This window comes from Mesorhizobium erdmanii USDA 3471 (assembly GCF_000472705.1).
Lineage (GTDB): Bacteria > Pseudomonadota > Alphaproteobacteria > Rhizobiales > Rhizobiaceae > Mesorhizobium > Mesorhizobium erdmanii.
Genome location: NZ_AXAE01000019.1, coordinates 1 through 170,422, shown reverse-complemented (window position 1 = coordinate 170,422; position 170,422 = coordinate 1). Strand labels below are relative to the sequence as shown.

The following is a 170,422-nucleotide window of genomic DNA, read 5'->3' as shown; positions in this document are numbered from 1 at the left end:
TCGAGGACGCCGGGAGCGCTCCACAAGCCCGGCTTCGCCTTCCGAAAGATAGCGGGCGATCAGCTTATGGCCGCACGTCCGCCCGATCCCGAACTGTCGGCAAAGCGCGCTTACATTCGCGCCCTCCATCGACGCCAATCGGACAAATTCCAGTCTCTGGCTCACCACGCTTCTGTCCCCGAACGGCATCCCGAATCTCCTGCGCCAAACGCAAGAAACTGTTCGCGATGTCTCCGAACACCTGTTCGCGATGTCTCCGGTCCAAACAACAGTGACGGGAGAAGGGAGACTCTGGCAACCTCCCCTTTCTTCAGTTAGCCTCCCAAAATTCCTTGGCGGAGGATGAACCTTTTTGGACCGATCAGCGACAGAGCAGACAGGAGCCAGGCGGCTCGACCGGCCATGACGGCAGCGACGGAGACCGATCGCGCGCTTGTCGACCGGGTCGCGAAGGGCGACCGTGCCGCCGTGCGGCTCCTGTTCATGCGTCACCACGCGCGGGTCTACCGCTTCGTGGCGCGCCAGACGGGGTCGGAAATGATGGCTGACGATATCGCGAACGAGGTGTTCCTCGAGCTGTGGCGCCAGGCGCCGGGCTTCGAAGGGCGCTCCGAAGTCTCGACTTGGCTGCTCGGCATCGCCCGGTTCAAGGCGCTGTCGCTGCTGCGCAAGAAGAAGGAAGACTGGATCGACGACGAGGCCGCCGCCGCGGTGCCCGACAGCGCCGACACGCCGGAAGTCGTCACCATGAAAGAGGACAAGGCCGCTGCCTTGCGCCGCTTCATCGACGCCTTGCCCGAAGAGCACCGCGCGGTGATCGATCTTGCCTATTATCACGGACAGTCGGTGACCGAGATCGGCGAGGTGCTCAACATCCCGGTCGCCACGGTCAAGACCCGGATGTTCTACTCCCGCAAGAAACTCGGCGAGGCCCTCAAGGCCGCCGGTTACGACAGGGGGTGGCCATGAGCGCCGCTGAAAAAATGTCGCGCCGCGACGAAATGGAAACGCTGCTGCCGTTCTACCTGAACGGTTCGCTGGAAGGTTCGGAGCTGGAAGCCGTCGAGGAATGGCTGGCAACCGATCCGGCCGCCCTTGCCGCGCTTGGCGAGGCCGAGGCCGAATTCTCCGGCGCATCCGCCGCCAATGAAGCGATCCGGCCGCCCGCCGACGCGCTCAGCCGCTTCGCCAGGGCGCTCGACGCCGAGGCCGGGCCAGCGCGGGCTCAGGCCGGCTCGTCCTGGCTGGCGCAGGCCTGGAGCCGGTTCATGGCGGTCCCTGTCGGTGTCGCCTGGGCGGCGGCCGCGGTCCTGCTGGCGCTGATCGCGGTGCAGTCGCTGGTGCAACCCGGTGGCAAAGGCAAGGATTTCGAGATTGCCGGTGCCGAAGACGACCTGACGAAGATGCCGTTCGCGCTGGTCAGGTTCAAGCCGGACGCGAAGATGTCCGACATCGCCGTTTTCCTCGACGCCAACAAGCTCAAGATCATCGGTGGACCGACCGCCGACGGCATCTTCCGGCTTGGCATCCCAGCCGCCAACGCCGCCGACTACACCAAGCAGCTCGGCCTTATTGCCGCCCAGCCTTTCGCGGACACTGTGATCGAGGGAAGGAAACCGGCTGATGGCGGCTGAGGCGGCCCTTCGATTTGCGGCAATCCTGGCGGCGGCGATGACAATCGCCGCCTTGCCTGCGTCGGCACAGAGCAATACCGCCGCCACCGACCAGACCAGAATCGATTGCCGCAATGGGGCCAATGCGACAGCCGCCGCATGCGCCAAGGAAGGCGGCGACATCAAGGGCGGCTCGGGCGCCGCGGAGGCCGGTGCCGTCTTCCTGCCTGCCCTGATCGTCGACCTGTTTCCCAATCCGGTCGCGCCTCCGGCGCCGGTGCCGACGCCGCGACCAGAGCCGTCGACACCGCCCGGCAACAATCAGGCCGGCCCGCCGGCAGGCGGCGCGATCATCTCGCCGACCGATCTCATCGCCGTTCAACCGCCGCGCGCCGTGACCGGCGAATTCGTGCCGGACGAAGTGCTGGTGACGATCGATGGCGATGCCGGCGCCGTGCAGCAGATCGCCGCCTCCTTCGGCCTCGAAGTGCGCTCGCAGCGCCAGTCCCGGCTGCTCGGCACCACATTGGTGCGCTTTGGCATTCCCGACGGCCGTCCTGTCGGCGTCGTGCTGGCGCAGCTTGCCGCCGATGGCCGCACGCAGCGGCGCGAGCCGAACCACATCTACTCGCTGCAGCAGGCCGCCGGCATCATCAACTATGCCTTCGACCGCATCGCGCTCGACGCCAAACAGGCAAGCGGCGAAAACGTTAGGGTAGCCGTCATCGATACCGGCATCGACGACACCAATCCGGCGCTCACCGGCGTCATCGCCGCGCAGTTCGATGCCATGCCCGACGTGCCGGTCGAAAAGCGCGACCATGGCACCTCGGTCGACGGGCTGATCGCCGGCGTCGGCGCGCTGGAAGGCATGGCGCCTGGCGCCAGGATCTATCACGCCCGCGCCTTCGAAGGCGGCAAGTCGACCATGGACGTCATCCTGTCGGCGCTCGACTGGGCGGCGGAGCAGAATGTCAGCATCATCAATATGAGCTTTGTCGGGCCGAAGAACGACCTGCTCGGCACCGCCTGCCGCAATGCCCGCGCCCTTGGCATGGTGCTGGTCGCCGCCGCCGGCAATAACGGGCCGAAGGCGCCCTATGGCTACCCGGCCGCCTTCGACGGCGTCATCGCGGTGACCGCGACCGACGCCAAGGATGGGCTGATGCCGCAAGCCAACCGTGGCGCCTATGTCTTCATCTCGGCGCCCGGCGTCGAGATGGTGGCGCCGAGCGGCGCCGGCTCCGATGTCGTCACCGGCACATCGTTTGCCGCCGCGATCGTCAGCGGCGCCATAGCCAATCTCCTCCATGCAGCGCCCGACCGCTCGGCCGACGACATCGAGAAAGCACTGGCGGCAACAGCGAAAGACCTCGGCCCCAAAGGGCGCGACAATGACTTCGGCTATGGGTTGCTGGACATCAAGGCGGCGGAAGCGGCCAAGGAATAGGCCTCGCGCCCGGATCAACCCGCCTCAGGTTGGTGGGGGCCGGCGGATTTGCAGAAGCAACGTGGATGCGAGACAGAGCCCAGCCACCACCAACCCGATTATCACAAGCCATCGCATCAGTACCGCCTGCCCGTCGCGGCCGATGACCCGATAGAGGCCATTGATCTCGGCCATTTCCGTCGCGGACAACCGCCTTTTGGGCAAGGTTCGGTCGGTATAGAAATATTTGGTCATCGCGTTGAATTCGAGTTCGCGTCCGATGAACATTTCGGTGGGGTTCAAGTCTGAAGTGACGTACCCCTCATAGGTGAGTTCCTGTGTGTCGCGGATGTCGACATTGTTGAAGTCCGGTTTTGTGGCGCCTGGATGAAACCAGCCGGGAGAAAACACCGAGAATGATCCAGAGCGGGGCAGATGGGTAACCGGCTGGTTGACGATTTCGACGACTTTCTGCTCGGCCCGCGCGGCTTCCGCATTTGCCCTTCCGATCCCTGGCAACGTCCAGAAGATTGCACCGGCGACGGCCAGCAGAAGGCCCGTCAAGCCGACCAGACACGCGATTATTCCGATGGCGCGCGCCGGCCTTGCGGCACGGTAAACTGGGGCGACCGGGGCGCGACTTTCGCGTCCGCGTCGGCCGAAGGCCGCGCTGGGTTGATCGCCGTTCATCTGCCCATGTTGGGATAAGCGGGCTAATGCGGCGTTAACAGGCACCCGGCTTGACCGAGATGGCCTCCTTCAGGCCGAAACCATCGTACACCGTGATTGCATGTTGCCTTAGGCCGGCGCTCCCGCTACCGAGCCCCGGACCACCAGATCGACCGGCCAGAGCTCGCCGCGCGCGCCCTCTTCCAGCCCGGATATCCGAGCCGCCAGCCGCTCGGCGACGCGCGCGCCGGCAAGGCGAATGGAGGAGCGCGTCGTCGACAGCGGCACCGAAAAATTCTCCGGCTTGAGCCAGGGAAAGACGTCGTCATGGGCGATCAGCGACACGTCGCCGGGAATGGTCAGGCCGAGGTCGCGCACGGCGCGCACGACGCCGAGTGCCATGATCAGGCTGGAGCAGGCGATCGCCGTCGGCGCGTCACCAGCCTCGAGCAGTCGCCTTGTGGCGCGATAGCCATTTTCCTCGGTCATGACCACGGAGCAGACATGGCGCTCGCCCAGCGTTAGCCCGCTCGCCGCGAGCGCCCGGCGCACGCCGCGCTCGCGATGGATGGCGAAGGTCTCGCGATCGTCGCCGTTGATCAGCGCCAGCCGCCGATGGCCGAGCTGGACCAGCAGCCGCGCCGCTTCGTGGAAGGCACCTTCATTGTCGATGTCGAGATAGGGATAGTCGAAATCGAAGCCTTCGCTGCGGCCGTGGACGAGGAAGGGAATGCCGAGCGTGCTGACCAGCGCCACCCGGCTGTCCTGCGGCCTTGGCGAAGAGATGTAGACGGCATCGACCTGCCGGTTCGCGACGATGCGCCGGTAGGTCGTCTCCTGGTCGTCGGCATCGGCCGGCGACAGCACGAGGTCAAGCTCGTGGCCGCGCGCATAGTCGCCAAGGCCGGACAGGAATTCGACGAAATGCGGGTCGATGTCGACGGCCGCACCGGTCGGCAGGACATAGCCGATCATGCCGGACTTGCCGGTCGCCAGCCGCCGCGCACTGGGATTGGGGCGATAGCCATGGCGCTTGGCGGCGTCCATGACGCGCCTGCGCGTCTCCTCGTTGACCTCCGGATAGCCGTTCAGCGCACGGCTCACCGTGGTCTGCGAAAGCGCCAGCATATGCGCGAGCTGTTTGAGGTTCACTAGGCCTCCATGCCTCAAAGCGCTTTTAAATTGAATCGACCCAAGCGCTGCAAGCAACGCGACCACATGATGAGACCATACGCGTGACGAGGCCGAGTTTGAAACAGAAATTGCTGTTGCATCGCCAAAAAACCATGTTGCAGCGCACTTTCCGCTGCCTGAACATGCTCGATTAAATCGATTAGCTCGTTATCCCTCTTGACTCCGCCGCGATTCAATGGCGAGATCAAAATAGCCAAAGCGCTTTGGAAGACTCTTCGAAAGGTTGCGGTTCCTTCGCGACTGAGTCACAGTTCCACGGGCGCCGGCGGACGAGATGGAGGTTTCGTCCGAACTGTTAGTGACCACTGGGAGGAATAGCGATGAGGAAAGTGCTTTTGCTGGGTGTCGCGTTTGGCGCACTCGCTCTTAGCCTGCCGGCGCAAGCCGAACTGAAGTTCAAGCCGGGCGAGGATTCGAAGTTTCACTGGGCTAACTACGACGACCTCAAGAAAGTCGACCTCAAGGGCGAGACGCTGACCATCTTCGGGCCGTGGCGCGGCGAGGATGAGACGCTTGTGCGTTCGGTGCTCGATTATTTCTCCGAGGCGACCGGGGCGGAGGTCAAATATTCCTCGTCCGAAAATTACGAGCAGCAGATCGTCATCGACACCCAGGCCGGCAGCCCGCCGAACATCGCCGTCCTGCCGCAGCCGGGCCTGATCCAGGACCTCGCCTCCAAGGGCGTGCTGACCCCACTGGGCGACGACGTCGCCGCATGGATCAAGGAAAACTACGCCGCGGGCGACTCATGGGCCAAACTCGGCACCTATACCGGCAAGGACGGGAAATCAGCCTTCTACGCCTTTCCCTACAAGATCGACGTGAAGGGCCTAGTCTGGTACTCGCCCGACAATTTCAAGGAAGCCGGCTACAATGTCCCGAAGACGCAGGAGGAACTGGCCGAGCTCGAGAAGAAGATCATCGCCGATGGCGGCAAGCCCTGGTGCATCGGGCTCGGCTCCGGCGGCGCCACCGGCTGGCCGGCGACCGACTGGGTCGAGGACATCATGCTCAGGACGCAGCCGCCTGAAGTTTACGACAAGTGGGTCAAGAACGAGATCCCGTTCACCGATCCGGCGGTGGTCAATGCCATAGACATCTTCGGCAAGATGGCCACCGACGACAAGATGGTGGATGGCGGCGCCAAGGCAGTGGCCGCGACCGACTTTCGCGACAGCCCGAAGGGTCTCTTCACCGTGCCGCCGAAGTGCTACATGCACCATCAGGCATCGTTCATCCCCTCCTTCTTCCCGGACGGCGTGAAGCTTGGCCAGGATGCGGACTTCTTCCCCTACCCGCCCTATGCCTCCAAGCCGGAACTCGGCACGCCGCTGGAAGTCGCCGGAACGCTGGTGATGATCACCAAGGATTCCAAGGCTTCGCGCGAATTCATCAAGTTCCTCGAAATGCCGCTCGCGCATGAATTGTGGATGGCGCAGAAGAGCTTCGTCACGCCTTTCAAGGGCGCCAACAAGGACGCCTATGGCAGCGACGCGCTGAAGAAGCAGGGCGAGATCCTGGTCGGAGCGACGACAGTGCGCTTCGACGGTTCCGACCTGATGCCCGGCAAGGTTGGCGCCGGCTCGTTCTGGACCGGCATGATCGATCTGGTCGGCGGCAAATCCGCCCAGGACGTCGCCGCCGACATCCAGAAGAGCTGGGACGCCATCAAGTAGACCGCGAGGGGCGAGCTTTGTCTCTGCGCAATTCCGGACCGAAACAGTGACAAACCTGTCCTGGAATTGCGCTCGACCTTCCTGATCCTCCTACTGGATCCGGGCCACGGCCCGGGTCCGACCGGCGGCATATGCCGGACGCCTTCGCGTTTCGATTGTTCCGAACAACTCACAAGTCGGTGCACCCGACCACCGGCATTTGCCCGGCTGGTCATGCGCAGGGAGAGGGACCCATGGCGGCTCAGATCTTCTCGGCTATATTCGTCATCATCATCGGCGTCGGCGGCTGTGTCGCCTATTTTTGGGGCGCCAACAAACTTCTCGACCTGACCTTCCCCTCACGCGGGGTTTCCGGCACGGCTGCCGTCAACAATCTGCGCCGACAAGGCCTGGTGCGACCATGGCTGTTCGTCGGCCCGGCGCTGATCATTCTGACCATCTACCTGATCTACCCCGTGATCGCGACACTGTGGCTCTCCTTCCTCGACCGCGGCGGCACCAGTTTCGTCGGGTTCGCCAATTACGAGTGGGCTCTGCGCGATCAGGACCTACGAAACGCGATCCTGAACAATTTGCTGTGGCTGGCGGTGGTGCCGGCGGCCTGTACCTTCCTCGGCCTCATCATTGCCGTGCTGACGGACAAGATCTGGTGGGGCACGATTGCCAAGAGCCTGATCTTCCTGCCGCTCGCCATCTCCTTCGTCGGCGCCAGTGTGATCTGGAAGTTCATCTACGAATATCGCGGCGAGGGCCAGGTACAGATCGGCCTGCTCAACGCCATCATCCAGCATTTCGGCGGCCAACCACAGGTGTGGATCTCGCTGCCGTTCTGGAACAACTTCTTCCTGATGATCATCCTGATCTGGATCCAGACCGGCTTTGCCATGGTCATCCTATCCTCCGCGCTGCGCGGCATTCCGGAGGAGACGCTGGAGGCGGCGGTCATCGACGGCGCCAATCCGTTCCAGATCTTCTGGAAGATCATGGTGCCGCAGATCTGGGGTACCATCGCGGTGGTTTGGACCACGATCACCATTCTGGTGCTGAAGGTGTTCGACATCGTGCTGACCATGACCAACGGCCAGTGGAACAGCCAGGTGCTGGCCAATCTGATGTTCGACTGGATGTTCCGCGGCGGCGGCGATTTCGGCCGCGGCGCCACGATCGCCATCATCATCATGGTCGCGGTCATCCCGATCATGGTCTGGAACATCCGCCAGGCGAACAAAGAGACGGGAGGGCACTGAGATGGCCGTCGCGACCGGAAATTCATTCGCCAGCCGCTTCGGCGTTCACATAGCGGTGCTGGTCTTCGTTGCCATCTGGACCATTCCGACGCTCGGCATCCTGGTCTCGTCACTGCGTGACAAGGACCAGATCGTCGCCTCGGGCTGGTGGAATTCGTTCGCCAGTTCCAGCCAGACCGAGGCCGGGCGGCTGCCGCCCGCCTCCGCGCAAACCCAGAAGGACGGCAAGTACGTTCTCGAAGGCAACATCTTCGGCGATGGCGCCAAGCGCAACATCAGCGCCTTCGGCGTCAAGGCAGCGGCGCCGACGCAATACCCGGCCGGCACAGCGGCCGACCTCGGTGACGGCGTGACCCTGCAGGTCAACGCCGACGGCAGTTTCGTCATGGCCTCGCCCAAGGCATTCGAAGGCGATCGCGGCCAGCGCGTCTACTATGCCTCGTCGGCACCGCCGAAATTCACCACCGACAACTACGATACCGTGCTGTTTTCGGAAGGCATCGGCCGCTCGTTCATGAACTCGCTGACCGTCACCATCCCGGCGACGGTCATTCCGATCCTGATCGCCGCCTTTGCCGCTTATGCGCTGGCCTGGATGCGGTTTCCCGGCCGGGCGCTGCTGATCGCAGTCATTATCGGTCTGTTGGTGGTGCCGCTGCAGATGTCGCTGATCCCGCTGCTCAAACTCTATAATGGCGTCGGTACGTTCTTCGGCGTGCCGTCGAAGACCTATCTAGGCATCTGGCTGGCGCATACCGGCTTCGGCCTGCCTTTCGCCATCTATCTGCTAAGGAGCTATATTGCCGGCCTGCCGCGCGAGATCATGGAATCGGCGCGCATCGACGGCGCCAGCGACTTCGAGATCTTCGTCAAGATCGTGCTGCCGCTGTCCTTCCCGGTGCTGGCCTCTTTCGCCATCTTCCAATTCCTGTGGGTATGGAACGATCTCCTGGTCGCGATGGTTTTCCTTGGTACGGCACCCGACCAGATCGTGTTGACCGCCAAGCTCAACGCCCTGCTCGGCTCTCGCGGCGGCAACTGGGAGATTCTGACGACATCGGCCTTCATCACCATCATCGTGCCGCTGATCGTCTTCTTCTCGCTACAACGCTATTTCGTCCGCGGGCTGCTTGCCGGTTCGGTGAAAGGAGGCTGAGACCATGCAATCCGCTTTGAAAGCCAGTTCGAACCCCGACCTCGCCATCGATCGCGACTGGTGGCGAGGCGCTGTCATCTACCAGATCTATCCGCGCAGCTACCAGGATTCGAACGGCGACGGCATCGGCGACCTCAAGGGCATTATCGGGCGGCTGCCCTATATCGCCGCACTCGGCGCCGACGCCATCTGGATCTCGCCCTTCTTCAAGTCGCCGATGAAGGATTTCGGCTACGACGTCTCGGACTATTGCGACGTCGATCCGATGTTCGGCACGCTGGCTGATTTCGACGAGCTGACGGCGGAGGCGCATCGGCTGGGTCTCAAGGTGATGATCGACGAAGTGCTGTCGCACACCGCCGACAGCCATCCCTGGTTCAAGGAAAGCCGGTCGAGCCGCGCCAATCCGAAGGCGGACTGGTACGTCTGGGCGGACGCCAGGCCTGACGGCACGCCGCCCAACAACTGGCTGTCCATCTTCGGCGGTTCGGCCTGGCAGTGGGACACCAGCCGCCAGCAATATTACCTGCACAATTTCCTCGCCGAGCAGCCCGACCTCAACTTCCACAACCGCGACGTCCAGGACGCACTGCTCGACGTCACCCGCTTCTGGCTGGAACGGGGCGTCGACGGCTTCCGCCTCGACACGATCAATTTCTACTTCCACAGCCAGGGCCTGGAAAACAATCCGCCGCTGGCGCCGGAAGAGCGCAACGACCAGACCGCACCGGCGGTCAATCCCTACAACTACCAGGACCATCTCTACGACAAGAGCCGGCCGGAAAACCTCGGCTTCCTCGAACGCTTCCGCGCCTTGCTCGACGAATATCCGGCGACCGCCGCTGTCGGCGAGGTCGGCGATTCCCAGCGCGGGCTGGAAGTGGTGGCAGCCTATACAGCCGGCGGCAAGCGCGTGCACATGTGCTATTCCTTCGACTTCCTGGCGCCGGAAAAGATCAGCGCGGCCAAAGTCCGTTCGGTGCTCGAAGCCTTCGGCAGGGTCGCCAGCGACGGCTGGTCGTGCTGGGCTTTTTCCAACCATGACGTGATGCGCCCGGCCTCGCGCTGGGCCGCCGGCGAAGCCGATCCCGTCGCCTATCTCAAGGTGATCTCGGCGCTGCTGATGTCGCTGCGCGGCTCGGTCTGCATCTACCAGGGCGAGGAGCTCGGCCTGGGCGAAGCCGACTTGCGTTTCGAGGATTTGCAGGATCCCTATGGCATCCGCTTCTGGCCGGAATTCAAGGGCCGCGACGGTTGCCGCACACCGATGGTGTGGGATGGCAGCGCCAAGAATGGCGGCTTCTCCCAGGCAAAGCCATGGCTGCCGGTGCCGGCCAAGCATCTGTCGCAGGCAGTCAACGTCCAGCAGGGCGACCAGGCTTCACTGCTCGAGCACTACCGGCGCTTCCTCACCTTCCGCCGCGCCCATCCGGCGCTGGCCAAGGGCGACATCACCTTCATCGAAAGCGAGGGGGACACCGTCGCGTTCACGCGCCGCTCCGGTAACGAACAGATCATCTGCGCCTTCAATCTGGGCGCCAAGCCGGCCAAGGTTGACCTTGGCCGCCGATCTCTACAACCTTTGCCCGGACACGGGTTTTCCGGGCAAGCGAGCACCGGTTCGGTGGACCTCGGCGGTTATGGTGCCTGGTTCGGACGCATAGACTGATTTTTTGGAACTCACTGGAGGAGGAAACCAATGGCCGATGTCAATCTGAGACAAGTGAAGAAGTCCTACGGCAATCTCAACATTCTCCATGGCATCGACCTCGATATCAAATCCGGCGAGTTCATCGTCTTCGTCGGTCCGTCGGGCTGCGGCAAGTCGACTTTGTTGCGCTCCATCGCCGGGCTCGAGGAAATCACGTCCGGCGAGCTCAAGATCGACGGCGAGGTGGTGAATGACGTGCCGCCATCGAAGCGCGGCATCGCCATGGTGTTCCAGTCCTATGCGCTCTATCCGCACATGACCGTCTACGACAACATGGCGTTCTCGATGAAGATCGGCAAGGAAAGCAAGGCCGAGATCGACAGGCGGGTGCGGCAGGCCGCGGAAATCCTGCAACTGACCAAATACCTCGACCGGCTGCCCAAGGCGATGTCGGGCGGCCAGCGCCAGCGCGTCGCCATCGGCCGCGCCATCGTGCGCAATCCGAAAGTGTTCCTGTTCGACGAGCCGCTGTCGAACCTCGATGCCGCACTGCGCGTCGCCACGCGTATCGAGATCGCCAAGCTGAAGGAATCGATGCCCAACACTACGATGATCTACGTCACCCACGACCAGGTCGAGGCGATGACACTGGCCGACCGCATCGTCGTGCTCAAGGACGGTCATATCGAGCAGGTCGGCACGCCGATGGATCTCTACAAGAAGCCCGGCAATCTGTTCGTCGCCCAGTTCATCGGCTCGCCGGCCATGAATATCCTGCCGGCGACGATCGACAAGACCGGCAACCCTACCGTCGTCAGCCATGTCGGGGGACGGAAGGCAACGGTGCCGATTGCGACGCCGGCCTCGTCCAAGGGTGCGGCGGTAAGTTTCGGCGTGCGGCCGGAGGACCTGATGGTCGCCACCGGTGCGGATTACCTGTTCGAGGGAACGGTCGACTATGTCGAGCAGCTCGGCGAGGTTCAGCTGGTCTATGTCGACATCGGTCGCGCCGACCTGCCGCTGGTGACCAAGCTGCCAGGCAATGTCGAGGTCAAGCGCGGCTCGACATTGCGGCTGAGCGCCAATGCCGAGGACCTGCATATCTTCGACACCGACGGGCGGTCCTTCGCGCTGCATGAAGCGGAAGCAAAGGCGGCTTAAAGCGCGCGTCGCGTCGACAACGCAAAAAAGAGCGGCGGGCAATGCCCGCCGCTCTTTTTTAGAATCGACTTTGGCTGTTAGCGGCCGAAGAGGTTCCGGTCGGCGCCCTGGGGTGCCGACTTCTGTACGTCGCCCGACGAATTGAGCAGCTTGTAGACGGGCGAGCCGCTTTCACGGATCGAAGCCGTGCGCGAATTGTCAACCGAAGTCGCGGCAGGCTGGTTGGCGCCATTGGAGCCGTAATTGTCACTGCCGGCGAAAGCGCTGCCGGAGATGGCCAGAACGGCGGCGGCAGCAAGGATGATCTTCTTCATTTCAAGTCTCCTGAATTTTGAGTGTCACGGGAGCAACGGCGCAAGCAGCAGCTCCCGGAATCGGCTGTTAGCGGCCGAAGAGATTGCGGTCGGCACCCTGAGCAGGGGCCTGGACAGCCGGCTCCGACTTCTTGATCGAAGCCGTGTACGAGCCGTCGGTCGAAGTAGCAGCGGGCTGGTTGGCGCCATTGGAGCCGTAGTTGTCGCTACCGGCGAAAGCGCTGCCGGAGATAGCCAGAACGGCGGCGGCAGCAAGCATGATCTTCTTCATTTCAAGTCTCCTGAATTCTTCGAGTTCGCCAGGGCAGCGAGCCAAGCCCGCCGCCTGCTGGAGATCGGCAATTAGTTGTTGCCGAAGAGGTTGTGGTCGGCACCCGTGACAGGCGTCTGAGCAGCCGGTTCCGACTTCTTGGTTGAAGCGGTGTACGAGCTGTCGACAGCAGTCGCTGCGGGGGCATTCGAACCATAATGGTCGCTACCAGCGAAGGCGCTGCCGGAAATGGCCAGAAGGGCGGCGGCAGTGAGAACAATCTTTTTCATTTTGGGTACTCCAGTATTTTTTCCGTCCGTCTAGCGGCGTGTCTTGGGATTAAAAATCGCGTCGTTCGGACCGCCCCGATGTGGGAGAGCCAGCCTGCCGTTTCCAATCACGAAGTTGTTCCGTGTGGACCAAGAATCCACCACTTGAAATTGTACCAAGACCATCTAGCGCAGATGTTTTTGTTTTCGATATCAAACTGTTAGGCAAAAGCAGCAGCGCGATCACCAGCTGTATCCGAAGCTCAGCGTTCACACCGTCCTGCACGCACCGTCAACAGAAACGAACCGTTCGGTTCGATTTTAGAATCTGCTAATAGTCACTTTTCGAAACCGTTAACCGTTTTGCTCCCGTTCCGGGGGCGACTTCGATAGCCGGTACGGCCGGCAGCAAGACGATTTTCGCGACCGCCGCTCTTGATCGGATCATGGGCGCATGCGTGTCGCGCCACATGGATGCGATGTCGCTTTCATGCCGATGTCGCAAGCGCCGTCGTGATTAGATCAAGTCATCTCAGGTGCCGCTTCGTGACGATGGAGCGGAGAATTGGGAAGCCGGTCAGAATCCGGCGCTGCCCCCGCAACGGTGGTGGAGTTCAAGTCGCAACGGGAGACCACTGGGCGAAAGCCTGGGAAGGTGTCGCGATCGTCCGCAAGGACAACTCCAGAGCCCGGAAACCAGCCCGCGATTTTTTGAACTCGACTGATCGCGGTGGGCGGTCAAGAGGTGGATGGCGCACGCCCGGCTTTTGCCGCCCCGCGCCCGATCCTTCCTCAATCACCACCATAGTCAGTCCTTAGACACGAGGACAGGACATGGATACGCGCAACGACATGCTGAGGCTCTTGAGCGGCCGCAGGGACGGATTCTCGCTCGAACAACCCTTCTACACGGATCCCGATTTCTTCAAGCTCGACATGGAGCTGATCTGGTACCGCGACTGGCTGTTCATCGGCCATGATTGCGAACTGCCGAAGCCCGGCAGCTTCATCACCGTGCAGATCGGCGACTATCCGGTCGTGCTGGTGCGCGACCAGCAGGGCAAGATCAACGCTTTCCACAATTCGTGCCGCCATCGCGGCAGCCGCGTCTGCAACACCGACAAGGGAATGGCCGCCAAACTGGTCTGCCCCTATCACCAGTGGACCTATGAGCTTGACGGAAAACTGCTGTTTGCCCGCCAGATGGCCGATGGGTTCGACAAGAGCCAGTTCGGCCTGAAGCCGGTCGCCTGCGAAAGCGTGGCCGGCTATATCTTCATCTGCCTGGCCAAGGAGCCCGCCGACTTCGCACCGATGCGGGCGATGATCGAACCCTATCTCAAGCCGCACCGCTTGAATGAAGCAAAAATCGCTTTCGAGAGCACAATCGTCGAAAAGGGCAACTGGAAGCTGGTCTGGGAAAACAACCGCGAGTGCTATCATTGCGCCGGCAATCACCCGGAACTGTGCAAGACCTTCCCGGAAGCTCCGACGGTGACCGGCGTGCAGGGCGCCGACAGCGATCCGGAAATGCTGGCGCACTGGGCCAAATGCGAGGCCGACGGTTTGCCGAGCAAATTCCGCATCGACCCCGCCGGTCAATACCGCGCCACCCGCGCGCCGCTGCTGCGTGACGCGGTCAGCTACACGATGACCGGCAAGCGGGCGGTGAAGAAGAACCTCTCCGACACGGTCTCCGCCGACCGCATCGGCACGTTGATGCACTATCACTACCCGACGACCTGGAACCACATCCTCATCGACCATGCCGTCACTTTCCGCGTGCTGCCGATCAGCGCCACGGAGACGGCGGTGACGACCAAATGGCTGGTCCACAAGGATGCGGTGGAAGGCGTCGACTATGATCTTGCCGAACTCACCCATGTCTGGACCGAGACCAACGACCAGGACCGCCGCATTGTCGAGGAAAACGCCTTCGGCATTCTGTCGCCTGCCTATGAGCCCGGCCCCTATTCGGAGTTGCATGAGGGCGGTGTGATCCAGTTCGTCGACTGGTACGCCCGCTTCATCGGCCCGCGACTTGCCGACGATGGCCGGCCGGCCCTGCGCAGTGTGGCCTGAGAGGTTGAGGGATGAATGCGATGACGGATCTTGGCCTCTATCGCCATCTCGACCAGATGGCGCCCTGGAACGACAGGCTGCAGGTGCTGGAAGTGATCGGCGTCAGCGACGAAGCGCCTGACGTCAGGACCTTCACCTTCCGCTCCGATAACCAGACCTGGTTCCGCTACAAGCCGGGCCAGTTCGTGACGCTGGAACTGCCTACATCCGATGGGCCGCTGATGCGGACCTATACGCTTTCGTCCTCGCCATCGCGGCCATTTTCGATCGCGGTGACGGTCAAGGCGCAGGCCGGCAGCATCGGCACGCGCTGGATGTTCGATCATCTGGTGCCCGGCTCGCATGTCAAGGCTTACGGGCCGAGCGGTGACTTTTCGCTGCACAGCCACCCGGCGGCCAAATATCTGTTCATCTCGGCCGGCTCCGGCGTGACGCCGATGATGTCGATGCTGCGCTGGCTGAACGACTGCGCGCCATGGACCGACGTCGGTTTCGTCAACTGCGCGCGGCGCGCCGAAGAGATCATCTTCCGCAAGGAACTCGAACTGCTCGGCGGCCATATGCCTGGCCTGTCGCTCGGCTTCATGATCGAGGAACGGTCAAGCCGCGAGGGCTGGTACGGCCATATGGGTCGGATCGATGCCATCCGGCTGCCGCTGCTGGCGCCCGATTTCCGCGAACGCGAGATCTTCTGCTGTGGTCCGGACCCCTTCATGCGCGCCGTGCGCGGCATGCTGGAAGCCGCCGGCTTCGACATGACGAAATACCACCAGGAGAGCTTTGCCGCACCCGTGGTGGAGGAAGTCCCGGCGCCGTTCGCCGCGCCGGACAGTGTGCCTGTTCCCGTCGAAGCCGCGACACCGATCCGCTTCGCGCTTTCGGATGTCGACGCCGAATGCGTCGCCGGCCAGACCGTGCTGCAGACGGCGCGCGCCTCGGGTGTGCGCATACCGGCGGCCTGCGAATTCGGCCTGTGCGGAACCTGCAAGGTGAAGAAAGTCTCCGGCGCCGTCGAGATGAGCCACAATGGCGGTATCCTCGATCACGAGATCGACGACGGCTTCATCCTCGCCTGCTGCTCGAAGCCACTGTCGGCGCTCGAAATCGAGGCGTAATCCGCTCAGACCCTGATCGATGACCGGCGTCTCGACGGCATCGGTTACCTTGCCAACGAAGAACCGAGCGTTTACAGGCGTTGTCAGTGGACGCGACCCCGGTAGGGGCGGGATCGCGAAGCGGGGCAACAATGATGCGTGATTGCGACGCCTATGCGGTTGCGAGCAAGGATATCGTCTTCGAATCCTTCGATGGCGAGGCCGTGGTGCTCAACCTTGCCAATGGCAAATATTTCGGCTTCTCCGATTCCGGCAGCAGGGTGTGGCAGGCACTCTCGTCCGGGGTCGACGCCCAGGCCCTGATCGGGCTGGCCGCCGGCGGCTCAACAATAGGCGCCCCCGAACTCGGCCACTTCATATCGCAATTGCTCGAACTGGGGTTGCTGGTGCGTTCGGAAGCCGCGGCGCAACCGCTGCCGGGCGAGTTGCCTGCCGAGCTTGCCGCAACCAGCGAGCCACTTACCGTGAGCATTCATGACGACCTCGCCGACCTGATCATCGTGGATCCCATCCATGAGGTCGAGGAACCCCTCGGCTGGCCGGCGGTCAAGCAGGCGTCCTGACGAGTCGACGCGTCTGAGATAGAGGGGCGCAGGATGCCGCGCGTCACGCTCGAAACCTTGCCGGACTACGCCCGGTATCTCGTCGCCGCCACTGAAGCCACGCACTATCCGGCCACGCGAACGGTCCGCCTGCCCCGGCTGGAATTGACAGCGCATGTCGGTCCCGGTGCGCTTGCGGAGGCGCTCGGCCACGCCTTTGTGGAGGCCGAAGATGACGAGGCGGAACCGTCGGCGGAATGCCGCGTCTTTACGGTTCACCCTGGCATTGACGGCATTCCCGAGCCGGCACGGTGGGGCGACGCGCATTTCACCGAATACGGCTTTGCCGAACGGCTCGCCGAGACCGGGCTGCGTGGCCACTATTTTCACGATCTGGATTTCTGGCAGGTCTACGATCCGCAACGCCGCGTCGGCGTGCAGCTGATGGCCACGGCCGATGCTTTTCCGCCTTGGGAGCCGACAGCGCCGCTACGGGCCTTCCTGCACTGGGAATATGCGGCGCGCGGCATGCGTCTGACCCATGCCGGCACGCTCGGCGCCGATGGTAAGGGCGTGCTGTTGGCCGGCGCGGGCGGCGCCGGCAAATCCGGCACGGTCACCGCCGGCCTGCTCAACGGCCTCGACAGCGTCGGCGATGACTACGTGCTGATCGATCTCGCCGCCGGCGTGACCGCGCGGCCGCTGTTTTCAACGCTTAAGCAGGATCCGCAAGGTTTCGAGCGGCTGGGCTTGAGGCAGCGGCTGGGGACCGAGAGGCCCTTGAACTGGCAGGGCAAGCACACGTTTCACATTGCCGACATCGCGGCCCGGCCGGTGCCGGCAGCGCTGGACATCGTTGCGCTGGTGGTGCCACATATCGGCGGCGGCGAGACGAGTTCGATCATGCCAGTGTCGCGTCGAGACGCCATGATAGCACTGGCACCGTCGGGCATCATGCAGATGCCGGGGGAACGTGAAAGCGGTTTCCGCTTCTTCGGCGATCTAACCCGCCTGCTGCCAAGCTACCGTTTGTCCCTGGGAACGCATCCCGAGGAGATTGCCGGCACTATTGCGGATTTTCTGACGCGAGGCGTCCCGTGAAGTTGAGCGTGATCATGCCTGTCTACAACCGCGAACGCTATGTGGTTGCGGCCTTGCGCTCGCTGGTGCGGCAGCGCGATGCCGCCGATCTCGACATCATCGTCGTCGATGACGGCTCGACCGACGGGTCGGTGGAGGCCGTGCGCTCGATGATGGCCAAGAACCCCTGCATTCGCCTGTTCCGGCAGGAAAACATGGGCGTGACCCGAACCCGCAATGCCGGTCTCAAGCTGCTCAAGCCGGAAACGGAGCTCGTGTCGTTCCTCGATTCGGACGATGTCTCGCCTGCCGGACGATTCAAGGCCGATATCGCCTGCTTTCATGCCGACCCCAATCTTGAACTTACCTATTCCCTGATGATGCTCGTCGACGGCATCGACGACGATAGGCTGGAACCCGAGCCTGGCAGCAATTTCATGACCGTGCGGGGAATTCATCTGTCGGCGGCGATCTTCTCGCGCAAGCTCGTCGAACGGATCGGCGGCTTCGACGAGGCTTTCAGCCAGGCCGAAGATACCGACTACCTGCTGCGCACCTTTGAAAGCGGCCCCAGATTCGTCATGCCGGATACCGTGGCGCTGTACTATAGACGTCACCCCGGCAACATGACCAAGCAGACCGACACATCGCTTCGAGAATTCATGCGGGCCATCCACAAATCGATGAAACGGCGCAAGGCCGACCCTTCACTGTGCGGGATCGAAGGCATTTTCGATGTCAAAGAACTCGCCAATTGGCGCTTCCTATAGCATGCGGAACTACGGCGTCGTCATTCCGGCCTTCAACGCCAGCGGCACGATCGGCGAGACGCTGCGATCCGTCGCCGCCCAGACGGTTCGCCCGGCACTGGTAATCGTTGTCGACGATGGTTCGACCGACGATCTTGGTTCGACGACCGGCGGAACGGACTTGCCGGTGCGCTTGCTGCGCCAGGCAAATGCCGGGCCTGGCAGCGCAACGATGCGAGGCTTCGCCGCCCTGTCGACGCCGCTCATCGCGACGCTCGACGCGGACGACCTCTGGCTGCCGGACAAGATCGAGAGACAACTGGCGCATCTCGAGAGATATCCCGCGACAGCCGGGGTCTTCTGTCACTGGCGGAATTTCCGCAACGACCGGCCCGACGCGCCCGAGGCCGAGACCGTGGCTGGCTGGTCGCGGACCACCATGATGATCCGCCGCGAGGTCGCCGAGACGGTCGGACCAATCGTCGATCCTCCGGGCGGCCGCGGCGAAATGATAGACTGGATCGCCCGGGCACGCGAGGCGGGCCTTGCCCTCGACATGCTGGACGAGGCGCTGGCGCTGCGCCGCATCCGGCCGGGCAGCCTGTCCTATGGGCGCGATGCCGCTCGCGACCGTGGCTATCTCGAAGTGGCGCGGCTCGCCATGTTGCGGCGGGCCCGTAACAAGGCTGGCCCGGGCTGATGGCTGATATCCGCCGTATCGACCGACGCTTCCCGGACTATGGCTGGTCGTGGCCGACCGGCGGACTCGACCAGTTGCTCAAGGCAGCACTTCTTCCCGACGAGGATGCCGCCGCCACTTGCGCCGGCCGCTGGCTGGACGAGAACGATATCGATCATGTCTCGTTCCGGGAGCACCGGCTGCTGGCTGCGATCTCCGACAGGTTCGGCCGCAAGCTCGCCGGCCATTCCGCCTATCCTCGCCTCGTCGGCCTGCAGAAGATGCTATGGACCAAATCGCGCATGGCTATGCGGGAAGCCGAACCGGCGCTGAAGGCGATGGCGGATGCCGGATGCCGGGTGATGCTGATCAAGGGTGCCAGCCGCATCGCCTTGAACGCCTCCGCACAGCGCGGCAGGGTGGCGCACGACATCGACATATTGGTGCGGCCGCAGGACATGAAGACGGCCTTCGACGTACTGCGCGACGGCGACTGGCAGATCGCCACCGGCGTCAGCCCGCAATATCTTAGGACAAGGCTGGCGTCGCTGCGCTCGATGAACTTCTTCAAGGGCAATCTTGGCGACATCGACCTGCACCAACTCGCCTATGACGGCTCGCAACGAAGCGAGGAGGACGATTTGGCCATCTGGCACCGGGCCGATAGCGCCGAATTCAGCGGCGTCAGCGTGCTCGTGCCGTCGCCGGTCGACCGCATCGCGCTTGCCATCGCGCATGGCGGGCTCGACGCCCACACGCATAGCGACTGGCTGGTCGATTGCGCGGTGGCTATTCGCGGCGGCGATGTCGACTGGGATGTGTTCCTCGATGTTGTCGCCAGGCGCGGCCTTGCCGTCGCCGCGGCGGTAGCGCTCTCCTATCTGGCGCTTGAAACAGCCGTCCAGACACCGGACAGGGTCCTGGCGCGCGTGCTTGGCATGGCCGACCGCGGCGGCCTGTCGCGCTGGTCGGCGGTGCTTCAGGCCAAGCCGCGGACCGATTTCGGCAGGCTGGTCTGGCTGTCGCGCGGCCTTGCCAAACAGTTGCGGCTGAGGCGCAAGAGCGGCCGGCTGCGGCAGGAGCCTCCAGCCAAGGCCTGGCGCGGCAGGACAGCCCGCGACGGGCCGTCGGAAACGGCGCCGCCATCGGTGTTCTCGCAGGCCATACCCTGTCCGCGGACGGCGGGGGACATGATGCTGGACATCACGGTCAGGATCAGCGTTCCACCGGTCCGCCGCCGCATCGAGATGGAGATAAATGCGGATGACGACCATATCGCTCGCCTGCGCGCCATGGCCATCAGCCGGTCCGGCGGGGAGCGGGTGCTGCATTTTCGCGGCAAGGTGACGCTTGATGGCGAAAGGCGCGCCGTGACGCTGGAGGCGCGACCTTCCCGGCAATTCCGGCAATGGGACGATGATGCGACAGTGGCGGCCTATGGCGCACTGCCCTTTCATCTGATCTCGGCAATTTTTTCGCCGTTGCGCTGAAAACCGAGGCCCAAACGACGGCCGATCCGCTAAGCAGGCGTCCAGAGAAATCCGGCTTGGGAAAAATGGCCAGGGGATACGCACCACCACCCGCTTGAAGAAACACTCGGGTGTTCGAGCATCGCTCGGCCTGTCGCAATGTTTACGAGACGGGCAGATGCGCCGTATCCAGAACATCCGCTGAACCGTGCAGACAGCAGCCTGCGCGATTAACTGCACTTTAGGCAATCCCGACTAGTTTTCTAGATGAGTTCCAGCTGGTTTCGGGGGCAGCACTTGATCGACACGAGCACTGCCGGGCGAGCGGCCCTGGCGCCGGTGCGAGTGCCGGTCTCGAACTTCATCCTCAACTCGCAATCCGCTTTGTCGGTGGCCTCCCGATGATGGCCCGCCGAATTGGAAAAACAGGCGCGTGGGGTAATCCACGGTGACGGCTTTCCAGCATAACCGCTTGTCCGGCACAGTCGGTCTCGCCGAGCGCGAACAGCAGCGTCGGACAATGGTTTTGTGCCTGCTGGTGCTGGCAGCGGCCTTGCCCTGGCAAGTGCGCTGGGGCGTGATCCCCGATACCAGCTGGGCAATCACGATGTGCGAGCGAATGCTCGCCGGCATGCGCCTTTACGTTGATCTCTTCGAGGTCAACCCGCCCTTCACACCCTGGATGTTCTTGCCGGCAGTAGCATTGGCTCACACGCTTGGCCTGTCGCCAGAGGTCGTAATCCATGTCTATGTCTATGCGATATGCCTGCTTGGGCTGGGCTTTGCGGCGCTGATCGTCAGGATGGCGGGATTTGCCGAGAAACGCGCACTGTTCTCGATGCTGCCGTTATTCCTGGCGCTGCTGGTGATCTTTCCCGGTAACGCCTTCAGTGAGCGCGAACATCTGGGCGTTGCCCTGCTTTTGCCGTTGCTCGTGATGATGGCTTGGCGTGCGGCGCCGACGGGCGGGCGCGCGCCCAGCCTGCTGGTGGCGGTGTTAGCTGGTGTTTGCGGCAGCGTCCTGGTGCTGGTGAAGCCCTATTACGCACTGGTGGTCCTTGCCCCGGCGCTTTATGTGGCATGGCGACGCCGGTCCGTCTGGATGCTTTTCGCCATCGAATACTGGGTGATCGGGCTGGTCTGCATCGCGTATCTCGTCGCGGTCCTCTACTTCTATCCGCAATTTCTCGAGATCATTTATCCAGTGCTGGCCGACACCTATATGCGGTTGCGGGTTCTTCAGGCAGTGCTGCTGAAGTACGGCCCGGCCTATCTAGTCGCGCTCTACATGCTGCGCTTTCTTCGCCCGGGCCTGGCCTTGTCGCCGCTCGTGACTGTGTTCGTGCTGGCCTCGTTGGCTTCCACGGTGCCGCTCGTCTACCAGGCCAAGGGCTGGCCTTACCACGCATTTCCAGCACTCAGCCTGATGGCCGCGGCGCTGTTGCTGCGGGCAACACAGCTCGATCCAACGGGACAGTCCCCGTCCGGCATGGCGATGGGTACCGCCCACAAGCTGTTGCTGGCCATTACCATTGCGGCTAACGCAATCCCTTTCCTTCCGACCCAGAAACCTGATGCGGGGCTCGTCGCCACGATCAATGATGCGGTGGAGCACCCCACGGTCGCGCTGATCGGCTCCGACATTGCCGCGGGCCATCCGCTGACACGAATGGTCGGCGGGAGCTGGATCTCGATCTACTGCAGCGACTGGTTGGGGACGTTCGCCACCTATTTTTCGCAGGTGGAGGCGCGGAACGGCAACCAGGCGGGCGCCGAACGCTATACGCAAATCGCGAACCGCTACATTGACGGCAAGCTCGCCGAACTGGAGACGGCCAAGCCATCGCTGATCGTCGTGCAGAAAGGTGACACATTGTGGACGGCAAGGCTTTTTGGCAGGTCGGAAATCGTCCGTTTCATGCAGGATTACCACCAGATCGCCGAGGACGATGCGGTCAAGGTGCTGCTGCGCAATGGTGCTGGCGCCTTGCCATGAGTATCGGGCGTCAGACCGGCTTCGTCACCCGTCGTAGCGTCAGATTGATCCTGCCGCCGTTCTTCAGCAACGCCGAGGTCGAGGGATAGATGCGGTCGACGCCGTGGAAGGCGAGCCGGCCCTCACCGCCCAGCACGACGACATCGCCGCTCTTCAGCCTGAACGATTTGGTGGCGCCCTCGCGCGTCGTCTGGCCGACCCTGAACAGGCAATCGTCGCCTAGCGACACGGAGACGACGGGTGCCGAAAAATCGGCCTCGTCGCGATCCTGGTGCAGACCCATCTTGGCGTCCGCCGTGTAGAAATTGATCAGGCAGGCTTCAGGCGGATACGAATAGCCCGATACCTGCCGCCAAAGGTCCAGCAAGCCCCCAGGGATTGGCGGCCACGGCTCTCCGGTAAGCGGGTGCATCGGCTGGTAGCGATAGCCTCGCTCCTTGTCGGTGACCCAGCCGAGCGGGCCGCAATTGGTCATGCGCACGCTCATCTCCTTGCCGGTGCGCGGCATGGCCGGCACGAACAGCGGAGCCTGCTGGACGATGCTTCTCACCGCCTCGACCAGCGCCTCCTGAACAGTGCGGGAGAGATAGGCCGGCATGTGGCGGACGCCGTTGGGCAGGACGAGCATGGTCTGTCGACAATCCAATTGCTGCTTCGGGCGTCAAGAATGCCGTGTTAAAGCGCTGACAGCGACCCGAAAACGCTGTGGCAGGCATCAATCGTCGCCGATTTTTCCGCGCAATTTCTTGATGGTGCCGCGTCCGGCCTTGGTCTTCAGGCGCCGCTCGACCGCGCCTTTCGAAGGCCTGGTCTTCTTGCGCGGCGGCGGCGGCGGTTCGGCGGCCTTGGCGACCAACGCCGTCAGCCTTGCCCGGGCATCGGCCCGGTTCTGTTCCTGGGTGCGGAAGCGACCGGCCTCGATGACGATGACGCCGTCCTTGGTGGCGCGCTGGCCGGCCAGCTTGATCGTTCGCGCACGCACGCGTTCCGACAGGCCGGCCGCGTTGGCCGCATCGAAGCGCAGTTGCACGGCGGTCGCCACCTTGTTGACATTCTGGCCGCCCGGACCGGACGAGCGGATGAAATCCTCGTGCAGATCGCCCGGGTGGATCACGGCTTCGTCCGCAATGATGATGCTGTCGTCGATCGGCATGCCGCAGTCATGGCGCGGCGGCGTGAAAAAGAAAAGGCCCGATCGGAACCGGGCCTTAACTGGTGCCGCGCGGCAATGATGCCGAGCGATCCGGCGATTACTCCGCCGCTTCCTGCATGCGGGGTGCCGCGCCCATGACGGTTGCATCGACATGCGGCTCGAATTTCTCGAAGTTGACGGCGAACATGCCGACCAGTCTTGCCGCCTGCCGGTCGTATGCGGCCTTGTCCGCCCACGTCGCCCGGGGGTCCAAAATCATCGGATCGAGAATGGCGCCGTCGATGCCGGGCACAGCCACCGGCACCTCGAAGCCGAAATTGGCATCGGTGCGGAATTCGCCTGTCTTCAGCGACCCATCGAGTGCGGCGGCAAGCAGAGCGCGCGTCGCCTTGATCGGCATGCGCTTGCCGGTGCCGTAGGCGCCGCCGGTCCAGCCGGTGTTGACCAGCCAGCAATCGGCGCCATGGCTAGCGATGAGTTCGCGCAGCAGATTGCCGTATTCCTTGGGATGGCGCGGCATGAACGGGGCGCCGAAACAGGTCGAGAACGTCGCCTCGGGTTCAGTGACGCCCTTTTCGGTCCCGGCGACCTTGGCCGTGTATCCGGAGAGGAAATGATACATCGCCTGCGCCGGGGTCAGCCGGGCGATCGGCGGCATCACGCCGAAGGCGTCGGCGGTGAGCATGATGATGTTTTTTGGATGATTGGCGCGCCCGCTCTTCGAAGCATTGGGAATGAAGTCGAGCGGGTAGGCGCAGCGCGTGTTTTCGGTGAGGCGACCATCATTGAAGTCCGGCACGCCGTCGGCGTCGAGGACGACATTTTCCAACACGGTGCCGAAGCGCTGTGTGGTGGCGAAGATCTCCGGCTCGGCTTCGGCCGACAGCTTGATCGTCTTGGCGTAGCAGCCGCCTTCGAAATTGAAGATGCCGTGCGGTCCCCAACCGTGCTCGTCGTCGCCGATCAGCGTGCGCGACGGATCGGCCGACAGCGTCGTCTTGCCGGTTCCGGAAAGGCCGAAGAAGACGGCAGCGTCGCCGGACGGCCCCTCATTGGCCGAGCAATGCATCGGCATCACGCCCTTTCGCGGCAGCAGGTAATTGAGCATGGTGAACACCGACTTCTTCATCTCGCCGGCATAGGAGGTGCCGCCGATGAGCACGATCTTGCGGGTGAGATCGACGGCGATCACCGTTTCGGTGCGGCTGCCGTGGCGGGCGGGATCGGCGCGGAAGGACGGCAGGTCGATGATCGTCATCTCTGGCACGAACGCCTGGAGTTCGGCATTGTCAGGACGGATGAGCAGGTTGCGGATGAACAGCGAGTGCCAGGCAAATTCGGTGATCACGCGGGTCGGCAATTTCAGCTCCGCATCGGCGCCGCCGACCAGATCCTGTACGTAAAGATCCTTGTGCGCGGCGTGGGCGCGGAAATCGCCAAGCAGCGTCTCGAACTGGGCCGGCGAGATCGCCTTGTTGTTGTCCCACCAGACATGGTTCTCGGTGGCGGCTTCGCGGACGACGAACTTGTCCTTGGGCGAACGGCCGGTGTGCTGGCCGGTTTCGGCGACCAGCGCGCCATGCGCGGTCAGCCGGGCCTCGCCACGCCGGATCGAGTCCTCGTAAAGGGCGGCCGCGCCGAAATTGTAGTGCACCACGCCGGAGGTTATCAGACCGATATGATCGATCGCGCAGGCAGGATTGCGTTTGCCGACTTCCGACATTGGTGTCCCTTCTTCGATTTCCGCATCTTTGCCGGCGTGTTCCCGGCAAGCCCACTACGCAGGCTGAGATGGTCAGAACCAGAAAAGACGAATGATATCAAATCATTAATCGATTTAAATATTTTGAAAGTTGTTTAAATCGTTTATATATGCGAAAAGTTTCACGGTTGCCCAAAGGATTGGCGATGTTCGTTCGTCCAATCCATGTCGAGGTAGGATTGTGGCCTGCGGCACCCCGCGCGTGACAGCGGACAAGGCCTATGCCACATTTTGTACCTAATTTGTCCTGCAAAAGCCCCTTCTCTACGAAAGAAGGGACAGCTCATGAGGGAGCCGCTTGAAATGGCAACAATCGCGCTTGTCGATGACGACCGCAACATTCTGACGTCGGTGTCGATCGCCCTCGAATCCGAGGGATATCGCGTCGAGACCTACACGGATGGTGCGTCCGCGCTGGAAGGCCTGGCGGCGCGTCCGCCGAATCTTGCCATCCTCGACATCAAGATGCCGCGCATGGACGGGATGGAACTTTTGCGCCGGATGCGTCAGAAGTCCGATCTGCCGGTGATCTTCCTGACCTCCAAGGACGATGAGATCGATGAATTGTTCGGCCTCAAAATGGGCGCCGACGATTTCATCCGCAAACCGTTCTCGCAACGCTTGCTGGTCGAGCGGGTGCGCGCCGTTCTACGCCGTGCCAGCGCCCGCGAGGCGGCGGCGAAGGCGCCCACCCAGCAGGCGCGCTCGCTCGAGCGCGGACAACTCGTCATGGACCAGGAACGCCACACCTGCACGTGGAAGGGCGAACCGGTGACGCTCACCGTCACCGAATTCCTGATCCTGCATTCGCTGGCGCAGCGTCCCGGTGTCGTGAAAAGCCGTGATGCGCTGATGGATTCAGCCTATGATGAGCAGGTCTATGTCGATGACCGTACGATCGACAGCCACATCAAGCGGCTGCGCAAGAAGTTCAAGGCTGTCGACGACGACTTCGAGATGATCGAAACCCTTTACGGAGTCGGATACCGGTTCCGCGAAGCCTAAGCTGATGCATGTCGCCCAAAGTGATCCCATATGGGATAGCGACATGCATCGAACCGAAGACTAAGCAGGGCCTGCTATTCGATGGCAGTGGAAGCACAGCGAACAAGACCGGCGGGCGCTGCCAGGCGGCCGTCGCGCATCATGCCGTCCTTCGTGTCGAAGATCACCGTGCCGATGCGCCGCTTCCTCGGCCATCACATCTTCTCCAGCCTGACGCGGCGCATCCTGTTCCTCAACCTTGCCGGCCTGGCCGTCCTGGTCACCGGCATCCTCTATCTCAACACCTTCCGCGACGGGCTGATCGATGCCCGCGTCGAAAGCCTGATGACGCAGGGCGAGATCATCGCCGGCGCGATCGCCGCGTCCGCGACGGTCGAAACCGATTCGATCAGCATCGACCCTGAAAAACTGCTTGAGCTGCAGGCCGGCGAAAGCCTTGGGCCTGGCTCCGACCAGCTCGACAATCTCGATTTCCCGATCAATCCCGAACGTGTCGCGCCGGTGCTGCGACGGCTGATCTCGCCGACCCGGACGCGGGCCCGCATCTATGACCGTGACGCCAATCTGCTGCTCGATTCGCGCCATCTCTATTCTCGCGGCCAGATCCTGCGCTACGACCTGCCGCCGGTCGACGAGGAACAGCCCGACCTTGTCGAGCGTATCCAGAAATTCGTCTTCGACTTCTTTCGCAACACCGACCTGCCTGTCTATCACGAGCAGCCCGGCGGCAATGGCGCGGCTTTTCCGGAAGTGGTGAAGGCGCTGACAGGCAGCCCGTCGACCATCGTGCGCGTTTCTGAACAGGGCGAGCAGATCGTTTCGGTGGCGGTGCCGATCCAGCGCTTCCGCGCCGTTCTCGGCGTCCTGATGCTGTCGACCGAAGGCGGTGACATCGACAAGATCGTCGCCGCCGAGCGCAAGGCGATCCTGCGCGTGTTCGGCATCGCGGCGCTGGTCACCGCCATCCTGTCGATGCTTCTGGCGTCGACCATCGCCAATCCGCTGCGCCGGCTGTCGGCAGCGGCGGTGCGGGTCCGGCGCGGTGTCAAGAACCGCGAGGAAATCCCTGACTTTTCCGACCGCCAGGACGAGATCGGCAATCTGTCGGTCGCCGTTCGCGACATGACCAATGCGCTCTACGCGCGCATCGAGGCGATCGAGAGCTTCGCCGCCGACGTGTCGCATGAGTTGAAGAACCCGCTGACGTCGCTGCGCAGCGCGGTGGAAACCTTGCCGCTGGCCAAGAACGACAATTCACGCAGCCGGCTGATGGACATCATCCAGCATGACGTCCGGCGGCTCGACCGGCTGATCACCGACATTTCCGACGCCTCCCGTCTCGACGCCGAGCTCGCGCGCGAAGACGCTGGCACGGTGGATCTAAAAAAATTCATCACCGACCTCGTCGCCGTGTCGCGCGAAACCACGCGCAACAAGAAAGCGGTCGAGATCGAACTCAAGGTGGCCAAGCTGCCGCAGGGCGTCAAAGGCTATTTCGTCGTCGGCCACGATCTGCGCATCGGCCAGGTCGTCACCAATCTGATCGAGAATGCGCGCTCCTTCGTTCCCGAGGACCATGGCCATATCAGCCTGTCGCTGGCCCGCGCCGGCAAGTTCAACATCCTGACCGTCGACGACAATGGTCCCGGCATCCGCGCCGACAATATCGACCGCATCTTCGAACGCTTCTACACCGACCGGCCCGCCGGCGAAGCGTTCGGCCAGAATTCGGGCCTTGGCCTGTCGATCTCCAGGCAGATCGTCGAGGCCCATGGCGGCACGCTGACCGCCGAGAACATTCCCGGCACCAAGCCCGGCGAGATCAAAGGCGCGCGCTTCGTCGTGACGCTGCCGGCCGAAGGCTGACCTTGGCCCTGATATAGCCATGTCCGAACCCGCCTCTCAGCCTGAAAACATCCACGGAACCGCGATCCTGATCGGCGATCGCGGCGTGCTCATCACCGGACCGTCCGGCACCGGCAAGACGACGCTGGCGCTGACACTCCTGGACCATTGCCGGGCGCGCGCACTGTTCTCGCGGCTGATCGGCGACGACAGGCTGCTTGCCTCGGCCCAGGCCGGGCGGCTGGTCTGCCGCGTGCCGGCGACCATCGCCGGCCTCGCCGAGGTGCCTGGGTTCATGCCGCGCCCGCTGCCATTCGAGCCGGCCGGCGTGATCGACCTGCATGTGCGGCTGGTGCCGAAGGCGGAAATGGCCCGTTTCCAGGAGGAAATCAGCGAGCCGGTTGCTGGCTGCTCGGTGCCACGTGTCGATCTGGCGGAACGCAATGCCGCCACGGCCCTGCCAGCGGTGATGGCGCGGCTGTCCATCATGCCTTTTCTATAATCCGCCCCGGGGTTTTTTGCTGCAATGCGTCAAAATGGCATGGGCCCGCGCAATTTTGGGCTTGTCAACGAGCCGCGCGTCGACAAGATAGCGCTCCCGCCGCCTGGAATGGCTGGCGAGCATAAAATGCGCCTGTGAAGCGGCGATGACGGGAGCCACCAAAGAATGATCGGACTCGTGCTTGTAACGCACGGTCAACTGGCCACCGAGTTCCGACATGCCGTCGAACATGTCGTCGGGCCACAAGACAATTTCGAAACCGTGGCGATCGGCGCCGACGACGATATGGAACAGCGTCGCCGCGATATCGTCGACGCCGTCGCCCGCGTCGACACCGGCACGGGCGTCATCGTGCTGACCGACATGTTCGGCGGCACGCCGTCGAACCTCGCCATCTCGGTAATGGAGTCCGGCCGCACCGAGGTGATCGCCGGCATGAACCTGCCGATGCTGATCAAGCTGTCCTCGATCCGCAAGGGCGACAACATGGCGGCGGCACTTGACGAGGCGCAGGCCGCCGGCCGCAAATACATCAACGTCGCCAGCCAGCTTCTGAGCAGCAAATGAATACGATGTCGTCGGAAAAGGACCAGATCATCCGGGAGTTTCCGATCATCAACCAGCGCGGCCTGCACGCACGCGCCTCGGCGAAATTCGTCCAGCTCGCCAGCGGCTTCAACGCCGAGGTGCATGTCGAGAAGGACGGCGTCAAGGTCGGCGGCACCTCGATCATGGGACTGATGATGCTTGCCGCCAGCCCGGGCTACTCGATCCGCGTCACCGCTAGCGGGCCGGAGGCGCTCGAGGTCATGGACGCGCTGGAGCAGCTTGTCGCGTCGCGGTTCGGCGAGGAATGCTGATCCCGCGCACCCTGCAGACATCCCGGAGAGACATACAGGGATAAAGATTTCTTTATATCCCATTGTCGTCGTGATGCCGATCTGCTAGTCAGGCCGGCAATTCGCGCCCTTCGACGCGCCGACCGGCGCGGGCGCATCCGCAACCATTCGCACGCACAACAATTCGCACGGAGCACTGCCATGACGGGTAGCAAGGATTATGTGGTCGCCGACATCTCGCTTGCCGGCTGGGGCCGCAAGGAACTCGACATCGCCGAAACCGAAATGCCGGGCCTGATGGCCTGCCGCGAGGAATTCGGCGCCAAGAAGCCGCTGAAGGGCGCGCGCATCACCGGCTCGCTGCACATGACCATCCAGACGGCGGTGTTGATCGAGACGCTGAAGGCGCTCGGCGCCGACATCCGCTGGGCCTCCTGCAACATCTTTTCGACCCAGGACCATGCCGCCGCGGCGATCGCCGAATCCGGCATTCCGGTCTTCGCCGTGAAGGGCGAGAGCTTGGAACAGTACTGGGATTATACCGACCGCATCTTCCAGTGGGCCGATGGCGGCCTATCCAACATGATCCTCGACGATGGCGGCGACGCCACCATGTACATCCTGATCGGCGCCCGTGCCGAGGCCGGCGAGGACGTGCTGTCCAACCCGCAGAGCGAGGAAGAGGAATATTTCTATGCGCAGGTCAAGAAGCGCCTGAAGGCTTCGCCCGGCTTCTTCACCAAGCAGAAGGCGGCGATCCGCGGCGTCACCGAAGAGACGACCACCGGCGTCAACCGGCTTTACCAGCTGCAGAAGAAGGGCCTGCTGCCCTTCCCCGCCATCAACGTCAACGATTCCGTCACCAAGTCGAAGTTCGACAACAAGTATGGCTGCAAGGAATCGCTGGTCGACGGCATCCGTCGCGGCACCGACACGATGATGGCCGGCAAGGTCGCGGTGGTCTGCGGCTATGGCGACGTCGGCAAGGGATCGTCCGCGTCGCTCAAGGGCGCCGGCGCCCGCGTCAAGGTCACCGAGGTCGACCCGATCTGCGCCCTGCAGGCGGCGATGGACGGCTTTGAGGTCGTCACGCTGGAAGACGCGGCGCCGAGCGCCGACATCGTCATCACCACCACCGGCAACAAGGACGTCGTCACCCTCGACCACATGCGGTCGATGAAGGACATGGTGATCGTCGGCAATATCGGCCACTTCGACAACGAGATCCAGGTCGCGTCGCTGCGCAATCTCAAGTGGACCAACGTCAAGCCACAGGTCGACATGATCACCTTCCCGGACGGCAAGCGGATGATCCTGCTGTCGGAAGGCCGCCTGCTCAATCTCGGCAACGCCACCGGCCATCCGAGCTTCGTCATGTCGGCTTCCTTCACCAACCAGGTTCTGGCCCAGATCGAACTGTTCACCAAGGGCGAGCAGTACCAGAACCAGGTCTATGTCCTGCCCAAGCATCTCGACGAGAAGGTCGCGCGCCTGCACCTCGACAAACTCGGCGCCCGCCTGACCGAACTGTCGGGTGAGCAGGCCGCCTATATCGGTGTCACGCCGCAGGGTCCGTTCAAGCCGGAACACTACCGCTATTAACCAAAGCTAAATTTACTACCAGATATTGGGGCCGGGCGATTGACTTTTCGCCCGGCTTTATTTTTGCGCGCGATCCGCCTTCACGGCGATTCGGCGAGGGTTTATTGTCAGGTGATTCGCGACGCTTCCGGCCCGAGAGGGGATCAGAGAGGCGCGTATCAGGGCGGTCTTGCATTCAGGCGGCGGAGAGGACCAAGACATGCCGGGGCAAAACCCGCACGGAGCGGGATCGGCCGTTTCCGGCGGCCATGACGATTCGGGGACCACAGGCTCGACCAGCCAGGGCGGGCGCCTTTCATGGCGCGCCCGCGCGGGGCTGTTCCTGGCCGGTTCCGCGCTGGCGGGTCCGTTGGCAAGCGCGGTGGCGCATGCCGAGACCGCCGCCGTGGCCAAAGCCGGCCTGTCGATCAGCACCGTCGAAGTCATGCAGCTTGCGGTGTTCGTCGGCGTGACCGGCGCGGCATTGCTGTCGGCCATCGTTCTCATCCGCGAAAGAGGCCGTACCTCGGCGGAGAATGTCGAACTGAGAAGCCGCGTCGCCGACGTCAACGCGGCGCTGCGCCGTTCGGAAGCGCTGCTCAATCTGCGCGACCAGCGCGTGGTCGTCTGGGCTTCGGAAAACAAGAAGCCCGAACTCATCGGCACATTGCCAATCGAAAGCGGCGCGCCGGAGGAGCGGGCGGCTTTCCTCGCTTTCGGCCGCTGGCTGATGCCGCGCTCGGCGGCGGCGCTCGAACATGCCGTCGCCGGCTTGCGTGAAAAGGCCAGGCCCTTTGACCTGGTCATCGAATCACAGTCCGGCGCCCCTCTCGAAGTGCATGGCCGCAAGAGTGCCGCGCACATCCTGGTGCGGTTCGTATCGCTTTCCGAGACACAGCGCAGCCAGGCCCGGCTGAAGATCGACAATCAGCGGCTGGCCGCCGACCATGACACCATGATCGGCCTGCTGGAGGCGCTGAAGATGCCGGCATGGCTGCGCGATGAGCACGGACGCCTGAAATGGGTCAACCGGGCCTATGCCGACGCGGTCGAGGCCGAAAGCGCGGAAGCCGCCGTCCGCGACGCCAAGGAGTTTCTGGGCGGCCAGGCGCGTGAAGCTATCGCCACCCAGCACAAATCGCACCCGGTCTTCGAGCAGTCGCTCTCCACCGTGATCGAAGGCGACCGCCGCGTGTTCGCGGTCACCGACTTCGCCGGCGCCGATGGTTCGGCCGGCCTTGCCTGTGACACCAGCGCCATCGAGACCATTCGCGGCGAATATGAGCGGACGGTGCGCAGCCACGCCGACACGCTCGACCAGCTCAACACCGCCGTCGCCATCTTCGACACCGACGAGAAGCTGCGCTTCTTCAACCAGGCCTTCCAGAAACTGTGGGGCCTGGACAGCGGCTTCCTGCACAGCGCGCCCGACAACGCGCTTTTGCTCGACCGGCTGCGCAGCGAGGGCAAGATCGCCGAGCAGCCCGAATGGCGTCGCTGGAAGGAAGGCCTGCTCGGCGCCTATCGCGCGGTCGAATCACAGGAACATTGGTGGCATCTGCCCGACGGCAAGACCATCCGCGTTGTCGCCAACCCTCAGCCCAAGGGCGGCGTCACCTGGGTGTTCGAGAACCTGACCGAGAAGATGGATCTGGAAAGCCGCTACCGCACGGCGGTGCGCGTCCAGGGCGAGACGCTGGACAACCTCGCCGAAGGCGTGGCGGTGTTCGGCCCGGACGGCCGGCTGCGGCTGTCGAACCCGGCCTTTGCCACGCTCTGGAGCCTTGCGGCGGAGGCCACCAAGCCCAATGTGCATGTCTCGACGATCCGTGATCTTAGCGACAGGCAAGCGGTCGACAGCCCTTGGCCCGGTTTCGTCGCCGCGATAACCGGGTTCGACGACGAACGCCGCGAACGCCACGGCCAGACCGAGCTCAACAACGGCATCGTGCTGCGTTACGCCGTGATCCCGCTGCCCAACGGGCAAGTGATGATGACCTTCGTCGACGTCACCGACAGCGTGAATGTTGAACGCGCGCTGAAGGACAAGAACGAAGCGCTGGAAAAGTCCGACCAGCTCAAGAACGATTTCGTCCAGCACGTATCCTACGAACTGCGTTCGCCGCTAACCAACATCATCGGTTTCACCGAACTGCTTTCATTGCCCACGACCGGACCGCTGAATCAAAAGCAGCGCGAATATGTCGAGCATGTCAGCTCTTCGTCCTCGGTGCTGCTGACAATCGTCAACGACATACTCGACCTCGCGACCGTCGACGCCGGCATCATGCAGCTCGACATTTCGGAGGTGCATGTCGACCGCACCATCGCCGCGGCCGCCGAACTGGTTGCCGACCGGCTGCAGGAGCACTCGATCCGGCTCGAGGTCGATGCCGCTGCCGCGCCGAAGACGTTCCACGGCGACGAAACCCGCATCCGCCAGATCCTCTACAATCTGCTCAGCAACGCCGCCAACTACGCCCCGGAAGCCAGCACCATCCGGCTCGCGTGCCGCCATCTGGCGGACGGCGTGGAATTCTCCGTTCATGACGATGGTCCCGGCATGCCACCGGATGTTCTGGATTCGGTGTTCCGTCGCTTCGAACCGCGTGCCAATGGCGGCCGCCGGCGTGGGGCCGGACTCGGCCTGTCTATCGTCAAGAGCTTTGTCGAACTGCATGGCGGCCACGTTCGCATCGAAACCGGCAGGGACAAGGGCACGACCGTCATCTGCACCTTCCCCGACATGCCGGGCATCCGCGCCGCGGCCGAGTAGCGCGCTCGATGACGGGCCTGTTGCTGGAACGTTTGCTCACCGACGAGACCCAGACGGCGCGGCTCGGCGAAGATCTGGCGCTGGCGCTGCGCGCGGGCGACGTGCTGGCGCTCAAGGGCGATCTCGGCGCCGGCAAATCGACGCTGGCGCGGGCACTGATCCGGGCGCTGGCGGAAGATGCCAGCCTCGACGTGCCAAGCCCGACCTTCACTCTGGTGCAGAGCTACGACACACGCATTCCGGTCCATCATTTCGACCTCTACCGCCTGTCCTCGGCGGCCGAACTCGATGAACTCGGCTTCGACGAGGCGCTGGCGCAAGGGGCCGCCCTTGTCGAATGGCCGGAGCGGGCCGACGGCTATTTGCCGAAGACGACGCTCTCGATCGAACTCGTCCAGCATGGCGATGGCCGGCTGGCGCGGCTGTCGGGGCAAGGCGCTGCCGTCGACCGCGCGGCAAGGTCGCTGGCCATGCGCGACTTTCTGGAAGAAGCCGGCTGGGGAGAAGCGCGGCGGCGCCATTTTATCGGCGACGCCTCCGCCCGCTCCTATGAGATCGTTACGCTCGCCGGCCACGAGCCGCGCGTGCTGATGAACTCGCCGCGGCTGGCGCTCGGCCCACCGGTGCGGGACGGCAAGCCCTATGCGGTGATCGCCCATACCGCCCAATCAGTCTCGGCCTTCGTCGCCATCGACCACGCCTTGAAGGCCGGCGGCGTCAGCGTTCCCACTATCCATGCCGAGGATCAGGACCAGGGTTTCTTGCTGCTCGAACATCTCGGCTCAGAAGGATTTCTCGGCAAGGACGGCGAGCCGGTGGGCGAGCGCTACGCGGCAGCGGCCGAACTGCTGGCCATGATGCATGGCAAGAGCTGGCCGCAACGCCTGCAAGCTGGGCCGGGCAGCTTCCACGACGTGCCGCCCTTCGACCGCGATGCGATGATGATCGAAGCCGATCTGCTGGTCGACTGGTATGTGCCGGCGATATCGGGCCAACCCGCAAGCGACGCCTTGCGCGCCGGCTACGCCAGGGAATGGAACGCGCTTTTCGACCGGCTGCAGGGCAGCGAATACACGCTGATGCTCCGCGACTTCCATTCGCCCAACATCATCTGGCGTGGCGTGCGCGCCGGCCATGACCGGCTGGGCATCGTCGATTTCCAGGACGCGCTGATCGGGCCTTCAGCCTATGACGTCGCCTCGCTTGCCATGGATGCTCGGGTCACCATCTCGCCCGAGATCGAGACGGCAACGCTCGAAGCCTATGTCGCGGCGCGCCATGCCGGCGGAGCCTTTGACGAAGCGGGTTTCCGGGAAGCCTATGCAATCATGGCCGCACAGCGCAACTCCAAGATCCTCGGCATTTTCGTGCGCCTCGAAAAACGCGACGGCAAACCCTATTATCTCCAGCACCTGCCGCGCATCCGCGACTATCTGCGCCGGGCGCTGTCCCATCCGGCGCTTGCCAGCCTGCGGGATTTCTATCAAGAGCACGGGCTGCTCGAGGAACGAATACTGTGACAAGACCCGACACTGCCATCGTCCTTGCCGCCGGGCTCGGCAAGCGCATGCGGCCGATCACCGACACCATCCCCAAGCCGCTGGTCCGGATCGCCGGCAAGACATTGCTCGACTGGGGCCTCGACAGCCTGGCCGCCGCCGGCGTCGCCAAGGCCGTGGTCAACGTCCATTATTTTCCAGAACAGATCATCGCCCACGTCGCGGCGCGTCGGGCACCGAAGATCGTCATTTCCGACGAGAGCGACCGGCTGCTCGATTCCGCCGGCGGCATCGTCAAGGCGCTGCCCGAGTTGGGGCAAGGGCCGTTCTACATCCTCAACGCCGACACGTTCTGGATCGACCACGGTCCACTCAATCTCGGGCGGCTTGCCCTTGCGTGGGACGCGGCGAAAATGGATATTCTGCTGATGCTGGCTGATCTCCATCAGGCGACAGGACACTGTGGCAGCACCGATTTCCTGGTGGCGCCGGACGGTGCCTTGCGGCGTTCAAAAGGCGATCCCGCCGGCCTGATCTACGCCGGCGCGGCGATCATCCATCCGCGCCTGTTCAGGGATGCACCTGCCGAGCCGCACTCGCTCAACGCTTACTTCGACAAGGCCATTGCAGCCGGCCGGCTGTACGGCATGCCGATGCACGGCCACTGGATCACTGTCGGCACGCCCGATGCCATTGCGCTGGCGGAAGAAGCCGTCGCCGGCGCTTTAACCGAGTCGCAATGAGCGGCCCAAGCCGCGTTTTCTCCATCCCCCCCGGTGCGCCGTTCCTGCCGACGCTGGCCGAGGCGCTGCTTGCCGGCCGTCTGATTCCACACTTTCGCTTCGATGGCGATCCGCTCGCCCTGGCCGACGTCACCATCTATGTGCCGACGCGCCGTGCCGCGCGTGCCTTGCGCGGCGTCTTCGTCGACAGCTTGAAGAAACGCGGCGGCGGCGGTTCGGCGATCTTGCCGGTTATCCGCCCGCTCGGCGAGTTCGACGAGGACGAGGCGGCGTTCGACGCCGAGCCATCGGCGGCGATCGATCTCGCGCCGCCGATCTCGGCGACCGAACGGCTGTTGCTGCTGACGCCGCTGGTGCGGGCGTGGAAACGCCGGTTGCCGGAGCACGTCGCGAAGCTTTTCGCGGAGGAGATCGTAATCCCCGCCTCCACGGCCGACGCGATCTGGCTGGCACGCGATCTTGCCGGACTGATGGACGAAATCGAGACCGAAGGCACCGACTGGGCGAAGCTTGAGGGCCTGGTGACTGGCAACCTTGCCGGATGGTGGCAGGTGACGCTCGAATTCCTCGGCATCGTCACCGATGCCTGGCCAAAATTCCTGAGCGAGAGCGACCGCTCCAACCCGGCCGCGCATCGCAGCGCGCTGATCCGCTCCGAGGCGGCGCGATTGCGACGCAATCCCCCGGCCGGACCGGTGATCGCCGCCGGCTCGACCGGCTCCATCCCGGCAACGGCCGAGCTGCTTGCCGCGATCGCCCGTCTGCCTGGCGGCGCCATCGTGCTGCCCGGTCTCGACCGGACGCTTGACGAAGCCTCTTTCCAGGCGCTCGTGGCACCCGGCGCACGGCCGGCCGTGCTTGGCCACCCGCAATATGGCCTGGCCAGGCTGATCGGCAAGATCGGCGTGCTGCGCGACGATGTCGAGGAAATCGGCGTGGCCGAACCACGGCTGGCGCGCCGCGCCGCCCTTGTCGGCGAAGCGCTGCGGCCGGCCGAGACCACCGAGCTATGGGCCGAAACGCGCAACGGGTTTTCGGCGCCCGACATTGCCGGCGCCTTTGCCGACGTGACGCTGCTCGAAGCGGCCAGCGAACGCGATGAGGCCGTCGCCATCGCCGTCGCGCTCAAGCGGGCCGTGGAAGAGCCCGGCCAGAGGGCGGCTCTCGTCACCGGCGACCGGGCGCTGGCGCGGCGCGTGTCGGTCGAGCTCCAGCGCTTTGGCGTCGTCGCCGACGATTCCGGCGGCACGCCGCTCGCCAACAGCCCGGCGGCCAGCCTGCTGCGGCTGGCGCTCGAGGCCGTGTTCCGGCCAGGCGACCCTGTCGGCCTCCTGTCGCTGCTCAAGCATCCGCTGCTCAGCCTCGGCCTGGAGCGCGCTGCCGTGCGCCATGCGGCGGAACTGGTCGAACTGGTGGCCCTGCGTGGCGGCACCGGCCGCCCGGACATCGTTTCGCTGCCGGACTTGTTCGAGGCCCGCCTCACCGACCTGGGCGGCGACAGCCGTCCGCCCTTCTGGTTTTCCCGGCTGACCGTGCGCTCCATAGAGGATGCGAGGAACCTTCTCGCACACCTGACAGAAGCGCTGGCGCCGCTTTCGGCGTTTCGCGGCCAGGCGGGTGCCGACCTTGCCGCACTGGTCAAAGCCAGCGTCGTCGCCCTGGAAAATCTCGGCCGTTCCGCTGATGGCGGCCTGGGCGACCTTTATGCCGGCGACGCCGGCGAGAAGCTCGCGGAACTGCTGCGCGGGCTGGTGGCGGCTTCGGCCTCGCTGTCGTTCGGCGCGGATGAGTGGCCCGATGTAATGGACGCCCTGATCGCGCCCGAAACGGTCAAGCCGGCACAAGGCACCGACAGGAACATCGCCATCTGGGGCGCGCTGGAAGCGCGGCTGCAGGATGTCGACACGCTGATCATTGGCGGGCTCAACGAAGGTGTGTGGCCGCGCAAACCGGAGAGCGACCGCTTCATGTCGCGGCTGATGAAGACCGGCATCGATCTCGAACCGCCCGAACGACGCATCGGCCTTGCCGCGCATGATTTCCAGATGGCCATGGGCGCGAGACAAGTGGTGCTGGCCCGCTCGGCCCGCGCCGGCGACGCACCCGCCGTGCCGTCACGCTGGCTGCAGCGCCTGCTCACCTTCATCGGCAACGACCAGGCATCGGCTCTGCGCCGGCGCGGCGACGAGTTGCTGGCCTGGGCCCGCGCGCTCGATACCGGCCCGAAGCAGGATTTCGCGCCAAGGCCGCAGCCGAAGCCGCCATTGGCGGTGCGCCCAACGCATTTCTCGGTCACCGAGATCGAGACGTTGCGCCGCGATCCCTATGCGGTCTATGCGAGACGGATTCTCGGCCTGATGCCACTCGATCCGCTGATCCGCGATCCCGGTGCCGCCGAACGCGGCACGCTGTTCCACGCCATCCTGCATCTGTTCTCGTTGCGCGTCGCCGATCCGCGCGCGGCCGATGCGCTGGCCGGCCTCGTCGCCGCCGGCCGCGCCTGCTTTGGCGAGGCCGCGCTTCCGGCCGACGTCGAGGCGGTGTGGTGGCCGCGCTTCGAGAAACTCGCCGCCAACATCGTCGAATGGGAGCGCACGCGTGCCGACGCGGTGACCCGGCGCCATGCCGAGGAACGTGCCGGCAAGACCCCGGTCGGCCAGTCCGGCGTGACGCTGTCCGGTTATGCCGACCGCGTCGACCTGCTGGCCGGCGGCATGGCCGACATACTGGACTACAAGACCGGCTCCTCGCCCTCCAAGGCGCAGGCGCACACGCTGCTGGCGCCGCAACTGGCGCTGGAAGGCGCGCTGCTGAGGCGCGGCGCCTTCAAGGATTTGGGCGCGCGCGAACCATCGCAGCTGGCCTTCGTGCGATTGAAGCCGAATGGCGAGGTGTTCGAGGAGTCCATTCTCGAGCACAACCGCCAGCCAAGGACCGCCGCCGACCTTGCCGAAGAGGCCTGGGCCCGGCTGGAAAAGTTGCTCGTCCACTATAGCGACCCGCAGACCGGCTACCTGTCGCGCGCTTTGCCGTTTCGCGAAGGCGAGACCGACGGTGACTACGACCATCTCGCCCGCGTGCTCGAATGGTCAGCCGGCGGCGATGCCGGTGATGAGGGAGGGGAGGCATGAAGAAGGCCTATCCGATCCCGAGCGATACTGCCAACAGCCAGGCTCGCGCCGCCGATCCTCGGAATTCAGCCTGGGTGTCGGCCAATGCCGGCTCCGGCAAGACCCATGTGCTGGCCCAGCGTGTCATCCGGCTGCTGCTCAACGGCACCGACCCGTCGAAGATCCTGTGCCTGACCTATACGCGGGCCGCCGCCGCCAACATGTCGAACCGGGTCTTTTCCACGCTGTCGGACTGGACGGTTCTCGGCGACGCCGAACTGGCGGAGAAGATCGAGGCGCTCGAAGGCCGGCGGCCGGACCGTGACACCATGCGCCGGGCGCGGCGGCTGTTCGCCGAGGCGCTGGAGACGCCAGGCGGGCTGAAGATCCAGACCATCCATGCCTTCTGCGAATCCGTGCTCCACCAGTTCCCGCTGGAAGCCAATATCCCCGCCCATTTCGAGATGCTCGACGGCCAGATGGAGGCGTCGCTTTTCGCCGCCGCGCGCCGCGAGATGATCTCCGGCACGGCGGCCGGCAACGCTGATCTGGCCGACGCCTTCGCTACCGTGCTGGAGCGCGGCGGCGAAGCCGGGCTCGACGCGCTGCTCGGCGAGATCGTGCGCAAGCGTGACGGCTTGCGCCAGTTCCTCGATGCCGTCGGGGGTGACGGCTTCCAGCCGCTGTTCGATGAATTCCATTTCCACCCCGGCCAGACCGCCGAGGGCCTGGCGGCATCGGTGTGGCCACTGCCCGGCTTCCTGCCGGATTATTTCGCCGGCTTCGCCCAGGCCGCCGAATCCACTGACGCCAGATCGGTGCTGAACAACATCCTGCCCTATGCGCGGCAGGCTTTCGCCGAGAGCGATGCCGTTCGCCGGCTGCAACTGCTCGCACGAGCCTTCCTCAAGACCGATGGCGATCCCTATGATCCGGCAAAAGCCTTCAAGAAGGCGCTGACCGACCGGCTGCCGGATCTGGCCGAACGCTATCTCTCGGCCGCCAACGCCATCATCGAAACCGTCGACCGGCTGGCGCTGTTCCGCATGCTGGAAGGCACGCGCGCGGCACTCACCATCGCCGACTGGCTGATCGCCCGCTACGAAGTGTTGAAGCGCAGCCGCGGCTTTCTCGACTTCAATGATCTGATCACCCGCACGGTCAACCTCCTGGCACGACCCGATGCCGGCCCCTGGGTGCAGTACAAGCTCGACCAGGGCATCGACCACATCCTGCTCGACGAGGCGCAGGACACCAGTCCCGATCAATGGGAGGTGGTGAAGCGGCTGGCGGAGGAATTTTTCGCCGGTTTTGGCGCACGCGAGCGGGTTCACCGGACGGTCTTCGCCGTCGGCGACGAGAAACAGTCGATCTATTCCTTCCAGGGGGCTGCCCCGGACTCCTTCACGGACAGCCGGCTGCTGTTTGCCGGACGCGTGCGCGACGCCGAGGCGTCCTTTGCCGACCTCAAGCTGACCTGGTCGTTCCGCTCGACCGACGACGTGCTGGCCGCCGTCGACCGCGTCTTTGCCGACCCGACCGTGCGGCGCGGCATCAGCCATGATCCCGATCCGCTGAGCCACAAGGCGATCCGCACCGATGCGCCGGGCTATGTCGAGGTCTGGCCGTCGATCGGTGCCGATGTCGTCGATGAGCCCGACGACTGGACGCAGGCCATCGACCACGCCCATGCACCGGCGGTGCGCGTTGCCGAGAATGTGGCGACGGCCATTGCCGGCTGGATCGGCAAGGGCGAGATCATCGAGGGCCGCGGCAAACGGCTGCGGCCGGGCGATGTGCTGGTGCTGGTGCGCAAGCGCGACAGCTTTGTCCATGCGCTGACGCGCGCCTTGAAACGCCGCGACATTCCGGTCGCCGGTGCCGATCGTTTGAGCCTGCCCGGCCATATCGCGGTCAAGGATTTGATCGCGCTCGGCCATCTCTTGATCCAGCCACAGGACGATCTGTCGCTCGCCGCCGTGCTGCGCAGCCCGATCTTCGACCTGCCGGAGGAGACGCTGTTCACGCTTGCCGCGCAGAGGCCGCCCGGCGTATCGCTGGCCGCGTCGCTGCGCCAGCATGCCACCGACGACGAAGCCCTCGCCAAGGTCGTGGCCCAGCTTGACCTCTGGGCCGATGAGGCGGCCTTCAAGCCGGTGTTCGAGTTCTATGCCGGCCTGCTGGCGCGTGATCGCGTCCGGCGCAAGATGATCGCCCGGCTTGGGCCGGAAGCCGGTGACATTCTCGACGAGTTCCTCAGCTTCTGCCTTGCCGAGGAGCGAACCGGCCTGCCGGGGCTGGAAGCCTTCCTGTCGACGCTGGAAAATGCCGGGCCAGAGATCAAGCGCGAGATGGACCAGACCCGCGACGAAGTGCGCGTCATGACCGTGCACGCCGCCAAGGGCCTGGAAGCGCCCGTGGTGTTCCTGGTCGACGGCGGCTCCGCCCCGTTCAGCGACCAGCATCTGCCGCGCCTGATGCCTTTCGCCAGCTCGGGCCGGCATTGGGACGGCAAGGGCTATCTCTGGCGTTCGGCCAGCGACGTCGCCAACGGCTTTTCGAAGGCAGCAGCCGCGCGGGCAAGGGAACTGGCCGACGACGAATACCGCCGCTTGCTTTACGTTGGCATGACCCGTGCCGAGGACCGGCTGATCGTCTCCGGCTATCACGGCAAGCGGGCGCCGAACACCGGCACCTGGCATTCGATCGTCAGCCGCGCACTGATCGGCGCGCCGGAAAGCGAACAGCGTCCGCATCCCGCCGGTGGCGAACCGGTGCACCGTTTCCATGTGACCAAGCTACCGCCCGTGGCGCCAGGCGCCAGTGAACAGGCGCGGCAGGCCGATGCTTTCGGGCCATTGCCGGCGACCCTGTTCCAACCCCTGCCGCCCTTCGAGGATCTGCCGCGGCCGCTATCGCCGTCCGGCGCTTCGGCGCTGATCGACGAAGGCAAGGAAGCGGTGGTCGACAAGGCTTCGCCGGTGCTGGACGCCGACGCCGAGCCGGGTTTTGCCGTGCTGCGCGGGCTCGCCTTGCACAAATTGCTGCAGATGCTGCCCGGCATTGCCGAGGACGAGCGCCGGAGTGCGGCCGAGCGTTACCTCGCGCGAACGGGCGCCGAATGGCCGCCGTCAGAGCGGGAAAGGGCCTTGGCATCGGTCATCGCCATTCTCGCCGACCCGCGCCTCGGCCAGCTGTTCGCGCCATCGTCACGCGCGGAAGTCGCGATCATGGGCAGCCTGGAGGTCAGGGGCAAAAGGCGCTCGATTTCCGGCAAGATCGACCGGCTGGCGGTGACAGCCGACACTGTTTCCATCGTCGACTACAAGACCAACCGGCCCGCGCCCGGCTCTTTGGCGGAGGTTCCGCCGGCCTATCTGCTGCAGCTCGCGCTCTATCGCGCCCTGCTGCAGCCGCTCTATCCCGGGCGCGAGATCAAGGCGGTCCTGCTGTTCACGGAAGCACCAAGGCTGATCGAACTGCCGGCCAGGGCCATGGATGACGCCCTTGCCCGACTCACGGGAGCGTGACACAAGACCTGCTTGAAGAAGGGCGCGACAACCACCACATTTGGTGCGACACAGAACTCTCGAAAGGACTTTTCCGCATGGGTGCCACCGTCAAGGTCGACAAGAACAATTTCCAGGCCGACGTGCTCAATGCCAACGTACCGGTCGTGGTCGATTTCTGGGCGGAATGGTGCGGCCCGTGCAAACAGATCGCGCCGTCGCTTGAAGACATCGCCGCCGAACTCGGCGCCAAGGTGAAGATCGCCAAGCTCAATATCGACGAGAATCCCGAGCTTGCCGCGCAATTCGGCGTCCGCTCGATCCCGACGCTGATGATCTTCAAGAGCGGCGAAGTGGCCGACATGAAGGTCGGCGCAGCGCCGAAGACCGCACTGGCACACTGGATCAACGGCAGCCTCGCCTGATCCGGTAGACCCTTTTTGAACGCAATTCCGAGCGGAAAACCGCTTCACACTTTTCCTGGAATTGCTTTGAATTCACGATATTCAAGAGCCCGGCCATCGCGCCGGGCTTTTGGTTGGCTTCATCGGTGAGCTGGTCTGGCCCTCACGCCAAGGCATTCCATGTCTTCTGGTGGCAACAGAAACAGGGAGAGCGACATGACCGGATCCGCCAAGGCCACCGTGTTCATCGACAATGATCGCGTCATCGTCACCGAATACCGCTTCCAGCCGGGTGAAAACACCGGCTGGCACCGCCATGGCCACGACTATGTCGTGGTGCCGCTGATGGACGGCAAGCTTAAGCTGGTGACCAAGGACGGCGAGACCTTCGCCGAGATGAAGAAAGGCGCGCCCTATTTCCGCAAGGAGGGCGTCGAACACGACGTCATCAGCGCCAATGACGGCGAATATGCTTTCATCGAGATCGAGCTGAAGTAGGCGCGCTGAGGCGAAACCTCAGGTCGGTGGCGTGCCGTTCTCGGCCAGCACGGCTCCAGCCAGATAGAGCGACCCGCCGATCAGAATGCGCGGCGCCGGGCCGTCCCAGGTGTCGCGCAGCAGCATCAGCGCGCTGGCGACGGAACTGACCGGCTCGGCGGACAGCCCGGCTTCGGTGGCGCGGATCGCCAGTTCGTCGTTCGGCACGCCGGCCTCGCTCATGCTCACCGGCACGGTGTAGACATGCCGGGCCAGACCCTTGAAGGCGCGAAAATAGCCGCTCTGGTCCTTGGTGTTGATCATGCCCGAAATGAGGAACAGCGGGCGCGGGTTCTTTTCCTCCTGCTCGGCCAGCGCTTCGGCGACAACCACCCCGGCACCCGGATTGTGGCCGCCGTCGAGCCAGATATCGGCGCCCTTCGGCGCCAGGTCCACCAACTTTCCCTGCGCCAGCTTCTGCATGCGGCCGGGCCACGCGACATGGGTCATCGCCTTCTCGGCGGCGCGGTGGCTGATCTCGAAGCCGGCCGCCTTGACCGCGGCGATCGCGGCGGCCGCATTGGCGAACTGGTGGCGCCCGGGCAGCCGTGGCGGCGGCAAATCCATCAAGCCGTCCTCGTCCTGGTAGACCATGCGGCCGTTTTCCTCGAAGGCGAGGAAATCCTGGCCGTAGACGAAGGTCGGGCACTCCAGCCGCTCGGCGGTCTCGATCAGCACTTGCAGCGCCGTCTCGCTTTCCTGCGCGCCGATGACCACCGGGCAGCCGCGCTTCATGATGCCGGCCTTCTCAGCGGCGATCAGTTCGACACGGTCGCCGAGATAGGCCTCATGGTCCATCGACACCGGCATGATCACCGACACGGCGGGCCTGGCGACGACATTGGTGGCGTCGAAGCGACCGCCGAGGCCGACCTCGATGATGGCGGCTTCGGCCGGATGCTCGGAAAACAAGATGAAAGTAACGGCGGTGAGGATCTCGAAGACGGTGATCTTCTGGCCGCCATTGGCCTTGGCGACGCGGGCAATGGCCTCGGCGAAGGTCTCATCGTCGACGAGTTTGCCGCCACCTTCGGCGGCGAGCCGGTAGCGCTCGGCCCAGTTGACCAGATGCGGCGAAGTGTGGACATGGACAAGATGCCCGGCGGCTTCGAGCAGCGCGCGCGAAAAGGCCGCGCAGGAGCCCTTGCCGTTGGTGCCTGCGATATGGATGACCGGCGGTAGCAGTTCCTGCGGGTTGCCCAGCCGCTCCAGGAGCCGCGTGATGCGGTCGAGCGAAAGGTCGAAGCCTTTCGGATGAAGCGCCATCAGGGCTTCGATTTCGCGGTCGGCGGCGAGCGTTGTCATCACAGGATCCCGGCGCATGGCCCGGGAGCCAGAATCGCTCCCACAATTGCCAAGGCAATCAAAAGGCTACAGCGTGCCATGTGGGTGGCGCAATCACCGTTCGCGGCGGCCGATGTCGTGTCAGGCCTGCGGCCTGGCTTCGGCGGAAACCACCGCTGGCGGCAGGATTTCAGGCTCCAGCGGCTTTTGCTCGCCCGGCAGCTTGAGCAGCATCTTCAGCAGGCGTGCAATCGTTTCGCGCATCTCAAGCCGCGACACCACCATGTCGACCATGCCGTGCTCCATCAGATATTCGGAGCGCTGGAAGCCATCTGGCAGCTTTTCCCTGATGGTCTGTTCGATGACGCGCGGTCCGGCAAAACCGATCAAAGCACCGGGTTCGGCGATGTGCACGTCTCCCAGCATGGCGTAGGAGGCGGTGACGCCGCCGGTGGTCGGATTGGTCAGAACGACGATATAGGGCAGGCCGGCTTCCTTCAGCCGGTCGACGCCGACCGTGGTGCGCGGCAGCTGCATGAGCGACAAAATTCCTTCCTGCATGCGGGCGCCGCCGGAGGCGGCGAACAGGATCAGCGGCCGCTTGCGCTGCAGGGCGACCTCGAAGGCGTGGACGATGGCGTCACCCGCCGCCATGCCGAGCGAGCCGCCCATGAAGGCGAAATCCTGCACCGTCACCACCACCGGCAGGCCTTCGATGCTGCCAAGCGCGTTGACGATCGCGTCCTCCAGACCGGTCTTGGCCTTGGCGTCCTTCAGCCGGTCGGTGTAGCGCTTCTCGTCACGGAACTTCAGCGGATCCTGGACCACCTTGGGGTTTTCGAGCTGCTCGTATTTGCCGTCGTCGAGGAAGTATTTCAGCCGCTCCTTGGCCGAAATCTTCATGTGATGGCCGGAAGACGGGATGACGAACTGGTTGGATTCCAGATCCTTGTGGAACACCATCTCGCCGGTCTCGGGATCCTTGATCCAGAGGTTCTCGGGAATATCGGCACGCCGGCCGAGCATCGAATTGATCTTCGGGCGAACGTAATTGGTGATCCAGTTCATCGCTTCGGCTCCTGTCCTGACGAAGAGTTGCTAGGCATGCCGCCCAAAAGTGAGACCCGGTTTTGGGACAAGGGCATGCACAGGACTGACGTAGGAAAACTATTCGGCGGCAGCAAGGCGGGCCGAGCGCACGCCTTGCGCCAGGCCGCTGACCAGCGTGGCGACGGCCTCGGCCGGGTCGGCGGTCTTTTCGCCCTTCGGCCCCAGCACATTGGCGACCGCGTTGACGATTGCCGTGCCGACGACGACGCCATCGGCATTGGCGCCGATGACACGGGCCTGCTCGGCTGTCTTGACGCCGAAGCCGACGCAGACCGGCAGGTCGGTGTGGCCCTTGATGCGCTTGACCGCTGCCGCCACCTTGCCGGTGTCGGCAAGCGCGGCGCCCGTTATGCCGGTCATCGAGACGTAGTAGACGAAGCCGGACGTGTTCTGCAGAACCTTGGGCAGTCGCTTGTCGTCGGTGGTCGGGGTCGCCAGCCGGATAAAGTTGATACCGGCTTTCATTGCCGGAATGCAGAGTTCCTCGTCCATTTCGGGTGGCAGGTCGACCACGATCAGGCCATCGATGCCGCTGGCCAGCGCGTCTTTGAGGAAACGGTCGACGCCGTAGACGTAGATTGGGTTGTAATAACCCATCAGCACGATCGGCGTTTCATTGTCGCCGGCGCGGAAGTCCGATGCCATCTTCAGTGTCTTCACAAGGGTCTGGCCACCTTTCAGGGCGCGCAGGCCCGCCGCCTGGATCGCCGGGCCGTCGGCCATCGGATCGGAAAACGGCATGCCCAGTTCGATGATGTCGCTGCCGGCACCGGGCAGCGCCTTCATGATTGACAGCGAGGTGTCGTAATCCGGGTCGCCGCCCATGAAGTAGGTGACGAGCGCCGGCCTGCCTTCGGCCTTGAGTTTCGCCATGCGGCGGTCGATGCGGGTGGTCATTCTAAAGCTCCATCCCCAGAATTTTGCCGACGGTGAAGATGTCCTTGTCGCCGCGGCCGCACAAATTCATGACGATGATCTGGTCCTTGCCCATCTTCGGCGCGCGCTTGATCACCTCGGCCAGCGCATGCGCCGGTTCCAGCGCCGGAATGATGCCCTCCAGCCGGGTCAGCAACTGGAATGCCTCGAGCGCCTCCGAATCCATGATCGGCACGTACTCAACACGGTTGGATTCCTTCAACCACGAATGTTCCGGGCCAATGCCGGGATAGTCGAGACCCGCCGAGATCGAATGGCCTTCCATGATCTGGCCGTCGGATGTCTGAAGCAGGTAGGTGCGGTTGCCGTGCAGAACGCCCGGCGAACCGGCGGTAAGCGATGCACAGTGCTCGTCGCCATCAAGGCCCTTGCCGCCAGCTTCAACGCCGACGATCTTTACATCCGTGTCGTCGAGGAACGGGTGGAACAGTCCGATGGCGTTTGAGCCGCCACCCACCGCCGCGACCAGCAGGTCGGGCAGCCGGCCTTCCGCCTCCAGCATCTGTTCCCTGGCCTCGCGGCCGATGACCGACTGCAGCTCGCGCACGATCTCGGGATAGGGGTGCGGACCCGCGGCGGTGCCGATCATGTAGTAGGTGTCGTCGACATTCGTCACCCAATCGCGAAGCGCCTCGTTCATGGCATCCTTCAATGTGCCGTGACCGGAGGTTACCGGCACAACCTCGGCGCCGAGCAGCTTCATGCGGAAAACGTTGGGCGCCTGACGCTGCACGTCGGTCGCACCCATGTAGACCACGCAAGGCAAGCCGAAACGCGCGGCAACTGTCGCCGACGCCACGCCGTGCTGACCGGCGCCGGTCTCGGCGATGATGCGCGTCTTGCCCATGCGCTTGGCCAGCAGAATCTGGCCAAGGCAGTTGTTAATCTTGTGCGAGCCGGTGTGGTTGAGCTCGTCGCGCTTGAAATAGATTTTCGCGCCGCCAAGATGTTGGGTCAGCCTTTCGGCGAAATACAGCGGACTGGGCCGGCCGGTATAGTGCTTGTTGAGATGCTCGACCTCGGCCTTGAAGGCCGGGTCGGTCTTGGCGAAGGTCCAGTGCTTTTCGAGGTCCAGAATCAGCGGCATCAAGGTTTCGGCGACGAAACGGCCGCCAAACATGCCGAACATTCCCTGTTCGTCGGGTCCAGTACGAAAGGAATTGGGTGTCGCCGGCTTGTTCATCGCCGATCTCCTGCGTCTTGATGTTTGAGCATGTCCTATCGGAAAACCGGATTCCACTTTTCCGGGACATGCTCTGTTGAGGCCCGTTCAGGCGGCGCGGTTGTCTCGCGCGGCCCTTACGGCCCGGAAAAACTGTTCGATCAGCGCCGGATCCTTGACGCCCGGCGCGCTTTCCACGCCCGACGAGATATCTATTCCGGGCGGGTTTGCAAGCCGAAGGGCATCACCGATATTGGCGGCGTTCAGCCCACCGGAAAGCATGTAATCGACGCCGGCGTCAAGGCCGGCAAGGATGCGCCAGTCGAAGGCGACGCCATTGCCGCCCGGCAGCACGGAGTCCTTTGGCGGCTTGGCGTCGAACAGGAACCGGTCGGCGACGCCGATGAACGGCTTGATCCGGTCGAGATCGGCGGCCACGCCGAGCGGCAACGCCTTCATCACCGGCAGGCCGTAGCGGGCTTTCAGCTCGGCCACCCGCTCTGATGTTTCCGAGCCGTGCAGCTGCAGCATGTCGGGCTGCATTTTTTCGACGATCTCGTCCAGAAAGGCGTTGCTGGCATCAACGGTGACGGCAACTGCCAAGGCCTTGCCGCGCGCGGCTTTCCGCAGAAGCCCGGCCTCGGCCGGATCGACGTAGCGAGGACTTTTGGCGAAAAAAATAAAGCCGACATGGCTTGCGCCGCCGGCGAGCGCCGCGGCCATTGCCTGGTCGGTCTTCAAGCCACAGATCTTGATGTCGAGCGCCATGGCGCGGGAATTGGCATGAAATCGCGGCAGAGTCGAGAAAAAGCATGCTGTTTGCCAGCACGGCCAAAGGCGCTACCTATGGATGGACAACATGCAGGCGGGAGAAACATCATGGCCGACAGAACCATTGCCGAACTGAAGCAGAAGATCGCGCAGGCGCGTGAGGTCATAGCCCATCTGATCGACAAGGCCGCCTTCAACGGCGTCGAGGCGCATCGGGCGCTGGATTATTTCAGCGGCGATGAATTCGACGGCAATTTCTTGCCGTGGCCGCACCATGGCGACGAGGGGTTGCGACCGGACGAGCTGAATGCGGCGAATGACGATTGAGCGCTTCCGCTGCAACTTCGTCATCCTCTGGTCTGCGTCGCTACGCTCCCTGCTCCGACCGTGCATGACGAGGCCAGGATGTACGCACAGACCTCCAGCGTAGCGGACCCCTAAATATTCTCCGGCAGGTAGATCTCGAACGGCAGAAAGGTCTGTCCCGGCGCGTTCGCGGCACCTGTCTCGATGGCATGCGCCATCAGGTCCATGAGCTCGCGGCAAAGTGCCGCCAGCGGCGTCGAGATCACCATTGTCAGGATGCCGTCGGCGAGCGCCGAGCGCGAGACCGCCGTGATTTCGTTGCAGACCACCGCCGGCATTTCGGTTGGCCTGGCTTGCCGAAGCGCCGCGACCGCGCCCTCCATGCCGCCGCCGGCGACATAGCAACCGACAAGGTCTGGATGGCGGCCGAGAAGCTCGAGCAGCGTGTCCTGCGTGATCTGGTTGGCCTCGAGATTGACCAGCGTCTCCAGCAAGGTGAAGTCCGGGGCCTGCTCACGGAAAAAGGAGCGGAAGCCGATCTCGCGCAGTTCGTGGCCATGGAAGCGGTGGCTGCCAACGAACAGCGCGACCTTGCCCGGCCGTTTCGCCGCTTTCGAGATCATCCAGGCCGCGGTGCGTCCGACCTTGCGGTTGTCGAGGCCGATATAGCCCTCGCGAATGCCGGCCGCGAAGTCGGACAGCAATGAAAATACCGGCATGCCCCTGGCCTTCATCTCCTCGACGGTGACCGTCAGCGTCGGGTGATCCGGCCCGACCAGCGCGACGGCCCGGCATTTGGCCGCCAGCTTGCGCGTGCGCTCGACAATCTCGTCCGGTGTCAGCGAACTGGCGAAGTCGATGATGGCGACGCCGCGGAAGCGTTGCGATCGGGTCACCGCGAGTTCGAGTTGCCGCGCAAACTCCGTGTAGAAGACATCATTGCCTCGCAACAGCAGGAAACCGAGCCGGTACTCCGGCAGTTCATGACGCATCCGCTGCTTGATCAGGCCGGCCGCGTGATAGCCGATCTCGGTCGCTGTCTCGTAGACGCGGCGCGCTGTCTCCTCGCGCACCGGCAGGCGATTGTTGAGCACGCGGTCCACCGTTGCAACGCTGACGCCGGAGATGCGCGCCAGATCTGATATCGTCGGCCGTTTCGACATGATCCCTCTCGCTCTATCGGGAGCATGGATACGTCATTCTGATAGAAAATGATAGAAACTATCTTTGTGATATTGAGTCTATCATAGGTTGGCGATATTTTTCAGTCTCCACGACAGATAAACGGCAGTCGCTTGGGCGGGTGCCTTGCCGAGGGAGGCAATCATGTCCGCAACGCCGTCCCGGCGTGACTACAGCCTGATTGGCCGCGACGCCAAGCTCGCCGTGGAAAACGGCCTGGCTGCGGCCGAGTGGTATCATACCGAAGTGTCCCGCAAGCAGATGAAGGAGCTGATGCAGCGCTCCGACGCACCGGCGATCCGCGACACGGTGATCTGGCTCGCCGCGCTGATCGTCAGCGGCGCCGGTGGCGCCTGGTTCTGGGGCAGCTGGTGGTGCGTGCCTTTCTTCTTCGTCTACGGCGTGCTCTACGGCTCGTCGACGGATTCACGCTGGCACGAATGCGGCCACGGCACGGCGTTCCGCACGCAGTGGATGAATGATGTGGTCTATCAGGTCGCCTGCTTCATGATCATGCGCAATCCGGTTACCTGGCGCTGGAGCCACACGCGCCACCACACCGACACCATCATCGTCGGCCGCGACCCGGAAATCTCGGTCATGCGGCCGCCGGACCTGGTGCGCGTGCTCCTCGCATTCGTCGGGGTGCTCGATGCCTGGCATGCGATGTCGGACATGCTGCGCAACGCCGCCGGCAACATCAGCACGGCCGAAAAGACCTTCATTCCCGAGCAGGAGCAGGGCAAGGCGATCCGCATTGCCCGCATCTGGACCGCGATTTATGCCGCAACCATCGCGCTGGCGCTGTATTTCGGTTCGTTCCTGCCGCTGATGCTGGTTGGCCTGCCCAGGCTCTACGGCGCCTGGCATCACGTCATGGTCGGCCTGCTGCAACATGGCGGTCTTGCCGAAAATGTCGTCGACCACAGGCTGAATAGCCGCACCGTCTACATGAACCGGATCAGCCGCTTCATCTACTGGAACATGAACTACCACGTCGAGCATCACATGTTCCCGATGGTGCCTTATCATGTGCTACCCAGGCTGCATGCGTTGATCAAGCACGATCTGCCGGCGCCTACGCCGTCGATCCTGGCCGGCTACCGCGAGATGATCCCGGCCTTCCTGCGCCAGCTGCGCAACGAGGATTACTTCCTCAAGCGCGAACTGCCGCCGACGGCCAGGCCGTACCGCGAGGAATTCCAGAACGAGACCGTAGCTGCGGCCGCTGAGTGACGTTGAGATCAAGATTTGCCGGGAGGACTGAATGAGCGAATGGGTCGAGGCCTGTGCTGCCGATGACATCGACGAAGAAGACGTGATGCGCTTCGATCATGGCGGGCGCACCTTCGCCATCTACCGCAGCCCCGACGACGAATATTTCGCCACCGACGGGCTGTGCACGCATGAGAAGGTGCATCTCGCCGACGGGCTGGTGATGGACGACATCATCGAGTGCCCCAAGCACAATGGCCGCTTCAACTACAAGACGGGCGCGGCGAGGGGCGCCCCGGTCTGCGTCAACCTGAAAACCTATGCGGTCAAGGTCGACGCCGGCAAAGTCCTCGTCCAGATCGGATGACTGATATGGCGCGGGGAATGGTCATCATCGGAGCCGGCGAATGCGGCGGGCGGGCGGCACTCACGCTGCGCGATCTCGGCTATGACGGCCCGGTGACCCTGGTCGGCGACGAGCCGCATCTGCCCTACGAACGGCCGCCTTTGTCCAAGGACGCGATGGTCAGCGACGCCCCGGAAATCAAGGCGATCGCCAGTGACGAAATGCTGACCGAAAAGTCGATCCGGCATATCCATTCCGTCCAGGCCGTGGCGATCGATCGCGCGGCGCATGCGGTGCGGTTGTCGGACGGTGCGTTGCTGCCATACGACAAGCTCCTGCTGGCCACCGGCTCGGCCCCGCGCAAACTGCCGATGCCGGGCCTTGGCGAGCGCTGCGTCTATCTCCGCACCTTCGCCGATGCGCTGGCCATTCGCGCCCATCTCGGTGCCGGCAGCCGCATCGCCGTCATCGGCGGCGGCTTCATCGGCCTCGAGCTCGCCGCCTCGGCACGCAAGCTTGGCGCCGCCGTCACCGTCATCGAGGCACAGCCGCGTATCCTGATGCGCGGCGTGCCGGCCGAGATCGCCGAAATCATCCATCAGGCGCATGTCGCCGAAGGCGTCGACATTGTGTGCGGTCAAGGCATCGCCTCCATTGCCGACGACGGCAAGGAAGTACGAATTGGACTTGCTGGCGGGCGCGAAATATCGGCCGACCTCGCCGTCATCGGCATTGGCGCCGTGCCGGTGACCGGGCTTGCCGCCGAAGCGGGCCTCGCGATCGACAATGGCATATCCGTCGATGCGGAACTGCGCAGCAGCGATCCCGATATCTTCGCCGCTGGCGATTGCTGCTCGTTTCCGCTCACCGTCTATGGCGGCCGCCGCGTACGGCTGGAAGCCTGGCGCAACGCCCAGGAACAGGGCGCGCTGGCGGCAAGAAACATGCTGGGCGCGGGCGAGGCACATGCGGCGGTGCCGTGGTTCTGGTCCGATCAGTATAGCCTGTCGCTGCAGATCGCCGGGCTTTCGGACGAAGGCAAGAGCAGCGTGCGCCGCGATCTCGGCGACGGCGCCTTCATCCTTTTCCACCTCGCCGAGGACGGCAGGCTGGTGGCGGCAAGCGGCATCGGCCCCGGCAATGCGGTCGCCCGCGATATCAGGCTGGCGGAGATGCTGATCGGCAAGCGGGCCAGGCCAACGCGGGAAGCGCTGGGATCGCCTGATATCAAGCTGAAGTCATTGCTGGCGGCGTGAATCTTCGCTCGAGTTCGTAGAGATCGGCGCAGCCCCTCATCTGCCTGCAATGAGGGGCGGTGCAAACGTGGAAAGCCAGGCGGCGTTTGTTTCTTCCAGCCCTAAAACAGCGCCTTCAGCTCAGGCAGCTTGTCGTTGACCAGCCAGCCGTAATAGTTCTCTTCCGGCAGCTTTTCCGGCTCACCGGCGGCGCGGCGTTTGTCGTTTTCCGCCTTCAGCGCATAGGCGCGCTGCTCCGGGTTGCCGACATTGTAGAGCGTGGCGGTCAGTCCCGGATTGCCTGAAATGTCGAAGCCGGCGATGCTCTTGTAGGCGTCGATCGATTTCCGGATCGTCGCCGCGACATAGGGCAAGGTCAGGTCCGGATCCATGATGGTCTTGTAGACCGAGTTGGGATCGGCGACATCGAGCTTCGGCAGACCCGACATCTTGTGCACGAGATCGCTCATCTGCAAGGCGGTCAGAGGATTGAGCTGGCCGAGGCCGAAAGTCTGGCCGGCATAGTAGGGCTGGAAGAAAGTGGCGCCGAAGCGGTCGTCGGGAAAGCTTGTGCCGCCGACGGTCTTGCCGCGGAATGCATGGTTCCACACCTGTTCGCGGCATTCCCACAGGTCGTAGCTGTCGGACATGCCAGCGCATTTCTTGAATTCCGGCCGCTGCACGAAATCGGTGATGTCCTCGCCGTCATAAGCGAAGGTCAGCTTGCCGGAGAGATAGGAAATCGCCTTTACGTAATAGGTCTGCAGCCGGTCGTAGGCGTCGACATTGTACGTGTGCTCGCCGACGATGGCGCCGACGATGTGCATCGGATCGATGCCGTAGGCGCTTGCGGCCTTCTTGATCTTGCCGCGCAGGTCGGGGTCGTTCTGCAGCAAGGCATAGACCTTGCGGTACTTTGCCTGAAAAGTGGTGTTGGTCGCTTGCGTGCGCCGGCTCGAGGCGCCGGGGATATCGGGCTGCTCGGCATTTCGGTTGCCAGCCGGCACCAATGTCGCCGCCTCGGCGGCGAACAGCGTCGCCGCCAGGGTCAGGCCGAGAATGACCAGGATCAGTTTTTTCATGCACCGCCGCCTGCAAACGCACATGACCCGAAATCTGAACTAGATTTCGGAAAGGATCATGGCCAAACAAAGTGCTGCAGCGTCCTTTTGCGCGTCCGACGGACGCGCGGCGCTGTAGTGCCGGGCAAACTAGGGTAGTGCTCACGGTTGAGTCGAGAGCGCCCCTTCACCCGGCAGGACGAAAGATGCCCAGATGGTACCATCTGGCCACACATGGTTCTTTATACGTTGCCTGAACCGGCGCCGGAACAGCCGGCGCCGTTGTTTAAAGGATAAATCGCGACAAATCCGTGTTTCTGGAGAGGTCGCCGACATGCTTCTCGACATAGGCGGCGTCGATGGTGACGGCCGTGCCGTTGCGGTCTGGCGCGTCATACGAAATCTCGTCCAGCACCCGCTCCATCACCGTCTGCAGCCGCCGGGCGCCGATGTTCTCGATGCTGGCGTTGAGATCGACGGCGACGCCGGCGAGCGAATCGATCGCATCGTCGGTGAACGTCAGCTCGACGCCCTCGGTCTTCATCAGAGCGATATACTGCTTGATCAGGCTGGCTTCGGTCTCGGTCAGGATGCGGACGAAATCCTCCTTCTCCAGAGCGCGCAGCTCGACGCGTATCGGCAGGCGGCCCTGCAATTCCGGCAACAGGTCGGAAGGCTTCGACACGTGAAACGCGCCCGAGGCGATGAACAGGATGTGGTCCGTCTTCAACGGCCCGTATTTGGTCGCCACCGTAGTGCCTTCGACCAGCGGCAGCAGGTCGCGCTGCACGCCCTCGCGCGAAGGCCCGCCGGAAATGTCGGATCTTGCCGCGATCTTGTCGATCTCGTCGAGGAAGACGATGCCGTCATTTTCCGCGGCATCGAGCGCCCGGCGCACCACCTCGTCCTGGTCGAGCAGCTTGTCGGACTCGTCGCTGACCAGAAGATCGTAGGAGTCCTTCACCGTCGTCTTGCGCTGCTTGGTCTTCTTGCCGCCCATCGCCTTCGACAGCATGTCGTTGATGTTCAGCACCCCGATATTGGCGCCCGGCATGCCGGGAATCTCGAAGCCGGGCATGCCGCCATTGCCGGTGTCGGCCACTTCTATCTCGATTTCCTTGTCGTCGAGCTCGCCGTCGCGCAGCTTCTTGCGGAAGGAGTCACGCGTCGCTGGGCTGGCCGTCTTGCCGACCAGCGCTTCCAGCACGCGTTCCTCGGCGTTGACGTGGGCGCGCGCCTTGACGTCCTCGCGCATCTTCTCGCGCACCAGGCCGATGGCGATCTCGACGAGGTCGCGGATGATCTGCTCGACGTCACGGCCGACATAGCCGACTTCGGTGAATTTGGTGGCTTCGACCTTGACGAAGGGCGCACCGGCCAGGCGCGCCAGGCGGCGCGATATCTCGGTCTTGCCGACGCCGGTCGGCCCGATCATCAGGATGTTCTTCGGCATCACCTCTTCGCGCATCTGGCCTTCCAGCTGCTGGCGGCGCCAGCGGTTGCGCAAGGCGATGGCCACGGCGCGCTTGGCGTCCTTCTGGCCGATGATGAAACGGTCGAGTTCCGAAACGATTTCGCGGGGAGAAAATGTGCTCATATCACTAAATTCCACTTTGCCACTGCTTGATGGCCTCGAACGGATGCAGCAGCATGATCACGTTGAGTGTCAGATTGTCCCGGATGAGATAGCCGGTACCCAGTTCGAACAGGATGGCGAGGCTGACGATCACCCATATAGGTAGCCTTCGCGCCATCACAAATCCCAGCACCATGGCCAGTGTGTCGGACACCGAATTGATGATGCTGTCACCGTAATAGTCGAGCGAAATGGTGCCGGCGCGGTAGCGGTCGATGATGAACGGGCTGTTTTCGAGCAGTTCCCAGCCGCCCTCGATGAGGACGGCGAAGGCCAGCCGCAGGCCGATCGGCGAACGGGGGAACAGGAACCGTGCCAGCGCGTAGAACAGAAAGCCGTGGATGATGTGCGAGAACGTGTACCAGTCCGAAATATGCTGGGAATTCTCGGAGCTGTTGACCACGCCGTGCCAAAGCTTGACGTAGCCGCAGGTGCAGATCGGCGGATGGCCCATGAGGTATAGCGTGAAGGCCTGGACGATCACCAGGCCGGCCACGATCAGCAACCCTATCCGCCAGCTGTTTTCATAGGCCGAAAGGCTCTTGTCCTCGTCGGAAATGTTCATGCCCTACTGCCCCTCTTCCTCGTCGCCGCTATCGATGGCCATCAGCACGACGTCGCCATAGACCGAATGCCTGCGGTCCATGGTCCTGAATCCTGCCTTTTCATAGGCGCGGATGGCCCTCAGATTGGCAGGATCGGGGTCGATGATGACGCGGGGCACACCCTCCTCGAACAGCTCTTCGACAAACTGCCTGAGGATGGCCGAGCCGTGGCCGATGCCGATCAGGTCCGGCAGGCCGATCGACAGGTCGATGCCGAGCGTGCCGAACGGCTGGTCGGCATAGGGATGGTCGTCTTCCAGATGCGGGTCGTAGCTTTGCAGGTAGGCGATCGGCTTGCCGTAGAGTTCGACGATCAGCGGCTCCACCGAAACGGAATCGATGTGCTCGCGGATCTCCGCGATCTCCTTCTCCGCATCGCCCCACCACTGCGCCACTTCAGGCTCTCCAAGCCAGCCGGCGATCATCGGCAGATCCTTTTGCGTGACCGGCCGAAAATCGTATGGCTGAGAATGTTCAGGCGGCATCGAGCGTTTCGACGACGAAATTGTTGTTGGTGTAGACGCAGATGTCGGACGCGATCTGCATCGCCTTGCGGGCGATCTCCTCGGCATCCTTGTCGGTGTCCATCAGCGCGCGGGCGGCGGCCAGCGCGTAATTGCCGCCCGAACCGATGGCCATGACGCCATGTTCGGGCTCGAGCACGTCGCCATTGCCGGTCAGCGCCAGCGATACCGACTTGTCGGCCACCAGCATCATCGCTTCCAGGCGGCGCAGATAGCGGTCGGTGCGCCAGTCCTTGGCGAGTTCGACGCAGGCGCGCGTCAGCTGGTCGGGATATTGTTCGAGCTTGGCTTCCAGCCGTTCCAGCAGAGTGAAGGCGTCGGCGGTGGCGCCGGCGAAACCGGCGATCACATTTCCGCCCTTGCCGATACGGCGGACCTTGCGGGCATTGCCCTTCATGATGGTCTGGCCAAGGCTGACCTGGCCGTCGCCGGCGATCACCACCTTGTTGCCTTTGCGCACCGTCACGATGGTCGTGGCGTGCATGTTCAGATTATCAGACATTCCTGGCTCCGATTCGCGCGATCCCAAGAGGCGATTGGCGCGGTACGAGTAACTTTGATCGGCCATATGTATGCATGGGAGGAACGATTGCAAATCGCCTCTCCGGCAAGGTCGATACCTCTGTCAGAGGCAACTGGCAATCGCCGGATCATGCTGGTAGAAGGCATTCGTTTTCAGGCCCGCGAGCGCCTGAAGCCCGTGCACCGGTCATCATGTGGCCCAGGGACAAGGATAGAGTGATGGCGCCCCGTTCAGCCGAAGCGAGCCGCAAGACCAGGGAAACCGACATTTCCGTGTCGGTCCATGTCGACGGTTCAGGCAAATCCGATATCGCTACGGGCGTCGGCTTCTTCGACCACATGCTCGACCAGCTTTCCCGTCATTCGCTGATCGACATGACGGTCAGGGCCAAGGGCGACCTTCACATTGACGACCACCACACGGTCGAGGACACCGGCATCGCGCTTGGCCAGGCACTGACCAAGGCGCTCGGCGAACGGCGCGGCATCATGCGCTATGCCTCGATCGATCTCGCCATGGACGAGACGCTGACGCGCGCCGCGATCGACGTGTCCGGCCGGCCTTTCCTGGTCTGGAACGTTGCCTTCTCGTCGCCCAAGATAGGCACCTTCGACACTGAGCTGGTGCGTGAATTCTTCCAGGCGCTGGCGCAGAATGCCGGCATCACGCTGCACGTTACCAACCATTATGGCGCCAACAATCACCATATTGCCGAGACCTGCTTCAAGGCGGTGGCGCGCGCGCTGCGCGCCGCGCTCGAGCACGACCCGCGCCAGCCGGACGCGGTTCCCTCCACCAAAGGTTCTTTGAAGGGATAGCGTCATGGCCGCCTATGTCGTGATGGAACCGCCCGGCCGCGGCGAAAAGGCCGACAGGTCGGCCTTTATCCGCGACGGCTTCACCTGGCTGGGGTTTCTGGTGCCGCCGCTATGGTTCGCCTGGAACCGGCTGTGGATCGAAGCAGCACTTGCCTTCGTCGTCATGGGCGCGCTTTCGATGGCTGCCGAAAATCTTGGCCTTGGACTGGCCGGTTCGCTGCTGTCGCTGCTGGTCTCGCTCTATGTTGGCCTGGAGGGGCAAGGGTTGCGCATCGCCGCACTGCGCCGGCGCGGCTGGCATGAATGGGGCGTGGTTCAGGCCGGCTGGCTCGACGATGCCGACACGCGCTATGCGCTGGAGGTCGAGGCGCATGCGGAGGAACCCACGCCAGCGCCGCGCATGGTTCCGGATGCCGCCCTGGCCCGCCCGGCGCAGCCCGGCATGGCGCTGGGGCTGACCCACGTTCCAGGACGCCCCTGACATGCGGGTAGCAATCATCGACTACGGTTCGGGCAATCTGCGCTCGGCCACCAAGGCCTTCGAGCGTGCCGCGCGCGAAGCCGGCATAGCGGCTGAGATCGACCTGACGGCCGATGCCGACCGGGTGCGCACCGCCGACCGCATCGTCCTGCCCGGTGTCGGCGCCTATGCCGATTGCGCGGCCGGCTTGCGCGCCGTCGACGGCATGTGGGAGGCGGTCGAGGAGGTCGCCATTGCCAAGGGCCGGCCTTTCCTCGGCATCTGCGTCGGCATGCAACTGATGTCCGAGCGCGGCCTGGAAAAGACCGTCACCAACGGTTTTGGCTGGATAGCGGGCGACGTCAAGGAGATCACGCCCACCGATGCCGCACTGAAAATCCCGCAGATCGGCTGGAATACGATCGAGCTCCGGCGCAAACATCCGCTGTTCGCCGGCATCCCGACCGGACCGGACGGCCTTCACGCCTATTTCGTCCATTCCTACCATCTCGACGCGAGGAAGCCGGACGAGGTTCTGGCCGAAGCCGACTATGGCGGTCCGGTGACGGCGACTGTCGGGCGCGACAATCTCGTCGGCACGCAGTTCCATCCAGAGAAGAGCCAGGCGCTGGGCCTGGCGCTGATCACCAATTTCCTGAAGTGGAGGCCGTGATGAGCAATCCGCGCCGGATGTTGGCGCTGCCCCTCAAGGGGCGGCGCGAGCCTTTGCCAGATGGGATCCATCCACGAGCCAATTCAAGCGCCCAGGCTTTCAAGGAGCGCAGCGCAGCATGATCCTGTTTCCTGCCATCGACCTCAAGGACGGCCAATGTGTGCGCCTGAAGCACGGCGACATGGCGACCGCGACCATCTACAACGATGATCCCGCCGCACAGGCAAAAGCCTTCGAGGATCAGGGCTTCGAATGGCTGCATGTCGTCGACCTCAACGGCGCCTTCAAGGGCCAGAGCGTCAACAGCGCGGCGGTCGGCGCCGTCCTCAAGGCGACGAAGAACCCGGTGCAGCTCGGCGGCGGCATCCGCACGATTGCGCAGATCGAGGACTGGCTCGACCGAGGCCTGGCGCGCGTCATCCTCGGCACGGTGGCGGTGCGCGATCCCGATCTGGTCAGGCAGGCCTGCAAGGCTTTTCCGGGCAAGGTCGCCGTCGGTATCGACGCCAAGGGCGGCAAGGTGGCGGTCGAGGGCTGGGCCGAGGCGTCGAGCCTCGGCGCCATCGAACTGGCCCGGAAATTCGAGGGGGCCGGTGTGGCCGCCATCATCTACACCGACATCGATCGCGACGGCGTGCTGACCGGCATCAACTGGGACGCCACCATCGACCTCGCCGACGCCGTGTCGATCCCGGTCATCGCTTCGGGCGGCCTCGCATCGATCGCCGACATCGTGCGCATGACCATGCCCGACGCGCGAAAGCTCGAAGGCGCCATCTCGGGTCGCGCGCTCTATGACGGCCGCATAGATCCGGCCGAGGCGCTCGCGATCCTGCACGGCCGGCCGGTGGCGGAGGCGAAATCGTGAAAATCACCATTATCCTCGCCTCCTATGACAGCGGCCACTATCACGGCGGCATGGGCCAGGGGCCGGATGCGCTGATATCAGGCGGTCTCGTCGACGCCCTGACCATGGCCGGTCACGATGTCGAGGTCGAGGATATCGGCAGGGTCGGCGACGGTCAGGAGCGGGAGATCGCCACCGGCTTTGCCGTCTGCAACGCCGTCTCGGGCGAGGTCCGCATCGCCATCGACAGGGGGCGGTTCCCCATCGTGCTAGCCGGCAACTGCCTGACATCGGCTGGCGCGGTCGCCGGCGAGGGCGCCGATGCGATCATCTGGGCCGACCAGCATGGCGATCTCAACACGCCCGAGACCTCCATACACGGCTTTCTCGACGGCATGGCGCTGGCGACCGTGCTTGGCCTGTGCTGGCGCCCGATGGCGGCGGCCATTCCCGGTTTCAAGCCGATCGATCCTTCGCGCTGCGTGCTCGTCAACGCCCGCGATCTCGATCCTTCGGAGAAGAAACTTCTCGAGACCTTGCCGGTGATCCGCACCGAATGTCCTGGCGTGGCGCAAGCGACGCAAAAGCTGAAGGCCGCGGGCGCCAAAAGCGTGCACATGCATCTCGATCTCGACGTCCACGATCCCAAGACCTTGCAGGCTAATCGCTATACCACCCCAGGCGGCCCGGATCCGGAACAGTTGCGCGACGCGGCCTGCGCCATGGCGCTTGCCATGCCGGTCGTCGGCATCACGGTTTCCGCTTACGATCCAGCTTTCGACGCTCAGGCCGATGTGCCGCCACTGGTCGGCCGACTGCTCAACGATCTCATTGCCACGATAGAGGGCGCTTGATGCTGAAAGCCCGCGTCATCCCTTGTCTCGACGTCAAGGACGGCCGCGTCGTCAAGGGCGTCAATTTCGTCGATCTCATCGACGCCGGTGATCCGGTCGAGGCGGCCAAGGCCTATGACGCCGCCGGCGCAGACGAGCTCTGCTTTCTCGACATCACGGCTTCATCGGACAACCGCGAAACCATCTTCGATGTCATTGCCCGCACCGCCGAACAATGCTTCATGCCGCTGACCGTCGGCGGCGGCGTGCGCCAGGTCGCCGATATCAGGAAGCTGCTTCTGGCCGGCGCCGACAAGGTGTCGATCAACACCGCGGCGGTGAAGAATCCGGATTTCGTCGCCGAAGCCGCCGACAAGTTCGGCAACCAATGCATCGTCGTCGCCATCGACGCCAAGAAAGTGTCCAGGCCCGGTGAGGCCGATCGCTGGGAGATCTTCACCCATGGCGGGCGCGAGAAGACCGGCATCGACGCGGTCGAATTCGCGCGAAAGATGGTCGATCGCGGCGCCGGCGAGATCCTGCTGACCTCGATGGACCGCGACGGCACCAGGGCGGGCTACGACATCGCGCTGACGCGTGCGATTGCCGATGCGGTGCGCGCGCCGGTCATCGCTTCGGGCGGCGTCGGCACGCTGGATCATCTGGTCGAAGGCATTCGCGACGGCCATGCCGGCGCGGTGCTGGCGGCCTCGATCTTCCATTTCGGCACCTACACGATAGCGCAAGCCAAGGCGCACATGGCTGCGGCAGGCCTGCCCATGCGGCTGGACTCCTCGGCCGATCGGTCCTAGAGGCTTCCGGCTAGAAAAGGACCCAGGCGCCATGACCGAGTTTTCGCTGTCCGATCTGGAAAAAATCGTCGGGGAACGCGCCCGTTCCGGCGATCCCGACTCGTGGACGGCCAAGCTGTTCGCACGCGGCATCGACAAGGCGGCGCAGAAGCTTGGCGAGGAGGCGGTCGAGACCGTGATTGCCGCCGTCAAGGGCGACAGAGAGCACCTCGTTTCCGAAAGTGCCGATCTTATATATCATTGGCTCGTCGTTCTCGGCCTCTCGGGCGTGCCGTTGAGCGACGTGCTCAAGGAGCTCGAAAGCCGCACCGGGCGTTCGGGCATCGCCGAGAAGGCGTCACGGCCCAAGGGCTGAGCGCTAGGGAGGGCAGGTATCTCGATGGATCAGCTCGCGCCGGCCGAGAAATATTCCCCCTTTCGTTTCTTCTCAGCCGAGCAATGGTCGCAATTCCGCGCCGACACGCCGCTGACGCTGAGCGACGACGAATTCCGCCGTCTGCGCTCGCTCAACGATCCGGTCGATCTTGCCGAAGTCGAGCGGATCTATCTGTCGCTGTCGCGACTTCTGTCCGCCCATGTCGAAGCCAGCCAGCTGCTGTTCCGGCAGCGCCAGGCCTTCTTCAATGCCGTCGACATCGTCAAGACGCCGTTCATCATCGGCATTGCCGGTTCCGTCGCGGTCGGCAAGTCGACCACGGCGCGCGTGCTGAAGGAGCTTCTGGCGCGCTGGCCGTCGAGCCCCAAAGTCGATCTCATCACCACCGATGGCTTCCTGCTGCCCAACGAGGTGTTGCGCCGCGAAAACCTGATGGAACGCAAGGGCTTTCCCGACAGCTACGATGTCGGCGCGCTGCTGCGCTTCCTGTCAGGCATCAAGTCGGCGCAGCGCGATGTCCGGGCCCCGGTCTATTCGCACCTCACCTATGACGTCATTCCGGGTGAATTCGTCACCATCGACCGGCCCGATATCCTTATCTTCGAAGGCATCAATGTGCTGCAGCCGGGAAAACTGCCGCAAGACGGCAAGATCGTGCCCTTCCTGTCCGACTTTTTCGATTTCGCCATCTATATCGATGCCGACGAGAAACTGATCCACCAGTGGTACATTTCCCGTTTCATGCGTCTGCGCGAGACCGCATTTCGCAATCCGGATTCCTTCTTCCACCGCTATTCGCAGCTCTCGGAGGAATCGGCGCGCGCCATCGCCGAAGGCTTGTGGACCAACATCAATCTGAAGAACCTGCGCGAAAACATCCTGCCGACGCGCGCCCGTGCCGACCTCATCTTGCGCAAGGGCGCCGATCATCTGATCGAGGAAGTGGCGCTGCGCAAGCTATAGCTGTTTGTTGGTGCGCCAGGGCAGTTCACCGTTTCATGGACGGCGCGGCGGGCTCGTCGTCGACAGGCCCGCCACGCCGGTATTCAAGTCAGCGTCGCGGCTCAGCCATTGGCGAACGGCACGGCGACATAGATCTGGCCGCCGTCGCGTTCCACCAGCAGCAGCACCGACTTGCGGCCCGACTTGCTGGCCTGCGCGATCGCCTGCGTGACCTGCTTGGCGCTCTTCACGGGGGCCTGGTTGACGGCGACGATGATATCGCCCGGCTGGATGCCGGCGGCGGCCGCCGCCTTGTCGGGACTGACGCGCGCGACCACCGCGCCATGCTCGTTGTCGGCGAGGTTCATCTGCTGGCGAATGTCGGGCGTGATGTCCATCAGGCCGAGGCCGATCGCGGGTGCCCGCGAGCCTTGTTCGGCGCCAGGCAGGCCGGAATTGTCGGTCGATGCGGTTTTCACATCGTCGCTGTTTTGCCCGACATCGACGGAAATCTGCATGGCCTTGCCCTTGCGCCAGACATCCAGCCGCTCCTTGGCGCCCGGCGCGACATCGGCAACCGCGCGCGACAGATCCTTGGGGTCTTTCACGTCCTGTCCGGCGAAGCCGGTGATGACATCGCCTGCCTCGATGCCGGCACTGGCGGCGGGCGAACTGTCATTGACCTTCGAAACCAGCGCGCCGCCGGGATGATCGAGCCCGATGGCGCTGGCCACGTCGGGCGTCACCGGTTGGATCTCGACACCGAGGTAGCCGTACTGGATCGAGCCGTCCTTCATCAGCTTGGCCACGACCTTCTGTGCTTGATCGGACGGGATGGCGAAGCCGACACCGACACTGCCGCCATTGGGTGAATAGATTGCCGTGTTGATGCCGACGACATTGCCGTTCACATCTACCAGCGGGCCGCCGGAATTGCCGTGGTTGATCGGCGCGTCGATCTGGATGAAGTCGTCGAACGGCCCGCTATGCAAGTCGCGGCCGCGTGCGGAGACGATGCCGGCTGTGACTGTTGTACCGATGCCGAACGGATTGCCGATCGCCAGCACCTGATCGCCGGTCATCAGCCTGTCGGAATCGCCCCACTTGACCGTCGGCAAGGGCTTGTCGGCTTTGATCTTGAGCACGGCAAGATCGTTCTTGGCGTCACGGCCGACAAGCTTTGCCGGAAGTTCGGTGCCGTCATCGAGCGTCACTTTGATCGAGGAAGCGCCGTCGACGACGTGATTGTTGGTGACGATGGTGCCGTCGGCATTGACGATGAAGCCGGAACCAAGCGCTTCGGCCCGCTGCGTCTGTTGCGGCGGCGTCTGCGGGGCGGGCATGCCCTGGTCGCCGAAGAACGGGCGGAAATACTGGTCGAATGGCGAGTTGCCGAGCGGCATGCCATCCTCGGCGTTGGCCGGCTGCGCTTTCATGATCGTGGTGACGGTGACCACGGCCGGCTTGTCCGCCGCCACGATCGGCGCGAACGACCCTTTGGGGGCGGTGATGCCGGCGACTGGGGTCTGGGTCGTCGCCACGACGTTGCTCACGCCTGCACTGCTGGCGCTTTGAGCGTATGGGACGACGAAGGGGGAGACGATGAGGGCGGCGCCCAGCAATGCGGCGACGCGATGTCTGCGAAGAATGTTGAGAGATGACATGGTCGTTGTCCGTGCGAGACATTGGGTTCGGCGCCGTGGCCTCGGGGGGAGCGGCCCATTCGGCGTATCGGCCGTCGCGGCTGCCTGTCTCGCTTCATGCGGCGGCCGTCCCGGTCGATGAAACCGGAATCTAGGGCGCGGATGCGGGCGAATTAGGTTTTTTCGGTTATATTACAAAGATTTAATTCTTTGCGCAGGATTGGTAATGCAGCTGGCCGCCAGCTTCTCCCGCCAGCTGGCAGTACCGGTGGAGCTCAGCTGTCGCCGGCTTGCCTGATGTAAGCCGTTGCAATCTCACGCATACGCTTGCCGTCGAAGCTTGGTCCGTGCCCGCCATGGCCGATGCGGATCGGCAGGTCGAGCAGGCGCCGCATGGTGCTGACATAGGCGGCGCGGTCGGAATCCGGCAGGCTGTCGATCAGCGTGTCGTCGTAGATGGCGTCGCCGCTGAAGAACAGGCCATCGGCCTCGTCGAACAGCGCGATCGAATCCGGCGAATGCCCGGGCAAGTGCAGGACACGGAATTGCCGGTCGCCGAGATCGATCACATCGCCCTCGTCGAGGGTCCGAGTCAACGGCGCCGGGGGAATCTTGTATTCCGCCGACTTCCAGCCCGGTGCCGGCAGTTTCGACACGGCGCCTTCGAGATCATGGAACATGTAGGCGTAGGTCGCCGCCTCATCCATGCTCTCGAATTGCGCCGCACTCATCCTCGGCCCAGCCCGCCACGCAAATTCATGCAGCGAGCCGACATGGTCGAGATGGATGTGCGTGGCGACGACCAGCAGCGGCTTACCCCGCGGCGTCTCGATCTCCGGCGCCAGCGGACAGATGCCCATGCCGGTATCGACCAGAAGGTCGGCATCGCGGCCGGCGAGATGCCAGATGTTGGCGCGCACATAGCCATGCACGAACGGCTCGGTCAGCATCGTCGTCCTGTCGTCGACAATGCTCTTGCTGAACCAAGCCGGTAGCAGGTGTGAGCCCGGCATCAAACGAACGGCTTCCCGACCTTGTACTTTTCGGGCACAAGCCGCTTGAGATAGGCCATGCCGGCATCGGACAGCTGGTTGGCGTCGGGCTTCATGAAATCGTCCGGCATGTGGCGGGTCTTGCCGGCGACGTTCTTCAGCGGCACCTTCTTCAGCACGGTCTTTGAGCCATCATATTGCAGCGCCACCGAGCCGCCGCCCTGTTCGGCGACGGAGACGGCGAAGGCGCCGGCATCGAACGCCTCCTGCGCGTCAACGGCGCTGATGGCCCCGACATAGCCGCGCGGCATGTAGCCGAGCGCATCGACGCGAGCGCGCTTGCCCGGCAGGCCCTCGGCCAGCGCGCGCTCGAGCGCTGCCGGAAGGTCGCTGCCCGACAGTTTCACGTTGCCGTGCGCGTCGCGTTCGAGCTTCTCCGGCGGCACCAGGCTTTCGACCAGCGCCTTGCCGTCGGCGGTGCTCACCCCTTCCGACACGGCGACGATGCAACGCTTGTGGCGGTCGAGCGTGGCGCGCACATCGTCGATGAAGCCTGCGGCCGAGAATGGCCGCTCCGGCACGTAGACCAGATGCGGCCCGCTGTCGGGATCGAGCTGCCAGGCCGCCGCTGCCGCGGTCAGGAAGCCGGCATGCCGGCCCATGACGATGCCGACATAGATGCCGGGCAGTGCACGGAAATCGAGATCGACGGACAGAAAGGCGCCGGCAACGAATTCGGCCGCCGAAATGAAGCCGGGTGTATGGTCGTTCTCCTCCAGGTCATTGTCGATGGTTTTCGGCGCATGGACGAAAGCGATGGAGCCGCCCGCGGCGTCGGTCAGGATCTGCTGCGTGCCCGACGTGTCATTGCCGCCGATATAGATGAAGGCATCGGCGCCGGCTTTTTTCAGCCCATTGAGGATGACATCGCAATAGGCGGCATCCGGCTTGTCGCGCGTCGAGCCGAGTGCTGCACTCGGTGTTCCGGCAATCAGCCGCAGCCGATCTTCGGAGATGGCGGAGAGGTCGACATAATTGCCGTCACGGATACCGCGCACGCCATGGATGGAGCCAAGCACCTTGGCGCCCGGATGCCGCTTGCGGATCTCCAGCGTGGCGCCGACCACCGTCTGGTTGATGACGGCGGTCGGGCCGCCGCCCTGCGCGATAACAAAAGTTCCGGCCATTCCTGACGTCTCCCGAGCGATGATTTCGCAGGCACATTCGCCTGTCTTTCGCTATCGCGCAACGGGGGAGTCGGGCCGACTGGACGATCACATGACGACGACCGGGTTTTTCTTCGAGACGCGGCTGTAGAGGTCGATAATGTCCTGATTGATCAGGCGCACGCAGCCCGACGACATCGCCTGGCCGATGCTCCACCATTCCGGTGAACCGTGGATGCGATAGCCGGTGTCCTTGCCGTCCTGGTAGATGTAGAGAGCGCGCGCTCCGAGCGGATTGGTAAGGCCGCCGGGCTGGCCGCCCTGCCACTTCACCAGTTCGGGCTTGCGCTGGATCATCTCCGGCGGCGGCGTCCAGGTCGGCCATTCCCGTCCGTACTGGATATTGGCGCGTCCGGACCAGCGGAAGCCGTCCTTGCCGATGCCGACGCCGTAGCGGATGGCGTCACCGCCCGGCTGGACCAGATAGAGCATGCGTTCCTTGAGATGGACGACGATGGTGCCGGGCGCCTCTCCGGTGGTGTCGACGACGATCTGGCGGCGGAATTCCGGCTTGACCTTGAGATAGGGCACCTCGGGCACGTTGAACCCGTTGTCCGTCAGCGCGGCATACATAAGGTCGGGGCTGGTGATGTTCTTGTCGACGCTGATCGCCGGCCGCATCGGCGGCACGGAACCGGTAACCGTATTGTCCAGTTGCAGCGCCGGCATGGCGCCGTCACTGGAGGTCGAGCAGCCGGCGATGCCGAGCAGGGCCAAGGCGCCTGCCCCGGATAAGACGGCGCGGCGAGAGAGAAGAAGATCGGTTTCGATTGCGTCGCCGTTCCGTGGCGGCGTCAGACCTTGCGGCAACTCACGCATATACCCAACCCTACGCTATCGGCGGGAAGCACGGTCCGGCCGGATAGCGGGCATTTTCATCATTCATGGTTGATAAAGCGTGAATGCCTTGCACTGCCTGCATTTGCGCGCTGCCTGGCCGCATCGGGCCTCTCGAATGACGGGCCAACCCAGCGCTCCTGCACAAAAAGACCCAGGTCGGGTCATAGTCCCGGCACGGGTCCCTCCTACCCGTCACGCGACCAGCGAGGGGCCTCCATGTGCAAGACGTTAAAGACCGACATCACGCTTTTTGCCGCTGCCATTGTCGCGGCCGCACTGGTTCTCGGTGCCGATGTCAGCCTGGCCGATATCGTGAGCACGCTGGGCGGCGCGAACTGACGCCGGCCTGCCGCTGGCGCAGTTGATGCAATTGCGGAAACGGCGTAGCGGTTTCCCGTCCGTAACTGCAGGAAACAAATTGCTTTACATTCTCCCGGACCCAAGGATTTATCCTCTTCTTTGAGCTCAAGGGAGACGAGCATGTCCTTCGAAAACTGGGCCGCTTTCGCCGCCGCGTCGACCATCCTCCTCGTCATTCCGGGTCCGACCATCCTCTTGGTCGTGTCCTATGCGCTGGGCCAGGGCTGGCGCACCGCGCTGCCGATGGCGGTTGGCGTGGCGCTCGGCGACTTCACCGCCATGACGCTCTCGATGCTGGGCATCGGCGCATTGCTCGCCGCGTCGGCGAGCGTTTTTACGGTCCTGAAGCTGATCGGCGCCGGCTACCTGATCTATCTCGGCGTGAAATTGTTCCGCGCCGGCGGCGCGTTGAAGGCCGAACCGCGCACCGACGCGGTGTCGTCGGCCAAGATGATGGCGCATGCCTGGCTGGTCACCGCGCTCAACCCGAAAAGCATCACCTTCTTCGTCGCCTTCCTGCCGCAGTTCCTCGACCGGCATGCCAATTTCTGGACGCAGATGCTGATCTTCGAGACGACTTTCCTGGCGCTCGCCTTCGCCAATGCCTTCGGCTATGCGCTGATCGCGGCACGCGCCCGAAACGTCGTGCGCAATCCCAAGGCAATCCGCATCTTCAACCGCACCGGCGGCACGCTGCTGGTCGGCGCAGGCATCGCCACCGTTGCCATACGTTCGGGCAATTAGGCAGCCTGCCCTTTATCGGATCATCCGAAACCGGTTCCGGATGGTCTCGTTCACCACTTGACGCTGATGCCCAGATTGCCCTCAAGGATGCGGCGCTTGTCGCCGCCGAGGTTGGTGGTGTAGTCGCCCGTGGCAAAGATGCTGACCTTGTCCGTCACCTTGGCCACCACGCCGCCGCCGAATTCGAACGAGGTCGACCGGCTCTGGGTCGTGATGTCCGTGGTGTCGAAGCTGACAGTGTCGGTGCCGCCGAAATCGTGCCAGATGTTGGCCTTGAGATAGGGCTGCAGCGCCGTGCCGTTGATCGTCGTCTCGCCCTGCAGGCGCGCGCCCAGCCGGCCGGTGACGCCGCTGTCGGTGTCGAAGGAAGCCAACGAGAAGCGGTCATTGGTATCGTCGAGCGACAGATGCTGCCAGACGAGTTGTGCTTGTGGCTCGAGCGTCCAGCTTTGCCCCAGCGCAATGGGATATCCGCCTTCCAGCGATGCGGTGACGCCGGTTCCGCCAACGTCGATGCCGACATCGCGCGACGAGGTCGCATTGCCGCCGAAGAAGGTGGCCATGAGGACGCCGTCGAGATACCAGCCGCCTTGGCCGATCCGGGTCCAGTAGCCGCCGACGTTGGTGCCGTTGACGTCCAGCTTGCCGACGGCCAGATCGTTCTGTCCCAGCGCCTAGCCACGCACATCGCCGTTCACGCTGCCATAGGCGACGAACAGGCCGGCGCGGTCCATGCCGCCTGAGGCCGTATCGCGCCCGAACACGTCGAAGCCTGCCTGAAGGCCGAACAGCGTGCCGTCGAAGGACGGCGACACCGTTCCCGACCAGCCCATCTCGGCGTCCTGGCCGAAAATGCGACCCCAGACCGGTGACAGTTCCGTGTCCGACAGCAGGCTCTGTTCGCCGCGCCGCTCGTGGAAAGTGCCGAGCGTCGTCATCGCCAGATGCTCGGCCACCGGCGGCAATGCGGAATAGACGGGAACCTCGATGCGATAGAGCAGGATCTGCTGACCCGGAGTCGGGGTCGGCAGGTCAGGCACCGCGGTCGGCACCACCGGCGGCGGCGGTGGATCCGCGGGTGGCGCGGGCGGGGGCGGCGGCGGCGGCTCTGGCGCCGGATCGCTGGCCTGCACCGGCGGCGTCGGGTCGACCGGTGGGTTGTTGATATCGCCCTCGGTTGGCACGGCCACCGGCGGCAGTTCGGAGGGCGGTGGTGGCGGCGGCTCGGCCGCCGGCGGCTCGGGCTCCGGCGGCGGTGCGGGCTCCAGCATCGGTGGCGCCGAAGCCGGTGTCGCCGGCGTTGTCAGCGACGAGCGCAGATACCAGTTCTCGTTGCTGCCGGCGCTGACGCCTCCCTTGAACAGGTAGTATTCGAAGGCGCCCGCCGCCACCGGCGCATCAAGGGCAAAGGCGGTCGCGCTGGATGAGGCGCCGTTGATCGCCTGCACGACCATGATGCCGTCGGCGGTGGTCTGCGCGCCGGCTCCGCCGACATTGACCACCGCAATGCCGGTCGAGCCCGAAGCTGTGCCTTCCGACAGGACGAGCCTATCGGAAGCGGAGGTGTCGTCGCCAAGTTCGGTCTGGATGAGTAGCAGGCCGCCGAGGCCGGTATAATTGCCTGATATCGTCAGCCGATCGGTCGCGCCGGTCGTGCCGTTGGTCAGGTCGATGCGTCCGGCATTCATCACGTCTGCCATCTGGCCCGCCGTAAAGGCGCGGATCTCGGCGTTGAAGCCGCCGCCATAGAGCGTGCTCGCGGCGTCGACGCTGAGCGAGCCCTTGCCGGTGCCGCTGTCGCCGAGCACCAGAGTGCCATCCAGCATCAATTGCGTGTCGTTGGTGGCGTCGATGCTCTCCCAGTTCTGGACCCGGGCGATCCCGTCCAGCTTGACATTGTCAAAGGTCAGCGCGTCGGTGCCAAGGCCGCCATTTATGGCGTCCGTGGCGCCGAGATTGGCGTTGGTGAGGTTGCCGAGCTTGGCGGTATCGTTGTCGGCGCCGAGATCGACGGAACCGTAGATGATGCCGCCGCCATTCCAGACGAAATTGTCGGAACCGAAGCTCATCAGCACATCGCCGCCGACCGTGCCGCCTGATATCGTGACGCTATCATTGCCACCGCTGACGCTGATGTTGCCGCCGATCGTGCCACCCGAGAGAATGATGGTGTCCTGGTCGAAGCCGGTAACGAGGTTGCGGTCGATGGTGCCGCCGGACATGTTGAAATAGTTCTTGTCCAGCTTCATGTTGACCCGGCCGATGCGACCGCCGGTCATCACGGCGTTATCGCCATCGTCGAAGAAATCGACGATGCGCCCGCCCGTCATGGTGAACGTGTCCAGCCCGTCGCCCTGGTTGAGCGATCCGATCTGGCCGCCGCTCATGTTGAAGTCGTCGATGCCGGCGCCTTGCTGGACATTGCCGGTGACGGTGCCGCCGCCGATGGAGAAGAAATCCGTGCCATCGCCCTGGTCGACCGCGCCGGTAATAGTGCCGGACTGCATGTTGATGCGGTCCGTACCGGCGCCGAAGGTGACGTTGCCGCTCACCTGCCCGGTGCCGCCGGCGGGGAAGGTCAGCGTGTTGTCGCCACTGGTGTCGGTGAGGCTGCCGCCTGAATCGCCGCTGTCACAGGTGAAGGTGGTATTTCCCGCCGATGGAACCAGCACGCAGGCTGCCAAGGCTGCGGAATCGGGCAGCAACACAAGCGCTGTTGTTGCAAGTAAGCTAATAAACCATGGGCTGATCTGCCGTGGCTTTCGTCGCACCAAAGAAATCGATTCGCCGACGTTTTCCGAACGACCATTCGGGCGCTGTATTTCACACTTCCACATCGCGTCCCCTCTCAGATCGCGATTACAAGCCCTTCGCCGCGCCGCAATGAAGCCACAATTCATTCGCTTTTACAAAGCCTGATCTACATTCCATGGTTGATGAACTGCAAAGGCTACTGAGATAGACCTCTTGCAGCGCGTGATTGGCACGTTGCTGGCCCATGCTTTAAGATCGCTTTGGCCGAAGGGTCTGGGGCCCGGTCCGAGCTCGATCAGAGGACGTTGCATGGGAATCAGGGACTTATTTGGCCTGACATTTTCGGGCGCCACCGAAGCCGGGTTCACGCCTTACAGTCAGGCGGTCCGTGAACTGCTGTGCTTCATCGGCGATCCGGTCGCCTCCGTCGACCGTGCCATCGCGGAAAATCCCGGTTTCGTCATGGCACATGTCTTCAAGGGCTATCTCTTCGGCCTCGCCACCGAGAGCGAAGCGACGATGGTGGCCAGGGCTTGCCATCAGGCAGCCCTGCCGCTCGCCGCCACGACGCGCGAGGAGGGGCATGTCTTGGCCCTCGGCCACCTCGCCAATGGGCGCTGGCATGACGCCGCCAGGACCCTCGAGGATATCGCCATCGAGACCCCGCTCGACGGGCTGGCGCTGCAGGTCGGGCACCAGATCGACTTCTTCACCGGCAACGCCCGCATGTTGCGCGACCGCATCGCCCGCGCCTTGCCGTCCTGGCAAAGCGACATGCCGGGCTACCATGCCGTCCTGGGCATGCAGGCCTTCGGGTTGGAGGAGATGGGCGACTATACCAGGGCCGAAAAGCTTGGCCGCGCGGCGGTGGAGATGGAGGCACGCGACGGCTGGGCGCAGCATGCGGTCGCCCACGTCATGGAAATGCAGAGCCGGCAAAGGGACGGCATCGCCTGGATGCGCGCCAATCCCGAAGCCTGGACAAGGGAGAGCTTCCTGCAGGTGCACAATTGGTGGCATCTGGCGCTGTTTCACTACGATCTCGGCGAAACCAATCAGGTGCTGGCCCTCTATGACGGACCGATCTACGGCACACCCTCGGCGATGGCGCTGAACATGGTCGATGCGTCGGCGCTTCTGTGGCGATTGCATCTCGGCGGCGTCGATGTCGGCGACCGCTGGACAGCGCTCGCCGCCAACTGGCCCAAGGCCGGCGCCGGCGACTACGCCTTCAACGATGCCCACGCGATGATGGCCTTCGTCGGCGCCGGCCTCGACGGACCCGCCCTTGCCTTGCTCGAGGCGCAGCGCGAAGCGATGCATGGCAGCGGCGACAACGCCGCTTTCACGCGGGATGTCGGCCATCCCTTAACGCTGGCGATCAAGGCGTTCGGCGAGGGCAGATACACCGACGTCGTGCAGCTGATCCGGCCGATCCGGGCGATCGCCAACCGCTTCGGCGGCAGCCATGCACAGCGCGATGTCATCGACCTGACGCTGATCGAGGCGGCGTTGCGGGCCGGTGACGGCGCAATGGCAAGAGCGCTCACGGCCGAGCGGTCGATGGCGCGGCCGGACAGTCCGCTGTCGGTGCTGCTTGCGCGACGTGCGGCCGATTTGTCAGAGAATTGACCCGAAGCCGATCTTGCCTTAAAAACTGGCTCGGCCAGATTTTTTCGGGATCCGAAAAAAATAAGGACGTGGGAGGAAAACATGTATCTCGGCCTCGACTTGGGCACGTCGGGCGTCAAGGCGCTGCTGATCGATGCCGGACAGACCGTCGTCGGCTCCGGCCATGGTTCGCTTGACGTTTCGCGGCCGCATCCCGGCTGGTCCGAACAGGACCCGTCCCACTGGATACGGGCCTGCGAAGACGCGATCGCCGAACTGAAGACCTCCCATCCCAGGCAGTTCGCGGCGGTGAAAGGCATCGGCCTGTCTGGCCAGATGCATGGCGCGACCTTGCTCGATGCGGCCGACGAGGTGCTGCGACCCTGCATTCTGTGGAACGACACGCGCAGCCATGTCGAGGCAGCGGCGCTCGACGCCGACCCGCGCTTCCGCGCGCTAACCGGCAACATCGTCTTTCCCGGCTTCACCGCGCCGAAACTCGCCTGGGTGAAGAACAACGAGCCCGCCATCTTCGCGAAAGTGGCAAAGGTGCTGCTGCCGAAGGATTTTCTGCGGCTTTGGCTGACCGGCGAGCACATTTCGGAAATGTCCGACTCGGCCGGCACGTCCTGGCTCGACGTCGGCCAGCGCCGCTGGTCGGCGGACCTGCTCGCGGCCACCTTCCTTGACGAGAAGCAGATGCCGTCGCTGGTCGAGGGCACGCACAAGGCCGGCGGTCTGCGCGCCGAATTGGCATCGAAATGGGGTATTGGGGCTGGCATCCCGATCGCCGGCGGCGCTGGCGACAACGCGGCTTCGGCCTGCGGCATGGGCACGGTCAGTGCCGGCCATGCCTTTGTCTCGCTCGGCACGTCGGGCGTATTGTTTGCCGCCAATGCATCCTACCTGCCCAATCCGGCAAGTGCTGTGCACACATTCTGCCATGCGCTGCCCGACACCTGGCACCAGATGGGCGTCATCCTGTCGGCGACCGATTCGCTCAACTGGCTGTCGGAGATCACCGGAAAAGGCGCTGGCGAGCTGACATCCGAACTCGGCGACGCGCTCAAGGCGCCGAGCGGCGTGTCCTTCCTGCCCTATCTTTCGGGCGAACGCACACCGCACAATGATTCGGCCATTCGCGGTTCCTTCACCGGGCTGGCGCATGAATCGAGCCGTGCCGTGCTGACGCAGGCTGTGCTCGAAGGCGTCGCCTTCGCCTTCCGCGACAGCCTCGAAGCCTTGAAGACGGCCGGCACCACATTGACGCGGGTGACGGCGATCGGCGGCGGCTCGCGGTCGCGCTACTGGCTGAAGGCGATCGCCACCGCGCTGCAGATGCCGGTGGACATTCCCGCCGACGGCGATTTCGGCGCTGCCTTCGGTGCGGCAAGGCTCGGCCTGATCGCGGCGACGGGGGCGGATCCGCTGACCGTGTGCTCCGCGCCAAGGACGGATGGCACGATCGAGCCGGATGCGGCGCTCGGCGGCGCTTACGCTGACGCCTATCACCGCTACCGGGCACTCTACCCGGCAATTCGAGCTGTAACCGCATGAGTAGGCGCGAGGCGCCCCCCTCTGCCCTGCCGGGCATCTCCCCCTCAAGGGGGGAGATCGGCAGCTTCGACGCAGGCGCTGCTCTCCCAATGTCGGCAATTGGCGAAGGTCAGGATAACAGCCAATCTCGCCCCTTGAGGGGGAGATGGCCGGCAGGCCAGAGGGGGGCGCCTCGCACCTCCCTTACCCCGTTGGCCTCACTGCGCCGGCATCTTGTCGAGGAAGCCGGTGACGCTTTTCAAGCGACCGTTCTCGATGATGCCGACGTCGGTGCCTTCGATCACCGACGGGACGCCTTCAGGCCCGAGATTCCAGGAAAAGCGGATCTTGTCGGCAAACCCGTCCGGCGCGCCCTTCAGCGAGAACCGGAAGCCGGCAAAGCGCTGTTGCACGCCAGCGATCAGCGCCGCGATGCCTTCATGGCCGTCGCCCTGCATGAGCGGATCACGGTAGCTGACATCTTCGGTGAAGGTGGCCTTGAGCAATTCGGCGCGGCGGCTGGCGTCGCTTTCGTTCCAGGCGGTGATGTAGCCCTCGGCGATCTTGTTGAGGTCGGTCATGGTCTGTCTCCTTTGTTTGATGGCTTTGACATCGGCCTTTTCAACCAGCGCGGAACCGAAACCAATTACGCCTGAGGTAATCAGGGCGAACTATTCGAGAGAGGAAAGAGATCATGAGCAGCGGATTTTTCGGCGACATCCAGAAGATCAAATATGAGGGGCCGGATTCGACAAATCCGCTGGCCTACCGGTTCTACAATCCTGATGAGTTGGTTGCGGGCAAGCGGCTGGAAGATCATCTGCGCTTCGCCGTTGCCTACTGGCATTCCTTCGCCTGGCCCGGCGGCGACCCGTTCGGCGGCCAGACCTTCGACCGACCCTGGTTCCCCAAGGCCGGCGGCATCGACACGATGGAACTGGCGAAGCTCAAGGCCGATGTCGCCTTCGAGATGTTCTCGCTGCTCGGCGCGCCCTATTTCTGCTTCCACGACGCCGATGTGCGGCCGGAGGGCAAGGATTTCTCCGAAAGTGCCGCCCGTCTCGACGAGATCGCGGACTATTTCGCTGGCAAGATGAAACAGACCGGCGTCAAGCTGCTCTGGGGCACCGCGAACCTGTTCTCCAACCGCCGCTTCATGTCGGGCGCCGCCACCAACCCCGATCCGGACGTGTTTGCGTATGCGGCGGCGACGGTGAAGAGCTGCATCGACGTCACCAAGCGCCTGAAGGGCGAGAATTACGTGCTGTGGGGCGGCCGCGAGGGCTATGAGACGCTGCTCAACACCGATCTTGCCCGCGAGCAGGAACAGGCCGGCCGCTTCCTCAACCTCGTCGTCGACTACAAGCACAAGATCGGTTTCAAGGGCACCATCCTGATCGAGCCGAAGCCGCAGGAGCCGACCAAGCACCAGTATGACTATGATGTCGCCACCGTTTACGGCTTCCTGAAGCGCTTCGGGCTGGAGAAGGAGGTCAAACTCAACATCGAGCAAGGCCACGCGATCCTCGCCGGCCATTCCTTCGAGCACGAGCTGGCGCTGGCCAACGCGCTCGGCGTCTTCGGTTCGATCGACATGAACCGCAACGACTACCAGTCGGGCTGGGACACCGACCAGTTCCCCAACAACGTGCCGGAAATGGCGCTGGCCTACTACCAGGTCCTGCAGGCCGGCGGCTTCAAGACCGGCGGCACCAATTTCGACGCCAAGCTGCGCCGCCAGTCGCTCGATCCGCAGGACCTGCTGATCGGCCATATCGGTGGCATGGATTCCTGCGCGCGCGGCCTCAAGGCAGCGGCTCGCATGGTCGAGGACAAGGCGTTGTCGGGTCCGCTGGCCGAGCGCTACGCCGGCTGGAACAGCGCCGAGGCCAAGGCGATGCTATCGGGCAAGCGCACGCTGGAAGACATCGCCGAGCGCGTGGTGAAGAAGAAGATCGAGCCGCAGCCGCGCTCCGGCCGCCAGGAACTGCTGGAGAATATCGTCAATCGTTACGTCTGACGCCCGACGTCTGGACCGACATCTGCCCGATGTGGCTGAAAGCCGCCGTGATCGCCTTTTGCTAGTTCACTCCCCAAAGGGAGGTCACGATGGCAGATGGGCGGATCACGGTGCGCAAGGCACAGGCAAGTGATGTCGTGGCGCTGAAACAGCTGCTGCAGGAGACGTTCGAAAGCACTTGGCTGCCGCACGTCACCGAAGCATCGGCGCAGCGCTATGTCCAGACCGATATTGGCGGGCGCTATGTCGAGAAAAGCTGGCCGGAATTCACTGTTGCCGAGATCGACGGCGAGATTGCCGGCCTGATCCACTGGCGTGGCGACTTCATCGAGGCCGCGCATGTCAGGACCAGCCACCAGGGCCAGGGCGTCGGCGGGAGGCTGCTGTCGCACGCCGAACAGGCCATCCGCGCTGCTGGATTCCGCCAGGTGCGGCTCGAGACCGATACGTTCAACGAGCGCGCGCAGAGTGTCTACAAGGCGGTCGGCTGTGTCGAAAAAGACCGCTATCCGGATGATGAATGGGACAGCGGTTTCATCACGGTGCTGTTCGAGAAGCGGCTGGGCTGACATCCCTGATTCGGGATTTGGCGCGCAGAACGCTTTGCGCCAAAGCGCGGATCCGGCGACAAGGTTTTGCCCCTTCGCGCCCCTCAATCACCTCGCTCTTGCCTTCAAACAGCCGTCACGTATCTCGTATAAGAGTGACGTTGTGGCGGGTGAAAAGGAAGGAGGCGAACCGATATGCAGCACGAACGCGAAATCGACGCCCTGCTCTCATCCGGCGAGACCGGATCGATCATCGACCGGCTGATGGCGCTGCCGCGGCCAACCGACGACGTGAAAAACCAATGGGATCGCGCCGTCAGCAACCGTTTTGAAGTCCGGCTGGTGAGACAGATGCGCTCACAGATCGACGCCGGCAGCGACCGCCGGAACGCAGCTTAACCGCGACGAAGCCTGACCGGGGCTTCGCCGAACGCTCTTGAAAACGCTCTGGAAAATGCCGCGGCGGACGAGAAACCCGTCCGCCCGGCAATATCCGCCATGGCCACCCGCGTGTCGACCACCAGCCGGCGCGCCGCGCCCAGGCGCAGCCTCAGATAATAGGCTCCTGGCGTCTCGCCGATCGACTTGCGAAAAATGCTTTCCAGAGTGCGCGCCGTGACCCCGGCACGCTTGGCTATGGCTTCTATGGTCAGCGGCTGGTCGACATGCGCTTCCATCAGCCGGATGGCCTGCGCCAGGCGTGGATCGTAGCCGTCGAGCCGGCCAAGCGAGACCAGCGGCTGTGCATCGGTCGCCACGCGCGCCTGATCGTAGATGAACGCGCTCGCCACATCGAGCGCAACGGCCATGCCGAGCCGGGTGCGGATCAGATGCAGCATCAGGTCCAGGGTCGGCGACGCCCCTCCCGTGGTGAACACCGGCCCATCGATGATGTAGCGATCGGGGCGTACGTCGACGCCGGGAAAGGCGGACGAAAAATCCTCCATATCCTCCCAATGGGTCGTGGCGCTGCGCCCTTCCAGCAGGCCGGCGCGCGCCACCAGCCAGGTGCCCGCCTCGACACCGCCGCAGGCGCGGGCCGACCGCGCCGCGCGGCGCAGGCCGGCAAGCAAGGCCGACGTGGCATAGTTCTGTGTCCCGAAGCCCGCGACCACGATCAAAACATCGGTCGGTTCGGTAGCATCGAAACGGCCGCTGACCGCCACGGGCAGGCCGCATGTCGTGACCGGCGCCTCGCCGGTCACCGAAACCAGCTTGAAGTCGAACAGCGTTTCACCGGCGATGCGGTTGGCGGCACGCAAGGGGTCGACTGTGCATGCCACGCACATGATGGATGCGCCGGAAAACACCAGCAACGTCACCTTGAGCGGCGATTGCTCGGCACGAAAGATTGTCGTTCTTTCGTTTTTTGTCATGCGAGCTTCGTAAACCGTAAAGCAGCATTGCGCAAGTCGAGCAATGTTATGCTTTGTTCCGATTGGGAGGAGATTTCCATGCCGCTTGCGATGAACCGTGAGGTCTTCATTACCTGTGCCGTGACCGGATCCGGCGGTTCGCAGGATCGCAGCCCGCATGTGCCGCGTTCGCCCAAGCAGATCGCCGATTCGGCCATCGACGCGGCCAAGGCCGGTGCGGCGATCGTGCATTGCCATGTCCGCGATCCCGAAACCGGCAAGCCGCGACGCGACGTGCATCTCTACCGCGAAGTGACCGAACGCATCCGCGCGGCGGAAGTCGATGTCATCCTCAACCTCACCGCCGGCATGGGCGGCGACATGGTGTTCGGCTCGCCGGAAGCGCCGCTGCCACTCAACGAGAAGGGCACCGACATGGGCGGCGCCACCAACCGCATGGAACACGTGCGCCTATGCCTGCCGGAGATCTGCACACTCGACTGCGGCACCATGAACTTTGCCGAAGCCGACTATGTCATGACCAACACGCCCGGCATGCTGCGGGCCATGGGCGGCATGATGACGGCGCTCGGCGTCAAGCCGGAGATCGAGGCCTTCGACACCGGCCATCTCTGGTTCGCCAAGCAGCTGGTCGAGGAAAAAGTGCTCAATGCCGACGCGCTGGTGCAACTCTGCATGGGGGTGCCGTGGGGCGCGCCCGACGATCTCAACACGTTCATGGCCATGGTCAACAACGTGCCCTCGACCTGGAACTGGTCGGCCTTCGCCATCGGGCGCAACCAGATGGCCTATGCGGCGGCCGCGGTGCTCGCCGGCGGCAATGTCCGCGTCGGTCTGGAAGACAATCTCTGGCTCGACAAGGGTGTGCTGGCGACCAACGCCCAGCTGGTCGAGCGCGCCGCCAGCATCGTCACCAATCTTGGCGCCAGGATCCTTGGCCCCGAGGAAGTGCGCAAGAAACTCAACCTGACCAAGCGGGCGCCGATCGCTGCAGCTGCATAAAGCGGGGGCTGAGATGACCACCGTCAAATTCACCGCGATGAAGGATGGCGACAAGGACGACTACGAGTTCCTGACCGCCCATGAAATCGACTATGCCGCCAAGACCGGCGATCGCCTGCTCGACGCGCTGGTTCAGCTCGACGAGGGCCTGTCCGGCTACAAGATCACTCGGCTCGGCCATTCGCTGCAGGCGGCGACGCGCGCCTGGCGTGACGGCGCCGACACCGACTGGATCGCCTGCGCGCTGCTGCACGATATTGGCGACATCTACGCGCCCTACAATCATGACGAATACGCCGCTTCGATCCTGAAGCCCTTCGTGCGCGAGCAGTGCACCTGGGTGGTGGAAAAGCACGGCGACTTCCAGCGCCTCTATTACGCGCACCATCTCGGCGGCAACCGCCATGCCCGCGACCGCTTCGCCGGCCACGCCTATTTCGACGATTGCGACCAGTTCTGCGAACGCTGGGACCAGTCGAGCTTCGACCCCGACTACGAGACGCTGCCGATCGACTTCTTCCGGCCCTTCGTGCTCGAGGTGTTTGCCCGCAAGGCCTACGACGCAGCCGTCATCCGCGCCGGCGAGCGCGTGCCCCTGATCGATCCCGAAACCGCCAAGACAAGAACCGGAGCTTCCGCATGAGCATCATCAACAAGGCGGCCGCCATTGGCGGCGGTGTCATCGGCGCCGGCTGGGTGGCGCGGCTGCTCCTGAACGGCATCGACGTGTCGATCTTCGATCCGGACCCGGAAGCCTCACGCAAGGTCTCTGAAGTGATGAAGGGTGCGCGCCGCGCCTACAGGCAGATGGTGCCCGGCGGCCTGCCGACGGAAGGCAAGCTGACCTTCGCCAAGACCATCGCCGAGGCGGTCGCCGATGCCGACTTCATCCAGGAGAGCGTGCCGGAACGACTCGACCTCAAGCACCGCGTGCTGGCCGAGATCGACACGCACGCGCCGGCCAATGCCATTGTCGGTTCTTCCACCTCCGGCATCAAGCCGACCGACATGCAGGTGGCGATGAAGAAGCATCCGGAACGGCTGGTCGTCGGCCACCCGTTCAACCCGGTCTATCTCCTGCCGCTGGTCGAGATCGTCGGCGGCGAGCAGACCTTTCCCGAGGCGATCGAAGTCGCCAAGGAGATCTACGCCTCGATCGGCATGAAGCCTGTCGTCATCCGCAAGGAGATCGAGGCCTTCGTCGGCGACCGCTTGCTCGAAGCGGCATGGCGCGAGGCGCTGTGGCTGATCAAGGATGGCATCTGCACTGTCGAGGAACTCGACGACATCATGCGCTACGGTTTCGGCCTGCGCTGGGCGCAGATGGGCATGTTCCAGGTCTATCGCGTCGCCGGCGGCGAGGCCGGCATGCGCCACTTCATGGCGCAGTTCGGGCCTTGCCTGAAATGGCCGTGGACCAAGCTGATGGACGTGCCGGAGTTCAACGACGAGCTGGTCGACCTGATCGCCACCCAGTCTGACGACCAGGCGCATGGCCTGTCGATCCGCGAGCTGGAAAAGATCCGCGACGACAATCTGGTCGCGATCATGGATGCGCTGTCGAAGCAGAACAAGGGCAAGGGCTGGGGCGCCGGCGCGCTGCACAAGGACTACACCAGGCAGCTTGCCAAGCTGGCGGCGAAGAAGCCTACGGCCTCGAAGGCGGCTGAGAAGGCCAAGGTCTCCAAGCCGGTGAAGAAGGCCGAAAAGCCGAAGAAAAAGAAGAAGGGCTGAGGCCATGGATTTCGGTCTGTCGGAAGAGCAGAAGCTCATCGTCGAGACGACGCGTGCCTTCGTCGAGAACGAGCTTTACCCGCATGAGCGTGAAGTCGAGCGCACCGGCGTGCTGCGCCGCGACCTGATCGAGGAGATCAAGGCCAAGGCGATCGAAGCCGGGCTCTACGCCGCCAACATGCCGGCGGATGTCGGCGGTGCCGGCCTCGATACGGTGACCTGGCTGCTCTATGAGAAGGAACTCGGCCGCGCCAATTATGCGCTGCACTGGACCTGCGTGGCGCGCCCTTCCAACATCCTGCTTGCCGGCACGCCGGAACAGCGCGAGAAATACCTGTTCCCTTGCATCCGTGGTGAGAAATGGGACTGCCTGGCGATGACGGAGCCCGGCGCCGGCTCCGACCTGCGCGGCATGAAGGCGACCGCAGTGCAGGATGGCGACGACTGGGTGCTGAACGGCACCAAGCATTTTATCAGCCACGCCGATCTCGCCGACTTCGCCATCGTGTTCATGGCTTCGGGCGAGGAGGATTCGCCGCGCGGCAAGCGCAAGAAGATCACTGCCTTCTTCGTCGACAAGGGCACCAAGGGTTTTGCCGTGCGCGACGGCTACCGCAACGTCTCGCATCGCGGCTACACCAACGCCATCCTCGAATTCGACGATTGCCGGTTGCCTGCCTCCCAGGTTCTGGGTGAAGTGCACAAGGGATTCGACGTCGCCAATTCATGGCTCGGCGCCACCCGCCTGCAGGTCGGCGCCACCTGTCTCGGCCGCGCTGAACGTGCGCTCGGCCACGCGGTGGAGTACGCCGCGCAGCGCCAGCAGTTCGGCCAGCAGATCGGCAAATTCCAAGGCGTGTCGTTCAAGCTTGCCGACATGGCGACAGAGTTGAAGGCCGCCGACCTGATGGTGTTCGAAGCCGGCTGGAAGTACGATCAGGGCACCGTCACCGACCAGGATATGGCCATGGCCAAGCTGAAGGCCACCGAGATGCTGGCATACGTTGCCGACGAGGCGATCCAGATCCATGGCGGCATGGGGCTGATGGACGACCTGCCGCTGGAGCGCATCTGGCGTGATGCCCGCGCCGAACGTATCTGGGAAGGCACGTCGGAGATTCAGCGACATATTATTTCGCGGGCGTTGCTGCGTCCGTTCGGAGCTTAGAGCATGATGCGCCAAAGTCCGGATCCGGCTTTGTCGGACAAACGAGGTCGTTTGTCCTGGGATCGCGCTCAAACGAAAAGATGACCATGCATAAACTCGAACGTCTCCTGCGCCCGAAATCGATTGCCGTCTTCGGCGGCGTGCAGGCCGCCGCCGTCGTGGCGCAGTCGATCAAGATGGGCTTTGCCGGCGAAATCTGGCCGGTGCATCCGACCAAGGACGAGGTTGCCGGACGCAAGGCCTATCGCTCGGTGGCCGATCTGCCTGGCGCGCCGGATGCCGCCTTTGTCGGCGTCAACCGGCACCTGACCATTGAAGTGATCAAGGCGCTGGCCGAGCGTGGCGCCGGAGGCGCCGTCTGCTTTGCCGCCGGCTTCCTCGAAACCGAGGCCTATGACGATGATGGGCAACGGCTGCAGGCCGAGCTGGTCGCGGCCGCCGGCCAGATGCCGATCATCGGTCCGAACTGCTATGGCCTGATCAATTATGCGGACGGCGCGCTTCTGTGGCCCGACCAGCATGGCGGCATCAGGCTGGAGGAAGGCGGCAAGGGCGTCGCCATCATCACCCAGTCCTCCAACATCGCCATCAACATGACGATGCAGAAGCGCGGCCTGCCGATCGCCTTCCTGATGACCGCCGGGAACCAGGCGCAGACCGGTCTCTCCGAAATGGCGCTCGGCCTGATCGAGGACGATCGCGTAACCTCGCTCGGCCTGCATATCGAAGCGTTCGATTCGGTAGCCGGCTTTGAACGGCTGGCGGCACGCGCGCGTGAGCTGAAGAAGCCGATCATCGCCATGAAGGTCGGTCGCTCCGAACAGGCGCGGCAGGCGACCGTCTCGCACACCGCCTCGCTTGCAGGCTCCGACGCCGCATCCGGAGCCTTCCTGAGGCGGCTCGGCATTGCGCGCGTCGATTCCATCCCGGCCTTCATCGAGGCGCTGAAGCTGCTGCACATCACCGGGCCGCTGCCGGGATACAGACTATCATCGATGAGCTGTTCGGGCGGCGAGGCTTCCGTCATGGCCGACAGCGCAGAAGGCCGCTGGGTCAACTTCCCGGTCCTGACCGAAACGCACCGCGCCCATGTCAAATCGACGCTTGGGCCACTGGTCGCGGTCGCCAACCCATTGGATTATCACACCTTCATCTGGAACAACGAGCCGGCGATGACCGCCACCTTCACCGCCATGGTGTCGGGTGGCTTCGACTTGAACATGCTGGTGCTCGACTTCCCGCGTCCGGACCGCTGCTCGGTCACCGATTGGTGGGCGACGCTGCGAGCCTTCGAATCGGCGCTGAAGACGAACAAGGCGCATGGCGCCATCGTTTCCTCGCTGCCGGAGAACCTGCCGGAGGAATACACCGCCGAACTGATGGCGCGCGGCATGGTGCCGTTGTTCGGCATTTCCGAGGCCATGGATGCCGCCGGCGCGGCAGCCTTCATCGGCTGGGCATGGGCTGAACCGCAGGCGCAGCCGGTTGACACCTCCGCTGCCGGTGCCGCCGGCGGCGAGCATGTCACGCCTGACGAGGCCGAAGCCAAGGCGCGACTGATCAAGGCCGGGCTTCCCGTGCCCAAGGGCGAACGCGCCGGCAATGCGGTCGAGGCGGTGATCTCGTCCATGGCGCTCGGCTTTCCCGTCGCCCTGAAGGCGCTGGGCGTCACCCACAAATCCGAGGTCGGCGCGGTCCGGCTCAACCTCAAGGACGCCGAATCCGTCAGCACGGCAGCGCATGATCTGCTGCCGCTCGGCACCGGTCTCTATGTCGAGCGCATGGTGCGCGACGGCGTCGCCGAGCTGATCGTCGGCTTCACCCGCGATCCGATGTTCGGCGCGGTGATGACGCTCGGCACCGGTGGCGTGCTGGTCGAATTGCTGCGTGACAGCGTCACCTTGATGCTGCCGGCGACCCGCGACGACATCGAGGCGGCATTGCGCGGCCTGAAGCTGTTCCCGCTGCTCGAAGGCTACCGCGGCCGGCCAAAGGCCGACGTCGCGGCCGCCATCGACGCCATAGCGGGCATTGCTTCCTTCGTGCAGAAGAATGCCGGCGACATCGAGGAACTCGACATCAACCCGCTGATCGTCTGCGTCGAAGGCAAGGGTGCCTGGATCGCCGACGCGCTGCTGGTGCTGGGAGAAAACAAGAATGTCTGATGTCATTTCGACCCGCCGCGAAGGCTCGATCCTCGAGGTCACGCTGGACCGGCCCAAGGCCAACGCCATCGACCTCAAGACCTCGCGGCTGATGGGCGAAACCTTCAAGGCCTTCCGCGACGATCCGGAACTGCGCGTCGCCATCGTCAAGACCGCTGGGGACAAGTTCTTCTGCGCCGGCTGGGACCTGAAGGCCGCCGCCGGCGGCGACGCGGTCGACGGCGATTATGGCGTCGGCGGCTTTGCCGGCCTGCAGGAGCTGCGCGATCTGAACAAGCCGGTCATCGCCTGCGTCAACGGCATGGCGGTCGGCGGCGGCTTTGAGCTGGCGCTGTCCTGCGACCTCATCTACGCCTCCGACCACTCCTCCTTCGCGCTGCCCGAAATCCGTGCCGGCACGCTGGCCGACGCGGCGACGATCAAGCTGCCGAAGCGCATTCCCTATCATGTCGCCATGGACCTTTTGTTCACCGGCCGCTGGATGGATGTCGCCGAGGCGCATCGCTGGGGCCTGGTCAACGAAGTGCTGCCTAAGGAAAAGCTCGAGGACCGCGTCTGGGAGATCGCAAGACTACTCGCCAGCGGCCCGCCGCTGGTCTTCGCCGCGATCAAGGAGACCGCACGAGTGGCCGAAGCGCTGACCTTCCAGGATGCCATGAACAAGGTGACGCGCAGGCAACTGGCGACGGTCGATGCTCTGTATGGTTCCGAGGACAATATGGAAGGTTTCCGGGCTTTTGCGGAAAAGCGCGATCCGGTTTGGAAGGGTAAGTGAGCCTGAGGAGATGATAGCGCGCTCAACCTTGGCAGCTCGTCAAACAGCCGTGACCGACTACACAAAACTCATCGACGCCGAGACCTGGGCTTTCATCGAGCGGACCAATTCCTACTATCCGCCCGATACGATCGACTACACAATCACCCAGCAGCGCGAAATCTACGACCGCATGTGCCGGGAATTCTTTGCCGGCTATCCAGAAGGCGTCGCGGTCGAGACTTCCTCAATAGCGACGTTGACGCACAACATCCCGATCCGCATCTACCGCACCGGCCCGCAGCCGGCGGCGACGGTGCTCTACATCCATGGCGGTGGCTTCATCCTTGGCGGGCTGGACAGCCACGACGATGTCTGCGCCGAGCTCTGCGCCCGCACCGGTTACGAGGTGGTCTCGGTCGATTACCGGCTGGCGCCGGAGCATCTGCATCCGGCAGCCTTCGCCGATGCGCTGAACGCGTTCGAGTGGGCCGCCCGGACTTACGGCGCCCCCATCCTGCTTTGCGGCGACAGCGCCGGCGGCAATCTCTGCGCCGCTATTACCCACGCCACGCGCGGCCACCCGACACGGCCGGTCGGCCAAGTGCTGATTTATCCCGGCCTCGGCGGCGACCGCTCGAAGGGATCCTATGTCACGCACGCGGAAGCGCCGATGCTGACCATGCGCGATCTCGAATTCTACAAGCACATTCGTACCGGCGGCGCGGACCGCACCGGCGATCCGACACTGTCGCCGCTGGCCGACACCGACTTCACCAACCTGCCACCGACGGTCCTGATCACGGCGCAATGTGACCCGCTGTCTTCAGATGGCGAGGCCTATCGTGACCGTATCGTCGCGGCTGGCGGGCACGCGACCTGGTTCGAGGAACCGGGACTGGTACACGGCTATCTCAGAGCCCGGCATACGGTCGGCCGCGCCCGCGCGAGCTTTACTCGCATTGTCGACGCGGTAGCCGCGCTTGGACAGGGCACCTGGCTCTGGTGAGCATTTTTCCCGTCTAACGCCGTCTCACGCCACAGAGCGTGCCGCCGCCCGGCCGGCGCTGCGTCCGGAAAAGATGCAGCCGCCGAGGAACGTGCCTTCCAGTGCGGCATAGCCATGCACACCACCGCCACCGAAACCGGCGGCCTCGCCCACGGCATAGAGCCCGGGCACCGGCTGGCCGTCCTCGCCCAGCACGCGGCTGTCGAGATCGGTCTGCAGACCGCCCAGCGTCTTGCGGGTGAGGATGTTGAGGCGAACCGCGATCAGCGGGCCGTTCGCCGGGTCGAGCATCTTGTGCGGCTTGGCCGTGCGGATCAGCCTGTCGCCGAGATAGGCGCGGGCGCCGCGCAGCGCGGTGACCTGCATGTCCTTGGAGAACGGATTGTCGAGTTGCCTGTCGCGGCCGCGGATCTCGCGCTCGACCTGGGCGAGATCGAGCAGCGGCTCGCCGCCGACCAGCGCATTCATGCGCGCGACCAGCTTTGAAAGGTCGGCCTCGACGACGAAATCCTCGCCCTTCTCCATAAAGGCCTTGACCGGTCCCGGGATGCCTGAGGTGGCACGGCCAAGCACCTGTCGCCAGCTCTTGCCGGTCAGGTCCGGATTCTGCTCGGAGCCCGACAGCGCGAACTCCTTCTGGATGATCTTCTTGGTCAGGATGAACCACGAATAGTCGAAGCCGGTGCTCATGATGTGGTTGAGCGTGCCGAGCGTGTCGAAGCCAGGATAAAGCGGCACCGGCAGGCGTTCTCCCCTGGCATCCAGCCACAGGGAGGACGGGCCGGGCAGGATGCGGATCGCATGATCGGTCCAGATCGGCGCCCAGTTCCTGATGCCCTCGACATAATGCCACATGCGGTCGCGGTTGATGATCGAACCGCCAGCGGCCTCCGTGATCGCCAGCATGCGGCCGTCGACATGGTCGGGCACGCCGGTGATCATCCGCTTCGGTGCGGTTCCCAGGCGTTTGGGCCAGTTCTCCCGCACCAGTCGATGGTTGGCGCCGATGCCGCCGGAGGCGACGATCACCGTTTGCGCATGCAGCTCGAAATCGCCTGATATCTCGCGCGAACTCTTGCGGCCGCGCTCGACGGTGCTGGGCTCGAGGATGTCGCCGCGCACGCCGGTCACCACAGCGCCCGTCCGCGTCAGTTCATTGACCCGGTGGCGGAATTTGAAGCTCACCAATCCACGCTTTTGCGCCTCGCGCACGCGCAGGACAAAAGGTTCGAGCACACCCGGGCCCGTGCCCCAGGTGATGTGGAAGCGCGGCACCGAATTGCCGTGGCCGATGGCATTGCCGCCGCCACGCTCGGCCCAGCCGACCACGGGAAAGAACTTCAGGCCGCGCTCAATCAGCCAGGAGCGTTTCTCGCCGGCGGCGAAGCCGACATAGGCCTCCGCCCATTTGCGCGGCCACAAATCCTCCGGCCGGTCGAAGGCAGCCGTGCCCATCCAGTCCTCGATCGCCAGATCATGCGAATCGCGGATGCGCATGCGCCGCTGCTCCGGCGAATCGACGAGGAACAACCCGCCGAAGGACCAGAATGCCTGGCCGCCCAGCGACTGCTCCGGCTCCTGGTCGACGATGATGACCTTCTTGCCGGCATCGGCAAGCTCGGCGGCGGCAACCAGCCCGGCAAGGCCGGCGCCGACAATGATCACGTCCGCGTCGTCAGCCATTTTTCCTCCCAGAATTAGCCGGCTAACGCAATTTCAGGAAAAGTGTAAGCGGTTTTCCGTCCGGAATTGCGTCAAACAAAGAGTCAGACAGCCTCCCAACCGTCCTTGCCGCCGGCGCGGAAGATGGCGTCGATGACCTTCTGGTTGAGCACGGACTCTTCCAGCGTGAAGACACGCTCCTTGCCGCCCTGTGCGGCGCGCGCGAAAGTCTCGACTTCCAGCCGGTATTGCTGCGTGCCGGGGAAGCGGAACACCTGCGCCTCGGTGTGGTTCTGGTTGTGCAGTTCGACGCGATGGTGATCGTAGAGCCCGGCATTGAACGGTGAAAACACCTCGATGAACCCTTTCTCGCCGTGGAACACCATCACCTGGCGCGCCGCCATTTGCGTCGAGAGGTAAAAGGACAGTTCGAAGTCGCCGAAATCGGCGCGGATCGAGGAGTAGATGTCGGTGCCGAATTTCTTGTCGCGCTCGATCGTCGCCTGCACACGGCTAGGCTCCTTGCCGGTCGAGAACCGCGTCGACACCGTCGGGTAGACGCCAATATCGGGCAGCGCGCCGCCACCAAGATCGAGCTGGTTGCGCATGTTGTTGGGGTCGACATTGTAGTAGGAGAACGCGCCCTGCACATGGCGCAGCCGGCCAATGGCACCGCTGGTGATGAGGTCGCGTACCTTGATCCATTGCGGGTGGTAGATGACCATGAAGGCTTCGCAGACCAGCACCTTCTTGGCGTCGCGCAGCTTGATCAGCGGCGCGATATCCTTGGCATCGAGCGCCAGCGGCTTTTCGACCAGCACATGCTTGCCGGCTTCGATGGCTTTCGCCGTCCATTCGACATGTTGCGAGGTCGGCAGCGGGATGTAGACGCCGTCAACTTCCTTGGAGGCGAGCAATTCCTCATAGGAACCGAACGCATGGCGCGCGCCGAACCTTTCGGCCAGGGCCTTGGCCTTCGACAAATCGCGGCTGGCAATGGCCGACAGCACGCCGTTCTCGGCCTCGACCATTGCCGGCAGCAAATGCTCGCGGCCGATCTTGGCCGTCGACAACACACCCCATCGGAACATCACGCTTCTCCATGTCGGTTACAGGCGATGAGGTTTGCCCGAAATCGATGGAAAAGCCAATGACAAGCTCGGCCCTCGTGTCAGCCGCGTCTGCCGGTCAGCGTCATGTCAAAGTCGACGATGTTCGAATAGAGCGGCGTGCCGACATCCATGCCATAACGTGACCTGAGTACCTTGCCGGTGACATGGAATTTGATCGTGCCGGCCTTGAGGCCACCAAGCTCCGCGGTGAATTTTTCCGGAAAAGTCTTGCCGCGCGCCGTCAGCCGACCGGTGACCAGCGCCGTGGTGTCGCTGGTTCGTGTCACGCTGGTCGAGCGGAACTGGATTTCCGGACTGTTGGCAGCGTCGAATACCGCGTCCGAGCGCAGGAAGGCATCGATACGACCCTGACCGGTGCCGACGCTTTCGGGAAAGATGGTGAAATTGACCTGTGAGCGAGCGACGTCACTGTTATCGATGCGGATCGAGCCCTTGAAGTGGGCGAAGGTGCCGTTGAGGCCGCCGCCACCGACCTTGCCGATGGAAAAATGGATGCTCGAACTGGCCGGGCTGATCGCGTAGCTGCCTGCGGCGTCGCCAAGCGCGACGGCCGCGAAGACAGGCGTGGCAATGCAAGCGGCAACCGCCGCAAATCCAAGGATGCGCGCAAACATGGGAATGTTCCTTTTTGGAGGCAACGCTTTTCGCGTCCTCGCCCCACGAACGAACAGACCGCCCGTTCTATTCCCCACTTGACGAAGGCGTGATCATGCGGGTGAGCACATTGTCCCTGAGCCTGAAATGGTGCCGCAGCGCGGCCGCGACATGCAGCACGACCAGGGCGATGCCGGCATAGGCGAGATACCAGTGCGCCGCGGCCCAGAAGCTTTCCGCCGCGTCCGATTCCACCAAAGGCAGGTTGGGCATCACGAACAGGTCGAACGGCATGGTCGGGATTTCCAATGTCGAAACCGAAACCAGCGCCCATCCCGACAGAGGCAGGGCGATCTGGAGGGCATAGAGCGCCAGATGGGCGAGCGGCGCCGTACGCCGCTCCAGGGCGCCGACCGAAGCCGGCAAGGGCGGCGCCGAATTGCCAAGCCGCCAGGCGACGCGCAGGATGATGAGGCCGAGCAACAGAAAGCCAAGGGATTTGTGCAATTGGATCAGTTCGAAGGCCGCACGCTGGCTCTCGGTCCGTACCATGATGAAGCCGAGGGCGAACTGGCCGATGAAGATGATGCCGATCAGCCAGTGGAGGATGATCGTCGCCCAGCCATAGCGGGTCGTGGTGTTGGTGATTGACTGCATGGTGGAAGAACGAATGCCGGGACAGCTTTCTTCCAGCGCTCTTCACCTCCCCCTTCGTGGGGGTGAGCAGCCGGTTCTCCACAGGCGAATTGATCGTGCCAGTGGCACGATGAAAGGCCGGCGAACGCCGGGACGCTGCGGGACCCGCCGGGCTCACCAATTGTCAACCCGGCCCTTCGCAGGCTCAGGGCGTTCGAAGTTCGAAAAGCCAAGCAATTGGCTTTTCATCCGCTACGCGGACCACTTCTCACCCTTGAAGAAATCCACAAACGCTCTCAGCGCCGGCCGCATCTGCCGGCGGCTCGGATAATAAACGAAAAACCCGTCGAAGGGCGGGCACCAGTCTTCCAGCACGCGGATCAGCCTGCCGTCGGCGAGGGGCATGCGGACATAGGGCTCGAAGACGAAGGCAAGCCCGGCGCCATCAATGGCCGCCTGGGCGATCAGATGGTCCTCGTCGAGGATCAGCGGCCCTTGCGCGGCGATCTCGATCTCCTCGCCATCCTTCTCGAATTCCCAGCGGTAGAGGATGCCGCTGGAGAAGCGGAAGCGGATGCAGCGTTGGTCGGCGAGGTCGCGCGGGTGACGAGGCCTGGCGTTGGCCGCGAAATAGGAGGGCGCGCCAACCACCGCGCCACGCATGTCCGGCCCGATGCGCACCGCGATCATGTCGCGCTGCAGGCTCTCGCCGAGCCGCACACCGGCATCGAAGCCGCCTTCGACCACGTCGGTAAAGCGGTCCTCGATGACGATCTCCAGCACGATGTCGGGGTAGGCTGACGCAAAGGCGCCCAGCCGGGGCGTCAGCACCAGGTGCGCGGCGGTGCGCGGTACGCTGAGCCGCAGAGTCCCGGCCGGCCGGTCGCGCGCCTCGACCGCCGTCTCCAGTGCCAGGTCGATCTCGGATAGCGCCGGGCGCAGCCGCTCCAGCAACTGCGCGCCTTCCTCGGTCGGCGCGACGCTACGCGTGCTGCGCGCCAGCAGCCGCACGCCAAGTCGCGCCTCCAGGCTGGACACGGCATGGCTGACCGCCGACGGCGCGATGGCCAATTCCCTCGCCGCACCGCGAAAACTGCCGCATTGGGCCACGGTTGCCAGCACTGCGAGTTGTGAAAGATGTGCTCGGTTCATTGATCTATTTCTTAGAACGACCCGTGCACAGATGAACCAATTATCGAACATAAGGCAAGACGCTATCTCCTAGCCATCACAACAAGGAGACGCGTGATGCAAACCCGCAAGCTAGGAACTGAACTGAACGTCTATCCCGTCGGCCTCGGCTGCATGGGCATGAGCTTCGCCTATGGCGGCCAGCCGGAGGCAGAGGCGATCGCCACGCTGCATCGCGCCGTCGAGATCGGCGTCAACTTCTTCGACACGGCGGAAGTCTATGGTCCTTACGAGAACGAGATCCTGCTCGGCAAGGCGCTGAAGTCGGTGCGGAGCAAAGTGACGATCGCCACCAAATTCGGCTTCAAGATTCAGGAGGAAGGCACGGGCCTCGACCGCATGGCCGGCGTAGACAGCCGCCCCGAGCACGTCAAGGCGGTGGCCGAAGCCTCGCTGAAGCGGTTGGGCACCGATGTCATCGACCTCTACTACCAGCACCGGGTCGATCCCAACGTGCCGATCGAGGACACGGTCGGCGCCATGGCCGAACTGGTGCGCGAGGGCAAGGTACGCGCGCTCGGTCTCTCGGAGGCGAGTGCCGCCACCATCCGCCGGGCGCATGCCGTGCATCCGATCGCGGCCGTGCAGAGCGAATACTCGCTGTGGAGCCGTGACCCGGAAGACGAGGTTTTGGCCGTCTGCCGCGAACTCGGCATCGGCTTCGTCCCCTACAGCCCGCTCGGCCGTGGCCTGTTGACCGGCACCATCGCCAGGCCGGAAACGCTTGACGACGGCGACTGGCGCCGCACCTTGCCACGGTTCCAGGCGGATGCCATGGCGGCCAATGCCAAGGTGGTCGCCACTCTGGAGAAGATGGCCGCAGAAAAGGGCGTTACGTCGGCGCAGTTGGCGCTCGCCTGGGTGTTGCACCAGGGCGATTTCATCGTGCCAATCCCCGGGGCACGAAAGATCCGCCATCTGGAGCAGAACACGGCGGCGGCCGGGATCGCGCTGAGCGCGGCGGAAGTGGCGGCGATCGGCGATGCGCTGTCGCCGGACAAGGTGATGGGCAAGCGCTATACGGAGGAGTTGCTGACGCTGGTGAATGGGTAGGGGTGCTCCGGCGCCTCTATGTTGAGAAGGCTGCACGAGGCGCCCCCCCTCTGCCCTGCCGGGCAGAGGGGGGCGCCTCGCCCAGAACTATCCTACCAAGGCACCACACAAATCTCCGGCCAGTTCCTCTGCGCCCGCGCGCCTTTCGCTTCATGTGTGCGCTGATTGTCCATCACCCGGTTGGGGGTGATGCGAAACGAAAAAATATCGTCCAGCCCGAACGGCGCCACCAGCTCCAGCTGGCCATCAGCGCCGTATCGGACGCCCACAGCATGCGTCTTCGAGGCGAAATGGCTGACCGACTCGCTCGAGCTCGTATAGCGCGGGCAGGGCTGCCCGAATTTCTGCGGATACCACAGATGCACCCGCGCCTGGTTGCGAACCTCGACCGGCAGCGCCAACCCCTCGAAATGCAGCGCGGCCCGGCGGATCACAGTGTCCTCCGCCTCATAGGACAGATCACGATCATCGAAATAGAAGAGATCAACGTCCTTGATGCCGTAGCCCGACGGCTTGCCGGTCAGATGGTTCCAGACGCTGTTGTAGAGCGCGCCGGAGACCACCAGCCAGTTCGGAAGATCGAGCGCACGGGCACGCAGCAGTGCTTCGCTGACGAGCGCATCGCTCGAAACGATGTCGAGAAACGCCGCGCGCTGTGCTTCGAACGGCAGCCCGGAATAGCGCAGATGGTCCATCGCCCTTTGGAGGGCGATTCGCCATCACTGCGCAATCCTCTAGGCGCGCAGCACACCGCCGGTCTGCTTGCCGACATTCTCGACGATGCGCTTGGCCAGCGCCTCGAAATCCTCGTCGGTCAGTGTCTTCTCGACCGGCTGGATCGATACTTCGATGGCGATCGATTTCTTGTCGGCGCCGAGCGATGCACCCTCGAAGATGTCGAACACCGAGACGCCAGTGATCAGCTTCTTGTCGGCTGCCAATGCGGCGCGAACAAGCGCACCGGCCTCGACAGACTTGTCGACGACGAAAGCAAAATCGCGCTTCACCGCCTGGAAGGCGGAGAGCTCCAGCTTCGGCTTGGTCTTGGTCGGCTTGGCCTTCGGCTCGGGCACGGCGTCGACGAACACTTCGAAGCCGCAGAGCGGGCCGGAAACGTCGAGCCCTTCCATTGTCTTGGGATGGAACTCGCCGAACGTGCCGAGCACGGTCTTCGGCCCGAGCTTGATCGTGCCGGAACGGCCGGGATGGTACCAGGCCGGACCGCCCGCCTCGATCTGCAGCCGGTCTACCGGCGCGCCGCAGGCTTCGAGTGCCGCGATCGCATCGGCCTTGGCGTCGAACACGCCGACCGGGCCTGAATTGCCGGCCCAGTTGCGGCCGGAGCCGTCGAGCTTAGCGGTGCCGCGGCGCACGCCGGCGGCCACGCGCCGCTGCTGGTCGGCGCCGTCGCCCTCATAGGTGCCCGACACCTCGAACAGCGCCACGTCGCCAATGCCCTTGTCGGCATTGCGCTGCGCGGCTGCGATCAGCCCCGGCAGCAGCGACGGCCGCATGTCGGACATGTCGGCGGCGATCGGGTTGGCGAGTTTCAGCGCCGTCTGGCCGCCGCCGAACAGTTCGGCGTGTTTGGCCGGGATGAACGACCAGGTGACGGCCTCCATCATGCCGCGCACGGCAAGCGCGCGCTTGGCGGTGCGGGTACGGACCTGCAGCGTGGTCAAAATCTTCGAATTGACCGCGTCATGCGCGCCGAGCGGCTGCGGTGCGATGTTGTCGACGCCGTGGATGCGCATCACTTCCTCGACCAAGTCGGCCTTGCCGTCGAGATCCGGACGCCAGGACGGCACCGCCACATCGACGACATCGCCCGACCCTTGAGGCTTGAAGCCGAGGCGCGACAGGATTTCGAGGCATTCCGCCTTCGGTACCTCGATCCCGGTCAGCCGCGTCACCTCAGACAGCGGGAAGGAAACGATCTTGTCGACATGCCCGGCATAGCCGACGACCTCGGTCTGCGCCGGCTCACCGCCGCAGAGATCGAGCACCAGCCTCGTCGCAAGTTCGATTCCCGGCACCATGAATTCAGGATCGACACCGCGCTCGAAGCGGTAGCGCGCATCGGTGATGATGCCGAGCGCGCGGCCGGTGCGGGCGGTGGTGATCGGATCCCAAAGCGCCGATTCGATGAGCACGTCCGATGTGTTCTCGTCGCAGCCCGAATGCTCGCCGCCCATCACGCCGGCAATCGATTCGACGCTATCATCGTCCGCGATGACGCACATCTCCGGCGTCAGCGTGTATTCGCGGCCGTCGAGTGCCAGCACCCGCTCGCCATCCTTCGCGCGACGCACGACGAGATTGCCCGCAACCTTGCTGGCATCGAACACATGCAGCGGCCGACCGCGATCGAAAGTGACGTAATTGGTGATGTCGACCAGCGCGCTGATCGGCCTCAGACCAATGGCGATCAGCCTCTGCTGCAGCCATTTCGGTGACGGGCCGTTCTTGACGCCGCGCACCAGTCGCAGAGCGAAACCGGGGCAAAGCTCCGGCGCCTCGATCACCACCTTGACCGGCGTCTCGCCCTTGGCGGGGATCGCCTCGACCGCACCGCTTTTCAGCGTGCCGAGCCCGCTCGCCGCCAGGTCCCTGGCGATGCCGTAGACGCTGGTCGCGTCCGGGCGGTTCGGCGTCAAATTGATCTCAATGACCGGATCGTCGAGATGCGCGTAGGACGCGAAGCTGGCGCCGACCGGCGCATCGGCAGGCAGGTCGATGATGCCGTTGTGCTCGTCCGACAGTTCCAACTCGCGCTCGGAACACATCATGCCATGGCTTTCGACGCCACGGATCTTGCCGACCGTCAGCGTCACGTCGATGCCGGGCACATAGGTGCCGGGCGCGGCGAAGGCGCCGATCAGCCCGGCGCGGGCGTTCGGCGCGCCGCAGACGACCTGCACCGGAGGCTTGCCGTCGCCGGTATCGACGGTGAGCACGCGCAGCCTGTCGGCGTCGGGATGCTGCACCGCCGTCAACACCTTGGCGATGACAAAGGGTTTCAGGCCTGACTTGTCGTCGACATGCTCGACTTCGAGGCCGATCGAGGTCAGCCGCTCCACGATCTCGTCGAGCGTGGCGTCGGTCTCGAGATGATCCTTGAGCCAGGAGAGGGTGAATTTCATGGGACTGTTCCGTCTGGTCTTGTGACGCTTGTTTTCAGATGTCTGGGCAAGTCGTCGGACATGTGCAGGAAAGGGAGTTGCTCGCCTACATAGGCATGCTGCGTCGGCGTGAAAGCGGCCGGCATGTCCATCGCGCCGAGCATGAAATAGATGTCATCTTCAAGCCGGTCGTCGACATAGGCGATCGGCGAACCACAGATGGCGCAGAACGAGCGCGTCACCGGACCGTTCTCGTACATCTTCAGCGACTTGCCGGTGAACATCACCTTGTCGACCGGGAAGCCGACAAAGGCCGACACCGGCGCGCCGCTGGCTCGCCGGCAATCGCCACAATGGCAATAGCTGACGTGGTGCGGTTCGGCCGAAGCCTCGAACCGCACGGCGCCGCAACGACAGCCGCCGGCGTGGGGCGCTGTCATGCGCTTAGGCCCCCAAACAGTGTCGGCATGTCGAGCGGCCGGAAACCGTAATGCGACAGCCAGCGGACATCGGCGTCGAAGAAGGCGCGCAGGTCCGGCATGCCGTATTTCAGCATGGCGATGCGGTCGATGCCCATGCCCCAGGCAAAGCCCTGATACTCGTCGGGATCGAGCCCGCCGGCGCGCAGCACGTTGGGATGCACCATGCCGCAGCCGAGGATCTCCATCCAGTCGGAGCCTTCGCCGAAGCGCACTTCGCCGGGCCGCGAGCGGTCGCACTGGATGTCGACCTCGAGGCTTGGCTCGGTGAACGGGAAGAAGGACGGCCGGAAGCGCATCTTGACCGAGGGCACCTCGAAGAACGCCTTGCAGAACTCTTCCAGCACCCATTTCATGTTGGCGACGTTGGCCGTTTTGTCGATCACCAGTCCCTCGACCTGATGGAACATCGGCGAGTGGGTGGCGTCGGAATCCTGCCGGTAGGTCTTGCCCGGAATGACGATGCGGATCGGCGGCTTCTGCTTCTCCATTGTGCGGATCTGCACCGGTGAGGTGTGGGTGCGCAAAAGCTTGCGCTCGCCCTTCTCATCCGGCTGGAAGAAGAATGTGTCGTGCATCTCGCGCGCCGGATGGCCGTCCGGGAAATTCAGCGCGGTGAAATTGTAATAGTCGGTCTCGATATCGGGACCTTCTGCGATGGCGAAGCCGAGATCGCCGAAGATCGCCGCGATCTCGTCGATGACCTGGCTGATCGGATGGATGCGGCCGCGCTCGGCCGGCGATTGCCGCACCGGCAGGGTCACGTCGACCTTCTCGGCGGCCAGGCGCGCGGCGATGGCGACGTCCTTCAATTCGGCCTTGCGAGCCGTCAGCGCCTCGGTGACCCGGTTCTTGAGGCCGTTGATGGCGGGGCCGTTCACCTGACGCTCCTCGGCGGTCATGGCGCCAAGCGTTTTCAGCATCTCGGACACGGTGCCCTTCTTGCCGAACGCAGCGATGCGCACGGCCTCGATAGCCGGTTCGTCGGCGGCCGAGGCGATGTCGGCAAGCAGTGAAGCTTCCAGGGTTTCAAGATTTCCAGCGGTGGCGTTCACGGCGAAACTCTCTCGATCGGCGACCGATACCATTTTGGTTTCGGTGTCACCATTTTGGTTACATCAGGCATAAGAAAAACCCGCGCCAGCCGTGCCAGCGCGGGTTCCCCAAAATCAGAATTGCGAATGCTTGGGAAGCGCTGGTCTTAGGCGACAGCGCTTTCAAAAGCGTTCGGCGTGGTGTTCTTCAGATATTCGAGCGCGACCTTGGCCTTGGCGACCAGGGCGGCGAAAGCCTGTGGCTCATGGATGGCCATGTCGGACAGGATCTTGCGATCGATCTCGATGCCGGCCTTGTTGAGGCCGTCGATGAAGCGGCCATAGGTCAGGCCGTGCTCGTGGGTCGCGGCGTTGATGCGCTGGATCCACAGCGCACGGAACGAGCGCTTGCGGTTCTTGCGGTCGCGGTAAGCGTACTGCAGCGACTTTTCCACCGCCTGCTTGGCGATGCGGATGGTGTTCTTGCGGCGGCCGTAGAAGCCTTTCGCGGCTTTCAGGACCTTCTTGTGCTTGGCGTGAGCGGTGACGCCTCTCTTTACGCGTGCCATATCATGATCTCCTTAAACGCTGTTCCTGAAACCGAATGCTCAGAGGCCGTTCGGCAGAAAATTCTTGATGACCTTCTTGCCATCCGGTTCAGCCAGAACCATCGTGCCGCGGGCATTTCGAATGAACTTGTTGGAACGCTTGATCATGCCGTGACGCTTGCCGGCCGCAGCCGACAGGACTTTACCCGTACCTGTGATCTTGAACCGCTTCTTGGCGGCCGACTTGGTCTTCATCTTGGGCATTTTGCTACTCCGTATTGTTGGCGCACTATCGCGCTTCTTGTTCGCTCCGGGCCGACCAAAGCCCGAAAAGCAAATGAAACCGCCACGGCATGCCCTGCCGGGCGGTTTTCTTGAACGGCGGTCCTATACGTCAAAGCGCGCGGCTGTGCAACACCCACCGCGGCGCACGTCTCAGGGCAGCGTGAACCATACCGGCAGCATGCCGGACTGCTGGGCGCCGTCGATCAGTTCAAAGGCCGGCAGCGCGACGAGGAACACCAACCCGTCGAGCAAGGTGGTCAACAGCAGGCGCGGCTTGAAGCTGCCGGTGTCGCCTTCCTGGTAGAGCGAGAGGTTGGGGAAGAAGCGCGGCACTTTCGCCAGATAGGCGGCATAGGGGGCGCCGAGCGCTTCCTTGAGGAATTTCTCCTCGCGCAGGATCACGATGTGGAAGGCACCGGCGCAAAGCAGTGCAAACAGGATGACACCGGAAAACGAGCCGATCTGGGCGCCGACGCCCGCCGCGGCCACTGTCGAGAACACGTAGAGCGGGTTGCGGGTGATCGAGTAGGGCCCGCCGGTCACCACCTCGGCGGATTTGCGCCCGCCAATATAGAGCGTCGCCCAAAGGCGTCCGACGATGCCGAGGAAGATCAGCAACACGCCGAACATCTCGATCGTTTCATGCACCGGCGTGTCGGGCGGGAAGGTCGACTGGCCGAACAGCAGCGCCAGGAACAGCACCGCCACCAGCACGGCAAGCACCAGCCTGCGCATCTGCTGATAGTTGCCCAGCCCATATTTCAATTCATTGTCCAAGGGAGGAATCCGATCGTCGAGGAGCCTGATGCCTGTCGCCCAAAAGTGGCCCCGGTTCTGGGCTGACGACATGCACAAAAACAGAGCCGGCGATCGCAACCGTGGCCGAAAAACAGGCATCCCGCCGATCGTCGGGACGCCCTGTAGCACAATTCGGGCGAATTTGGAGCGCGATGCCGCGCCTAACCTTTTCGTGACCGGGGCGTGATCCCGGGCGTTTCAGGCAAAGGCAGGCTTAGCGCGGCGCCAGCACCATCATCATCTGGCGGCCTTCGAGCTTCGGCTCCGCCTCGACCTTGGCGATGGTCGCCACTTCTTCACGCACCTTGTTCAGAAGCTGCATGCCGAGCTCCATATGCGCCATCTCGCGGCCGCGGAAGCGCAACGTCAGCTTGACCTTGTCGCCTTCCTCGAAGAAGCGGCGGACCGCCTTCATCTTGGTCTCGTAGTCATGGCTGTCGATGTTCGGGCGCATCTTGATCTCCTTGATCTCGATGACCTTCTGATTCTTGCGCGCCTCGGCCGCCTTCTTCTGGTTGGCGTATTTCAACTTGCCGAGATCGAGAATTTTTACGACGGGCGGCACCGCATTGGGCGATATTTCGACGAGATCGAGCCCGACCTCTTCGGCGAGCAGCAATGCGTCGTTTATGGAAACATCGCCGCGGTTCTGGCCTTCGGCGTCGATAAGCTGGACCCGGGGAACCCGGATGTCACGGTTGGAGCGCGGCCCATCCTTGGTCGGCGCCGCTGCTTTGAAAGGTCTGCGAATGGTCGTGGTCTCCTTGGCCGTTTCGTTCCGGGTTTTGTCGGTCTGATGTGTGGACGCGCCAATGTGGGAAGCGCGCGGGCGAAGTCAATAGCACAGCATTGACAGGAAATCACCCTGATCACTGCCTGCACCAAACAAAGAAACGGTGCGAGCACTTTTCGTCACACCTGTGGCTGTGCCACAAGAACCCCGTGCCAGAAGAGGGGCCTGAGGAAATAGCCATGACCGCCACGCCCCCCACCTTTCTCGATGCCCCGATCTTTCTGGACGTTGGGGGATCGCGCATCGCGGTGCGCCATACGGCGGGCTCGGCGCCCGGCATCGTCTGGCTGGGCGGCTACAAGTCCGACATGCTGGGCACCAAAGCACAGACGCTGTCGGACTGGGCGGCAAGAGAAGGCCGCGGCTTCCTGCGCCATGACTATTCCGGTCACGGCGAATCCGGCGGCGCATTTGCCGACGGCACGATCTCGACGTGGCTTTCGCAAAGCCTCGCCGTGTTCCGGCATTTCACCCGTGGCAATCAGATCCTGGTCGGCTCCTCGATGGGCGCCTGGATCGCGCTGCGCATGGTGCAGGAATTGCGCAAAACCGGCGACACCAATGTTGTCGGCTTGGTGCTGCTGGCGCCGGCACCGGATTTTACCAGTGAACTGGTCGAGCCCGTGCTGACCGCGGCGCAGAAGCGCGACCTCGCCGAAAAGGGTTTCTTCGCCGAGCCCTCCGAATATTCAACGGAGCCTTACATCTATACGCGCGCCTTGATCGAGGACGGGCGCGACAATCGGGTGATGACCGGGCCGATCGACACGCATTGCCCGGTCCACATCCTGCAAGGCCTGGCCGATGCGGACGTTCCGTCCAGCCACGCGCTGAAACTGGTCAGCCTGCTACCGGCCGACGATGTCACACTGTCGCTGATTCCCGACGGCGACCACCGCCTGTCACGGCCACAGGACCTCGACATGCTGGTGCGGTCGGTCGGCGACATGGTCGACCGAGGAGCCGGGCGGAGCACGTGACGATGCGCCTCTCCATACCGATCTCCGCCTTTGTCGCGGCTATCGTCGGCTTCGGCGGCACGCTTGCCATCGTCATTGCCGCCGCCCACGCGGTCGGCGCGACGCAAATTCAGACGGCGAGCTGGGTGACGACCATTTGCCTGGCCATGGCGATCGAAAGCCTGTGGCTGTCCTGGCGCACGAGGATGCCTGTCATCACGGCATGGTCGACGCCGGGTCTGGCGCTGATGGCGGCGTCGAGCGGCTTTTCGATCAATGAGGCCGTCGCCGCCTTCATCGTCACAGCCATCCTGTTGATCGCCACCGGCCTGTTTCGGCCTTTGACGCAACTGATCTCCAGGATACCGCCCTCGGTCGCTTCCGGCATGCTGGCCGGCATCGTCGTCACCTTCGCCCTCAATGCGGTCAAGACGGTTCCTGTCGACCCCTGGCTGATCCTGCCGCTGATCGCGGCCTTCTTCGTCATCAGGCTGTTCAATCCGGCGCTGTCGGTGCTGGCGGTGCTGATCGGCGGCGGTCTTGCCGCGTTTCTCACCGGCCGCGTCGGCGGCCTGCCGACGCCGGAACTGTCGACGCTGACGCTGATTGCGCCCGACTTCACCGCCAAGGCGATGATTGGCCTGGCGCTGCCGCTCTATCTCGTCACCATGGCCTCGCAGAACCTGTCGGGCCTCGCCGTGCTGCGCGCCGCAGGCTACCACCCGGAGCCCGGCCCGTTGATCGGCGTCACCGGCCTCTTTTCACTGCTGTCGGCGCCGTTTGGCGGTTCGACCACCAATCTGGCGGCGATTTCGGCGGCGATCTGCACCGGGCCGGACGTCCATTCCGACCCCGCCGAGCGCTGGAAGACCGGGCCGTTCTATGCACTCGCCTATCTCGTCTTCGCGATTTTCGGCGCGTCGCTGGTGGCGATCTTCGCCGTCCTGCCGCAGAGCCTGATCGTGCTGGTGGCGGGTCTTGCGCTGATGGCCTCGCTCGCCAATGCGCTGGCGATCGCGCTGAAGGACGAGGGCGACCGCATGGCCGCCACCGTCACCTTTGTCGTCACCGCTTCCGGGCTGACGTTGTTCGGCGTCGGCGCCGCATTCTGGGGCCTGATCGCCGGGCTGGTCGTGCTTTTCCTCGACAGGCTCAAAAAGCGATAATCATTTCAGCCCCTTGTCCGGTTTTGGCGGACATTGTCTTGAATCGCCGTTTTCCTCTTCCCATTTCGATTCCACGCAGCCGGTTCTGGCTGTCTCCAACCGAAGGAATGGGAGAAAATGAACACATCTGCATTGATCCGCCCGGCCTGGACGCCGGCAACCATCGCGTTGATGGTGATCGGCTTCATGGTGTTCTGGCCGCTAGGCTTCGCCATGCTCGCCTACATCATCTGGGGCGACCGGCTCGACGGCTTCAAGCGCGACGTCAACCGCGCCACAGACGGCATCTTCGCCGGCTGCCGCCGCGGTTCCGACAAGGCCGCGCGCTGGGGCAATGGCTCCGCCCGCACCGGCAACGTCGCTTTCGACGACTGGCGCGAAAAGGAGCTTGAGCGCCTCGCCGAGGAACGCCGCAAGCTCGACGACATGCTGACCGAGTTCGACGACTATGCCCGCGAACTGCGTCGCGCCAAGGATCAGGACGAGTTCGATCGCTTCATGGCGAACCGCCACAAGTCGACCGCGCCGGCGAAGACCGACCCGAGCACCGGCACGACCCCGACCAAGCGCGGCAAGGGCTCGAACCTGCTTGACGACTGAGGCCCGGCGACAGGGCCTTGCGTAAAAGACGGCGTCGCGCGAGCGGCGCCGTTTCTTTTTTGTTCTAGTCGTTTTCCTCGAATCGCGTATCGTCCACCCATGACCATCGGGTTCTTCCGCAATCTGACGAAGCCCAAGCCCACGCCCGTCGTGGAGCGAGAATATTGCGTCGCCGGCCGCACGCTGCCCCTCAAGATCGTCGAGAGTGCCAGGGCGCGGCGCCTGACGCTGCGCATCGATTCCGGCGGCCAGGGCCTGCGCATCACCGTTCCGCCGGGCCTGCGCCGCGGCGAGGTGGATCGGTTCCTCGAGCGCCACCAGGACTGGCTTGAACAGCGGCTGGCCAAGGTGCCGACGCGCCCGCAGGTGCGGCCGGGCATCAGGATCCCGATCCGGGGCGTCCCGCATCGCATTGTCCACGAACCGTCAAAGCGCGGCACCGTTACCATATCGCGCGACGAGCGCGGCCCGCTGCTGGTCGTGCACGGCGACCGTGTGCATCTGCCGCGCCGCATCGCCGATTTCCTGAAGCGCGAGGCCAAGAAGGAAATCGAGAAGCTGGTGATCAAACACACCGAGGCGCTCGGCAAGCGCGCCAAGGCGATCCGCTACAAGGACACCTCCAGCCGCTGGGGCTCCTGCACCTCGGAAGGCAACCTGTCCTTCTCCTGGCGCATCATGATGGCGCCTCAGCCAATCATAAACTATCTCGTCGCGCATGAGGTGGCGCATCTCAAGGAGATGAACCACGGCCCGAAATTCTGGAAATTGTGCGAAAAACTCTGCTCCGACACCGACCGCTGCAAGGATTGGCTGAAACGCAATGGCGGCGCGCTGCAGGCGATCGTGTTCGAATAGGCGTTAGAGACGGCGCACTCTGCCTTGTTGCGGACGTGGGAGATTGGCGAAGGCACCCGCCCCTTCGGGATCCTCGGGTCAGCGCCGCTTCGCTCCTTGCTCCGGCCGCGGCCTGGATGATCTCGAAAGCGGCGAAACGGCCGGGCAGGTCGCGCTGTTCGTCGGCAGCCACCGCTTCCATGGCCACGAACCGCGCGAGATCGGCTTCCGCTCCTTTTCCGCGAGCAGGCGCCGGACGACGCAGAATCCGGCCGCCGATAGGCATCTGATATATACGCGATATCTGATATATATGCCCGATGGGCAGGGATAGATTTGGGTATGTCGCGTTTGGAGACGACGCTCTCTATGCTTTCGGAGCGCTGTTCAGCGGCCTTCGCCTGCTGCACTATTGTCCGGGGGCAAAAATTACCGTGCTGACCGACAGGCCGGCAATTTTCCGGCGATATCCCATCGATGTGATCGAGCTTACAGCCGAGAGAATGACCGAGATGTCCTTTGGCAATCGGTATCTGTTCGGCATCAAAGCAGCCGGCATCATCGATATATTGAGGCGATGTGAACGCCTGTTTTTCATGGATGCGGACATGTATCCCACTGGCGATATCTCGACTTGCTTCAGTGATATCTCCCCGTCGCTTTCAATCATGAGAAAATGCGAAGGCAAGCCAAAGCCCGCCTATCGAACCCTTGAAGAAAAGGGCTGTTTGCTAGGAACCCGTAGACTGACCGGGAGCGAGCCTATGTGGAACAGCGGCGTCCTTGGCGTCCACAACGCCAACATTCCCGCACTGACAGACGCCTATCAAACCATGGAACAAATGATCGGTCTGGTGAGGGCCCATACGCCGGAGCAATTCTGCATTGGCATAGCCTTGTCGGAAGGTGGAAGGACTATCCGCCGCCATCGGCTGCCGATCCGCAACTACAACACGAGGGGCAGAAAGCTCTTTGCTCGAAGGCGCATCGAGGCCTTCTTCGAGGCCAACGGTCACCTCTGTGCCGAGCAGCAGATCAAACAGGCAGCGGCCTACAGGGTCTGGCGAGCGCCGCTCGATCTCTTGCGGCAAAGAGACATCTGGCACTTCTGAAAGTCACCACGGCGGCAATCGGACATTGCTGTCAACCATCCCCAGGGAGCGCGGCGTGGCCGGCGCTCGCTCACCAGTGCCGTTTACGCCTTGTCAGCATTGGCCAAAATCGCGCGTCCTGTTTTGGAATCGCCCTTGACGTTTGGCGAAAAAATGGAATAAATATTTCACCAATAGTGTATTTTGGTTCTTTCGTTCCGTAACGTCTGTTTCAAACGGACGGTTTGGCGTTACAGCCCATGCAGGGCATGCCGAGCGGGACGAAATGACATCAGGGAGAGATTCCCCGGGGAGATCGGGGATTCCGGAGAGATCGGTGCAACCGGACACCAAAAGTGGAGGAGAGATACAATGAAGAAACTGCTTTTGGGCGTCGCCTTCGCGGCGCTAATGAGTTCATCGGCTTTTGCCGCCAAGATCGGCGTCTCGATGGCCAAGTTCGACGACAACTTCCTGACCGTGCTGCGCAACGGCATGATCGCGCAGGCCAAGGGCATGAGCGGCGTCGAGCTGCAGGTCGAGGACGCGCAGAACGACGTCGCCAAACAGCTCGATCAGATCAAGAACTTCGCCGCTTCGGGCGTCGACGCCATCATCGTCAATCCGGTCGACACCTCGGCCACGCAGGCGATGTCGGACGCCGCCGCCGCGGCCAAGATCCCGCTGGTCTATGTCAACCGCCAGCCGGTCAATGTCGACACGCTGCCCGACAACCAGGCCTTCGTCGCCTCGAACGAGGCCGATTCCGGCACGCTCGAAACCAAGGAAGTCTGCCGCCTGTTCAAGGAAGCCGGCAAGAAGGAAGCCAATGTCTACGTGATCATGGGCGAGCTTTCCAACCAGGCGGCCGTTCAGCGCACGAAGGACATCGAGGACGTGATCGCCACGCCGGACTGCAGCTTCATCAAGATCATCGACAAGCAGACCTCGAACTGGGATCGCGACCAGGCCCAGAACCTGATGACCAACTGGCTGTCGACCGGCAAGAAGTTCGATGGCGTCATCGCCAACAATGACGAAAGCGCGATCGGCGCCATCCAGGCGATGAAGGCCGCCAACATCGACATGAAGACCGTTGTAGTCGGCGGTGTCGACGCCACGCAGGACGCGCTTGTCGCGATGCAGGCGGGCGACCTGAAGGTGACGGTGTTCCAGGATGCGGCGGGTCAGGGCGCGGGCGCGCTCGATGCCGCGCTGAAGCTGTCCAAGGGCGAGAAGGTCGAACGCAAGGTCTACGTTCCGTTCCAGCTGGTTACCCCGGCCAACATCGACAAGTTCCTGAAGAAGAACTGAGCGGCGGGCCTGCCCTTACGGGCGGCGCCCTCTGGCAGCAGACGGCGCCGCTCGCTCACCGGCACCCGCAAGGGGCCGACGGACGAGCGCGTCTGACGGAGGATAGAAGATTGTCACAGACATCCCATGGCGTCGGCGGAGTGAGCTACGACGCGAAGAAGCGCACATGGCCGGCCGAATTCAACGTCTTCCTGGCGCTCGTCATCCTCGTCGTCATCTTCGAACTGATCGGCCGCATCTTTCTCGGCGACAGCTTCCTGTTCAACACCCGCAGCGACGTCTCAGGCCTCTTCAACGAGGCGCGCCTGCAGATCATCATCCTGCAGGTGTCGATCGTCGGCATCATCGCCATCGGCGTCACGCAAGTCATCATCACCGGCGGCATCGATCTGTCCTCGGGTTCGATCGTCGGCGCGACCGCGATGATAGCCATGAGTTTCGCCCAGGTGGCGACCGTCAACGGCAATCCCAATCCCAAGGCGATGTTTTTGGCGCAAGGCTGGACCGACCTGCCCGTCATCGTGCCGCTGCTTGTCGCGGTCGGCTGCGGCCTGCTTGCTGGCCTGGTCAACGGCGCGTTGATTGCCTACACGCGCATTCCGCCCTTCATTGCCACGCTGGGCATGATGGTGACCGCGCGCGGCATCGCCAAATGGTGGTCCAAGGGCCAGCCGATCTCGTTTCCCACCGACAGCTTCGCCGCGATCGGCAAGGGCCTGATGCCCGTCATCATCTTCCTGTCGCTGGCCGTGCTGTTCCAGCTGATCATGACCTACACCAGGTATGGCAAGCACTGTTACGCGATCGGCTCCAACGAGGATGCCGCGCGCATGTCGGGCATCAAGATCGCCAACCACAAGATCCTGGTCTATGTCATCGCCGGCATTCTCGCCGCGCTCGCCGCCGTGGTGCTCTCCTCCAAGAACCTCACCGCCCAGGCCGGCATGGGCGTGATGTACGAACTCGACGCCATAGCCATGGCGGTCATCGGCGGCGTCTCGCTGTCGGGCGGGCGCGGCTCGATCGTCGGCACGGTGATCGGCTCGCTGATCTTCGGCGTCATCATCTCCGGTTTCACCTTCCTGCGCCTCGACGCCTACTATCAGGAGATGGTCAAGGGCGTGATCATTGTCGGCGCGGTGGTTCTCGACCAGTGGCGCCAGCGTATGCGGGCATTGAGGGCTTGACCATGACAGACATCGTCCTGAAGACCGAAAACCTGACCAAGCGCTATGGCGGCGTGCATGCGCTGGAAGGCGCCAATTTCGAGCTGCGCAAGGGCGAGCATGTCGCCATCATGGGCGACAACGGCGCCGGCAAATCGACCTTCGTGCGCCAGATCACCGCCGTCGAGCAGCGCACCAACGGCCAGGTCTGGTTCGACGGCAAGGAAGTGAATTTCACCGGTCCGATCGAGGCGCGCGAGGCGGGCATCGAGACGGTGTTCCAGAACCTGGCGCTGGCCGACGATCTCGACGTGCCGTCGAACCTGTTCCTTGGCCGCGAGAAGGTGTTGTTCAATCTCGGGCCGTTCTCGATCCTCGACCGCAAATACATGCGCAAGGCGACCGAGGCCGCCCTGGTGCGCACCGCGGTGAAAATCCCCAATTTATCCAACACCATCCGCCACATGTCGGGCGGCCAGCGGCAGTGCGTGGCGATCGCTAGGACCGCCACCTTCGCCTCCAAGCTGATCATCATGGACGAACCGACAGCCGCGCTTGGCGTGCAGGAGACGGCGCAGGTCGAAAACATCATCCGCACGCTGAAGGACAATGGCGAGCCGCTCATCCTGATCAGCCACAATATGCGCCAGGTGTTCGACCTCTGCGACCGCATCGTCGTCTTCCGGCGCGGCCGCATCGTCGCCAACCTGCGCAAGGAAAACACCGACGGGCAAGACATCGTCTCCTACATCACCGGCGCCAAGACCGGAGAGGCGGAACTGGCGGCATAGGCAGCCGGTTTCCGGGACGATCCGCCGCGCCAGGAAAACACCCTTGCCACCTTTCCCTGACAGAAAGGTGGAGACACAACTCTCTCGAACCCATCCCCCAGAGGAAATATCCATGACTGTTCGCTTCGCCCTCCTCGGTGCCGGCCGCATCGGCAAGGTCCACGCCCGCGCCGTCGGCTCCAACCCGCAGGCCAAACTGGTGGCCGTTGCCGATGCTTTCGAGAAGGCGGCCAAAGAGCTGGCGACGGCCTATGGCGCCGAGGTGCGCAGCATCGACGCCATCGAAAAATCCAAGGACATCGACGCCGTCGTCATCTGCACGCCGACCGATACCCATGCCGACCTGATCGAGCGTTTCGCCAAGGCCGGCAAGGCGATCTTCTGCGAGAAGCCGATCGACCTCAACGTCAAGCGGGTGGAAAAGTGCCTGGCGGTGGTCGAGAAGGCCAAGGCAACGCTGATGGTCGGCTTCAATCGGCGCTTCGACCCCCACTTCGCCGCCGTGCGCAAGGCGATCGACGACGGCGCCATCGGCACGGTCGAGATGGTCACCATCACCTCGCGCGATCCCGGCGCGCCGCCGATCGACTACATCAAGCGCTCGGGCGGTATCTTCCGCGACATGACCATCCATGATTTCGACATGGCACGCTTCCTGCTCGGCGAGGAGCCGGTGGCGGTCAGCGCCCATGCGTCGGTTCTGGTCGACAAGAAAATTGGCGAGGCCGGCGATTTCGACTCGGTCAGCGTCATCCTCGAAACCGCGTCCGGCAAGCAGGCCGTCATCTCCAATTCGCGGCGCGCCACCTATGGCTACGACCAGCGCATCGAGGTGCATGGCTCGAAGGGCATGATCGCGGCCGAAAATCAGCGGCCGGTGTCGATCGAACTGGCCAACGAGAAGGGCTATACGCGCCCGCCGCTGCACGACTTCTTCATGACCCGCTATCTCGACGCCTATGCCAACGAGATCGCTTCGTTCATCGCCGCCGCGACATCCGGCAAGAAGGCAGCACCAAGCGGCGCCGATGGCCTGGTGGCGCTGAAGCTCGCCGATGCGGCGCTGAAGTCGGCGACCACGGGCAAGACCGTTCGTCTCGACAAGTAACAACCGGATCAAGGCACAGGAGCAGAGTGATGAGCGCATCCGCCGGTCGCAATCGTGAAACACGCGCCATCGTCACCGGCGGCGCGCAAGGCATCGGCTTTGCCGTCGCCGAGGCCCTGGCCGACGAGGGCTGCCGGGCGCTGGCGCTCATCGGCCGCTCGCAGGAAAAGGGCGACAAGGCTGTCGCCCACTTCAAGAAATTGGGCGTCGACGCCATCTTCATCAGCGCCGACGTTTCCAAAGTGGCCGACTGCAAGCGCGCGGTCGCCACCGCGCTCGCCCATTTCGGCAGCATCAACGCGCTGGTCAACGCCGCCGCCACCTCGGCGCGCGGTTCGCTGGTCGAGACCAGCGAAGAGCTTTTCGACCAGATCTTCGACACCAATGTGCGCGGCCCGTTTTTCCTGATGCAGGGCGTGGTGGCGCATCTGCTGGAGAAAAAGGCGCCCGGCTCGATCGTCAACGTGCTGTCGATGTCGGCGCATGCCGGCCAGTCGTTCCTGACGCCCTATTCGACCAGCAAGGGCGCGCTGATGACGCTGACCAAGAACGTCGCCAACGCCTATCGCTTCAACCGCATCCGCTGCAACGCCGTGCTGCCCGGCTGGATGGACACGGAAGGCGAGGACGTCGTGCAGAAGAAATGGCACGACGCGCCTGATAACTGGCTGGAGAAGGCCGAAGCCGCGCAGCCGATGGGCCAGCTGGTGAAGCCGGACCAGCTCGCCCGGCTGATCAGCTACATGGTCAGCCCGCAATCGGGCGTCATGACCGGATCGCTGGTCGATTATGACCAAAGCGTTGCAGGATCTTCGCCGGAGTAGTGCCGACCGCGTAGCCCCAACCGAGCAGCCTGGCGCCCTGTTGCGGCAGCATCGCCATTCCCATATAGTCAAGATAGTCAGACTAGTCATTGGGGATAAGAATGCTGCCAGTGCCCAAAGATGCCAATTGGACTGTCGCCGGGGCAAAAGCCCGGCTCTCGGAGGTTATCGAGCTCGCACAGGCGTCGCCTCAGACAATCACCAGAAACGGCAAACCAAGCGTGGTTGTCGTCTCGGCCGAAGAATGGCAGCGCAAGACCGCGCGCAGGGGTTCGCTTGCGGAGTTCCTGCTGGACTCGCCGCTGCGCGGCGCAGACCTCGACCTTGAACGTCAGCGCGATGAACCGCGCGATCTGCCGCTGTGAGGCTGCTGCTCGATACGAATGTCCTGTCCGAGGTGACGAGACCGGCGCCGGACGCACGCGTTCTCAACTGGTTACACGAGCTTGACGAGGACCGCTCGTTCATCAGCGTCGTGTCGATCGCCGAGATCCGGCGCGGCGTCGTGCTCATGGATGAGGGCCGTAAACGCGAGGCATTGGTCGAATGGCTCGCCGAGGACCTGCCGCAGCGCTTCGAGCAGAGGGTTCTTCCGGTAGACCAACCAATTGCCTTGGCCTGGGGCGACCTGATGGGCCTTGCGAAACGTCGCGGTCGCGGTCTGTCGTCGATGGACGGCCTGATCGCAGCCACAGCGATTGCGCGTGAGCTCACCTTGGCGACTCGCAATACGAAGGATTTCGAAGGGTTTGGAATCGATCTTTTCGACCCGTGGGCCGGATGAACTGCTCGATGCCGCAGATACGCTTACGGGCTGAATGCGTTGCCAATTGGCCGAAACGCCCGCCGCGAAATCGCGAGGGGTCGACCATTCCAAACTGCAGCCATCAGCCCCATCGACAAACGCCTTCGCTTCGACTATATGAGCCGCATGATCAACCTGTTCGCCACGTATCGGTACTTTAGCAGCTCGCTGGCGGCGGGAGGATTGCGCTCGATCTGAAGATTGCAGCAAAAGTATCCGAACAGCCGCCAGACCTGGCGGCTTTTTTGTTTCAGCCGGCAGGTCTCCAAACAGGAGCAGAAAGCCGTGTTGACCACCACAGACGACCTCCGGGTCACGGAAATCCGAGAATTGAGCACGCCGGACCAGGTGATGCGGGAGATCCCGCGCACGCTGACGGCGACGCGCACCGTTGCCGCGTCACGTAACGCCATTCATTCCATCCTCACGGGGGCCGACGATCGGCTTGTCGTCATCGTCGGCCCTTGTTCCATCCACGATCCGGTCGCCGCCGTGGACTACGCCAGCCGTCTGGCGGCGCTGCGCGAGGCCCTGTCCGACCGGCTCGAAATCGTCATGCGGGTCTATTTCGAGAAGCCGCGCACGACGGTCGGCTGGAAGGGCCTGATCAACGATCCCGACCTCGACGGCTCCTTCAACATCGAGAAGGGGCTCAGGATGGCGCGCAACGTGCTGTCGGCCGTCAACAATCTCGGCCTGCCGGCGGCAACCGAATTCCTCGACATGACGATACCGCAATACATCGCCGACCTCGTCGCCTGGGGCGCCATCGGCGCGCGCACCACCGAGAGCCAGATCCATCGGGAACTCGCCTCCGGCCTCTCCTGCCCGGTCGGCTTCAAGAACGGCACCGACGGCAATCTCAGGATCGCCGGCGAGGCGGTGAAGTCGGCGGCCCAGCCGCACCATTTCATGGCGGTGACCAAGGGCGGACGCAGCGCCATTGCGGCGACAGCCGGCAATGACGACTGCCATGTCATCCTGCGCGGCGGCGTACAGCCCAATTATGACGCGACGAGCGTTGAGGCGGCGGCGGTGGAACTCGCCCGCATCGGCGTGGCGCCCCGGCTGATGATCGATGTCAGCCATGCCAACTCCGCCAAGAAGCCCGAGAACCAGCCCAAGGTCGCGACCGATGTCGCCGGGCAGGTGGCGGCGGGCGACGAGCGTATCATCGGCGTCATGATCGAGAGCAATCTCGTCGCCGGACGGCAGGACGTGGTGCCCGGCAAGCCGCTCGTCTACGGCCAGAGCATCACCGATGGCTGCATCGACTGGGCGACCACCGAGACCGTGCTGCACGGCCTTGCCGGTGCCGTCGAGTGGCGCCGCTCGGCACGCCGCGCCATGCTGGAAAACCGGCAGGGCGCGGCCTGATGCGATGACGATCAGCCAAGGGCGGCGCTACGAAGATCACGCCGCCCTCAGTCCCTCCCATGCGGTGAACACCGACACCGCGAAGAGCAGCAATCCGGCCGCCCGGCCCGCAAGAATGGTCGCCCGCGGATTGGCTATCAAAAGGCTGCGGCTGCGGCCGGCCGTGACCGCGAGCCCGCCATAGATCGCGGCCTGGGTGACGACCGTCATCAGGCCCATTATTGTTGCCTGCATCCAGATCGGGCCGTAATCCGGCTTGAGGAACTGCGGGTAGACGGCAAGCACGAACAAATAAGCCTTCGGGTTGATCAGGCAGGTCACCAGCCCCTGTCGAAACGCCTTCCAGGCGGTGCGGCTGCCAGCAGGGCCGTCCTGGCCGACGGTGATGGAGCTGCGCATCAGCGTGATGCCGATGAAGGCCATGTAGGCGGCGCCGGCGATCAGCAGCGGCTTGAACAGGATCGGCACGAAATGCATGAGCAGGCCGACGCCGATGGCCCCATTGAGCGTGTGCACCATGCCGCCGACCATGATGCCCCCCGTTGCGGCGAGGCCCCTGTCGCGTCCGCCGGTCAGCGCATTGGCCAGCACGAACAGCATGTCCATGCCCGGCACGGCGATGATGCCGAACAGCAGGATAAAGAAAAGCCAGAGATTTTCCGCATAACCCATGTCAGTTGCCTGCCGCCTCGCTCCGCCAAGCCGAAGCGGAACCTGTTGATTTTCAAATCGATAGACGATCCTATAGGCTGGCCCAACTGACGATGGTGTGTCAGTTGTGATCGACATCAGGTGAAAAAATGCGCAAGGCGTCGCGCCTGTTCGAGATCATTCAGATCCTGCGGCTGGCTCGGCAGCCGGTGACGGCGGCCATGATTGCCGAGCAGCTGGAAGTGACTGTCCGTTCGATCTATCGCGACATCGCGGCGCTGCAGGCGATGCGTGTGCCGATCGAGGGTGGGCGTGGCATCGGTTACATACTGCGGCCCGGCTTCGACCTGCCGCCGCTGATGTTTTCGATCGAGGAGATGGAGGCGATCGTGCTGTCGCTGGCGCTGCTCGAGCGCACGGGAGACGACGAGCTCAAGCAGGCTGCCAAGCGCGTCAGTGCCAAGATCGCGGGCGCGGTGCCGCAACCTCTGCGCCAGACCTTCGAGGCCAATGCGCTGCATGCCTGGGGTTTTTCCGCGCCTTCGGCCGGCACGATCGACCTGGCGCTGGTGCGCCGCGCCATCCGCGACGAGGAGAAGCTCGACCTTTCCTACCGCGACGAAATGGGCCGTGCTTCCGAGCGCCTCGTCCGCCCGATCGCGCTGATCTACTATGCCGAGAACGCCAACATCGTCGCCTGGTGCGAGCTGCGCCAGGCCATCCGCAATTTCCGCAGCGACCGCATCGAGGACTGCCGGCCGACCGGACTGCGGTTCAAGGGCGAAGGCGACCGCTTGCGGCAGGTCTGGGTCGATGGCTGGGAGACCAACGCCGTGAGCGGTTGAGACGAGCGGAGACTACCGCACATCCACCCAGCGCCTTTCCGCGAACGAGCGGGCCATTGCGTGCACGGTGCGCTCGATCTCCAGCCCTTCGTCGAATTCGATGAGCCGTGCCGGCTTGCCGGCAAGGCGGGTAAGCAATTCATGGCATTCGATGATCTTGAGATCGTTGAAGCCGAGGCCGTGGCCCGGCGCCGGCAGGAACGCATCGTAGGGCTTGTGGTGCGGCGCCATCAGGATGGTGCGATAGCCCTGCTCGGTCGGGCGATCCGCTGTGACGTAGAGCTGGATTTCGTTCATCCGCTCCTGGTCGAACAGGATCGACCCTTTCGAGCCGAAGATCTGGATGGCGATGCGGCCCTTGCGGCCCCAGGCCGAGCGATTGACCAGCAAAGTGCCGGCGACCCCGTTTTCCAGATGCATCAGGACACTGGCGATATCATAGGTCTCGACCGCGCGGCGCCCGCCGGCGGCCAGCTTGCGATCGGCATAGGGCTTGGCCATGTCGCAGATGACCTTTGCGACGCGGCCGAACAGCGCCGAGACCAGCGACAGCGGATGCACGGCGAAATCGTCGAGCGCGCCATAGCCTGACGCGGCCTCGTGCTTCCAGAAGAACAGCGCCTTGGGATCGGCCATGAAGTCCTCGTCCATCTCGATGCGCAGATGGTTGACCTCGCCGATGATCTTCTCGTCGAGCAGCGCGCCGATGTGGCGGATGGCCGGGCTCTGGATGTAGTTGTAGCCAAGCGCGGCGACCTTGCCCGATTTCTTCGCCGCCGCAGCCATCGCCTCGGCTTCGGCAAAGCTCGGCGCCATCGGCTTTTCGCACCACAGATGCTTGCCAGCCTCCAGGATGGCGATGGCCATTTCCGGATGGAACTGGTTGGGCGTGGTCAGCGAGACGATGTCGACCTCGGGGTCGTTGACGACGGCGCGCCAGTCGCCGGACGCCCTGGCGAAACCGAATTCGCCGGCCTTGCGCCGGGCGAGCTCCTCATTGACTTCGCCGAGATGGACGAGCCTGGGCTTGGCGACATCGGGAAAGACGGCGCCGACGGCACTCCACGCGATGGCATGGCATTTGCCCATGAAGCCCGTGCCGATAAGACCGACGCCAACCATTTTCCGTTTCTCCATTGCCTGAAGCGCTGGATGGATGAATTAGTCCATTTCTTCCTGGAATGGAATGTCTGCCTCATTTTTTATGGCGTTCTTGCGCAGGCCCGTTATGATGGGGCAGAGAGGACGTTTCCAATGCATGTCGCCCAAAAGTGCGCAGCGGTTTTGGGACCACGACATGCATGGAATCAAACGGTCTAAAGCGCGCTGACGCGCTTGGGACAAGCTTGGACGGGCCAACGATGGACGAACGGGTACCTCGCGACTTCGAGACGCTGCGCTCCACCATCCTGGACCGGCGCGAAAGCCTGCCGAAGCGTATCGCCCAGATCGCCGCCTACGCGCTCGACAATCCCGACGATATAGCCTTCGGCACCGCCGCCAGCATCGCCGCTTCGGCCGGCGTGCAGCCCTCGACCCTGATCCGCTTTGCCCAGCAGCTGGGCTTCGACGGCTTCACCAGCCTGCAACAGGTGTTTCGCGAGCGGCTGCGCGAGCGCAACTCGTCCTATGACGAGCGGCTGCAGGCGCTGCGCGCCAAGGCGGAGGGCGGCGCCGGACACCGCGCGATCTTCGACGGCTTCGTCGCCGCCGCCAGCACCTCGCTCAACGACATTTCGCGCACGCTGGACGACGCGCATCTGGAAGAGGCGATTTCGCTGCTGGCAAAAGCGCAGACCATCTATGTGCTGGCCAAGCGACGCTCCTATCCGGTGGCGACCTACATCGCCTATGCGCTTGGCAAGCTGAAGATCCGCAACCAGCTGATCGAATCGGCCGCCGGCCTGAACGCCGAGATGGTCGCCTTCGCCACCCCGGCGGATGCCGTCATCGCTATCTCCTTCTCGCCCTACGCGCCGGCGACCATCGAGGAAGCACGCACCATTTCGGAACAGGGCGTGCCGATCGTCGCCATCACCGACAGCTCGTTTTCGCCGCTTGCCCAGTTCGCGAGGGTCTGGTTCGAGGTTGCCGAGGCTGATTTCGCCGGCTTCCGTTCACTGTCGGCGACGATGGCGCTGGCCATGGCGCTGACCGTCGGCGTCGGCGAGAAGCGGCGCGACGCCAGCCGCAAGCGCAAGGCCTGACCCTGCGCCATTTCTTCTTTGACCATGATCTTTCCGAAAACCTAGCCATTTTCGCTTACGCGGTCCTGCGGTTCGGGATCATGGTCCGGCAATTTTAGGCCAGGGAACGCTCATTCCATATTGACTATGGATTGGAATTATTATTTCATATTGCCGGCATCACGCTGCCGCTCGCGCGTGTTACCCAAACAATGTTGTTCCTGACAACAAGACTGACGGGAGGTTCCAATGAGCGAAGCCGTGGATTCCAGACAGGCGCCGCTCGACGTCATCACCATCGGTCGCGCTTCCGTCGACCTTTATGGCCAGCAGATCGGCTCGCGGCTCGAGGACATCACCTCCTTCGCCAAGTCGGTCGGTGGCTGCCCGGCCAACATTTCGGTCGGCACGGCCAGGCTCGGCCTGCGCTCGGCGCTGCTGACGCGCGTCGGCGACGAGCAAATGGGCCGCTTCATCCGCGAACAGCTCAAGCGCGAAGGCGTCAACACCGACGGGCTGAAGACAGACAAGGAACGATTGACGGCACTGGTGCTGCTGTCGGTCGAGAGCGAAGGCGTTTCGCCGATGATCTTCTACCGCAGCGACTGCGCCGACATGGCGCTGGCGCCGGAGGATATCGACGAGGCCTTCATCGCCTCGGCCCGCTCGATCGTCGTCACCGGCACGCATTTTTCGCGGTCCAATAGCGACGCCGCGCAGCGCAAGGCAATCCGCATCATGAAGGCCAAGGGCGGCAAGGTGGTCTTCGACATCGACTACCGGCCCAATTTGTGGGGCCTCGCCGGCCATGCCGAAGGCTTCGAGCGCTATGTCAAATCCGACCGGGTTTCGGCCCAGTTGAAGACGGTGCTGCCCGATTGCGATCTCATCGTCGGCACCGAAGAAGAGATCATGATCGCCTCGGGCGCCGATGATTGCCTGAGCGCGCTGAAGACAATCCGCGCGCTGTCGCCGGCCACCATCGTCTTGAAGCGCGGCGCCATGGGCTGCATCGTCTACGACGGGCCAATCAGCGACGATCTCGAGGACGGTGTCGTCGGCAAGGGTTTTCCGATCGAGATCTACAATGTGCTGGGCGCCGGCGACGCCTTCATGTCGGGCTTCCTGCGCGGCTGGCTGGGCGGCGAAGACCACGCGACGGCGGCGACCTGGGCCAATGCCTGCGGCGCCTTCGCGGTGTCGCGGCTGCTGTGCGCGCCGGAATATCCGACCTTCGAGGAGCTGCGCTTCTTCCTCAGGAACGGCAGCAAGCATCGGGCACTGCGCAAGGATGAGGCGATCAACCACATCCATTGGGCGACCACCCGCCGGCGCGACATTCCTTCGCTGATGGCGCTCGCCTGCGACCATCGCGTGCAGCTCGAGGATGTGGCGGCGAAAGCCGGCGCCGATCCGGCGCGCATCCGCGATTTCAAGGTGCTGGCGGTCAAGGCCGCCGCGAAGGTCGCCGCTGGCCGCGACGGCTACGGCATGCTGATCGACGAGAAACATGGACGTGAGGCGATGTTCGAATTCGCCAGGCATTCGTTCGCCTGGCTTGGACGACCGGTGGAGCTGCCGGGATCGAGGCCGCTGCGCTTCGAATTCTCGCAGGACATCGGCTCGCAGCTCGTCGAATGGCCCGTCGACCACTGCATCAAATGCCTGTGCTTCTACCATCCCGACGATCCGGCTGATCTCAAGGAAGAGCAGCAGCAGAAGCTGCGTTCGCTATTCGAGGCGGCGCGCAAGGTCGGCCGGGAACTTCTCGTCGAAATCATCGCCGGCAAGAACGGCAGGCTCGACGACACGACCATTCCGCGCGCGCTGGAAGAGCTTTATGCGCTCGGCATCAAGCCGGACTGGTGGAAACTCGAGCCGCAGGCGTCGGCCGGCGCATGGGCCAAGATCGAAGCCGTCATCCTGAAGCACGATCCCTGGTGCCGGGGCGTCGTACTACTCGGGTTGGAAGCGCCACAGGACGAGCTGGAGGCCGCCTTCGCCGCCACCGCCAAGGCGCCGATCGTCAAGGGCTTTGCCGTCGGCCGCACCATCTTCGTCCATGCGGCCGAACAATGGCTGGCCGGCAGGATGTCGGATGACGAAGCCGTCGCCGACATGGCGTCACGGTTCGAACAGCTGACCGAAGCGTGGCTTGCCGCGCGTGGCCGTAAAGCAGCATAAGAAGGCGCGGCAAAAGGACTGCGGAGGAACCTATCATGAGCAAGACAATCCGCCTGACTATGGCGCAGGCGCTGACCCGCTTCCTCAGCCGCCAGATGACCGAGATCCACGGTAAGAAAGTCCCGATCTTTGGCGGCGTCTGGGCGATCTTCGGCCATGGCAACGTCGCCGGCATCGGCGAGGCGCTCTACCAGGTGCGCGACGAATTGCCGACCTTCCGTGCCCACAACGAGCAGGCGATGGCGCATGCGGCGATCGCCTACGCCAAGGCCAATTTCCGCCGCCGCTTCATGGCCGCGACCTCTTCGATCGGCCCCGGCGCGCTCAACATGGTGACGGCCGCCGCACTCGCGCATGTCAACCGCTTGCCGGTGCTGTTTTTACCGGGCGATGTCTTTGCCAACCGCATCCCGGATCCGGTTTTGCAGCAGGCCGAGGACTTTTCCGACGGCACGGCGACGGTCAACGACTGCTTCCGCCCGGTGTCGCGCTACTTCGACCGCATCACGCGGCCGGAGCAGATCATCCCGGCGCTCAACCGCGCCATGCAGGTGCTGACCGATCCGGCCGATTGCGGCCCGGTGACGCTGTCGCTCTGCCAGGATGTGCAGGCCGAGGCCTATGATTATCCCGAGAGCTTTTTCGCCGAGCGGGCCTGGCGCCAGCGCCGGCCGCGCCCGGACCGCCAAGAGCTTGCCGCGGCTGCCGCAGCGCTGAAGGGCGCGAAGAAGCCGCTGATCATCGCAGGCGGCGGCGTTCTCTATTCGCAGGCTTCCGCTGAGCTGGCGAAATTCGTCGAAGGCGCCGGAATTCCGGTCTGCGAGACGCAAGGCGGCAAATCCTCGCTTCCGGACGATCATTCGCTCAACATGGCGGCGGTCGGCGTCACCGGCACTTCGGCCGCCAACCGGCTGGCCGAGGAAGCCGATGTCGTGCTTGCCATCGGCACGCGCTTGCAGGATTTCACCACCGGCTCGTGGGGGCTGTTCAAGAATTCCGGCAAGACCATCGTCGGCTTGAACGTGCAGCCCTTCGATGCCGGCAAGCACCGGGCGCTGCCGCTGGTCGCCGATGCGGCCGAGGGCCTGGCAGAACTCGGTGTCGCGCTGAAAGGCTGGAAGGCGCCTGGCGCCTGGACCGACAATGCCGCCAAGGGCAAGAAAGAATGGCAGGCCGAGGCGGCCAAAGTGACGGCCTCGACCAATGCGGCGTTCCCGTCCGACGCGCAGGTGATCGGCGCGGTGCAGCGGGCGATGGGCGCCAGTGTGACGCTGCTGAATGCCTCCGGCGGCCTGCCGGGCGAACTGCACAAGCTCTGGCAGGCGGGCGCGCCCGGTTCGTACCATGGCGAATACGGCTTCTCGACCATGGGTTACGAGATTGCAGGCGGGCTCGGCGCCAAGATGGCCAAACCAGACCAGGAGGTCGTCGTGATGATCGGTGATGGCTCCTATCTGATGATGAACTCCGAAATCGCCACCTCGGTGATGCTCGGTTTGAAGCTGACCATCGTGCTGCTCGACAACCGTGGCTATGGTTGCATCAACCGGCTGCAGATGGCGACCGGCGGCGCCAACTTCAACAATCTCCTGAAGGACGCGCGCCACGAGATCCTGCCCGACATCGACTTCGCGGCGCATGCGGCGAGCATGGGCGCGATCGCCGAGAAAGTGCCGTCGATCGCCGGGCTGGAAAGCGCGCTGCAGAAGGCGAAGCCGAACGACCGTACAACCGTGCTGGTCATCGACACCGACCCGCTGGTCTCCACCGATGCCGGCGGCCATTGGTGGGATGTGGCGGTGCCGGAAGTCTCTGCGCGGCCGCAGGTCAACGCGGCGCGCAAGGCCTATGACGAGAAGCGTCAGATGCAGAGCGTTGGCGATTGATGCTAAGTCGGCGCTGCCCTCTCGCTTAGGACCCCCCAGGGGGAGGGTAAACACGAAACTGGAGTGACGACTTGAAAGCCAAACTGGGCATGTCCCCCATCGCATGGTGGAACGACGATCTTGCAGAACTGAGCGATGACGTGTCGCTGGAGGAGTGCCTGCGCCAGTCGCGTTCGGCCGGCTTCACCGGCATGGAGATGGGCCGGCGTTTCCCCAACGATCCCGCCGTCATGCTGCCGATTCTCAAGGCCGTCGACGTGACGCTGTGCGGCGGCTGGTTCTCGGGCACCCTGGTCGATGAGGAGATGAGCAAGAACAAGGATCGCATCCAGCCGATGATCGACCTGTTCAAGGCGGTGAACGCGCCTTGCATCGTCTATGGCGAAGTCGGCCGCTCGATCCAGGGCGATCGTTCGAAGCCGCTGGCCACCAAGCCGAAACTGTCCAGCGACGAGATGAAGGCCTATGGCCGGCGCCTGACCGAGTTCGGCGAATGGTGCGCCGAGCAAGGCATGCCGCTTTCCTACCATCACCATATGGCGGCGGTAGTCGAGACCGAGCCGGAACTCGATGCCTTCATGCGCCATTCCGGGGAGGGCATCCCGCTGCTGCTCGATGCCGGGCATCTCGCCTTTGCCGGTGGCGACGTGCTGCGCGCCATCGACAATCACCACAAGCGCATCAGCCATGTCCATGTGAAGGATGTCCGCATGGCTGTGGTCGACAAGCTCGATCGCACGAAACAGTCCTTCCTTGACGCCGTGGCGCTCGGCGCCTTCACCGTGCCGGGCGACGGCTCGCTGGATTTCGGCGCCATCGTGCAGCGCTTCGCCGACCATGGCTATGAGGGCTGGTTCGTGGTCGAGGCCGAGCAGGACCCGAAGAAGAACCCGCCGCTGAAGATGGCGCAGGTTGGCCACAAGGAATTGATGCGGGTGATGACGGCTGCCGGTTACACGGTGGAGACGCAGGGCTTCCCGAATGCCTGAAGGCTGGATTCGCCGCCACGCGCGGTCTATCTGAAGTCAGGTCTGCTGAACCCGGATGGCGCGATGAAAGACTATGAGCACCCCTTCTTCCGGCCGCTGTGGCGGCGGGTGACCGTTGTCGCCGTCTGCGTGATCTGGTCGGGGATCGAGTTCGCCACCGGCACCCCGTTCTGGGGTGTCATCGCGCTCGGCTTCGCCGGATATGCTGTGTGGCAGTTCTTCTACCTCTACAAGCCCGCCGAGCAGAACGAGGCGACGCCTGACGAGACGAACAGCGGCGAACCCAAGGCTGACCCTGAACCAAAGGAATGATTGGAGACGATCCTGTGGATCGGAGACTGCGTAGCGGATTACAAAGGTTGGCGATTGGGCCGAAACGCCTCTCGCTTCGTCATCCTAGGGCGGAGCAAGGAGCGCAGCGACGCGGCGCAGACCCGAGGATCCATGCCGCGCCCCATGAGCGCCGCTACGGTGCAGAATTTTGTGCCGCTGCGCCTTCGATTGAAGTCACGGAATGGATCCTAGGGTCTTCGCGACGGAGCTTCGCTCCTGCTTCGCCCTAGGATGACGAAGGGGTCGGTGCTTCGGCCGATCTCGAGGGGTCTGCGACTTCAGGCAAATGGCGCGATTGGCGGCCGCCCGCCAATACGAACGCGATAGGAGAGACAAAAATGTCGAAACTGCTCGTCAAAGCCGACAAGGGCCGTGGCCGCGTTGCCCACGTCACGCCGAAAAGCGCTGGCTGGACCTATGTCGGTTTCGACCTGCACCGGCTGAAGCCCGGCGAGACGGCATCCGGCAAGACCGGGGATCGCGAGGTCTGTCTCGTATTCGTCACCGGCAAGGGCAAGGGAAAGGCAGGCGGCGAAGATCTTGGCCTGCTCGGCGAACGCATGTCGCCCTTCGAGGGCAAGCCATGGTCGGTCTATGTGCCCGAGGGATCGGACTGGTCGGTGACGGCTGATACCGAACTGGAACTGGCCGTCTGCTCGGCGCCCGGTCTTGGCGGCGGGCTGCCGGTTCGGGTGATCGGCCCCGACGATCTTGGCCAGGAAGTGCGCGGCAAGGGCACCAACACGCGCTATGTCACCAACATCCTGCCGGAAGGCAAGCCGGCCGACTCGCTGCTGGTGGTCGAGGTCATCACGCCGGGCGGCCACACATCGAGTTATCCGCCGCACAAGCATGACCAGGACAATCTGCCTGCCGAATCCTATCTCGAGGAGACCTATTACCATCGCCTGAACCCGCCGCAGGGCTTTGCCTTCCAGCGCGTCTACACCGACGCCGACAAAAATGGACATCGCGCGCTCGACGAAGCCATGGCGATCGAGGATGGCGATGTCGTGCTGGTGCCCAAGGGCTATCACCCCTGCGCCGCCTGCCACGGCTATGACCTCTATTATCTCAATGTCATGGCCGGGCCGAAGCGGACGTGGAAATTCCACAATGCGCGCGAGCACGAATGGTTGATGAAGGCCTGACCGTTCCGGGATTCGGGCTGAATTTGTTGGTCCAGCTGGGAAAAATCGTCGGCTAAGGACCGACGGGGTCGATTTGCCATCGAAAACCCGTCAAAGCTTCGTCAATCCGTCATGGAAATCACCTATGGCAGCGGAGCTTAGTGCATGTCGCCCAAAAGTCTGCAGCGGTTTTGGGACAACGACATGCACAAAATGAAGACTTAAAGCGCGCCGCGGCGCGCTTTAACGAGGACTTCCCCATGCGCTACGCCATCTATTTCACCCCAAGGCAGGATGAACCGCTGGCGCGGATCGCCGCCAACTGGCTAGGCCGCGACCCGTTCGGCGCGCCGACAAAGCCGGTCGAGGCCGTGGCCGACCTGTCGCCGGCGGAAGTCGCGTTCCACACCGCTTCGGCGCGCCGCTATGGCTTCCATGCGACGCTGAAGGCCCCCTTCCGCCTCGCTGCCAACGAGACGGAGACCTCGCTGCGCTCCGCACTCGACCATTTTGCCGAGGCGACGCCGGTGGTGACGATTCCGCGCCTCGTCGTCAGCCAGATCGACAGCTTCTTCGCGCTGGTGGCGGAGGGACCGTTGCCGCCGCTCAACCGCTTCGCCGATGACGTCGTGCGCGATTTCGACCGGTTTCGCGCGCCACTGACCGAAGCCGAGATCGAACGGCGCAGCCCGGATTCGCTGAAGCCGGCCGAGTTCCGCAACCTCTGCCAGTGGGGTTACCCCTATGTCTTCGAGACCTTCCGCTTCCATATGACGCTGTCGGGCCGGGCCGGGCCACAGGAAAGCCCTCGTCTGCGCGCAGCAATCGACAGCCTGTTCGCCGAAATGCTGCGGCAGCCGGTGCTGGTGGACGCGCTGACACTGTTCGTCGAAACCGAACCCGGCGCACCGTTCATGGTGCTTTCTCAGCACGCGCTGGGACGCCGCCCGGCCAGAAAAATCGCCTGACCACACCCCTGCCCGAAGAACCAAGGACTGCTTGAGATGACCGCCGAGACCGTTCTTTCCAACGCCCGCATCGTGCTTGCCGACGAGATCGTCGAGGGGTCGCTGGTGTTGCATGACGGCTTCATCGCCGGCATCGATGCGGGCAGCAGCCGCACTGGCGAGGACATGGGTGGCGACTATGTCATCCCCGGCTTGGTCGAACTGCATACGGATCATCTGGAAGGTCACTATGCGCCACGGCCGAAGGTGCGCTGGAACCCCATCGCCGCCGTGCTTGCCCATGACGCGCAGGTCGCGACCGCTGGCATCACCACCGTGCTCGACGCCTTGCGCGTCGGCATGGACGAGGACGCCGACCTCACTTCCGCCGACATCCGCAAATTGGCCGACGCGATCGAGGACAGTGTCCGGCAGGATCGCCTGCGTGCCGATCACTTCCTGCATCTGCGCTGCGAGGTTTCGGCGCCGGACTGCCTGCAGGCCTTCGCCAATTTCGACGCGGACGAGCGGGTCAAGCTGGCATCGCTGATGGACCATGCGCCGGGCCAGCGCCAGTTCGTCAATCTCGAAACCTATGCCTATTATTACCAGCGCAAGCTGAAGCTGACCGACCGCGACTTCAAACTGTTCTGCGAGAAGCGGATGGCGGAATCGGCGCGCAATTCGGCGCCGAACCGCGCGGTGATATCAGCCGCCTGCCACGAGCGCGGCATCGTGCTGGCCAGCCATGACGACGCCACATCGGGCCATGTCGACGAGGCGATCGAACAAGGCGTGCGCGTCGCCGAGTTCCCGACGACCGAGGAAGCGGCGCGGGCTTCGAAGGCCGCGGGCATGGGCGTGCTGATGGGCGCGCCCAATGTCATGCGCGGCGCATCGCATTCGGGCAATGTCTCGGCGCGCACGCTGGCCAGTGACGGGCTTCTCGACATACTGTCCTCGGACTATATTCCCTTCAGCCTGATCCAGTCCGCGTTCTTCCTCGGCGATATGGTCGAAGGCATTTCGCTGCCGCAAGCGGTGGCCATGGTTTCGAAGAACCCGGCCGAAGCCGTTGGCCTGACCGACCGCGGCATCATCGAGCAGGGCCGCCGCGCCGATCTGGTGCGCGTGCGGGTCGACGACCATGTGCCGGTGGTGCGCACGGTCTGGCGGCAAGGGCGCCGGGTCGCGTGATGGTGTCGGCCTTGATCGAGCGTGAATTGTCCGCCGAAACATTTCCGATCCGCCATGGCGTCTTTGTCGCCGTGGTGGGGCCTAGCGGCGCCGGCAAGGACACGGTGATCGGCTACGCCCGGGCGCTGTTCGCCGACGAGAGCCGGCTGGAGTTCGTCCGTCGCGTCATCACCAGGCCGAGCGATGCCGCGAGCGAGGATCACGACACGCTGGCCGATGCCGCCTTCGTCGAGGCCGAGGCCGACGGCGCCTTCGCCATCTCCTGGGAAGCGCACGGCCTGCGCTATGGCCTGCCCGCCGATGTCGACTGGTCGGTCGCCAATGGCCATGTCGCCGTGGCGAACGTATCGCGCGCGATCATCCCCTCCTTGCGCGAGCGCTATGCCAATCTGGCCGTCGTCGAGATCACCGCCTCGCATGACGTGCTGGCCGAACGGCTGGCGATGCGCGGCCGCGAGTCGCGCGGCGAAGTGCTGGCGCGGCTGGCGCGCAGTGCCAACGTCACGCTGTCCGGTCCCGGCGTCACCACGATCGACAACAGCGGCCGGCGCGAGCTGGCCGGCGAGCGGTTCGCCGAGTTGCTGCGCAAGGCAATGGCCTTCTCCGACATGTCGGGGCTGATCTAGCGCGTAGCTACGCGGAAGGTCGCCTTCTTCGCGAGGGGGTTCCGCCCGGGCTTCGTGGACGCCGATGCATCACTTGTTGAAGTTCGTGATAAACTGCTTGAACTGCTGCGTCGGTGGCCTGGCGAACATTTCCTTTGGTTCGCCCAGCGAATCCACCTCGCCCTTGTGAAGGAACATCACCTTGCTCGACACGTCGCGGGCAAACCCCATTTCATGCGTCACGACCAACATGGTGCGACCTTCTTCCGCGAGCGAGCGCATGACCCGCAGCACCTCGCCAACCAGTTCCGGATCAAGTGCGGAGGTCGGCTCGTCAAACAGCATCACCTTGGGATTCATCGCCAGGGCACGCGCTATCGCGGCGCGCTGCTGCTGGCCTCCGGACATGTGAGGCGGGTAATAGTTGCGGCGCTCCCAGATGCCGACGCGCTTTAGCAACTCCTCGGCCTGTTCCACGCATTCGGCGCGCGGCCGCTTCAACACATGCGTCGGCGCCGCGACAAGGTTCTCGAGCACCGTCATGTGCGACCAAAGATTGAAGCTCTGGAAAACCATGGCGAGGTTGGCGCGAATCCGCTCCACCTGGCGGATATCGGCCGGCACCTGGTTGCCGTTTGGTCCCGGTTTCATCTTGATGAGTTCGCCGTCGACACGTACTTCGCCCGAGTCGGGGGTCTCCAGGAGGTTGATACAACGCAGCATCGTGCTTTTACCGGAGCCCGACGAGCCAAGGATGGAAATGACGTCACCCTTGTGGGCCTCGAGCGAAATGCCCTTGAGCACCTCATGATCGCCGAAGCATTTGCGCAGGTCCTTGACGCTGATGGCCGGTGTCTCATCGGAGGACGGCGCCGCTTTCGCGGCAGCGGCAAGATTTGCCGGCATCACAACACCTCCGGAATGGGCTTGATTTGCTGGGACTGTTCGGGCGCGGGACGCAGATGCGGCGAAAGCCGGTACTCGACCCAGGCGAACAGCCGCGCGATCGACAGGTTGAGCAATAGATAGATGACGCCGGCGCAGGTCAGCACCTCGATCGGTCGGAACGTATCGTGCTGGATTTTTTGCGCCGTTCCCATCATCTCCATGATCGTCACCACGGAAGCGAGCGCGGTCGCCTTGGTCATCAGGATGATCTCGGTCGAATAGGCCGGCAGCGCCAGCCGCAACGCAATCGGCAGCGTGACGAGGCGGAAACGGGTGAAAGCCGACATGCCGAACGCCTTGGCCGCCTCGATCTGGCCGACCGGCACCGCCCGCAGCGCACCGCGGAAAATCTCGCTCTCATAGGCGGCCGTGTTCAGGGCCATGGCGACGATGGTGCAATACATCGGATCGCGCAGAATCGGCCACAGGATCGGGCTGTGGCGAACAAAATCGAACTGAGAGAGCCCGAAATAGATCAGATAGAGCTGCACAAGCAGCGGCGAGCCGCGAAAGACGAAGACATAGGCGCGGGTGACATATTCGCCGAGCCTATAGCCCGACGCCCGCAGCCAGGTCAGGCCGGTCGCAATGATGAGGCCGAAAGCGATGCCGAAGAACCAGATCTCAAGCGTCAGCGGCAGTGCCTTCAGCACGCTCCACATGGTTGAAAGGTAGAAGTTGTAATCCACTTCCACCTCTTATTTCGGACGCAGAAAGCTGCGTGAGGTGTAACGCTCGGCCTTGTCGAAGATCGGCGTCGAGATCGACGTCATCACGAGGTAGAGAATGCCGGCGACGGTGTAGAAAAGCAGCGAATGGTGTGTTGAACGCGCGGCTTTGTTGGCGGTCAGCATCAATTCGGCAACGCCGGTGACCGAGATCAGCGCCGAATCCTTGATCGTCAGCTGCCACACATTGCCCAGCCCCGGCACCGCCAGACGCAGCACCTGCGGCATGATCACCAGGCGAAAACGCAGCCAGGCCGACATGCCATAGGCGCGAGCCGCCTCCAGTTCGCCGCGATGGATCGCCAGGAACGATCCGCGGAAAACCTCGGCCTGATACGCGCCCGAAATGATGCCGACCGCGAGAACGCCGCCAAGGAAGCTCGGCATGTTCAAAATATCGGTCGACCCTATCGATCCGGTGGACCTGGCGACACCCGTCAGGATTTGCGTGCCGCCATAGTAGAAAAGATAGATTACCAGAAGTTCCGGCTCACCGCGGAACACGGTGGTGTAGCTCTCGCCGAGGAATCTCAGCCCGGCGTGATGCGAAAGCTTGGCCGCCGCCACCAGTGATCCCAGCAAGGCGCCGATGGCCATCGAGACCGTGGTCACCGCCAGGGTCCATCCGATGCCCCAGAGCAATTGCACGCCCCAACCGGCAGCCAGGAGCTCATAAGCCGTCGACAGCTGCTCCTGCAGATTGCTCAGAAACTCCAAGTACGCCTCCCTCCGGGCGTCGAGATGCGGGTGCTCACCTCAATGTAAAAACGGGAGCAGCCAAGGCTGCTCCCGTTGCGACATCACTTGGTGATGTCGATCTTGAACCATTGCATGCTGTACTTGGATACCGAGCCGTCATCGAGGGCTGCCTTGAGGGTCTTGTTGTAGATGTCCTGCAGGTCCTTGTCGGTCTTGCGGAAAGCAGCGCCGATACCCGGTCCCAGGATCGGGCCACCCTTGAACTGCGGTCCGACGAATTCCAGGTCCTTGGCATCGGGCTTGGCCAACGTGCCGAGGAAGTAGGTGGTGTCGGCAAAAGCCACGTCGATGCGGCCCGCCATCAGATCGAGGTCATGCTCGTCGGTGGTCTTGTATTCATGGACGTTGGCGACATCCTTGAGATATTTGTCGGCAAAAGTCGCCTCCGTGGTCGACACCTGCAAGCCGACATTCTTGCCGGTGAGTTCCTTGCGCAGCGTGTCGAGCGCTGCCTTGGATTCGGCATCGTCCTTCGAAAGATCGATCATCTTGCCGCTGTTGGACAGCTGCGCCAGCGGGCCATTCTTGTCTGCAAGGAAGGCCACCGGAGAAGAGGCGTAGGGGATCGAGAAGTCGATCGTCTTCATGCGCTCCTCTGTGATCGACATGCCATCCATCACAATGTCGAACTTGCCTGCCGTCAGGCCGGGCACAACGCCGTCCCAATCCTGCGCCACGATGGTGCATTCAAGCTTGGCGCGGGCGCAGACGTCATTGAGTATGTCTACCTCGAACCCGACGATCTTGCCGCTGGCATCCGTCTGGTTCCAGGGAGCATAGGAGCCCTCCATGGCCACGGTGACGGTTTTCCAGTCCTTGGCCATCGCAGGGGTCGAACAGGTCAGCGCCAGCGCCGCGAGCGCAATCCAACGTGAGGATGTCACGATACTTCTCCCTTTTTTGTTTTTAAAACCCTCTGATGCCAATTGCTTAGCCCAGCCCTAATTCTGCGACAAGCGCAGTTTTCTGGTTCACGCATTGTTGCAAGGGCTTGTCAAACCGCGTCGCGGTGCCGGGCACGCTCAATACGGGCAGCGATCGGATCGCCAGGGCGAGGCGGATACGCGCGCCGCCGAGGCCTGTCCGGACCGCCGCCTACAGGGCGGGGTTCGAGCGGCATCAGGGCTGATTCTGGCGGCTGGCGGCCGATCCCAGGCCGCGGCGCGCGCGGCTCGACTGGCCGCTTGGCGCCTCGCCGGCCTTTTCGCCACGGCGTGCTGACCGCATAGTGATCCCGAGCGCGGTCCCGAAGGGTGGAAATGACCCGCCAAAAAGACCATGGTCGAGCAAGACAGCGCAGGAAGCCCTCAATGCAGACTCTGACACCCATCCTCTCGACAGTCACGGCGGCATTCCTGGCCTCGTTCGTCGAGGTCGTCGAAGCCTTCACCATCGTGCTTGCGGTCGGCGTGACGCGCAGCTGGGCCCCGGCACTGACGGGTGCCGCCTTGGCGCTGGCATTGTTGGCGGCGCTGGTGCTGGCATTCGGACCGTTGCTGGCGCTGGTGCCGATCACCACGCTGCAGTTCGTCGTCGGCGTGCTGCTGATCCTGTTCGGCATGCGCTGGCTGCGAAAGGCCATCCTGCGCAGCGTCGGCGTCATCGCCCTGCATGACGAGGAGGCGGCCTTTTTCGAGGAGACCGCCGTCTTGCGCCGGCAGGCCAAGGACCGCCGCGCCGACTACCTGGCCGGGCTGGCGTCGTTCAAGGCGGTGCTGCTCGAGGGCGTCGAGGTGGTGTTCATCGTCATTGCCGTTGGCTCGGCGCACGGGCAGACGCTCTATGCCAGCCTGGGCGCGCTGGCGGCCTTCATCCTGGTGATGCTTGTCGGCCTGGCGGTCCACCGGCCGCTGGCGCGCGTGCCGGAGAATGCGCTCAAATTCGTGGTCGGGCTGATGCTGACCAGCTTCGGCATTTTCTGGACAGGCGAAGGCATCGGCGCCGACTGGCCGGGCGCCGATCTCGCCCTGCTCGCCATCTTCGCCATCGTCGCCCTGGCGTCCTTTGCCATGGTGCGCTGGCTGCGCAGCACCTATCCCGCAGCCGCCGGAGGGCTCGCCCGATGAACGCCCTTCGCCTTGTCGCCACAGAATTCTTCGGCATGTTCGTCGATGACGGCAATCTGGCGCTGCTGGCACTGGTGCTGGTGGCCGCCGTCACGGCGGCGGTGAAGCTGCTGGCTCTGCCGCCGCTACTCGGCGGCGCGCTGCTGCTGGTCGGCTGCCTCGCCATCCTGTTGCAAAGCGTTCGCCGCGCCGCACGCGCCACCAATCGGTAGTGCCTGCGAGCAGGCAAACTAGAGCGGTTCAGCGTTTGATGGAATCGCCGAACCGCTTTGACTCTTTATTTTTACGCAATTCCGGACGGAAAACCGTTACATACTTTCCTGGAATGGCTCTTAATCAAGCATCGTTTCGCTGCCGGAACGACGCGCACGGTCGAAACGCCGCTGGTCATGCCGGCGGTTTGAGCGAGGGCGTCAGCCCTTGAACGCGGGCAGTGTCAGGCCCTTGACGCCGACGTCGAGCGCGAACAGGCCGCCGGGGTTCTTCTGTCCGACAAAGTGGCTGGCCGGGCGCCTGAGCACGGCCGAGGTGACATAGAGGATGTCGAGATCCTTGCCGCCAAATTCGCAGCAGGTCGGCAGGTCGGTGGGCAGCAGCACGGTCTGCATCAGGCGGCCGCTTGGATCGTAGCGGCAGACCTTGCTGGTGACCGGTATGGTCACCCAGTAGCAGCCCTCGGCGTCCACCGTCGCACCATCGGCGAGACCGCCGGTGACGGTCATGTCGATGAAAGTGCGGCGGTTCTCGATATCGCCGCTGGCGGGATCGAAATCATAGGCCCAGACGGCCCCTGCATGGCTGTCGGAGAAATACATGGTCTTGGAATCCGGGCTCCAGGCGAGGCCGTTGGAACAGCCGATGCCGTCGATCATCCTGTGCACGGAAAGGTCGGGATCGAGCCGGTAGAGCGCGCCGATGAATTCGATTGGCTCGCCCGGCACCTCGAACATCGAGCCCGACCAGAAGCGGCCTTGGCGGTCCGGCTTGCCGTCGTTGAAGCGGGTCTTCGGCATATGCGCTTCGGGATCGATGATCGCCTCGAACCTGCCGGTCTTAGGGTCGAAGAAATGGAAGCCGTTGGTCATGGTCAGCACAAGGCCGCCCTTCGCGCGCAGGCCGAGGCAGCCGAGATATTCCGGCGCTTCGAACACCTCGTCCTTGCCAGTCGCGGGATCGTAGCGGTGGATCAGCTTCTTCCAGATGTCGATCCACCAGAGCACGCCAGCTCGCGGGTCCCAGAGCGTGCCTTCGCCAAGTTCTGCCTTGGCATCGACGACACACGAAATTTCGACCATGGTCAGCCCTCTTTTCTGCGCAGCCTGCCGCCGAGCCCGGCGAAGGTTTCGCTGCCGATCGACACGGTCAGCAGGATGACGGCGCCATAGACGATGAGCAGCGCGCCGCTCGACAGGTTCAGCGCCGGCAAAAGACCGGTGAGAATGGTCAGCACCATGGCGCCGGCGACGGTGCCGAGATAATGGCCGCTGCCGCCGAGTATCGAAGCGCCGCCAATGGCGACCGCGGCGATCGAGGTGAACAGATAGGCGTCGCCCATGCCTAGATAGGCCTGGCCGGAATAGCCGGTCAAAAGCATGCCGGCGAAGGCGGCGGTGAGGCCCGAGACGACATAGGTCAGGATGGTGGTGCGCGCCGTCGGCACGCCGGAGAATTCGGCGACCGTGGCGCTGGTGCCTAGCGCATAGAGATGGCGGCCGAACGCCGCCTTGGAGAGCAGCAGCGTCGCCGCCAGCGTCAGCGCCAGCCAGATCAGTGCGATGACCGGAAAGCCGCTGAGCCGACCGACCGAGAGAAACTGGATCAGGGCCGGCGCGGATGGCGTCGGCGAGCCGCCGGTCAGCACCAGGATCAGCCCTTGCAGGATGACATTGGTGGCCAGCGTCATGATGATCGGCGGCACGCCGAATTGGGCGACGCCGACACCGTTGATAAGGCCGATGAAGGCGCCGCCGGCAAGCAGCAGCGGCATGACCCAGACAAGCGGTAGATCCTGGCCGCCGCAAAGCAGCGCCATGACGATGGCGGCGGAATTGAGCACCCAGGGCACCGACAGGTCGATGCCGCCGCCGATGATGACGAAGGTCTGGCCGAGCGCGACAATGCCGACGAAGGCCGCCAGCACGACGGTCGAGCGCATATTGGAGACCGACAGGAAGCCCGGCGAGAACATCGCCGTCACCAGGAGCAGCACGACCATGCCGGCATAGGCGAGCACGATGAGCCGGTTGCGGGCGAGGAAGCCGCTCATTGGACACGGTTCCTTGCGGCTTTCTCGGCGACGGAACTGGCCAGCACCGACAGCAGCAGGATGACCCCGGAAGCGACCGGCTGCCAGTAGCTCGACACATGCAGGACGAAGACCAAATTGCCGATGAGGGTCAGCACGAAGGCGCCGATCAGCGTGCCGGCGAGATGGCCCCGGCCGCCGAACAGGCTGACGCCGCCGATGACCGCCGCCGCCACCGAGGGCAGGATATAGTCCTTGCCGATGGTCGGCGACCCGGCGCCGGTCTGCGTCACCAGGAACAGCGCCGCACCGGCCGCGAACAGGCCGGAGAGGCCGTAGGTGACGAGGTTGACCCTTGTGATCGAGACGCCCGACAGGAAGGCCGATTTCTCGTTGGAACCGGTTGCCTGGATGGTGGTGCCGATCGAGGTCGCACGGAACCACCACCAGAACAGCACCAGCACCAGCAGCATCCAGACCGGGCTGGTGACACCGAACAGTTGTGCGGAGGCGAAGCCGACCCACCAGCCGGGAATGCTGCCGCCATCGGTCGGCAGGATGATCATGGCGACACCGTTGAGGATCGACCAAGTGGCGAGCGTCACCAGGAAGGGCTGCAGCTTCAGCAGTGAGATCAGCAAACCATTGAGTGCGCCGATGACAAAGCCAAGCGCCAGAATGATCAACGCCCAAAGTGCAGTGGTCGACGGATCATCGGTGAAGCGCGTCGCCGCGATCACCGTGCCGAGGCTGATCATGCCGCCGATCGACAGGTCGATGCCGCCGCGTACCAGCACGATGGTCTGCCCGGTCGCCGCCAGCATCAGCGTCATCGCCGCCGCCGTGTCGAGGTTGAGTTCGTCCAGCGTGAAGACGCCGGATTGCAGGCTGCCATAGATGCCGATGATCAAGGCCAGCATCAGGCACGCGACGAGAAACGGCGCGCGGTCGAGCAGGCGACCGCGCCAATCGATGGCCACCTTGCTGGGTTTCATCTCGGCCGGCCCTTGCGCCATCTCCAACGGTCTCTCCGCAGCGGACATCACCATGCCTCAGGCCGCCCTGGTTTCAAGCATGGCGGCCCCCAAAATTCCTTCTTCCGAGATCAGAGCCCCCTCCAGCGTCGCGGCAATGCGACCGTTGCGCATCACCATGACACGGTCGGCGACATGGACGAGTTCCGGCATGTCGCTGGAATGGAACAGGATCGCGTAACCCTTGGCGGCGAGATCACGCATGAGCTGAAAGATCTCGCCCTTGGTGCCGACATCGACACCGCGTGTCGGATCATAGAGCAGCAGCACGCGCGCCTCGGTCAAAAGCATCTTGCCGAAGATGACCTTCTGCTGGTTGCCGCCCGACAAGGTGCCGGCAAGCTGTTCCGGCGTGCCGGCCTTGATGCGCAGGAAATCGACCATTGCCTTGACCAGGGCAGCTTCCTTTTGCCGGCTCAGCAAGCCGTTTTCGGTAAAACGCTTGATGACCGAAAGCGTCAAATTCTCGCGCACGCTCTTGGTCAGGAGCAGGCCCTGCCCGCGCCGGTCCTCCGGCACCAGGGCAATGCCGTCCCTGCCGGTCAGCGCCTGCCGCGGATTGCCGATCGAGGTGGGCTTGCCCCAGAGTTCGATCGCGCCGCTCGCCCTGGTGGCGCCGAACAGCGCCTGGAAGAGTTCGCGCTGGCCGTGGCCTTGCAGGCCACCGACGCCGAGCACCTCGCCTTCGCGCAGTGCGAAGTCGACACCGGAAAGGCGACTGCCGCTCGAAAACCCCTTCACCCGCAGCGCGATGCGATCGGTCGCTGTCGCAACCCGCTCGGGATAGAGCCGATCAAGATGCCGGCCGATCATCTGGGTGACGATTTCATTGTCCGAGACGGCGTTGGCCTCGTGCGCGGCGACGGTGGCGCCATTGCGAAAGATGGTCAGCCGGTCGGCGATGGCGCGCACCTCGGCCATACGATGCGAGATGAAGATAACCAGCCTGCCTTCGGCGGCCAGTTGCCGGGTGAGCTTCAGCAGCCATTCGGCTTCACGCGCCGGCAACGCCGAGGTCGCCTCGTCGAGGATCAGGATGCGCGGATCCTTGGCCAGGCCCTTGGCGATCTCGACGATCTGCCGTTCGGCAAGCGTCAGCCGCCGCAGTTCCTGGTCGGGGCGAAGGGCTGGAAAATCATATCTTTCGAGCAGCGCCAGCGTCTTGCGTCGCATTTCGCCGCGATTGACGGTGCCAAGCCACGTACGGGGCTCGTGACGGAACCAGATGTTCTGTTCGACGCTGAGATCGGGGATCAGCGACAGTTCCTGGAAGACGGCGGCGATGCCGCGCGCCTGCGCCGCATCCGGATTGGCCGGGCGATAGTCCTGGCCATCGACCAGGATCGAGCCGCCATCATGTCGCACGGCGCCCGACAGGATCTGGATGAAGGTGCTCTTGCCCGCGCCGTTCTCGCCAAGCAGGGCGTGCACCTCGCCGCCACGGGCGCTGAATGTCGCCTCGCTCAGCGCGACGATGCCGCCATAGCGTTTGGACAGGCCTTTGACGGAGACAAGGTCCATGGATGCGCCTTTGAAAAGCTCTCCCGACATCTTGCGATGCCGGGAGACAGGGTCGTGGTTGCGGGATGTTACTTCGCTCCGGCGGCTTCCGCAGCGGTGATCTCGACCCAGTCGGGCGTGATCGGCAGCGTCAGGCCGGGCGCCTGGTCGGGGAAGGCATTTTCGCCGATCGCGATCTTGATCATCTTGGTGCCGGGATAGAGCTTGGACTCGAAGGGATCGGTGGTGACGAAGTCACCCTTGACCGAGACGGAACGCTCGGCCGGTTTCTTGCCGGTGTCGAGGATGTCGACCGCCAGCTTGATCGCTTCCGAGGACAGGTAGGCCGGGTTGGAACCGAGGATGCACTTGGCGCCCTGCGTCTGCGCGCAGGTGACGGCGGCGACATTGTAGGAGAAGCCGACGACCGGAACGATCGGACGGCCGGCGTCCTTCAGTGCCTGGATGGCGCCGGAGCCATAGCCTTGCGTCATGATGCCGTCGATCTTCGGGTTGGCGGCAAGCAATGCTGCGACGCCGGACTGTTCCGGCCCGAGCGCATAATTGCCGTTGTAATAGCCGACGACCTTGATGTCGGGATATTTGGCCAGAACCTTCTCATAGCCTCCCTGCAGCTGTGCTGAGATCGGCGCGCCGGCAAGGCCGCGATCGAGGATGATGTTGCCCTTGCCGCCAAGCTGCGTGGCCATCCACTCGGCCATGACGGAGGGGATGCGGTCCCAGTCCGACGCGACGGCAAAGGCGCACGGCTCGGTCACCACCTGATCGAAGGAGATGACGACGATGCCGGCGTCGCAGGCCTTCTTGATGGTCGGGTTCAAGGCCGAGTCCGAACCCGCATCGACGAGGATGGCGTCCGGCTTCTGGCGGATGATGTTGTTCAGCGAATTGATCTGCGCCTGGACGGTGTTCTCGACATTCTCGATCTTGAGGTCGACGCGGCCCTTCAGCGGCCCCTTGTTGACCGAGACGGTGGCGACGCGCTCCATCTGCTGGCGCCAGTCATTGCCGACGAAATTGTTCGAGAGATAGATGGTGTAGGGTTTCTTGTCCTCTGCATGGCCCGGCGCGGTGCTCATGGCGATCGCGGACATGGCGAGGGCCGCCAATCCGCCAAAAAATGTCTTCATTTTCATAGGTCTCTCCTCCTTCGTGTTTCCTGCATCGGCGCTGACGGACTTCGCCGCCTTGGCGGGTTTTGCATCCAAATTGATACCGGTACCAATACGCCTTGTCAATTTAAGCCAAGGCGTATCGGAGGGCCTGGACGCTGCCATTTCGTCACCCGCCCGCAGGCTGCGTCATTTCGAGCCGGCGGCCTCGGCCGGGGTGATTTCCACCCAGTCCGGGCTGACGGGAAGAAACAGGCCCGGCGCCATGTCGGGAAAGGCGTTCTTGCCCACCTCGATTTTCTGCATGGCCGCATCAGGATACAATTCCGACGGCACCGGATCGGTAGTCAGGAAGGCGTTGCGCAGCAGGATCTTCTTCTCCGCCGGCTTCTTGCCGTCGAGTATGTCCACGGCGAGCTTCAGCGCCTCGGCGGACAGATAGGCAGGGTTGGGCGCCAGGATGCACTGCGCGCCTTGCGTCTGCGCGCAGGTCGTGGTCGTCAGGTTGAAAGGGCTGCCGGTGACGGGAACGATCGGGCGACCGGCATCCTGCAGTGCCTTGATCGCTCCGGCGCCGTAGCCCTGGACGAAGATGGCGTCGACCTGCGGATGCGCCGCCAGCAGGCTGGCGACACCGGCCTGCTCCGGCCCCAGCGCATAGTCGCCGTTGAAATAGCCGACCACTTCGATGCCCGGATATTTCTTGATGACTTCCTCGAAACCACCCTGCAGCTGGGCCGAAATCGGAGCGCCGGCAAGCCCGCGGTCGACGAGGATCTTGCCCTTGCCGCCGAGTTTCTTGACCAGCCATTCGGCCTCGACGCGCGGTGCCCGGCCCCAGTCGGACTCCATCGTGTAGGCACAGGGAGCGCTGACGATCTGATCGAAGGCGATGACGACGATGCCGGCATTGCAGGCCTTCTCGATCGTCGGGTTGAGCGCTTCGCCGGAGCCGGCATCGATGACGATGGCATCGGGCTTGTTGCGAATGATGTTGTTGAGGGAATTGATCTGTGCCTGGACCGTGGTCTCGACCACCTCGACCTTGAGGTCGACACGGCCGGCGAGTGGCGGCTTCTTGACCGCGATGTCGGCGCTGCGCAGCATCTGCTGGCGCCAGTCGTTGCCGACGAAATTGTTGGAGAGATAGATGGTGTAGGGCTTCTTGTCCTGTGCATTGGCCGGCACGGCTTCGACCGACAGCAAAGTAACCGTGATCGCCGCAAGGCCGGCGAAAAATACGCCTGCTTTCATGATTTCCTCCTCCCGTATCTGGTATCGGCCGCTCGAGCGCGCCGATATCGGACGGGGCCGCGCATCCACGTTCGATCGTGGCTTTCGGCACGGCCTTCATCCTAGCTATGATGCTATTATAATTTTATAAAACTGTCCATGGCCATGGCAAGGAAATCCGCGCACGCACTATCCCCCGATAAGGCGCATCGATGAACCCCTATCGGGTTCAGGCCAGGTCGTTCGGTGCGTCGTAGCTGATGCTGAACAGGTCGGCCGGATGACGCGCGATGGTGAACTCGATGCTCTGCTGGTCAGCCGACTGATAGAGCATCTCGACGCTGAGGATTGCACTGCCCGGCGCGATGCCAAGATCTTCCGCGATGACCTCATCGGCGATCTCGGCCCGCACCGTGACATGCGCGACGTCCAACCGCAGGCCGAGATGCCGTTGCACCGAACGAAAGATCAGCACATCGGAGAAATCGTCCCGCTTCAGCTTCGCCCCGACGGACGGAGGGAAATAGCTGGTGATCTGCGCCTTCTTCTGCTCGCCTACCGACAGGATGCCACGCAAACAGTAGCCCGCCTCGTCCTTGCCCATGCCGAAATGGCGCTGGAGCACGGGCGAAACCTCCTTGCGGTAGGATTTCACCGTCAACTCGGCGTCCTTGGTGAAGGCGGCCATGTCGGCGAAGTTCTTGAACTTCCAGCTCAGATTGACCGACGGATTGCGCGCCGCCACCACTGCCGGCTTGGCCGAGCGTTTGCGGATCAGGCCGTCGGCCTCGAGATCGCGCAGCGCCTGGCGCACTGTGATGAGGCTGACGCCGAAATGCTCGGCAATGGCCGCTTCCTTCGGCAATTCGCCGCCGACGGGGAAGGTGCCATTGCCGATCGGCTCGCGCAGGATATCGGCGAGCTGGCGATAGAGCGGGCCGTTGGCACGGCCGAGCGTGCGCCTGGGAAGACTGTCGATGCTGGGGTGGTCCATGTGCCTCGTCGCGCCTGTGTCGAAGCTTTTATAATAGCTTCCTTCGCAAGAGGCTAGGCAAGGCTGTCGACGATCAACCGGCTCAGACAAAGAGCCGAAGCGGCTGTTCGATCGCCGATTTCAGGGTCGCGAGCCACGCGGCGGCGGCGGCTTCACCCATGCTTGCCGCATCCGCCGTCAGCAGGCATTCGGCGTGGTCGGCCGCCATGTCGAGCGAGACGGTGAGGCGCATGGCGCGACCCGGCAGGAGCGGCATCATCACCGGCCGGATGTCGCGCGCCGGCAGCAGCCGCAGGGACAACACCGCCGGGGTTTCCGTTTCATCACGGCTGTCGGCCAATGCCGCAAGCCGCATTGTGCGCAGCGATGTCAGGGACATTTCGGGGATCATGGCGAATACGGTTTGCCGGCCTGGCAACTCCAGCGCCACCGAAGCGTCGCCGAGCTTGGCGGTGTCAGGCATCTCGGCGAAGACTCGACCGACAGCCCGCAGCAGCACGTCGTCGATGGCCAACACATGCCCCGACCTCTCAAGCGCCGCCAGCAAATCATGCAGTGCGCCGAGGGCAACGGACGTGGCAAAAGCGGCGATCCGGGACGCGGCCGGGGGAAGTGCCGCCGCCGCGGCGACGACTTCGGGCGAAACCGGCGCGGCAACCGGAACGAAGTTCACGACATCGGCGGCCAGGATACGCCCGCCAGGGCCGCTGCCGCGAAGCGCTTCGAGAGGCAGAGACCGTTCGCGCGCCAGCCGGCGGGCATAGGGCGACACGGCCACGCGTACAGTTTGCGCCAGCGCGACATTCATTTCAAATACTCTGAATTGACGCAGTTGGTGAGCCGGCCCTCGACGAGATAGGCATGCACGACCTCGATCGATTTCAGCCTGAGGTCGCGCATCGATGCCGGGCTGTAGAAGGCGGCGTGCGGGGTGACGATCAGGCGGTTGGCGATCCAGGGCTCCCGGGCACGCCATGCCGCCAGCAGCGGATGGTCGAGATCGCCGGGTTCGTTCGGCAAGACGTCCAGTCCCGCGCCGGCGACGGTGCCGTCACGCATCGCCGCCTCCAGCGCGCCGAGGTCGACGATTGGGCCGCGCGCCGTGTTGACCAGGACAAGACCGGGCTTGGCGGCGGCGAATGCGGCCGCGCCAAGCAGCTTGCGGGTTTCGTCGCTCAGCGGCGCGTGGACGCTGACCACATCCGCGCGCCCCATCAGTTCGCCCAGCGAATGGACCCGCTCGTAACCGGTCGACAGGTCGACGCCGGACAGGAGATGCGGGTCGTAAAACACCACCTTCATGTCGAAGGCGGCGGCGCGGCGGGCGGTGGCGAGGCCGATGCGGCCGAGACCGACAATGCCGAAGGTCGCGCCCTTGTGCCGGCGCACCAGCGGCGCCTTGGAGAAATGCCAGCCTTCGGCGCCATGGCCGCAAAGCGCCGCGCCATAGGCGGATGTGCCGCGCGTCAGCGCCAGCATCAGGCCGACGGCATGGTCGGCGACTTCGGTCGTGCCATAGTCCGGCACGTTGCAGGCCGGAATCCCGCGCGCGCCCCAACCCGACGTGTCGATGTTGTCGAAGCCGACGCCGGAGCGAACGGCGATCCTGGCCTTGGGAAAGGCTGTCGGGGCGGCCGCGACATTGTGGGTGGGCGAATAGTTGATGACGGCGTCGACCGACGCGCAGACGGCCGGATCGAGTGCCGCGGCCCTGTCGTTGGTCGAGTGGGCGAGGAGGAACTCGATGTCGCGATAATGTTCCCGCTCGAGTTCGGCCTCGTCGGCGGCTTGCCAGTTGGCGCACAGGATCTTCATGCCAGTCCTTCGGATTTCTTCCGTACGATGATTATTTCTTGATGCCGCCGATGCGGCCGCCCATCGGCACCACGGCGCCGACCGGCTGGTCGATGGCGACAAGCGTTCCGCTGAGAGGCGCCTCTATCTCCACCACGGCCTTGTCGGTTTCGATCTCGGCAATCAGCTCGCCTTCCTTGACCGGGTCGCCGACCGCCTTCAGCCATTTGACGACCGTTCCTTCACTGACTGTGAGATCGCCGAACGGCATTGTGACCGGCTCGTCGCCCCCGGCGGCGGGTGCCTGGGCCGGCGGCGCTGCCGGCAGCTTCTTGGCTGGAACAGGCGCGGATTTAGCCGGCGCGGCACTTTTCAGGCCGACCGTGTACCAGTGATCCGGCACAGGCGGCTGGCCTGCTATGACATCGCGCGCGCCCTGCGCGATGCGCGCCGTGTCGACCAGCATGGCGCGCTCCAGCACCGGCGCGAAGGGATGCGAGGTCGGCGCGGTGTGCAGCCTGCCCGGCGGCGCGTCGAGTTCGTCGAAGGCCAGCTCGTTGATGGCCTGGGCAATCTCGCCGCCCAGGCCGCACATCGCCCAGGCTTCGTCGACGATGAGCAGGCGATGGGTTTTCCTGACACTGGCGACGATGCTGTCAATGTCGAGCGGCATGATGGTGCGCGGGTCGATCACCTCCGCCTCCACGCCTTCGCCGGCCAAGGCTTCGGCTGCCTCCAGCGCACGCTGCACCATCTGGCCGGCGGCGACGATGGTGATGTCGGCACCCTCCCGCGCGATGCGGGCGACGCCGAACGGGACAAAATGCTCCCCGACCGGCACTTCGCCCTTGGAGGCGAAGAGCGCCTTGGGTTCCAGCATAATGACAGGATCGCCGGCCCTGAGCGCCGTCTTCATCAGGCCCTTGGCGTCGGCCGGCGTTGACGGCACGCAGACGATGAGGCCGGGCATATGGGCAAAAACCGGATGATAGATACCGCTGTGGTGCGGGCCGGAACTGCGCAGCGCGCCGGCGCCGACGCGCACCACCATCGGCGCGCTCATCAGGCCGCTGGTCATATAGCGCAGTTTCGCCGCTTGCAGGAAAATCTGGCCGGCGGTCTCGAAAGCGAAGTCGGCGAACATCAGGTCCGAGACGGTGCGCGCTCCGGTGGCCGAGGCGCCGACGGCGGCAGCGGTAAAACCTTGTTCGGAGATCGGCGTGTCGACCATGCGATCGGCGCCGAATTCCTGCCAGAGGCTTTTGGTATGGGCGAAACTGCCGCCGCGCTCGCCGGTGCCCTCACCGAAATAAAGGATCGCCGGGTTGGCGCGCATTTCCTCGGCGAGGCCGTCGCGCACCGCCTCGAGCCATCCTTGCGTGCGCGTCTCGCCGACGGCGCGCCTAGCCAAGGCAGCCGGCGGATTGATCGGATCGGCGAAGACATGCAGGCGCACCGTTGCCGGGTCGGGTTCGGGCGAATTGCGGGCGAAGGTCAGTGCGTCCTCGACCACCTTCTCGATCCGCGCTTCGATCGCGGTTAGCGCCTCGGCATCGGCGATGCCGTAATCCTCGACCAGCTTCTTGCGGAACATGTCGATCGGATCGCGCTTGATCCAGGCGTCGAGCTCTTCTTGCGTCCGGTAAGTGCCGATGACCGGATCGCCTTCATGATGGCCGACGATTCGGTAGGTCTTGGCCTCGATCAGCGTTGGACCCTTGCCGGCTCGGGCGCGCTCGGTCGCTTCCTTCATGGCCAGCCAGACGGCGAAGACATCATTGCCGTCGACCGCGACCCCCGGCATGCCATACGAGGCGGCCTTGGTTGCGATCTCGGGATTGAGCGTGATCGATTTGAGTGGTGTGGCAGTGGCGTAGAGGTTGTTCTCGCAGATGAAGACCGCCGGCGCCCGCTGCACGGCGGCGAAGTTGAGCGCCTCGTGAAAGCCGCCATGGTTGGCAGCGCCATCGCCGAAGAAAGCGACGCCGATGTCGTCACGGCCCTGCTGGCGGGCGCTCATGCCGATGCCGACGGCATGGCCGATGCCGGCAGCGACGATGCCGTTGGTGCCGAACAGGCCGACCGAGCGATCGTAGAGATGCATGGTGCCGCCACGGCCGCCGCAAATGCCGTCAACCTTGCCGAACAGTTCGGCCATCACGCGGCCGGGATCGGCGCCCTTGGCCAGGGCGTGGCCATGGCCGCGATGGGTCGACGTCACCCAGTCGGTTGGCCTGAGATGCGCGCAGACGCCGACACCGGTCGCTTCCTCGCCAATATAGAGATGCAGGAAGCCAGGCGTTTCGCCCTTGCGACAGGCGATCTGGGCGATGCTTTCGAAACGTCGCAACAGCACCATGCGTTCGAACAGATCGAGCAGAATTTCTGGATCGGGCAGGTTTGGAGCGCCCTTGAACTCGTCGCGTGCGCGCGCCGCGGACATTGCCACCAAAGCCTCCCTGAAACTGAACCTGACACCGGGCGGCAGAGCGCCGGCGCGAGCTTGTTGGTCACTCGCTTCGGCGCATCATAGATTATAATAGCATAATGTCTACTGCCTCTGAGCAGCGCCGAACGAGAGGCTAGATTTTGGTGATCCGCACGGCCGCGTCAGGCCGCTGGAACAGCTCCGGCCGCAGGCTGAGACCGAGCCCCGGACCTTCGAGCGGCGCGACATGGCCGTCCTTGACCGGTGGAATGTCGGCGACGATTTCGGTGTACCAGCCGGTGAAATAGGCGCGCACCGCTTCCTGGTAATTGACGTTCGGCAAGGTCGCCGACAACGCGCAGCTGGCGGCATAGACGATCGGCCCGGTACAATCGTGCAAGGTGACCGGCAATTCGCTGGCTTCGGCCATGTTGGCGATCTTGCGTGCTTCGGAGAGCCCGCCGCACCAGGCGAGGTCGATCATGATCACGCTGGCGGCGCGCTTGTCGATCAGCTGCTTGAACATCTGCCGCGAGGCCAGCCGTTCGCTGGCGGCGATCGGTATCGAGGTGTGGCGGGCCAGCTCGGCCATCGCGTCGAGCTCGTTGTAGCGGACCGGCTCCTCCAGCCAGGCGACGTCGAAGGCTTTCAGCGCCTCGGCGATGCGCAAAGCCGGCGGCAAGGTCCACAGGCCGTGCAGTTCGACCATGATTTCCATGTCGCGGCCGACGGCCTCGCGTATCTTGTGAAAAGGCTCCAGCGCCTTGTCGAGGTCGGCCAGCGAAATGCGGGCGCCGTTCGATGCCTCGGCGGCGATGTCGAACGGCCATATCTTCATGGCGCCGATACCTTCGGATTTCAGGCTCCTGGCAAGGTCGCCGGCATTGTAGCGCCAGGCGAGCAGGTCCTCATACGGGCCTTCGTTCGAATCGCCTGACTTGAGCGACCAGTCCTCGCCGCGCTCGAACAGCGCGTTTTTCTTCGTCGCACGGGCATGTTTGTAGCCGGCGCAAGTGTTGTAGATGGGGACGTTTCTGTGGGTGCGTCCGCCAAGCAGCCGCCAGACCGGCTCGCCGAGCGCCTGGCCATAGATATCCCACAGCGCGATGTTGACGGCGGAATTGCCGCGCAGCTCGGCGCCGGAATCCCTCGCGCCGACATAGACGCTGCCCAGCGTGCGGTCGTGCAGCTCGATGTCGCGCGGATCCTTGCCCAGGAGATAGGACGCGACATTGTCGTGGATGTAGGCGGCGACCGGCCCCGGCGCCCAGAAGGTCTCGCCGGTGCCGATGAGGCCGGCATCGGTGTGGACGCGCAGCCAGAACAGGAAGGGGAACTCCGCCAGCTGCAGCGTTTCGAGCGCGACGACTTTCATCTTTTTTCTCCCGGTTGCGGCGGAACATGCGATCGGCGGGACGATAGCACATCGTCGTTGACAGCCATTTATGGTACCGGTATCAATCCCGTCAAGATGGCCACCGGGAGGGTGTTCGCTTGCCAGTCGAAAATCAGAATACGACGCAACGAAGAGCACTGGTCACCGGTGCCGCCGGCGGCCTCGGCCGTGAGGTGGCGGTCCAGCTGGCCCGGCGCGGCTGTGTCGTCGCGGTCACCGACATCAACGGCGAGGGGCTTGCGGAGACGATCACGCTGATCGGCGACGCCGGCGCGGAAAGCGAATGCATCGTCGGCGATTTCACCGGGGAAGGCGCGCCGGAGGCGGCGGTGGGAAAAGTGGTCGCGCGCTGGGGTGGCATCGACATCCTGGTCAACAATGCCGGCTATGGCGTGATCGAGCCGTTCCTCGACGCCACCTACAGAGCCTGGACGCGCACGCTGGCGCTCAACGTCACGGCGCTTGCCATGGCCTGCAAGGCGGCCGGCCGGGTGATGCGCGAGCAGCGTTCGGGGCGCATCGTCAACATCACCTCGCCAGGTTCGCGCATGGCGCTGCCCGACTACACCGCCTACACGGCGAGCAAGGCCGGCGTCGATTCCATCACGCGCGCCGCGGCGGTCGCGCTGGCGCCCTATGGCGTGCTGGTCAACAGCCTGGCGCCCGGCATGATGGATACGGAAATGCAGCGCTCGACCGAGGTCGACCTTGCGCGAGCCAATGGCCGCGACGATCTGCAGGCCTTCCTCGACGAGCGCACCCGCCGCATTCCGCTCGGCCGCCGCGCCGAGATCGCGGAAGTTGCTGAAGCGGTCGTCTGGCTTTGCCTCGATTCGCCCAGATACATGACCGCCGAGCGGCTCAACATGTCGGGCGGGCTCGACAAGGACTGATCCAATGCTGCGAAATTCTCCACCCGGCAGCGCCGATATCGGCGTGCTCGAACGCAAGGCGACACGGCTGCGCCGTCACATGCTGACCATGGCCCGCGGCCAGGGTCAGGGCTATATCGGCCAGGGCCTCGGCATCGCCGATGTGCTGGCGGCGCTCTATTTCCATGAGCTACGCTACGATCCGCACAATCTCGCCTGGCCCGATCGTGACCGCTTCCTTTTGTCGACCGGTCACTATTCCATCGCGCTATGGGCGGCACTGGCAGAAGCCGGCATCATCGCCGTCGAGGAACTCACCACCTACGGCGCCGACAACAGCCGGCTGGAGATGTCGACGCTCGACACCACGCCCGGCGTCGAAATGATCGGTGGCTCGCTCGGCCATGGGTTGGGGCAAGGTGTCGGCCAGGCGCTGGGCTTGCGCGTCGACAAATCCGATGCGCGGGTTTTCGTCGAACTGTCCGATGGCGAGATGCAGGAAGGCTCGACCTGGGAAGCGGCAATGGCGGCCAGCCATTTCAAGCTCGACGGCCTGGTGGCGCTGATCGACTGCAACGGCATCCAGGCCGATGGCCCAGTCGTGCTCGACATGGAACCTGTGGCCGACAAATGGCGTGCCTTCGGCTGGACGACATCCGAGATCGACGGCAATGACATGATGGCGGTGGTCGGCGCGCTGGCCGATGCAAGAAACCGCGACGGCAAGCCGAAGGCGATCGTGCTGCGCACACTGCCCGGCAAGGGTGTGCCGCGCATCGAGACCTCCGAGAAATCACACTTCTTCCGCATCGACGTCGCGCAGTGGGACGGCATCATCGCCGAGTTCGACAAGACCGTGGGAGCAGCCTGATGAGCAGCGCGACGGTGGAGGCCGGCCGCACCCTGGCCATGGGCCAGGACGAAGCGGTTGGTGGCGGCCGGCAGAGCGTCGAGGCGCCCTTTGGCAAGGCTTTGGCGCGGCTTGGCCAGAGCCGACCGAACATTGTCGGGCTGACCGCCGATCTCGGCAAATACACCGACATATTGCCGTTCCGCGATGCTTTCCCGGACCGCTTCTTCAATGTCGGCATGGCCGAGCAGAATCTCGTCGCCGTCGCCGCCGGTCTGGCGCGCACCGGCAAGGTGCCTTTCGCCACCACCTATGGCGTGTTCGCAACCCGGCGCGCCTATGATTTCGTCGCCATCGCGCTCGCCCACTCCAACCTCGACGTGAAGATCGTCGCTGGCCTGCCCGGCCTCACCACCGGCTATGGCGGCACGCATCAGGCGATCGAGGACCTGGCGCTGATGCGGATGATCCCCGGCCTGACCGTCATCGATCCCTGCGACGCGACCGAGATCGAAGCCGCGACGGCGGCGATCGCCGAACATCCGGGGCCCGTCTATATGCGGCTGCTGCGCGGTAGCGTGCCTGTCGTGTTCGAACCCGGCTACAGCTTCGAGATCGGCAAGGCACAGCGCCTTCGCGAAGGTTCCGATGTCGGCATCGTCTCGACCGGCTTCATGACCGAGCGAGCCCTAGACGCGGCCGATGCCTTGGGCAAACAAGGCATCTCCGCCGGCGTACTCCACGTGCCGACGATAAAACCGTTCGACGCCGAGGCGGTGGCCGAATTTGCCGCCGGCTTCAACCACATCGTCACGGCGGAAAACCATGTTGTCGTCGGCGGCTTGGCGAGCCTTGTCGTCGAGACCTTGTTCGATGCCGGGATCGCGAAGAAGGTCATCCGCATCGGCCTGCCCGACCGCTATATCGAATGCGGCGCGGTGCCGACATTGCAGGCGAAATACGGCCTGACGACCGAAGCTGTCATCGCAACGATTGCCGCGCTGCATTAGGATCAGTTGCATGAAGATCACCGAGATCGAAACCTTTGCCGTCGGCGCCGGCTGGAAGAATTGGCTCTTCGTCAAAGTCCATACCGAGAAGGGCATCCACGGCATTGGCGAAGGCACGCTGAACGGCTTCATCAAGACCACTGAAGCGGGCGTGCACGAGCTCAAACATCTCGCCATCGGCCAGGATCCACGCCGCATCAACGCGCTGGCCAAGCGCATGCTGGACAGCGTGTCGCTGGATGGCGGCCACATCCACCGCACCGTGATCGCGGCAATCGAAGTCGCCTGCTGGGACATACTGGGCAAAAGCCTCGGCGTACCGATCCACCAATTGCTCGGCGGCCAGGTGCGCGACAGCGTGCTCGGCTACGCCAATGGCTGGTACCGCACCGAGCGGACGCCCGAAGCCTTTCTCGAGGCCGCGAAGGCTGTGCTGGCCAAAGGCTTCAAGGCCTTCAAGCTCGATCCGTTCGGCACCGCGCAAGGCTTCATTTCGCGCGAGGAGTTGGAGCTTTCCTACGCGATCTGCCGAAAATTGCGGGACGAACTACCGGGTGACACGCGGATCCTGATCGACGTGCATGCGCGCTTCACCGAGATCGCCGCTCTGCAGGCAGCACAGAAATTCGCCGACCTCGACATCTACTGGTGGGAGGAGCCGACCTCTCGCGACCGCCAGGAGACCGTGCACGAAGTGGCGCATCGCTCGCCGATCCCAGTGGCGACCGGTGAGATGTACGACACGGTCGGGCAATTCTACACGCTGGCGGCCGGTGGCGGCGTCAACATTTTCCAGCCCGAGCCGATGTCGCTCGGCGGCATTGCGCCATCGATGCAGGTGGCCAATCTGGCACTCGCGCATGGCAGCCATATCGCGCCGCACCAGAGCGGCGGACCGGTGGCGACAGCGGTGTGCCTGCAACTGGCCGCCGCAGTGCCGAACTTCCTCATCCAGGAGCATTTCGATGCTTTCAACGACCCGTGGACGCGCGACCTGGTGACCTGGCATCCGACCGTCAATCCGGACAACGGCCATTTGTCGCTGCCGGACGCGCCGGGACTCGGCATCGATCTCGACATCGATGCGATCATGGATCATCCCTACGACCCCGACGCCTATCTCAACGTCCACGCCGAAGGCTGGGAAAAGCGGCTGGGGCGGCGGGAGGAGGCGGCCAAGGCGTAGACTGTTCCGATCAGGCGCTTTCGCGGTCGACGATCTCAAAGCCGAGGCTGGTGATGGTCGGTACCTTGGTGTCGCCTCCCAGCCTGGCCAGCAATTGCCGCACCGCGCGCCGGCCCATCTCGTAGCGGTTGACCTTGACAGTGGTCAACGGCGGATAGAGCTGTGCGGCCAGGTCCATGTCGCCATAGCCGGCGATCGCGATCCTGCCCGGCACCGCCCAGCGGCGGCGGTGGCATTCCTGCACGGCGCCGACGGCCAGCGTATCGCTGGAGAAGAAGATGGCATCGATGTCCTTGTGGCGGGAGGTCAACGTCACCAGCGCTTCGGCGCCGCCCTGCGCGGTGATCGGCACCTCGACCTCCATGTCGGCGTGGTTTTTGATGCCGAGTTCCGTCAGCGCGGCGTGATAGCCGGTGCGGCGCTGCTGCAGGCGGTCATTGCCGTGGATCGGCGTCGACACGAAACCGATGCGCTTGTAACCCTTGGCGGCCAGATGCATGGTCATGGCATAGGCGGTCTCGAAGTTGGAGACGCCGACCACCATGTCGATCGGCTTGCGGCCCTTGATCTCCGAGATTTCGACGACCGGCGCGCCGCTGCTCTTCAGAAGCGCGCGCGCCGCCTCGCTTTGCACGAAGCTCTGCAGGATCATGCCGACCGGGCGCCAGCCGAGCAGATTGCGGATCGATTTCTCCTCGGCTTCCTGCGTGAATTCGCCTTGCACCAGAAGCATCGAATAGCCGCTCTCATGGCATTCGTCGGACATGCCTTGCACCTGTTCGGCGATGCCAGAATTGATCAGCGGCGGCACCACCGTGCCGATCATGCGGCCATTGCCGCGCATGCTCGAGGCCAGCCGGTTGGGCACGAAGCCGGCCTCTTCGATCGCTTCGAGCACTTTGACGCGCGTCTCCGGCGACACCATGTCGGGATTGGACAGCGCGCGCGACACCGTCATCGGCGCGACGCCGACACGCTTGGCGATCTCGCGCACGCCAAGGCGCGGCGGTTTTTTCCCGCCCGGGCCGTCCCCTGGCCTATCGGTCATCTCGAATGGCTCCAAAGCGCGCGATCCGCCAGGGCAACGCTCCAGGGGATCACGCAGTAGACACCCATTCATAGCGGTTGCGGCGAACGGTTTCCAGCGATGGACCTAGCTATGCACCGCCAGGAAATTTCACCATGCGAAGCGCTGCGGCTCGCAGCATCACCGGTTCAGAAATTACGCCCATAGCCTGCCGTCCATCCACCGTCGACGCCCAGCATCTGGCCGGTCGTGTAGGTGTTGAGCGGGTCGCAGAAGAACAGCACGGCGGCAACCGCTTCCTCGATATTGCCGGGGCGGCCGACCGGTGTGTGACTGAGCATGGCCTTGTCGCCCGAGATCATGGCTTCACCCACGATCGCGCCGAAGCCGACGGCATTGACCAGCACCTTCGGGCCGAACTCCATGGCCAGCGTGCGCATGCCGGCGAGAATCGAGGCATTTTCCATGGAGAAGCGCGGGTGGCGGCGCATCGGCATGCCTGATGTGGCCGAGATGAGGAAGACGATGCGGCCGCCCCCGCGCTCCGCCATTGCCATGGCCGCCTTGCGCGCATCGGCATTTTGGCAGCGCGGATCCTGCACCGTCGTTCCCGGGCGCAGCGGGTTGGACATCAAAAGGATGTCGGCGGTATCCGCCGCTTCGATAAGCTTACCGCCATTGGCGCGCAGCGCGGCGAGCACGGCGTCGACGATCGGGTTGGTCTCGCCGTCAAGGGCGACCGCGGCACCATTGAGATCGATTTCCATCGCGCCGCTCACATCATGTATCCCGCCGTCCAGCCGCCATCGACGGCCAGCACCTGGCCGTTGACGTAGCTGGCGGCCGGCGAGGCCAGGAACAGCACCGCCTCGGCGATCTCCGGCGGCTCGGCCGGCCGGCCAAGCGGCACATGGGCCAGGAATTCCCGCGTGCGGCCGGCGAACTTGCCGTCCTCGCCATAGAACAGTTTTGCCGTCAGCGCCGTCATCACCGAACCCGGGGCAATGGCGTTGGTCAGGATGCCCCTGGCGCCAAGTTCGATCGCCATCGACCGCGTCAGATGGATGATGGCGGCCTTGGCGGCGACGAACGGACTTTGCAGCCGCATCGCCGCCAGCCCGACGACCGAGGCGATGTTGACGATGCGGCCACCCTTGCCGGCGGCGAGCATCGGCCCGAGTGCGGCCCGGCTCATGACGTAGAGGCCGTCGAGATCGATGCCGGTGATGCGGTCCCATTCTTCGGGAGGGAATTCGTCCAGTGTGACGCGGTGCGCCAGCGTGTTGACGCCGGCATTGTTGACGAGGATGTCGAGCCGGCCGTAGCGCTGCATCAGCGCGGCGATGGCGTTGTCCACTGACACTGGATCGCGGATATCGACGGCGCAGGCCATCGCGTCGCGCAGGCCGGCCGCGACCTGCTCCGCGCCCTCGCCATTGATATCGGCGACGACGACGACAGCGCCATTGTCGGACAGGCGCCTGGCGATGGAACTGCCTATGGCACCCGCGGCCCCGGTGACCAGCGCTACCTTGCCTCGCAGATCGCAGCGCATGTCCCGCCCACCCCGAACCATTTCGGGTTATGCTATTATAATATCTTCATAGGCCGGGCAAGCTTCCACACCACTGCGGCGTGCTTATTCCGCCGGCGCACCCGCCACGTTCTTGCGCGCGGCATCGATCATCAGCCGCCTTGCCCGGAACACACCCCATTGCTGGTCGACGAGCACGCCGATGAGGATGACGCCGCCCATCACCGCGAAGTTGAGCGAAGACGGGATGCCAAGCAGGTTGACGAGGTTCTGCAGCTCCTGCAGCAGCACGGTGCCGAGGATGACGCCGATCAGCGAACCCTCGCCGCCACGCAGCGAGAAGCCGCCCAGTACGGCGGCGGCAATGGCGTAGAGCTCATAGAACTGGCCGTGGCTGGCCGGCGAGATCGAGCGCGTGTACATGGCGAAATAGATCGCCGACAGCGCGGTGAGCACGCCGCAAATGACGTAGGCCGCCATGACGATGCGGCCGGTGCGGATGCCGGAGTACTTCGCCGCCTCCTCGTTCTTGCCGATGGCATAGAGATAGCGGCCGAACACCGAGCGGTGCAGCACCACCCACATGACGATGGCAATGACGATCAGCGCGATGAAGGAATTCGGCACGCCATAGCTACGGCCGGCGGTCAGGAATTCCAGATCGGGAAAATTCTGTCCGAAGGCGAAGCCGGCGGTGCCGTCGGCGGTGTAGAAGCGGGCGACGCCGCGATAGATCAGCAGGCCGCACAGGGTGACGACGAAAGGCTGCAGCTTGAGCCGCGTGATCAGCCAGCCATGCGCCAGCCCGATAATGGCACCGAGCAGGAGGATGAGCACGAAGGCGAGCGGCCATTCCATGCCGCGCACGGCGATGAAGTCGATGAACAGCGTCCCCAGCAGCGCGACTAGCGAACCTACCGACAGTTCGATGCCGCCGGTGATGATGACGAAGGCCTGGCCGATCGAGAGGATGCCGAACAGGCCGATCAGGTTCGAGGTGTTGGCAAGGTTGATCGGCAGCAGGAAGCGGGGATTAATGATGGCGACGATCGCGCCGACCACCAGGATCAGGATCAGCAGGCCGAGATCTTTCTTGCTCATCGTCTTCTCCCCAATGCCTGCCCGCGCGCGTGGCGCTTTGCGCGACCGGCGGCAAAAATCATTTCGGCTGCTTGCCGACCGCCAGCAAAAGCACGTTTTCCTGGCTGAACTGGTCCTTGTCGAGAATGCCCGAGATCTGGCCCTCATGCATGACGGCGATGCGGTCGGACACGCCGATCACCTCTTCCATGTCGCTGGAGATCATCAGCACGGCGACGCCGGCATCAGCCAGCGCCCGCATCAGCCCGTAGATTTCCGCCTTGGCGCCGATGTCGATGCCGCGCGTCGGCTCGTCGAGGATCATCACCTTCGGGTTCATGGCGAGCCACTTGCCGAGCACCACCTTCTGCTGGTTGCCGCCCGACAGCGTGCCGGTGCGGGTCGCGACCGAAGGTGCCTTGATTCCGAGATTCTTCTTTTGCGTCTCAGCGGTCGCTGTCTCGGCGCTTGCCGAAACCAGCTGATGCTTCGCATGCGCCGGCAGATTGGGCAGCGAGATGTTCTGCGCGATCGAAAAATCGAGCAGGATGCCGGTCAGCTTGCGGTCTTCCGGGACCAGGAAGATGCCATGCGCGACGGCGTCGGCCGCCGAGCCGAGCGCCAGCGGCTTGCCGTCGAGTTCGAGCGTGCCGCCAAGGCTGCCGTCGATGCCGAAGAACACGCGCGCCAGCTCGGTGCGGCCGGAGCCGACAAGGCCAGCAAGGCCGAGGATTTCGCCGCGCCTGACGTCGAGATCGACGGGCCGGCCGGGATAGGTGGGGGTGCGGACGGCCTTGGCGGCAAGTGCTGTGGCGCCCGGCGCGCGCGCGGCCTCGGAGGCCTTCTCGCGCTCCTTCAGCATGCGGCCGATCATCAGCTTGACCATCTGGTCGTGGTTGATGTCGCGCTTGCCCAGCGTGCCGGCCAGCATGCCGTCGCGCAGCACCACGACGCGGTCGGCAACGCGCTCGACCTCGTGCAGGCGGTGCGAAATGAAGATGACGCTGATGCCGTCGGCCTTCAGCGCCTTGATGACGTCGAGCAGCTTGTCGGTCTCGGCGATCGGCAGGCTCGATGTCGGCTCGTCGAGAATGACCAGCCTGGCCTTGATCGACAGCGCCTTGGCGATCTCGACCATCTGCTGCTGCGCCAGCGACAGATCGGCGACCTGCGTGTCGGCGGAGAAATTGGCGCCGACGCGCTTCAGGAGCGGCGCCACCATTTCGCGAAGCCTGGCGCGATCGACCAGTTTCAACGGTCCGGCGCGCAGCGGCTCACGGCCGAAGAAGATGTTGGCGGCGACGTCGAGATTGTCGAACAGGTTGAGTTCCTGGTGAACGAAGGCGATGCCCGAGCCGAGGCTCGCCTCGACGCTCAAGCTGTTGTGGGCGTTGCCGTCAACCGTGATGGTGCCGGTATCCGGCGTGGTGACGCCGCCGAGGATCTTCATCAGCGTCGATTTGCCGGCGCCGTTCTCGCCGACCAGGCCGATGACTTCGCCCGGCCTGACTTCCATCGAAAACCCATCGAGCGCGACGACGCCCGGATAGGTTTTGCGCACGTTCTCAAGACTGAGGAACGGAGTGGTCGCGGCGATGGTTGTGTCGGTATAGTTCATCATGCCTGACAGCGATTGGCAGCCGACCTCTGGGGCAGATTGACGAAGCGCAAGGGCTTCGTCAATGCGAACAGCCGGCTCAAGCGAAGTTGAGCCGGCTGAACTGCCTGTGGTCCTATTTTGACATCGCCTTCAGATTGGCGGCGTAGGCGTCGACATCATCCTTGCCGATGATCTTGGTCGGGATGATGATCAGGCCGTTGGCCGGGATGCCCGACTTGTCACCCTTAAGGTAGGCGGCCATCAGCTTCATGCCCTGATAGGCCCATTCAAAGGGCTGCTGCACGACGGTGGCGGCAATGGTGCCTTCCTTGACGCCGCCCAGCGTGATCGGATCGTCATCGAAGCCGACGACGGTGATCGAGCCAAGCTTGCCGGCATCGCGCAACGCTTCATAGATGCGCGGCGTGTTGTAGGAGTAGAAGCCGACCATGCAGGTGATGTCGGGGCTGGCGACCAGCGCGTCCTCGACATTCTTCTTGGCGCGGGCCTGGTCGATGTCGTCGCCGCGCACGTCGACGAGCTCGATCTTGCTGCCGGCGAGGCCGTCCTTCATGCCCTGGATACGCTCCTTGGCGTTGTCGGCGCCGAGCAGGCCGACGAAGCCGAGGCACTTGCCGCCATTGGGCATCGCCTTCTTGGCGATTTCGGCCGCCTGCTTGCCGGCATCGACATTGGACGAGCCGATATAGGCGACGCGCTTGGTCTGCGGGGCGTCGGAGTCGGTGGTGAACAGCGCCGTTTGCGAGGCGATCTTGTTCAGCCCGTCTGTCGAGGTCTTGGGATCGACGGCCGAAACCATGATGCCCTTGACGCCGGCCGTCACCAGATCGTCCATCAGCCGCTGCTGGATGGCGACCGAGGATTGTTCCGGATATTTGAGCTCGAGCGTGTAGTCGGGCAGTTCACCCTGCGCCTTCTTGACGCCGGCTTCTGCGGCCTTCCAGAAGTCGGAAGCGCCGTTGACGACGAAGGCCAGCGTCGGCTTGTCGGCGGCACGCGCGATCGCCGTTGCCGTCAGGCCAAGCAGCAGCGCTGCGGCGGCCACGGATGCATTGCGTATCAATTTCATGTTCAACCTCCCGTTTTGGCCAATCGTCGGACTGGCCAGGCTTACTTGCTAGAATTGCCTTGCTTACTGAACTTGCTTGCTCACCTGGGATTTGCCGTTTGCGGCTCGGACGCCCCTCCTCCTCAGGGGTTCCCGGCTCTGGAAGATTGGCGCCGTCCCAGCCACGATCACGGACTTTAGACACTCATATCCCGTTCGTAAATAGTCCGATTTGTCTGACATATCACATGTCCGAGACAAGGCTCGACGGAGGCAATCTCCGCTCGCCATCGGGCCAGTCACGCTCGCTCTCCCGCCGCCCCTGGGACCTTGTCGGCCGGATGCGACGGATTGACGTTACCGCGCATTCTTGTATTAGTAAACAGTATTAGTTTTGAACCAACATCCGAACGTTTCGTGGCCACGTCGGAACCGATCTGCTGGCGCCAACGCCTCGGCTGCGCGATGGCCATGCCCTTCCAAGCCTCGCTTCCCCGAGAATCCATCACCGACTTGATCGATGGACCGAAAGGCTAGTAATAACTATAAACGCGGCGGCGATTTCTATAAATCCCTGCCGCAATGCCGTCTTGCCGGCACGACAGGCCGCCGCTAGACAGGCTTGGGATTGGGAACAGGAAGGCCATGAGCGAGACGACGGATTCGGCCATCGAGACGCAGAAGCGCCGCAAGGCGCCGGCGAAGCCCAAGGGGCGGGTCACCATGACCGACATCGCCAGGGCCGCCGGCTGTTCGCAAGCGACCGTCTCCTTCGTGCTCAACAATTCGCCGGGGATAAAGCTGTCGCGGCAGACCCGGGAGCGGGTCATCGAGGCGGCACGGGCGCTGGGCTACAGCGCCCCCGCCTTCTCGGCGCTGGAAAAGCCCCCGACCGCTTTCGAACGGACCGTGCTCGGCGGGCAGGCCTTCGCGAGACCGGCCTTAGAGGGGCCCGCCTTCGACCGGCTCGACGGGGTAATCGGCTTCGTCGTCGACCAGCTCGCCACCAGCCCCGAGGCGGTGGTCGCGATCGAGGGCGCGCGCCAGGCCTCGTGGAATGCCGGCAACGTGCTTCTGGTGGCGCAGACCATGGGCGACGCCGTCATGGAGCCGCGCGCCATCCAGGCGCTGACAAGGCGGGGCATTTCTGCCCTGATTTACATGACCATCTTCACCCGCGAGATCACGGCGCCCGATTTCCTCTACGGCCTCGACATTCCGGTGATCCTGCTCAACTGCTACACGGCGGACTATGCCTTCCCCGCCGTGGTGCCTTCAGAGATCGCCGGCGGCCAGAGTTCGACCCGCCATCTGATCAGCCACGGCCACCGCCGCATCGCCACCATCACCGGCGAGCCGTGGATGCAGGCGGCGCAGGACCGCCTGAAAGGCTACCGCCGCGCGCTCGCCACCGCCGACATCCCGTTCGACGCCGACCTCGTTGTCGAAGGCGACTGGTCGGCCAGCGCCGGCTACGCCGCGACGGTGAAGCTGCTCGCGCTGAAAGACCGCCCGACCGCCATCTTCTGCCAGAACGACCGCACCGCGATCGGCTGCTACGAGGCGTTGAAGGAAGCCGGCCTGCACATCCCGCGGGACATCTCGGTGGTCGGCTACGACGACGAGGAAATCGCCCGCCACCTCTTCCCGCCGCTGACCACCTCGATCCTGCCGCACATGGCGATGGGCCAATGGGCGATCGAACAGCTGGAAACGCCAGCGGTGGCCGGACGGGGGCGGTATCCGATCACCAAGCTGGAGTGCCCCCTGGTGGAGCGGGAGAGTGTAAGGGCGGTGGGCGCGGGCTCATCGTGAGATGGCGCGCCCGGCAAGATTCGAACTCTCTGCCTTCGGAGTAAAAATCCGAGACTTACCGAAAGATTGCTCTTTGCGCGCCGCGGCTCCGGCTTACGGCCTTTCTCACGGCTGTGCTGTGCAATGTTATTCAGCCACTTGCTCTGAGCGAGAGGATGTCGAAGCAAATCCTGCCAAAGTTCAGTGAAGCCGAAAGCCCAATGCATCGAATACGAGATGGCGGCGGGGAATGAGCGAAACCTCTAGGGCCTTCCTCACTCCAGACCTGCATCGGCAACCCTGCAACGTACGAACGCGTCTTCAATACGGTCCGCCAAATTGTGGGGAAATCCGCTCCCCTACGCCTTTTTCAGGAACTCTGTCCGCAGAACCAGGTCCTTGACCCTCTCGGCTCGACACTCGACCTCATCTTCATTGCCCGTGAGGTGGATGTTCTTGATCAGCGTTCCACGTTTCAGGGTGACAGAGGTGCCCTTGACTTTGAGATCCTTGATGAGCGTGACGGAATCTCCGTCACTCAGGGGAGTGCCATTGCTGTCTTTGACCTTCATGATTTTGCTTCCTGCCTTTGTGCATTCAGCCCATTGAGGAGATCCGCGAGTTCCTCGGCATCCTGCTGGTTCATTCCAACGATGGTTCGGCTGCCCATCTCGGCGGGGCGCCCGGTACGAGCATCATTGACGGTCCAGGTGCCGGCGGGCTCCTGACAAGGTTTGTAGCGCTGAGTCATTCAGGCACGATAATCGCCAAGGCTCCCGCTGCCAAGCGGCAGATCATTATTTTTCGCTTTGTATTGATGTTTTATACGTCAATGATACCATAGTGAATATCATTTCTCATACTCAGACACTGATGCCCAATGATCACTGCTTTCCAGCTTCGTGCCGCTCGCGCCCTTCTCGACATCGACCAGAAAACCTTGGCGGAAATGGCAGGCGTCTCGCTGCCGACGATCCAACGAATGGAAGCCAGCCCGGGCAATGTGCGAGGCGTTGCCGATAGCTTGATGAAAGTGCTCAATGCGCTGAGCCGCGCCGGCGTCGAACTTCTCAGCGAACATGTGCGTAGCGAGGATGGCGGCCGTGGCGTCAGGTTCCGGCATCCGGATACGCCATTGGGCAGGCCAAACTAAGCCACACAAGGCACACCTCGGCGCCACGCATTCTTTCGTCTTCCTTGTCTTCCAGAAACACCCCAATGAGCCTTTTCCGGCACGTCAGCTTGCGGCCCCGCCTTTGCGCACGGAAAGGCATGGTTCGCTCATGATCCTCTATCTACGTCGACTAGCCGGGAAGGAGCGAAGCGACAGAACCGACCGGCACCTCGCCCGGTTCCTGACCTTTGTCGCGGGGGCAGCCAATGCCGGCGGGTTTCTGGCGGTCCAACAATACACGTCCCACATGTCAGGCATCGTTTCGTCGATGGCTGATCACCTAGCACTCGGCAATGTCGAACTGGTGCTTTCCGGATTGGGGGCCTTCCTGTCGTTTGTTGCCGGAGCGGCCTGTTCCGCGGTGCTGGTGAATTGGGGACGACGGCAACATCTGCAGAGCGAGTATGCGTTTCCGCTCGTCCTGGAAGCGATCCTGCTGATCTGCTTCGGTCTGCTCGGCAGCCACCTTGCGCGCCATGAGGCTCTGTTCGTGCCAATGACGGTAATGCTGCTTTGCTTCATCATGGGGTTGCAGAACGCAATCATCACCAAACTATCGGAAGCCAGAATCCGGACAACGCATATCACCGGCCTGGTGACTGATATGGGCATCGAACTCGGCAAGCTGCTCTATTGGAACATGTCACGGAATGACTCGGACGGACTGTTCGTGAAGGCAGATCGAAGGAAGCTGAGACTGCTTGCGTCGCTTGTTGCCCTGTTCTTTATCGGGGGTGTCATCGGCGCTTTGGGCTTCAAGCACGTCGGCTTTGCGGCGACGCTGTTTCTCGCAGCCATTCTCCTGATGCTTGCCTCCATGCCGGTCTTGGAGGATGTCTCCGTCCGCATGAGGCGGCTTCGCCAGTAGCTCGCGGTTTCAAATAGCGCAGGGATAGATGTGTCACGCATCATTTGTTGAATGCACCGCATTTTAATATATGCTGCAACCGGCAGAGACAATATCTCAAAGTTGACAATAAGGGATGCAACCCGTGATAACTGCTCCACAGTTGCGTGCCGCGAGGGCGCTCCTCGGCATTGACCAGCGCAGGCTGGCCGAATTGTCCGGCCTTTCGGTGCCGACAATTCAGCGCATGGAAGCCAGCGAGTCGATCATCCGGGGCAACGTCGATTCTCTGATGAAGTTGATCGGGGCCCTTGACCTTGCCGGCGTCGAGCTGATCGCCGAGGGCGCCACCAGCCAGATCGGTGGACGTGGCGTGCGGCTCAAGGCGGATTTCGACCCCGTCAAGGTTCTGGGCGGGGACGATGCGGGCACTAAGCTCGCTGCGAGGAGCGTGCCGTGATTTCGGACGCCGCAGTCCTTCTGTGGGGCGTTGCTTCGCTCCTGGGGACTGCGGTGCTCGCGATTGCGGTGAACCGCACGCCGGGCTCGGGAACGCGCCTCGTCTACGGCTTGACGCTCGGTATTTCGGTCGCCGCGCTCCTGGTTCTCGCGGGTCGCGTCCTGGAAGACCCCGTCACGCCGTCGACTGCCGTATTGCCGGTCGGGCTGCCCTGGATCGGGGCTCATTTCCGCCTGGATGCGCTCTCGACTTTCTTCCTCGGCGTCATCGATTTCGGCGGCGCCATGGCCAGCCTCTACGGTCTCGGCTATGGCAGCCACGAACCCTCGCCGCACCGGGTGCTGCCGTTCTTCCCCGCCTTCCTCGCCGGAATGAACCTGGTCGTGCTGGCGGACGACGCCTTCACCTTCCTGCTTTCCTGGGAATTCATGTCGCTCTCTTCCTGGGCGCTGGTCATCGTCCACCATCGCGAACGGGAAAATGCACGGGCCGGTTACATCTATCTCGTGATGGCGAGCTTCGGCACGCTGGCGCTGCTGCTTGCGCTTGGCTTGTTATCAGGGCCGGGCGGAAACTACACGTTCGAAGCGATGCGTGCCGCGGGGCCAACCCCGCTGGTCGCCACCTTCGTCCTGGCTCTCATGTTGCTTGGCGCCGGGTCCAAGGCTGGTCTCGTTCCGCTGCACGTTTGGCTTCCGCTCGCTCACCCGGCCGCGCCAAGCCATGTCTCGGCTCTCATGAGCGGCGTCATGACCAAGGTCGCCGTGTATGGCTTCATCCGCGTCATCTTCGACCTGCTCGGTGAACCGACATGGTGGTCGAGCATCATCGTCCTTTTCTTCGGAGGCCTCACCGCTGTCCTGGGGATCCTTTACGCGCTGATGGAAAAGGACCTCAAGCGGCTGCTCGCCTATAGCACCATCGAGAACATCGGCGTCATCTTCGTAAGCCTTGGTCTCGCGCTCGCCTTCAAGGCGAACGCCATGCCATCGGCGGCGGCGCTGGCGCTTACCGCCGCGCTGTTCCACGCTCTCAACCATTCGTTCTTCAAAAGCCTGCTTTTCTTCGGCGCCGGCGCCGTGCTCACGGCGACCGGCGAACGGGACATGGAGAAGCTGGGCGGTCTTATCCATCGGATGCCGCAGACCAGCTTCGTCTTTCTCGTCGGCTGCGTGGCGATCTCCTCGCTTCCGCCCTTCAACGGCTTCGTCTCTGAATGGCTGGCTTTCCAGGCTGTCCTGCAGAGCCCGGATTTGCCGCAATGGGGCCTGAAAGTGATGGTGCCCGCCGTCGGCGGTCTGCTGGCGCTGTCGGCGGCGCTGGCCGCGGCCTGCTTCGTAAAGGCCTTCGGAATTACGTTCCTGGGCCGGCCACGGTCCTCGGCTGTGGAACACGCGCACGACGCCGACCGCTACTCGTTGGCGGCAATGTTCATCCTTGCCGTGCTCTGTCTGCTTGCCGGCATTCTGCCGGGCCTTGTCATAGATGGCCTTTCCCCCGTGACGCTTTCGCTTATCGGCAGCCGCATGCCGGTGCAGATGGCGCAGCCTTGGCTCTCGATCGTGCCGATTGCAGCGAGCCGCAGTTCCTACAACGGCCTGCTGGTGTTTGTATTCATCGCCATTTCCGCATCCGCCGCGGTCTATGTCATCCATCGCTTCGCGTCGCACGCGCTGCGTCGCGGTCCCGCCTGGGGTTGCGGCTTCGCGGATGGCGTCGCAGGCTCGCAATACACGGGCGTCAGCTTCGCACAGCCTATCCGCCGGGTCTTCGGCACGTTCGTGTTCCGTGCGACCGAAAGGGTCGAGATGCCGGCACCTGGGGAGACCCGTCCGGCTCGTTTCAATCTGGAAGTCCATGATGTGATCTGGGAGACGCTCTACCTGCCCATAGGCAAGGCCCTGGACTTTGCGACCGACCACCTGAACCATCTGCAGTTCCTGACGATCAGGCGCTACCTTACCCTTGTTTTTCTCTTCCTCATCGTCTTGCTCCTGGTGCTCGCACTATGGCCCTGATCCTCGAGTTGACGGTCCAGGCCGCGCAGATGATGCTGGTGCTTTTGCTGGCACCGCTCCTGACAGGCTTCATCCGCAAGGTGAGGGCAAGATTGTTGCGCCGCCAGGGCCCTCCTCTCATCCAGCCGTATCGCGATCTCTTGCGGCTCATGCGCAAGGAGGTCGTTCTGGCCGACAACGCGTCCTGGCTGTTTCGCGTCATACCCTATCTGATCTTCGCCGCCACCTGGGTCGCCGCCGCGCTCGTCCCGACATTTGCCACCGGCCTCGAATTCAGTTGGACGGCCGATCTGATAGCCATCGTCGCGCTGCTTGGAAGCGCACGGTTCTTCCTGGCGCTGGCGGCGATGGACGTCGGCACGAGCTTTGGCGGCATCGGCGCCAGCCGCGAGGTGATGATTGCTTCCCTGGCCGAGCCCGCCATGCTCCTGATCGTGTTCAGCCTGGCACTCGTTGCCGGAGCGACGCAACTGTCCACGGTGGCCGCTTTCATGGGCTCGCCGCAGGTTGGCCTGCGGGTATCGCTCGGAATGTCGCTGATCGCTCTCGTCATGGTGGCGATCGCGGAAAATGCCCGTGTGCCGGTGGATAACCCGGCGACGCATCTGGAGCTCACCATGGTCCACGAGGCGATGGTCCTGGAATATTCCGGTCGCCATCTGGCGATGATCGATTTCGCGGCCTTCCTGAAGCTTCTGCTTTACGTCTCGCTGATTTCCTGTGTCTTCGTTCCCTGGGGGCTCGTGACCGCCGGGGCCGGACCCTGGTCGTATGTTCTGGGCGTCGTTTTCTACATCTGCAAACTTGCCGCGAGCGGCGTCCTCCTCGCTTTGTTCGAGACTGCCATCGCCAAGATGCGTGTCTTCCGCGTACCGGATTTCCTTGGAGCAGCACTCATGCTGGCCCTGCTCGGCACGCTCCTGCTGTTCGTCTCACGGAGCCTCTGATGAACGGCCTCACCTTCGACATCGCTCATCTGCTCGCCGGTGGCCTGGTGCTGGTCAGTTTCATGATGCTGTACCAGGATCGTCTCTTTGCGCTGATCAACGTTTTTGCGGTTCACGCCATCGTGCTCGCCCTGTCGGTGGCCTGGCAGGCCTATATCCAGGACGCGCATCATCTCTACGTCACGGCGGCGATTGCCCTCATTTTCAAGGCGATCGTCATTCCCGTCGGACTCCATCGCATCATTCAGCGGCTCGGCATCCATCGCGATATCGAGACCGCCGTCGGGATCGGTCCGACCATGCTCGCCGGAATAGGCCTGGTGGCCCTGTCCATGGTCCTGATGCTGCGGGTCACTTCCGGCGCCGACCCCCTCGCCCGCGAGGACCTGGCCTTCGCGCTGTCCATCATACTGCTGGGGCTGCTGGTGATGGTCACCCGGCGGAATGCCGTCAGCCAGGTGGTCGGGTTCATGTCGCTCGAGAACGGCCTGGTCCTTGCCGCCACGGGAGCCAAGGGCATGCCGCTGGTCGTCGAGATCAGTGTCGCCTTCTCGATCCTCATCGCCTTCATCGTCATCGGCGTCTTCCTGTTCCGCATCCGCGAGAGGTTCGATTCGGTCGATGTCGGCGCGCTCGACGACTACAGGGGAGAACACCGTTGACCGCGTTTTCCCTCGATGCGGTGGCCACCATCTTGCTGATACCAGTCGTCGCGGCCGCGCTCCTGGCGGCGCTGCCCAATTACCGGCTGGCGGCTGGCCTCAATGTCGCCGCGAGCTTGCTGACCTTGCTCGCCGCACTGTCGCTTTTCGTGACGGATCGGCCACAGCCCGGTCAATACCTGCTCGTCGACGATCTCAACATCGTCTTCATCGTGCTGAATGCATTCGTTGGCTTCACGACCAGCGTCTTCAGCGCCTCCTACATTGCGCACGAACTGGATACCGGACGACTGACCGCGTTGAACCTGCGGTTCTACCATGCCATGTACCAGATCATGATGTTCGGCATGAACCTGGCGTTCGTGTCGAACAATATCGGCTTGATGTGGGTGGCGGTGGAGCTTGCTACGCTGACCACCGTGCTCATGGTCGGCATCTATCGCACGCATGAAGCGCTGGAAGCCGCCTGGAAATATTTCATTCTGGGCAGCGTCGGCATCGCGCTGGCGCTGTTCGGAACCATCCTCGTCTACATGGCCGCGCAACCGGTTGTTGGCGAGGGCACGAATGCCATGGTCTGGACAGTGCTCATCGCGCACGCGGCACATTTCGACCCGGCCTTGCTGAACGTCGCCTTCGTCTTCCTGCTGCTCGGCTACGGTACGAAGGTTGGCCTGGCGCCCTTGCATGCCTGGCTGCCCGACGCGCACGCGGAAGGCCCGACGCCTATTTCCGCGGTCCTGTCGGGCTTGCTGTTGAACGTCGCGCTCTATGCCGTGCTGCGTTTCAAGCTGTTGCTCGCGGCAAGCCCGGAAGCGATCGCGACGGGGCCCTTGATGATCACGATGGGGCTGACGTCGCTTGTTTTCGCAGCCTTCATGCTCTACCGCCGCCGCGACATCAAACGTCTGTTCGCATATTCCTCCATCGAGCACATGGGCATCATCGTGTTCGCTTTCGGCATGGGTGGCCCGTTCGCCAACTTTGCCGGCCTGCTGCACATGGTGATGCACAGCCTGACCAAGTCGGCGATCTTCTTCACTGTCGGACACATTGCACAGGTCAAGGGAACACAGAACATAACCGAGATCAGGGGGCTGACGGAGACGCATCCGGCGCTAGGCTGGGCACTCGTCATCGGCGTCGTCGCCATTGCCGGCCTCCCTCCATCCGGCATCTTCATGAGCGAATTCCTGGTTGTGAGTTCGACCTTCGCAAGGCACCCCTTTCTGGCGCTGCCGCTGGTATTCGGGATTCTGCTCGCTTTCGGCGCCCTGCTGCTTCGGCTGACCGGCGTCGCTTTCGGCGAACCGCGCGGCAGCACCGCGCCCGTCGAGGCATCCTACATTCCGATGTATTCCCACCTGGCGCTGGTGTTTGCCGCCGGCATCTATCTGCCGCCACCACTGGTCACATGGTTCCAGCATGTCGCCAATCTCCTGGGATGAAGGAGGAGAGAAAGAAGCATGCCCGCTCTGATCGACCTTATCCTCGCTGGCCAACGCGTCGACAACCATTTTCCTTGGCAGCGCGCCGTGGTGGCCCCCAAGATATGGAGCTTTGCCGTTGACCAGCTGGTAGAAGGTCAGTGGAGCCTGCTCGGTCTCTGGGGCGAGCCAGGCGCCGTCCATATGGCGCTACTCGACGAGACCGCCGGATACATTGGCGTTGTCAGCCTAAAATGCCCGGATGGACGCTACCCATCGGTCGGCCGGCTGCATCCGCCCGCATTGCGCCTCGAACGTGCGGCCGCTGACCTGTTCGGGCTCTCGCCACAAGGCGCGCCCGATACGCGACAGTGGCTCGATCACGGCCACTGGGGTGTCAGCCATCCGTTGAGTACCCGCGTCCGGACGTCGGACACGTCGGCGTCCCCCTACCATTTCCTTCCAGCCGAGGGGGAAAGCCTGCATCAGATCCCGGTCGGGCCCGTGCATGCCGGCATCATCGAGCCAGGGCATTTTCGATTTACAGCGAGCGGCGAAACGATCGTGCGGCTGGAGGAACGCCTAGGGTACACGCACAAGGGCATGGAAAGCTTGATGGCGGGGTCCGATATCGACCGTGCAGCCAAGCTGGCGGGCAGAACCTCTGGCGACAGTGCCGTGGCATACTCCCTTGCTTTTTCCCGCGCGGTCGAAGCGGCCCTGGGTATCGAGGTTCCTCCGCGCGCGGTCTGGCTGCGAGCGCTCATGGCCGAGTTGGAGCGCCTGGCCAACCATCTGGGCGATATCGGCGCCATCTGCAATGACGCTGCCTTCGCGCTCATGCATGCCCACTGCGGCGTGCTGCGTGAGCGTGTATTGCGGGCAAGCGATGCTGCCTTCGGTCATCGTTTGATGCGCGACCGCATCGTGCCCGGAGGAGTGGCAAGCTTCCTAAGCGATGAGGGGACGACAGCGATCTGGTCTCTGATCGCAGAGATCAGGCAGCGGTTTCCGGCGCTTGTGGAACTCTACGACAACACCGCGTCGCTGCAGGATCGGACAGTCGCAACTGGGCGGCTGAAGGTGGAACTCGCTCGACAATATAGCGCCGGAGGGTATGTCGGCCGGGCCTCCGGTCGCAACTTTGATGCGCGACGCGGTCTCGCCTATCCTCCCTATGACGCGCTCAACTTCAATGTGCCTCTCCTCCAGGAAGGCGACGTGAACGCCCGTGTCTGGATTCGCATTCACGAGGTCGAACAGAGCTTGTCCCTAGTCGAGCAGATCCTGCGCCAGCTGCCGGGTGGACCGATCCGTGTCGACTTTGCACGGACAGGCGGCCCGCATGAAGGCATGGCGCTCGTCGAGGGTTTCCGGGGCGACATTCTGGCCTGGCTGCGCATTGGTAAAAGCGGCCTGGTCGAGCGCTGTCACCTGCGTGATCCGTCATGGTTTCAATGGCCGCTGCTGGAAGCGGCCATTCAAGGCAACATCGTCGCCGACTTCCCACTATGCAACAAATCGTTCAACTGCTCGTATTCGGGACACGACCTCTAAGGGTCCAAGGCAAGCCATCATGCGCAAGCTCCTCTTCGAAAGCCTGATACGCCCGCCGCTAACCGAGCGTCCGCCGCGAGTGAGCGACGCGGCGGTTGACGAACTCGCACTCGCCCTCAACGGGGCTGCTCATAGAAGATTGGGGCGAAGCCTGTCGATCCGGGCCATCGATGCCGGTTCCTGCAACGGTTGCGAACTCGAGATGCACGCGCTCAACAACGCTTTCTACGACATCGAGCGTTTTGGAATCCGGTTCGTCGCATCGCCTCGCCATGCCGATGTCCTGCTTGTCACTGGGCCGGTGACCAAGAACATGCGCGAGGCATTGAAGCGGACCTACGACGCAACTCCCAACCCCAAATGGGTGGTCGCGCTCGGCGATTGCGCCCAGAACGGCGGCTGTTTCGCTGGCAGCTACGCCGTGATCGGGGGCGTGTCGGAGGTGCTGCCGGTCGATCTGCACATTCCAGGTTGCCCGCCGCCACCAATCGAAATCCTGAAAGGCTTGCTCGCCTTGCTTGAGGGAGTGAATTCAAAGGCCAGTGTTGCCCGAAGTTGACTATCGATGTGGAGGGCTCTTCGGCCACTAGAGCGGGGGCCACTAGAGCGGGGCTGAATCGGCGGCGGATTCCCTAAGTGCGCAAATCTGATTCAAGCTTAGGAGGTCGGCGCGGATGGGCAAAATCAACGCCGAGATGTTACTCAACGGAATTTACTACTCCAATCTGGGTGGCGCGTCGCTACCGTTTGGGGTGCGTCCTGAAGGGCGCTGATATTTCCGAAGCGCTGGATGCACTTGTCGAGTGGTTGCCGGGCTGCGGCGCGCAAATGCAGTTTCCGGCGCCGGCAACCTGAATAAGACGCCGCTGCCCTTCATGGACTACGATTTGGGATATTTCGACGACGAGACATGCAGGCTCGAACCACTCCAAAACCCCTTCGGGCCAAAAGCGTTACCTATGTCTCCGGTATAAACCGTAACCCATGTTCCCGGAACGGACCCGCCGAAATCTGGCGCACCCGACAGGAGACGCCCGGAATGCATCAAAGCGCTTGAACCAAAAGGCTTTTTTGGAAAGCCGTCCGCCCCGTGTGTACCACTGGTGACGGGCGAAGCGAAGCCCCGGCAACAAATTTTGGGGTCGGTTATTTGAGAGGTCCTCTCACGAAAGGGGACCCAATAGCATCTTCCCCCCGTAGGCCCGGCGATGGGACCCGTTTAAAACTTGGCCGCCCCATCCTCATTCTTGGTCAGCCCTGATGTCCGCGTAGCCAGTACCAACTCCCAACGTGTCTGCTATGGTCAGGCGGAAGACCGGGGGGTGCGATGGCTACGTTCTACTCAACATTCGGCGGCGAGTTGTCTCAAGCGGAACTTGACTTTGTTGATGTCGATACTGCGCTCGACAATCCCCTATATCTGGACCCTTACGCCATCCAAATTCGGGATGATGAGTGGTCAGCAACATGCGGCGATCACATAAGGTCTTTCTTTTCAGAAGTCCTTGAGGCTCTCCGCGAAGACAACCGCGAGCGAGCCGGACATTTGCTCGGCAATCTGCATGAGCCGAATGAGACATGTTTTGGTCAGTCCAGAGGACGACCCGCAGGGCGAGGCGTTGGGCGGGGCAAGGCGCTCGACCTTGAGGAAGCAATACGTAACAGCCGTGCACTTGAGACCGGGGTCCTTGCCGATATCTCCGAGGCAGAACTATTCATTCGCGGCGTCGGCCCCGATACTATCTCCGACCTCACCACCAACATACTTCGTGGACTGCTAGCCGATTACACAAAAGAGCAGTGCGACCTCCTCAACATACCGACGAGGAGGGTAGCGCTAGACCCTTGTTGGTCCGCAGTGCGGCAGGACTGGACTTCGAGGTACTACGATCTGCCCATCTCAAACCGCAAACCCATCCTCTTGGTCCCCAAATTCTCGGTGCGCAGAACCTTAACCCTGAACAGCCAGGAATTCTGGAACCACTACATGATTGAGGTTCTGCGGCAGGAGTACCTCGACAGCCGAAGCGCTCTGGTGCGGACCTTGAGAGACGGCACCCGCTACGTCACCAAGAAGTCCGTCAAGGAGCGGCACCCAAAGATCAAGGATGATCTCGCCACCTTCGTTCAGCGCCACCCTGAGGTGCTTGAGGCATACAAGAGGATCAAGGGGGCTCAGGGGCCGCTAGACAATGACGACCTCGAAGAGAACTTTGATGAGACGGTGTTCGCTAGGGTGCTGATCGATCGGCTTGCCGGCATCGCCCACGGCCACCGTGCTGCTGATGAGTACCATCGCATGGTCATGGGCATCAGCACCTTCCTCTTCTTCCCGAGCCTCATCAAACCGATAAAAGAGAGGGAACTTCATGAGGGTCGGAAGCGCCTAGACATTAAGTTCACCAATGCCGCTCAGGAAGGTTTCTTCTTCCGGATGCTTCAAGCGAACCAGACGCGCTCAATCAGCGTACCGGTCGAGTGCAAGAACTACAGCAATGACGTTGAGAACCCAGAGCTTGACCAACTCTCCGGAAGGTTCGGCCTTCAGCGAGGTTTCTTCGGCATGATGCTTTGCCGACGCCTTGAAGGACGACCTCGTGTCGTCGCCTCGTGTCGAGACGCGGCAGCGGACGGGAGGGGTTTCATGCTTGTCCTCGAAGACGCGGACCTCGTGCAAATGCTGGAAATGGTCGAGCGCCGCCGCCGTCCAGACATCGACACGTTCCTTCAGCGGAGGTTTGACGAAATCACCCATTGATCGGTGGCGCAGACCCAGAGGCGCTCTCCTGCGCGGGAGTGCCCAGCCAACACGTTTGCTCCTTAAGGGGGACCCTCAGTAGCATCTTCTGATGTGCAGCTAGACGATTTCCGTTGATTTCCACGTCTTGAATGCAAACGGTTCTATTTGCCGAGGGCGTGTCTTGCTAGGGTGCTTTCGAATGTTGGCCGAGGGGGGCAAACTAATTGACATGAATGGCGGGGCCTTTCTTGAGTGCGTGGCAAAAATTGTTGGAACCGAAACTGCCGAGCGATATGCCACGCGCTTTGGTGACCTCGATAAGCCTTACACGGAAGCAATACTCGGGTATGAGGCATTGGCATTCTACGTGTATTCGACCGGTGTCGCTTGGCATGATCATATAAACGGTGCTCTCTGGAAGGAAAAAGCGACCCCCGAAATCTTGCAGTTCAAGGGCGTTTTGAACCACGCTCTCGGCAAGCTGCCCCCTTATGTCCTAAATGGGGGTCTGGTATACAGAGGCTATCACACCCTTGACGTTGACGCTTTTGCGGCCAGATATGACGTTGGTCAGGTGATAAGATTTCCCGGCTTCACAAGCGCTGCCGTTAAGGAAAATGAAGCCTACTTCGGTAATGTGCTGTTTACCATTAGGGCGCTTACTGCACATCGGATATGGTTCCTCGCCGCAGAGTACGATGAGAACGAAGTGCTGTTGCCCGCTGGGCAATCCTTTCAAATAGTCGAGGTCGTCGCGTCAAAAGGCAAAGCAGCGATATTTTTGGACGAACTGCCATGATTACATCTGGACGGAAAATCAAAACGCAGTCTGAGTTGTTGACGCTAGTGCGCGTCAAGGGTCCCGGATCGAAAAACGATAAGCCAGTGCGGTCGCTCTCCGAGAAAGAGAAAGCGGCTGGCCGTAGATATCTGGCCACTGAGGTACTCGCCGAACCAGTGTCGCGACTTCAAAAGAGGATGCAATCTTCGCGCGGATAGGCGGTGCCGATCGGCTCTTTAGCTCCTAAAACTGCTATTCACAAATCGCCCAACCCTCGTTAGACTGTTTGGGAATAGCTCAGGAGCGAACCCATGTCTAACGCCATCACCGCCCCCCTCTTCGTTTCCTATCTGCGCGTCTCTACGGCTCGCCAAGGCGCGTCAGGCCTCGGCCTTGAGGCGCAGCGCGAAGCCGTGGCCGCTTACATCCGAAGCCGCGCAGGGGCCGCCGCTGAGCCGCTAAGAGAGTATGTTGAGGTTGAGAGCGGCAAGGCCAACGACCGACCCCAGCTTCAAGCGGCCTTGCGCCACGCTAAGCATGCTCAGGCCACGCTCATCATCGCCAAGCTCGACAGGCTCAGCCGCAACGCCGCCTTCCTACTCACCCTGAGGGACAGCGGAGCGCGGTTCGTGGCCGCCGATATGCCGGATGCATGCGATCTCACCATCGGGGTCTTGGCATTGGTGGCGGAGCACGAACGGAAGATGATCCAGAGCCGCACCAAGGCCGCCCTAGCGGTGAAGCGGGATGCACTGGCCCGGGAGGCCGCCACGATGCTAGCGCACGGCCATGAGCCTGTGAGGCGGCTTGCAGACGGCACCACGCGGCCCCTACGCCTCGGGAACCCTAACGGCGCTAACTGCCTTCGCGGCATCGGGAACGGTGCGGCGGTGGCGGTGTTGAAGCGGGAGGCTCAGGGCAAGGCCGAAGAATTTCGCGACATTCTACGCGATGTCGATCCGGCTGGCGCATTGTCCGCTAGAGGGCTCGCCGGGGCGCTCAACGAGCGGGGTTTTCGCTCGCCTCGCGGGGGGCGCTGGACGGCGCAGAGCGTAATCAGGTTGAGATCGCGATTGTCTGCGTAGGGACGGAAAAACGCCCTTAGAAAAGTTAGGGCCGACTATCGTAAGGAAAGCTCCCGCAGCGCCGCCTTTATGGCAGCGTATCTCGCCTCCGCCGAGCAGCAAGACGAGCTTCGAAAAGTTAGCGCCCAGTATCGTAAGGAATGGCCTGCTGCCGGTTTTTCGGACACCGAGATAAGGTGTTTGACGGAACTGGAGAGTGGGAATGCAAAGAAGAAAGTTCAGCCGCGAGTTCAAGCTTGAGGCGGTGAGATTGATCAAGGATCGGGGCGTTGCGGTGGCCCAGGCTGCCCGCGACCTCGATGTCCACGAGAACGTGCTGCGCAAATGGGTGCGCGATCTGTCGACGGATCCGCAGCATGCGTTTCCCGGCCATGGGCAGATGAAGCCGGAGCAGCTCGAGATTGACCGGCTGCGCAAGGAAGTCGCGAAGCTGAAGGCGGAGCGCGACATCCTAAAAAAGGCCGCAGCCTACTTCGCGAGGGAAGTGACATGAGGTTCGCTTTCATCGCGAGGCACCGGAACATCTGGCCGGTGGCATGGTTGTGCGGCGCGCTGGATGTGTCCCGCTCAGGCTTCCATGCCTGGCTTAATCGCAGTCCCAGCGCTCGCTCCCGGCACGACGAGGTTCTGGTGACGGCGATTGATCGCAGCTTCAAGAGCAGCGACCGAACCTATGGCGCCAGGCGCGTCTGGCATGACGTGCTGGCTGAGGGTCTCTCCTGTGGCCTGCATCGCGTCGAGAGGCTCATGCGTCAGAACGCTCTGCTGGCCCGGCCTCGGCGCCGCGGACTGCCGAAGGACATGGGCGAGCGAGCGGCAGTGTCGGACAATCTCCTTGACCGCGCCTTCGAGGCATCGGCCCCGAACCAGAAGTGGATCGCCGACTTCACCTACATCTGGACCGCTGAAGGTTGGCTCTACGTTGCGGCCGTCGTCGACCTGTTCTCCAGGCGCGTCGTCGGCTGGGCGATGAAGGCGGAGATGACGGCGCAGCTCGTCACCGACGCGCTGCTCATGGCGATCTGGCGCAGAGGTCGGCCCGACAGCCTGCTGCACCACAGCGACCAAGGCAGCCAATATACGAGCGAGCAGTTCCAGCGGCTGATGGCCGATCACGGCATCACCTGCTCGATGAGCCGGTCGGGCAACGTCTGGGACAATGCTGCGATGGAGAGCTTCTTCTCGTCGCTGAAAACAGAGCGGACAGCCCGCAAGGTCTACAGGACGAGGGATGACGCAAGGGCCGACGTGTTCGATTACATCGAGCGCTTCTACAACCCTCGGCGACGGCACTCGACGTTGGGCTATATGAGCCCTGTCGAGTTCGAGGAGAAAGCTATGTTAGCTTAACCAGGTGTCCGAAAAACCGGCAGCAGGCCA

At 63.6% G+C, this 170,422-nt stretch carries 162 protein-coding genes, 3 pseudogenes and 1 riboswitch; of the genes and pseudogenes, 100 read left to right on the top strand and 65 right to left on the bottom strand.

The window, feature by feature from the left end; translation table 11 throughout:
* The coding region (locus A3AU_RS1000000137970) for a helix-turn-helix domain-containing protein (RefSeq protein ID WP_154674609.1) at window positions 1-189 on the bottom strand (189 nt) is incomplete at its 3' end.
* Window positions 190-402: 213 nt separating this feature from the next.
* Between A3AU_RS1000000137970 and A3AU_RS0116650 the strand changes: the two genes are divergently transcribed.
* The 3 genes from A3AU_RS0116650 to A3AU_RS0116640 are packed head-to-tail and all read left to right on the top strand — an operon-like array spanning window position 403 to window position 3,063.
* Window positions 403-969, top strand: coding sequence for a sigma-70 family RNA polymerase sigma factor (locus tag A3AU_RS0116650; RefSeq protein ID WP_027053864.1), 567 nt, complete (start codon window positions 403-405; stop codon window positions 967-969).
* Window positions 966-1,634, top strand: coding sequence for a hypothetical protein (locus A3AU_RS0116645; RefSeq protein WP_027053863.1), 669 nt, complete (start codon window positions 966-968; stop codon window positions 1,632-1,634). The genes A3AU_RS0116650 and A3AU_RS0116645 overlap by 4 nt, the downstream gene beginning before the upstream one ends.
* On the top strand, window positions 1,624-3,063 hold the full coding sequence (locus A3AU_RS0116640; RefSeq protein ID WP_027053862.1) for a S8 family serine peptidase: 1,440 nt from the start codon (window positions 1,624-1,626) through the stop codon (window positions 3,061-3,063). The genes A3AU_RS0116645 and A3AU_RS0116640 overlap by 11 nt, the downstream gene beginning before the upstream one ends.
* Window positions 3,064-3,087: 24 nt before the next feature.
* On the opposite strand, the gene A3AU_RS0116635 is transcribed toward A3AU_RS0116640, so the two are convergent.
* Window positions 3,088-3,732 carry a hypothetical protein gene (locus tag A3AU_RS0116635; RefSeq protein ID WP_027053861.1) on the bottom strand — a complete coding sequence of 215 codons (645 nt, stop codon included), beginning with the start codon at window positions 3,730-3,732 and terminating at the stop codon, window positions 3,088-3,090.
* Between the two features lie 108 nt (window positions 3,733-3,840).
* Window positions 3,841-4,863: a substrate-binding domain-containing protein gene (locus tag A3AU_RS0116630; RefSeq protein WP_027053860.1), complete on the bottom strand. Its 1,023-nt coding sequence runs from the start codon at window positions 4,861-4,863 to the stop codon at window positions 3,841-3,843.
* Window positions 4,864-5,225: 362 nt separating this feature from the next.
* Between A3AU_RS0116630 and A3AU_RS0116625 the strand changes: the two genes are divergently transcribed.
* From A3AU_RS0116625 to A3AU_RS0116605, 5 genes are all read left to right on the top strand, one after another.
* Window positions 5,226-6,581, top strand: coding sequence for an ABC transporter substrate-binding protein (locus A3AU_RS0116625; RefSeq protein WP_027053859.1), 1,356 nt, complete (start codon window positions 5,226-5,228; stop codon window positions 6,579-6,581).
* A gap of 233 nt (window positions 6,582-6,814) precedes the next feature.
* A complete protein-coding gene (locus A3AU_RS0116620; RefSeq protein WP_027053858.1) occupies window positions 6,815-7,828 on the top strand; it encodes a carbohydrate ABC transporter permease in 1,014 nt (337 codons plus the stop codon).
* A 1-nt stretch (window position 7,829) separates the two neighbouring features.
* On the top strand, window positions 7,830-8,984 hold the full coding sequence (locus tag A3AU_RS0116615; RefSeq protein ID WP_027053857.1) for a carbohydrate ABC transporter permease: 1,155 nt from the start codon (window positions 7,830-7,832) through the stop codon (window positions 8,982-8,984).
* Between the two features lie 4 nt (window positions 8,985-8,988).
* On the top strand, window positions 8,989-10,653 hold the full coding sequence (gene bglA / locus A3AU_RS0116610) for a beta-galactosidase BglA (protein WP_027053856.1): 1,665 nt from the start codon (window positions 8,989-8,991) through the stop codon (window positions 10,651-10,653).
* 30 nt (window positions 10,654-10,683) lie between these two features.
* Window positions 10,684-11,796, top strand: a complete 1,113-nt coding sequence (locus tag A3AU_RS0116605) for an ABC transporter ATP-binding protein (RefSeq protein ID WP_027053855.1) — start codon at window positions 10,684-10,686, stop codon at window positions 11,794-11,796.
* A gap of 77 nt (window positions 11,797-11,873) precedes the next feature.
* Here the strand turns inward: A3AU_RS0116605 and A3AU_RS0116600 are convergent, their stop codons facing one another.
* The 3 genes from A3AU_RS0116600 to A3AU_RS0116590 form a co-directional block, all read right to left on the bottom strand.
* Window positions 11,874-12,110 carry a DUF680 domain-containing protein gene (locus A3AU_RS0116600; RefSeq protein ID WP_027053854.1) on the bottom strand — a complete coding sequence of 79 codons (237 nt, stop codon included), beginning with the start codon at window positions 12,108-12,110 and terminating at the stop codon, window positions 11,874-11,876.
* Window positions 12,111-12,177: 67 nt separating this feature from the next.
* Window positions 12,178-12,381 carry a DUF680 domain-containing protein gene (locus A3AU_RS0116595; RefSeq protein WP_027053853.1) on the bottom strand — a complete coding sequence of 68 codons (204 nt, stop codon included), beginning with the start codon at window positions 12,379-12,381 and terminating at the stop codon, window positions 12,178-12,180.
* A gap of 71 nt (window positions 12,382-12,452) precedes the next feature.
* Window positions 12,453-12,650, bottom strand: a complete 198-nt coding sequence (locus tag A3AU_RS0116590) for a DUF680 domain-containing protein (RefSeq protein ID WP_027053852.1) — start codon at window positions 12,648-12,650, stop codon at window positions 12,453-12,455.
* A 496-nt stretch (window positions 12,651-13,146) separates the two neighbouring features.
* Window positions 13,147-13,348, top strand: a riboswitch (cobalamin riboswitch).
* A 115-nt stretch (window positions 13,349-13,463) separates the two neighbouring features.
* Here A3AU_RS0116590 and A3AU_RS0116585 point away from each other — a divergent pair.
* From A3AU_RS0116585 to A3AU_RS0116550, 8 genes are all read left to right on the top strand, one after another.
* Window positions 13,464-14,711 carry an aromatic ring-hydroxylating oxygenase subunit alpha gene (locus tag A3AU_RS0116585; RefSeq protein WP_027053851.1) on the top strand — a complete coding sequence of 416 codons (1,248 nt, stop codon included), beginning with the start codon at window positions 13,464-13,466 and terminating at the stop codon, window positions 14,709-14,711.
* Between the two features lie 20 nt (window positions 14,712-14,731).
* Window positions 14,732-15,826, top strand: coding sequence for an FAD-binding oxidoreductase (locus A3AU_RS0116580; RefSeq protein ID WP_027053850.1), 1,095 nt, complete (start codon window positions 14,732-14,734; stop codon window positions 15,824-15,826).
* Window positions 15,827-15,960: 134 nt separating this feature from the next.
* Window positions 15,961-16,389 (top strand): PqqD family peptide modification chaperone, encoded by a 429-nt coding sequence (locus A3AU_RS0116575; RefSeq protein ID WP_027053849.1) that lies wholly within the window; start codon window positions 15,961-15,963, stop codon window positions 16,387-16,389.
* 33 nt (window positions 16,390-16,422) lie between these two features.
* Complete coding sequence (locus A3AU_RS0116570) at window positions 16,423-17,469, top strand: hypothetical protein (protein WP_027053848.1); 1,047 nt, start codon at window positions 16,423-16,425, stop codon at window positions 17,467-17,469.
* Window positions 17,466-18,218, top strand: a complete 753-nt coding sequence (locus A3AU_RS0116565; RefSeq protein ID WP_027053847.1) for a glycosyltransferase family 2 protein — start codon at window positions 17,466-17,468, stop codon at window positions 18,216-18,218. The genes A3AU_RS0116570 and A3AU_RS0116565 overlap by 4 nt, the downstream gene beginning before the upstream one ends.
* Before the next feature lies 1 nt (window position 18,219).
* Complete coding sequence (locus tag A3AU_RS0116560; protein ID WP_027053846.1) at window positions 18,220-18,897, top strand: glycosyltransferase family 2 protein; 678 nt, start codon at window positions 18,220-18,222, stop codon at window positions 18,895-18,897.
* Window positions 18,897-20,366: a nucleotidyltransferase family protein gene (locus A3AU_RS0116555; RefSeq protein WP_032917518.1), complete on the top strand. Its 1,470-nt coding sequence runs from the start codon at window positions 18,897-18,899 to the stop codon at window positions 20,364-20,366. Before A3AU_RS0116560 ends, A3AU_RS0116555 begins: the two co-directional genes overlap by 1 nt.
* A gap of 451 nt (window positions 20,367-20,817) precedes the next feature.
* The gene (locus tag A3AU_RS0116550) at window positions 20,818-22,341 is read left to right on the top strand and encodes a hypothetical protein (protein ID WP_027053844.1); all 1,524 of its coding nucleotides are present in this window, start codon (window positions 20,818-20,820) and stop codon (window positions 22,339-22,341) included.
* A gap of 10 nt (window positions 22,342-22,351) precedes the next feature.
* Here the strand turns inward: A3AU_RS0116550 and A3AU_RS0116545 are convergent, their stop codons facing one another.
* From A3AU_RS0116545 to A3AU_RS0116535, 3 genes are all read right to left on the bottom strand, one after another.
* Window positions 22,352-22,969 carry an alpha-ketoglutarate-dependent dioxygenase AlkB family protein gene (locus A3AU_RS0116545; RefSeq protein ID WP_027053843.1) on the bottom strand — a complete coding sequence of 206 codons (618 nt, stop codon included), beginning with the start codon at window positions 22,967-22,969 and terminating at the stop codon, window positions 22,352-22,354.
* A gap of 87 nt (window positions 22,970-23,056) precedes the next feature.
* Complete coding sequence (arfB, locus tag A3AU_RS0116540; protein ID WP_027053842.1) at window positions 23,057-23,494, bottom strand: alternative ribosome rescue aminoacyl-tRNA hydrolase ArfB; 438 nt, start codon at window positions 23,492-23,494, stop codon at window positions 23,057-23,059.
* A gap of 97 nt (window positions 23,495-23,591) precedes the next feature.
* Entirely contained in the window at window positions 23,592-25,217 is a 1,626-nt protein-coding gene (locus A3AU_RS0116535) for a phosphoenolpyruvate carboxykinase (RefSeq protein WP_027053841.1), read from the bottom strand.
* A gap of 342 nt (window positions 25,218-25,559) precedes the next feature.
* On the opposite strand from A3AU_RS0116535, the gene A3AU_RS0116530 reads away from it, so the two are divergent.
* The 13 genes from A3AU_RS0116530 to A3AU_RS0116465 all read left to right on the top strand — a co-directional run bounded on the left by A3AU_RS0116530 (window position 25,560) and on the right by A3AU_RS0116465 (window position 43,567).
* On the top strand, window positions 25,560-26,261 hold the full coding sequence (locus A3AU_RS0116530) for a response regulator transcription factor (protein WP_081294191.1): 702 nt from the start codon (window positions 25,560-25,562) through the stop codon (window positions 26,259-26,261).
* Between the two features lie 81 nt (window positions 26,262-26,342).
* Entirely contained in the window at window positions 26,343-28,127 is a 1,785-nt protein-coding gene (locus A3AU_RS0116525; protein WP_027053839.1) for a sensor histidine kinase, read from the top strand.
* A gap of 19 nt (window positions 28,128-28,146) precedes the next feature.
* Entirely contained in the window at window positions 28,147-28,608 is a 462-nt protein-coding gene (locus tag A3AU_RS0116520) for an HPr kinase/phosphorylase (protein ID WP_027053838.1), read from the top strand.
* 165 nt (window positions 28,609-28,773) lie between these two features.
* A complete protein-coding gene (locus A3AU_RS0116510) occupies window positions 28,774-29,175 on the top strand; it encodes a PTS sugar transporter subunit IIA (RefSeq protein ID WP_027032585.1) in 402 nt (133 codons plus the stop codon).
* Entirely contained in the window at window positions 29,172-29,468 is a 297-nt protein-coding gene (locus A3AU_RS0116505; protein ID WP_027053837.1) for an HPr family phosphocarrier protein, read from the top strand. The genes A3AU_RS0116510 and A3AU_RS0116505 overlap by 4 nt, the downstream gene beginning before the upstream one ends.
* A gap of 180 nt (window positions 29,469-29,648) precedes the next feature.
* Window positions 29,649-31,049: an adenosylhomocysteinase gene (ahcY, locus tag A3AU_RS0116500; protein ID WP_027053836.1), complete on the top strand. Its 1,401-nt coding sequence runs from the start codon at window positions 29,649-29,651 to the stop codon at window positions 31,047-31,049.
* Window positions 31,050-31,248: 199 nt separating this feature from the next.
* Window positions 31,249-33,804, top strand: coding sequence for a sensor histidine kinase (locus A3AU_RS0116495; protein ID WP_027053835.1), 2,556 nt, complete (start codon window positions 31,249-31,251; stop codon window positions 33,802-33,804).
* A gap of 8 nt (window positions 33,805-33,812) precedes the next feature.
* Window positions 33,813-35,324: a tRNA (adenosine(37)-N6)-threonylcarbamoyltransferase complex ATPase subunit type 1 TsaE gene (gene tsaE, locus A3AU_RS0116490; RefSeq protein WP_027053834.1), complete on the top strand. Its 1,512-nt coding sequence runs from the start codon at window positions 33,813-33,815 to the stop codon at window positions 35,322-35,324.
* Window positions 35,321-36,046, top strand: coding sequence for a nucleotidyltransferase family protein (locus A3AU_RS0116485; protein WP_027053833.1), 726 nt, complete (start codon window positions 35,321-35,323; stop codon window positions 36,044-36,046). Before tsaE ends, A3AU_RS0116485 begins: the two co-directional genes overlap by 4 nt.
* The gene (addB, locus tag A3AU_RS0116480) at window positions 36,043-39,177 is read left to right on the top strand and encodes a double-strand break repair protein AddB (protein ID WP_027053832.1); all 3,135 of its coding nucleotides are present in this window, start codon (window positions 36,043-36,045) and stop codon (window positions 39,175-39,177) included. The genes A3AU_RS0116485 and addB overlap by 4 nt, the downstream gene beginning before the upstream one ends.
* Window positions 39,174-42,686: a double-strand break repair helicase AddA gene (addA, locus tag A3AU_RS0116475; RefSeq protein WP_027053831.1), complete on the top strand. Its 3,513-nt coding sequence runs from the start codon at window positions 39,174-39,176 to the stop codon at window positions 42,684-42,686. Before addB ends, addA begins: the two co-directional genes overlap by 4 nt.
* Window positions 42,687-42,763: 77 nt before the next feature.
* On the top strand, window positions 42,764-43,090 hold the full coding sequence (gene trxA / locus A3AU_RS0116470; RefSeq protein WP_027053830.1) for a thioredoxin: 327 nt from the start codon (window positions 42,764-42,766) through the stop codon (window positions 43,088-43,090).
* Window positions 43,091-43,285: 195 nt separating this feature from the next.
* Window positions 43,286-43,567 carry a cupin domain-containing protein gene (locus tag A3AU_RS0116465; RefSeq protein ID WP_027053829.1) on the top strand — a complete coding sequence of 94 codons (282 nt, stop codon included), beginning with the start codon at window positions 43,286-43,288 and terminating at the stop codon, window positions 43,565-43,567.
* Window positions 43,568-43,585: 18 nt separating this feature from the next.
* Here the strand turns inward: A3AU_RS0116465 and A3AU_RS0116460 are convergent, their stop codons facing one another.
* The 5 genes from A3AU_RS0116460 to A3AU_RS0116440 form a co-directional block, all read right to left on the bottom strand.
* Window positions 43,586-44,911, bottom strand: coding sequence for a bifunctional folylpolyglutamate synthase/dihydrofolate synthase (locus tag A3AU_RS0116460; protein ID WP_027053828.1), 1,326 nt, complete (start codon window positions 44,909-44,911; stop codon window positions 43,586-43,588).
* Between the two features lie 120 nt (window positions 44,912-45,031).
* The gene (accD, locus tag A3AU_RS0116455; protein ID WP_027053827.1) at window positions 45,032-45,958 is read right to left on the bottom strand and encodes an acetyl-CoA carboxylase, carboxyltransferase subunit beta; all 927 of its coding nucleotides are present in this window, start codon (window positions 45,956-45,958) and stop codon (window positions 45,032-45,034) included.
* A gap of 99 nt (window positions 45,959-46,057) precedes the next feature.
* Complete coding sequence (trpA, locus tag A3AU_RS0116450; protein WP_027053826.1) at window positions 46,058-46,897, bottom strand: tryptophan synthase subunit alpha; 840 nt, start codon at window positions 46,895-46,897, stop codon at window positions 46,058-46,060.
* 1 nt (window position 46,898) lies between these two features.
* Window positions 46,899-48,119, bottom strand: coding sequence for a tryptophan synthase subunit beta (trpB, locus tag A3AU_RS0116445; RefSeq protein ID WP_027053825.1), 1,221 nt, complete (start codon window positions 48,117-48,119; stop codon window positions 46,899-46,901).
* Between the two features lie 87 nt (window positions 48,120-48,206).
* Window positions 48,207-48,866 carry a phosphoribosylanthranilate isomerase gene (locus tag A3AU_RS0116440; RefSeq protein ID WP_027053824.1) on the bottom strand — a complete coding sequence of 220 codons (660 nt, stop codon included), beginning with the start codon at window positions 48,864-48,866 and terminating at the stop codon, window positions 48,207-48,209.
* Between the two features lie 111 nt (window positions 48,867-48,977).
* On the opposite strand from A3AU_RS0116440, the gene A3AU_RS0116435 reads away from it, so the two are divergent.
* Window positions 48,978-49,196: a hypothetical protein gene (locus A3AU_RS0116435; RefSeq protein WP_027053823.1), complete on the top strand. Its 219-nt coding sequence runs from the start codon at window positions 48,978-48,980 to the stop codon at window positions 49,194-49,196.
* Between the two features lie 110 nt (window positions 49,197-49,306).
* Here A3AU_RS0116435 and A3AU_RS0116430 read toward each other — a convergent pair whose 3' ends face one another.
* Complete coding sequence (locus tag A3AU_RS0116430; protein ID WP_027053822.1) at window positions 49,307-50,338, bottom strand: LacI family DNA-binding transcriptional regulator; 1,032 nt, start codon at window positions 50,336-50,338, stop codon at window positions 49,307-49,309.
* 163 nt (window positions 50,339-50,501) lie between these two features.
* Here A3AU_RS0116430 and A3AU_RS0116425 point away from each other — a divergent pair, with 163 nt between their 5' ends.
* The 3 genes from A3AU_RS0116425 to A3AU_RS0116415 are packed head-to-tail and all read left to right on the top strand — an operon-like array spanning window position 50,502 to window position 53,174.
* The gene (locus A3AU_RS0116425; RefSeq protein ID WP_027053821.1) at window positions 50,502-51,593 is read left to right on the top strand and encodes a fatty acid desaturase family protein; all 1,092 of its coding nucleotides are present in this window, start codon (window positions 50,502-50,504) and stop codon (window positions 51,591-51,593) included.
* A gap of 31 nt (window positions 51,594-51,624) precedes the next feature.
* Window positions 51,625-51,939, top strand: coding sequence for a Rieske (2Fe-2S) protein (locus A3AU_RS0116420; RefSeq protein WP_027053820.1), 315 nt, complete (start codon window positions 51,625-51,627; stop codon window positions 51,937-51,939).
* The gene (locus A3AU_RS0116415; RefSeq protein WP_027053819.1) at window positions 51,936-53,174 is read left to right on the top strand and encodes an NAD(P)/FAD-dependent oxidoreductase; all 1,239 of its coding nucleotides are present in this window, start codon (window positions 51,936-51,938) and stop codon (window positions 53,172-53,174) included. Before A3AU_RS0116420 ends, A3AU_RS0116415 begins: the two co-directional genes overlap by 4 nt.
* Window positions 53,175-53,275: 101 nt before the next feature.
* On the opposite strand, the gene A3AU_RS0116410 is transcribed toward A3AU_RS0116415, so the two are convergent.
* From A3AU_RS0116410 to hslV, 5 genes are all read right to left on the bottom strand, one after another.
* Entirely contained in the window at window positions 53,276-54,235 is a 960-nt protein-coding gene (locus tag A3AU_RS0116410; RefSeq protein ID WP_027053818.1) for a DUF1402 family protein, read from the bottom strand.
* Between the two features lie 265 nt (window positions 54,236-54,500).
* Complete coding sequence (hslU, locus tag A3AU_RS0116405) at window positions 54,501-55,811, bottom strand: ATP-dependent protease ATPase subunit HslU (protein WP_027053817.1); 1,311 nt, start codon at window positions 55,809-55,811, stop codon at window positions 54,501-54,503.
* Between the two features lie 4 nt (window positions 55,812-55,815).
* A complete protein-coding gene (locus tag A3AU_RS0116400; RefSeq protein WP_027053816.1) occupies window positions 55,816-56,415 on the bottom strand; it encodes a DUF2585 domain-containing protein in 600 nt (199 codons plus the stop codon).
* Window positions 56,416-56,418: 3 nt separating this feature from the next.
* Window positions 56,419-56,940 carry a GNAT family N-acetyltransferase gene (locus A3AU_RS0116395; protein ID WP_027053815.1) on the bottom strand — a complete coding sequence of 174 codons (522 nt, stop codon included), beginning with the start codon at window positions 56,938-56,940 and terminating at the stop codon, window positions 56,419-56,421.
* Window positions 56,930-57,481, bottom strand: a complete 552-nt coding sequence (hslV, locus tag A3AU_RS0116390; RefSeq protein WP_027053814.1) for an ATP-dependent protease subunit HslV — start codon at window positions 57,479-57,481, stop codon at window positions 56,930-56,932. The genes A3AU_RS0116395 and hslV overlap by 11 nt, the downstream gene beginning before the upstream one ends.
* A gap of 239 nt (window positions 57,482-57,720) precedes the next feature.
* Between hslV and hisB the strand changes: the two genes are divergently transcribed.
* The 8 genes from hisB to coaA all read left to right on the top strand — a co-directional run bounded on the left by hisB (window position 57,721) and on the right by coaA (window position 63,284).
* On the top strand, window positions 57,721-58,320 hold the full coding sequence (hisB, locus tag A3AU_RS0116385; RefSeq protein ID WP_027053813.1) for an imidazoleglycerol-phosphate dehydratase HisB: 600 nt from the start codon (window positions 57,721-57,723) through the stop codon (window positions 58,318-58,320).
* Between the two features lie 4 nt (window positions 58,321-58,324).
* Entirely contained in the window at window positions 58,325-58,801 is a 477-nt protein-coding gene (locus tag A3AU_RS0116380) for a DUF2628 domain-containing protein (protein ID WP_027053812.1), read from the top strand.
* Between the two features lies 1 nt (window position 58,802).
* Window positions 58,803-59,453: an imidazole glycerol phosphate synthase subunit HisH gene (hisH, locus tag A3AU_RS0116375; RefSeq protein ID WP_027053811.1), complete on the top strand. Its 651-nt coding sequence runs from the start codon at window positions 58,803-58,805 to the stop codon at window positions 59,451-59,453.
* 118 nt (window positions 59,454-59,571) lie between these two features.
* Entirely contained in the window at window positions 59,572-60,321 is a 750-nt protein-coding gene (gene hisA / locus A3AU_RS0116370; RefSeq protein WP_027053810.1) for a 1-(5-phosphoribosyl)-5-[(5-phosphoribosylamino)methylideneamino]imidazole-4-carboxamide isomerase, read from the top strand.
* The gene (locus A3AU_RS0116365) at window positions 60,318-61,154 is read left to right on the top strand and encodes an arginase family protein (protein WP_027053809.1); all 837 of its coding nucleotides are present in this window, start codon (window positions 60,318-60,320) and stop codon (window positions 61,152-61,154) included. The genes hisA and A3AU_RS0116365 overlap by 4 nt, the downstream gene beginning before the upstream one ends.
* Window positions 61,151-61,945, top strand: coding sequence for an imidazole glycerol phosphate synthase subunit HisF (gene hisF / locus A3AU_RS0116360; protein ID WP_027053808.1), 795 nt, complete (start codon window positions 61,151-61,153; stop codon window positions 61,943-61,945). The genes A3AU_RS0116365 and hisF overlap by 4 nt, the downstream gene beginning before the upstream one ends.
* 31 nt (window positions 61,946-61,976) lie before the next feature.
* Window positions 61,977-62,300 carry a phosphoribosyl-ATP diphosphatase gene (locus tag A3AU_RS0116355; protein ID WP_027053807.1) on the top strand — a complete coding sequence of 108 codons (324 nt, stop codon included), beginning with the start codon at window positions 61,977-61,979 and terminating at the stop codon, window positions 62,298-62,300.
* A gap of 24 nt (window positions 62,301-62,324) precedes the next feature.
* Window positions 62,325-63,284 (top strand): type I pantothenate kinase, encoded by a 960-nt coding sequence (coaA, locus tag A3AU_RS0116350; protein ID WP_027053806.1) that lies wholly within the window; start codon window positions 62,325-62,327, stop codon window positions 63,282-63,284.
* 101 nt (window positions 63,285-63,385) lie between these two features.
* Here coaA and A3AU_RS0116345 read toward each other — a convergent pair whose 3' ends face one another.
* The 4 genes from A3AU_RS0116345 to A3AU_RS0116330 all read right to left on the bottom strand — a co-directional run bounded on the left by A3AU_RS0116345 (window position 63,386) and on the right by A3AU_RS0116330 (window position 67,943).
* Window positions 63,386-64,927 carry a DegQ family serine endoprotease gene (locus A3AU_RS0116345; RefSeq protein WP_027053805.1) on the bottom strand — a complete coding sequence of 514 codons (1,542 nt, stop codon included), beginning with the start codon at window positions 64,925-64,927 and terminating at the stop codon, window positions 63,386-63,388.
* Between the two features lie 254 nt (window positions 64,928-65,181).
* The gene (locus tag A3AU_RS0116340) at window positions 65,182-65,919 is read right to left on the bottom strand and encodes an MBL fold metallo-hydrolase (protein WP_027053804.1); all 738 of its coding nucleotides are present in this window, start codon (window positions 65,917-65,919) and stop codon (window positions 65,182-65,184) included.
* Window positions 65,919-67,085 carry a diphosphate--fructose-6-phosphate 1-phosphotransferase gene (locus tag A3AU_RS0116335; protein ID WP_027053803.1) on the bottom strand — a complete coding sequence of 389 codons (1,167 nt, stop codon included), beginning with the start codon at window positions 67,083-67,085 and terminating at the stop codon, window positions 65,919-65,921. Before A3AU_RS0116335 ends, A3AU_RS0116340 begins: the two co-directional genes overlap by 1 nt.
* Before the next feature lie 87 nt (window positions 67,086-67,172).
* On the bottom strand, window positions 67,173-67,943 hold the full coding sequence (locus A3AU_RS0116330) for a L,D-transpeptidase (protein WP_032917511.1): 771 nt from the start codon (window positions 67,941-67,943) through the stop codon (window positions 67,173-67,175).
* A 237-nt stretch (window positions 67,944-68,180) separates the two neighbouring features.
* Here A3AU_RS0116330 and A3AU_RS1000000140760 point away from each other — a divergent pair, with 237 nt between their 5' ends.
* Both A3AU_RS1000000140760 and A3AU_RS0116320 read left to right on the top strand, forming a co-directional pair.
* Window positions 68,181-68,303, top strand: coding sequence for a hypothetical protein (locus A3AU_RS1000000140760; RefSeq protein ID WP_080511902.1), 123 nt, complete (start codon window positions 68,181-68,183; stop codon window positions 68,301-68,303).
* A gap of 141 nt (window positions 68,304-68,444) precedes the next feature.
* Window positions 68,445-69,068 carry a LysE family translocator gene (locus A3AU_RS0116320; protein ID WP_027053801.1) on the top strand — a complete coding sequence of 208 codons (624 nt, stop codon included), beginning with the start codon at window positions 68,445-68,447 and terminating at the stop codon, window positions 69,066-69,068.
* A 50-nt stretch (window positions 69,069-69,118) separates the two neighbouring features.
* Here A3AU_RS0116320 and A3AU_RS1000000136895 read toward each other — a convergent pair.
* Window positions 69,119-71,905 (bottom strand): annotated as a pseudogene (locus A3AU_RS1000000136895) (autotransporter family protein).
* A 226-nt stretch (window positions 71,906-72,131) separates the two neighbouring features.
* On the opposite strand from A3AU_RS1000000136895, the gene A3AU_RS0116310 reads away from it, so the two are divergent.
* The gene (locus A3AU_RS0116310; protein ID WP_027053800.1) at window positions 72,132-73,454 is read left to right on the top strand and encodes a tetratricopeptide repeat protein; all 1,323 of its coding nucleotides are present in this window, start codon (window positions 72,132-72,134) and stop codon (window positions 73,452-73,454) included.
* A gap of 81 nt (window positions 73,455-73,535) precedes the next feature.
* The gene (gene xylB, locus A3AU_RS0116305) at window positions 73,536-74,990 is read left to right on the top strand and encodes a xylulokinase (protein ID WP_027053799.1); all 1,455 of its coding nucleotides are present in this window, start codon (window positions 73,536-73,538) and stop codon (window positions 74,988-74,990) included.
* A gap of 197 nt (window positions 74,991-75,187) precedes the next feature.
* Here xylB and A3AU_RS0116300 read toward each other — a convergent pair whose 3' ends face one another.
* A complete protein-coding gene (locus tag A3AU_RS0116300) occupies window positions 75,188-75,550 on the bottom strand; it encodes a nuclear transport factor 2 family protein (RefSeq protein WP_027053798.1) in 363 nt (120 codons plus the stop codon).
* Between the two features lie 113 nt (window positions 75,551-75,663).
* On the opposite strand from A3AU_RS0116300, the gene xylA reads away from it, so the two are divergent.
* From xylA to A3AU_RS0116285, 3 genes are all read left to right on the top strand, one after another.
* A complete protein-coding gene (gene xylA, locus A3AU_RS0116295; RefSeq protein ID WP_027053797.1) occupies window positions 75,664-76,989 on the top strand; it encodes a xylose isomerase in 1,326 nt (441 codons plus the stop codon).
* A gap of 89 nt (window positions 76,990-77,078) precedes the next feature.
* Window positions 77,079-77,558 (top strand): GNAT family N-acetyltransferase, encoded by a 480-nt coding sequence (locus A3AU_RS0116290; RefSeq protein WP_027053796.1) that lies wholly within the window; start codon window positions 77,079-77,081, stop codon window positions 77,556-77,558.
* Window positions 77,559-77,732: 174 nt separating this feature from the next.
* Window positions 77,733-77,936, top strand: a complete 204-nt coding sequence (locus A3AU_RS0116285) for a hypothetical protein (protein WP_027053795.1) — start codon at window positions 77,733-77,735, stop codon at window positions 77,934-77,936.
* Here A3AU_RS0116285 and A3AU_RS0116280 read toward each other — a convergent pair.
* Window positions 77,933-78,913, bottom strand: coding sequence for a GlxA family transcriptional regulator (locus tag A3AU_RS0116280; protein WP_027053794.1), 981 nt, complete (start codon window positions 78,911-78,913; stop codon window positions 77,933-77,935). The genes A3AU_RS0116285 and A3AU_RS0116280 overlap by 4 nt on opposite strands.
* Window positions 78,914-78,991: 78 nt before the next feature.
* On the opposite strand from A3AU_RS0116280, the gene bcoG reads away from it, so the two are divergent.
* The 7 genes from bcoG (at window position 78,992) to A3AU_RS0116245 (ending at window position 86,745) form a co-directional block, all read left to right on the top strand.
* Complete coding sequence (bcoG, locus tag A3AU_RS0116275) at window positions 78,992-79,915, top strand: 3-dehydrocarnitine:acetyl-CoA trimethylamine transferase BcoG (RefSeq protein WP_027053793.1); 924 nt, start codon at window positions 78,992-78,994, stop codon at window positions 79,913-79,915.
* 13 nt (window positions 79,916-79,928) lie between these two features.
* Entirely contained in the window at window positions 79,929-80,558 is a 630-nt protein-coding gene (locus A3AU_RS0116270) for an HD domain-containing protein (RefSeq protein WP_027053792.1), read from the top strand.
* A complete protein-coding gene (locus A3AU_RS0116265; RefSeq protein WP_027053791.1) occupies window positions 80,555-81,649 on the top strand; it encodes a carnitine 3-dehydrogenase in 1,095 nt (364 codons plus the stop codon). The genes A3AU_RS0116270 and A3AU_RS0116265 overlap by 4 nt, the downstream gene beginning before the upstream one ends.
* A 4-nt stretch (window positions 81,650-81,653) precedes the next feature.
* The gene (locus A3AU_RS0116260) at window positions 81,654-82,817 is read left to right on the top strand and encodes an acyl-CoA dehydrogenase family protein (RefSeq protein WP_027053790.1); all 1,164 of its coding nucleotides are present in this window, start codon (window positions 81,654-81,656) and stop codon (window positions 82,815-82,817) included.
* 86 nt (window positions 82,818-82,903) lie between these two features.
* Window positions 82,904-84,982: an acetate--CoA ligase family protein gene (locus A3AU_RS0116255; protein ID WP_027053789.1), complete on the top strand. Its 2,079-nt coding sequence runs from the start codon at window positions 82,904-82,906 to the stop codon at window positions 84,980-84,982.
* Window positions 84,975-85,757 (top strand): carnitinyl-CoA dehydratase, encoded by a 783-nt coding sequence (locus A3AU_RS0116250; RefSeq protein WP_027053788.1) that lies wholly within the window; start codon window positions 84,975-84,977, stop codon window positions 85,755-85,757. The genes A3AU_RS0116255 and A3AU_RS0116250 overlap by 8 nt, the downstream gene beginning before the upstream one ends.
* A gap of 49 nt (window positions 85,758-85,806) precedes the next feature.
* On the top strand, window positions 85,807-86,745 hold the full coding sequence (locus tag A3AU_RS0116245; RefSeq protein WP_027053787.1) for an alpha/beta hydrolase: 939 nt from the start codon (window positions 85,807-85,809) through the stop codon (window positions 86,743-86,745).
* 24 nt (window positions 86,746-86,769) lie between these two features.
* On the opposite strand, the gene A3AU_RS0116240 is transcribed toward A3AU_RS0116245, so the two are convergent.
* The 5 genes from A3AU_RS0116240 to A3AU_RS0116220 all read right to left on the bottom strand — a co-directional run bounded on the left by A3AU_RS0116240 (window position 86,770) and on the right by A3AU_RS0116220 (window position 91,922).
* A complete protein-coding gene (locus tag A3AU_RS0116240) occupies window positions 86,770-88,428 on the bottom strand; it encodes an FAD-binding dehydrogenase (RefSeq protein ID WP_027053786.1) in 1,659 nt (552 codons plus the stop codon).
* Window positions 88,429-88,511: 83 nt separating this feature from the next.
* A complete protein-coding gene (locus A3AU_RS0116235) occupies window positions 88,512-89,498 on the bottom strand; it encodes a Gfo/Idh/MocA family protein (protein ID WP_027053785.1) in 987 nt (328 codons plus the stop codon).
* An 80-nt stretch (window positions 89,499-89,578) separates the two neighbouring features.
* Window positions 89,579-90,154, bottom strand: coding sequence for a YceI family protein (locus A3AU_RS0116230; protein ID WP_027053784.1), 576 nt, complete (start codon window positions 90,152-90,154; stop codon window positions 89,579-89,581).
* A gap of 67 nt (window positions 90,155-90,221) precedes the next feature.
* The gene (locus A3AU_RS0116225) at window positions 90,222-90,791 is read right to left on the bottom strand and encodes a cytochrome b (RefSeq protein WP_027053783.1); all 570 of its coding nucleotides are present in this window, start codon (window positions 90,789-90,791) and stop codon (window positions 90,222-90,224) included.
* A 231-nt stretch (window positions 90,792-91,022) separates the two neighbouring features.
* The gene (locus A3AU_RS0116220) at window positions 91,023-91,922 is read right to left on the bottom strand and encodes a LysR family transcriptional regulator (protein ID WP_027053782.1); all 900 of its coding nucleotides are present in this window, start codon (window positions 91,920-91,922) and stop codon (window positions 91,023-91,025) included.
* A gap of 96 nt (window positions 91,923-92,018) precedes the next feature.
* On the opposite strand from A3AU_RS0116220, the gene A3AU_RS0116215 reads away from it, so the two are divergent.
* Window positions 92,019-93,014, top strand: a complete 996-nt coding sequence (locus tag A3AU_RS0116215) for an aldo/keto reductase (RefSeq protein WP_027053781.1) — start codon at window positions 92,019-92,021, stop codon at window positions 93,012-93,014.
* A 92-nt stretch (window positions 93,015-93,106) separates the two neighbouring features.
* Here A3AU_RS0116215 and A3AU_RS0116210 read toward each other — a convergent pair whose 3' ends face one another.
* The 8 genes from A3AU_RS0116210 to infC form a co-directional block, all read right to left on the bottom strand.
* On the bottom strand, window positions 93,107-93,709 hold the full coding sequence (locus A3AU_RS0116210) for a nucleotidyltransferase family protein (protein WP_027053780.1): 603 nt from the start codon (window positions 93,707-93,709) through the stop codon (window positions 93,107-93,109).
* A gap of 39 nt (window positions 93,710-93,748) precedes the next feature.
* Window positions 93,749-96,157 (bottom strand): phenylalanine--tRNA ligase subunit beta, encoded by a 2,409-nt coding sequence (pheT, locus tag A3AU_RS0116205; RefSeq protein WP_027053779.1) that lies wholly within the window; start codon window positions 96,155-96,157, stop codon window positions 93,749-93,751.
* Window positions 96,154-96,576 carry a GFA family protein gene (locus tag A3AU_RS0116200; RefSeq protein WP_027053778.1) on the bottom strand — a complete coding sequence of 141 codons (423 nt, stop codon included), beginning with the start codon at window positions 96,574-96,576 and terminating at the stop codon, window positions 96,154-96,156. The genes pheT and A3AU_RS0116200 overlap by 4 nt, the downstream gene beginning before the upstream one ends.
* Window positions 96,573-97,703 carry a phenylalanine--tRNA ligase subunit alpha gene (gene pheS / locus A3AU_RS0116195; protein WP_051355387.1) on the bottom strand — a complete coding sequence of 377 codons (1,131 nt, stop codon included), beginning with the start codon at window positions 97,701-97,703 and terminating at the stop codon, window positions 96,573-96,575. Before pheS ends, A3AU_RS0116200 begins: the two co-directional genes overlap by 4 nt.
* A gap of 113 nt (window positions 97,704-97,816) precedes the next feature.
* A complete protein-coding gene (rplT, locus tag A3AU_RS0116190) occupies window positions 97,817-98,218 on the bottom strand; it encodes a 50S ribosomal protein L20 (protein WP_027053776.1) in 402 nt (133 codons plus the stop codon).
* A 39-nt stretch (window positions 98,219-98,257) separates the two neighbouring features.
* Window positions 98,258-98,461, bottom strand: a complete 204-nt coding sequence (gene rpmI, locus A3AU_RS0116185) for a 50S ribosomal protein L35 (RefSeq protein WP_006201248.1) — start codon at window positions 98,459-98,461, stop codon at window positions 98,258-98,260.
* Between the two features lie 171 nt (window positions 98,462-98,632).
* Entirely contained in the window at window positions 98,633-99,259 is a 627-nt protein-coding gene (locus tag A3AU_RS0116180) for a methyltransferase family protein (protein WP_027053775.1), read from the bottom strand.
* Window positions 99,260-99,494: 235 nt separating this feature from the next.
* On the bottom strand, window positions 99,495-100,031 hold the full coding sequence (gene infC, locus A3AU_RS0116175) for a translation initiation factor IF-3 (RefSeq protein WP_081709566.1): 537 nt from the start codon (window positions 100,029-100,031) through the stop codon (window positions 99,495-99,497).
* A gap of 221 nt (window positions 100,032-100,252) precedes the next feature.
* Here infC and A3AU_RS0116170 point away from each other — a divergent pair, with 221 nt between their 5' ends.
* The 14 genes and pseudogenes from A3AU_RS0116170 (at window position 100,253) to A3AU_RS0116105 (ending at window position 112,111) form a co-directional block, all read left to right on the top strand.
* The gene (locus A3AU_RS0116170) at window positions 100,253-101,053 is read left to right on the top strand and encodes an alpha/beta hydrolase (RefSeq protein WP_027053773.1); all 801 of its coding nucleotides are present in this window, start codon (window positions 100,253-100,255) and stop codon (window positions 101,051-101,053) included.
* Between the two features lie 2 nt (window positions 101,054-101,055).
* Window positions 101,056-102,198 (top strand): benzoate/H(+) symporter BenE family transporter, encoded by a 1,143-nt coding sequence (locus tag A3AU_RS0116165; RefSeq protein WP_027053772.1) that lies wholly within the window; start codon window positions 101,056-101,058, stop codon window positions 102,196-102,198.
* A 117-nt stretch (window positions 102,199-102,315) separates the two neighbouring features.
* Window positions 102,316-102,798, top strand: coding sequence for a DUF2852 domain-containing protein (locus A3AU_RS0116160; protein ID WP_027053771.1), 483 nt, complete (start codon window positions 102,316-102,318; stop codon window positions 102,796-102,798).
* A gap of 99 nt (window positions 102,799-102,897) precedes the next feature.
* Entirely contained in the window at window positions 102,898-103,656 is a 759-nt protein-coding gene (locus A3AU_RS0116155; protein ID WP_027053770.1) for a M48 family metallopeptidase, read from the top strand.
* Window positions 103,657-103,763: 107 nt separating this feature from the next.
* Window positions 103,764-103,893 (top strand): annotated as a pseudogene (locus A3AU_RS1000000140390) (LacI family transcriptional regulator); the annotation flags it as partial.
* 62 nt (window positions 103,894-103,955) lie between these two features.
* Window positions 103,956-104,747 carry a hypothetical protein gene (locus A3AU_RS0116145; RefSeq protein ID WP_027053768.1) on the top strand — a complete coding sequence of 264 codons (792 nt, stop codon included), beginning with the start codon at window positions 103,956-103,958 and terminating at the stop codon, window positions 104,745-104,747.
* Between the two features lie 351 nt (window positions 104,748-105,098).
* Complete coding sequence (locus tag A3AU_RS0116140; protein ID WP_027053767.1) at window positions 105,099-106,040, top strand: sugar ABC transporter substrate-binding protein; 942 nt, start codon at window positions 105,099-105,101, stop codon at window positions 106,038-106,040.
* A 110-nt stretch (window positions 106,041-106,150) separates the two neighbouring features.
* Window positions 106,151-107,227, top strand: coding sequence for an ABC transporter permease (locus tag A3AU_RS0116135; protein ID WP_027053766.1), 1,077 nt, complete (start codon window positions 106,151-106,153; stop codon window positions 107,225-107,227).
* A gap of 2 nt (window positions 107,228-107,229) precedes the next feature.
* Window positions 107,230-107,997: an ATP-binding cassette domain-containing protein gene (locus A3AU_RS0116130; RefSeq protein ID WP_027053765.1), complete on the top strand. Its 768-nt coding sequence runs from the start codon at window positions 107,230-107,232 to the stop codon at window positions 107,995-107,997.
* A 112-nt stretch (window positions 107,998-108,109) separates the two neighbouring features.
* Window positions 108,110-109,105, top strand: a complete 996-nt coding sequence (gene iolG, locus A3AU_RS0116125; RefSeq protein ID WP_027053764.1) for an inositol 2-dehydrogenase — start codon at window positions 108,110-108,112, stop codon at window positions 109,103-109,105.
* Window positions 109,106-109,134: 29 nt separating this feature from the next.
* Complete coding sequence (locus tag A3AU_RS0116120; protein WP_027053763.1) at window positions 109,135-109,929, top strand: SDR family oxidoreductase; 795 nt, start codon at window positions 109,135-109,137, stop codon at window positions 109,927-109,929.
* Between the two features lie 101 nt (window positions 109,930-110,030).
* Window positions 110,031-110,294, top strand: coding sequence for a type II toxin-antitoxin system Phd/YefM family antitoxin (locus A3AU_RS0116115; RefSeq protein WP_027053762.1), 264 nt, complete (start codon window positions 110,031-110,033; stop codon window positions 110,292-110,294).
* A complete protein-coding gene (locus tag A3AU_RS0116110; RefSeq protein ID WP_027053761.1) occupies window positions 110,291-110,713 on the top strand; it encodes a type II toxin-antitoxin system VapC family toxin in 423 nt (140 codons plus the stop codon). The genes A3AU_RS0116115 and A3AU_RS0116110 overlap by 4 nt, the downstream gene beginning before the upstream one ends.
* Window positions 110,714-111,019: 306 nt before the next feature.
* On the top strand, window positions 111,020-112,111 hold the full coding sequence (locus A3AU_RS0116105; protein WP_027053760.1) for a 3-deoxy-7-phosphoheptulonate synthase: 1,092 nt from the start codon (window positions 111,020-111,022) through the stop codon (window positions 112,109-112,111).
* Window positions 112,112-112,147: 36 nt separating this feature from the next.
* On the opposite strand, the gene A3AU_RS0116100 is transcribed toward A3AU_RS0116105, so the two are convergent.
* Window positions 112,148-112,783 carry a LysE family translocator gene (locus A3AU_RS0116100; protein ID WP_027053759.1) on the bottom strand — a complete coding sequence of 212 codons (636 nt, stop codon included), beginning with the start codon at window positions 112,781-112,783 and terminating at the stop codon, window positions 112,148-112,150.
* A 128-nt stretch (window positions 112,784-112,911) separates the two neighbouring features.
* On the opposite strand from A3AU_RS0116100, the gene A3AU_RS0116095 reads away from it, so the two are divergent.
* The gene (locus A3AU_RS0116095; protein ID WP_027053758.1) at window positions 112,912-113,607 is read left to right on the top strand and encodes a helix-turn-helix transcriptional regulator; all 696 of its coding nucleotides are present in this window, start codon (window positions 112,912-112,914) and stop codon (window positions 113,605-113,607) included.
* 12 nt (window positions 113,608-113,619) lie between these two features.
* Here A3AU_RS0116095 and A3AU_RS0116090 read toward each other — a convergent pair whose 3' ends face one another.
* Window positions 113,620-114,729, bottom strand: coding sequence for a Gfo/Idh/MocA family protein (locus A3AU_RS0116090; protein WP_027053757.1), 1,110 nt, complete (start codon window positions 114,727-114,729; stop codon window positions 113,620-113,622).
* A gap of 239 nt (window positions 114,730-114,968) precedes the next feature.
* Between A3AU_RS0116090 and A3AU_RS0116085 the strand changes: the two genes are divergently transcribed.
* The 9 genes from A3AU_RS0116085 to phnN all read left to right on the top strand — a co-directional run bounded on the left by A3AU_RS0116085 (window position 114,969) and on the right by phnN (window position 125,085).
* Window positions 114,969-115,814 carry a MurR/RpiR family transcriptional regulator gene (locus A3AU_RS0116085; RefSeq protein WP_027053756.1) on the top strand — a complete coding sequence of 282 codons (846 nt, stop codon included), beginning with the start codon at window positions 114,969-114,971 and terminating at the stop codon, window positions 115,812-115,814.
* Window positions 115,815-116,042: 228 nt separating this feature from the next.
* Window positions 116,043-117,977, top strand: a complete 1,935-nt coding sequence (locus A3AU_RS0116080; protein WP_027053755.1) for a bifunctional 5-dehydro-2-deoxygluconokinase/5-dehydro-2-deoxyphosphogluconate aldolase — start codon at window positions 116,043-116,045, stop codon at window positions 117,975-117,977.
* A 35-nt stretch (window positions 117,978-118,012) separates the two neighbouring features.
* On the top strand, window positions 118,013-119,863 hold the full coding sequence (gene iolD, locus A3AU_RS0116075; RefSeq protein WP_027053754.1) for a 3D-(3,5/4)-trihydroxycyclohexane-1,2-dione acylhydrolase (decyclizing): 1,851 nt from the start codon (window positions 118,013-118,015) through the stop codon (window positions 119,861-119,863).
* 71 nt (window positions 119,864-119,934) lie between these two features.
* Window positions 119,935-120,852, top strand: a complete 918-nt coding sequence (gene iolE / locus A3AU_RS0116070) for a myo-inosose-2 dehydratase (protein ID WP_027053753.1) — start codon at window positions 119,935-119,937, stop codon at window positions 120,850-120,852.
* Between the two features lie 63 nt (window positions 120,853-120,915).
* Window positions 120,916-121,164, top strand: coding sequence for a DUF3329 domain-containing protein (locus tag A3AU_RS0116065; protein WP_027053752.1), 249 nt, complete (start codon window positions 120,916-120,918; stop codon window positions 121,162-121,164).
* A gap of 359 nt (window positions 121,165-121,523) precedes the next feature.
* The gene (gene iolB, locus A3AU_RS0116060) at window positions 121,524-122,336 is read left to right on the top strand and encodes a 5-deoxy-glucuronate isomerase (RefSeq protein ID WP_027053751.1); all 813 of its coding nucleotides are present in this window, start codon (window positions 121,524-121,526) and stop codon (window positions 122,334-122,336) included.
* Window positions 122,337-122,575: 239 nt separating this feature from the next.
* A complete protein-coding gene (locus tag A3AU_RS0116055; RefSeq protein ID WP_027053750.1) occupies window positions 122,576-123,283 on the top strand; it encodes a DUF1045 domain-containing protein in 708 nt (235 codons plus the stop codon).
* 36 nt (window positions 123,284-123,319) lie between these two features.
* The gene (locus A3AU_RS0116050) at window positions 123,320-124,459 is read left to right on the top strand and encodes an alpha-D-ribose 1-methylphosphonate 5-triphosphate diphosphatase (RefSeq protein WP_027053749.1); all 1,140 of its coding nucleotides are present in this window, start codon (window positions 123,320-123,322) and stop codon (window positions 124,457-124,459) included.
* Window positions 124,456-125,085, top strand: a complete 630-nt coding sequence (phnN, locus tag A3AU_RS0116045; protein WP_027053748.1) for a phosphonate metabolism protein/1,5-bisphosphokinase (PRPP-forming) PhnN — start codon at window positions 124,456-124,458, stop codon at window positions 125,083-125,085. Before A3AU_RS0116050 ends, phnN begins: the two co-directional genes overlap by 4 nt.
* Window positions 125,086-125,154: 69 nt before the next feature.
* Here phnN and A3AU_RS0116040 read toward each other — a convergent pair whose 3' ends face one another.
* From A3AU_RS0116040 to A3AU_RS0116025, 4 genes are all read right to left on the bottom strand, one after another.
* Entirely contained in the window at window positions 125,155-125,970 is an 816-nt protein-coding gene (locus A3AU_RS0116040) for an ABC transporter ATP-binding protein (RefSeq protein WP_051355386.1), read from the bottom strand.
* A complete protein-coding gene (locus A3AU_RS0116035) occupies window positions 125,970-126,701 on the bottom strand; it encodes an ABC transporter permease (RefSeq protein WP_032917529.1) in 732 nt (243 codons plus the stop codon). Before A3AU_RS0116035 ends, A3AU_RS0116040 begins: the two co-directional genes overlap by 1 nt.
* A 9-nt stretch (window positions 126,702-126,710) precedes the next feature.
* The gene (locus tag A3AU_RS0116030) at window positions 126,711-127,457 is read right to left on the bottom strand and encodes an ABC transporter permease (RefSeq protein ID WP_245235506.1); all 747 of its coding nucleotides are present in this window, start codon (window positions 127,455-127,457) and stop codon (window positions 126,711-126,713) included.
* 83 nt (window positions 127,458-127,540) lie between these two features.
* Window positions 127,541-128,383 (bottom strand): transporter substrate-binding domain-containing protein, encoded by an 843-nt coding sequence (locus tag A3AU_RS0116025; protein WP_027053744.1) that lies wholly within the window; start codon window positions 128,381-128,383, stop codon window positions 127,541-127,543.
* Window positions 128,384-128,809: 426 nt separating this feature from the next.
* On the opposite strand from A3AU_RS0116025, the gene A3AU_RS0116015 reads away from it, so the two are divergent.
* Window positions 128,810-129,565, top strand: a complete 756-nt coding sequence (locus A3AU_RS0116015; RefSeq protein WP_027053743.1) for a COG4280 domain-containing protein — start codon at window positions 128,810-128,812, stop codon at window positions 129,563-129,565.
* Window positions 129,562-129,777 carry a hypothetical protein gene (locus tag A3AU_RS0116010; protein WP_027053742.1) on the top strand — a complete coding sequence of 72 codons (216 nt, stop codon included), beginning with the start codon at window positions 129,562-129,564 and terminating at the stop codon, window positions 129,775-129,777. The genes A3AU_RS0116015 and A3AU_RS0116010 overlap by 4 nt, the downstream gene beginning before the upstream one ends.
* 201 nt (window positions 129,778-129,978) lie before the next feature.
* Here A3AU_RS0116010 and A3AU_RS0116005 read toward each other — a convergent pair whose 3' ends face one another.
* The 11 genes from A3AU_RS0116005 to A3AU_RS0115955 all read right to left on the bottom strand — a co-directional run bounded on the left by A3AU_RS0116005 (window position 129,979) and on the right by A3AU_RS0115955 (window position 143,301).
* Window positions 129,979-130,860, bottom strand: coding sequence for an SMP-30/gluconolactonase/LRE family protein (locus A3AU_RS0116005; RefSeq protein WP_027053741.1), 882 nt, complete (start codon window positions 130,858-130,860; stop codon window positions 129,979-129,981).
* A 2-nt stretch (window positions 130,861-130,862) separates the two neighbouring features.
* Window positions 130,863-131,831, bottom strand: a complete 969-nt coding sequence (locus tag A3AU_RS0116000) for an ABC transporter permease (protein ID WP_027053740.1) — start codon at window positions 131,829-131,831, stop codon at window positions 130,863-130,865.
* Window positions 131,828-132,853 carry an ABC transporter permease gene (locus A3AU_RS0115995; RefSeq protein WP_245235505.1) on the bottom strand — a complete coding sequence of 342 codons (1,026 nt, stop codon included), beginning with the start codon at window positions 132,851-132,853 and terminating at the stop codon, window positions 131,828-131,830. Before A3AU_RS0115995 ends, A3AU_RS0116000 begins: the two co-directional genes overlap by 4 nt.
* Window positions 132,854-132,862: 9 nt before the next feature.
* The gene (locus A3AU_RS0115990) at window positions 132,863-134,365 is read right to left on the bottom strand and encodes a sugar ABC transporter ATP-binding protein (RefSeq protein WP_027053738.1); all 1,503 of its coding nucleotides are present in this window, start codon (window positions 134,363-134,365) and stop codon (window positions 132,863-132,865) included.
* 68 nt (window positions 134,366-134,433) lie between these two features.
* Window positions 134,434-135,495, bottom strand: coding sequence for a substrate-binding domain-containing protein (locus tag A3AU_RS0115985; RefSeq protein ID WP_245235504.1), 1,062 nt, complete (start codon window positions 135,493-135,495; stop codon window positions 134,434-134,436).
* 171 nt (window positions 135,496-135,666) lie between these two features.
* The gene (locus A3AU_RS0115980; protein ID WP_027053736.1) at window positions 135,667-136,731 is read right to left on the bottom strand and encodes a sugar ABC transporter substrate-binding protein; all 1,065 of its coding nucleotides are present in this window, start codon (window positions 136,729-136,731) and stop codon (window positions 135,667-135,669) included.
* A gap of 208 nt (window positions 136,732-136,939) precedes the next feature.
* Window positions 136,940-137,704, bottom strand: a complete 765-nt coding sequence (locus tag A3AU_RS0115975; protein ID WP_027053735.1) for a GntR family transcriptional regulator — start codon at window positions 137,702-137,704, stop codon at window positions 136,940-136,942.
* Between the two features lie 82 nt (window positions 137,705-137,786).
* Window positions 137,787-138,512 carry an E3 binding domain-containing protein gene (locus A3AU_RS0115970; protein WP_027053734.1) on the bottom strand — a complete coding sequence of 242 codons (726 nt, stop codon included), beginning with the start codon at window positions 138,510-138,512 and terminating at the stop codon, window positions 137,787-137,789.
* The gene (locus tag A3AU_RS0115965; protein ID WP_032917504.1) at window positions 138,509-139,519 is read right to left on the bottom strand and encodes a C-terminal binding protein; all 1,011 of its coding nucleotides are present in this window, start codon (window positions 139,517-139,519) and stop codon (window positions 138,509-138,511) included. The genes A3AU_RS0115970 and A3AU_RS0115965 overlap by 4 nt, the downstream gene beginning before the upstream one ends.
* Window positions 139,520-139,550: 31 nt before the next feature.
* Window positions 139,551-141,941: a thiamine pyrophosphate-dependent enzyme gene (locus A3AU_RS01000000135590; RefSeq protein WP_245235507.1), complete on the bottom strand. Its 2,391-nt coding sequence runs from the start codon at window positions 141,939-141,941 to the stop codon at window positions 139,551-139,553.
* Between the two features lie 139 nt (window positions 141,942-142,080).
* Entirely contained in the window at window positions 142,081-143,301 is a 1,221-nt protein-coding gene (locus tag A3AU_RS0115955; RefSeq protein WP_027053731.1) for a mandelate racemase/muconate lactonizing enzyme family protein, read from the bottom strand.
* Window positions 143,302-143,420: 119 nt separating this feature from the next.
* Here A3AU_RS0115955 and A3AU_RS0115950 point away from each other — a divergent pair, with 119 nt between their 5' ends.
* From A3AU_RS0115950 to A3AU_RS0115935, 4 genes are read left to right on the top strand one after another with little or no spacing between them, the layout of a single operon-like run.
* Entirely contained in the window at window positions 143,421-144,215 is a 795-nt protein-coding gene (locus tag A3AU_RS0115950; protein WP_027053730.1) for an SDR family NAD(P)-dependent oxidoreductase, read from the top strand.
* Window positions 144,216-144,219: 4 nt separating this feature from the next.
* Window positions 144,220-145,065: a transketolase gene (locus tag A3AU_RS0115945; RefSeq protein WP_027053729.1), complete on the top strand. Its 846-nt coding sequence runs from the start codon at window positions 144,220-144,222 to the stop codon at window positions 145,063-145,065.
* Window positions 145,065-146,054 carry a transketolase family protein gene (locus A3AU_RS0115940; protein ID WP_027053728.1) on the top strand — a complete coding sequence of 330 codons (990 nt, stop codon included), beginning with the start codon at window positions 145,065-145,067 and terminating at the stop codon, window positions 146,052-146,054. Before A3AU_RS0115945 ends, A3AU_RS0115940 begins: the two co-directional genes overlap by 1 nt.
* 10 nt (window positions 146,055-146,064) lie before the next feature.
* On the top strand, window positions 146,065-147,240 hold the full coding sequence (locus tag A3AU_RS0115935) for a mandelate racemase/muconate lactonizing enzyme family protein (protein WP_027053727.1): 1,176 nt from the start codon (window positions 146,065-146,067) through the stop codon (window positions 147,238-147,240).
* A 10-nt stretch (window positions 147,241-147,250) separates the two neighbouring features.
* On the opposite strand, the gene A3AU_RS0115930 is transcribed toward A3AU_RS0115935, so the two are convergent.
* The 6 genes from A3AU_RS0115930 to A3AU_RS0115905 form a co-directional block, all read right to left on the bottom strand.
* Entirely contained in the window at window positions 147,251-148,288 is a 1,038-nt protein-coding gene (locus A3AU_RS0115930; RefSeq protein WP_027053726.1) for a LacI family DNA-binding transcriptional regulator, read from the bottom strand.
* A gap of 167 nt (window positions 148,289-148,455) precedes the next feature.
* A complete protein-coding gene (locus A3AU_RS0115925) occupies window positions 148,456-149,046 on the bottom strand; it encodes an SDR family oxidoreductase (protein ID WP_245235503.1) in 591 nt (196 codons plus the stop codon).
* Window positions 149,043-149,822, bottom strand: a complete 780-nt coding sequence (locus tag A3AU_RS0115920; RefSeq protein WP_027053724.1) for an SDR family NAD(P)-dependent oxidoreductase — start codon at window positions 149,820-149,822, stop codon at window positions 149,043-149,045. Before A3AU_RS0115920 ends, A3AU_RS0115925 begins: the two co-directional genes overlap by 4 nt.
* An 84-nt stretch (window positions 149,823-149,906) precedes the next feature.
* Window positions 149,907-150,902, bottom strand: coding sequence for an ABC transporter permease (locus A3AU_RS0115915; RefSeq protein ID WP_027053723.1), 996 nt, complete (start codon window positions 150,900-150,902; stop codon window positions 149,907-149,909).
* 58 nt (window positions 150,903-150,960) lie between these two features.
* Complete coding sequence (locus A3AU_RS0115910) at window positions 150,961-152,499, bottom strand: sugar ABC transporter ATP-binding protein (RefSeq protein ID WP_027053722.1); 1,539 nt, start codon at window positions 152,497-152,499, stop codon at window positions 150,961-150,963.
* A 115-nt stretch (window positions 152,500-152,614) separates the two neighbouring features.
* Window positions 152,615-153,571: a sugar-binding protein gene (locus A3AU_RS0115905; protein ID WP_027053721.1), complete on the bottom strand. Its 957-nt coding sequence runs from the start codon at window positions 153,569-153,571 to the stop codon at window positions 152,615-152,617.
* A gap of 624 nt (window positions 153,572-154,195) precedes the next feature.
* Between A3AU_RS0115905 and A3AU_RS0115895 the strand changes: the two genes are divergently transcribed.
* Window positions 154,196-155,365: a LacI family DNA-binding transcriptional regulator gene (locus A3AU_RS0115895; protein ID WP_027053720.1), complete on the top strand. Its 1,170-nt coding sequence runs from the start codon at window positions 154,196-154,198 to the stop codon at window positions 155,363-155,365.
* A 338-nt stretch (window positions 155,366-155,703) separates the two neighbouring features.
* Here the strand turns inward: A3AU_RS0115895 and A3AU_RS0115890 are convergent, their stop codons facing one another.
* Window positions 155,704-155,916: an alkylphosphonate utilization protein gene (locus A3AU_RS0115890; protein ID WP_027053719.1), complete on the bottom strand. Its 213-nt coding sequence runs from the start codon at window positions 155,914-155,916 to the stop codon at window positions 155,704-155,706.
* Window positions 155,913-156,095 carry a hypothetical protein gene (locus A3AU_RS1000000138965; RefSeq protein WP_154674607.1) on the bottom strand — a complete coding sequence of 61 codons (183 nt, stop codon included), beginning with the start codon at window positions 156,093-156,095 and terminating at the stop codon, window positions 155,913-155,915. The genes A3AU_RS0115890 and A3AU_RS1000000138965 overlap by 4 nt, the downstream gene beginning before the upstream one ends.
* A gap of 129 nt (window positions 156,096-156,224) precedes the next feature.
* Between A3AU_RS1000000138965 and A3AU_RS0115880 the strand changes: the two genes are divergently transcribed.
* From A3AU_RS0115880 to A3AU_RS0115815, 13 genes and pseudogenes are all read left to right on the top strand, one after another.
* Window positions 156,225-156,497, top strand: coding sequence for a helix-turn-helix domain-containing protein (locus tag A3AU_RS0115880; protein WP_027053717.1), 273 nt, complete (start codon window positions 156,225-156,227; stop codon window positions 156,495-156,497).
* A 130-nt stretch (window positions 156,498-156,627) separates the two neighbouring features.
* Window positions 156,628-157,374, top strand: a pseudogene (locus A3AU_RS0115875) (YoaK family protein); the annotation flags it as partial.
* A gap of 136 nt (window positions 157,375-157,510) precedes the next feature.
* Complete coding sequence (locus A3AU_RS0115870) at window positions 157,511-157,825, top strand: helix-turn-helix domain-containing protein (RefSeq protein WP_027053715.1); 315 nt, start codon at window positions 157,511-157,513, stop codon at window positions 157,823-157,825.
* Entirely contained in the window at window positions 157,822-159,843 is a 2,022-nt protein-coding gene (hyfB, locus tag A3AU_RS0115865) for a hydrogenase 4 subunit B (protein ID WP_418001068.1), read from the top strand. The genes A3AU_RS0115870 and hyfB overlap by 4 nt, the downstream gene beginning before the upstream one ends.
* A complete protein-coding gene (locus A3AU_RS0115860; protein ID WP_027053713.1) occupies window positions 159,834-160,790 on the top strand; it encodes a respiratory chain complex I subunit 1 family protein in 957 nt (318 codons plus the stop codon). Before hyfB ends, A3AU_RS0115860 begins: the two co-directional genes overlap by 10 nt.
* On the top strand, window positions 160,790-161,452 hold the full coding sequence (locus A3AU_RS0115855; protein ID WP_027053712.1) for a hydrogenase-4 component E: 663 nt from the start codon (window positions 160,790-160,792) through the stop codon (window positions 161,450-161,452). Before A3AU_RS0115860 ends, A3AU_RS0115855 begins: the two co-directional genes overlap by 1 nt.
* On the top strand, window positions 161,449-162,900 hold the full coding sequence (locus A3AU_RS0115850; protein ID WP_027053711.1) for a hydrogenase 4 subunit F: 1,452 nt from the start codon (window positions 161,449-161,451) through the stop codon (window positions 162,898-162,900). Before A3AU_RS0115855 ends, A3AU_RS0115850 begins: the two co-directional genes overlap by 4 nt.
* Window positions 162,901-162,918: 18 nt before the next feature.
* Window positions 162,919-164,436 carry a hydrogenase large subunit gene (locus tag A3AU_RS0115845; RefSeq protein WP_027053710.1) on the top strand — a complete coding sequence of 506 codons (1,518 nt, stop codon included), beginning with the start codon at window positions 162,919-162,921 and terminating at the stop codon, window positions 164,434-164,436.
* Between the two features lie 19 nt (window positions 164,437-164,455).
* A complete protein-coding gene (locus tag A3AU_RS0115840; RefSeq protein ID WP_027053709.1) occupies window positions 164,456-164,995 on the top strand; it encodes an NADH-quinone oxidoreductase subunit B family protein in 540 nt (179 codons plus the stop codon).
* 768 nt (window positions 164,996-165,763) lie between these two features.
* A complete protein-coding gene (locus A3AU_RS01000000135585) occupies window positions 165,764-167,194 on the top strand; it encodes a hypothetical protein (protein WP_051355383.1) in 1,431 nt (476 codons plus the stop codon).
* A gap of 181 nt (window positions 167,195-167,375) precedes the next feature.
* Window positions 167,376-167,975 carry an ADP-ribosyltransferase domain-containing protein gene (locus A3AU_RS0115830; protein WP_027053708.1) on the top strand — a complete coding sequence of 200 codons (600 nt, stop codon included), beginning with the start codon at window positions 167,376-167,378 and terminating at the stop codon, window positions 167,973-167,975.
* A 293-nt stretch (window positions 167,976-168,268) separates the two neighbouring features.
* Window positions 168,269-169,042: a recombinase family protein gene (locus A3AU_RS0115825; RefSeq protein ID WP_027053707.1), complete on the top strand. Its 774-nt coding sequence runs from the start codon at window positions 168,269-168,271 to the stop codon at window positions 169,040-169,042.
* A gap of 202 nt (window positions 169,043-169,244) precedes the next feature.
* Window positions 169,245-170,392 (top strand): IS3 family transposase gene (locus A3AU_RS0115815; RefSeq protein ID WP_154674576.1). Its coding sequence is split into 2 segments (ribosomal slippage): window positions 169,245-169,494 and window positions 169,494-170,392, totalling 1,149 coding nucleotides; the frame shifts between segments, so codons are not numbered across the junction.
* Window positions 170,393-170,422: the final 30 nt, after the last annotated feature.

Excerpts from the sequence above, each read along its gene's own strand:
- addA (WP_027053831.1), top strand. The coding sequence starts at position 39,174 with ATGAAGAAGGCCTATCCGATCCCGAGCGATACTGCCAACAGCCAGGCT.
- A3AU_RS0115895 (WP_027053720.1), top strand. The coding sequence starts at position 154,196 with ATGAGCGAGACGACGGATTCGGCCATCGAGACGCAGAAGCGCCGCAAG.
- A3AU_RS0116225 (WP_027053783.1), bottom strand. The coding sequence starts at position 90,791 with ATGCAGTCAATCACCAACACCACGACCCGCTATGGCTGGGCGACGATC.
- hslU (WP_027053817.1), bottom strand. The coding sequence starts at position 55,811 with ATGAGCACATTTTCTCCCCGCGAAATCGTTTCGGAACTCGACCGTTTC.
- bglA (WP_027053856.1), top strand. The coding sequence starts at position 8,989 with ATGCAATCCGCTTTGAAAGCCAGTTCGAACCCCGACCTCGCCATCGAT.
- A3AU_RS0116640 (WP_027053862.1), top strand. The coding sequence starts at position 1,624 with ATGGCGGCTGAGGCGGCCCTTCGATTTGCGGCAATCCTGGCGGCGGCG.
- A3AU_RS0116270 (WP_027053792.1), top strand. The coding sequence starts at position 79,929 with ATGACCACCGTCAAATTCACCGCGATGAAGGATGGCGACAAGGACGAC.
- arfB (WP_027053842.1), bottom strand. The coding sequence starts at position 23,494 with ATGCCGATCGACGACAGCATCATCATTGCGGACGAAGCCGTGATCCAC.
- A3AU_RS0115920 (WP_027053724.1), bottom strand. The coding sequence starts at position 149,822 with ATGCGCTGCGATCTGCGAGGCAAGGTAGCGCTGGTCACCGGGGCCGCG.
- hisH (WP_027053811.1), top strand. The coding sequence starts at position 58,803 with ATGCGGGTAGCAATCATCGACTACGGTTCGGGCAATCTGCGCTCGGCC.
- A3AU_RS0116235 (WP_027053785.1), bottom strand. The coding sequence starts at position 89,498 with ATGTTCCGATGGGGTGTGTTGTCGACGGCCAAGATCGGCCGCGAGCAT.
- A3AU_RS0116555 (WP_032917518.1), top strand. The coding sequence starts at position 18,897 with ATGGCTGATATCCGCCGTATCGACCGACGCTTCCCGGACTATGGCTGG.
- A3AU_RS0116210 (WP_027053780.1), bottom strand. The coding sequence starts at position 93,709 with ATGGACCATCTGCGCTATTCCGGGCTGCCGTTCGAAGCACAGCGCGCG.
- A3AU_RS0116220 (WP_027053782.1), bottom strand. The coding sequence starts at position 91,922 with ATGAACCGAGCACATCTTTCACAACTCGCAGTGCTGGCAACCGTGGCC.
- A3AU_RS0116320 (WP_027053801.1), top strand. The coding sequence starts at position 68,445 with ATGTCCTTCGAAAACTGGGCCGCTTTCGCCGCCGCGTCGACCATCCTC.
- A3AU_RS0116530 (WP_081294191.1), top strand. The coding sequence starts at position 25,560 with ATGGCAACAATCGCGCTTGTCGATGACGACCGCAACATTCTGACGTCG.
- A3AU_RS1000000140760 (WP_080511902.1), top strand. The coding sequence starts at position 68,181 with ATGTGCAAGACGTTAAAGACCGACATCACGCTTTTTGCCGCTGCCATT.
- A3AU_RS0115855 (WP_027053712.1), top strand. The coding sequence starts at position 160,790 with ATGAACGGCCTCACCTTCGACATCGCTCATCTGCTCGCCGGTGGCCTG.
- A3AU_RS0116260 (WP_027053790.1), top strand. The coding sequence starts at position 81,654 with ATGGATTTCGGTCTGTCGGAAGAGCAGAAGCTCATCGTCGAGACGACG.
- iolB (WP_027053751.1), top strand. The coding sequence starts at position 121,524 with ATGTCGAAACTGCTCGTCAAAGCCGACAAGGGCCGTGGCCGCGTTGCC.
- addB (WP_027053832.1), top strand. The coding sequence starts at position 36,043 with ATGAGCGGCCCAAGCCGCGTTTTCTCCATCCCCCCCGGTGCGCCGTTC.
- A3AU_RS0116535 (WP_027053841.1), bottom strand. The coding sequence starts at position 25,217 with ATGTCGGAAGTCGGCAAACGCAATCCTGCCTGCGCGATCGATCATATC.
- A3AU_RS0116625 (WP_027053859.1), top strand. The coding sequence starts at position 5,226 with ATGAGGAAAGTGCTTTTGCTGGGTGTCGCGTTTGGCGCACTCGCTCTT.
- A3AU_RS0116300 (WP_027053798.1), bottom strand. The coding sequence starts at position 75,550 with ATGACCGACCTCAACAAGATCGCCGAGGGCTACATCACCGCCTGGAAC.
- hslV (WP_027053814.1), bottom strand. The coding sequence starts at position 57,481 with ATGTCTGATAATCTGAACATGCACGCCACGACCATCGTGACGGTGCGC.
- A3AU_RS0116620 (WP_027053858.1), top strand. The coding sequence starts at position 6,815 with ATGGCGGCTCAGATCTTCTCGGCTATATTCGTCATCATCATCGGCGTC.
- A3AU_RS0116250 (WP_027053788.1), top strand. The coding sequence starts at position 84,975 with ATGTCTGATGTCATTTCGACCCGCCGCGAAGGCTCGATCCTCGAGGTC.
- A3AU_RS0116200 (WP_027053778.1), bottom strand. The coding sequence starts at position 96,576 with ATGACAGCGCCCCACGCCGGCGGCTGTCGTTGCGGCGCCGTGCGGTTC.
- hisB (WP_027053813.1), top strand. The coding sequence starts at position 57,721 with ATGGCGCCCCGTTCAGCCGAAGCGAGCCGCAAGACCAGGGAAACCGAC.
- A3AU_RS0116420 (WP_027053820.1), top strand. The coding sequence starts at position 51,625 with ATGAGCGAATGGGTCGAGGCCTGTGCTGCCGATGACATCGACGAAGAA.
- coaA (WP_027053806.1), top strand. The coding sequence starts at position 62,325 with ATGGATCAGCTCGCGCCGGCCGAGAAATATTCCCCCTTTCGTTTCTTC.
- A3AU_RS0116430 (WP_027053822.1), bottom strand. The coding sequence starts at position 50,338 with ATGTCGAAACGGCCGACGATATCAGATCTGGCGCGCATCTCCGGCGTC.
- trpA (WP_027053826.1), bottom strand. The coding sequence starts at position 46,897 with ATGACCACCCGCATCGACCGCCGCATGGCGAAACTCAAGGCCGAAGGC.
- A3AU_RS0116015 (WP_027053743.1), top strand. The coding sequence starts at position 128,810 with ATGCAGACTCTGACACCCATCCTCTCGACAGTCACGGCGGCATTCCTG.
- A3AU_RS0115995 (WP_245235505.1), bottom strand. The coding sequence starts at position 132,853 with ATGTCCGCTGCGGAGAGACCGTTGGAGATGGCGCAAGGGCCGGCCGAG.
- A3AU_RS0115860 (WP_027053713.1), top strand. The coding sequence starts at position 159,834 with ATGGCCCTGATCCTCGAGTTGACGGTCCAGGCCGCGCAGATGATGCTG.
- iolD (WP_027053754.1), top strand. The coding sequence starts at position 118,013 with ATGAGCAAGACAATCCGCCTGACTATGGCGCAGGCGCTGACCCGCTTC.
- A3AU_RS0115845 (WP_027053710.1), top strand. The coding sequence starts at position 162,919 with ATGCCCGCTCTGATCGACCTTATCCTCGCTGGCCAACGCGTCGACAAC.
- A3AU_RS0116380 (WP_027053812.1), top strand. The coding sequence starts at position 58,325 with ATGGCCGCCTATGTCGTGATGGAACCGCCCGGCCGCGGCGAAAAGGCC.
- A3AU_RS0115985 (WP_245235504.1), bottom strand. The coding sequence starts at position 135,495 with ATGAAGACATTTTTTGGCGGATTGGCGGCCCTCGCCATGTCCGCGATC.
- rplT (WP_027053776.1), bottom strand. The coding sequence starts at position 98,218 with ATGGCACGCGTAAAGAGAGGCGTCACCGCTCACGCCAAGCACAAGAAG.
- A3AU_RS0115980 (WP_027053736.1), bottom strand. The coding sequence starts at position 136,731 with ATGAAAGCAGGCGTATTTTTCGCCGGCCTTGCGGCGATCACGGTTACT.
- A3AU_RS0116065 (WP_027053752.1), top strand. The coding sequence starts at position 120,916 with ATGAAAGACTATGAGCACCCCTTCTTCCGGCCGCTGTGGCGGCGGGTG.
- A3AU_RS0116570 (WP_027053848.1), top strand. The coding sequence starts at position 16,423 with ATGCCGCGCGTCACGCTCGAAACCTTGCCGGACTACGCCCGGTATCTC.
- A3AU_RS0116155 (WP_027053770.1), top strand. The coding sequence starts at position 102,898 with ATGACCATCGGGTTCTTCCGCAATCTGACGAAGCCCAAGCCCACGCCC.
- A3AU_RS0116285 (WP_027053795.1), top strand. The coding sequence starts at position 77,733 with ATGCAGCACGAACGCGAAATCGACGCCCTGCTCTCATCCGGCGAGACC.
- A3AU_RS01000000135590 (WP_245235507.1), bottom strand. The coding sequence starts at position 141,941 with ATGTCCGCGGCGCGCGCACGCGACGAGTTCAAGGGCGCTCCAAACCTG.
- A3AU_RS0116505 (WP_027053837.1), top strand. The coding sequence starts at position 29,172 with ATGAATACGATGTCGTCGGAAAAGGACCAGATCATCCGGGAGTTTCCG.
- A3AU_RS0116600 (WP_027053854.1), bottom strand. The coding sequence starts at position 12,110 with ATGAAGAAGATCATCCTTGCTGCCGCCGCCGTTCTGGCCATCTCCGGC.
- A3AU_RS0116605 (WP_027053855.1), top strand. The coding sequence starts at position 10,684 with ATGGCCGATGTCAATCTGAGACAAGTGAAGAAGTCCTACGGCAATCTC.
- A3AU_RS0116595 (WP_027053853.1), bottom strand. The coding sequence starts at position 12,381 with ATGAAGAAGATCATGCTTGCTGCCGCCGCCGTTCTGGCTATCTCCGGC.
- A3AU_RS0116100 (WP_027053759.1), bottom strand. The coding sequence starts at position 112,783 with ATGGGTTATGCGGAAAATCTCTGGCTTTTCTTTATCCTGCTGTTCGGC.
- A3AU_RS0116425 (WP_027053821.1), top strand. The coding sequence starts at position 50,502 with ATGTCCGCAACGCCGTCCCGGCGTGACTACAGCCTGATTGGCCGCGAC.
- A3AU_RS0116590 (WP_027053852.1), bottom strand. The coding sequence starts at position 12,650 with ATGAAAAAGATTGTTCTCACTGCCGCCGCCCTTCTGGCCATTTCCGGC.
- A3AU_RS0116435 (WP_027053823.1), top strand. The coding sequence starts at position 48,978 with ATGGCCGACAGAACCATTGCCGAACTGAAGCAGAAGATCGCGCAGGCG.
- A3AU_RS0116170 (WP_027053773.1), top strand. The coding sequence starts at position 100,253 with ATGACCGCCACGCCCCCCACCTTTCTCGATGCCCCGATCTTTCTGGAC.
- A3AU_RS0116415 (WP_027053819.1), top strand. The coding sequence starts at position 51,936 with ATGACTGATATGGCGCGGGGAATGGTCATCATCGGAGCCGGCGAATGC.
- ahcY (WP_027053836.1), top strand. The coding sequence starts at position 29,649 with ATGACGGGTAGCAAGGATTATGTGGTCGCCGACATCTCGCTTGCCGGC.
- A3AU_RS0116010 (WP_027053742.1), top strand. The coding sequence starts at position 129,562 with ATGAACGCCCTTCGCCTTGTCGCCACAGAATTCTTCGGCATGTTCGTC.
- pheS (WP_051355387.1), bottom strand. The coding sequence starts at position 97,703 with ATGGTATCGGTCGCCGATCGAGAGAGTTTCGCCGTGAACGCCACCGCT.
- A3AU_RS0115840 (WP_027053709.1), top strand. The coding sequence starts at position 164,456 with ATGCGCAAGCTCCTCTTCGAAAGCCTGATACGCCCGCCGCTAACCGAG.
- A3AU_RS0116465 (WP_027053829.1), top strand. The coding sequence starts at position 43,286 with ATGACCGGATCCGCCAAGGCCACCGTGTTCATCGACAATGATCGCGTC.
- A3AU_RS0116355 (WP_027053807.1), top strand. The coding sequence starts at position 61,977 with ATGACCGAGTTTTCGCTGTCCGATCTGGAAAAAATCGTCGGGGAACGC.
- A3AU_RS0116335 (WP_027053803.1), bottom strand. The coding sequence starts at position 67,085 with ATGGCCGGAACTTTTGTTATCGCGCAGGGCGGCGGCCCGACCGCCGTC.
- A3AU_RS0116645 (WP_027053863.1), top strand. The coding sequence starts at position 966 with ATGAGCGCCGCTGAAAAAATGTCGCGCCGCGACGAAATGGAAACGCTG.
- A3AU_RS0116575 (WP_027053849.1), top strand. The coding sequence starts at position 15,961 with ATGCGTGATTGCGACGCCTATGCGGTTGCGAGCAAGGATATCGTCTTC.
- A3AU_RS0116340 (WP_027053804.1), bottom strand. The coding sequence starts at position 65,919 with ATGCCGGGCTCACACCTGCTACCGGCTTGGTTCAGCAAGAGCATTGTC.
- A3AU_RS0116130 (WP_027053765.1), top strand. The coding sequence starts at position 107,230 with ATGACAGACATCGTCCTGAAGACCGAAAACCTGACCAAGCGCTATGGC.
- A3AU_RS0116000 (WP_027053740.1), bottom strand. The coding sequence starts at position 131,831 with ATGAGCGGCTTCCTCGCCCGCAACCGGCTCATCGTGCTCGCCTATGCC.
- tsaE (WP_027053834.1), top strand. The coding sequence starts at position 33,813 with ATGACGGGCCTGTTGCTGGAACGTTTGCTCACCGACGAGACCCAGACG.
- bcoG (WP_027053793.1), top strand. The coding sequence starts at position 78,992 with ATGCCGCTTGCGATGAACCGTGAGGTCTTCATTACCTGTGCCGTGACC.
- A3AU_RS0115945 (WP_027053729.1), top strand. The coding sequence starts at position 144,220 with ATGCTGCGAAATTCTCCACCCGGCAGCGCCGATATCGGCGTGCTCGAA.
- A3AU_RS0116050 (WP_027053749.1), top strand. The coding sequence starts at position 123,320 with ATGACCGCCGAGACCGTTCTTTCCAACGCCCGCATCGTGCTTGCCGAC.
- A3AU_RS0115955 (WP_027053731.1), bottom strand. The coding sequence starts at position 143,301 with ATGAAAGTCGTCGCGCTCGAAACGCTGCAGCTGGCGGAGTTCCCCTTC.
- A3AU_RS0115905 (WP_027053721.1), bottom strand. The coding sequence starts at position 153,571 with ATGAAATTGATACGCAATGCATCCGTGGCCGCCGCAGCGCTGCTGCTT.
- A3AU_RS0116525 (WP_027053839.1), top strand. The coding sequence starts at position 26,343 with ATGGCAGTGGAAGCACAGCGAACAAGACCGGCGGGCGCTGCCAGGCGG.
- A3AU_RS01000000135585 (WP_051355383.1), top strand. The coding sequence starts at position 165,764 with ATGGCTACGTTCTACTCAACATTCGGCGGCGAGTTGTCTCAAGCGGAA.
- A3AU_RS0116650 (WP_027053864.1), top strand. The coding sequence starts at position 403 with ATGACGGCAGCGACGGAGACCGATCGCGCGCTTGTCGACCGGGTCGCG.
- A3AU_RS0116215 (WP_027053781.1), top strand. The coding sequence starts at position 92,019 with ATGCAAACCCGCAAGCTAGGAACTGAACTGAACGTCTATCCCGTCGGC.
- xylA (WP_027053797.1), top strand. The coding sequence starts at position 75,664 with ATGAGCAGCGGATTTTTCGGCGACATCCAGAAGATCAAATATGAGGGG.
- A3AU_RS0116330 (WP_032917511.1), bottom strand. The coding sequence starts at position 67,943 with ATGCGTGAGTTGCCGCAAGGTCTGACGCCGCCACGGAACGGCGACGCA.
- A3AU_RS0116510 (WP_027032585.1), top strand. The coding sequence starts at position 28,774 with ATGATCGGACTCGTGCTTGTAACGCACGGTCAACTGGCCACCGAGTTC.
- A3AU_RS0116255 (WP_027053789.1), top strand. The coding sequence starts at position 82,904 with ATGCATAAACTCGAACGTCTCCTGCGCCCGAAATCGATTGCCGTCTTC.
- A3AU_RS0116345 (WP_027053805.1), bottom strand. The coding sequence starts at position 64,927 with ATGTCATCTCTCAACATTCTTCGCAGACATCGCGTCGCCGCATTGCTG.
- A3AU_RS0116635 (WP_027053861.1), bottom strand. The coding sequence starts at position 3,732 with ATGAACGGCGATCAACCCAGCGCGGCCTTCGGCCGACGCGGACGCGAA.
- A3AU_RS0116115 (WP_027053762.1), top strand. The coding sequence starts at position 110,031 with ATGCTGCCAGTGCCCAAAGATGCCAATTGGACTGTCGCCGGGGCAAAA.
- A3AU_RS0116440 (WP_027053824.1), bottom strand. The coding sequence starts at position 48,866 with ATGGCGCTCGACATCAAGATCTGTGGCTTGAAGACCGACCAGGCAATG.
- A3AU_RS0116410 (WP_027053818.1), bottom strand. The coding sequence starts at position 54,235 with ATGAAAAAACTGATCCTGGTCATTCTCGGCCTGACCCTGGCGGCGACG.
- trxA (WP_027053830.1), top strand. The coding sequence starts at position 42,764 with ATGGGTGCCACCGTCAAGGTCGACAAGAACAATTTCCAGGCCGACGTG.
- A3AU_RS0115910 (WP_027053722.1), bottom strand. The coding sequence starts at position 152,499 with ATGAACTATACCGACACAACCATCGCCGCGACCACTCCGTTCCTCAGT.
- A3AU_RS0116395 (WP_027053815.1), bottom strand. The coding sequence starts at position 56,940 with ATGCCGCCTGAACATTCTCAGCCATACGATTTTCGGCCGGTCACGCAA.
- A3AU_RS0116290 (WP_027053796.1), top strand. The coding sequence starts at position 77,079 with ATGGCAGATGGGCGGATCACGGTGCGCAAGGCACAGGCAAGTGATGTC.
- hisA (WP_027053810.1), top strand. The coding sequence starts at position 59,572 with ATGATCCTGTTTCCTGCCATCGACCTCAAGGACGGCCAATGTGTGCGC.
- A3AU_RS0116580 (WP_027053850.1), top strand. The coding sequence starts at position 14,732 with ATGACGGATCTTGGCCTCTATCGCCATCTCGACCAGATGGCGCCCTGG.
- A3AU_RS0116280 (WP_027053794.1), bottom strand. The coding sequence starts at position 78,913 with ATGACAAAAAACGAAAGAACGACAATCTTTCGTGCCGAGCAATCGCCG.
- A3AU_RS0116585 (WP_027053851.1), top strand. The coding sequence starts at position 13,464 with ATGGATACGCGCAACGACATGCTGAGGCTCTTGAGCGGCCGCAGGGAC.
- A3AU_RS0115990 (WP_027053738.1), bottom strand. The coding sequence starts at position 134,365 with ATGGACCTTGTCTCCGTCAAAGGCCTGTCCAAACGCTATGGCGGCATC.
- A3AU_RS0115940 (WP_027053728.1), top strand. The coding sequence starts at position 145,065 with ATGAGCAGCGCGACGGTGGAGGCCGGCCGCACCCTGGCCATGGGCCAG.
- A3AU_RS0116095 (WP_027053758.1), top strand. The coding sequence starts at position 112,912 with ATGCGCAAGGCGTCGCGCCTGTTCGAGATCATTCAGATCCTGCGGCTG.
- iolG (WP_027053764.1), top strand. The coding sequence starts at position 108,110 with ATGACTGTTCGCTTCGCCCTCCTCGGTGCCGGCCGCATCGGCAAGGTC.
- A3AU_RS0116310 (WP_027053800.1), top strand. The coding sequence starts at position 72,132 with ATGGGAATCAGGGACTTATTTGGCCTGACATTTTCGGGCGCCACCGAA.
- A3AU_RS0116460 (WP_027053828.1), bottom strand. The coding sequence starts at position 44,911 with ATGACAACGCTCGCCGCCGACCGCGAAATCGAAGCCCTGATGGCGCTT.
- A3AU_RS0115970 (WP_027053734.1), bottom strand. The coding sequence starts at position 138,512 with ATGAATGTCGCGCTGGCGCAAACTGTACGCGTGGCCGTGTCGCCCTAT.
- A3AU_RS0115975 (WP_027053735.1), bottom strand. The coding sequence starts at position 137,704 with ATGGACCACCCCAGCATCGACAGTCTTCCCAGGCGCACGCTCGGCCGT.
- A3AU_RS0115890 (WP_027053719.1), bottom strand. The coding sequence starts at position 155,916 with ATGAAGGTCAAAGACAGCAATGGCACTCCCCTGAGTGACGGAGATTCC.
- A3AU_RS1000000138965 (WP_154674607.1), bottom strand. The coding sequence starts at position 156,095 with ATGACTCAGCGCTACAAACCTTGTCAGGAGCCCGCCGGCACCTGGACC.
- A3AU_RS0116090 (WP_027053757.1), bottom strand. The coding sequence starts at position 114,729 with ATGGTTGGCGTCGGTCTTATCGGCACGGGCTTCATGGGCAAATGCCAT.
- A3AU_RS0116165 (WP_027053772.1), top strand. The coding sequence starts at position 101,056 with ATGCGCCTCTCCATACCGATCTCCGCCTTTGTCGCGGCTATCGTCGGC.
- xylB (WP_027053799.1), top strand. The coding sequence starts at position 73,536 with ATGTATCTCGGCCTCGACTTGGGCACGTCGGGCGTCAAGGCGCTGCTG.
- A3AU_RS0116240 (WP_027053786.1), bottom strand. The coding sequence starts at position 88,428 with ATGGCTGACGACGCGGACGTGATCATTGTCGGCGCCGGCCTTGCCGGG.
- trpB (WP_027053825.1), bottom strand. The coding sequence starts at position 48,119 with ATGAACAAGCCGGCGACACCCAATTCCTTTCGTACTGGACCCGACGAA.
- A3AU_RS0116085 (WP_027053756.1), top strand. The coding sequence starts at position 114,969 with ATGGACGAACGGGTACCTCGCGACTTCGAGACGCTGCGCTCCACCATC.
- A3AU_RS0115830 (WP_027053708.1), top strand. The coding sequence starts at position 167,376 with ATGTTGGCCGAGGGGGGCAAACTAATTGACATGAATGGCGGGGCCTTT.
- rpmI (WP_006201248.1), bottom strand. The coding sequence starts at position 98,461 with ATGCCCAAGATGAAGACCAAGTCGGCCGCCAAGAAGCGGTTCAAGATC.
- A3AU_RS0115935 (WP_027053727.1), top strand. The coding sequence starts at position 146,065 with ATGAAGATCACCGAGATCGAAACCTTTGCCGTCGGCGCCGGCTGGAAG.
- A3AU_RS0116230 (WP_027053784.1), bottom strand. The coding sequence starts at position 90,154 with ATGTTTGCGCGCATCCTTGGATTTGCGGCGGTTGCCGCTTGCATTGCC.
- A3AU_RS0116120 (WP_027053763.1), top strand. The coding sequence starts at position 109,135 with ATGAGCGCATCCGCCGGTCGCAATCGTGAAACACGCGCCATCGTCACC.
- A3AU_RS0116080 (WP_027053755.1), top strand. The coding sequence starts at position 116,043 with ATGAGCGAAGCCGTGGATTCCAGACAGGCGCCGCTCGACGTCATCACC.
- A3AU_RS0115825 (WP_027053707.1), top strand. The coding sequence starts at position 168,269 with ATGTCTAACGCCATCACCGCCCCCCTCTTCGTTTCCTATCTGCGCGTC.
- A3AU_RS0116040 (WP_051355386.1), bottom strand. The coding sequence starts at position 125,970 with ATGCCGGCAAATCTTGCCGCTGCCGCGAAAGCGGCGCCGTCCTCCGAT.
- A3AU_RS0116495 (WP_027053835.1), top strand. The coding sequence starts at position 31,249 with ATGCCGGGGCAAAACCCGCACGGAGCGGGATCGGCCGTTTCCGGCGGC.
- A3AU_RS0116055 (WP_027053750.1), top strand. The coding sequence starts at position 122,576 with ATGCGCTACGCCATCTATTTCACCCCAAGGCAGGATGAACCGCTGGCG.
- pheT (WP_027053779.1), bottom strand. The coding sequence starts at position 96,157 with ATGAAATTCACCCTCTCCTGGCTCAAGGATCATCTCGAGACCGACGCC.
- A3AU_RS0115880 (WP_027053717.1), top strand. The coding sequence starts at position 156,225 with ATGATCACTGCTTTCCAGCTTCGTGCCGCTCGCGCCCTTCTCGACATC.
- accD (WP_027053827.1), bottom strand. The coding sequence starts at position 45,958 with ATGAACTGGATCACCAATTACGTTCGCCCGAAGATCAATTCGATGCTC.
- A3AU_RS0116265 (WP_027053791.1), top strand. The coding sequence starts at position 80,555 with ATGAGCATCATCAACAAGGCGGCCGCCATTGGCGGCGGTGTCATCGGC.
- A3AU_RS0116160 (WP_027053771.1), top strand. The coding sequence starts at position 102,316 with ATGAACACATCTGCATTGATCCGCCCGGCCTGGACGCCGGCAACCATC.
- A3AU_RS0116520 (WP_027053838.1), top strand. The coding sequence starts at position 28,147 with ATGTCCGAACCCGCCTCTCAGCCTGAAAACATCCACGGAACCGCGATC.
- A3AU_RS0115965 (WP_032917504.1), bottom strand. The coding sequence starts at position 139,519 with ATGAAGATCCTGTGCGCCAACTGGCAAGCCGCCGACGAGGCCGAACTC.
- A3AU_RS0116615 (WP_027053857.1), top strand. The coding sequence starts at position 7,830 with ATGGCCGTCGCGACCGGAAATTCATTCGCCAGCCGCTTCGGCGTTCAC.
- A3AU_RS0116545 (WP_027053843.1), bottom strand. The coding sequence starts at position 22,969 with ATGCTCGTCCTGCCCAACGGCGTCCGCCACATGCCGGCCTATCTCTCC.
- A3AU_RS0115930 (WP_027053726.1), bottom strand. The coding sequence starts at position 148,288 with ATGACCGATAGGCCAGGGGACGGCCCGGGCGGGAAAAAACCGCCGCGC.
- A3AU_RS0116560 (WP_027053846.1), top strand. The coding sequence starts at position 18,220 with ATGCGGAACTACGGCGTCGTCATTCCGGCCTTCAACGCCAGCGGCACG.
- A3AU_RS0116145 (WP_027053768.1), top strand. The coding sequence starts at position 103,956 with ATGGGCAGGGATAGATTTGGGTATGTCGCGTTTGGAGACGACGCTCTC.
- A3AU_RS0115915 (WP_027053723.1), bottom strand. The coding sequence starts at position 150,902 with ATGAGCAAGAAAGATCTCGGCCTGCTGATCCTGATCCTGGTGGTCGGC.
- A3AU_RS0116005 (WP_027053741.1), bottom strand. The coding sequence starts at position 130,860 with ATGGTCGAAATTTCGTGTGTCGTCGATGCCAAGGCAGAACTTGGCGAA.
- A3AU_RS0116140 (WP_027053767.1), top strand. The coding sequence starts at position 105,099 with ATGAAGAAACTGCTTTTGGGCGTCGCCTTCGCGGCGCTAATGAGTTCA.
- A3AU_RS0116400 (WP_027053816.1), bottom strand. The coding sequence starts at position 56,415 with ATGAACATTTCCGACGAGGACAAGAGCCTTTCGGCCTATGAAAACAGC.